Here is a 201619-nt window from a genome sequence, read left to right as displayed (position 1 = left end):
GGCCCGATCGGATGATCGGGCCGCCGTCTGTCAGTCTCGGTGGTCAGCTGACGCTGGACTGCTTGCGTTCGGCTTCCAGGACCGCGACGTCGTCGATGATGCGCTGCGTCGTGCTGGTGTTGATCGTGCCACCCGTCGAGCGGGTGATGTCACCGGGCCGTGAAGCCGGCGTGGTGGACGCGGGCTTCACACCGGCGTACTGCTCGTGGTGCTGCTTGGCGACCCAGGACTCCTGCTCCGCGACGAGCGCCTGTTCCGATCCGGTGGACTCGGCGCGCCAGCGGCGAAGGTCGCCGTCGAAGTCCTTGCGAGCCCGTGCCGGCTTCTTCGACCACTCGACCAGGCGGTCGCGGAATTCCTCGACCACCGGGTCCAACTCGTACCCGAATGTCGCGGAGTTGCGCTTCATCTCGTGGAGCTGGTGGTTCGCCCAGTCCGCGGCGACCGCTGCTCCCTTGATCGGGCTGAGCCGCACGAGGGTGTCGGCCTGGGCGACGGCCCGATCGCTGAGCACCTGCTCCTGCGGGGTGAGCGAGTTCCAGACGCTGGCCTCGGTGGCGGCGTCGACGAGCGCCAGGATCGCGACGTTCTTCTGCTCCCGGTCGCGCTGGTCCACGATGGCTCGGAGCGCACGACGGCTTGCGCCGGCGGCGACGAGCGAGGACACCACGACGGCCACGATGAAGAGGGCCGCAGCGAACAGCATGGGGCGGACCTCAGCTGAGGTCACCCACTCTACGAAGTCATTCCACCACTGCATGGGCCGCAGACTACCCCTCGTTCGGGCGTGAACACGGGCGACGCACCGGGTTCGATGTGAACGGCGGGAGCGCCATCGCTCAGTTCCGGAACGCGTCGATGGCGACCGCGAGATCGCTGAAGCTGCCCAGCGGGGCGTACCCCAGGACCGCCGGCCGGAACCGGTTGGCACGGTACTCCGGAACGCCGTCCGCTCCGACGGCCTCGATGTTGCCGAGCACACGGCCGTCGGGGGTCGTCACGCGCCAGTAGCCGGGACGGATGCTCAGGGCGTTGGGCATGGGACTCCTCGTGCGCTGGTGGGGCGATGCCGGACTGGAGTGCCGGCTGGTACTCGTCAGCGTATGCGGGGCCACCGACATCGGCCCTGGTCGGAGCGGAGCGAGCGTCCTCCACAGCGCGGTGCGCGGTTGTGGAGATCGATGAGGGCCGTCCGCCTCGACTCGGGGCCCGCGGGATCGGTGAGGCTGGCAGCGCGTCCGGGGTGGCGATCGGCACGGACCCGCCCCGGACGCTTCCGCGATCCACCGCCAGGATCGTCGGACCGACAGGAGAGGAACCCATGAACGACCAGATCACCGTCTGCGGACACGTCGCGACAGACCCCAAGCACCATCGCACGACGTCCGGGTTGGACATCACCAGTTTCCGCCTGGCGTCGCAGCAACGTCGCTACGACCAGAAGCAGGGTTCCTGGGTCGCGCAGGAGACGAACTGGTACACGGTGAGCGCTTTTCGCGGATTGGCGACCGCCTCCGCCACATCGCTCGTCAAAGGACAACGCGTCATCGTGCTCGGCCGGTTGCGGATCCGCGACTGGGAGCAGGGCGAGCGACGAGGCACGTCGGTCGACATCGAAGCCGATCACATCGGGCCGGACATCGGCTGGCAACCGAAGGGGGCCGGTGAGTCGCCGGTTGGCGCGGGGGCGAGTCCGGCGTCCGCCGCATCCGAGTCGACCGGATCCGGATCCGGATCCGGATCCGGAACCGGAACCGGGGAGTGGGCGTCGGCACCGCCGCAGGACACGCCGTTCTGACGCGCCGCGTAGACTGCTCGACGTGCAGAAGAGCCTCCGCGATCGCCCCGTCTCAGCCGTCACCTCGATCCGTCGTCGCTCGTCGATCGCCGGCGTCCGGGTCGGCGTGGTGCTCGGCCTGCTCGGCATCGTCGTGACCGGTTGCACCCAGCCTGCTCCCGAGCCGACGGCCACGCCGAACCAGACGCCGACCGCCACTGAGACGGCTCCGGTGGCGCCGGTGCTGCTCCCCGAGGGCACCGCCACCGACAACCTGCCGTTCTTCGACGCCGTGAACGCCGCCACGCTCGCCGCGAACCCCGCCGCCGGCGGCCAGGCGATCATCGACGGTCTCGTCGCCGCCGGCTTCCCGAAGGCGGAGATGGAGGTCTCCTCGGACACGACGAGCATCGGCGAGCCGGCTGACTCGATCCAGTTCGCCATCCGGTGGCAAGGACAATGCATCCTCGGGCAGAACGGTCCGGCGACGGGGTACCACTCGTCGGTGGTGTCACAGCTCGACACCGGGCGATGCCTCATCGGGGTCACCCGCGCGATCGACTGGTAGCGCCGCCGACCACTCCCGGGCTGGTGCAAGCCGCGGGCATGCCATAACCTGACATTTCAGATATCGCCACCTCCTGGGTGGCTCGATCCGGAATCGAGGGCCTGCATGACCGCCAACCCATCACCTGGCGGGGAACCTGCCACCGAGGCCGTCTTCCTGGCCGACGAACGTCTGGCCGTGGCGCCGACGGCGCTGGCGCACACACTCAAGCCTCGTCATCTGGCGCTGATCGCCCTCGGTGGCATGATCGGCGCAGGGCTCCTCGTGGCGTCGAGCACGGCGATCCTCGCGGCCGGGCCCGGCGTGATCCTCGCGTACGCCCTGGCCGGCGTGGTCGTGGTGCTCGTCATGCGCATGCTGGGGGAGATGGCCTCCGCGTCGCCCGAGACCGGTTCGTTCTCCGCCTACGCCTCGCGATTCATCGGTCCCTGGGCCGGTCTCGCGATCGGATGGCTCTACTGGTGGTTCTGGGTCGTGGTCGTCGGCATCGAGGCGACCGCCGCAGCGCAGATCGTCAGCCAGTGGGTGCCCGGTCTCCCGCAGTGGATCCCGGCGCTCGTGATCACCGTCGCATTCCTCGCCGCCAACCTCGTCTCGGTGAAGTCGTTCGGTGAGTTCGAGTTCTGGTTCTCGTCGATCAAGATCGCGGCCGTGATCCTGTTCATCGCGCTCGGATCGCTCATCATCGTCGGCGTCGTCCCGACAGAGACGGCGACCGTCGCCAACCTCGCCCCGACCGACGGGGGCTTCCTGCCGTTCGGCATCGGCGGCGTCCTGGCTGCGCTCCTGCCGATCATCTTCTCGATGTTCGGTGCCGAGGTCGCCACGATCGCGGCAGGAGAATCGGTGGACCCGAAGGGCGCCGTCCGGCGGGCGGTGAACTCGGTCGTCTGGCGGATCCTGCTGTTCTACATCGGGTCGATCCTGGTCGTCCTCATCGTGGTGCCATGGACGGAGATCACGCCGGGGATCAGTCCCTTCGTCACCATGCTGCACGCCGCCGGGATCCCCGGTGCCGGGGTGGCGATGGACATCATCGTCTTCACGGCCCTGCTGTCGACACTCAACGCGTCCCTGTACACGGCGTCGCGCATGCTGTTCTCGCTCGGGGGCCGCGGGGAGGCGCCGCGAGCGGTCCGCGCGACGACGCGACGCGGCACGCCGGCGGTCGCGATCCTGTGTTCGGCGGTCGTCGGGCTCGTGTGCGTCCTGTTGAACTACCTCGCACCGGACGAGGTCTTCACGTTCCTCGTCAACTCCACCGGCGCGATCGCGATCTTCGTGTGGATCGTGATCGCCGTGGCCCAACTACGCAGTCGACGGTTCGATCGGGTCGCCACATTGGAGAGCGGCGATCGCATCGGCGGGATCCGCATGTGGGGACACCCGTGGCTCACGATCGTGGTCGTCGTCGCGCTCGTCGTGCTGCTGGTGTCGATGTTCTTCGGCGGACCCGCCCGGCTCCTCGAGGTCACGACGAGTTGCGCGATCGCTGCGGCGGCCGTCGTCGCGGGTGTCGTCGTGCAGCGCAAACGGAGGGTCCGCCCGTAGACTGTACGGCGACATGGCTGAATACATTTACTCGATGGTCCGCGCCCGCAAGGCGGTCGGCGACAAGCTCATCCTCGACGACGTGACGATGGCGTTCCTGCCCGGAGCGAAGATCGGCGTCGTCGGCCCGAACGGTGCCGGTAAGTCCACGATCCTGAAGATCATGGCGGGGATCGACACCCCCTCGAACGGCGAGGCGAAGCTCACGCCGGGCTTCAGCGTCGGCATCCTCATGCAGGAGCCGGAACTCGACGAGGACAAGACGGTGCTCGAGAACGTCCAGGAGGGCGTCGGCGAGATCAAGGGCAAGATCGACCGCTTCAACGAGATCTCGCTCGCGATGGCCGAGCCCGACGCCGACTTCGACGCCCTGCTCGCGGAGATGGGCGTGCTGCAGGAGGCGATCGACGCCGCTGACGCCTGGGACCTCGACTCGCAGCTGGAGCAGGCGATGGACGCCCTGCGCTGCCCGCCGTCCGACGCCACGGTCGCCCACCTCTCCGGTGGTGAGAAGCGTCGCGTCGCACTCTGCAAGCTCCTCCTGCAGAAGCCCGACCTCCTGCTCCTCGACGAGCCCACCAACCACCTCGACGCCGAGAGCGTGCTCTGGCTCGAGCAGCACCTCGCTCAGTACGCGGGCGCCGTGCTCGCCGTCACCCACGACCGGTACTTCCTCGACCACGTCGCAGAGTGGATCTGCGAGATCGACCGCGGTCGTCTCTACCCCTACGAGGGCAACTACTCGACCTACCTCGAGAAGAAGGGCGAGCGCCTCAACGTCCAGGGCAAGAAGGACGCCAAGCTCGCCAAGCGTCTCGCGAGTGAACTCGAGTGGGTTCGCAGCAACGCCAAGGGTCGCCAGGTGAAGTCCAAGGCTCGTCTGGCCCGATATGAAGAGATGGCGTCTGAGGCGGAGCGCACCAGGAAGCTCGACTTCGAAGAGATCCAGATCCCCGCCGGCCCGCGCCTCGGCTCGACGGTCCTCGAAGCCAAGAAGCTGCAGAAGGGCTTCGACGGACGCGTCCTCATCGACGACCTGTCCTTCAGCCTGCCCCGCAACGGCATCGTCGGCATCATCGGCCCGAACGGTGTCGGTAAGACCACGCTGTTCAAGACCATCGTCGGCATCGAGCCGCTCGACGCCGGCGAGCTCAAGGTCGGCGAGACCGTCAAGCTCTCCTACGTCGACCAGTCCCGTGGGGGCATCGACCCCAACAAGACGCTCTGGGAGGTCGTGTCCGAAGGGCTCGACTACATCCAGGTCGGCAACCAGGAGATCCCCTCCCGCGCCTACGTGTCGACGTTCGGGTTCAAGGGCCCGGACCAGCAGAAGAAGGCCGGTGTCCTCTCCGGTGGTGAGCGGAACCGCCTGAACCTCGCGCTGACGCTCAAGCAGGGCGGTAACCTCCTGCTGCTCGACGAACCGACCAACGACCTCGACGTCGAGACGCTCTCGAGCCTCGAGAACGCGCTGCTCGAGTTCCCGGGTTGTGCTGTGGTCATCACCCACGACCGGTGGTTCCTCGACCGCATCGCGACGCACATCCTGTCGTACGAGGGCACCGAGGAGAACCCGTCGAACTGGCACTGGTTCGAGGGTAACTTCGAGTCCTACGAAGAGGACAAGATCAAGCGCCTCGGACCGGACGCGGCGAAGCCGCACCGCTCCGCGTACCGCAAGCTCACGCGCGACTAGGACCCGTGCGAACGGCCCATCGGCTTCTGCCGGTGGGCCGTCGTCCGTTCACGACCCGTACGTCCCCGACCCACGGAGGGCCCAGCAATGACCAGACTCCACGTGCCGATCCCACTGCGGTGGGGCGACCTCGACGCCTTCAACCACGTCAACAACGCCTCGATGCTCAAGCTGCTGGAGGAGGCGCGCGTCCGCGTCTTCTGGATCCCGACGCTGGCGTCGGAGGACGTCCCGCCGACCGCGGTCATCGATGCGAGCCTCGAGGCCGAGACGCTGACGCTCGTGGCGCACCAGGAGATCGAGTACCTGGCCCCGATCCCGTACCAGCGCGATCCGCTCGACGTCCAGCTCTGGATGGGCAAGATCGGCGGAGCCAGCCTGCAGGTCGCGTACGAGGTCTACTCGCCGCTGGGCGGAGCAGCGCAGACGCTGTACGCCCGAGCCTCCACGACGGTCGTCATGGTGGACGCCAAGACACTCAAGCCGCGCCGGATCTCGGACGTCGAACGTGCTGCCTGGGAGCCGTTCCTCGAGGATCCGATCGAGTTCTCGCGTCGCTGAGCGACGCCGGTCACCGAGGCGTCGGGAACCGCACCATGCCCTCCTGGGCGACGCTCGCGACGAGGCGACCCGCCCGATCGTAGATGCGCCCGAGGGACAGGCCTCGTCCGCCGGTGGCGCTCGGGGAATCCTGCAGGTAGAGCAGCCACTCGTCGACGCGCGTGGGACGGTGCCACCACATGGCGTGGTCGAGACTGGCGATCTTGATGCCTGGCGTGGCCCACGGGACGCCGTGACGACGGAGCACCGGCTCGAGGATCGTGTAATCGCTCGCGTAGGCGAGCGCGGCACGGTGCAGCGCCGGGTCGTCGGGCAGGTCCTCGATCGTCTTGAACCACACCGCTTGCCGGGTGGTCCGCTCGCCCTCCACCCGGAGGTAGACGGGGGAGCCGACGTGTCGGAGGTCGAAGGGGCGTCCCGTCGCCCAGGCCTCGGCCGCCGGGTGGTCGATCCCGCTGAGGAGCTCGGCGGCCGACGGGAGGGTCTCCGGGTCGGGGATCCCGTCGGGCAGCTCGATCTGATGCTCCGGGCCCTCGTCCTGGGTCTGGAAGGACGCGATCATCGAGAGGATCGGCACCCCGTTCTGATAGGCCTGGGTGCGTCGGGTGGCGAACGAGCGTCCGTCGTGGATGCGGTCGACCGCGAAGGTGATCGGCAGGTCGACGTCGCCTGGTCGGAGGAAGTACCCGTGCATCGAGTGGATGATGCGCTCGGCGTCGACGGTCCGGGTCGCGGCGACGACGGACTGGGCGAGCACCTGACCACCGAAGACCCGCCCCTGCGGCATCCATTGCGACGGACCGGTGAAGATGTCCTCGTCGGTTCGGACACCGGGAGCACTGAGATCCAGCGCGGTGAGCAGGGAGTGGATCGGTTCCTTCACGCGAACACGCCTTTCATCCGAGGGTCGAGGCTCGGTCGTCGATGCCCGACCCGACCCGCCGAGTCTATCCAGGCCCTGGCGACGCGGTGCCGGAGCGCACGCGGCGGTGGCGTAGATTGAGAGGAGATGTCCACCACGTTGCAGCTCCTCGATGCCACCTCGCTCGCCGACCTCCGCACCTTCCTCGCACGCGCCGCCCGGATCGACGATTCCGGTGTACGACTCCTGGCGGCCGGGGACGTCCTGGCGGTCTCCGCCCCGGTGCTGCACCCGCAGGGTCTGCTCGACCGGAGTCCGACGATCATCGGGATGCGCACGTTCGCACTCGCCGAACCCGCCACGGCCGACGTCCTCGCGACCCCGCGTGAACTCATCGACCGCATCGTCCGAACGCTCGGCGGCGTCGCTGCCGAGGACCTGATGGCGGATGCCCGCGAGACCGTGCCGCTCGAGCTGCCGCCGTCCACGAGGACGGCCCCGTGGGTCGGACAGGCACCGCCCCGTGGCGGCTGGGAACGGGCGGGCGACGTGGACACCATCGAGCTCGAACTCGTCGCCAGGACGGGGGCCGCGGAGATCGCCGAGACGCTCCCCACGGCGGTGGGCGATCAGATCGTCCAGAAGGTGCGGTCGCAGGTCTGGTCCCGGCCCCTCGGCGACGGCCACGGACTCCCGACCGGAGCGGCGTTCGCCGCGGTGGCCCTCGGCTTCATCGCCGAGCCGGAGCGCGCGGCCGTCTTCCGCTCAGGCGGATGGGTGCGCTTGAGCACCCGACGCGGGCATGTGCTCGCGGGCGCCGTTTCCTGATCCTCAGGCGCCTGCCATCGCGCGGCCGGCGGTCCGACCGCTGAACAGACACCCGCCGAGGAAGGTCCCCTCGAGCGCACGGTAGCCGTGGATCCCTCCACCGCCGAAGCCAGCCGCCTCACCGGCGGCGTAGAGGCCGGGCACCGGGTTCCCGTCCGGGCCGAGGACCCGACTCGCGAGGTCGGTCTCGAGCCCACCGAGGCTCTTGCGGGTCAGGACGTGCAGCTTCACCGCGATGAGTGGTCCGGCCTTCGGATCGAGGAGCCGGTGCGGTGCGGCGACGCGGATGAGTTTGTCGCCCCGGTAGGAGCGGGCACCGCGGAGCGCCGTGATCTGCAGGTCCTTCGTGAACGGGTTGTCGATCTCGCGATCGCGCGCTTCCACCTCGGCGATGACGTTCGCCGCGTCGATCGGCGTCTCCGGGCTCAGCTCCTGCATGCCGGCGATCAGCTCGGTGAGCGTGTCGGCGACGACGAAGTCCGCGCCGTGTTCCTTGAACGCCTCGACCGGCCCGGGCGCTCCCGGGCCGATGCGCTTCGCGAGGAGCCCGAGGTCCTTCCCGGTGAGGTCGGGGTTCTGCTCGCTCCCCGACAGCGCGAACTCCTTCTCGATGATCCGCTGGGTCAGCACGAACCAGCTGTGGTCGTGGCCGGTGGCACGCAGGTGCGCGAGGGTACCGAGCGTGTCGAAGCCCGGGAAGAGCGGCACCGGGAGCCGCTTCCCGGTCGCGTCGAACCAGAGCGACGACGGCCCCGGTAGGATCCTGATGCCGTGCTGCGGCCAGATCGGATCCCAGTTGGTGATGCCTTCGACGTAGTGCCACATCCGGTCGCCGTTGATGAGACGCCCGCCCGCACGCTCACTGATCGCCAGCATGCGTCCGTCGACGTGCGCAGGGACTCCGGAGAGCATGGTCGTCGGCGGCGTCCCGAGCCGAGCCGGCCACTGCTCGCGGACGAGGTCGTGGTTCCCTCCGATGCCGCCGCTCGCGACGAGCACCGCGGGCGCCCTGCACGAGAATTCGCCGACGACCTCGCGCGAGCTCGGGGCCCCGCGCTCGGCATGCGACGGGGCGAGCACCGAGCCTCGTACGCCGACGACCGCGCCGTCCTCGGTGAGCAGCTCGTCCACGCGGTGCCGGAAGTGAGCCGACACCGTGCCGTCCTCGACGCCGGCGTTCACCCGTCGGACGAAGGGTGCGACGACACCGGGTCCGGTGCCCCAGGTGATGTGGAAACGGGGAACGGAGTTGCCGTGGCCGATGGCGCCGTAACCGCCCCGTTCCGCCCAGCCGACGACCGGGAAGAACCGCACGCCCTGCTCGTGGAGCCAGGCGCGCTTCTCGCCCGCGGCGAAATCGAGGTAGGCCTCTGCCCAGCGTCTCGGCCAGTGGTCCTCGGGACGGTCGAACGCCGCGGCGCCGAACCAGTCCTGGGTCGCGAGCTCGAGCGAATCACGGACGCCGAGGTGGCGCTGCTCGGGGGAGTCGACCAGGAACAGGCCGCCGAACGACCAATGCGCCTGGCCACCGAGGTTCGACTCCGGCTCCTGTTCGAGCAGGATGACCCGCTTGCCGGCGTCGATCAGCTCTGCGGCGGCGACGAGCCCGGCCAGTCCGCTGCCGATCACGATCGCGTCGGCCTCGGTTCGATCGGCGGACGGGTTGGGAGGGATGGCTGCTGGCATCTGCTGACTCCTTCGGCACGGACGTGCGTCCGATCCTACGACCGCGCGGCCGGAATCAGAGGAGACTGCGGCGCGGTCCCCCCGGATCCTCGTCGAAGGTGTTGACCATGGCGTGGGCTGCCCGTTCGAGGTAGTCCCAGAGCGTCGCCTCGTGCACCGGCGCGAGGTCGAGGCTGTCGACGGCGGCGCGCATGTGCAGCAGCCAGCGGTCGCGAGCATCGGGGTTCACGTGGAAGGGCTGGTGCCGCAGCCGGAGACGCGGGTGGCCGCGTTCGGCGCTGTAGGTGCCGGGCCCGCCCCAGTACTGCTCGAGGAAGAGCATGAGCCGGTCGGCCGCAGGACCGAGGTCCTCCTCGGGGTACATGGGTTTCAGGACGGGGTCGCCGGCCACGCCGCGGTAGAACTCGTCGACGAGGGCCTTGAAGGTGGTGTGTCCGCCGACCTGCTCGTAGAAGGACATGCCTGGTGCCTGGGAGTCGCTCACTGCTGCCCTCTCGGGGGTCGCTTGGTCTTCGGCGCCCGCGGCGGGACCACCGTGGTCGGGTGGGTGCGCGGGGGACGCGAGCCGGTCACGCTTGCGGCGCCCTCGAAACCGGAGAGGACGATGCTGTTGAGCGACGGCAGCTTGACGTCCATTTCGTCGACGGCCCGCTTCAACCGCATCCGCAGTTCGCGAGCCACGTCGTCCTTGGCACTCGTGCGCGTCTTGATCACCAAGCGGATGACGAGTGCGTCGCCCGAGATCGACTCGAGACCCCACAGCTCGGGCTTCTCGAGGATGCGGGAGCGCCACTTGGGGTCGTGGGCGAGTTCGTTCGCCGTGTCGAGCATGCGCTCCTGGACGGCCTCGACGTCGGTGTCGTACGGGATCGCCAGGTCGATGATGACCCGCGACCACCCCTGTGACATGTTGCCGACCCGCAGGATCTCGCCGTTGCGGACGAACCAGAGCGTGCCGTTGACGTCGCGTACCTGGGTGATCCGGATGCCGACGGTCTCGACGACGCCGGTGGCGGGTCCGAGGTCGACCACGTCGCCCACGCCCAGTTGGTCCTCGACCACCATGAACAGGCCGTTGAGGATGTCCTTGACGATGTTCTGCGCGCCGAAACCGAGACCGGCACCGACCGCGGCCGTCAGCAGGGCGAACGAGCCGATGATGCTCGAGTCGATGACGTTGACGACGAGGATGGCCGCGACGATGACGATGGTGACGTTGACGATGTTGCTGAGCACGGTACCGAGGGTCCGCGTGCGTTGGACGAGTCGGACCGCGGCGAGCGGCGAGGCGAGCAGCGATTGCGTGTCGGTGACGTCGGCGCTCTTCTTGACGCCACTCACGATGCGGCCGACGACGCGTCGGATGACGAATCGGAGCACCCATGCGGCGGCGAACGCCAGGCCGATCACGACCACCACGCCGATGATCTTCCACCCCGCCGTCCAGAGGAAGGCGGTCACGTCAGGCCAGATCTCATCCCAGTTCATATGGGCCTCAGTGTATCGAGCGACCCGGAGTGAACCGTGTGAGCCGCCCGAGTGCGAGCCGGACGGTGCCTGCGTGAACGGTCACGGACGCACGAGTCCGTGCTTGTAGGCGAAGATGACCGCCTGCACGCGGTCGCGCAGCTGCAGCTTCATGAGTACGCGACCGACGTGCGTCTTCACCGTCGACTCGGAGAGGACGAAGTGGGCGGCGATCTCCGCGTTGCTCAGCCCCTCCGCCATGGCGACGAGGATGTCGTGCTCCCGCGGTGTCAGCTCGGCGAGTTCTGCTGCCGAGCCGTCTTCGGCGGCCGCGGGCGTGCCGGGGAGGGCCGTCGCGAAGAGTTCGAGCATCCGCTTCGTGATACGGGTCGAGACGGCGGCGTCGCCGGCGTGGACCGCGCGGATCGCGGACGTCAGCTCGTTCGGCAGGGCGTCCTTCAGGAGGAAGCCGCTCGCGCCGGCCCGCAGCGCTCCGAAGGCGTACTCGTCGAGGTCGAAGGTCGTCAGGATGATGATGCGGCTGTCGGGGTTCGCGGCGACGATCCTCCGGGTCGCCTCGATCCCGTCGAGTCCCGGCATCCGGACGTCCATGAGGATCACATCGGGGCGCAGGGTGGCGGCGAGGTCGATCGCCTCGGCGCCGTTCGAAGCCTCACCGACCACGTCCAGATCGTCCTCCGCGCCGAGCACGAGGCCGAATCCGAGCCGGATGAGCTGTTGATCGTCGACGAGCAGGATGCGGACGGGATCGGTCATGGTGTGGTTCCTCGTGGTTCGCTGGTCGGCGGGGATGTTCTCGTCGGGCGTGGTTCCAGCGGGAGGACGGCATGGACGCGCCACAGACGGTCGCCGACGGCTCCCGCGGTGACCCGACCCCCTTGGAACGCGACGCGTTCACGGAGGCCCAGCAACCCCTGGCCGGCGCCGAGCGACGGCGCGTCCGGAATGGACCCGTCGTTCTCGACGATGAGCTCGAGCTGCTCGTCGTCGGTGGTGAGGACGACGTCGACGCGCTTCGGCCGCTCCGAGTACCGCAGCGCGTTCGTGAGTGCCTCCTGGGTGATGCGGTGCACGGCGAGCAGGATCGACGGGTCGTCCGTCGACGGCCCCGAGACGGTGAGTGCGACCGGCAGGCCGAGCCCGCGGAAGGTCTCGACGAGCGCGGGGATGGATGCTGCGTCGGGTTGTGGAGCGAGGGGTGCGCTGCCGGTCTCGCGGAGGACGCCCAGCATGCGTCGCATGTCGACGAGGGAGCCCCGGGCGGCGTCGGTGACGGCGGTCATCGCGGACCGGGACGCCGTCGGGTCCTTCGTCGCCAGAGCCCCCTCGCTCAGCGCGACGATGACGGTGAGACTGTGGGAGACGATGTCGTGCATCTCACGGGCGATGCGGGTCCGCTCGGCGACGGCGGCGAGCTGGGCCTGCTGGTCGCGCTCACGGGCCAGCTGCGCCGCCCGATCGACGAGGGCTTCGACGTACCGCTTGCGATTGCCGACGTTGATCCCGATCAGCAGCCCGAAGAGCGCGAAGAGGACGACCGAGATGATGGTCTGCTGCGGCTCTCCCGGCTCATGTGGTGCGGCCCAGGGCAGGAACGGGGCGAGGACGGCGACCACCGCGGCGGTGGCGAACGCCTGCCAACCGAGAGCGACGGTTCGGTACACGGCCACCGAATAGAGCAGGATCGGCACCGCGAACGCGTCGACGCCCACCGTCTGTGCGACCGAGACGAGCCCGACGGCGATGACGAGCACGGTCATCGCGAGCGGGCGCCGTCGCCTGAACAGGACGGCGAGTGTCGTGATGCCCACGATCGCTACGGCGAGCGCGATGCGACCAGGCTGGGCCTCCAGGTCGACGTCGAACCACTCGACGGTGCTGACCGAGAGCGCGACGAGGAGGTACCCGGCGGCGATGAGCGAGTCGGCGGTCCACGGATGCCTCGACCACCAGCGTCGGACGACCCCGGGTGGGCGCGGGAGCATCAGTGCGGCCTCCGTCGCGGCCCGGTCCCGGTCGGAGGACGGCTTCCGAGCGGTCACGACGAGGACGACCCTGAGGGTCGGTCGTCGTTCACTGGTCGGCGCATCCCTCCAGGATACGGAGAACCCCTCCACAGCGGGTCGTGCCGTGGAGGGGTTCTCGCCAGAGGATCCTGGTACCGGAGTGCTATCCGGCCGAGTGGATCACGCGGCGTCCCGTGCCTGTGCCGCGAGTGCCCGCTCGACCCCGGCGAGGGCTTCGACGAGCATGCGTCGGAGTGCCGGGACATCGGCGTTGGCTTCCAACCACGCGCGCGTGCGGTCGCGGAGCTCGGTGGAGGCGAGCGCCGCCGGGTAGAGCCCCTCGACGATGTACTCGGCGATCTTGTAGCTGCGCGACTCCCAGACCGAGGTGAGCGCGGCGAAGTACGGCTCGACGAGCGGCTGCAGGACGGCCGGGTCGATGACGTGCCCGAACCCGAGACCGACGTTCCGGACGATCGCGTTCGGCTGGTCGTCGTGCTCGACGACCGAGTCGAACGCTGCGCGCTTGCCCTCGACGGTGGGGATCGTCGCCCGTGCACGAGCGGCCGCCTGGGCACCGTTCGCCGTGTTGTCCTCGGCGAGCGCCGCATCGATGTCCGAACCGTCCGCGAGACCGAGGAGGACCAGGCCCTCGAGGAGCTCCCAGCGGAGGTCGGTGTCGATCTCCAGGCCCGGGAGTGCCGCGGAGCCGTCGCGCAGTGCACGCAGGTGCTCGCCGTGCTCGGGGGTCGAGGCGAGAGCGGCGAAGAACTTCACGAACTGGAACTGCGCGTCGGAGCCGGCCTCCGCCTCCTGGGCGAGCGTCCAGAGCGCGTCGCCGACCCGGGAGATGGTCGCCAGGCGGCGTTCCGGAGCGACGTAGTTGCGCGCGGCCAGACCGAGCTGGCCGAGCGTGGTGCGCAGGGTCGTCGACTCGGTCTCCGTGGCGATGTTCCCGAGGACGAGCTCCACGTAGTCGGAGGCGCTCGACTCGGCGTCGCGGGTCGCGTCCCAGGCAGCGCCCCAGACCAGCGAGCGTGCGAGCGGGTCCTCGATCGAGGCGAGGTGGCTGATCGCCGTCGCGAGCGACCGCTCGTCGAGGCGGATCTTCGCGTAGGCGAGGTCGTCGTCGTTCAGCAGCACCAGGTCGGGCTGCGTCTCACCGACGAGCTCCGGCACCTCGGTGAGCGCCCCGTCGACGTCGAGTTCGACGCGTTGGGTGCGGACGAGCTTGCCGTCCTGCAGTCGGTACAGGCCGATGGCGAGGCGGTGCGGACGCAGCGTGTCGTAGTCCGCGGGGACCGTCTGCCGGACGGCGAACGCGGTGAACGCGCCGTCGGCGTCGACCGTGAACTCCGGGCTCAACGTCCCGACCCCGGCGGTCTCGAGCCACAGCTTCGACCACTCGCGGAGGTCGCGGCCGCTCGTCGCCTCGAGCTCGACGAGCAGGTCGTCGAGCACGGTGTTGCCGAACTCGTGCTTGCGGAAGTAGTTGCCGACGCCGGCGAAGAATGCCTCGATGCCCACCCAGGCGGCGAGCTGCTTCAGGACGGAGCCGCCCTTGGCGTAGGTGATGCCGTCGAAGTTGACCTGGACGTCCTCGAGGTCGTTGATGGTCGCGACGATGGGGTGCGTCGACGGCAGCTGGTCCTGGCGGTAGGCCCAGGTCTTCTCCATCGCGTTGAACGTCGTCCACGCCTCGGTCCACTCGGTGGCCTCAGCAGTGGCGATCGTCGAAGCCCATTCGGCGAACGACTCGTTCAACCACAGGTCGTTCCACCACTTCATGGTGACGAGGTCGCCGAACCACATGTGGGCGAGCTCGTGCAGGATCGTGACGACCCGGCGCTCCTTGATCGCGTCGGTCACCTTCGAGCGGAACACGTAGGTCTCGGTGAAGGTCACCGCGCCGGCGTTCTCCATCGCGCCCGCGTTGAACTCGGGGACGAAGAGCTGGTCGTACTTCTCGAACGGGTACGGGTAGGCGAACTTCTCCTCGTAGTACGCGAAGCCCTGACGCGTCTTCTCGAAGATGTAGTCGGCGTCGAGGTACTCCGCCAGGCTCTTGCGAGCGAAGACGCCCAGCGGGATGGTCCGGCCGTCGCTCGAGGTGAGCTCGCTGCGCACCACGTCGTACGGGCCTGCCACGATCGCGGTGATGTAGGAGGAGATGCGCTGCGTGGGTGCGAAGCTCCAGGTCGCCGCGCCGTCGTGCGCCGGTACCGGCTCAGGCGTGGGGGAGTTGCTGACGACCTGCCAGGCCGCGGGCGCCGTGATCGTGAAGGTGAACGTCGCTTTCAGGTCTGGCTGCTCGAAGACCGCGAACACCCGACGGGAGTCCGGCACCTCGAACTGGCTGTACAGGTACACCTCGCCGTCGACGGGGTCGACGAAGCGGTGGAGGCCCTCACCGGTGTTGGTGTACTCGGCGTCCGCGTCGACGACGAGCACGTTCTCCGCAGCGAGGCCGTCGAGCTGGATGCGCACGCCGTCGGAGACGGTCGACGGGTCGAGCTCGACGCCGTTCAGCGTGACGGAGTGGACGGTGCGCGTCATGGCGTCGATGAAGGTCGAGGCACCCGGTTCACCGGTGAAGCGCACCGTCGTGGTGCTGCGGAACACCTCGGGACCGGTCGTGAGGTCGAGCACGACCTCGTAGCTCGACGTGTCGACGAGCGCCCTGCGCTCCTGGGCTTCGACTCGGGTGAGGTTCTCTCCTGGCACAACTGCTCCCTGGTGTTGATGGACACGTGACGTGTGAACTGCACGTGGTCGCTCGTGACGACCGCGGCACGGTCAACCAGCCTAGACCCGCCGTCCATCGGTTTCGGGGGAGTCGACGGGGATCGGCGCGTAGGGTGACGGCATGACGACTTCCGCTGCAGACACCACCCGCGTCGACTTCTGGTTCGACCCCTCCTGCCCGTGGGCCTGGATGACCTCGCGTTGGGTCGACGAGGTCACCGAAGCCCGGAACCTCGACGTCCACTGGCACATCATGAGCCTCGCCGTCCTCAACGAGGACCAGGACGTCAGCGACGACTACCGGGCCTTCTTCCCCCGGGCGCTCCGATACACGCGGCTCGTCGCCGCTGCGGCAGCCGAACACGGACACGCGGTCGTCAAGCCCCTCTACGACGCGCTCGGAACGCGGATCCACCCCGGCGGACGCGCGGAGGACGTCGACGCCGTGATCGCCGAAGCCCTCGCCGAGACCGGGCTCCCGGCGGCGCTCGCCGAAGCGTCGACGACGGACGCCTACGACGGGCCCATGCGTGAGAGCCACTTCGACGGCATCGGACGGGTCGGCCAGGACGTCGGCACCCCCGTCATCGCGATCGACGACGTGGCGTTCTTCGGACCCGTCATCTCGCCGGCGCCGAAAGGCGAGCAGGCGCTCGCACTGTGGGACGGTGTCGTCGCCGCTGCCGCCTACCCGGGCTTCTTCGAGCTGAAGCGCAGCCGCACGGCGGACCCGATCTTCGACTGACGCGACGCCGGCGCCCGGAACCCTAGACTTTCCACATGCGCATCCACATCGCCACCGATCACGCCGGTCTCGAGCTCAGTCAGTTCCTGCAGGACCACCTGCGCGCAGCCGGTCACGACGTCGTCGACCACGGCCCGGCCGAGTACGACGCGTTGGACGACTACCCGGCGTTCTGCATCAACGCGGCGAAGGCCGTCGTGCGCGACCAGCAGGCCGGTGTGGACGCCCTCGGCGTGGTGTTCGGCGGCTCGGGCAACGGCGAGCAGATCGCCGCGAACAAGGTCGTCGGTGTCCGCGCGGCGCTCGTCTGGAACCTCAGCACGGCGCAGCTGGCTCGGCAGCACAACGACGCCAACGTCATCTCGATCGGTGCGCGTCAGCACAGCACCGACGAGGCGGTGTCCTTCATCGACGCGTTCATCGCCGAGCCGTTCAGCCTCGAGGAACGTCACGCCCGTCGGATCGCCCAGCTCGCCGAATTCGAGGCGACCGGCACCATCGCCGGCAAGCACGTCGACGCCTGACGCGTCCTCCACCGCCACCGCGCGGCGCGCCGGATCGCGCCCCCACCGAGTGAGGAGTCACCATGCCCGAGGGGCACTCCGTCCATCGCATCGCCCGACAGTTCGCTCAGAACTTCGTCGGACACCGGGTCGCCGTGTCGTCTCCCCAGGGGCGCTTCGCCGAGGGTGCCGCCGTGCTCGACGGCCGGACGGTCACCGACGCCAAGGCCGTTGGCAAGCAGATGTTCCTCGAGTTCGACGACGGACTGTGGTTGCGGGTGCACCTCGGTCTGTACGGCGCGTGGGACTTCGCCGGTGAGATCCGGTCGGACCCGACCATCGCCGCCTCGAACGGCCGCATGGGGCAGACGAACCAGCGCGGCACGGTGCTCGACGACGACGACGATGCGCCGATCCACGATGCGGACGGGGAGAACTCCCTGCACAGCATCGGTGCACCGCGCCGGGCCAGGGTCCGGATGTCCGAGCAGTCGAGTCCACTCGCCGAGATCGACGAGCGGTTCCCACCCGAACCGGTGGGTCAGGTGCGCGTGCGGCTGTTGACCGAGACGACCGTGGCGGACCTCCGCGGGCCGACCGCCTGCGAGGTGATCGACGCCGCCGGGGTGCAGGCCGTCATCGATCGGCTCGGACCGGATCCACTGCTCGACCCGAGCGCGGAGGCGGGGGAGCGGTTCGTGTCGCGTGCGCACCGCAAGGGTTCCCCGATCGGTCTGCTCCTCATGGATCAGCAGATCATCAGCGGGATCGGCAACGTCTACCGCGCCGAACTGCTGTTCCGCGCCCGTCTCGATCCGCACCGCACCGGGAAGACGGTCCCCGTCGAGACGCTTCGCGAGATCTGGCTCGACTGGACGCGGTTGCTCGCGATCGGGGTCGAGACCGGCCAGATGATGACGATGGACGACCTGTCGGCGGCCGACTACCGCCTCGCGATGGCCAACCGCGCCGATCGCCACTGGGTCTACAAGCGGGAGGGACTGCCGTGCCGGGTCTGCGGGACGAACATCCTCCTCGAGGAGATGGGCGCCCGCAAGCTGTACTGGTGCCCGAACTGTCAGCGCTGAACCGAACCCGCCTGCCCAACCGACGAGGACCGATGTGATGACCGAGCACCGCCCTGGACCCGACGGCGACCTCGTCACGACGATCGCCGACGTCCACTTGTCCGGACCGCGCCGCGGAGGCTCGTCCGACGCCGAACGGGTCGACGTCCTGCTCGAGGACGGCTCGATCGTGGCGATCCGACCCGCCGACCCCGAGGTCCTGCTTCGCTCCGACTCCGGGGTGTTGGACGGCGGTGGTGGGTTCCTCCTGCCCGGGCTCTGGGACCACCACGTGCACTTCACCCAGTGGGCGCGTACGGCCAGGCGCGTCGACCTGTCCTCTGCTGCATCCGCCGCCGAGGCGGTCGAGTTGGTCGCTGAGCGGATCGCTCAGGGGGCCGATGGTGACGGCTGGGTCGAGGGCGCGAGGTTCCGTGACGCCCTCTGGCCGGACGCGCCGACGTTCGCGCTGCTCGACGCGATCGCACCGGACCGCGAGGTCGTGCTGGTCAGCGCCGACCTCCACTGCTGCTGGCTGAACAGCGCGGCGCTCCGGGCCACGGGCTTCGCCGACCATCCCACCGGCCTGTTGCGGGAGGAGGAGTCGTTCGCCGTCCTCAAGCAGCTCGACCAGGTCGCCGACGAGCTCTCCGACCGCTGGGTCGACGCCGCAGCCGATCAGGCGGCGTCACGCGGCGTCGTCGGTGTCGTCGACCTGGAGATGCGCTGGAACGCCGCCGACTGGATCCGTCGGGTCGGGAACGGGACTCGCGCGCTCCGCATCTCGTTCGGTGTGTACGCCGAGCACCTCGAGCGCGCGATCGACGCCGGGCTCGTGACCGGGGGAGTGCTCGCCGGAACGGACGGCCTGGTGCAGGTCGGCCCGTTCAAGGTCATCACCGACGGATCCCTCAACACCCGGACGGCCTGCTGCGACGCGCCCTATCCGGGTTCGTCTCCCGGAACCGACGCGCACGGGATGCTCAACGTCCCGCCGGAGCGACTCACCGCATTGCTCACCCTGGCGACCGCCAACGGCCTCCACTGCGCGGTGCACGCCATCGGTGACCGCGCCAACACCCTCGCGCTCGACGCGATCGAGACGACCGGCGCGAGGGGCACGATCGAACACGCGCAGCTGCTCCGGGCATCGGACCTGGAGCGGTTCGCGCGGACCGGAACGGCTGCGAGTGTCCAGCCGGAACACGCGATGGACGATCGGGACATCGCCGAGGTCCACTGGGCCGGGCGCACCGACCGTGCCTTCGTGCTCCGCAGCCTCCTCGACGCCGGCGCCACGCTCCGACTCGGTTCCGACGCCCCGGTCGCTCCCCTCGACCCGTGGGTCTCCATCGCCGCCGCCGTGACGCGCAGCCGCGATGGACGCGAGGCCTGGCACGGCGAGCAGGCCATCACGGTCGAGGAAGCACTGGCGGCGTCGACGAGAGGAGACGACGACGTGGTTGCCGTCGGCCGCCCCGCCGACCTCGTCGTCGTGGGGTTCGACCCGTTCTCCTGCGCGCCGGAAGCCCTGCGCACCATGCCGGTCCGTGCGACGATGCTGGGTGGGCGCCTGACGGCGGCTCCATCCGTCCACCCGGCCGGGGGATAACCCCCGATCGGAACGGGGCGTCCACCGGATGCCGTTCGTCGGCGGAGCCGAACAGACTGAGGTGAGCCCGGTGCGAGAGCCGGGACCGCTCCGTCGAAAGGACCTCCTTCATGACCACCGCCATCGGCCGGCAGCTCGACGCGTCGGCGAAGCCTGATCCCTCCACCCGAGGCGCATGGCGATACGGTCGGCTCTGGCTGGACGTCCCCGGATCGCTCCTGTTCCTGTTGCCCAACCTGCCGATCGTCATCGCCGGCGGCGTCGTCGCCGTGGTGATCCTCTCCCTCGGCTTCGGGCTCGCGATCCTGGGGGTCGGTCTCCTGATCGTCGTCGGAGCCCTCTGGGTCTCGCGGGCGTTCGTGGAGCTCGAGGTCGCGCGTCTCAGCACGACGGGGCTCCCGCCGATCCGACGAGGAGCCTGGCGGTCGTCCATCGGGACCGAGACGACACTGGGTGCCGTGCTCGCTCCACTCGCCGGACCGCGTTGGTGGCTGGCGGCCCTGCACACGGTCCTCGTGAACCCGATCGTCGGGGGCATCACCTGGGGGCTGACCATCACTTGGACCGTGGGTGCCGTCGCCGGCACGACCTACTGGATCTGGGCGGACCGGCTCTCGGCTGGTTCCTCCTCGGGCTTCGCGGAGCTGCTGGCTCCCACGCTGGACCCGTCGGACGCGTTGCTCGCCGACAAGCTCTGGAATCTCGCGCTCGGTGTCGTGTTCCTCGTGACGCTCCCGCTGGTCCTCCGGGTGCTGGTGCTGCTGCACCACGCCATCGCCTCCGGGCTGTTCGGTGCGCGGCCACAGGAGGAGCTCCGAGCCGAGCTGTTGGCGGAGCGGCGTGCACGCGGTGCCGCCGTCTCGGCTGAGGCGGGTGCGGTGCGGCGGCTCGAACGGGACATCCACGATGGTCCGCAGCAGCGGCTCGTCCGGCTGCAGATGGATCTCGCGGCCGCCGAACGACGCCTCGACACGGACCCCGCCTCCGCACGCTCGCTCCTGGGCGAGGCGCGCGCCCAGGCCGCCGAGACGCTCGACGAACTCCGTGCGCTCTCGAAGGGCCTGATGCCACCACTGCTGCAGGACCGCGGCCTCGTCGCGGCACTCGAGGACCTCGCCGCGCGGTGTCCGGTGCCGACGAGGACGGAGCTGGCGGTCGTCTCATCGGTGACGCTGCCTCGTGAGACGGAACGTGGGATCTACTTCATCGTCGCCGAACTCCTGACCAACGTGTCGAAGCATGCGGACGCGCGGCGCGCCGGCGTCGAGGCCCACGCGACGGTTGACCAGCAGCTGGGTTCGCGGCTCACCCTCCGCGTGACCGATGACGGTCGGGGCGGCGCGCACCTGGAACCGGGCCACGGTCTCGAAGGCCTGACGGAACGCGCGCAGGGTCTCGGCGGGAGACTGGTGATCGAGCCGGCCCCGGTGTGGGAAGGCGTCGTACGTGGCAGCGCCGTGTCGATCTCGCTCCCCGTAGGCTGAACGCGTGATCAGCCCTGACCGTGCCGGTGGTGGACCGCTCCGCATCGTGATCGCCGAGGATTCGACACTGCTCCGCGAGGGCTTGATGCGGCTGTTCGACGAGGCCGGCTTCGTCACGGTCGCCGCGTACGCCGATGCGGAGGCGCTCCAGCGCGGACTCGCGGCGGACCGACCGGACCTCATCGTCATGGACGTCCGCATGCCGCCCACGTTCCGGGACGAAGGGGTCCGCGCAGCGATAGCGCTGCGTGCCGAGCATCCCGACCTCCCCGTCCTGCTGCTCAGCCAGTACGTCGAGACCGTCTACGCCCGGGAGCTGCTCGCGGACGGCGGGCGTGGGATCGGCTACCTGCTCAAGGACCGGGTCGCCTCGTTGGAGGAGGTGCAGGACGCCATCCACCGGTTGGTCGAGGGAGGGACCGTCCTCGACCCCGACGTGGTCCGCACCCTGTTCGCAGCACAGCGCGACCCGTTGGCCGGCCTGACCCCGCGTGAGACGGAGGTGCTCTCCGCCATGGCGGAGGGGCGCACGAACACGGCGATCGCCGAACGCCTGCGGGTCGGTGTCGGTGCGGTCGAGAAGCACATCTCGGCCATCTTCCAGAAGCTCGGTCTCGAGGACTCCGGGAGCGACCACCGACGCGTCCTCGCGGTCCTCGCCCTGCTCCAGCGCAACGGCTGAAGGGTGACACGCGCGACGAAGGGGCAGTCACGGATGACTGCCCCTTCGTGGGTGATGCGAGCGGGTCGCCCCGCCGGAGTACTACCGGCTGAGGTGGGCGAAGAGGAACCAGCGGTCCTTGTCGAGGCCGCGGGCGATCTCGATCGCGATGTCCTGGCTGGTCTGGTCGAGCTCGTCGAGCTCGTCGACCGCGGTGTTGACCGAGGCGGAGGCGGCGTCGATGAGGGCGATGACCTCGGCGATGGTGCGGTCGGACTGCTGGAAGCCCTCGCTCAGCTCGGGCGTGCTGGTCTTCGCGGCGACGGTGCTGAGGCGTGCGTCGACCGGGAGGCCGAGGGCGACGATGCGCTCTGCGGCGAGGTCTGCCCACTCCTGCGCGTGGTCGACGATGTCGTCGAGCAGCTCGTGGACGCCGATGAAGTTCGCGCCACGCACGTGCCAGTGGGCCTGCTTGCCGTTGACGACGATGGCGGTGAGGTCGACGACGACGGGGCTGAGGAACTGCGCGGTGCCTGCTGCGACGTCCGGGTTGGCGACGGCCTGCGGAATGGAGGTGGTGATGTCGGTCATGGTGTTTCCCCTTCGTTGACGAGTGAGGCCCTGGTCGGGCGGATTCGTCGGTCTACTTGAATGCAACGGTACTCAGCCGCAGACATTCCGCAAGGAAGTCGAGGCTCGGCTTACGAAGGGTGCACTCAGCAAGGAAAGCCTGACCGTACCGGCGATTCACCCCGGAACGACGCGGGTTCCCGTCGGCCGGGGCCGCCTGCGATAGCGTGGCCGGTATGACGCTCCACGGTACGGTCAGGAAACTCTCAGACGGACGCTCGCCCCAGATCGACCCGAGCGCCTATACGGCGCCGGGGTCCATGCTGGTGGGCGCCGTCACGCTCGCCGCGGATTCGAGCGTCTGGTACAACGCCGTCCTCCGCGCGGACTCCGACTCGATCACGCTCGGCGCAGGGTCCAACATCCAGGACGGCGTCGCCGTGCACACGGACAGCGGCCACCCGACGGTCATCGGGCGCAACGTCTCCGTCGGACACAACGCGGTCGTGCACGGCTGCACCGTCGAGGACGACTGCCTCATCGGCATGGGCTCCGTGGTCCTGAGCGGAGCCGTGATCGGTGCCGGGTCGCTCGTCGCCGGGGGAGCGGTGGTCCTCGAGGGCATGATCGTGCCGCCCGGGTCGCTCGTCGCGGGGGTCCCGGCCAAGGTGCGGCGGGAGCTGACGGCCGACGAGCAGGAGGCGATCAAGCAGAACGCCGCACACTACGTCGCCCTCAGAGCGGTCCACGCCGCAGCCGTCGACGAGGATTAGCGGCGGCGTGCGTCGCGCTTCCTGAGGCGACGCTGCGCGGCGAGCGAGCCGGAGAGGCAGACGACGCAGCCGATCATGCAGATGAGTCCGACGCCGAGTCGCCCGGTCGCGAGTGCGTACACCCCGACGAAGAAGACGAGCGCGCCGGCCACCGTCCAGACGTGGGGCCAGATCGCGTCGAGTCGCATGCGCTCAGCCTAGGGCGTCGGGCATCCTGTCCTCCGTCCTCCCCAGGCGACGACCTGTCGAAGGGCACGGGTGGGACCTCCCGCTCCGGTGGCCTTCTCCCGGTCCCTGAGCAACCTCTTCCGGTCCCTGAGTAACCTCTTCCGGTCCCTGAGCAACCTCCTCCGGTCCCTGTGTAACCTCCTCCGGTCCCTGTGTAACCTCCTCCGGTCCCTGTGTAACCTCTTCCGGTCCCTGAGCTTGTCGAAGGGCACACGAGCGACTTCCGGCTCCGGCGATCTTCTCCCGGTCCCTGAGTAACCCCCTCCGGTCCCTGAGCTTGTCGAAGGGCACACAAGCAACCTCCACAACCGGCGCAGCTCAGCATCTGGAATGTCAGTGGTCCATGGTGGACTGGTTCCATGACCGAGACCACCGCCACCGCGATCCGCGCGAGCGACGAGCACGCCGCGCGCCTCGCAGGGCTCTCGGATCAGTGGGCGGAGATCCACCGGCAGCAAGCAGTCTTGGACGCACGGAAGGCGCGCCTCCTGGCCCGCTCTGCCGCCTATGCGGACGCCTTCGCGGACGTCACGGTCCCGGCGATCTTTCCGCCGGCTGAGCGTCGGGAGCTCTCCCGCCGGTCGACGTGTGCGGCCCTCGCGATGGCGACCCGAATACCGGAACGGACGATCCAGCGCGCGACCAACGACGCCGAACGTCTCGTCAACGACGCACCAGCCGTGCTCGCGTCGCTGGAGGCAGGCCGTATCTCGGCGCGGCATGCGCAAGTGATCACCGACCAACTCTGCGACGTCCCTGCTGCTGGGCGGGCGGTGTTCCTCGAACAGATTCTCGTCGTCGCCGAGCGCACCACGGCCGCTGGCCTCCGCACGAGCGCCCGCGTCATGCGCGAGCGCCTCCACCCCGAGTCCATCAGCGCCCGAGCGGTGCGCTCCGAGGCGGACCGTCGGGTGGAGTTCGAGCCCGCGGCGGACGGTATGGCGTGGGTGCACCTGTTCACCACGGCGCCGATCGCGCAGGGCATCGCGGAGCGGGTCGAAGCGGCTGCCGCGGAGTCGCGCAAGGCCGGTGACACCCGCACCTGCGCCCAACTGCAAGCGGACGCCCTCGCGGCGCTCGCGCTCACCGGTGTGACCCCGGAAGACGTGATGTCCAGCCCAGTCCTGCCGCACCCGATCGAGGTGCAGGAGCACATCAAGCCGACGGTGCAGATCACCGTCCCGGCACTCACGATGGCCGGAGTATCCGACGCACCCGGCATGCTCGACGGGTACGGCCCGATCGACCCGGAGACCGCCGCGCGTATCGCCGTGAACGCACCCAGCTTCACGCGGATCCTTGTCCAGCCGGAAACCGGCGCGATCCTCTCCGTCGGGCGGAATCAGTACCGCGTTCCCGCCGATCTTCAACGCGCGGTCCGCCTGCGAGACGGCACCTGTCGCGCACCCGGTTGCGGGCGACGAGCCAGAGCCTGCGACCTCGACCATTCGGTCGCGTGGGAGGACGGCGGCGCAACAGATGTCGGCAATCTCGCCTGCCTGTGTCGACATCACCATCGGATGAAGCACCTCCCCGGATGGAGCCTCGAACACGGGCCCGGCGGGGTGCTCGACTGGACGACACCCGACGGGAAACGTCATCGAACCGAACCGGATCCCGCGCCGTTCTGACCCCCACCGGTCCCTGAGCCTGTCGAAGGGTTTCTCGTGGGCACTTCGACAAGCTCAGTGACCGGGCGAGGTTCACTGGGGACGATTCGGTCCCTGAGCCTGTCGAAGGGCAGCTCGGTCGCGCATGCTCGGTGTCCCGGGGTGAGGTGTGCCCGGATGGCTCCGGTTCCTGGGCCTGCCGACGGGTTCCTCGTGGGCACTTCGACAAGCTCAGTGACCGGAGGAGGGTCAACGGGAACGATCCGGTCCCTGAGTCTGTCGAAGGGCGCGGCGTCAGAAGGCCGCTGGACCGGAGCCGAACCGTCGCGCCTGCTCGCACGGCGCTGCATGGTTCTGACGAATGGAGAGGGGATGACGGGAATCGAACCCGCGTAATCAGTTTGGAAGATCGATGCTCACCATTTCGACCCGTGTCGATCTGTCTCAACTTCCCTGTATCTGTGCGGGGGTTCGTGCTATCTCGTCTTCATCTGCGATGTCACGAATCGATGCGTTTGTGACATATCGGTGACATCTGGTGACACGAGACATGCGAGACCCCCCACCCTCCCCGAGACGTATTCGAGATGCTGAACGGGCACGCTCGACGGCTATGCGAACGCCTCCGAAGTGGCAGGAATCGGGATCGGATCAGAGCCCCCGGAATTCTCGAAGGTGTCACCGGAATCCCCAAGGTGTCACTCTCGGGACCCCTGACGCCTTGGTGATGCCTTCGTGACACCTTCGGCAGTCAGCCGCGGCGCTCGCGGACGTCGTAGCTTCGTCGGGACCGTCTCCGCCGACCGGTCGCCAAGAGCACCTGCCCTCGGTATCGGGTCTTGCCAGAGGCGCGGAGCACGGCCTCGGCGTCGGCGAGCGGGAGGCTGACTTCGAAGCTGGCACCGGCCTCGAGGCGGTGCGCGACGTTGAGCTCATCGCCGTACCGGACGCCGCGACCCTCCCTGCCGGATCGGACGGAGAAGCGCTCGATGGTCACTGGGGCTCGGCCGATGTTGCGAGCAGTGATGATGAGGTTGACCGACCCGTGAGGCAGTTCGAGCCCCGGCACGTCGACGCGATGCCAGCTCCGGTACCAGGGCGGCGCATCGTGGACGCTGCGCGAACGATTCGGAATGACGCTCTCAATCGCTAGCGTCACGCGGACGCGCTGGCCGGTAAGGAGGTATTGGGTGACGTTCCAGCTCAAACTCACGAGCGACAGGGCGAAGCCGAGCGTGCCGAGCACGGCGGCGAGAGTGGGGTTCATTTGGGTACCAGGATCGATCGATTTGGGGTTCAGCTTCGGCCTTTGGTCATGCTGCGGGGCGGCGGGTGTTCGGAGGCCCAGCGCTTCTCGATGGTGAAATCGGGATGCATTGGAGCGTACGAAAGTGCGTAGCCTCCTCCGTTGTCCGGCTGTCCCGGCGCCGGCAGGCGGCCGTTGTAGTGCATGAGGCGCGCATCCGGGATGTGGGATGGATGCGCGAAGGTGTATCGGTCTGCGGCGTCGAAGACTGCCTGTGTGAACGCCTGTCCGATGCCGTCGAACTTGATCCGGTGGTCCCGCCCCTTTCGTGGATCCTCATCGACGAGAAAGACCCCAGGCATGAAGATGAGGCGATGCGGGTCGAGGGGGAAGACGACCTCGTCGACGGTCGCGGCAAAGCTCTGGTCGTTGTCATCATGGCCGTTGAGGATGACGACTGGACAATCGCTCGCGATCAAACACGCTCCACTGTGGGCGAGGCCCCACGGCCGTATCGAGAGGATGTAAGCGAGAATGCCGACCCTCTCGCGGATGTACTTCGCGTGTTGGGAAGCTAGGTCGCTCTCGCGCATGTGGCCCGGAAGATCGAGGCTGGGTCCATTCTGCGCATCGATGCGCTTGCGTTGCCTGGTGGTGCGCACGATCTGAGCCGCCATGAACCATGCGAGACGTTCTCGGGTGTTCGGCGGCAGTGGCCACTCATCGGTGAGGGCCCAGCGCGGATTGTCGAGGATCGTCGCCAGCGCGGGCGTGGCTAGGTCTTCGATCTTCGTGAAGAACTGTTCGACCTCTCGGCTCTCGCCGCCGTCCTCCGTCAGGAATGTGTAGAACCCCGTGGGCGCCGCCACGTTGGTGATGTTCGTCTCCCACGACTTCGTGGGCTCTGTGACGTCGGATGCGACCGTGAAGAAGTTCTTGCGGCGCTTCTCGGCGAATCGACGAAGGTACATGCGAGGGACAGTGTGATCGCGAGGCGCCATGGGACTGATGCTAGGTTCCCGGGCTGCCGTCCGTGCGAACGACACTCGACGCCACCCTGATACGGCGGCTGTCTGGTCGTGCACGCGTCCGTCCCCCAGAAATCGCGTTTCACCTGCGATATTCTCTGTGCATGGGTGAAAGCAAGCAACTCGCAAGCGTTCGGGGTGACGCAGCAGCGCGAGCGATGAAGGCGTGGTCCGCGCGGGTGGCCGGCAACACCTGGGCTGAGAGCGCAGCGGTAGCAGGCTTCAGTGACGGTCCAGCGGCGTGCCATGCGGTCAAGAACTACTTCGGGACGCTGCCACAGGTCGACCGCGAGGACCGGCGGGACCTGTGGCGGGAGCGGTACGAGGCGCTCTGGCGGATCGCGCTGCAAGACGCCGAGCAGAGTCGCCCGGGTGCTCTCCGTGCCGCCGTCGCGGTCGGCCAGCGAGCCGCAGCACTCGACGGGCTCGATGCTCCGAAGGTGGTGCGCGCCGAGGGGCCGAAGGCGGCTCAGCTCGAAGCCTTCGTGCAGTCGGTCATTGAGGCGACCCAAGACCCGGGAGCGCCTCGCGAGGCGGACATGGATGAGCTTGAGGCGGAAGTCGTGGAGGATTCGGCGGACGCGATGCCGTAGTCGGTGATGCCACGACGCCCCTGCTGATCTCTCAGCGGGGGCGTCGTCGTTGCTGGGGCGGTTACCAGGCCGGTTCGGTGGCTCGACGCGCCTCCTCGGCCTCGCGGTTGAAGGCAGCCCAGCGTTCGTCACGGATGCGTCTCCAGATCTCCCGGGTGATCGGGTCCGGGATCAGATGCGGCCAGCCGAGGAACACGCGTTCTCGGACCTCGGCCAGCGCCTTCGGGCTGTAGCTCCACGGTCGCGGGTGGCCGCCGTGGTCGTCGCCGCTGACCTCGGCGAACAGCTTCATGCCCATCGCCGACATTGCCATGCCGGCGATGCCGGTGAGCCCTTCTCTCGCGACCTCTCGCAGCTGCTCAGGGTCTCGTGGACGACCGCGCATGGTCCACAGCGCGCAGCAGTCACGGCAGAAGGGCGCCGCGGCACCGTCATTCCACCGGGCGGGGCTCTCGACCCACCGAGTGCTGTGCGACTGGCCGCACATGCCGCACGCTCCGTCTCGGCAGAGGTGTGCTGTGGTAGCCAGATTCCATCGCTCGTGCGCCAGCTTGAGACGCGCTCGCTGATCGTCGCTGACGAAGTCGAACGCTTTCGCCTCAGCTCGCTTCCCGGTCACGATCGCCGCCGGGTTGACGCCTGAGCTCGCGCAGACCTCTGCAGCGGCGTCCTCGCTGATCGCGACGCCGAGCACCTGGCCTACCGAGAAGGCCATACCCTCGCGGCAGTCGGAGTGTCGCCGGCCGAACCGACGCCGGGCTACCCATCGGTCGTATGCGGCGCCGCCGTCGGGCCGGTCCGATTCCGGTCGCGGTGGAATCGGCATCGGCACCCCCTCCGTCTCGGCAACGGGCATCCCGCAGACCGCGCAAGCGTTGATGGGGTCGGCCTCGGTGATTCTCTTGCGGCCGCTCATTCGTCGGCTCCTCTCTTTGATGATGAAACTGCATCACAGCGCCCGCAGACGGCGACCAGGGCGATGACCAGACCGTCGTGGCAGCTGCCGCCGTACAGGGTCAGATTGTTGCCTGAGCCACAGACGGCACAGCGCTGGGCTGCCCTGGTGGTCGCCTCGAGCGCGTGCCGGTCGGGAGCACTCAAGCATCCGACGCAGCTTGCGATCTGCTGGCCGGCAGCGACGACCCACGGCCCGTTGTGGCCGCAGTGGTGCCCGGTCGCAAGGAATTCGCGGAGCAACCCGTGAGCGAGCGGCGACCAGGCATCCGCGGATGGGATGCGAAGCGGCCCGCCCAGTTCGGCGACGAGGTCGACGGCTCCCCAGGCGAGTTCCTCGGCGAGGTTCACGACGTCACCCCTGCATTCCGCCGTGCCCGACTCCGTGCGGCTGGCTGGCGGCCGTTCCTGGGCTTCGTGGGCGTGGAGACAGGCCGGGAGGCCCGACGGTTCAGCGAGGCGCTCGCTGATTGATACCGCGCTGCCTCGTCGAGGATCGCGCGGGCACGGATGATCGACCTCCACCGCATGACGGCCGCGAAACTCGCGGCGGCCAGGCGATCAATCTCCGCGTCGCTCGGCTCTCCCGGCGCCGGCCGACGTGCGGAGGCGACGACTGTCCCGCCTCCGAGCTCCCGGGCGATCCGCTCGGCGACGCGACGGGCTGTGGTCGTGCTCATCGGATCTCCTCCGGCCAGCTCGCGGCCACCCGGTCCCAGCCGGGAGTCCGCTCGTCCGCGATGGTGGCGTACCCGGCTTCGAAGATCGTCTTCGTGATGCGCCTCACGGCGCCAGGGGGCATCTGGTCAGGCTCTACCTCGCGGTAGTGCTCCCGGCGACCGCCGGGTTTCGGTGCTGCTGTCTTGCGCATGATGCGCCTTTCGGTTCGTGGTTCGGTGATGGTCTGAGAGGCCGCCGACGGCGGGCTTCGTCCACGCACGGAGCCGCTCATCCGGGCATCTCCTCGAAGAGAGCCGGGTCTGCTTCCGGAGCGAAGGTGTCAGAAGGTGTCACGAAGGCGTCAGGGGCGGGAAGCGTGACACCTTCGATGATTCCGGGGGAGGACGTGACACCTTCGGTGCTGTCTTCGAACGCCAGGCCCCACACCCATCCGGCCCGAAGGCCAGACTTCCGGGACTCGACGCGTGGACTCTTGGAGCGGCGACGAGCGTTCTTCAGCTCGGTCTCGCTGAACCCGGCAGCGCGGCCGGCGCGGAGGACGTCAGCGGCGTTGGCCTCGCAGCCTGGCAGGTCGGTCAGGTAGTCGATGACGAATCCGGCCGCGGCGCTTCGGTCGTCCGAGTCGTCGTCACCCCACGGGCGATTCATCAGCTCTCCGACGCTCCGGTCTGTTGCTCCAAGTTCGACGGCGGCCGGCACCTCCATCGTCCGCCCATCGTCAGCGGTCACCGTGACGGGATCGAGGCGGAAGGCGAAGCTGGACCCCACAGACGCGCCGTAGTTCGACTTGTCGACGCTGACGACGCGGTCGCCTTCTCCGTCGTCGCTGGCGACTAGAAGCACGCTCCGCGCGGCATCCCGGAGCGCGTGGCTGCCGCTGAGGCGGTCGCCAGGCTGTCCGCCGCCCTTGCTCATGTGCAAGATCAGGACGACCGCGATCTCCTCATCCTGAGCGAGACTGGCCAGTGCATCCAGGCTCTGGCGGGCATCCTCGCGTTTGTTGAGGTCGCCAGAGAAGACGGAAGACGCCGGGTCCAGGACGAGGACCCGCGCCCCCGTTTCGCGGCTAGCAGAGCGGAACACTTCGACGTCGAGCGGGAGAGTCGGGGTGCTCTCTCGAGTACGTCCGTCCTCTTCGGTTGCGACGTCCACGCGGAAAACGAGATCCAGGTCCGCGCCAGCTGCCTTCAGTCTCGGTACGACGACACTCGGCCAGTCGTCCTCGATCGCGACGATGATCGCTGGGATGCGGTCACCGAAGAGATCACCGTCCAGCTCTCCGCGCGTGCCATCCGCGATCCATCGCAGCACCAGGCTCGACTTGCCCTCGCCGCCCCGGCCAGCAACGACCGTCAACGTCGACAGTGGAACGGCGCCGCGCTTCAGCTGTCGTTGACGCTTCGACTTGATCGACGATGCCCGCGTCAGCACTGCGCGACGCGCAGGTGAACCCGACGGGCTAGCCGCCGAACGGTCGGGTGACTCAGTAGCGGCTGGTCGGGCGAGGTCGGGCCGCTTCGCGAGGACCTCGGAGACGATCGCGTGGTCCGCGGCGTTCACGGAGCTTCCTCGATGAGTACGGCGGTGATGACCTCGGCGTCTAGCCGGAGCGACCGTCCGAGCTCGACGAGCCGACCTACGCACTCGGGTGATGCGCATTCCGCGAGGCCAGCGCGAGCGCGCTCGCGGAGGTAATACTCGGTCCCGCGGCCGGCGGGGATCATCTCCGCTGGCTGAGGCAGTGGTTCGGGCTGAGCCAGGGAATCGAGCAGACTGCGTTGTACCTGATCGGCGGCTATTTCTGATGATGGATGGTGAGTGGTGCAGGTGTGCACGATGACCCTTCCGAAGGGGTTCGACGCGCCGGTAGACTCGGGTTCAACGGCTCGGCTGGGCTGGATGTTGTCACTTTGACGAGGGGTTCCCGCTTAACGCGACGGGGACCCCTCGCCGTGTCTGTGGAACTGGCTGCGCTACTCCGAGGGCGTGTCACTGAGTGCCAGTTGCTTGCGGAGCGGCTCACTCAGTACGCGGAAGTTGCGCCCAAGGCGGATGGTGGCGATGTCCCCGGAGTCGACTGCCTTGCGGACCGTCGCCTCCCCTTGTCCCAGCAGGACAGCCGTATCCCGAATGTCGACGGTCGGGTGAGTGGAGAGCCGATGGAGCGCTTCCTGAGTAGTGGGCCGATTCGTTGGCATGTTTGCCACCTTTCTCTGTTTGTAGTTCCCATCCTCTGCTAGCCTGTTTTCATTAGCGATATGACGATTTGGAAACGCAAACATGATGACTTCGCAGGACAGGCCAACTATCCGGCCAGCCGGCCGCGGGGCAGATGGGCTAGAGCTCGTCTCGATCTCCGGGCTTGGTGGAGCCAACCGGGGGTGGACCTTCGTGTTCGCCTATGACTCGGCGGATGGGAGTGAACCGGTCAGCGTCGAGCTGAAGGCTCCGGCAGGGATGACCATCGACGCCTCGCGCTGGCGCGAAGTCGGAATCGGCGCGGCGCTGTCGGCGGCCCGCGTGGCTCGGAGGGCTCCGGTAGTCGCACTGCTGCTGGACGAACTCGGCCAACCTCCGAGCAAGCCGCACAAGGATGCGAAGGACTATGCGGCGCGGGTGGTCGAGTTCAGGCGTCATGTGGTGAGCGCGTACCGGATTGCGATCAGTCAGGACTACTCCCCGCCGCAGGCTGTCGCTGACCACTTCGGAGTCAGTCCGACGACGGCAACGAGGTGGATCGCAGAGGTTCGCAGAGCCGGCCTTCTGGCGGGTAGCCATCAGGACGAGCGCCGACGAACTCTGGGCGGAGACGGCTATCGCCCACGCGATGCCTCATCGGACTCGCCGGGCACGGATCCACGCACAGGACGTTCCCGCGGAAAGACCACGGCAGCACGGAAGGCGCTCCATGAGTAGCAAGCGGCAGGTCGGAAGCTCGATCAAGAGGGTGGAGCTCGGCAGCGGACAGATCCGCTACCGCTACCGCCTCGATCTCGAGCCGGGGGCTGATGGCAAGCGCCGGCAGAGGACGCTCACGTTCAAGACTGAGGCGGAGGCGATCGCTGACCAGGCGAAGCGTCGTGTAGAGGTGGGGGAACGCGACTACATCGAACCCTCGCGGCACACGGTGGACAACGTTCTGGATGCGTGGCTCGACGAGGCGCGGGATGACTGGAAGGCCAGCACCCGCTACCAGAACGAGAGTGCGCTCCGCGCGGTTCGGGCGGTCATCGGGACCATGCCGGTGCAGCGTCTCGCCCGAGAGGACGTCAGTCGCTTGCGGCGCGTGTTGAGTGAGACCGGAGGGCGTGGCGGCAGAGGACGTTCTGCTAGGACCGTGACGACGGCGCTGAAGCTCCTCGGCGCGGCTCTCGATCTCGCGGTGCACGACGGCGCGGTCAGGAAGAACGTGGCGGCCTCCGTGAAGCCGCCCAAGATCGTCACGGAGGAGTTCGAGTTCTGGTCTGCTGCTCAGCTGGGGCAGTTTCTCGCGAGCGTCGACGATGATCGGCTCGTCGGTGCCTGGTATCTGTCGGGCCTCGGTATGCGTCGCGGCGAGGTGCTGGGCGCTCGGTGGAGTGACGTCGACTGGAAAGCCGGCATCCTCCGCGTGCGGCAGGCGCGGGTCCTCGTCGGTGGCGAGGTAGTTGCAGGTCGCCCAAAGTCGGCGCGGTCGAGTCGAGACGTGCACCTCGACGAGGAGACGCTCCGCGCCCTGCGCCTGACGCGGGAGCGGACTCTCCTCGGCGGCGTCGTGCCACTCCGACAGCGGGGCGGTGAGGACGGTCGCCTCATCGTCGTAGACGAGGCGGGGGAGCCCTTCAACCCGCACCGCTTCAGCCGCACATTTCATGCCCTCGTGGAGGTCGCTGGGCTGCCCCGTATTCGCCTGCACGACGTGCGCCATTCGGTCGCCACGGCGATGCTCGATGCAGGGGTGCCGGTGCACCAGGTGGCGCACCACCTCGGGCACGACGCCAGCGTCCTACTGAAGGTGTACAGCCACCGAACGGAGGCGGCTGGACAGGTCGCCGTGGGCGCTCTCAGGCGGGCTATCGGGGGTGGCTTGTGACAGATTCGGGCCGTCTCGTGACATAGCGAGAGCCCCTGAACGGCGAAACGCCCGGCGGATTCAAGATCTGACCGGGCGTTTCTGAGTGGAGGGGATGACGGGAATCGAACCCGCGTAATCAGTTTGGAAGACTGAGGCTCTACCATTGAGCTACATCCCCGAGGCGTCGCAATGCGACGAACTCACCCGGTAATGCTACTGCATCCCGAGCGCCCATCCGTGCAGCTCCGTGTCCCGAGGCCGGTTCCGCCCCGGAAACCGCACAGGGGCCGCACAGATTCTGGGCTAGACTGACCGAGGCCATTTCGCCCACCGCTCGTCGGTCGGGCCGGCTGGCCGGATTGTCGCCGATCCGGGGCGTAGCTCAGCTTGGTAGAGCGCCCGGTTTGGGACCGGGAGGTCGCAGGTTCGAATCCTGTCGCCCCGACTCCGTTTTGCGTCCTCAACTGAGGCAGAATCCCCGACACAGGAGAAGTAATCACGTGAAGACCACGGTCGAGAAGCTGAGCCCCACTCGCGTCAAGCTCGCCATCGCGGTGACGCCCGAGGAGCTCAAGCCGAGCATCACCCACGCCTACGGACACATCGCCGAGGACATCAACGTCCCCGGCTTCCGTAAGGGCAAGGTGCCACCGGCGATCATCGACCAGCGCGTCGGCAAGGGCGCCGTGATCGAGCACGCCGTCAACGAGGGCCTCGACGGCTTCTTCCGCAAGGCACTCGAGGAGAACGAACTCCGTCCGCTCGGCCGCCCGCAGGCCGACATCGTCGAGTGGCCGAACGAGAAGGACTTCTCCGGCGACCTGCTCGTGAACATCGAGGTCGACGTCCGTCCCGAGATCACGCTTCCCGCCTACGAGGGCCTCAAGCTCACCGTCGATGCTCAGGAAGCCGGCGATGCCGACGTCCAGGACGAGCTCGACCGCATCCGTGCACGCTTCGGCACGCTCGTGACCGTCGACCGCCCGGCCAAGACGGGCGACTTCGCCCAGCTCGACCTGGTCGCCAAGATCAACGACGCCGAGGTCGACCGCGCGAGCGGAGTCTCCTACGAGATCGGTTCGGGCGAGCTGCTCACCGGCATCGACGAGGCACTCGACTCCCTCACCGCCGGTGAGACCACCACCTTCACCTCGCCGCTGCTCGGTGGCGAGCACGAGGGCGAGGACGCCGAGGTCACCGTCACCCTGACCGCCGTCAAGGAGCGCGAGCTTCCCGAGGCCGACGACGACTTCGCTCAGATCGCGAGCGAGTTCGACACCATCGACGAGTTCAAGGCGCAGCTGCGCGAGGTCGTCGAGCGCCAGCAGGTCATCACCCAGGGCCGCGACGCACGCACCGCGCTCGTCGACGCCATGCTCGAGGCCGCGCAGATCCCCGTGCCCGAGAGCGTCATCGAGGACGAGGTGCACCGTCACCTCGAGGGCGAGAACCGCCTCGAGGACGACGAGCACCGCGCCGAGGTCACCGAGTCCAGCGAGAAGGCACTGCGCACGCAGCTCCTCCTCGACGCACTGGCGGAGTCGCTCAACGTCCAGGTGAACCAGAACGAGCTCACCGAGTACCTCATCCAGAGCGCGTCGCAGTACGGCATGGAGCCTGGTGAGTTCATCGAGGCACTCGGCCAGCAGGGCCAGATCCCCGCCATGGTCGGCGAGGTCGCCCGCAACAAGGCCATCGCCATCGCGCTCGGCAAGGCCGAGGTCGTCGACTCCAACGGCAAGCCCGTCGACCTGAGCGACTTCGTCGCCGTGGTCGAGGACGAGGACGCCGCCACCGAGACTGCAGCCGACGAGACGACCGAGGCTCCGGCCGAGGCCGAGCCGAAGAAGGCCGCCGCCAAGAAGGCACCTGCGAAGAAGGCGCCCGCCAAGAAGGCACCGGCCAAGAAGGCCGCTGCCGACGAGGCCGCTGCCGAGTAGAACAGCACCAGCAGTGACGACAGGGGCGGAAGCGATTCCGCCCTTGTCGTCGTCTCCGGACACGTCAGCCGAATGGGAGCCATCATGACGACGACCGACGCAACCGGCTGGGACGACCGCGTCGCAGCCGTCTGGGCCGACGAGACCATCGACGACGAGCAGCGCATCGCGGCCATCGACGCCCTGGTCGCCGAGCGTCCGGCGCGTGACGCCCGCGCCGCGTTCGAGGCGGCCGGCGCGCGCGACTCCGCCGGCCACGAGGTCGAGGCCGAGGTGCTCTACCGGGCCGCCCTCGAGGCCGGGCTCGACGAGGAGCACCGTCCGCAGGCGATCATCCAACTGGCGAGCACCCTCCGCAACCTCGGCCGGACCGCTGAGAGTGTCGTCCTGCTCGAACAGCAGCTCGCGGACGATCCGACCGGTCCGTACGCGGACGCGACCGCGGCCTTCCTGGCCCTGGCGCTCGCCAGCTCGGGGGACCCGCGTCGAGCGACCGCCGTCGCGCTCCGCGCTCTCGTGCCGCACCTGCCGCGATACCACCGGTCCGTCCGCGCCTACGCCGACGAACTCGAGACGGATCCGCTCCGCTGAGCCCCAACGGTCGCGCGGTCCGTCCGCTCGCCGTCCGCCTCCGGCGAACCCCGCCGCCCGGGAGTCTGCCGAGGGCGAACAGGGCGTTGGTCGCGCGTCGCCTCCGATAGATTCGAACCACTGCACAACCGAAACGGAGCGATAATGGCCGAACCACAGTTCTCGCCCAGTGTCTTTGACCGCCTGCTGAAGGACCGGATCATCTGGCTGGGCGCCGAGGTCCGCGACGAGAACGCGAACGAGATCGCGGCCAAGCTGCTGCTCCTCGCCGCGGACGACCCGAAGCGCGACATCTACCTCTACATCAACTCGCCCGGTGGCTCCATCACGGCCGGCATGGCCATCTACGACACAATGCAGTTCGTGCCGAACGACATCGTCACGGTCGGTATCGGCATGGCTGCGTCGATGGGTCAGCTCCTCCTCACGGCCGGCACCAAGGGCAAGCGCTACATCACCCCGAACGCCCGCGTGCTCCTCCACCAGCCGCACGGCGGATTCGGCGGGACGTCGAGCGACATCCAGACCCAGGCGCAGCTCATCCTCGACATGAAGCGCCGTCTCGCCGAGATCACCGCGGCGCAGACCGGCAAGAGCGTCGAGCAGATCAACGCCGATGGCGACCGCGACCGCTGGTTCAACGCCGAAGAGGCGCTCGAATACGGTTTCGTCGACCACCTCCGTGAGTCCGCGCTCGACGTGGCCGGCGGCGGCGGAACCGTCGACAGCGACAAGTAACCCGGCTTCGACCAGACAGGAATGCAACACATGGAGACTCCAACGTTCAGTGCGGCGGGCCGCTCGCTGCAGATGCCGGGTGCTCGCTACATCCTCCCGAGCTTCGAAGAGCGCACGGCCTACGGCTACAAGCGCCAGGACCCGTACGCGAAGCTCTTCGAGGACCGCATCATCTTCCTCGGCGTGCAGGTCGACGACGCATCGGCCGACGACATCATGGCCCAGCTGCTCGTGCTCGAGAGCATGGACCCCGACCGCGACATCGTCATGTACATCAACTCACCCGGTGGCTCGTTCACCGCGATGACGGCGATCTACGACACGATGCAGTACATCCGTCCGCACGTCATGACGGTGGTCCTCGGACAGGCGGCCTCCGCCGCTGCCGTGCTGACCGCCGCCGGCACGCCGGGCAAGCGCCTGGCGCTCCCGAACGCCCGCATCCTGATCCACCAGCCCGCCGTCGGCGAGGCCGGCCACGGACAGGCTTCGGACATCGAGATCCAGGCGGCCGAGATCCTCCGCATGCGCGGCTGGCTCGAGTCGACCCTCGCACACCACTCCAACCGTTCGGTGGAGCAGGTCAACAAGGACATCGACCGCGACAAGATCCTCTCGGCCGCCGAGGCGCTCGAGTACGGTCTCATCGACCAGGTGCTCACCTCACGGAAGAACCCGATCGCGGCCATCACGGCCTGACCCGGTTCCCGTGCTCACGACTCGGCGCGTCATCCCAGCGGGGTGGCGCGCCGAGTTGTCGCAGGGACAGGTTAGGCTCGGAGCACCGAATCTCCAGGGAGAGGGAAAGACATGGCACGGATAGGCGAAAGCGCCGATCTGCTCAAGTGCTCGTTCTGCGGCAAGAGCCAGAAGCAGGTCCAGCAGCTGATCGCTGGTCCCGGCGTGTACATCTGCGACGAGTGCGTCGAGTTGTGCAACGAGATCATCGCCGAGCGACTCGCTGAAGCGAGCGAGGAGACGGTGAGCGAGTTCGACCTCCCGAAGCCGAAGGAGATCTTCGCCTTCCTCGAGGAGTACGTCATCGGCCAGGAGGCCGCGAAGAAGGCGCTCTCGGTCGCGGTGTACAACCACTACAAGCGCGTCCGCTCCCGCGCCACGCTCGCTCCCGCCGAGACGGTGCACGACGACATCGAGATCGCGAAGAGCAACATCCTCCTCATCGGCCCGACGGGCTGCGGCAAGACGTATCTCGCGCAGACCCTCGCGAAACGACTCAACGTGCCCTTCGCCGTCGCCGATGCGACCGCACTGACCGAGGCCGGCTACGTCGGCGAGGACGTCGAGAACATCCTCCTCAAGCTCATCCAGGCCGCCGACTACGACGTCAAGCGCGCGGAGACCGGCATCATCTACATCGACGAGGTCGACAAGATCGCCCGCAAGGCGGAGAACCCCTCCATCACGCGCGACGTCTCCGGCGAGGGCGTCCAGCAGGCGCTCCTCAAGATCCTCGAGGGCACCGTCGCCTCGGTACCCCCGCAGGGCGGCCGGAAGCACCCGCACCAGGAGTTCATCCAGATCGACACGACGAACGTCCTGTTCATCGTGGCCGGCGCCTTCGCCGGGCTGGAGGAGATCATCTCCTCCCGCGCGGGCAAGAAGGGCATCGGCTTCGGAGCCCCCCTGCACAGCAAGGGCGACGACGTGAACCTCTTCGGCGAGGTCCTGCCGGAAGACCTCCACAAGTTCGGTCTCATCCCCGAGTTCATCGGTCGCCTGCCGGTCGTCACGACGGTCACCCCGCTCGACCAGCACGCGCTCATGGAGATCCTCACGGTCCCGAAGAACGCACTCGTTCGTCAGTACCAGCGCATGTTCGAGATCGACGGCGTCGAGCTGGAGTTCGACCAGGCGGCACTCGAAGCGATCGCCGACCTCGCCGTCCTCCGGAAGACCGGTGCCCGAGGGCTCCGAGCCATCATGGAAGAGGTGCTCGGGCCGATCATGTTCGAGGTGCCCTCCACCGACGAGGTCGCTCGCGTGGTCATCACCCGGGAGTCCGTCGTCGAGAACGCGGCCCCGACGATCGTCCCTCGTGCGGCTCGCCGCCAGGAGAAGTCGGCCTAGACGACATCCAGCGGTGAACAGCCCGCCGCAGCGCCCCGGAACCTCCGGAGCAGCTGCGGCGGGCTTCGTCGTTCAGTCCTCGAGCCCGCGGCGTCGGAGGAGCGGCTCGATGACCGCGTCGCGTCCACGGAAGTCGCGGTAGGCATCCAGAGGATCCTTCGAACCGCCGACCCCGAGGAGCTTGGTGCGGAAGCGGTCGCCGTTCTCCCTCGTCAGTCCGCCGTTCTCCGTGAACCAGTCGACGGTGTCCGCGTCGAGCACCTCGCTCCAGATATAGGAGTAGTAGCCGGCGTCGTATCCACCCGAGAAGGTGTGGGCGAAGTACGTGCTCGCGTAGCGGGGCGGGACGGCCGGATTGTCGAGTCCGGCGGACCGGAGTGCCGCCGCCTCGAACGCCTCCACATCGTCGACCCGGTCTTCTGCACCGATGCTGTGCCACGCCTGGTCGAGCATCGCCGCTGCAAGGTACTCGCTCGTCGAGAAGCCCTCGTTGAACCCCTCGGACGCCTGGAGCTTCGCCACCAGTTCCTGCGGCATCGGCTCACCGGTCTCGACGTGCCTGGCGTAGCCGGCGAGCACCTCGGGCCACAGCATCCACATCTCGTTCACCTGGCTCGGGAACTCGACGAAGTCCCGGAAGACGTTCGTACCGGAGAACCGCGGGTACTCGACCTCCGCGAAGAGACCGTGCAGCGCGTGGCCGAACTCGTGGAAGAAGGTCGTGACCTCGTCGAGGCTCAGCAGGGTCGGCTCACCCTCGGCAGGCTTCGGGACGTTCAGATTGTTGACCACGACGGTGGGCTGGTCGAGCAGGCGGTTCTGGGAGATGAGCGCGTTCATCCAGGCGCCGCCGCGCTTGCTGTCGCGGGTGTACAGGTCGAGGAGGTACAGGCCGAGGCCGGAGCCGTCCTCGTTCCAGACCTCGAAGACACGGACGTCGGGGTGGTAGCCCTGGAGATCGGTCCGTTCGGCGAAGGTGATGCCGTAGAGCTTGGTCGCTGCGGCGAGCACCCCGTCGAACAGGACTCGCTCCGCTTCGAAGTACGGGCGCATCACGCTGGTGTCGACATCGAACCGGTCGATCCTGACCTGTTCGGTCGCGAACGGCCAGTCCCAGGCCTCGACGGTCTCGAGACCAGTGACCCGCTCGAGCTCGCGCTGTTCCCGATCCGCGTTGCGGGCGGCGGGGATCGCCAGGCGGGAGAGGAGCGCTGCGACGGCCTCCGGGGTCCCCGCGGTCTGGTCCGCGGTGACCACTGCCGCGTGCGACGGGAATCCCAGAAGTGCGGCACGCTCAGCGCGGAGGCGGGTGATCTCGAGGACGAGGTCGCGGTTGTCGTTCGGTCCGCCGTGTGTGCCCCGAGCACGGGAGGCCGTCATGATCCGCTCGCGGACGCCACGGTGCGTCAACGACGACAGCGCCGGATGGCCGGTCGGGAGGACGAGGGTGACGAGCCAACCGTCGAGGCCTCGCTCGGCGGCCGCTTGGGCCGCGGCGGAGATCTCGCCCGCACTCAGGCCGTCGAGCTCTGCGGCATCGGTGAGGTGGACAGCGAGCTCGTTGGTGTCGGCCAGGAGCTGCTTCTCGAACCGGGTGGTCAGTGTCGAGAGGCGGAGATTGAGGTCGGAGAGCCGCTGCTTCTCCTCGGCGTCGAGACCGGCGCCCGCGAGCGTGTGTTCGCTGTACACGCGTCGGACCAGGTAAGCCGCCTCGGCCGTCAGCTGGAGGTCGTCGAGATTCGCGTGGACCGCCGCGATCCGCGCGTACAGCACGGGGTCGAGCCTGATCGCGTCCTCGTGGGCGGCCAGCTGCGGAGCGAGCTCCTCCTCGAGTTCATTGGTGAACGCGGAGCTGTCCGCCGAACTCTGATTGAAGAAGACCGCTGCGACCCGCCTGAGGATCGCGCCGCTCCGTTCGAGCGCGACGAGCGTGTTCTCGAAGGTCGGCGCGTCGTCCTGCGCGGTGATCGCCGCGATCTCGTCGAGTTGCTGGGCGAACCCGGCTGTGAAGGCGGGGCGGAAGTGCTCCTCGCGGATCTCGCCGAACGGCGGCAGCTGATAGGGGAGCGTGCTCGGCTGGAGGAACGGATTCGTGTGTGATTCCATACCTCACCCTATCCACCGTGCCGGGGAGGAGGCTCAGTCCTCGTCGTCGTCGTGGTCGTCGTCCGGCCGGGTGAGGCTGACGGATCCGTCCGCGTGTTGACGGATGGTCGTACCGTCGTCGAGCTCGACGACGGGTCGGCGTTCGAGCCAGGTGAGGGTCCAGCGCCACGAGGACGTGTCGACACCCTGCGCGAGCAACTCCTGCTCCTCAGCGGCGATGGCCGTCTGCACCGGCGTCGGCACGTTCTCCGGTGGCTTGGCGCCGACGGCCCAGCGGGTTCCGAGTTGCATCACGGCTCCAGGTCGTAGGTGACCCAGCTCGTGCGGGTCGCCAGCTTGTCGTACACGGCCTGGGCGCGCTCGTTGTCGGCGGCGGTGATCCACCGGACGACGCTGTGGCCGTCCGCCTTCGCGAGGTCGCGGACATGCTCGATCAGCGCGGTCCCGACCCCGCCGGTGCGGGCGTCCTCGGCGACGAAGAGGTCGTCGAGGTAGAGCCCGGTCCCACCGGCGAGGGCGCGGGGGAACACCCGATAGTGAGCGAGGCCGACGAGGGCGCCCTGTGCGTCCTCAGCGACGAGCGCGGTCAACGGGTGGGTCGGGTCGCTGAGCCAGCCCCACACGAGGACGGCCTTCTCGTCGGTCAGGGGGTTGCCGTAGAACTCCCCGTAGCCGGAGTACAGCGCGTGCCAGGCGAACAGGTCGCTCTCGACGGCGGGACGGATGGTGACGCTCATGCGCGTGCCTCCTCGGCGTCGGCCGCCGGCGTGAAGACGATGTCGCCGACCGACAGGACGTCGGCGGTGCGGAACTCGAGGGATTCGATGCGTCCGACGGCGCGGAGGTCGTCGGCGACGAGCGCGAGCAGCTCGACCGATGCGGCGGGTCCGGCGATGACCGCGGAGTCCACCGGGGTCTTCTGGGACGCCTTGGCGTCGGTCTTCGCGCGCCGGATGCCCGTGAGCGCCTCGCTCGCGAGCTGCAGCACCTGCGGTTCGCCCGCTGCGAGTCCGGCGAACTCCTCGTCGGTCGGCCAGCTGGCACGGTGCACGGAGCCGTCGTGCGTCCAGGACCAGGCTTCCTCCGCCGCGAACGGGATGAACGGGGCGAACAGGCGGAGCAGGGTCGAGAGCGCGATCCGCAGCGCGGCCACCGCCGAGGCCTGCTCAGGGCTCTCCTCGCCATACGCCCGCTCCTTGACGAGCTCGAGGTAGTCGTCGCAGAACGTCCAGAAGAACGCCTCGGTGAGCTCGAGCGCGCGCGCGTGGTCGTAACCCGCCAGCGCACCACTGGCGTCGGCGACGGTCTTGCGGAGGACGCTCAGCATGGCGAGGTCGACGGCCTCGGTCACCGGGGCGTCTTCACGACCGGTGAACCCGAGGATGAACTTCGAGGCGTTGAGCACCTTGATCGCCAGGCGCCGGCCGATCTTGATCTGCGTCGGGTTCTGCGGGTCGAAGGCGGCGTCGGTGCCGAGACGGCTCGAGGCCGCCCAGTACCGGACGGCGTCCGAACCGTGCTGTTCGAGCATGGCTGCCGGCGTGACGACGTTGCCCTTCGACTTCGACATCTTCTTGCGGTCGGGGTCGACGATGAAGCCGGACACGGAGGCGTGCTCCCACGGCTTCTGGTCGTACTCGAGGACGCTGCGGAGCATGGTGGAGAACAGCCAGGTGCGGATGATGTCCTGACCCTGCGGGCGCAGCGAGTACGGGAACACGAGGTCCCAGAGCTCGGGGTCGCGCTCCCAGCCGCCGGCGAGCTGCGGGGTGAGGCTCGACGTGGCCCAGGTGTCCATGACGTCGACCTCGCCCATGAACCCGCCGGGCACGCCGCGCTGCGACTCGTCGTAGCCGGGTGCGGCATCGCTGGACGGGTCGACGGGCAGGGTGGCGTGGTCTGGCGCGATCGGCTGGTCGTAGACCGGGTTGCCGTCGGCGTCGAGCGGGTACCAGAGGGGGATCGGCACACCGAAGAAGCGCTGGCGGGAGATCAGCCAGTCGCCGGACAGGCCACCGACCCAGTTCTCGTAGCGCACGCGCATGAAGTCGGGGTGCCACTCGAGCTCCGAGCCGAGTTCGAGGAGGCGGCTGCGGAGCTGTTCGTCGCGGGCGCCGTTGCGGATGTACCACTGGCGGGTCGAGACGATCTCGAGCGGCTTGTCGCCCTTCTCGAAGAACTTCACCGGGTGGGTGATCTGCTTCGGCTCGCCGATCAGGTCGCCCGAGGCGGCGAGGAGGTCGACGACGGTCTGCTTGGCGCTGAAGACGGTCTTCCCGGCGAGCTGCGCGTACGCCTCGAGGCCGGCGTCGGAGGTGATCGCCTCAGGGGCCTCCGAGATGACGCGGCCGTCGAAGCCGAGGATCGCGCGGTTGGGGAGGTCGAGTTCGCGCCACCACACGATGTCGGTGATGTCGCCGAAGGTGCACACCATCGCGATGCCGGCACCCTTGTCGGGCTGGGCGAGGTGGTGGGCGAGCACGGGCACCTCGACGCCGAACACGGGCGTGGTCACGGTCGTGCCGAACAGCGGCTTGAAGCGCTCGTCGTCGGGGTGGGCGACGAGGGCGACGCAGGCGGGGAGGAGCTCCGGCCGCGTGGTCTCGATCTCGATGGTGCCGCCGTCGGGGCGGTGGAAGGAGAGCCGACGGTAGGTGCCCGGCTGCTCCTTGTCCTCGAGCTCAGCCTGGGCGACCGCCGTGCGGAAGGTGATGTCCCAGAGCGTCGGCGCCATGGCCTGGTAGGCCTCGCCGCGGTCCAGATTGCGCAGGAACGCGAGCTGGCTCGCCGTGATCGACTCGTCGCCGATGGTGCGGTAGCTCTGCGTCCAGTCCACGGAGAGGCCGAGCGCGCGCCAGACGGCCTCGAACTGCTGCTCGTCCTCGACGGTGAGGCGCTCGCACAGCTCGATGAAGTTGCGACGCGAGATCGGGATCTGGTCGGCGGCCTTGGTGCTCTTGTTGTCGCCACCCTCGAACGGCGGGGTGAAGTCGGCGTCGTAGGGGAGCGTCGGGTCGCACCGGACGCCGTAGTAGTTCTGGACGCGGCGCTCGGTCGGGAGGCCGTTGTCGTCCCAGCCCATGGGGTAGAAGACGCGCTTGCCGGTCATCCGCTGGTAGCGGGCGATGACGTCGGTGTGCGTGTAGCTGAAGACGTGACCGATGTGCAGGGAGCCGGATGCGGTCGGCGGCGGGGTGTCGATCGAGTAGATGCACTCACGCGTCGCGCCGTCGCGCTCGAACCGGTATGTCCCCGCGGACTCCCAGGAGGAGCCCCACTTCTGCTCGAGACCTTCGAGGGCCGGCTTGTCCGGGATGCTGGCAGCGGTCATGAGGCGATCTCCTGCTGATATGTGCGGCACCGTGTCTGCGTGCCTGAGTGTGTGGGAACATCCCATGCTATCGCAGGGGAGCGGGAGGACGCCGGACCGCAGGCCGTCATCCTCCGCCGATAGCATCGGACCGTGTCGACCAGAGCCGCCTCCGGCCCCGTGAGAGCCGACCTCCAAGGCCTTCGTGCCGTGGCGGTCTCGCTCGTCGTGGTGTTCCATCTCTGGCCGGGGCTCGTGCCGGGTGGGTTCGTCGGCGTCGACGTGTTCTTCGCGATCTCCGGGTTCCTCATCACGGCGCACCTCCTCGCCGAGGTCGAGCGGTCCGGTTCGGTCCGACTCGGGCGGTTCTGGGCGCGGCGCGCACGACGGCTGCTCCCCGCTGCGCTCACCGTCCTCGCCGCGACCCTCGTCGCGAGCTGGTACCTCGCACCGCTCGGGGACCTGCCCCGGTTCCTGCGCGAGATCGCGTGGTCGGGCCTGTACATCGAGAACTGGGCGCTCGCCGGATCCGCGATCGACTACCTCGCGGCGGAGGACGCTCCGTCGCCCGTGCAGCACTTCTGGTCGCTGTCGGTCGAGGAGCAGTTCTACCTCGTCTGGCCGATCCTGGTCCTCGTCGCCGGCTGGCTCGCCGTGCGGTTCGCCCGACGCTCGGCTCCGCCGACGGTACGGCGTCGGGGCGTCGCGATCGCGATCGGACTCGTCTGCATCGCGTCGGCCGCGTGGTCGGTCGTCTTCACCGCGCAGGACCCGTCTCCGGCCTACTTCGCGACGACGACGAGGGCCTGGGAGTTCGCCGCCGGGGGACTGACGGCGATCCTGGTGGCCGAGGGAGCCCGGCGCGGGTGGGCGCTGCGGGCGGGTGCGCGCACGGTCGTCGCCTGGCTCGGGTTCGCCGCGATCGGGGCGGCTGCCGTCTGGTATTCGGGGGAGACGCCCTTCCCGGCGTTGACCGCGGCGCTGCCGGTGGGCGGCACGATCGCCGTGATGGTGGCCTGGGCCCCGGACGTCCGGTGGTCGCCGACCGCGCTGCTCGCCCGGGCGCCGATCCAGTGGCTCGGCGACCGCTCCTACGCGGTCTACCTCTGGCACTGGCCCCTCATCGTGTTCGGCGGGATCGTGCTCGCTCGGTCGGCCACCGTCCCCGAGCAGCTCGTCCTCCTCGTCATCACCGGCGTCCTGGCGGAGGTGACGACGCGGTTCGTGGAGCGCCCGATCCGGTTCGGGCGCATCGCCGGTTGGCGGCCCCGACGGGTCATCGGCGCGACCGCCCTCGCGATGAGCGTCCTGTTGGCCGCCTCGATCGGGGTGCTCCCCGGTGCCGAGGCGCGCATCGCGGCCGAACAGCAGCGCATCGAGACCCTGGTCGCGACCCCGTCGAACTGCCTCGGTGCCGCGGAGCTCGTCGATGCTGCGGCGTGCCCGCGAAGCGGCGGAGCGCCATCGGACGGTACGGACGGTTCTGGTGGCGAGACCTCGCGCGACGGTTCCTCGGCGTCGCCCGGGGACGAGACCCGCGGGGTCGTCATTCCCGACGCGTCGCTCGCCGACCTCCCGCCGGACCGCTGCATCACCGACATCCGGGCTGCAGCGTTCGAGGTCTGCGCCTACGGTGCCAGCGCGGAGCAGGCGACGAGGACGGTGGCGCTCATGGGCGACTCGCACGCCGAGCAGTGGTTGCCGGCGTTCGCGACGGCCGCCGAGGCGAACGGGTGGCGGCTCTTGGTCGCGGCGAAGAGTTCCTGCCCGTTCAGCGACGCCGAGCGCACCGAGCCCGGGACCAGCGCGGCGGTGCTCGCCGAGATGCGCGCCGGGTGCTTGAGCTGGAACCGCGACGCCCTCGAGCTGCTGCAGGACGAACCGGAGATCGACACGCTCGTCGTCTCGGCGCGCGCTCGGAACCCGGTCGTCGCCGAGGGGGACCGCGACTGGCGGGAGGTGGCCGCGGAAGCCTATGCGGAGCGCTGGGCGCTCGTGCCCGCGACGATCGAGCAGATCGTCGTGCTGCGCGACACCCCGACGATGTCGGACGACGTGCTGGAGTGCGTCCGCGACGACGCTGACCCGGAGGACGGGTGCGCCCGGAACCGGAGCGACGCGCTCACGGAGGATCCGCAGTACGAGGCCGCCCTCGCGAGCACCGACCCACGGGTCCGACCCGTCGACCTCTCGGACGCCCTGTGCGCGTCCGATCGGTGCTCGCCGGTGATCGGCGGTGTCCTCGCGTACCGCGACCACCACCACCTGAGCTGGGTGTACGCCGAGACCCTCGCGCCCGTCGTCCAGGCGGTGCTGGATCGGATCCCGACGCCGGAGTCAGACGGCGTCGCGCCCTGACGCCGCACCGGGCGCGATGAGGCGCGGAGCGTCGGCTGCGAGTCGGGCGGTGTAGGGGTGGGCCGGGGCGGTGAACACCTGCTCGGCGTCGCCATGCTCGACCACCCGTCCGTGCTGCATCACGGCGACCCGGTCGCTCATGTGCCGGATGACGCCGAGGTCGTGGGAGATCAGCAGGTAGCTCAGGCCGTGGCGTCGCTGCAGCTCGTCGAGGAGGTCCAGGATCCTGGCCTGGACGGTGACGTCGAGCGCGGAGACGGGTTCGTCGAGGATAAGCGTCGACGGTCGACTCGCGAGTGCCCGGGCGATCGCCACGCGTTGCCGCTGCCCGCCAGAGAGCGTCCGCGGGCGCGCGCGAGCCAGCGAGGGATCGAGGCCGACGTCCGCGAGGAGACGGGTGATGTCGCGAGGTGCGGCTTCGCGTCCACGAACGGCGTCGGCGAGGATGGCGTCGACGCGCCAGCATGGGTCGAACGAGCTCAGCGGATCCTGCGAGACCCAGCCCAGACGGTTCCGTCGTGGACGACGCGCTCGCTCGGGGAGCTCCGACCACGGTTCGCCCTCGAAGAGCACGGCTCCCGACTGCGGCGCCGTGAGGCCGAGTGCGATGCGGGCGAGGGTGGTCTTGCCCGAACCGGACTCGCCGACCACGCCCAGGGTCGTCCCCGGGTCCAGGCGGAGCGAGACGTCGTCGGCCGCGAGGATCGCCGAGGCGCCGCGGCCGCGTTCGAAGCTCCGGGTGACGGATCGGAACTCCAGCGCGGGTGCGTCCGATCCGGTCTGCGTCGTCGGGCGGGTGCCCGTCGCCGGCTGTTCGGCCATCGGGGCCGAGTCGACCGCCGGGTCCGCGCTGAGGCGCGTCCCTCGAGCGCGGTCGGTGGGGACCGCGGCGATGAGGGCTCGGGTGTACGGGTGTGTCGGCCTGGTCAGCACCTGCTCGGCCGGCCCCTGCTCGACGACGACACCGTGCTGCATCACGACGAGGTGGTCGGCGATCGACGAGACGACGGCGAGGTCGTGGCTGATCAGGAGGAGGCCCGCGCCGCGCCGCTTGACGTCGTCGAGGAGGCCGATGATGCGAGCTTGGACGGTGACGTCGAGCGCGGTCGTCGGTTCGTCGGCGATGAGGAGGTCGGGGTCCAGTGCGATCGCCGACGCGATGAGCGCGCGCTGGCGGAGCCCGCCGGAGAGTTCACCGGAACGTTGGCCGATGCGGGAAGCCGGGTCGGGCATGCCGACGGATTCGAGGAGTTCGAGCACCCGCCGGGTGCGGGCGGTCCGGTCGAGGTCGGTGCCGAGTCGGAGTGCGTCGTCGATCTCGCGCCCGATCGGTCGCAGGGGGTCGAGTGACACGAGGGCGTCCTGGAGGACGAGTCCGATGCGACGCCCGCGCAGGCGTCGCCAGGCCGATGCTCCGAGTCCGCGGAGGTCGATGCCGTCGAAGTCGAGTCGAGCGGCCGTCACCCGCGCCGATGCGCCGGCGAGGCCGAGGAGCGATCTGGCGGTCACGCTCTTGCCGGAGCCCGACTCGCCGACGATCGCGACGCAGGTGCCGCGCTCGACGTGGAAGGAGACGCCGGAGACGACGGCGTCCCCACTGCCGAATCCGACCGTCAGTGCTTCCACCTGGAGCAGTGGAGTGGAGTCGCTCATCGGCCGTCCTCCCGAGATCGGCGCTGGAGACCCCGGCCGAGGACCGTGGTGGACAGGGCGGTCGCGACGATCATCAGACCGGGGAACGCCGTGAGCCACCACGCCGTCGCGAGATACGTGCGTGCTGCGGCGAGCATGGCACCCCACTCCGGCGCGGGTGGTTGCGCCCCGAGCCCGAGGTAGCTCAGGGCGGACGCCCAGACGACCGCCTGTCCGATGCCCAGGGTCGCGAGGACGAACAGCGGGGCGACGGCGTTCGGGAGGATGTGTCGGAACAGGATCCGGGCCGGCCCGTGCCCGAGCACTCGCGCGGCCTCGACGAAGTCGGAGGAGCGGACCTGGAGCAGCTGACCGCGGATGAGGCGCGCGTAGCCCGGCGCCGTCGACAGGCCGACCGCGATCGTCGCCGTGACGGGACCGGGCCCCGCGATGACGATCACGAGGAGCGCGAGCAGCAGGCCGGGGAACGCGAAGAGCACCTCGAGGACGCGTCCCACGGCGAAGTCCGCGATCCGGCCGCCGACTGCGGCGATCGTCGCGAGGACCGCTCCGAGGATCAGTCCGATGGCCGTCGCGGCGACGCCGATGAGGAGCGAGGTCCCCGCACCGTGCACGACCCGGCTCCAGACGTCGCGGCCGGACTCGTCCGTGCCGAACCAATGGGTGAGGGAGGGCGGCGAGAACGCGGCCCGCGGGTCGACCGCCGTCGGTGATGCTGTCGCGAACAGCTGGGGGACGAGCGCACAGCCGAGCAGGAACAGCACCACCGCGGCCGCGACGATCTCGGGTGCGCCGAATCCCGACGACCGGCGCCATCCGCGGCGGATCCGGGCGTCGGGGCTTCCGGATGCCGGGGTGATCGCGAGCCCGCTCATGAACCGGACCGCCGGATCCGGTCGCGTGGATCGAGCAGTTCCGCCGCGAGGTCCGCGAGGAACATGACGACGACGTAGGCCACCGCCGAGCTCAACACCACGCCGGTGACCACCGGGACGTCGCGCACGGTCACCGCTTGGAGCAGTGTCCGTCCGAGACCGGGCCGGGCGAAGATGGTCTCCACCACCACGGCGCCGCTGATGAGGTAGCCGAAGGCCCATCCCGACAGGTTCACCGCAGGGACGGCGGCATGACGTAGGCCGTGTCTGAGCAGCAGACCGGTCGTCGATTCACCGCGGGCGGCCGCGGAGACGGCGAACGGCGCGCTCCCGGCGTCGAGCAACGGTTCCCGCATCACCTGGGCCAGGAATCCGGCGACCGGGATGGCCAGGGTCAGCACCGGGAGGATGAGACCGACCGCATCACCCGTGCTCACCGGAGGGAGCCATCCGAGCCAGGTGCTGAAGAGCGTGATGAGGACGGTCGCGAGCCAGAACTGGGGGAGCGACGCCGCCACGAGCTCGACGGCCGATCCGAGGGCCGCGGACACCCGCCCACCACGGGTCGACCAGACCGCGAGGCCGAGCGCGAGGAGCCAGGCGACGGCGAGCGACGCCGTCGCCAGCACCAGCGTCCCGCCGAGCTGTTCGCCGAGCACCTGGGCCACCGGCGTGCGGAGGGACGCCGACTCGCCGAGATCCCCCTGGAACAGTCGGACCAGTTGCGCCAGGTACTGGACGAGGAGCGGCTGGTCCAGGCCGTACTGCTCGCGCACCCGCTCGAGCGCTTCAGCCGACGCCTGGGAACCGGGGCCACCGAGATAGGCCTGCGCCGGGTCGCCGGGGATCAGCCGGACGGCGAAGAAGGTGACCGTCGCGACCGCCCAGAGCACGAACACCGCACCGGCCAGACGCGCCCCGATCCGCCCGGCTAGGCGGCGGAGGTCGCGTCCCGAGCGGCCGATGGAGCTCACTCCACGAGCCAGGCGTCCCCGAAGACCGGCGTCGACACCGTCGGCAGCGCGCGGACGCCCTGCAGCGAGGTGCTCAGCAGGAAGTGGTTCTGCTGGTCGTAGAGCGGCAGGATGTAGTAGCCGTCGAGGATGATCTGCTGCGCCTGCTCGTAGAGGAACGCCCGCTCCTCGGGATCGAGGGTGTCGCTCGCCTGCTTCAGGATCTCGTCGAGCGCGGGGTCGTCCAATTGGGCGTGGTTCGCGAAGTAGCCGCTCGGCGCCGGGACGATGCCCGAGGAGTCGTAGAGCACGCGGAGCACGTCCGGTCCCACCTTCGTGTACGGAGCGCTGACGGCCTCGTAGGCGTTGGAGCCGAGCGCCTCGTACCAGCTCGAGAGGTCGAGCAACTCGAGCTGCACGTCGAAGCCGGCGTCACCGGCTCCGGCCTGGATCTGCTCGAAGAGCGACTGCTCGGCCGGGATCGACTGGTTCGTGCTGACGGGGAACCGCACGGTCAGCCGGACGCCGTCCTTCGTCCGCACGCCGTCCTCGTCCTTCTCGGTCCAGCCGGCCTCGTCCAGCAGCTTGTTCGCCGCATCGAGGTCGTAGCCGAACAGGCTCTCGTCGGAGTAAGCGGTCGCCTCAGCACTCGACAGCGGGGAGTAGGAACGCTTCGCCGTGCCGAAGAACAGGGACTCGATGCCGGCGTTCACGTCCGTCGACCGCACGAAGGCCTCACGCACGCGCTGGTCGTCGAACGGCGCCTGTCCCGCGTTCAGCTCGATGCGGTTCGAGGCACCGGGACGTGGTGCGTCCAGGTCGACGATCGTCTTCGAGTCCTTCGCCTGCGCGATCGTGTCTGGCTGCGCGTTGTCGATGATGTCGACGTCGCCGCTCTGGAGTGCCGCGAAGCGCGACGCGGAGTCGGGGATGAAACGCCACGTGATGCCGTCGAGGTACGCCGGCCCGTCGTTCGCGGCGTCGCCCGGTGCCGAGTCGTACGCGTCGTTCCGGACGAGCGAGACGTGGTCCTGCTTCACCCACTCGTCGACGACGAACGGTCCGGTACCGACCGGCGCATCGCAGTTCGCCGCTTCACCGCGGGCGATCCCCGTCGGGGACTCCATCGCCGTCCACGGCTGCGACAACGACTCCAGGAGCGCGCTGTCGGGAGCGGAGAGGATGAACCGGGCCGTCGTGGCGTCGACCGCCTCGACCGACGCGACCTTGCCCACCGCGAGGTAGCCCGTGGACGACTTCGTCGCCGGGTCCTGCAGGTGCTCGATGTTCGCCTTGACCGCCGCCGCGTCGAACGGGGTGCCGTCGGTGAACGTCACGTCCGACCGCAGCGTGAACTCCCAGGTCAGACCGTCCTCCGACGTCGTCCAGGATTCGGCGAGCCACGGGATGATCTCACCCTTCGCGTCTCGGGAGACGAGCGGCTCGAGGAACTGCGCACTCAACAGGGCCTGCGGGTAGTTGCCACCGACGTGCGGATCGAGGCACGTGGGCTCGGCGTCCCCGCTGGCGTAGACGAGCGTCCCGCCGGCCTTCGGCGTGCTCGACGCGGCCGGCGTCCCCGGTGCACACGCTGCGAGCAGGACCGTGAGCGGAACGAGCGCCGCGGCGATGCGCAACGGACGACGCGAGGACGCAGAGCGTCGACGGGTAGGGGAGGGGGATGCGGGCACAGGGACTCCAGAAGGCGATCGACCGGGTGCTGAGGGCCCGGTGGCGGCGTCGGACGAATTATTGGACGCCGTCTCGGAACCAGCATAGAGCCTCAGCACCACGCCCCGACCCCTCGCACGACGGCTAGGCTCACAGGCGGCGGAAGGAGCCCACATGGCACGACCACCGGCACGGAACGCCGTCGGCAGACCCCGACGATCCTCCCGACGCGTCCTCGAGGAGGCGGCCGCCGAACTCTTCCTCGAACAGGGATACCCCGGCACCACCGTCGACCAGATCGCAAGCCGCGCCGGCGTCAGCCGCAACACCTTCTTCAACTACTTCGGCTCCAAGAGCGACGTCCTCTGGGTCGACGTCGACGCCGCGCTCGCCGGACTCGAACGGGCGCTCGCCGCAGGCGGGGACACCCCTGCAACGGACGTCGCCGACGCGATGCCGTCCCTACAAGCCGCCCTCCTGGGTATCGCCGAGGAGCGCTCGAACGGCGCCGTGCCCTGGGCACTGACACAGATCGAGCTGATGGACACCGCGTGGGAGCTGCAGGCGTCCGGTCTCGAACGTCTGCTGCGTCTCCAAGCCGTGCTCCGGGTCTCGCTCGCCCGCCTCGCCGTCCGCGCCGACGAGCTGACGATCCGTTCCGCTGCAGCGGCACTCGCCGGCGCGATCGTCGCCGGCGCCGGGGCCTGGGCGGCCGCAGGTGTCGGCCGGGGCGAGCTCGGCGACTACCTCCGCCGCGCGATCGCTCCGGTGGTGGACGGGTACGGCCGCGCCCTCGCCCGGATCGACGGGCCGAGCTCCTCGTAGCCGACCCTCCTCGCAGCCGCTCCGCAGGCTGTACGATGGGACCATCGACATCGATCCGGCCATCACCGGGGAGTCCTCGGCAGAACAGCGACCGCTCAGCGGGAGCCCAGTAGAACCGAGCGGGTCAGGCCCGTCACAGCCGATGCAGAGCGGCCGTTCCAGTGGAGCGGCAAGCGGGGTGGTACCGCGTCGGCAACGCCGGCGTCCTCGCAGGACCCACGAGACCTGCCAGGAGAACGATGAGCTACCCGAAGTCCCAGGAACCGACCCCAACCGAGTCGGCGTCGAACGGCGCTGCGTTCGGCGTGACGCCGTCGCCCAGCTTCCCCTCGATCGAGGAGGGGGTGCTCGCCCGTTGGGCCGCCGACGGCACCTTCCAGGCCTCCATCGACCAGCGCGAGGGCGCTCCGGAATGGGTGTTCTACGACGGCCCGCCCTTCGCGAACGGCCTCCCGCACTACGGACACCTCCTCACGGGCTACGCCAAGGACCTCTTCCCCCGGTTCCAGACGATGCGCGGCAAGCAGGTGCACCGCCGGTTCGGCTGGGACACCCACGGCCTCCCCGCCGAGCTCGAGGCGGAGCGCCAGCTCGGCATCACCGACAAGCGCCAGATCGACGAGATGGGGCTCGCCGCGTTCAACCAGGTCGCACGCGACTCCGTCCTCCGCTACACGGAGGAGTGGCAGGACTACGTGACGCGCCAGGCGCGCTGGGTCGACTTCGAGCACGACTACAAGACCCTCGACGTGACCTACATGGAGTCGGTCATCTGGGCCTTCAAGCAGCTCCACGACAAGGGCCTCGCCTACGAGGGCTACCGGGTGCTGCCCTACTGCTGGCGCGACCAGACGCCGCTCTCCAACCACGAACTGCGGATGGACGACGACGTCTACCGCTCCCGCCAGGACCAGACCGTCACGGTCACCTTCCCGCTGGTCGGCCCGAAGGCCGAGAGCCTCGGGCTCACCGCCGTCCGCGCGCTCGCCTGGACGACCACGCCCTGGACCCTGCCGACGAACGCCGCGCTCGCCGTCGGGCCCGACATCGAATACGCGGTCGTCCCGGCCGGCCCGAACGGCACCCCCGACGCCACGGTGCTCCGCGAGGAGGGCTCCGCCCACGCCGACACCGAGGTCCTCGGCGGCGAGTACCTCATCGCCTCGGCGCTGCTCGGCAACTACGCGAAGGACCTCGGCTACGACTCCGCGGCCGAGGCGCAGGCCGCCGTCTCCCGGACGATCGTCGGGCGCGAGCTCGAAGGCGTCTCCTACGACCGCCTCTGGGACTACTACGCCGACGCCGAGTGGGGCATGGAGCAGGCCTGGCGCATCCTCGTCGCCGACTACGTGTCGACCGAGGACGGCACCGGCATCGTGCACCAGGCCCCCGCATACGGTGAAGAGGACCAGAAGGTGTGTGAGGCCGCCGGCATCCCGGTGATCGTCTCCGTCGACGACGGCGGGAAGTTCCTCCCGGAGGTGTCCGACGTCGCCGGTCTCCAGGTCTTCGACGCCAACAAGCCGCTCACCCAGCTGTTGAAGGCACAGGGCCGCCTCCTGCGTCAGGCGAGCTACGAGCACTCCTACCCGCACTGCTGGCGCTGCAAGCAGCCGCTCATCTACAAGGCGGTGTCGAGCTGGTTCGTCCGCGTGCCCGAGTTCCGCGACCGCATGGAAGAGCTCAACCAGGAGATCACCTGGGTCCCGGAGAACGTCAAGGACGGACAGTTCGGCAAGTGGCTCGCGGGTGCGCGCGACTGGTCGATCAGCCGCAACCGGTACTGGGGCTCACCGATCCCGGTGTGGAAGAGCGACGACCCTGCCTACCCGCGCATCGACGTGTACGGATCGCTGGACGAGCTCGAGGCCGACTTCGGCGTGCGCCCGACCGATCTGCACCGCCCGTACATCGACGAGCTCACGCGGCCGAACCCCGACGACCCCACCGGCCGGTCGACGATGCGCCGCATCACCGACGTCCTCGACGTCTGGTTCGACTCCGGATCGATGCCGTTCGCCCAGGTGCACTACCCGTTCGAGAACCGCGAGTGGTTCGACTCGCACAGCCCCGCGGACTTCATCGTCGAGTACATCGGCCAGACGCGCGGGTGGTTCTACCTCCTGCACGTGCTGTCGACCGCGCTGTTCGACCGGCCGGCGTTCACGAGCGTCGTGAGCCACGGCATCGTCCTCGGCAGCGACGGCCAGAAGATGTCGAAGTCGCTGCGCAACTACCCGGACGTCAACGAGGTCTTCGACCGCGACGGCTCCGACGCCATGCGCTGGTTCCTCATGTCGAGCTCGGTGCTGCGCGGCGGCAACCTCGTCGTGACGGAGGAGGGCATCCGTGAGGGCGTCCGCCAGGTGATGCTGCCGTTGTGGAACACCTGGTACTTCTTCTCGCTGTACGCCAACACGGCGGTGCCTGGTGGCTACGACGCCGAGTGGCGCACGGACTCCACCGACGTCCTCGACCGCTACATCCTCGCCAAGACACGTGAGCTCGTCGTCACGGTGACCGACCACCTCGAGGCGTTCGACGCGACCCTCGCAGCGGCCTCGCTGCGGGACTTCGCGGACGTCCTGACCAACTGGTACGTGCGTCGTTCCCGCGACCGCTTCTGGTCGACCGACGGCGGCGTCTTCGACCGCGACGCCTTCGACACGCTCTACACCGTCCTCGAGACGTACTGCCGGGTCGCCGCTCCGCTCCTGCCGCTCATCACGGAGCAGATCTGGACCGGCCTGACGGGCGAGCGCAGTGTGCACCTCACCGACTGGCCGGAGCCTGAGGCGTTCCCGGAGGACGCGGCACTCGTCGAGGCGATGGACCGGGTCCGCGAGGTCTCGGGTGTCACTCTCGCCCTCCGCAAGCAAGCCGGTCTCCGTGTCCGGTTGCCGCTCGCATCGCTCACCGTGGTCACGCCCGACCCCGCGTCGCTCGCCCCGTTCGAGGCGATCCTCCGCGAGGAGCTCAACCTCAAGGCCGTCTCCTTCGCCGAGTTGACCGACACCAGCGGCACCGAGTTCGGCGTCACCTCGCGCCTCTCGATCAACGCCCGCGCGGCGGGCCCGCGCCTCGGCAAGACGGTGCAGCAGGCGATCAAGGGCGCTCGGAGCGGCGACTGGTCCGAGGTCGACGGCACGGTCACGGCCGGCGGCATCGAGCTCGTCGACGGCGAGTACGAGCTCGTCATGGAGGCGTCCTCGGGCGCCGCCGGTGGCGTTGCGCTCGCGCTCCTGCCTTCGGGTGGCTTCGCCCTGCTCGAGACCACGCTGACGCCCGAGCTCGAAGCGGAGGGACTCGCCCGAGACGTCATCCGTGCCGTGCAGGACACCCGGAAGGCGGCGGACCTGCAGGTGAGCGACCGGATCCGGCTGCAGCTCCGATTCGAGGACGACGCCGACGAGCGCGCGGTGCGCAGTGCCCTCGACGTGGTCGACCTCGCCGGCGACACCCTGGCGACGTCCCTGACCTGGTCCGACGACGAGGCCCAGGCTGGAGTGTCGGGCTTCGCCCAGTCGTTCGCGGCCGGGAAGTTCGGCAACGCCGGAGCCTTCACCGTGACCGTCGCGCGTGCAGAGGAGACCGCCGATGTCCGATGACCTGATCCCCGGAGACGAGTCGTCCGCGGCCGATGCCGCCGACGCCGTGTACCGCGAGCTCCTGGAACGGCTGGGGGAGGCACAGCCGCAGCCGCGTCTCGGTGCCACCAAGCGGGCGCTCGAGCTCCTCGGCAACCCGGAGTCGTCCTTCGCGATCATCCAGATCGCCGGAACGAATGGCAAGACGAGCACGGCCCGCATGATCGAGAGCATCCTCCGCGCCCACGGGCTCCGCACCGGTCTCTTCACGAGTCCGCACCTCGTCCGGTTCACCGAGCGCATCGGGATCGACGGCGAGCGGATCTCGGACGAGGCCGTCGCCAGGAACTGGGACGACATCAAGCCGTATCTGGCGATGGTCGACGCCGAGCTGACGGAGGCGGGTGAGCCCGCGCTGACCTTCTTCGAGGCGCTCACCGTCCTGGGATTCGCCTGCTTCGGCGACGCCCCCGTCGACGTCGCCGTCGTCGAGGTGGGGATGGGCGGTGCCTGGGACTCGACGAACGCCGCCGATGCCGAGGTCGCCGTCTTCACGCCCATCGACCTGGACCACGTGCAGCGTCTCGGCAAGACGATCGCCGAGATCGCGCGCACCAAGGCCGGCATCATCAAGCCCGGTGCGCAGGTGGTCTCGGCCGCGCAGCATCCCGACGCGCGTCAGGCGATCGTCGACGCCGCCGCGGCGGTCGACGACCCGGCCGTGTTCGAAGGTGAGGAGTTCGCCCTCGTGCAGGACGCCGTGGCGGTGGGCGGACAGCTCATCACCGTCCGAGGGCGCGCCGGCACCTACCCGGAGCTGTACCTCCCGCTCTACGGGGACCACCAGGGACGGAACGCGACGCTCGCGATCGCCGCGGTCGAGGCGTTCCTCGGCGGAGCGACCCAGCCGATCGCGGAGGACGTCCTCGCGGAGGGCCTCACCGAGGTCGCCTCCCCGGGGCGTCTGCAGCTCATCGGCACCGAGCCGACCGTGCTCGTCGACGCTGCGCACAACCCGCACGGTGCTGCATCCCTGGTCGCCGCACTCGGCAGCTACTTCGACGTCGACGAGATCGCCTTCGTGGTCGGCATCCTCCAGGACAAGGACGCCGCCGGCATCCTGACGACCCTGGCGCCCGCCGCATCCGGCTTCTTCTTCACCCAGTCGGAGTCGGAGCGGGCGATCCCCGGCGAGGAGCTCTCGCGCCTCGCCGCGTCGCTCGACCTGCCGGCGTCGACCTTCGCCGACACGCTCGACGAGGCCGCTGAGGACGCACGGCGCTGGGCCGAGGAGGCGCCGCGCCGGCTGGTGGTGATCACCGGCTCGATCACCCTCGTGGGCGAGGCGATCGAGATCGCCGACGACCGGGAATGGAAGGCGACCGCATGAGCGGCATGGCACGGAGTCGGGCTCCACGGAGCATCAAGCAGACCCTCGGATCGATCATCCTCGGCTTCGAGATGATCGTCATGTTCCTCGGCGCGCTCGTCATCTTCGGGCTGAAGGCCCTCCCGGCCCCGGTCGCGTTGATCGGCGGAGCGGTGCTGTGTCTGATCATCGTCGCGACGATCCCGCTCCTGCGATTCCGCTGGGGGTATTGGCTGGGCTGGGCGGTGCAAGCCGCTATCGTGGCTACCGGCCTGCTCGTGCCGATGATGTTCCTCGTCGGCGGGATGGCCGCAGCCGTCTGGACCTATGCGATGGTCCAAGGCGACAAGATCGAGCGTCAGCAGGCGCTCTACCGAGAAGCGAAGGATTGACCGTGGCTGTTGAAGAAACCCTGGTACTCGTGAAGCCTGACGGCGTCGCACGCAACCTGACCGGCGAGATCCTCCGTCGGATCGAGGCGAAGGGCTATTCGCTCGTGGACCTGCGCATGGTCGAGCCGGACCGCGAGCTGCTGGCCGCCCACTACGCCGAGCACGAGGGCAAGCCGTTCTACGAGCCCCTCGTCGAGTTCATGCTGAGCGGTCCCGTCGTCGCGATCCGCGTCGCCGGCAACCGTGTCATCGAGGGCTTCCGCTCGCTCGCCGGCACGACCGACCCGACCACCGCCGCGCCCGGGACCATCCGCGGCGACTTCGGCCGCGACTGGGGCCTCAAGGTCCAGCAGAACCTCGTCCACGGTTCGGACAGCCCCGAGTCCGCCTCCCGCGAGCTCGCGCTCTGGTTCGCCTGACGCACCGACTCCGCACGACGAAGCCCGCCTCCGATTCCGGGGGCGGGCTTCGTCGTGCGCGTCCGGCGGCCGTTCGGGCCGCCACCGGTTACAGGTAGGACAGGACGTCGAGGCGGAGCTGGGCGATGACCGCCACCACGAGGTAGCACCCGAGCGTCACCACCACGATCCACGAGGACACGACCCCGGCGACGCGGCGGACGGCGGGGGACGCCGGGATGATGCCGTTCCGCAGGGTGAACGAGGTCACCGCGATGAACGAGGGGATCGTCACCGACCAGGTGACCATGCACCACGGGCACAGCGTGCCGAGGACGAAGATGCTCTGCGAGATCAGCCAGATGACGAATCCGAGCGCACCGAGGAACCCGATGTTGAAGGCGATCCAGAACCACCGCGCGAACTGCGCACCGGCGAGGACCGCGACGCCGACGGCGATCGGGGCGATCCAGGCGGCGAGGCCGATGATCGGATTCGGGAATCCGAGGATGGCACCCTGCCAGGAGTTCAGGTTGACCCCGCACTGCACGAGGATGCTCAGATTGCAGCCGAGCTGGGCGTTCGGATCCTGCAGGAGCTGGAACTTGTCGAGGGTGAGCGCGAACGCCGCGATCCACCCGATGACACCTGCGACGATGAGGAAGATCGCGAGGCCCCTGGGGCGCGCGTCGATGACCGGAGTTGACACGCCCTGATTCTCGCACGCCCGCCTGAACGGCGGCGGGACATGCCCGGGTGGTCCGTACTCAGGACCGTCGGCCCTGTTCGTGCGATAATCGTGGGGTGGTGCCCGAGCCGCGCTCGACCGCACGACACAACAGGCTTGTTGGGCAATGAGAGCCCAGGACCCGCCGGCACGTGCCGGCACGATCGTGAGAGCTCCGAGAGCCAGCGATCACACAGGATTTGCGAACGGCTGCACCCGCGGCCGCACGCACGAGACGAAGAACCGGAGGGTGGCGCGGCCACCGACCCGGCATAGGGGAGTACACCAGGAATGGTGAAAGAGCACACCGAGGATCCGGCCACGCCGGGGACCGAGCACGAACCGACCGACCAGCACCTCACGACGCCCGAGACGGCGGACGAGTCGACCAGCACCGAGACGGACGCCCAGGCGACCGGGCCCGACGAGCAGAAGACTGCGGCCGCACCGGTGCGTCCACCGACCACCATGCTGCTGTTCCAGGCGCCCGACCTGCCGCCGATCGTCCACCGCGACGACGAACCGCTCGAGGCGGAGCTCAGCTCGTCGAGGCGTCGCACGCGTCGTCGTGCCGGCGAGGACGGACCGGAGCAGGGCGAGCGGGGTGGCGACTCGCGCCCCGACACTCGCAACGTGGTCAAGGTCCGCACGCCGCGTGAGCCGGAACTCATCACCGAACCGCAGAAGGTGCGCGGCTCGACGAGGCTCGAGGCCAAGAAGCAGCGTCGCCGTGACGGACGCGACGCCGGTCGTCGTCGTCCGGTCGTCACCGAGGCCGAGTTCCTCGCCCGCCGCGAATCGGTCGACCGTGTCATGGTCGTCCGCTCCAAGAACGGCAAGACGCAGATCGGCGTGCTGGAGGACGGCGTGCTCGTGGAGCACTACGTCGCCAGGAGCCAGGAGGCGTCGCTCATCGGCAACGTCTACCTCGGCCGTGTGCAGAACGTCCTGCCCAGCATGGAGGCGGCGTTCGTCGACATCGGTCGCGGACGCAACGCGGTGCTCTACTCCGGCGAGGTCGACTGGGACTCCGTGGAGACGGGCAACCAGCCCCGCCGGATCGAGCTCGCGCTCAAGGGCGGCGACAAGGTCCTCGTCCAGGTCACGAAGGACCCGGTCGGACACAAGGGCGCGCGCCTGACGAGTCAGGTCTCGCTCCCCGGTCGGTACCTCGTCTACGTGCCGAACGGCTCGATGAACGGCATCTCGCGCAAGCTGCCCGACACGGAGCGCGCCCGCCTGAAGAAGATCCTCAAGGAGGTCCTCCCGGAGAACGTCGGCGTCATCGTCCGCACGGCCGCCGAGGGCGCGACCGAGGAGCAGCTCACGCTGGACGTCACGCGGCTGAAGTCGCAGTGGTCGGAGATCTCCCGTCAGATCGAGACCGTGCAGTCGCCGGCACTGCTGCACAGCGAGCCCGACCTGCTCATCAAGATCATCCGCGACGTCTTCAACGAGGATTTCCACAAGCTCGTCATCCAGGGCTCGGACGCGTTGCAGGACATCCAGAGCTACCTGCGCGGTGTCGCCCCCGACCTGCTCGAGCGTGTCGAGCCGTATGACGGCACGGGTGACTCCTTCGTCGACTACCGCATCGCCGAGCAGATCGAGAAGGCGCTCGACCGCAAGGTCTGGCTGCCGTCCGGCGGATCCCTCGTGATCGACCGCACCGAGGCCATGACGGTCGTCGACGTCAACACGGGGAAGTTCGTCGGTTCCGGCGGCAACCTCGAGGAGACGGTCACCAAGAACAACCTCGAGGCCGCCGAGGAGGTCGTGCGTCAGCTGCGACTGCGCGACATCGGCGGGATCATCGTCGTCGACTTCATCGACATGGTGCTCGAGTCGAACCGCGACCTCGTGCTGCGCCGCCTCGTGGAGTGCCTCAGCCGCGACCGCACGAAGCACCAGGTCGCCGAGGTCACCTCGCTCGGTCTCGTGCAGATGACGCGCAAGAAGCTCGGCCTCGGCCTGCTCGAGACGTTCAGCGAGCCCTGCGAGGTCTGCGCCGGACGCGGCGTGGTCGTGCACCACGACCCCGTCGTGAAGCACCGCCAGACGCCGCAGCCGGAGCAGCAGCGTCGGCGCGGCAAGGGCGGGTCCCAGGGCGGCCAGCCGTCCTCGAACGGCCAGGGCGCTCAGCAGAAGCCGGCCGGACAGACGCACGGGATCACCGACGACGCGAAGAACGCGCTCGCCTTGATCGCGGCGCGCACGCTGCACCACGAGGAGCTCGCCGCCGCCGAGGCCGTGGCCGACGCCGTCGTGGCCGAGGCGCAGCACACACAGTCGCAGCACGTAGAGGCGCAGGGTTCCGAGGAGTCGGTCGCGGACGAGTCCACGACGTCACCGGAGGATCAGTCCGGATCGCACGACGGTCGTCGGAGCCGGCGCGAGAAGCGCGAACCGCGTCGTCGTGGCGGTGACGGGTCCCGCCGGGGTGCTTCGGAGGAGCGCTCCACCGAGGCGCCGACCGAATCCGCGGCCCCGACGCTGGCCTTGCTCGACCTGCCGATCGCACCGGTCGCCGACAAGCCGCGTCGCGCAGCCGTCGCGGACCCCGAGCACCTGCTCGAGTCCGTCCTCGACGCGCTCCCCGAGCCGAAGCAGCCGGGCCAGGGTCGCGGCCGGAGCCGCCGGGTGTCGACCGCTTCACTCGCGGGCGGACAGGCCGTCGGCTCGGACGGCGCCCAGCGTCAGGCCGAATAGTCAGGTCGCATCAGGACGGCGCGTCTCCTCGGGAGGCGCGCCGTTCGCGTGCGGTGACGCGCAAGCCGCTGGCGATGAGTCGACGGACGAGGTCGCCGCCGGTCACCGGGACGGCGCCGGCCGCCACGAGCGACGCATGGCGCTCGGCGGGGACGTCATAGTGGTCGAGGTCGAACGATCGCGGCGGGAGCCCGGTGCGTCCGGCGAAGGCGTGCAACTCCTCCAGGGAGCTGTCGCTCACCACGTGGGACCAGAGCGTGCCGTGCGCCGGCCACAGCGGGGGATCGATGAGCACCGTCATGCCTCCATCCAACCATCGAGCCTCTCGCGCGATTCCCGTCCGTGGTCGGACGCGCCGGGCACCCGGCCGGCGTTCAGGAGCCCCCGGGGTACACTGGTCGAGTGCGTCCGGTGTGGGAGCCGTGAGGAACAGTCTCGGTCACGAGGTTTCTGTGCCCACTGGTTTGACCTGGACTGCACGATGAAGTAAACTCGACCGTTGGTGTGCATTGAGTTTTCAATGCCACGCCCAACGGTTTTCTGCCATCAAGGTGTCCCACGTGTTCGAGCCTTTCCGCGCAGTAACTTCCAGCAACAGTCAGTCGGAGCGTTTCGCTCCCCAAAGAACGGGTACGTAGTGGTTTACGCAGTTGTGCGCGCCGGAGGACGGCAGGAGAAGGTCGAGATCGGAACCATCGTCACGATGGACCGGGTCAAGGCCGACAAGGATGGCAACATCGAGCTTCCCGCGGTGCTCCACGTCGACGGTGAGAAGATCATCTCCGACGCGAAGTCGCTCGCGAAGATCACGGTGACGGCCGAGGTGCTCGAGAACCTCCGCGGTCCGAAGATCATCATCCAGAAGTTCAAGAACAAGACCGGTTACAAGAAGCGTCAGGGGCACCGTCAGGAGCTCACGCGCGTCAAGATCACCGGCATCAAGTAAGGCATCGAGGAGAAGAAGAGATGGCACACAAGAAGGGTGCGAGTTCCACTCGCAACGGTCGTGACTCCAACGCACAGCGTCTCGGTGTGAAGCGCTTCGGCGGCCAGGTCGTCCTCGCGGGCGAGATCCTCGTCCGTCAGCGCGGCACGCACTTCCACCCCGGCGCCAACGTCGGTCGTGGCGGCGACGACACGCTGTTCGCGCTCGAGGCCGGCTCCGTGCAGTTCGGCAACAAGGGCGGCCGCAAGGTCGTCAACATCGTCGCTGCTGCAGAGTAGCAACAACGTCTTTCCAGCAGGGGGCGGGCTTCGGCCCGCCCCCTGCTGTCGTACAACCGAGTTCCATGATCCAGAGAGGGGCTGAGCGTCCATGGTCACATTCGTCGACCGGGTCACACTGCACCTGCGAGCGGGCGGCGGCGGCAACGGCTGCGTCTCCGTGAAGCGCGAGAAGTTCAAGCCGCTGGCCGGCCCCGATGGCGGCAACGGCGGACACGGTGGTGACATCGTGCTCGTGTCCGATCCTCAGATCACGACGCTGCTCGGATACCACCGGTCACCGCACCGGAGCTCCGACACCGGCGGCTTCGGCATGGGCGACCACCGCAACGGGTTCCAGGGCGAGACGCTCATCCTGCCGGTCCCCGTCGGGACGGTCGTCAAGGACGTCGACGGCGTCGAACTCGTCGACTTCGTCGAGCCCGGCATGGAGTTCGTCGTGGCTCCCGGCGGCCAGGGCGGCCTCGGGAACGCGGCACTCTCGTCGACCAAGCGCAAGGCCCCAGGCTTCGCGCTGCTCGGCACGCCCGGCTGGGAAGGCGACGTCCTCCTCGAGCTGAAGACCGTCGCCGACGTCGCGCTCGTCGGGTACCCCTCCGCCGGCAAGTCCAGCCTCATCGCGGCGATGTCCGCGGCGAAACCCAAGATCGCGGACTACCCGTTCACCACCCTGCACCCGAACCTCGGCGTCGTCGAGGCCGGCGAGGTCCGCTACACCATGGCGGACGTCCCCGGACTCATCGAGGGCGCAAGTGAGGGCAAGGGCCTCGGTCTCGAGTTCCTGCGTCACGTCGAGCGCTGCTCCGCGCTCCTGCACGTGCTGGACTGCGCGACGCTCGAACCGGGACGCGACCCCATCAGCGACCTCGACATCATCCTGGCCGAGCTCGCCGCCTACCCGGTGCCGGAGGGGCAGACGCCGCTGGTCGAGCGTCCGCAGCTCATCGCGCTCAACAAGATCGACGTCCCGGAGGCGAGGGAGCTCGCGGAGTTCCTGCGTCCCGACCTCGAGGCGCGCGGCTACAAGGTCTTCGAGATCTCGACGGTCTCGCGCGAAGGCCTCCGACAGCTCTCGTTCGCGTTGAGCGAGCTCGTCGAGGAGAGCCGCGCCCGCGCAGCCCTCGAGGCCGCGAAGCCCCGGATCGTGCTGCGCCCGAAGCCCGTCGACGACTCCAAGTTCACCGTCACGGTCGAGGGTGGCACCTACGGCAACCTCTACCGCATCCTCGGCGCGAAGCCGGAACGCTGGGTGCAGCAGACGGACTTCAACAACGAGGAGGCCGTCGGGTTCCTCGCGGACCGACTGGCGAAGCTCGGCGTCGAAGAGGCGCTCTTCAAGGCCGGTGCCGTCGCCGGCGCGACCGTGATGATCGGTGCGGGTGGCGGTGTGGTCTTCGACTGGGAGCCCACACTGACGAGCACCGCGGAACTGCTGACGCAGCCGCGTGGAACGGACCCGCGTCTCGATGCGAGCCACCGCCCGACGCGCAACCAGCGTCGCGACGAGTACTTCGAGCGCATGGACGCCAAGGCCGAGGCCCGTGCCGAGCTGCTCCGCGAACGTGCGGCCGGTCTCTGGAACGACGACGAGGGCTTCGAGGTCGGCTCCGTGCCGGCCGACGCGCAGCAGGACGAGGGTGTCACGACGGAGGACGACGACCGGTGACCATCCACCAGCGCAGTGGCATCCCCTCGGCGCGACGCATCGTCGTGAAGGTCGGGTCCTCCTCGATCAGTGGCGACAACGCCGGGCAGATCACTGCGCTGGTCGAGGCTCTGGCCGAGGCGCACGCCCGAGGCACCGAGGTCATCCTCGTGTCCTCGGGCGCCATCGCGACCGGGATGCCCTACCTCCGCCTCGACGCCCGTCCGAGCGACCTGGCGACGCAGCAGGCGGCTGCCGCCGTCGGGCAGAACGTGCTGATCTACCGGTACCAGGACAGCCTCGACCGGTTCGGCATCGTCGCGGGCCAGGTGCTGCTCACCGCCGGCGACCTCGAGAACCCCAGTCACCGGAGCAATGCCCAGCGGGCGATGGAACGCCTCCTCGGGTTGCGCATCCTGCCGATCGTCAACGAGAACGACACCGTCGCGACACACGAGATCCGGTTCGGCGACAACGACCGCCTTGCCGCCCTCGTGTCGGTCCTCGTCGCGGCCGACGTCCTCGTCCTGCTGAGTGACGTCGACGCGCTGTACACCCGCCCTCCGCACGAAGCGGGTGCCGAGCGCATCGAGGAGGTCCCGTTCGGAGACACCCTCTCGGGCGTCACCTTCGGCGACATCGGCTCCGCGGGCGTCGGCACCGGGGGAGCGGGCACGAAGGTGTCGGCCGCCCGGTTGGCCGCCGAGGCGGGGACGTCCGTCCTCGTGACGTCGACCACGAACGTCGCGTCCGCCCTCCGCGGTGACCACCTCGGCACCTGGTTCCAACCGGCGTGACGCGGAGAGCGTCCACCAGACGCCGCTGAGTAGAATCGACGCATGTCGTCGCCAACCACCACCGTGCTGCCACTCGCGGATCGTCTCACCGCTGCGAAGCGTGCCTCCCGGGTCCTCGCCCAGGCGACCACCGCGCAGAAGAACCGGGCCCTCGAGGCCATCGCCGTCGCGATCGTCGAGGGCGCGGATGCGGTCATCGCCGCCAACGAGCGCGACCTCGTCGCGGGACGCGAGCAGGGCATCAGTGTCGGCCTGCAAGACCGTCTCCGCCTCGACCGGGGCCGCATCGACGGGCTCGCGGTGGCGGTCCGCGACGTCATCGCGATCGTCGACCCGGTCGGCCAGGTGGTCCGCGGAAGCAACACTCCGGACGGGGTGAAGCTCGAGCAGGTACGCGTCCCGTTCGGCGTGGTCGGCGCGATCTACGAGGCGCGCCCGAACGTCACGGTCGACATCGCCGCCCTCGCGATCAAGAGCGGCAACGCCGTGGTGCTCCGCGGCGGGTCAGCGGCGGAACACTCGAACGCGGTCCTCGTGGGACTGCTGCGATCGGCGCTCGAGTCCGTCGGTCTTCCCGGGGACGCGGTACAGACCATCGACGAGTTCGGTCGCGACGGTGCGAAGCAGCTCATGAACGCCAGAGGCCTGATCGACGTCCTCATCCCGCGGGGGAGCGCGTCACTCATCGAGACGGTCGTCAGAGAGTCGACGGTCCCCGTGATCGAGACCGGCGCCGGCGTCGTCCACGTGTTCCTCGACGAGAGTGCCGAACTCGACTGGGCCGTCGACATCGTGCGCAACGCCAAGGTGCAGCGGCCATCGGTCTGCAACGCGCTCGAGACGATCCTCGTCCACCGCGCTGCGGCCGCGCGCCTGCTGCCCGCCGTGCTCGGCGACCTGCGCGAGCACGGGGTGCTCATCCACGCGGACGAACGTGCCGGCGAGGTCTTCGCCGACGTCGTGCCCGCCGTGGAGGAGGACTGGTCCACCGAGCACATGTCGCTCGAGCTCTCGGTGCGCGTGGTCGACGATCTCGACGCCGCGCTCGAGCACATCGATCGATACTCCACCGGACACACCGACGCGATCATCACGAACGACGTGGTGAACGCCGACCGGTTCCTCGCCGAGGTCGATTCGGCCGTCGTCATGGTCAACGCCTCGACCCGCTTCACCGACGGCGCCGAGTTCGGATTCGGCGCCGAGGTCGGGATCTCGACGCAGAAGCTCCATGCCCGCGGACCGATGGGGCTGCCGGAACTCACGAGTACGAAGTGGCTCGTGCGTGGTTCGGGCCACACCCGTCGGTAGTCGCTAGACTGGTACGGGCGTCACCAGGCGTCGCACAGAAGGAGAGATCATGTCGATTGCCGCGTCCGTCTTGGCCACCGCCGTACTGGCTGAATCGGAGCACGCCGTCGAACTCGCCGCACCGACCTGGGTGTTCGGCGCGGTCGCCCTCGTGCTGTTCGCCATCCTCGGCGCCGTGACCTTCAGCTACCGCGACGTCGCGAACCGTCATGCCGACAAGGGCGAGTCGGCCTCCGCTCACGGCGAGCACGGCCACTAAGCTGTCCGGCGTGAGCGCGCCCGTCACCGAGACGAAGACCCGTCGTCCTCGGATCGGGGTCATGGGCGGGACGTTCGACCCGATCCACCACGGGCACCTCGTCGCCGCCTCGGAGGTCGCGCAGCACTTCGATCTCGATGAGGTCGTCTTCGTCCCGACCGGCATGCCGTACCGGAAGTCGGGCGTGAGCGACAGCGAGCACCGCTACCTCATGACCGTGATCGCCACCGCAGCGAACCCCCGCTTCACCGTCAGCCGGGTCGACATCGATCGAGCCGGACCGACGTACACGATCGACACGCTCCGCGATCTGCGGCGGAAGCGTCCCGATGCCGAGCTGTTCTTCATCACGGGTGCCGACGCGATCGCCCAGATCCTCAGTTGGAAAGACGTCAGAGAGGTGTGGGACCTCGCTCACTTCGTCGCTGTGAGTAGACCGGGACACGATTTGAACGTTTCCGGATTACCACAGCACGACGTAAGCTTGTTGGAAGTTCCGGCCCTAGCGATATCGTCGACGGATTGCCGGAGCCGGGTGAGCAAAGGCTTTCCGGTCTGGTATCTGGTTCCCGACGGTGTCGTGCAGTACATCACCAAGCACCACCTGTATCGGAGTGAAGCCACATGACCGCGTTGCCAGAGGATGCGCCCCTGACCAGGCGACAGGCTCGAGCGAGCCAGCAGCCGTCGACGTCCGCTGACGAAGCGACGCCGGACGCCGCTGCACCACGGACACGACGCGCGTCGACATCCGAACCCGTCGCCGGGGGAGCGATCCCCGAGCAGACCACGTCGCGCGACGAGAGCGCTCCAGCGCCTGCGTCCACGTCACCCGCGCCGTCGACGAGCGCTCCGTCCTCCGGTGCACCTGCTCCGGCCCCGACCGGTGGACTCACGCGCCGTCAGTTGCGAGAACTCGAGCGCACCGGCTCGATCGAGCAGGTGGGCTCCCCGGCAGCGCCGGTCGCTCCTCCGGTCGAGCAGCCGGTCCCCTCGGTCGCCCTGCCGCCGCGGACGCCCGATCAGGTGGTCGCTCCGCCCCAGAAGCAGAACAAGGCGGCCCGTCAGCAGGCCGCGAAGCTCGCTCAGCAGGAAGCGGACGCCAAGGCTGCCGCTGCAGCTGAGCAGGAACGTCGCGAAGCCGAGGCCACCAAGCAGGCCGAGCAGCGCCAGGCCGCCGAGCGCAAGGCCGAGGAAGAGCAGGCCGCAGAACGCGAGGCAGCCGAACGCAAGGCGGCTGAACGCAAGGCCGCTGAGCGGGCCGCCGCCGACCAGCGCACAGCCAAGGCCCGGTCCGCCGAGGCGCCGACGCCTCCCGCGACCCCCGCCGCCACGACACCGGTGGCCACTGGTTCACTCTTCGACGTCTCGGACCGCGACGACATCTCCGAGGACCCCGCGTCGACCCTGTCGAAGGGGTTCGGGCGCGACTCCATGCTCGTCGCGGCACTCGAAGCGGAGAAGGCTTCGCAGGCGGACAACGAGGTCGCGTTCGAAGACCTCCTCGGAAGCGGCATGACGAGCACGGGGCAGATCACCACGAGCTCGCTCATCATCCCCGTCGCTCCGGCGCAGGCCGAGGCGGGTGCCACATCCAACTCCACGGGCGAGATCCTCATCACCGGAACCATCGATCTGCCCCGCGGACTGGGTTCCGCCGGTCAAGACCCGAACCACTTCGACGGTGCAGGGATCGACCGGCTCATCGAGGGCGACGAGCTGCCGGCCTCGGTCACCGCAGCGTCCCCGGTCGCGGCCAGCCGCGCAGTCAGCAGCCACGGTTCCACGCGCGACGTCGTCCCGGCCACCACCAACCAGAGCAACAAGCTGCTGATGACGCTCGCGATCGCCGCCGCGGTACTCGCCGCCGGCGTGATCGCGGTGCTCATCATCGGTTTCTTCGGCGGAGCGTTCTAGCCCTGCCGGCATTCATCCGATCGCGCACCATGCGATCGCCAGAGGAGTACACCACATGACCCTGTCCGACACCACACTGGACGCCGTCCAGCTCGCAGCGACCGCAGCCGAGTCCAAGGGCGGCGAGGACCTCGTCGCGCTCGACGTCTCCGGTCCGTTGCCGTTCGTCGACGCTTTCCTCCTCGTCACCGGTCGGAGTGAGCGCAACGTCGTCGCCATCGCCGGCGAGGTCGAGGACCGCCTGAACGCGAGCGGCGTGAAGACGCTGCGACGCGAAGGCAAGTCCGAGGGGCGGTGGATCCTGCTCGACTTCGGCGAGGTCGTCGTCCACGTCTTCCACGAGGAGGAGCGGATGTACTACTCGCTGGAGCGTCTGTGGAAGGACTGCCCGGTGATTCCGCTGGTCTCGTCCGCACCGCAGCCCGCGAACTGACCATCCCGTCGGTGCCGAGCACCGAAAGTGGTCACAACCGCTCTCAAGATGTAGTAACCTATTCAAGTTGCTTCCGCTGAAACAGCAGGGGCAAGCAAGTTGAATACGGGTCTGTGGCGCAGCTGGTAGCGCACCTGCATGGCATGCAGGGGGTCAGGGGTTCGAGTCCCCTCAGATCCCCCCGAACACCGAGAAGTCCCCGTCAGCCGAACAGCTGACGGGGACTTCTGCGTTGGTCAGACCCTGGGTTTGGCGGGACCCTGAGGTCAGTTCACCTCGTCGGGGTGGCTGCCGACGCGCTTGCCCGAGTCGAGGGCGTCGATGGACGCGATCTCGTCGGCGGACAGCTCGAAGCCGAAGACGTCGAAGTTCTGGGCGATGCGCTCGCGCGAGTTCGACTTGGGGAAGACGATGAGCCCGTTCTGCAGGTGCCACCGGATCACGACCTGCGCCGGCGTGACGCCGTGCGCCTCGGCTGCAGCGGAGACGGCCTGCTCGCCGAAGAGGTCGTACTTGCCCTGACCGAGCGGGCCCCAGGACTCGATGTGGATGCCGTGCTCGGCACCGAAGGCGCGCAGCTCACGCTGGGCGAACGCCGGGTGGAGTTCGATTTGGTTGACCGCAGGGACCGTCTCGGAACCGGCGATCAGCTTCTCGAGGTGCTCGACCTGGTGGTTCGACACGCCGATCGAACGCGCCTTGCCGGCCGCCTTGATCTCCTCGAGGGCGAGCCATGCTTCGAGGTAGTCGTCCTTGGCCGGGGTCGGCCAGTGGGTCAGGTACAGGTCGACGTGGTCGAGCCCGAGCTTGTCGAGGCTCTCGTCGATGGCGGTGTGCGCGGACGCCTTCTGGTGGCGGTCGTTCCAGAGCTTCGTGGTGATGAAGAGTTCGTCGCGGGGGATGCCCGACTTCGCGATGGCGGCGCCGACGCCCTCCTCGTTCTTGTAGATGGCCGCAGTGTCGATGTGGCGGTAGCCGACCTCGAGCGCGTCCGAGACGATGCGCTCAGCCTCCTGCGGGTCGACGAGGAAGACGCCGAAGCCGAGCTGAGGGATGGTGTGGCCGTCGTTCAGGGTGATGGTGGGAACTGTCATGTCCTCATGCTGGCACCGGAACCGTCCGTCCGGAACGGGTCTTCGCCCTGCGCGTAACCGGTCGACACGCATGGGAATACCAGCGGCGACATGACGCTTGTGTTTCGAGAGGGCAGGCGTCTGCCCGCACGACGGCCGAGGCCTGAGAAGGATGACACCGCTATGACGACTGAAACCGTGCCGAATCCGACCGGTTCCGTCCCGACGACCGGGAAGCCCTCGGACGACCGCCTTCCACCCGGGTCCAAGCTCCTGATCGGGCTGCTCCTCGTGTCGGCGTTCGTCGTCATCCTCAACGAGACGATCATGAGTGTCGCCCTGCCGCGGCTCATGGAGGACCTCGACATCACGGCGAGTTCCGCGCAGTGGCTGACCACCGGCTTCATGCTCACCATGGCCGTCGTGATCCCCGCGACCGGGTTCCTCCTGGAGCGGTTCTCCCTCCGGACGATGTTCATCACCGCGATGGTGCTGTTCAGCCTCGGTACGCTCATCGCCGCGCTGTCCCCGGGATTCGGCACCCTCCTGCTCGGTCGGGTCGTCCAGGCCAGCGGTACCGCCATCATGATGCCGCTGCTCATGACGACCGTGCTCAACGTCGTGCCGGTGTCGGCGCGCGGCCGGACGATGGGTGCGATCTCGATCGTCATCTCGGTCGCGCCGGCCGTCGGGCCGACCGTCTCCGGGCTCATCTTGAGCGTGCTCGACTGGCGCTGGATGTTCTGGATCGTCCTCCCCATCGCCGTCGCCTCGCTGGTCCTCGGCGCCATCCTCGTGCGGAACGTGACAGAGCCGCGTCGGGTCCGCTTCGACGTGCTGTCGCTCGTCCTCTCCGCCTTCGCGTTCGGTGGCCTCATCTTCGGGCTCAGCAGCATCGGCGAGTCCGCCGAGGGACACGCGCTCATGCCCGTCTGGATCCCGCTCGCGGTCGGTGTCCTCGCCCTGCTCGGCTTCGTCCTCCGCCAGCGCGCTCTCGCACGCGACGACCGGGCGTTCATGGACCTCCGCACCTTCGCGAACCGCTCGTTCTCCGTCTCGATCATCCTGGTCGCGATCGTCATGATGGCATTGTTCGGCTCCCTGATCATCCTGCCGATCTACCTGCAGACCGTGCTTCAGGTCGACACCCTGACCACCGGCCTCATGCTGCTGCCGGGCGGCCTGACGATGGCCGCTCTCGCGCCGCTGGTCGGGTCGCTGTTCGACCGGTTCGGTCCGCGTCCACTCGTGATCCCCGGGGCCTTCGCCGTGAGTGCTGCGCTCTGGCTGCTGACGATGCTCGGCGTCGACAGCGCCATCGTCATGATCATCGCCGTGCACGTGCTGCTGAGCGCCGGCCTCGCGTTCATGTTCACACCGCTCCTGACCTCGGCGCTCGGTTCGCTGCGGCCCGAGCTCTACCCGCACGGCAGCGCCATCGTCGGCACGGTCCAGCAACTGGCCGGAGCAGCGGGGACGGCGTTGTTCATCACGATGATGTCGACCACGGCAGCGGCTCGTGCGGCGGCCGGGAGTTCCGCGGTCGACGCGACGGCAGCCGGCGTGCAGGCTGCGTTCATGTGCGGCGCCGTGCTCTCGCTGCTCGCGATCGGTGCGTCGTTCCTCATCCGGCGAACGGACCAGGCTTCGGCGGGCGTGCACGTCGGTCACTGAAGCGCAGGACCTCGGACGGCGTCAGCGCAGCCAGCGCATCGTGTAGGCGTCGGCGAGGATCGGCATCGCGGGACCGTTGAGCGCGGTTCGCAGCGCGAGGTCCCGGATCCCGACGAGCGGGCCCGGCAACGGACGTCCCAAGCGCATGTTGAGCTCCGCCTGCCATGAGGCCCGACGGATCGCGCGCTGTTGGCGGGAGACGGCCGCGGCCACGTCGTGCTGTGTCGAGAGATGTCCGGTGGTCATGCGGGCGATCAGTGGCGCGAAGACCCGCGCGTCGGACCAGCCCAGGTTCATGCCCTGCCCGCCGATCGGGCTGATCTCGTGGGCGGCGTCGCCCAGATAGACGACCCGACCGTCGACGACGCGCTTCCGTCGTCGACGAAGCACGCCGAACGCGCTGAGCATGGTGTTCGTCGCCGGATCCACGTCGTCGCCGGTGCGGTCGGCGACGAGGGACGCGAGGTCGGACGCGGTGGGTTCCGGGCGGGCGGCGTCCTGATCGACCGAGTACCCGGTGTGCACGACGTATCGTCGCATGCCATGGGGGAGCGGGAAGGACTCGACGACCCCTCGGTGGTGCAGGTGCACCCTGGCGATGGAACCTGCCCCACTCCGATCCGCGACGTCGCCCATGAGGTACCGGTCCCGATACCGGTGCACGGTGCCTGGAGCCTGCATCCCGTCGACGGTGGCGCGTCCGCCTGCTGCGACGACCACGACGGCTGCGCGGGTTCTCACCGTTCCATCGGCGTCGTTCCCGGACACGAGGACACCGTCCTCGGCCGGAGTCAACCGCGTACAGCTCGTCCCCGTCCGGAGCGATCCCGGCGCGACGGCCTCGAGTCGAGCACGGAGGATCCGTTCGGTCCGCCATTGCTCGAGCGCGGCGACGTAGGGGTGCGGTACGGGCCGATCACGGAACACGACCGCCCCGAGGCGTCGTCCGGCGTTCCAGGCTTCGCCCTGGTCGATCCGGACCGCGTCGCGGCGGATCTCGTCGAGGACACCGAGCTGCTCGAACAGGTCGAGCGAGGGCGGGTGGATCCCGATCGCCCGGGTGCCGGAGGGGGAGTCCGACCGTCGTTCCCAGACGGTCACGTCGACGCCGGCCTGAGCGAGGAGGATCGCGGACACGAGGCCGACCGGTCCGCCACCGATGACGAGCACCTCGGTCATCGGCGGGCGTCCGCTGCTGACGAGACGGTCTGCGAGAGCAGGAGTCGCATGGGGAAGCTTTGCTCGACGATCCAGTCGTTGGGCACGACGCGCTGCAGCTCCTCCTGGCGATAGCTGCGACGGATCGAGCGGAGCCCGTCGACGTGGAGGAAGGAACGCCTTCGCCCTGCACGGGTGGCGAGACCGTAGGCCGCGTACGCGAGTCGGTTGCGCTCGAGGTCGCTGTGCAGGACGAGTCGTCGGGCGATCTGCGAGCTGTCGGCGAGCAGGCTCGACAGGCCCGCGGGATCGAGGTGGTGGAGCACGTGGTTGGACAGGACGATGTCGGCCTCCTCGCCAGCGGCGACGAGGTCGCTGCTGTGCGCCGGACGGAAGGCGACGGGGCCATCGGGGTACCGGCGACGGGCGAAGGCCACGGACCGCTCGTCGGGATCGATCCCCACCACCTGCACGGGGAAGTGGTCGGCCCTCGCCCAGTCGGCGATGGCCACGGCGACATCGCCACCACCGAAGCCGATGTCGAGGATCGTCGTGGTCCGGGACGGGTGGAGGAGTGGACGGATGCGCGACCGGTACAGACCACGCCAGCCTGAGACGAGCCGGTTCACCGTCGCGAACCTGGCGTAGGTGGCGTCCAGCAGCGCGGGATCGCAGTCGGGATCGTCCATCAGTTCGAGGAGATCCGTCGCACGGCGGCCGAGGTCGGGCAGCATCAGGCTCGGCCGGCCCGGAGCCGGAGCAGCGCGCTCTCGATCGTCAGTCCCGGACCGAAGGCGAGGGCGCACACCCGTTCATCGGCGTCGGCCGGCGCGCCGTCGAGCAGGCGCTGGAGGATGAACAGCACGGTCGCGCTCGACATGTTGCCGTACTCGCGGAGCACCGTGCGTGACGGAGCCAGCAGTTCGTCGTCGAGCCCGAATCCGCGCTGGACCCGATCGAGGATGCTCCGGCCACCGGGATGGATCGCCCAGCGATCGATCGATGAGACCGGGGCGTCGTCGGCTGCGGCGAGGAGTGGGCGGAGGGCGATCTCGAGGTGCTCGCCGATCAGCTTGGGCACCGCGCCGCTCAGGACCATCTCGAACCCGTGATCGCCGATCGTCCAGGCCATCTCCGTCTCGCCGTCCGGCACGAGCGCGGTGGACCAGCCGTCGAACTCGAGCACGGGCGCGGAGGATCCGGTGTCCCGACCGGTCACGACGGCGGCCGCAGCACCGTCGGCGAAGACCGAGGAACCGAGGATCACGTCGGGGTCGTCGGAGGAACGGAGGTGGATGGAGCAGAGCTCGATGCAGACAACGAGGACGACGGCGTCGGGGTCGGCTGTGCAGAACGCCTCTGCGGCGCGAAGGGCGGGGAACGCGGCGAAACACCCCTGGAACCCCAGGTGGTAGCGCTCCGTGCCCGGGTCGAGCCCGAGGTCGCGCACGAGGAGGTATTCCGGGCCGGGCGCGAAGAACCCGGTGCAGGACGCGGTCACGACGTGGGTGACGTCCGCCGCCGACAGACCGGGGGCGGCGTCCAATGCCCGCCGTGCGGCCTCCAGGAGCAGCGGGGGAGCGTGCTCGATGTAGGCGTCGTTCCGCACGCCGGTGGGCGGGGAGAGCACCTGCCGCTGAGCAGCGTCGTAGAAGGCGGCCGTGGTCGTCTCGACCTCGTGGTCGAAGGCGTCGATGACGGTGTGCCTGGTGTCGATCGCGGACGCGTCGAAGGCGGCACCGATGAGACGCTGGGCGAGCCGGGTCCGCCCGGGTTGGTCGCGGAACACATCCCTGATCTCGTCTTGATGAAGGATGGTCTGAGGAACGGCCACGCCGATCGCCCTCACGGAGACGGTCATGCTGCAGTGTACCGCCGTGGCCCGGGTGTCACCCTAAGCTGAGGCGGTGTTCTCCATGGTCCGTCGTCTGTTCGCGTCCTCGCATCCCGGGCCGACCGTCGCGGTGACCGTTCTCGCCGTCTTGCTCGGATCGGCCGTCGGCCTGCCACCCCTCCGGACGGCCCTGCTCGGCGTGGTGGTGTTCGTCGGGCAACTCTCGATCGGCTGGTCCAACGACTGGCTCGACGCCAGGCGGGATCGTCGCTCGGGACGACAGGACAAGCCGGTCGCGCGCGGCGACCTCAGCGTCTCGGCAGTCCGGGCGGCGGCGCTGCTGGCCGGTGCGGCGAGCATTCCGCTCTCGGCATCACTCGGCTGGGCGTCGGCGGCCTCGCACCTGCTCTTCCTCGTCTGCGGATGGGCCTACAACCTGGGTCTCAAGGCGACGGCCTGGTCGGTCGTCCCGTTCATCGTGGGGTTCGGCGCACTGCCCGCCGTGGTCACCTTCGCTGCCGTCCCGCCGATCGTCCCGGCCGCGTGGACGCTCGCCGTCGGTGGTCTGTTCGGTGTGGCGATCCACTTCACGAACGCCCTGCCCGATCTCGAGGACGACCTGCGGACCGGCGTCCGCGGTCTGCCGCACCGGCTCGGCGCGCGGACCGCCGGTCGGACGGCCTTCGTCGCCCTCGGCGTCTCAGGTGTGGTCGCCGTCCTCGGACAAAGCGGGATCTTCGTCGGCAGGCCGACCGCACCGCCGATCGTCGGGGTGCTGGGCGCAGTCGGTGTCCTCGCGCTCGTCGTGTGGGGGCTCGTGCTCGTCGGGACCCGAGCGCCGGACCGTCTGCTGTTCCGACTGATCATCGGGGCCGCCCTGCTCGTCACCGTGGTGCTGGCAGTGGCCGGGACGAATCTCGGCGCGGCCCAGGTCGGTTGAGACGGGGCGTCAGTACCAGTTGGTCGCTTCCGAGTGCGCCCAGGCGCCGCAGGGGGAGCCGTAGCGGCTGTCGATGTAGTTCAAGCCCCAGTTGATCTGCGTCGCCGCATTGGTGCGCCAGTCGTCGCCGGAGCTGGCCATCTTGCTCCCGGGCAGGGACTGCGGGATGCCGTAGGCGCCGCTGGACTCGTTGTAGGCGTTGACGCGCCAGCTCGACTCCCGGGTCCAGAGCTGCAGCAGGCACTGGAACTCTCCGCTACCCCAGCCGTAGGCGCCGATCGCGGACTGTGCGTACGCCTTCGCTCCGGCCGGGTCGGCCGCGAGGTCCGGCGGCGGAGCGCTCGTGGAGCCCTCGCCACCGGTCGCCTCGTTGCGTCGCTGCTCTTCTGCGGCGATCGCCTCCTGGCTCTGCGCGTAGGCCTGTTCGACCGCCGCGGTGGTGTTCTTGAGGACGGCGAGCTGCTGGTACAACCGGTCGCGGTTGGCCTGCTGCTCGGCGACCGCCGCATCGGCGGCGTCGCTCGCGGACTGCGCCGTCTCGTAGCTGGCATCAGCCGCCTCCGAGAGTCGCTGACGTTCGGTTTCGGCCGCCGTCGCCTGCTCAGCGAGCGCGGTCGCCGTGTTGCTCGCGGCGGTCGCGGACGCGAGGTCCTGAGCCGAGGTCTCGCTCAGCTTGCTGATCGCGCTGAGCTTGGACAGGAGGTCGTCGTCGGCTGCACCGGAGAGGACGAGGGAGAGCGTCGGATCGACGCCGCCGGTGCGCGTCATCTGGGCGATGACCGCTCCGGCCTGACGCTTGCTCGATGCCGCTGCCGATGCCGCGGCGGTCGCCTGCGCACTGATCGTGTCCGCGACGGCGGCCTGCGCGTCGAACGCCGCCTTGGCCTCACCGGCCGCCGCACCCTGGCGGACGGCTTCGTCGCCGAGCCGGGCGGATTCGTCGCGCAGTCCGTCGAGGAGGGACACGATCCGGTCGGCTTCGGCCTGAGCGGTCGATTCGTTCGCCTTGGCCGCCTGGACGTCGTCCCAGCTCGGGTAGTCGGCGGTCCGGAACGAGGTGGGGGTCACGGCGGCCGCCGGGCTTGCGACCGACACCGCGATGACGAGCGCGGCTCCGAGGGCGGCGGCTCGCGAGACGCCCCTCGAGCGGGGCGAGAGGGTTGTCAGCGGCTTGCGCATGCGTCCATCCTGGCGGTCACCCACGCAAGTGTAGCCGCCGATGTCACATTCGTCACTCCTGCCACACCGGGAGCGACGCCCAGCCTGCGTGGAAGATCCGAGCCTAGAGTGGGCCGGTGCAGCTGAGACGACGAGGGTTTCTCGCAGTCGGCGCCTCGATGGCGGCGGGTGCCGTCCTCGGCCTGTCCGGGTGCACCGGGCCAGGATCCTCGAAGCCCTCGGAACGCCCCACGAGCACGACTCCGGCTGCCGCCGACCAGCGGGCGGCCGCCGAACTCGCCGCGATGAACCTGGAACAGCGGATCGCATCCATGCTGATGCTGCACGCTCCGGGCACCGACCCGGGCACCCTCCGGGCGTTCGTCGAGCGGTATCAGCCGGGCGGGTTCATCATCATGGGCGACAACGTGCCGGGCCTCGCGGGGCTGCCCGCGGTGACGAGCGCCCTCAGCCCCGACCCGACCATGCCGCTGCTCATCGGCATCGACCAGGAGGGCGGCGATGTCCGGCGCATCGACGAGGACGTCTTCGCCGCAGCCGACACCCTGAAGTCGCAACCGCCCGCTGCGAGCGAGGAGGCGTTCCGCCAACGAGCGGCCATGCTCGCCGATGCGGGCTGCACCGTGAACTTCGGCATCGTCGCGGACGAGACCGCCGATCCGAGCTCCTTCATCTACGACCGTGCCCTCGGGACGACGCCGGACGCGTCGGCGGAGCGGGTGGCCGCGGCCGTCCATGGCGAGCGGGGCGCGGTGCTCAGCACCCTGAAGCACTTCCCTGGCCATGGACAGGCGCCGGGGGACTCCCACTCGACGGTCCCGACGACGGCCATCGGTGCCGCGGACTGGGCTGCGACCGATGCCCTGCCGTTCGTCGCCGGTATCGACGCCGGGGCCGAGGTCGTGATGTTCGGCCATCTGGTCTACTCGGCGGTCGACGCTGCACCGGCGACGCTGTCGGCGGTCTGGCACGAGCGCCTCCGGAACGACCTCGGCTTCACCGGCATCACCATCACCGACGACATGCTCATGCTGCAGCACACGGGCCTGCCGGAGTTTCAGGACCCCTCGGAGAACGCGATCCGCGCCGTCGCCGCCGGCAACACGATGCTGCTCTACGTCCTCGGGGCGGACCCGTCGTCGACCGGTGTCGACCCGGCCGTGCTCGTGGCCGACATCGCCGCCGCGGTCCGGTCCGGCAGGATTCCGGAGTCGACGGTCGCCGGGGCGGCGCACCAGCTCCTCCGCGCCCGACTCGGCGTCGCGTCCATGCGTCCGATGTCGCGCTGATGTCGGTGAGGAGAATTTCTCGAGGATGTGGGAATAGCTCCCAGGTCCGTGCGTTTGAATAGAACGTGGCGCGAGCGCGCCGACATCGACGCAAGGAGTACCGCATGACCGACACCCTGACGATTCCCGGCTACAAGGTTGGCACCTGGGAGGTCGACACCACGCACAGCGAGGTCGGCTTCAGCATCCGCCACATCATGGTCTCGAAGGTCAAGGGCAAGTTCGAGCGCTTCAACGCGACGTTCGTCACGCCGGAGAACCCCCTCGAGACGAAGGTCACCGCTTCCGCCGAGGTCGCATCGATCAACACGAACCAGCCCGACCGCGACGGTCACCTCCGCACCGGCGACTTCTTCGACGCCGAGACCTACCCGACGATCGACTTCGTCTCGACCGGCGCCCGCGCCAAGGGCGACGACTTCCTCGTGGACGGCGACCTCACGATCAAGGGCGTGACCAAGCCCGTCACCTTCACCGTCGAGTTCGGCGGCTTCGCGACCGACCCCTACGGCAACTACAAGTTCGGCGCCACGGCGACCACCAAGATCAACCGCGAGGACTTCGGCCTCACCTACAACGCGGCGCTCGAGACCGGCGGCGTGCTGCTCGGCAACGACGTCACGATCACCATCGAACTGCAGGCCGCGCACCAGGCGTAGTCCCAGGACGTCGAAGGGCCGGTGGAGCATCGCTCCACCGGCCCTTCGTGTATCCGGCCGACTCAGGTCGGCTCGCCGACGATCTCGTCGCGCACGCGACGGAGGTCCTCCATGAGCGATCCGATGAGGATCCAGTGCTGGGGGTGCGGGCGGGCGATCACGAGGGGAGCGGTCAGCGCCGGGATCTCCGCGGTCTCGGTCGGCGGCTCGTCGGACGCGGCACGATCGTTCACGAGCAGCCTGAGGTCGTGGGCCGCCCGTGCGAGCTCGACAGCGATGTCCGCCACCGTCGGCTCCTCGTGCAGGGTCGGGTCGTCGTGGTCGTGCACCGAACGCGCCATGCCCAGCGTCCGCGTGACGACCGGCTCCAGTCGACGCAGCAGCAGGCGCTGCCGGTCGAGCTCGTCACGGTGCCGCGATCGACGAGGGTTGAGCAGCAGGCTGTCATCGCCTTCCTTCACCGCGGCGATCGCCTGGTCCCGCAGGGGCTTCAACGCCCGCGCCTCCTGGAGCAGCGCCACCAGCTCCGCGTCCGAGTTCGCACGCGTGAGTGACGTGGCGAGATGGTCCAGGGTGTCGGCGCACGCGAGCGCGAGGGTGGTCACCGCCGCCTTCGCAGGAGCGAGGAGCACCGGTGCGACGAGGACGACGTTGACGAGGAGTCCGATGCTCGCACCGAGCACGGTCTCGACGATCCGCGCGACCGCGTAGTCCGGGGTCGCCGCGCCGATCGACAGCACCAGCATCGCGCTGATCGGAATCTGGTTCGCGGATCCGGGCCCGAGGCGGAGGACCCATCCGAGCAGGATGGAGATGACGATGGCCAGGAGCACGATCCAGGCGGAGTGTCCGAAGACGATCCCGATGGCCGTCGCGAGGATGACGCCGGTGATGACCCCGAGGCTGCGCTCGAGCGCCTTCCCGAACGACTGGTTGACGCTCGGCTGCACCACGAGGATCGCCGCGATGGCGGCGAAGACCGGGAGCTGGCCCGGGATGATCGTGATCGCGACGATCCAGGACGCGACGGCGGCCAGCGCCGTCTTCAGCACCTGGAGCAGGGGCAGCCGCGATCTGGTGCGCAGGACGGGGACGACGGACATCGGTGCCGTCAGAGCTTGTCGTGGAGCTGGTCGAGCAGTTCCGCGCCGTTCCCCGCGTAGACCCAGGGGGCGCCCGCGTGCTGGGCGCCGACCTTCGAGCGTCCACCGGCGAGGACCGCCTCACCGGGGGAGAGCTGGCGGATCGCCACGGCGGCGACGCGGTCGGGGTGGCGTTCCTCGAAGCTCCGGTAGAGGGCTTCGTCGTGCTGTCCGTCGTCGCCGACGAGGAGCCACCGCAGACGCGGGAAGTCCTCGGCGAACCGCTCGAGGTTGTTCCGCTTGTGCTCGCGGCCGCTGCGGAAGAAGCGGTCGTGCGTCGGACCCCAGTCGGTGAGGAGGAGGGCGCCGGCGGGGTAGAGGTTGCGCGAGAGGAACCGGGTCAGCGTCGGCGCGACGTTCCAGGCGCCGGTGGAGAGGTAGATGATCGGGGAGCCCGGGTGCTCGCGGGCCGTGCGCTCGAGGAACACCGCCATGCCGGGCACCGGTGTCCTGGCGTGCTCGTCGAGGACGAAGGTGTTCCAGGCCGCGACGAGCGGGCGGGGGAGCGCCGTCACCATCACCGTGTCGTCGATGTCGGACACGATGCCGAACTCGATGTCGTCGGCGACGATGAAGACCGGCGCTTCGACCGGGTCGCTGCCCTCCGAGCTCAGTCTGAGGGTGTGCCAGCCGGGGGTGAGCGATACCTGGACCACCGCGTCGACCACGCCACCTCGGTCGCCCGTGACCGTGTGACGCTGCCCGTCGACCTCCACCTCGACCGTCGGGTCGGCGATGCTCAGCGCGAAGAAGCTCTTCCAGCCGCGCACCTTCTGCTGCGGTTGGACGGTGGTCTTGCCCGGTTCCGCCAGTACGACCCTGGCCAGGACACGGATCCAGGACGTCGATCCGTAGCCGGTGAAGGGGATGACCGCCGCCTCGCGTCCGTGCCGCCTCGCACGACGCTGGCGGCGCAACTGGACGGCGTCCTCCATCCGTGCGGCGAAGTGCCGGATCTGCTCGGCGGCGTCGGAGGAGGCCGTTGGACGATCGTCGGATGCCTTCACCCGTTCAGTCTGTCATGCCGGTGCGTCCGGCCCGCCGTCTCGCGGCGATGAGGGTCGTCTGCTACTGGGGCGTCGAGCCGTCGTCGGGTGGTGTCGCGTCCTCCTGGGCCAGCATGTGTCGCTCCTCGCTCCGCTGGAGGAGTCGCTTCACGACGAGGACCACGACGGCGAAGACGACGATGATGCCGACGAACACGTAGCCCGCCCAATGGAGGCGGTCCGACAGCTCGCGATAGCTGCCCGCAGCCAGTGCGCCGACGGAGACGTAGGCCGAGGACCAGATGACGCAGGCGGGCAGCGTCCAGGAGATGAAGCGTCGGTAGCTCATCGTGCTCATCCCGACCGTGAGAGGGATCAGCGAGTGCAGGACCGGGAGGAACCGCGAGATGAAGACGGCGATGCCACCCCGCCGGTCGAGGTAGCGCTCGGCACGGGCCCAGTGCCGCTCGCCGATCCGTCGGCCGAGTCTGCTGGCACGGATACGTGGGCCGAACCAGCGGCCGAGCGCGAAGCCGACCGACTCGCCGATGAGCGCGCCGGTGATGACGACGAGGATCATCGAGATCCACTGGACGGGTCCGACGACGGCGGTGCTCGCGACGATGACGACCGTGTCGCCCGGGACGACGAGGCCGACGAGGACCGAGGTCTCGAGCATGATGCCGACGCCGGCGAGGATCGTGCGCGTCACGGGGTCGACGCTCTGCACCAGGTCGAGCAGCCAGCCGAGCACGTCGTTCACGGCTCAGAGCCTACTGCCGTGGATGTGTGAGCGGCTCGGAAACCCCTGTTAGGACACCCTTGGATGTGTGGTCTGACCACAGGCGTGAAGTCCTGTACGATTGATCTCGACGACATGGATCGAAGCCACGGGGATGACCACCCCGATCGGGCCGCACCTGCGCCGCCTTCCCTGGATGCCGCGAAAAATGGAGTGTTCATCGTGAACGACCTTCTCGACCCGCTACTGCTGTCCCGATGGCAGTTCGGCCTCACCACCGTCTACCACTTCATCTTCGTGCCGCTCACCATCGGCATGGCGGTGACGGTCGCCGGGTTCCAGACCGCGTGGGTCCGGACCGGCAAGCTGCACTACCTGCAGCTCACCCGATTCTTCGGGAAGATCTTCCTCATCAACTTCGCCATGGGCGTCGTGACGGGCATCGTCCAGGAGTTCCAGTTCGGCATGAACTGGTCCACCTACTCCAGGTTCGTCGGCGACGTCTTCGGCGCCCCGCTCGCACTCGAGGGCTTGCTCGCGTTCTTCCTCGAGGCGACGTTCATCGGACTCTGGATCTTCGGCTGGGACAAGCTGTCGCCGAAGCTCCACCTCGCCACCATCTGGATCGTGGCGCTCGGCACCGTGCTGTCGGCCTACTTCATCATCGCGGCGAACGCCTTCATGCAGAACCCGGTCGCCTTCCGGATCAACGAGGAGCGCGGCCGCGCCGAGCTCACGAACATCTGGGAGCTGCTGACCAACAAGGTCGCCCTGGCCGCCTTCCCGCACACGATCTTCGCGTGCTTCATGGTCTCCGCAGCCGTCATCATCACCGCCGCCGCCTGGCACCTCGCCCGGGGCCAGCACGTCGAGGCGATGCGCCCGGCGCTCAAGGTCGGTGCGTGGAGCATGCTTCTCGCGGGTGGTGCCACCATGCTCGCCGGCGATCAGCTCAGCCTGGCCATGGTCGAGACCCAGCCGATGAAGATGGCGGCTGCGGAGGCGATGTACAACACGGCGAGCGGTGCCGACGCCTCCTTCTCGATCTTCACCCTCGGCACGCCCGACGGCGTCCACGAGCTCTTCTCGATCCGTATCCCGTACCTCCTGTCGTTCCTCTCGACCCACACCTTCGACGGCACGGTGGAGGGCATCAACGACCTGCAGGCGCAATACACCCAGCTCTACGGTCCGGGCGACTACTCGCCCGTCATCTGGGTCACCTACTGGGCGTTCCGCTGGATGATCGGTCTCGGCCTCGCCTCGATGCTCGTCGCGGCCGCCGGTCTCTGGTTCACCCGCAAGGGCCGCGAGCCGAAGCGCTGGATGTGGCGCGTCGCGGTCTGGGCCGTCCCGATGCCGTTCCTCGCCATGACCATGGGCTGGGTCTTCACCGAGATGGGCCGCCAGCCGTGGATCGTCTTCAGCCTGTTGAAGACGGAGGACGCGGTCTCGCCGAACACCACCGGCCTCGACGTCCTGATCTCGTTGATCGCCTTCACCGTCGTCTACGGGTCGCTGCTCGTCGTCGAGTTCGGACTCCTGAAGAAGACGATCAAGGCCGGGCCCGACCCGATCGAGCTGTCCGAACCCGACGAGGACGGCGTGCAGAAGCCCGCCGCCCCCGCGACCACGGTCTACTAGGAGCGCATCATGGACCTCACGATTCTCTGGTTCTGGATCATCGCCGCACTGTTCGTCGGCTACTTCGTCCTCGACGGCTTCGACTTCGGCGTCGGCATGACGATCCCCTTCCTCGGGAAGGACGAGACCGACCGCCGGATGCTCATCAACACCATCGGGCCGGTCTGGGACCTCAACGAGACCTGGCTGATCGTCGCCGGGGCGAGCCTCTTCGCCGCGTTCCCCGAGTGGTACGCGACCTTGTTCAGCGGCTTCTACCTCCCGCTGCTGTTCATCCTGCTCGCGCTCATCATCAGAGGGGTGTCGTTCGAGTACCGGCACCAGCGGCCGGAAGCCTCCTGGAAGCGGCGCTTCGACCTCATGATCATCGTCGGCTCAGCCCTGCCGGCCTTCCTCTGGGGCGTCGCCTTCGCGAACATCGTCCAGGGCGTCCCGCTCGATGCCGACCACAACTTCACCGGCACGCTCTTCACCCTGCTCAACCCGTACGGCATCCTCGGGGGTCTCACGACGCTCGTGCTCTTCTTCGCCCACGGAGCCGTGTTCGCCTCGCTGAAGACCGAGGGCGACATCCGCGAGCGCGCCCGCCGCCTCGCGAGCCGAGCCGGGCTCGTCGCCATCCTCCTCGCCGCGTCGTTCCTCGGGTGGACCGTCCTCGCGCACTTCTCGCTCCCGGTGCTGATCCTCGCGGCCATCGCCGCGGTCTCGCTCATCAGCGCCTGGTTCGCGAACAGCCGAGGGCTGGAAGGCCGTGCGTTCGCGCTCATGGCCGTGACCGTCGCCGCGGCCGTGCTCACCCTGTTCACCGCGCTCTTCCCAGCGGTGATGCCGGCGAGCAACGACCCGGCGAACAGCCTGACGATCGCGAACGCCTCCTCGACGGAGTACACCCTCACGGTGATGTCGTGGACCGCCCTGATCTTCCTGCCGCTGATCCTCGCCTACCAGGGATGGACGTACTGGGTGTTCCGCAAGCGCATCACGCGGAAGCACATCGAAGCCGCCGCGCACTAACCTGTCATCGTGCGCCCCCTCGATCCGCGACTGCTCCGCTATGCCCGCGGAGCCCGGTCGGTCCTCGGACTCGGCGCGGTCATCGCGCTCGTCCAGACCGCCTGCACGCTCGGGTTCGCCTGGTTCGTGGCCCAGCTCGTGTCCCGGTCGATCGCGGGGGATCCGGTCGAGGAGCTCCTGCCGTCGCTCTGGCTGCTGATCGGCATCGTGGTGCTGCGTGCCGGGACCGTCCTGGCATCCGACTCGGTGAACGCCCGTGGCTCCGCGATCGTCCGCAGTCAGTTGCGGCGGGCCCTCGCGGGCGCGTTCGAGACGCTCGGGCCGGGGTGGGTCTCGCGTCGGAGCTCCGCCGCACTGACAACCGTGGCGGGCCGCGGGCTCGACGCCCTGGACGCGTATTTCGGTCGCTATGTCCCGCAGCTCATCCTCACGGCGATCGCCATGCCGATCATCGCGGCGGTGATCTTCATCCAGGACCCGCTCAGCGGCATCACGGTGATCGTGACGCTCCCGCTCATCCCGGTCTTCATGATCCTCATCGGATTCGCGACCCAGGCGGTGCAGCGGCGCCAGTGGGAGACCCTGGCCCACCTGTCGCGCGGGTTCCTGGAGCTCGTCGCGGGCATGGCGACCCTCAAGCTGTTCGGACGGCAGCACCGGCAGGTGCAGCGGATCCGAACCGTCACCGAGGAGTACCGCGTCGAGACCATGAAGGTCCTGCGGTTCTCGTTCGTGAGCGGCTTCGCCCTCGAGCTGCTGTCGAGTCTCGCGGTCGCCGTGGTCGCGGTCGGCACCGGCCTGCGGCTTCTCGACGGCTCGCTCCTCCTCGGAACGGGGCTCTTCGTCCTGATCCTGGCCCCGGAGGCCTTCCTGCCACTGCGGAACGTCGGTGCGAACTACCACGCGGCTGCCGAGGGCGTCACCGCCGCCGACGAGGTCTTCGAGATCCTCGACGAAGCGAAGGCCGTGCGCGAATCGCCGTCGGCTCCTGATCAGGTCGGCGATTCGGCAACGGTCGGCGACTCCGCTCGCCGGACGTCTGGCCTGGTACTGGACGGTCTCGGCGTGCAGTACGACGAGCTGCGGGTACTGGACGACCTCGACGCGACGTTCCCGGCCGGCGTGGTGACGGCTGTCGTCGGCGCCAGCGGAGCCGGGAAGACGAGCATGGCGTCGGCGATCCTCGGATTCGTGAACGCCACCGGATCGATCCTGCACGACGGCGGACGCGTGCCGCCCGCGCCCGGCGGACGACGCTGGCTGTCGTGGGCCCCGCAGCGTCCGGTCCTCATCGCGGGGACGGTCGGCAGCAACGTCGCGCTGGGCGACGACGCCCCTGACGAGGCGCTCATCGTCGAGGCGTTGTCGGCACTCGGGCTGTCCGCGCTGCCGCTCGGACACCCCATCGGCGCGGTCGGCGACGGCGTGAGCGGTGGACAGGCGCAACGGATCGCGATCGCTAGGGCCCTGTACCGACTGCGGCGCACCCCAGTCGATGCTGGAACGCCGGTGCTGCTGCTCGACGAGCCGAGCTCGGCGCTCGACGCCGCGTCCGAGGAGCTCGTCATCGACGCCGCGCGCGACGCCGCTCGGGCCGGGGCGGCCGTCATCGTCATCACCCACCGACCGTCGATCGTCGAACACGCGGATGCCGTGCTCGAGATCCGCGTGCGGTCGGAACACGTCCAGGACGACGAGGTGATGCTCCATGGATGAGCGCGTCCGACAGATCATCCGACTGGCGCAGCCGCCGGCTCGCCGCTTCGTCCCTGGTCTCCTCGCCGGGATCCTCTCCGCTGGGGCCGCCGTCGCCCTCCTCGCTTCGAGCGCGTTCCTCATCACGAAGGCCGCCGAGCAGCCCTCGATCGTCGAGCTGGGTGTCGCCGTCGTCGGGGTGCGCGCATTCGCGCTGGCCCGGGCGTCCTTCCGGTACCTCGAACGCCTGCTCAGCCACGACGCCGCATTCCGTCAACTGGCGCAGCTGCGCGCCGGCATGATCGAACGCGTCATCCCGGTGGCTCCCGATGGACTGCAGCTCACCGGTCGGGGCGACCTCCTCACCCGCCTGGTGACCGATGTGGACGAGCTGCAGAACGTGCCGTTGCGGGTCGTCCAACCACTGGTGGTCTCGGGTGTCGTCGCCGGAGCCTCCGTCATCCTCACGACCGCGCTGCTCCCCGCCGCCGGGATCGCGCTCGCGGTCTGCCTCGTCGCGGCCTTCCTCGTCTCGTGGTTGCTCGTGAGCCGGGTGGCGGCGCGCGCCGAACGCGAACTCGCGCCGCTGCGCGGTGCGCTGTCGGAAGCCCTGCTCGAACTCGTGACCGGTCTCGACGTGCTGACCGCCTACGGCGCGGTCGACGCCGCGCGGGCACGGATCGAACATGCCGACGCGGCACTCACGCGCGCGATGGTGCGGCGGGCCGCGGGCGCCGGGGTTGCCGGCGCCGTCCTCTCCCTGGCTTCCGGGGCGTCCGTCGTCGCGGCGCTCTGGGCAGGCATGCCGGCGTTGGGAACGATCGGCGGCCCCGCGCTCACCGTGATCGTCCTCGTCCCGCTCGCCGTGTTCGAGGTCTGCGCGATGGTGCCCCTGGCTTTCGGGGCCTGGCGGGAAGCGGTCGCGAGCGCCGAGCGCGTGGCGGACGCGGTCCCGAGCGAGCGCCCACGCGAGATCCCGGACGAGGACACCGGCAGCATCCTCACGCCGACCTTCGACGGCGTCATGCTCGAGGCGGAGAACCTCAGCGCACGGTGGCCCGGGAGCACGGCGGCGGCGCTCGCACCGATCAGCTTCCGGCTGTCGGCCGGCGACCGGCTGCTTGTCGAAGGTGACAGCGGAGCCGGGAAGACCACCCTGGCGCACGCCCTCGTCCGCTTCCTCGAGTACGAGGGTGGGTACCGCGTCGGCGGCGTCGAGGCACGCGACCTCCGCCCGGATACATTGCGCGAGTCGGTCGGGCTCGTCGAGCAGCGTCCGTTCCTCTTCGACGCCGACATCCGCCAGAACCTCCTCTTCGCCAGGGACACGGCCGACGACGCTGAGCTCGAGGCCGTGCTGGAGCGGGTCGGGCTCTCGTCCTGGCTCGCCGAGCGCGGCGGGCTCGACCGCCCGGTGGGGGAGCACGGCGCGCTCGTCTCCGGGGGGCAGGCGCAACGCATCGCCCTCGCCCGTGCGCTCCTCCGCGAGTTCCCCGTGCTCGTGCTCGACGAGCCGACCGCCAACGTCGATCCCGAGCGCGCGACCGCCCTGCTCGAGGACCTGCTCGGTGTCGCGGGATCCGAGGGTCGTGCGGTCATCGTGATCTCGCACACGCCGGTTCCCGACGACCTCGTGACCGGTCGCCTTCGGATCGTCGCGCCGCCGATCGCGGCCGTCGGCTGATGCGATCCACCGGAGCGCGCCGGCAGGTCCTCCTCCCGGCCTGGTCCGAGCCGGAGGACGTCTACCGACGCGTGTTCGCTGACGAGCCCTGGGCTGCCTGGTTGGATTCGGGCCAGGGCGCCCGGACCGGCGTCAGTCTCATCGGGCGCGGGACCGAACGCCTCGTGGCGGACGTCCGGCTCGGCACGGTGAAGCGCGTCAGCCCGGTGGCCGCCTCGGTCGACCGGACGACGATGCTCGACGCCCTCCGTACCGTGCGTGCCGACGACGACCCGGGCGATTGGGTCGGGTGGTTCGGCTACGAGTCGGGGGCCGGTCTCGTCGGGGTTCCGGCACACGCGGCCGCCTCCCCGGACGCGCTCTTCCTGCGCCTCGACGACCAGGTGCGGTTCGACCATGCGGCGCGGACGGTGACGATCTCGTCGGACGATCTCGACTGGATCGCGACGACCGTCGAGCGGTTGAGTACGGCGACCGAGCCTCCTCCCGTGGCCGAGGCGGCCGGCGGGGTCTGCGCGCCCCGTCACAGCGATGTCGCATACGTGCGGCTCGTCGAGCGGTGCCAGGAGCACATCACCCGTGGGGACGCCTACCAGCTGTGTTTGACGAACCACCTGCGCGTCGACGGGGTCCACGACCCGCTGGCGACCTATCTGCGGCTGCGCAGGACGAGCCCCACGCACCACGGCGGCTTCCTCCGGTTCGGTTCGATCAGTCTCGCGAGCGCGTCACCGGAGCAGTTCCTCGAGGTCTCGGCCGACGGCCGCGTCCGGACGAAGCCGATCAAGGGGACCCGGCCGAGAGGTGCCGATCCCGAGGAGGACGCCCGTCAGCGCGCCGATCTGCTCGCGAGTCCCAAGGAGCGCGCGGAGAACCTCATGATCGTCGATCTGATGCGGAACGACCTCTCCAGAGTCTGCGAGCTGGGTTCCGTCGCGGTCACGGCGCTCCATCACGTCGAGAGCTACCCGCAGGTGCACCAACTCGTCAGCACCGTCGAAGGACGGTTGCGCGGAGGGCTGGACGCGCTCGACGTCGTCGAGGTCGCATTCCCGGCCGGATCGATGACCGGGGCCCCGAAACGCCGGGCGATGGAACTGCTGTACGACCTCGAAGCGGGACCCCGCGGGGTGTACGCCGGTGCCTTCGGCCTGCTGTCCGCGGACGGATCGATGGACCTCGCCATGGTCATCCGCTCGATCGTGATCGATGCGCAGGGTGCGTCGATCGGCACGGGTGGCGGCATCACGGCGCTGTCCGACGCCCGGGAGGAGCTCGAGGAGACGTGGACCAAGGCGGCGGCCCCGCTGGCGGCACTCGGCGTCGGACGTCCGCCTGCCGAATCCCGGTAGGCTTGACCGTTGGACGGAGCGCCGCCGTGCGCTCCAGCCCGTCCATCCTGCGGCCGAGCGCCGTGCGAGCAACCCACGGGATTCCACCCCCAGCACCTGCAGTGATTGAGAGTGACGTGTCAGACGAGCGCAATACCGACGACCGCCGAGACGGCGAGCGGTACGACTTCCAGGCGATCCAGGAGAAGTGGCTTCCCGTCTGGGACGAGCTGAAGCCCTTCGCGGCAGGCGACCCTGCCGACAAACGTCCGCGCAAGTACGTGCTCGACATGTTCCCGTACCCCTCGGGCGACCTGCACATGGGTCACGCCGAGGCGTTCGGTTTCGGCGACATCGTCGCGCGGTACTGGCGTCACCAGGGCTTCAACGTCCTGCACCCGATCGGCTGGGACTCGTTCGGGCTCCCCGCCGAGAACGCGGCCATCCAGCGCGGTGTCGACCCGCGCGAGTGGACCTACGCGAACATCGCGCAGCAGAAGGCCAGCTTCCGTCAGTACGGCCCCTCGTTCGACTGGGACCGCGAGCTCCACACGAGCGACCCCGAGTACTACCGGTGGAACCAGTGGCTGTTCCTCCAGCTGTTCGAGAAGGGCCTCGCGTACCGCAAGGCGAGCCCCGTCAACTGGTGCCCGAACGACCAGACCGTGCTCGCGAACGAGCAGGTCGTCGACGGACACTGCGAGCGCTGCGGCGCCGAGGTGACGAAGAAGAAGCTCACCCAGTGGTACTTCCGCATCACCGACTACGCGGACCGCCTGATCGACGACCTCAACCAGCTCGAGGGCACCTGGCCGGCCAAGGTCCTCAGCATGCAGCGGAACTGGATCGGCCGATCCAACGGCGCGGACGTCTCGTTCTCCATCGAGGGTCGTGCCGAGCCGGTCTCCGTGTACACGACCCGACCCGACACGCTGTACGGCGTGACGTTCATGGTCGTGGCGCCCGACTCGGAGCTCGCAGCCGAGCTCGTCGCCGACACCTCCGACGAGGTCAAGGGACGCTTCCAGGCCTACCTCGACAGCGTCAAGGGTGAGAGCGAGATCGCGCGGCTCGCGACCGACCGCCAGAAGACCGGCGTGTTCCTCGAGCGCTACGCGGTCAACCCGCTGAGTGGCGAGCGCCTGCCGATCTGGGCGGCCGACTACGTCCTGGCCGACTACGGTCACGGGGCGATCATGGCGGTTCCCGCGCACGACCAGCGCGACCTCGACTTCGCGCGGGCGTTCGACCTGCCCGTGCGCGTCGTGGTGGACACCACCCAGCCCGTCACCGGTGCCATCCCGATCATCGTCGACGGTGAGCTGCCGGAGGACCTCCCGTCGATCGATCCCGCTAAGACTGGTGTCGCGCTGACGGGCGACGGTCGCCTGACGAACTCCGGCCCCTTCGACGGCCTGAGCAAGGCGAACGCGATCCCGAAGGTCACGGCTGCGCTCGCATCGAGCGGCCTCGGCGCGAAGACGAAGAACTACCGCCTCCGCGACTGGCTCATCTCGCGACAGCGCTACTGGGGCACGCCGATCCCGATCATCCACTGCGACGCCTGTGGGGAGGTGCCGGTCCCCGAGGACCAGCTCCCCGTGCGGCTGCCGGATGCCGCGGGTCTCGACCTGCGTCCGAGGGGCATGAGCCCGCTCGCTGCGGCTGAGGACTGGATCAACGTGGACTGCCCGTCGTGCGGGAAGCCTGCGAAGCGCGACTCCGACACGATGGACACCTTCGTCGACAGCTCGTGGTACTTCCTCCGGTTCCTGAACCCGACCTCCGACGAGATCGCGTTCGACCCGAAGGAGGCCGACAAGTGGGCCCCGGTCGACCAGTACGTCGGCGGTGTCGAGCACGCGATCCTGCACCTGCTCTACTCACGGTTCATCACGAAGGTCCTGTTCGACCTCGGCAAGGTCGGCTTCACCGAGCCCTTCAGCGCGCTCCTCAACCAGGGCATGGTCATCCTCGACGGTTCGAAGATGAGCAAGAGCAAGGGCAACCTGGTGGAGTTCGCCCAGGAGCTGCGGTCGTACGGCGCCGACGCCCTGCGCGTCACGATGGCGTTCGCCGGTCCGCCGGAGGACGACATCGACTGGGCGGACGTCTCGCCGGCCGGTTCGGCCAAGTTCCTGGCACGCGCCTGGCGGGTCGCGCACGACGTCACCAGCTCGCCCGACGTCGCCTGGAAGGACGGCGACGAGAAGCTGCGGAAGGTCACGCATCACTTCCTCGCGGAAGCTCCCGGGCTCATCGAGGCGGGCAAGTTCAACGTCGTCGTGGCACGGCTCATGGAGCTCGTCAACGCGACGCGGAAGGCGATCGACGCCGGGCCCGGCGCGGGCGACCCCGCCGTGCGCGAGTCCGCCGAGGTGACGGCCATGGCGCTCGACCTCTTCGCACCGTTCACCGCCGAGGACATGTGGGCGAAGCTCGGCTACCAGCCGTCGATCTCGCTGGTGCCGTGGCGGAAGGCCGACCGGTCGCTGTTGGTCGAGGACCAGGTGACCGCGGTGGTGCAGGTCGACGGCAAGGTCCGCGACCGGCTCGAGGTGTCGCCGAAGATCTCCGGCGAGGAACTCGAGCAGCTCGCACGCGCGAGTGCGGCTGTGCAGCGTTCCGTGGGCGACCGCGAGATCGTCAACGTCGTGGTGCGTGCCCCGCGCGTGGTGAGCATCGCCACGAAGGGCTGATGCGGTTCGGGGCGGGCCCTGCGGCCCGTCCCGAACACGCGCGTAGCGCTCGGGCACGATCATCGAGTCGGACTCCGTGTGCCATCCGACGGCAGGGTGTTCTCGGATCGCGTCCCGCCCGGTTGCCTGTGCTTCCTCGGTAGCATGACCGGGTGCCCGCTCTCGCCCCATCAGTACGAACGCTCCGCGTCTTCCAGATCCTGTGGGTGATCGGCTTCCTGATCGGAACGACCACGCACACCGCGGATCTGATTCTCGGCGGGTTGGACGTCTACGGCGGCTTCCCGCCCGGCGTCCGGCTGTTCTGGGTGACGCTCACGGTCTTCGACCCCATCACCGCTGTGCTGATCATCCTTCGACGGCGCGCCGGCATCGTGCTCGGAATCACGGTGATCGTCGCCGACATCGCCGTGAACTGGACCGTCTTCGTTCTGCTCGGTGGACTCTCGTGGTTCGGCGTCATCAATCAGAGCCTGTTCGCGGTGCTCATCCTCGCCACGGCTCGCCCCCTGTGGATCTGGTTCGGGCGATCTTCGACACGAGAGCGGGCCGAGCCAGCCAGAGCGGCTTGATCGCCCTCAACGGATGGATCCGCTGCAGTCGGAGGTCGAGGGAATCGACAGGCAGACGTCCTCGATCAATGGTCGACAGGCGCGGCTGATTTCTCGAGCGGGACGCGAACGCGCACGTCCTGCTCTCCCGGATCCCGCAACAGCTGGCGGAGACGCAGACGCGCGCGCTGGTATCGGCCACGGGCAGTCGACTCACGCACACCGACGATGCTTGCTGCCTCGATGACCGTGAACCCGTCCCACAGCACGAGTTTGATCAGTTCTGCTTGGTTCCGAGGGAGCTCGGAGATCGCCGCCAGCACGGATTCGGTGGTGTCATCCGTCTGCGTCGGCTGGAGCGTTTCGAGGTGTTCGCCCAGACGAGCGGTGAGCGCGTCCCTGCGATCAGAGCTGCGGCGGGCATTCGACGCCACACGCCGTGCGACGCCGAAGAGCCACATCCGCGCCTGTACGGGGTCCGCTGGCATGCGGTCGATGTGTCTCCATGCCGCGATGAAGGTCTCGCTCAGCGCATCGGCGGCGTCTGCCGGGGTCGCGACCCGTCGGCCGAGGAACGACAGCACATCGGCCGCGTTGTCCTGGTGAAGTGTCTCCAGTCGTTCCTGGCGGGCGCGACGTTTCGCGTCGGTCACTGCGCATCCTCCGCGGTCTCGCCACAGTCGCCGGCGACGTCGATCGAGGTCCCGGTTCGCAGGAAGCCAGCCTTCTCGAATGCATCGAAGATCTTCGTCGCCATCAGGTTTCCGGCTACGGATTCCGGGGTTGCAGCTGGTGGCGGTGTGGTTCCATTTGCCTCGGCGCTCGTTGTCAGTTCCGCGCGTCGAGCCTGTTCGATGGCGAGCGCTGCGTCGATGTCGGCTGTGGTGATCGAAGCGACGACCCTGTCCCAGTCGTAGTCGGTCAGGAAGACGCGGGCTTCTTGCGTGCGGCGATCGGCCTCAGCCGTGCTGATGCTCCGGTATTCGGGGACCACTCGCGCAACGAGCTGACACACCGCGCCGTCCTCGCCGATGTCGAACGATCGTTGCACCGTGGCTTCAGGCGCCCATCCAACCCAGTCGAAGACCGCGGGGGCCGCCGCCGCAGCACTCACGCCGACCGTGATGAGTCCGGCAGTCAAACCCAGGATGCTGAGGTAGCGCTTGTATCGGGATCTCACACCGGAAGGTCGTGCTCGGAACGCAGCCTCCTGGGCCACGAGACGAGCGCACTCGGCGGCTTCCGCATCCTCTCCGAAAGCGCGCGGCGCGGATCGTTGTATCTGTGCGTCAAGATCATCCATGGAAACCCCCTCGAGTGAACACCGTCACTGATGACATGTCCGGCACCCATCGAGTCTTAACGCGTGCGGCACGAACTGCGCGCGTTGACGTTCAGATGCTCGGCCGCCACGATGAATCGCTCCAGTAGTCTCCGCGCACGACCCAGACATCGTTGCCGAACTCCTCCGCCGACACGGTGATCGGCCTCGGATCCCACAGGGTGCCGTCCATCCGGCCACGATCGACGAGATAGATCTCCTCGAAGGCCACTCGGTCGGCGCCCGCTGGGGGTCGCACGGTGAAGAGTGACTAGCACCCGCCGTTCGCGCATTCGCTGCGCGCGCTCAGCAGCGCGGTGCCTTCCGGGAACCGCATTGCCTCTGCAGACGGGACTCCGGCGCCATCGATTCGTTCGAAGTCCAGGATCATGAGCCGAAGCGGATACAGGTGCATGGAGACGTCCAGCACCAGCGCCGCGGCGATGAGGATCGCCGTCAGCCAAACCTGTCGACGTGACTTCGCCTGCATGCTGCCCCCGTTTCACCGGCCCCCGCCGGAGACTCGACGGTAGCAGGGCTCTGCGCCGCGAGGTGGGGGCCGGGGCTGGACGTCAGGCCTCGACGCGCGTGTCAACCGCGCTCCACAGGTGCGGTCGCGGCGTGTCCGGTGTCCATGGCGTCGCTATGAGGGGTTCGATTACCTGTAGAGGCCTCGCTCGCGCACTGAGCAAGCGCTCGATTACGGACTGTGTGGCGATCCCGCACTGTACTATGGCGAGCCGCCCTCTTCGCCACCGATTCTCAAATTGCGGCGCCAGTTGGGCAGCCAAGCTGTCAGTCTCGAGACCGTTGATTATTCTGGCTGTAGATCATCGTCGAAATGTGACCGAATAGGGAGCGTGGGTGCAGTCGTCTCGTTCAGCTCAGTGCATACTGGAGAGCATGTATAACGGCCTGCCTCTCGTCAACGATGATGTTTTCACTGAGCGCGAAGGTGTTCTACGTGTGGCTAAAGAAGTCAATAGCGCACGATGTATCTGGCGTGAGACCGTCAGCATGGATGTCGGTATCGACGGTCAGATGGAGCATGTCAACGAAGGTGGTCAGGCGACAGGGCGTATGGTTTTCGTGCAGGTCAAGTCGGGATCCTCCTATTTCAGGGGCGCTTCGGCTGACAAGGTTCCCTATTATCCGGCAGCGAAACACAAGGGCTACTGGGAACGTTCCCCGCTGCCCGTGATTCTTGTTTTGCATAATGACGCCACGGACGAGACATATTGGGTAGATGCGCGCGACTCTCTTCGGAGAGGTGAGTCTGTCATTAGCGTGCCGAAAGCGAACCAGTTCAACGCCAACTGCGTCCGGATCATTCTGGGATTGGTCGGGCCACTTCCGGCAACCCCGATGACCATGGCGTCGCTTGCTGCTGAAGCGATTGCGCGAAAGAGCCCTTCCTCCGGGATGCCGATAGATTTTTTGGATTTGTTTCTTCACGGATTGATGAACCTTGGTAATAGCGTATATTTTGGTGTGGACCTAGTCATGGAGCTTGCTGGAGCCAAGCTTGCCCATGAACAGTCTGAGTTCGGGCTAGGTCTCGGGGGAATCGAATACGATTTCTTGCGTGATTATGTCATTTTCCTGACTGCGCAGGATCTTGTACGCGTTGACTTCGATGAATTCAATCGTGACTGGGATCGGGGTCTTGTGGGTCAGTTTATGGCCCCGCTGACTCTCCGAGGCCGAGAGTTTTGCCGGTTCTTGTCCGAGATTGATCGGTCAGTGGGCATTCGGGCGGTACAGGACAAATCATTTCGCGGTATCGAGGCGTTTGAAATCATTAGGAGAGTGCCGGTAATTGAGCAACTGAAGACGAAGCTCGTCTAGCCTTTCTGCAGGCGGGCCCGTTCGCAGGCCTCGGCCTGACGATTCGACGGCATGAGGGGGTTGCCGCGAGGTTGGACCGGGGGTGAGCATCAGTTGGCGGTCCGCTCAAATGCGCTCCACAGGGGAGGTTGCAAGCGGATCGGCAGCAGTATCGGGCCCGCTCGGGTGCTGCGGGGTGTCCGGGCTCGTAGCGTTCGAGGATGACCATCGAACCGGAACCCACGTCCCGCCCGGTGCCATCCACGCGTTCGTCGACGCGCCGTCTGCTCGGTGAGCTACCGCGCCCGGAGTTCCGTGCCGGGGCCGTCGTGGTGCTGGTGATCGCGGCGCTCGTGGTCGCCATCCTCGTCTCGCTGTTCAGCTCAGGCGGGGCGGTGCGGACCATCGGTGGGGCGGAGTTGTCGGCTGAGGGGAGCCCCATGCCTGTCGCGACACCGGGAGCGACCGCACCTGCCGGCTCGGCGACGGGGGAGCTCTTCATCCACGTGCTCGGAGCGGTCGCGGCCCCTGGTGTCTACCGGCTGCCGGACGGATCACGTGCGTTCGATGCGGTGGCGTCCGCCGGCGGCCTCCTACCGGAAGCGGACACCAGTGCCGTGAACCTCGCACGGTTCGTGAACGACGGCGAGCAACTGTACGTCCCGGTGGTCGGCGAGGTGCCACCTGGCGGAGGCGCGAACGGGTCGGCTGCCGGGAGTCCCTCCGGCTCGCAGCTCGTCAACGTGAACACGGCATCCGCGGCAGAACTCACCGCACTCCCGCGGATCGGAGAGGCCCTGGCCGCACGCATCGTCGCCTGGCGGGAGGCGAACGGACCGTTCGCCACCCTCGACGACCTGAGCGCGGTCGAAGGCATCGGCGCGAAGACCCTCGAGGGGCTTCGCGCGGCGGCGACGGTGTGACCGCAGACGCGGCCACCGGACCGACATCCGGGCGAGGTGAGAGCGCGATGCGGTTCCCGCGCCTGCTCATCCCGGCGGCGGTCTCCTGGGTCGGTGCGGCCGTCTGCAGCGCGGCTCCAACGCTGGCCTGGGGTGGGGTACTGGTCGCGTTCCTCGTCGCCTCCGCCTGCCTCGGGTGCAGCACGGTCGTCCGGCGTCGCCGTGCGGAGTATCGCCCGGGGGAGCGTCGGACAGGGTCTGTCGTCATCACGACACTCCTGCTGTGCGCGTGCGCCGCGGCGCTGTTCGGCATGGTCGCGGCCTCGATCGCCGCACGCGCGCCTGACCGGCAGCCGGAGGCGCTGCAAGCGCTCGGAAACGCTCCAGTGGATGCCGAGGTCGTGGTGACCGGCGACGCCGTGCCCACCGGTTCGGTCACGACGGGATCCGGCATCCGCTTCGCTGCCGACCTCGTGACGGCCAGTGGAGACCAGAGCATCCTGGAGCACCTCTCGGTCCCGGTCCTCGTGTTCGCGCCGGTGCCGGCGGATCGGGCGCCGAGGATCGGCGAGCGCTGGCGCGTCGACGGCTCGCTCCGATGGAACGCGCCGGGTGATGCGCGGGCAGCGCTGCTCTTCGCACGGGAGGAACCCGAGCTGCTGGGGGAGCCGCCGGCGATCCTCGACTGGTCGGCGTCGCTCCGTTCCGGCCTCGTCGGGCTCGCGTCCACCTTGCCCGGCCCGGGTGGGGAACTGCTGCCCGGCCTCGCGATCGGCGATGTGAGTCAGGTGAGTGACGCGGTCACGGAGTCGATGCAGCGCAGTTCACTCTCGCATCTGACGGCCGTGTCCGGAGCGAACTGTGCGGTCATCGTGTGGCTCGTCAGCACCGCGGTCGCGGCACTCGGCGGCGGGCGGAAGCTCAGGATCTCTTGTGCCCTGCTGTGCCTCGTCGCCTTCGTGGTCCTCGTGACGCCCCAACCGAGCGTGCAGCGGGCGGCTCTCATGGCCGCCTTCGTCCTGGTGGTGGGCGGCTTCGGGCGGCCGATCAGGGGCCTCGCCGCGCTGTCGTTGGCGGTGGTCGTCCTCCTCGTCGCCGACCCTTGGCTGGCCGGGCAGTACGGGTTCGGGCTCTCGGTGCTCGCCACCAGTGGTCTGCTGCTCCTGAGCGGACCCCTCACGGACCTGCTGGGCAGGTGGCTGCCGCGAGGGATCGCGGCCCTCATCGCGATCCCGGCAGCCGCCCAGCTCGCCTGCCAGCCGATGCTCGTCCTCCTCGACCCCGCGATCCAGCTCGGCGGTGTCCCCGCGAACCTGCTCGCGGGCCCGGCCGCAGCGCCCGCGACCATGCTCGGGCTGCTCGCCTGCCTGCTGGTCCCGTTCGCACCACCACTCGCATGGCTCGTCGCGTGGCTCGGGTGGGTGCCGGCGACCTGGATCGCAGCGGTGGCCCGGTGGTTCGAGGGCGTCCCTGCTGCGCGGGTGCCGTGGCCGGAGGGGCCGCTGGGCGTCGTGCTCGTCACCGTGCCGACCGTCTTGATCGCCACGCTCCTGCTGTTCCGTCGGGACCTGCCCCCGAGGTGGTCGAGGACGATCGGGGTGGCGGTGGTCGTGGCGCTCGTGGCACTGTGCGGTCGGGCGGTCGGGGACGGACTCGGGCCGGCCCTGCACCGGCCGGGCGACTGGATCGTGGCCGCCTGCGACGTCGGTCAGGGAGACGCGGTCCTCCTGCGACAGGGCGGCGCCACCGCCCTGGTCGACGTCGGGCCTGACCCCGAACCGCTCCGCGCGTGCTTGGACGAACTCGGGGTGTCTCGCATCGAACTGCTCGTCCTCACCCATTACGACCTCGACCACGTCGGAGGCCTCGACGCGGTCGTCGGCAGGGTCGACGAGGTGCTGCTCGGGCCGGTCGACGACCCGGAGGACGAGCGCATCGCCCGAGTGCTCCGAGCGGCCGGTGCGGAGGTGCGACAGGCCGGCGCCGGGGACCAGGGGGTGCTGGGGGTCCCGGAGAGCGCGGCACCGTGGCGCGTCCTGTGGCCGGACCCCGCGGCAGGTGGCGTCGAACCGGGGAACGACGCGAGCGTGGTGGTCCGATTCGACCTCCTCGCCGCATCGGTGCTGCTGCTCGGCGACCTCGGCGAGGAAGCGCAGGACCGGCTGCTCGGTCGGCACGCGCTCGGGGACGCGGTCGACATCGTCAAGGTGTCGCATCACGGTTCCGCCGATCAGAGTGACCGCTTGGCGCGCCGGGTGGGCGCGACGGTTGCGCTCGTCTCCGTCGGGGCCGACAACGGCTACGGGCATCCGACGCGTTCAGCGCTCGAGCTGTACGAGGCCACCGGGGCCGAGGTCCTCCGCACGGACGAGTCGGGCATCATCGTCCTCGGCCCGGGCGACGACGGCGGGTTCCGCGTGTGGTCGGAGCGCGGCGGGTGAGCTGCCGTCCCCGACCCGTCTGGCGTCGGCGGTCGCCGGTAGACTCGGACGGTCGAGAGGAGCCGCTGTGGCTGCACCACGTTCCGCCGGTCGCGGCAAGGCCAAGACGGCGGCCAAGGCCTCGGCGGCGATCCCGCAGCTCGGCTGGTCCGAGATCCGCCCGGCGCCGATCGTGTTGGTGTCCGGCACGGAGTCCTTCCTCGCCGACCGGGCGATCCGTCGGCTGCGCGACTTCCTCGTCTCCGAAGACCCCTCGCTCGAGGTCAACGACGTCGCCGCCGACAGCTACGCCCCGGGGGAGCTGCTCACGGTCGCGAGCCCGTCGCTCTTCGGTGAGCCCCGGCTCGTCCGCGTCAGCCAGGTCGAAAAGTGTTCCGACCAGTTCCTCACCGAAGCCATCCGGTATCTCGAAGCACCGCCGGAGGGCGCCTACCTCGTGCTGAGGCACAACGGAGGCGTGCGCGGCAAGAAGCTGCTCGACGCCATCCGCTCAGGCACCGGTGGCGGTGTCGAGATCGTCTGCACCGAACTCAAGCGGGACAGCGACAAGGCCGACTTCGCCGCGGCTGAGTTCAAGACGGCGGGTCGTCGCATCACGCCCCAGGCGCTCCGTGCACTCGTCGGCGCCTTCTCCGACGACCTCGCCGAGCTCGCTGCCGCGTGCAGTCAGCTCATAGCCGACGCGTCGGAGGAGATCACCGAGCAGACGGTCAACAAGTACTACGGCGGTCGTCTCGAGACGAGCGCGTTCGACGTCGCCGACGCCGCGATCGCCGGACGACACGGGGAAGCGCTGCTCGCCCTGCGGCAGGCGCTCGACTCGGGTGCCGACCCCGTGCCGATCGTCGCCGCGTTCGCGATGAAGATCCGCACGATGGCCAAGGTGTCGTCGGCACGCGGCGGGTCCGGGCAGATCGCGCAGCAGTTCGGCCTCGCGCCGTGGCAGGTCGACCGCGCCCGTCGGGACCTGTCCGGCTGGACGGACGCCGGCATCGGCCGCGTAGTGCAGATGCTCGCCGAGACCGACGCCGGCGTGAAGGGCGCGAGCCGCGACCCGGTGTTCGCGCTCGAGCGGCTCGTCGGCGTCATCGCTGCACGCGGGGTCGATCTGTCGGAGCGGTAGCCCGCCGAGCTGGCCGTGGCGGCGGGCGGCCCTTCGACAAGCTCAGGAACCGAGCGGGGACGCGAAAGGCCCCGCACGTTCCGAGGAACGCCGGGGCCTTGCAGCTGGTGTCGCTTAGAGCGCGTTGACCTGCTTGGCGATGGCCGACTTGCGGTTCGCTGCCTGGTTCTCGTGGATGACGCCCTTGCTCACGGCCTTGTCGAGCTTCTTCGAGGCGAGCTTGAGTGCGGACTCAGCCTGAGCCTTGTCGCCGGCGACGACGGCCTCACGGGTTGCGCGGATGGCGGTCTTCAGCTGGCTCTTGACGGCCTTGTTGCGCTCGTTGGCCTTCTTGTTGGTGCCGATGCGCTTGATCTGCGACTTGATGTTTGCCACGTTGGGTCAACTTTCGGTTCGAGGAAATGATGTTCGGTGCCGTCGGACGGAAGAGGGCGTCTTCAAGCGAGTTCTCGTGTGGTCTCAACTCACACGCAAGCCAACAGGCAACATTACCAGTCGGGCTGAGTTCTGGCAATCCAGGGTACCGCAGCACGGGTGCTCCCCGCCGTGGGACAATGAGGGTTGCCCGATTCCACCCCTGACCCCGAGGAACGCGTGAGCCCCCAAGCAGTGAAGGCCCTCGAGCCGGCATCGACCGACCCGGCGTTCATCCGGAACTTCTGCATCATCGCCCACATCGACCACGGCAAGTCGACCCTGGCGGACCGCATGCTGCAGATCACCGGCGTCGTCTCGGACCGCGACATGCGGGCGCAGTACCTCGACCGCATGGACATCGAGCGCGAGCGCGGCATCACCATCAAGAGCCAGGCCGTGCGCATGCCATGGTCGCTCAACGGTGAGACCTTCGCGCTCAACATGATCGACACCCCCGGGCACGTCGACTTCACCTACGAGGTCTCGCGGTCGCTCGCCGCCTGCGAGGGTGCGATCCTCCTCGTCGACGCCGCACAGGGCATCGAGGCGCAGACACTCGCGAACCTCTACCTCGCCCTCGAGAACGACCTCGAGATCATCCCGGTGCTCAACAAGATCGACCTCCCGGCGGCCGACCCCGACAAGTACGCGAAGGAGCTCGCGAGCCTCATCGGCGGCAAGCCCGAAGACGTCCTGCGGGTGTCCGGCAAGACCGGTATGGGTGTCGAGGAACTCCTCGACCGCGTCGTCGGCCGCATCCCGAACCCGGTGGGCGACCCGGACGCACCCACGCGTGCCATGATCTTCGACTCCGTCTACGACACCTACCGTGGCGTCGTCACCTACGTCCGCATGATCGACGGCCAGCTGAGTCCGCGTGAGCGCATCCAGATGATGTCGACGCGCGCGGTGCACGACCTCCTCGAGATCGGCGTCAGCTCGCCGGAGCCGACGCCCACGAAGGGCCTCGGCGTCGGTGAGGTGGGCTACCTCATCACGGGCGTGAAGGACGTCCGGCAGTCGAAGGTCGGCGACACCGTCACGACCGCGGTGAAGCCGGCGACCGACGCCCTCCCGGGCTACACCGACCCGAAGCCGATGGTCTTCTCCGGTCTGTACCCGATCGACGGCAGCGACTACCCGATCCTCCGCGACGCGCTCGACAAGCTGAAGCTCTCCGACGCCTCGCTCAACTACGAGCCGGAGACCTCCGTCGCCCTCGGATTCGGCTTCCGCGTCGGCTTCCTCGGCCTGCTCCACCTCGAGATCGTGACCGAGCGGTTGCAGCGCGAGTTCGACCTCGACCTCATCGCCACCGCGCCGTCGGTCACCTACGAGGTGAAGACGGAGGACAAGCAGGTCGTCACCGTCACGAACCCCAGCGAGTTCCCCTCCGGCAAGATCCTCGAGGTGTCGGAGCCGATGGTCAAGGTGGGCATCCTCGCCCCCAAGGACTACGTCGGCACCATCATGGAGCTCTGCCAGAGCCGTCGAGGTGCACTGCTCGGTATGGAGTACCTCGGCGAGGACCGCGTCGAGCTGCGGTACACGATGCCGCTCGGTGAGATCGTCTTCGACTTCTTCGACCACCTGAAGAGCCGCACGCAGGGGTATGCGTCGCTGGACTACGAGCCCTCCGGTCAGCAGGCCGCCGATCTCGTGAAGGTCGACATCCTGCTGCAGGGCGACCAGGTCGACGCGTTCAGCGCCATCGTCCACCGCGAGAAGGCGTACGCCTATGGCGTGCTCATGACCGAGCGCCTGAAGAAGCTCATCCCGCGCCAGCAGTTCGAGGTGCCGATCCAGGCCGCCATCGGTGCGCGGATCATCGCCCGCGAGTCGGTCCGTGCCATGCGCAAGGACGTCCTGGCCAAGTGCTACGGCGGTGACATCACCCGCAAGCGCAAGCTCCTCGAGAAGCAGAAGGAGGGCAAGAAGCGGATGAAGATGGTCGGCAAGGTCGAGGTGCCTCAGGAAGCGTTCATCGCAGCGCTCTCCGGGGACGTGGAGACGAAGGACAAGAAGTGAACGCACGACGCAGTTCGTTCGAGGACGAGGCGGTCGACTACGCGGCCGTCGGTGCCACCCAGCGCACCGACCTCATGCAGTACCCGCCGGAGGGCTACGTGCCGTCGGAGGACGAGTTCCGCCTCGGGAGCGGTGAGGAGCGGTTCGCCCTCGCGAGCAGCGCCCTCCTCACCTGGGGACTGCACCGCTCGAGCGGCGTGGAGATCTCCGAGGTGCACCCCGGCACGGGCGTGCAGTACGGCGGCATCGCCTTCGCCGAGGACGGTACGCCGCTGGAACCCATCGAGACGCACGAGGAGCAGCGCTTCGCCGAGGACGGCACGCCGTTCATCACGCCGGGCACGACGGTCGTCTTCGCCGGCACCGTCGGCGGGGAACCGCTCGTCGGGCCGCATCGCGTCATCTCCGTCACCGAGGAGCCGGGTCACGTGAGCCTGGCGATCGGCACGATGGAAGGCGATCCGGAGAGCGGCGAGCAGTCCTTCACGATCGAACAGCGCGAGGACGACTCCGTCTGGATCGTCGTGCGCTCGTTCTTCCGCCCGACGAAGGGTGCAGCGAAGCTCGTCGGCTCCAAGCGTCGCCGCAAGACCATGAACGACGCCTATCTCCGCGCACTCCTGCCGTCGCGCGGCGTCTGAGCGACGGACCGTGCCGAGCGCCCTCCCACTCGCCGATCCGGCGCCGTCCGACGGACTCCTCCCGGAGACGGCGGCCGTCGGTGCCCACGAGCGCAACTTCGGGATCTACCTTCACGTGCCGTTCTGCCGGGTCAGATGCGGTTACTGCGACTTCAACACCTACACGGCGACCGAGCTCCGCGGCGCGAAGCAGTCTGACTACGCCGACGAGGCGGTCGCGGAACTCCGCTTCGGCAAGTCCGTCCTGGCGTCATCGACCGTCCCCGACCGTCCGGTCTCGACCGTGTTCTTCGGTGGCGGGACGCCGACCCTCCTCCCCGCTGACGACCTGGTCCGCATGCTCCGAGGCGTGACGGACAACTTCGACCTCGCTCCCGGCGCTGAAGTGACGACCGAGGCCAACCCCGACTCCGTCGACGCCGCCTACCTCCGCACGCTCGCCGAAGCCGGATTCACCCGGGTGTCCTTCGGGATGCAGTCCGCGGTGCCGAGTGTGCTCGCCACCCTCGAGCGCACGCACGATCCGGCCCGGGTGCCGCTCGTCGTGCAGTGGGCTCGCGAGGCCGGCCTCGGCGTCAGCCTGGACCTCATCTACGGGACGCCGGGGGAGACCCTGGCCGACTGGCGCGTCTCACTCGAGACGGCGATCGCCTGCGCTCCGGACCACGTGTCGGCTTATTCGCTCATCGTCGAACCAGGGACGAAACTCGCGCGCCAGATCCGCTCGGGCGTGGTGGGGACCCCCGACGAAGACCTGCAGGCCGATATGTACGAGCTCGCCGACGATCTCCTCACCGAGGCCGGCTACGGCTGGTACGAGGTCAGCAACTGGGCGACGGACGACACGCACCGCTCCCGGCACAACCTCTCCTACTGGACCGGCGAGGACTGGTGGGGTGTCGGCCCGGGCTCGCACAGTCACGTCGGCGGGGTGCGCTGGTGGAACGTCAAGCACCCGGCGGCCTACGCCCAGCGGATCGCGGCGGGGGAGTCCCCGGCCGCCGGCCGGGAGACCCTGGACGACGAGACCCGGGAGCTCGAACGCATCCTGCTGCTCACCCGCACGCGGGACGGCATCCCGATCCGGACGCTCGCCCCCGAGGCTCGCACGGCCGTCGCCGGGCTCATCGCCGAGGAACTGGTCGACGCACGGCAGGCCCTGCTCGGACGGCTGGAGCTCACGCGCCGCGGACGGCTCCTCGCCGACGCGGTCGTCCGCCGTCTGGTCGGCGACTGACCCTGCCCGAGGCGCAGAACAGCCCCGCCCGGCGGACCGGACGGGGCTGTTCTCGTGCGACTCGACGGATCAGGCCTTGATGAACTGGATCGTGAGCGGGTAGCTGTACAGCTCGCCCTTGTTCGCCTTGATCGCGGCGATGATGCTGAACACGATCACCACGACGTAGACGGCGATGATGATGAACAGACCCACGACGACGATCGTCAGGATCGAGCCGACCACGAGCGCGATCAGCATCGTCAGCTGGAAGTTCAGCGCGGTGAGCGTGTGCGCCTTGATGAACGGGCCGCGGTCCTTGAGGACCAGGTAGCCGATCAGCGGCGGGATGAATCCGAAGAAGATCCCACCGATGTGGATGAGCGTCGACCAGAGCTTCTCGTCCGACGGGCTCATGGGCTGAGCGGCGGCGTACGGCTGCTGGTACTGCGGGGCGCCTGCGGGCGGCGGCGGGTAGGAGCCGGCAGCGGGCGGCGGCGGCGCGTAGCCACCGGCGGGCGGGGGCGGGTAGGCGCCTGCGGGCGGCTGCTGCGGAGCTGCGGGAGGGGGCGTTGCGCCGTCTCCTGCAGGCGGAACCGACCCGCCCTTCGCTGGGTCGACGGGCGGCTGAGCGTTCGGATCGGACATCTTCGCACCTTTCACGGAGAGTGATATTCAATTGGTCCAGCTGAGCGTATCGCACCAGGTGTTGCTCATCAGGGACCCACGCCTGCGGCCAACGGTATTCCCGCGGCACGGGGCCGCGCAAGGGACGGCCGCGCGGAGGCCACGATATGATTGGCAGTCAGGGTCTTCGAGTGCTGATGGTCGGCGCTCCGGGGTGGATGACGGGAGGAGATCGAGATGGTGTCGGATCGCGGTCTCGAAGTGCTCCGCGTCATCGTGCAGGACTACGTCGCCTCGCGCGAGCCCGTCGGTTCCAAGACGATCGTCGACCGCCACTCCTTCGGGGTCTCCGCAGCCACCATCCGCAACGACATGGCGCAGCTCGAGGACGAAGAGCTCATCGCAGCTCCCCACACCTCTTCCGGCCGGGTGCCCACCGACAAGGGTTACCGGATGTTCGTCGACCACCTGGCCGATCGCCGTCCGCTGAACAACGCCCAACGGACGGCGATCGAGACCTTCCTCGGCGCGTCCGGCGACCTCGACGAGGTCCTGCACCGCACGGTGCGGCTGCTCTCGCAGCTGACGAACCAGGTCGCGCTCGTCCAGTACCCGATGTTCTCCCGGGCACGCGTCCGGCATCTCGAGTTGGTGAGCGTCACCCCGAACCGTGTGCTCGCGGTCATCATCCTCGACAACGGCCGCGTCGAGCAGCGGCTCATCGAGACGGAGAGCCCGGTCGACGACGACCTCATCTCGCGGCTCCGCTCGCTGTGCAACGAGGCGGTCGCGGGCCGTCCACTCCTCGACGCCCACGACGCGATCGGCGACGTCCCAGCCGACATCGCCGACCTCGATCGCGCGGCGGCCGTCCGCATCGTCGACGCGGTGCGCGAGCAGCTGTCGGCGCAGCGCCAGGACCGCCTCGTCATGGCCGGTGCCGCCAACCTCGCCCGCACCGAGGACGACTTCCCCGGCAGTATCTATCCGGTCCTGGACGCCATCGAGCAGCAGGTCGTGCTGCTTCGGCTCTTCGGTGAGATGGAGTCCGAACGCGACAGCGTGGTCGCCAGCATCGGGCGGGAGAACGCGTCGTTCGGCCTCGAGACCACGAGTGTCCTCGCCGGGAACTACCGTTCCTCTGGTGGCGAAATCGCCCGGCTCGGCGTCCTCGGCCCCACGAGAATGGACTACGCGAGCAACATGGCTGCGGTCCGCGCCGTCGCCAGGTACCTCTCGCGCATCCTCGACGCCGAGTGACGCATCCTCGTCGCGTCCCCCAACACCTTCCGCACCTCGAACGAAAGGCCCTCAGTGGCTGACTACCCCGACCACTACGCAGCACTCGGTGTCGCCAAGGAGGCGACGCCCGAAGAGATCAAGAAGGCGTACCGCCGCCTCGCACGCGAACTGCACCCCGACGTGAACCCGGGTTCCGACGCCTCGGAACGGTTCAAGGAGGTCACGCACGCCTACGACGTGCTGAGCGACCCCAAGCAGCGCCAGCAGTACGACCTCGGTCCGCAGGCTGGTGGGTTCGGTGGCGGCGACGCCGGGTTCGGCGGCTTCGGCGACATCTTCGACACCTTCTTCGGCGGTGGCGGCCAGCAGCGCGGACCCAAGTCCCGTCGCGCACGCGGGGAGGACGCCCTGTTGCGCGTCGAGCTCGACCTCGACGAGGTCATCTTCGGCACCCACCGCGACCTCGAGGTCGACACCGCCGTGCTCTGCAGCACCTGCAACGGCTCCTGCTGCCAGCCCGGCACCTCACCGGTGACCTGCGACATCTGTCACGGCACCGGCTCCATCCAGCGGGCCGTCCGCTCGCTGCTCGGCAACGTCATGACGTCGGCGCCCTGCGGCACCTGCCGCGGCTACGGCACGATCATCGCGACCCCGTGCGTCACCTGCCAGGGTCAGGGTCGGCTCCGTGCCCGCCGCACCGTCTCGGTCGACATCCCGGCCGGCGTCGACACCGGTCTGCGTCTGCAGATGCCGGGGAGCGGCGAGGTCGGCCCGGCCGGCGGCCCGAACGGCGACCTCTACCTCGAGATGAAGGTCAAGCACCACGACGTCTTCAGCCGCGACGGCGACGACCTGTTGTGCACGCTCGAAGTCCCGATGACCGACGCCATCCTCGGCCGCCAGGTCACCGTCCACGCGCTCGACGGCGACGTCGAGGTCGAGCTGCGGCCGGGCGTGCAGAGCTCCGAGGTCATCACGGTCAAGGACCGCGGTGTCACCCGTCTCCGCGGGAACAGCCGGGGCGACCTCAAGATCGGCGTCCAGGTCGTCACGCCGACGAAGCTCGACCACCGCGAACGCGAGCTGATCAAGAGCTTCGCCTCAGGACGACGCCAGGGTGCTCCGGCGCTCGCGCAGTTCCAGCAGGGCCTGTTCGCGAAGATCCGCGACCGCTTCCACGGCGTCGGTTGAGATGAGTTCGCTGTACCTCCGTGAGGATCTCGAATCGACCGGTGTCGGCGACTCGGTGACCCTCCGCGGGCCCGAGGCGAAACACGCCGTCGCCGTGAGTCGGCTGCGGGTCGGCGAGACGACGTCGATCGGCAACGGCCGGGGCCTGATCGCGACCGGACCGGTCGTGCGCAGCGAGCCGGGGGAGTTGGAGATCCGCGTCGAATCGGTCGTGGTGCATCCGGAGAACCGTCCCGGGCTCGTCCTCGTGCAGGCGCTGGCCAAGGGTGATCGCGACGAACTCGCCATCCAGGCGGCGACCGAGCTGGGTGTCGACCGGATCGTCCCGTGGGGCGCCGAGCGCAGCATCTCGAGATGGCAGGGCGACAAGGCGGTCAAGGGCCGTGCGCGCTGGCAGATCATCGTGCGGGAGGCGTCGAAGCAGTCGATCCGCGCACGGGTCCCCGAGGTGGCCGAGGTCGTCGACACCCGCGGACTCGCGTCGATCGTCGCCGGCCGGACCGTCCTCGTGCTCGAACCCAGCGCGGCACTCGCGCTCTCGGAGCTCGACCCGTCGGCACTGCTCGCCGAGGAACTCGTCCTCGTCGTCGGTCCGGAGGGCGGCATCTCGCCGGCGGAGCGCGAGCGGCTCGAAGCGGCCGGCGCGATCGAGGTCCGGATCGGCTCCGGCGTCCTGCGCACCTCGACGGCAGGGCCTGCGGCGATCGCCGCGCTCAACGTGCTGCTCGGTCGGTGGTGACGATCCACCAGCCCGCGCATGAGGCCGCCACGAACCTTAGACTGGTGGACATGAGTGAAGCACCGTCGGTATTCAGCCGCATCGTGTCGGGGGAGATCCCGACGACCCTCCTCGCCGAGACCGATCGGGTGATCGCGTTCGCCGACATCGCACCGCAGGCGCCCGTGCACCTCCTCGTCGTCCCGAAGACCGCCGAGTACCGCGACGTCGTGGAGTTGGCCGCTGGCGACCCCTCCTTGCTCGCTGAGATGGTCGAGGTGGCGTCGTCGCTTGCGAAGGAGCACACGGGTGGCGAGTTCCGACTCGTCTTCAACACCGGCGAGTCCGCCGGGCAGACGGTCTTCCACGTGCACGCGCATGTCCTCGGCGGTTCCCTGCAGGAGGGCACCCTTGGCGGAGCCTGAGTCCTCGAACCCAGACCGACCCGCCGCTGCGCGGACGGAGGAGGTCGAGCACGTCCTCCTGGTGGACGGGCTCGCCATGGTCCGTCTCCTCGGCCCACAGGACCGACTCCTGACGACCGTCGAGCGCGAACACCCCGGTGTCTCGGTGCACGTGCGCGGCAATGAGATCACCATCACCGGCCCGGCGCCGCAGGCCGACGCCGCCAGACGACTCGTAGAGGAACTCATCACCATGGTCCGAGAAGGACACGACCCGGGGCCGGCGGAGGTCAGCACCTCCGCCCGCATGCTCGGGCAGGACGGCTCGGCCTCCCCGTCGGAGGTGCTCGGGCAGGTCATCCTCACCTCGCGTGGCAAGACGATCAAGGCGAAGACCGTCGGGCAGCGGGCGTACGTCGACGCGATCGACGAGAACACGATCGTGTTCGGTATCGGCCCCGCCGGTACCGGCAAGACGTACCTCGCGATGGCGAAGGCGGTGCAGGCCCTGCAGCGCAAGGAGGTCAACCGGATCATCCTGACGCGCCCGGCCGTCGAGGCCGGCGAGCGACTCGGGTACCTCCCGGGCACGTTGACGGACAAGATCGACCCGTATCTGCGTCCGCTCTACGACGCGCTCAACGAGATGATGGACCCGGAGATCGTCCCGAAGCTCCTCGCGGCCGGGACGATCGAGGTCGCACCGCTCGCCTACATGCGTGGCCGGACCCTCAACGACTCGTTCATCGTCCTCGACGAGGCGCAGAACACCACGCCCGAGCAGATGAAGATGTTCCTCACCCGGCTCGGGTTCGGGTCCAAGATCGTCGTGACCGGCGACGTCACGCAGATCGACCTGCCCACCGGTGCGTCCGGCTTGCGGCTCGTCACCCGCGTGCTCAAGGACGTCGACGACATCCACTTCGCCCACCTCACGAGCGAGGACGTCGTCCGCCACACCCTCGTCGGTCGGATCGTCGACGCCTACGGCGAGTACGACGCCGTCCGACAGGCGCAGCGGTTCGAGCGCGAGCAGGCCGCCGAGTTCGCCAACCGTGCCGAGCGTCGCGGCGCAGCCAGAGACCACCAGCCGAAGCGAGGACGCTCATGACCATCGAGATCAACAACGAGTCCGGTGTCGCCGTCGACGAATCGCGCATCCTCGCCCTGGCGTCGTTCGCGCTCGACGCGATGCACGTGAGCCCCGATGCCGAGCTCGCCATCGTGCTGGTCGACGAGGGCGCAATGGAGCAGTTGCACGTCCAGTGGATGGACGAGCCGGGACCGACCGACGTCCTGAGCTTCCCGATGGACGAGCTCCGTCCCGGCACCGAGGAGAACCCGACGCCGCCCGGGTTGCTCGGCGACATCGTGCTCTGCCCGCAGGTCGCCGAGACGCAGGCCGCCGCCGCGAAGCACTCGACGATGGACGAACTCCAGCTCCTGACCTGCCACGGTGTGCTCCACCTGCTCGGGTACGACCACGCGGAGCCCGACGAGGAGAAGGAGATGTTCGGTATCCAGCGGGACATCCTCCTCGCCTTCGCGCTCCAGGAGAGACGACGCACCAGCTGATGTCTCTCGTCGCCGTCTTCGTCATCGTCGCGTTCCTGCTCGTCGCGTTCGCGGGTCTCATGGCCGCAGCCGACGCCGCGATCGGCGTCCAGTCGGGCGCGGACATCCTCGACCTGGCAGAGGGCGCCCGCTCGGGATCCGCGCTCCGCGCCATCGCGGCCGACCCGGGTGCGCACGTCAACGCGATCAACTTCATCCGGATCCTGGCCGAGACCACGGCCGCCGTCCTCGTCACCCTCGCACTGGCCTCGTCGATCGACGAGTTGTGGCTCGTCCTCGTCCTCGCGGTCGTCATCATGACCGGCACCTCCTTCGTGCTCGTCGGTGCGAGCCCCCGCGGCGTCGGCCGCACCCACGCGAGCGCGGTGTTGCGCTTCAGCGCTCCCGCCATCCGTGCCGCACGCGTCGTCCTCGGCCCGGTCGCGAACGTCCTCGTCACGCTGGGCAACCGGGTGACCCCGGGTCTGCCGCGATCGGTCTCCTTCACCTCGGAGGAGCAGTTGCTGAGCATGGTCGACGAGGCCGCCGCGCACTCGGTCCTCGAGGAGGACGACCGCGAGCTCATCCACTCGATCTTCGAGTTCAACGAGACGCTCGTCCGCGAGGTGATGATCCCGCGCACCGACCTCGTGAGTCTGCAGCGCGATCTCAGCGTCCGCGAGGCACTCGAGGTGTTCCTGGAGACGGGGATCTCGAGGGCGCCCGTCAGCGACGGCGACATCGACGACCTGGTCGGCATCCTGTACCTGAAGGACCTGGTGCGAGCGATGTTCGGTGGCGACGGCGTCACCGAGGTGGGCTCGATCGAGCCGCTCCTGCGGCCGGCGAGCTTCGTACCCGAGTCCAAGAAGGCCGATTCGCTCCTGCAGCAGATGCAGAAGGAGTCCAACCACATCGCGATGGTCGTCGACGAGTACGGCGGCATCTCCGGTCTCGTCACGCTCGAGGACCTCATCGAGGAACTCGTCGGCGACATCTCCGACGAGTACGACACCGACACCCCCGAGATCACCGATCTGCACGACGGACGGTTCCGGGTCGACGCCCGCCTGCCGGTCGACGAGCTGGGGGAGCTGTTCGGCCTCGAACTCGACGACGACGACGTCGACTCCGTCGGCGGCCTCCTCGCGAAGGCCCTCGGTCGGCTGCCCGTCGTCGGATCGACGGTGTCGACCAACGGCCTCGAACTCACCGCCGAACGGGTCGAGGGGCGGCGGGGACGCATCCTCACCGTCATCGCCCAGCGCGACGACCAGCTGCAGGACGCCCAGCAGGCGTCCAACGACCACCGGGAGCACCCATGAACGACACCACCCCTCCGTCCGACTTCCGAGCGGGGTTCGTGTCCTTCGTCGGGCGTCCGAACGTCGGCAAGTCCACGCTGACCAACGCCCTCGTCGGCGAGAAGGTCGCGATCACGAGTTCGAAGCCGCAGACCACGCGTCGCGCGATCCGCGGGGTCGTGCACCGCGACCACGGCCAGCTCATCGTCGTCGACACCCCCGGCATCCACCGCCCGCGCACCCTGCTCGGCCAGCGGCTGAACGACCTCGTACAGTCCACGCTCTCCGACGTCGACGTCATCGGGTTCTGCATCCCCGCCAACGAGAAGCTCGGCCCCGGAGACCGCTTCATCAACGAGTCGCTCGACGGCTTCCCGCGCGCCAAGAAGGTGGCGATCGTCACGAAGACCGACACCGCCAGCCGGACGACGATCGCCGAGCAGTTGCTCGCGATCTCGGAGCTCCGGGACTGGGACGCGGTCATCCCGCTGTCCGCGGTGACCGACGACCAGCTCGACATCCTCGTCACCGAGGTGACGAAGCTCATGCCGCTCTCGGAACGCCTCTACCCGACCGAGGCCACCACCGACGAGACCGTCGTCGACCGCGTGTCCGAGCTCATCCGTGAAGCCGCGCTCGAGGGTGTCCAGGACGAGCTGCCCCACTCGCTCGCCGTGACCATCGACGACATGATCCCGCGAGAGGGGACCGACCTGCTCGACATCTACGCGAACGTGTTCGTGGAGCGCGACAGCCAGAAGGCGATCATCATCGGGAAGGGCGGCTCCAGGCTCCGCGACGTCGGGGCCCGGGCGCGCGCCGGGATCGAGCCACTCGTCGGATCAAGGGTCTTCCTGTCCATCCGCGTCAAGGTCGCGAAGGACTGGCAGCGCGACCCGAAACTGCTCGGTCGCCTGGGATTCTGACCCGGATCCGCTCGACCGTCGGCGTTGTGCACCCGCGCGGATCCGAGTGGGAGTCCTCCGTTACCTGAACGTGACTTGCGTGTCCGCTTTGGGCCCGCTGTGGAACCCGTCATCTGGCCGACAGGCTCGCGAGCGCGCGGACATACTGTTCCTCGGGGTCGCGAGAAGGAGTCCGAGTGTTCGACTGGTTGCTGGCCATCAGGCTGGATCGTCCGGAGCTCCTCGTCTGGGTCGGCGGTGCCGCCGTCCTCCTGGCGATCATCCTGTTGACCGGGCGCCGAACGGTTCGCGGCTGGCTGACGATGCTGCTCGTGGCGAGCGGTGGAGCGCTCCTCGCCTATGCCACGGCCTGGTTGCTCGGTGACGTGCTTGATGTCTTCGGGATCGAACTGACGCCGGTCACCCGTGCGTGGGCGGCGGTCGGGTTCGCCGGTGCTGCCCTCGCGATCGCCGCGATCGTCCGGACCAGGGCGTGGCGGGTCGTCGTGGCAAGCCTCGCGGTCCCGGTCTTCCTGCTCATCGGGGCAGTCGGCGTGAACCAGGACTTCGGTGAGTTCGCGACGGTGCGGGCGGCTCTGGGGATCAGCCCGTACCAGTCGTTCTCGGCCCTGCCTGCCGCCCGGGGGACGACGACGACGTGGCAGCGACCCGCCGATCTGCCGAGCGGCGGGCGGGTCGAACACGTGGACATCCCGGCGACGACCTCCGGGTTCGCCCACCGGGACGCGCTCGTCTACCTGCCACCGGCCGCCCTGGCCGCACACCCGCCGGCACTGCCGGTCATCGAGGCGTTCAGCGGTCAGCCGGGAGAGCCTGCCGACCTGTTCGCGTCGGCTGGGATCGCCGGGATCCTCGACCGCTTCGCCGCCTCGCATGCGGGTCTCGCACCGATCGTGGTCGTGCCCGACCAGCTCGGTGCTCCGGACCGCAACCCGATGTGCGTCGACGGGCAGCTCGGCAACTCGGCGAGCTACCTCACGGTCGACGTCCCCGCGTGGATCTCGGCGCACCTCCCGGTGTCCGCATCGCGGACGGACTGGTTCATCGCCGGCTTCTCGCAGGGAGGGACCTGTTCCATCCAGCTCGGCGCCGCGCACCCCGAACGCTACGGCGGCATCCTCGACATCTCGGGGGAGGTCGTCCCGTCCATCGGACCGACGACGATCGCACAGGGCTTCGGCGGGTCGGCGACGGCGTACGAGGCTGCAGCCCCCTCCGCGATCCTCGCCGCACACACCCCGTACGCGGACACCGTCGGTGTCTTCGGCTACGGCAGCGACGACAGCCGCTACGGTCCCGGCGTCCGGCGGGTCGCCGCGATGGCCTCGGCCGCCGGCATGCGGACGACGACCTTCGTCTCCGACGGGACGGCGCACGACTGGCACACCGTGCACACGGTGTTCGAGCGAGCGCTCCCCGTGATCGCCGCACGATTCGGGCTCGCCTGATGCGCGCGGGGAGGGCGACGCCGTTCGGTCGACTCGTGACCGGCGTGATCCGATCGGTGCCGATGAGCATCGGGATCACGGGGCTGGTGCTCGTGGTCAGTGCGTTCGTGTGGCGGACGCCGCCGGTGGCGACGCCGGCCTGGCGGTCGGCGATCCGTGAGGCGGCGGGCGTGGGGTACGAGCAGGTCGTAATCGACGGGCACTGGTGGGCACTCCTGACCGGCGCCCTGGGAACCGACGGGGTGCTCGGGCTCCTCGCCTTCCTGCTGATCGGCGTCCCCGCACTGGTGCTCGCCGAGCGACGGTTCGGCGCAGCCAAAACGCTCCTGGCGGTGCTCGTGACCGCGGTCGCCGGGAACGCGCTCGCCATCGGGCTCCAACTCCTGGGCACGCTCGGCGGCGAGTTCTGGAGCGGCGAGGTCGCCCGCATCGTGGCCTTCGACCCAGTGGCCGGCGCGCTCGGCGCCCTCGCCGCGTCGAGTGCGTTCCACGGGCCGCTCTGGCGTCGGCGGATCCGCGCGTTCGTCGTCGTCGGTGCCCTGATCGTCCTGCTGTACTCGGGGCTCCCGCAGGATCTCGCACGACTGTTCGCAGCGCTGGTCGGCGTCCTGCTCGGGATCGTGCTCGCCGGGGCCACCCCGTCGGTGCGACGCGTGCGGAGCTCGCACCACGAGACCCGGGTGCTCCTGGCGTCCGTGGTCGCGATGATGGGCGTCGGACCGCTCATCACCTTCCTGTCCGGTCGGCACCTCGGTCCGCTCGCGCCGCTCGTGCTCCTGCTCGAACAGAACATCCCGGACGCCGGACGGGTCATCGGGCAATGCCGCACGGTCGGCGTGTCAGCACAGTGCCTGCGCGACCTCACGCTGGTGCGCGTCGACGGCTTCGGAGCGGTGCTCCTGTCGGTGGTCCCCATGATCGCCCTGCTCTTCGCGGCGTGGGGCCTGCTCCGCGGCAGACGGTTCGCGGTCTGGTTCGCCACGGCGATCATGGTGTCCTTCGCCGTCCTGAGTGCGCTGTCGCTCGGGGCGGGGGTGCGACTCCACCCGACGGGACACCCCTCGTCGTTGCTCGGGACGGGGCACGGTGCGCAGCAGCGGTCCGTCGAGATCGCGATAGCACTGTGGGCGGCGATCCTGCTGCCGCTCGTCGTGGCGGCGCTCCTGGTCGTGCTCCGTCGTGGGTTCCCCGTGCGGGCCACCCGACGCAGCGCCTGGGGGTATCTCGCCCTGGTCGGCGCGTCGTGGGTCGTGCTCGCCGCGCTCTTCGTCGTCGTCGCCCTGCTGCAACCCGGAGGATTCTCGCCGAGGCCCGACGTGTGGGAGGTCCTCCGTGCGGCGCCGGAGCGTTTCGTCCCCGCCGCGTACCTGCGGAACGTCCTCCCGGGCTTCGTGCCGGTCGCGCCGCTCACCGGCGTGGTGTTCCACGCCGTCGGACCCGTCTGGTGGAGCATCATCCTGCTCGGCGCGGTCTGGCCGCTGAGCCGGGTCGCGAACGCCATCGCGCCGGCCGACGAGCGCCGCCTGCGCGAGCTCCTGGCCGAGGGCAGCGACTCCATCGGGCACATGGCCACCTGGCCGGGCAACCTCACCTGGTTCGACCCGGAGCGCAACGCTGGCATCGCCTATCGGATCGTCGCCGGGGTCGCGGTCACCACGGGCGGATTCTTCGGGATGCACCGCCACGAGCAGGGGGTGCTCGAGCGGTTCATCGAGCACTGTGAGGACTCGGGCCTGACGGTGGCGTTGTACAGCGTGGACGAGCAGACCGCAGGAGCGCTCCACCGGATCGGTTGGCGCACCGTGCAGGTCGCCGAGGAGACGGTCCTGCACCCGCAGGGCTGGAGCATGGTCGGCAAGCGCTGGCAGGACATCAGATCCTCCGTGAACCGAGCCGATCGTGCGGGGATCACCGCTGTCTGGTCGACCTACGGGGCGCTCGGCGTCGGGCTCGCGGCGCAGATCGCCGAGATCTCCGAGGAGTGGGTCGCCGAGCGGAAGCTGCCCGAGATGGGGTTCACCCTCGGTGGGATCGACGAGCTCGTCGACGAGGAGGTCCGGCTCCTGCTCGCGGTCGACGAGCACGGACGGCTGCACGGTGTCACGAGCTGGCTCCCGGTCCGACGCGACGGTGAGCTGGTCGGTTGGACCCTCGACTTCATGCGGCGTCGGACGGACGGCATGAACGGCGTCATGGAGTTCCTCATCGCCGAGGCCGCCGCGCGGTTCAAGGAGGACGGCATCGAGGAGATGAGCCTCTCCGGAGCTCCGCTCGCGCGCTCGAGGAGCGCCGAGCAGCCGGAGACGGACGGGATCGACCGGGTCCTGACCTACCTCGGGAACGTGCTCGAGCCCGTGTACGGGTTCCGCTCGCTCCTCGCCTTCAAGGGGAAGTTCCAGCCGGAGGAGCGTCCGCTCGTCCTCGGCTACGCGGACCCGCTGACCCTGCCGGCGATCGGCATCGCGGTCGGGCGCGCGTACCTCCCGGACGTGTCCGTGCGAGACCTCGCCTCGTTGGTCACCTGATCGGCCGCGCGGGGGAGTGCTATGCTGACGACGTGTTCTCCGGTCTGCTCCTCCTTAGCTGCCGCGACGAGTCCTAGTTCCAGGCCTCCCTCGTCGCGGAGTTCGTCATTGGCTCACCCCCAATCCCACGAGGAGATCCCAGGATCATGAAGAACACCCAGACCCCATCAGGCATGCCGGTCCATCGCTACCGCGCCTACCAGGACCAGTTCGACGTCTCGCTGCCCGATCGCACGTGGCCTGACCGTCGGATCACCGAGGCCCCGCGCTGGTGCGCCGTCGACCTCCGCGACGGCAACCAGGCCCTCATCGACCCGATGAGTCCCGAGCGCAAGCGCATCATGTTCGACCTGCTCGTGAAGATGGGCTACAAGGAGATCGAGGTCGGGTTCCCGAGCGCGAGCCAGACCGACTTCGACTTCGTCCGCAGCCTCATCGACGAGGGTGCGATCCCCGAGGACGTCACCATCCAGGTGCTGACCCAGGCACGCGACCACCTCATCGAACGCACCTACGAGTCGCTGCGCGGCGCGAAGCAGGCGATCGTGCACCTGTACAACTCGACGAGCATCCTGCAGCGCGACGTCGTGTTCCGCAGCGACAAGCAGGGCATCATCGACCTCGCCCTCCACGGCGCCCGGAAGTGTCGCGAGATGGAGTCGACCGTCCCCGGGACGCAGATCTACTACGAGTACTCGCCGGAGAGCTACACCGGTACCGAGCTCGAGTTCGCCGTCGACATCTGCAACCAGGTGGTCGAGGTCCTCGAGGCGACCCCCGACCGCAAGGTCATCATCAACCTGCCGTCGACGGTCGAGATGGCCTCGCCGAACGTCTACGCGGACTCGATCGAGTGGATGAGCCGCAACCTGGCCAACCGCGAGAACATCATCATCTCGCTGCACCCGCACAACGACCGCGGGACCGCGATCGCGGCAGCCGAGCTCGGCTACCTGGCCGGTGCCGACCGGATCGAGGGGTGCCTCTTCGGGAACGGCGAGCGCACCGGCAACGTCGACCTCGTCGCGCTCGGCATCAACATGTTCACGCAGGGTGTCGACCCGCAGATCGACTTCAGCGACATCGACGAGGTCAAGCGGACGGCCGAGCACTGCAACCAGCTGCCGGTGCACGAGCGGAGCCCGTGGGCGGGCGACCTCGTCTTCACGGCCTTCAGCGGTTCGCACCAGGACGCGATCAAGAAGGGCTTCGAGGCGATGTCCGTCGACGCCGTCTCCCAGGGAAAGGACGTCGCCGACCTCGAATGGGCCGTGCCGTACCTGCCCGTCGATCCGCAGGACCTCGGGCGCAGCTACGAAGCGGTCATCCGCGTGAACTCGCAGTCGGGCAAGGGCGGCGTCGCCTACCTGCTCAAGACCGATCACGCGATCGACCTGCCGCGTCGCCTGCAGATCGAGTTCTCCGGCGTCGTCCAGGCGAAGACCGACGCCGAGGGCGGCGAGGTGACGAGCGGCCAGATCTGGTCGATCTTCCAGGACGAGTACCTTCCGGCAACGGTCGCGGACGCGAAGTGGGGTCGGTTCGAACTGCAGTCCACGAAGACGTCGAGCGACCTCACCGGCACCGTGGTCCTCGAGGTCGCCCTTCGCGACGGCGAGCAGGTCGAGGAGCGCACCTCGACCGGCAACGGACCGATCGCGGCCTTCCTCAACCTGCTCTCCGGGCGCGGCATCGAGGTCACGCTGTACGACTACGTCGAGCACACGCTGAGCGCCGGAGGCGACGCCGAGGCGGCCGCCTACGTCGAGCTCCAGGTGAACGACCAGCGCCTCTGGGGCGTCGGCATCGACGGAGACATCGCGACGGCCTCGCTCAAGGCAGTTGTCTCGGCGGTCAACCGGGCCGTGCGCACGCAGGTCGAGGCGCGGGAACTGGCCTCCATCTGACGATCCCGCTGCGCCGGGTCGGCCTTCGGGTCGGCCCGGCGCAGCGCTGTCCTCCGGTGTACACCCGGAGGATGATCTTCCCGCGGGAGGACGGGGTGACCGGCCGCCAGGTCGTACGGTTGGGGGATGCTCCGCTCGCTCCGACCCGGCCAACTGGCCCTCGACATCGCGCTGCCCTCGGTGCTGTTCCTCGTCACGTTCGCGGCATACGCCGCTCGGCCGACCCAGTACGTCATCGTCCTGCTCGGCATGTGCGTGGCGCTCGCCCTCCGCCGCCTGGCTCCCGGGATCTCCCTCGCCGTCGCCTGGGTCGCGGCGCTGGCGCAGATGCTGCTCCTCCTGGCACCAGATCCCGCGAACTTCGCGATCCCGGTCGTGCTCTACGCGGCGGCGAGTTACGGCGGACGGGCCCTGCGCTGGATCTCCTTCGCCTCCGCGTTCGTCGGAGCCGCGCTCATCGCGTTCTATGTGATCGTCGTCCCGAGCTGGACCTCCAACATCTCCGCTGAGATCAGCACCTTCGGTCTGGCGAACGACCTGACACCGGTCGCGCAGGTGACGGTCGGGCTGTTCATGTTCCTCGCGTTCGCCGCCTTCTTCGGCCTCGCTTGGACCGCAGGTGTCCTCATGCGCACCTGGCGGCTCGCCCGCGAGAGCCGACAGGCGCAGCTCCTGGCCGAGCGCGACGTCGCGGTCGAGCAGGAGCGCAACCGGATCGCGCGCGACATGCACGACGTGGTGGCACACTCCCTCGCCGTGGTCATCGCGCAGGCCGACGGTGCCCGATATGCGCTGGCCGCAGACCCGGACTCGGCCGACCAGGCGTTGCGGACGATCTCGAGCATCTCCCGCGAGGCCCTCGCCGACGTCCGGGTGTTGCTCGCGCAATTGCGATTCCAACAGACCGAGGGCCCGCAGCCGGTCATGGCCGACCTCGACCGGCTCTACGAGCAGTTGCGAGGAGCCGGACTGGACGTGGTGGTCCAGAGCCACGGTCAGGAACGACCGGTGGCGACCGGTTCGCAGCTCGCCGTCTACCGGATCATCCAGGAAGCGCTCACGAACGCGCTCCGACACGGCGACCATCGGGGGCCGATCGACGTCCACCTCGACTGGACCGGACCCGAGCTGCAGCTCTGGGTCGTCAACCGGGCCAAGGTCGAACCGCCGAAGGCCGGCACGGGGCACGGACTCGCCGGGATGAACGAGCGCGCTACGCTGGCAGGCGGCAGGTTCGGGACGACCCTGGTGGACGGTCTCTTCACCGTCTACGCATCGATCCCGTACGCGACGGTGGGAGTGACGAGATGACCGATCCGAGTGATGCGACGGCAGCGGGGGCGATCACGATCGCGCTGGTCGACGACCAGGCGCTGTTCCGAGGCGGGATCCGCATGCTCATCGGTTCGCAGCCGGACCTCCGCGTCGTCGGCGAGGCCTCCGACGGGCGTCAAGCGGTCGAGCTGGCCGCACGGACACGTCCGCAGGTCATCCTCATGGACGTCCGCATGCCGGTCATGGACGGGATCGAGGCGACGAAGACGATCCTGGCTGAGGCGGACGCGCGCGGGGGCGAGCGGCCTCGGATCGTCGTGCTGACCACCTTCGACCTCGACGAGGCGGCCGCGACGGCCATCCGAGCCGGCGCGAGCGGGTTCCTGCTCAAGGACGCGGAGCCGGAGTTCCTGCTCGCAGCGATCCGCACCGTCCATGCCGGGAACGCGGTCATCGCCGCGTCGGCCACCCGCGAGCTGTTCGAACACTTCCAGCAGGCGCCGGCCGCTCCGGCCGCACCGCAGCGGTATGCCGAGCTCACGGCGCGCGAGCGCGAGATCTTCCTCCTCGCGGCGCGCGGGCTGAGCAACTCCGAGATCGCCGCTGCCGAGTTCCTCAGCGAGGCGACCGTGAAGACCCACATCAGCCGGATCTTCGCGAAGCTCGAGGTGCGCGACCGGGTCCAGCTCGTCGTGTTCGCCTTCGAACACGGCTTGGTCTGACCGCGGTCCAGCACGCACCCGCGGAGTGATCGAGGATCATCCCCAGGATGTACCAGGGTCGCTCGTGCGCCCGACGCGCACCCGGCACCTCACTCCGTAGCTTCGGAGTATGACCACTTCAGCACAGCCGTCCGTCGTCGCCAGCGTCCACGGACTCAGGAAGAGCTACGGACCCGCCGACAACCAGGTCGTCGCCCTCGACGGCGTCGACCTCGAGATCGAGCGGGGCCGGTTCACCGCCATCATGGGCCCGAGCGGCTCGGGCAAGTCGACGCTCATGCACATCATGGCCGGCCTCGACCAGGCCACAGCTGGCCGGGTGCGCCTCGGTGACCAGGACATCACGGACCTCGACGACGGGCAGCTCACGATCCTCCGTCGGCGTCGTGTCGGCTTCGTGTTCCAGGCGTTCAACCTGGTGCCGACGCTCGACGTCGCGGCCAACATCCGGCTGCCCTTCGAGCTCGACGCCCGCCGTCCGACCGGTGAGGAGCAGAGCTGGATCGACGTGCTCGTGAGCACGCTCGGACTCGCCTCCCGACTCGGGCACCGCCCGCACGAACTCTCGGGCGGACAGCAGCAGCGCGTCGCGATCGCGCGTGCCCTCGCGACGCGACCCGAGCTCCTCTTCGCGGACGAACCGACCGGCAACCTCGACTCGCGCACCGGGCGGAGCGTCCTGGCCCTGCTGGCGGCGGCCAGCACCGAATACGGGCAGAGCATCGCGATGGTGACGCACGACCCGATCGCCGCGAGCTACGCGGACCGGATCGTGTTCCTCGCGGACGGCCGGGTCGTCGAGGACCGTCCCCGATCGACCGCTGAGCAGATCTCAGCGCTCATGCTCGGCATGGAGCGTGCGGCATGAGCCGGGCCGATCTCGGGCCCCGGGCCCGCGAGCATCGCGCGAGTCTCCTCGTCGCGACGCTCAGCGCCTCGTTCGGCGTCCTGTTGCTCATGGTCACGAGTGTGCTCTCCACCTTCATCCTGGCCGACGACGTCACGGGGTCCAGCGGCACCGTGGTGATCATGCTCATCCTCGCGGCCGCCGTGTTCGTCTCGTTGGCGGTCTACGTCGGTGCGATCGTCACGGCGAACACGTTCGCGACGATCGTCGCCGGGCGGACGAGGACGATCGCGCTGCTCCGCCTGATCGGTTCGACGGCGCGGTCGCAGCGTCGCGCCGTCGCGAAGGAGGGCGTCGTCGTCGGCCTGCTCGGCGGGGGAGCCGGGCTGCTCGTCGGGCTCCTGGCGACCTTCGCGCTCGTGCGGATCGGGGTCGCGACCGGTGTGCTGCCCGAGCTGCCGTACGCGATCATCGAACCGGCCGTCCTCTTGCCCGTCGTCGCAGTCGTCCTGACCACCTGGCTCGCGTCCTGGATCGGCGCACGTCGCGTCCTCACGGTCACCCCGATGCAGGCGATCGGAGGATCGCAGGAATTGAGCCGGGAGGAAGCCACCGCGAGGCCCGCCCGGAACGCTGTCGCGATCGGTCTCTTCGTGGTCGGCGTCCTGCTCCTGCTCGCCGGTGTCGGCGTCGGGCTCGTGTCGCCGCTGGGCGTGCTCATCGGCATCGTCGGCGGGATCGTCTCCTTCTCCGGCCTCGTGCTCGGTGCGCACCTCGTGATGCCGCCGGCACTGCGGCTGGTCGGCCGGCTGTTCGGCACCTCCGCGACGGCTCGACTCGCCGCCGAAAACGCCGTCCGCTACCCGGAGCGCAGTTCACGAACAACGATCGGTCTGGTGATCGGCGTGACCCTCGTGACGATGTTCGCGGTCGCAGCGGCCAACTTCCAGGAGTTCGTGATGAACGCGCAAGCGATGGAGCCGGAACTCTACGAGGGGACGCAGGCCGTCGTCGCGACGACCGTCGGCGTCTTCTCCGCGCTCATCGGACTGAGCGCGCTCATCGCCGCGGTCGGGATGGTCAACAACCTCTCGCTCAGCGTCCTGCAGCGCACGCGCGAACTCGGACTGCTCCGCGCCCTGGGGTTCTCCGCAGCGCAGATCCGTCGCATGATCGTGATCGAGGCGGCGCAGCTCACCATCGCGGCCGTCGTCGTCGGCCTCGTCCTCGGGACGTTCTACGGCTGGGCCGGCGCCCAGTCGATGCTCGGCGCGATCAACGGTTCGCCCGGGCTGATCTTCCCGGTCATCCCGTGGGCCATCGTCGCCGTGATCGTCGTGCTCGCCGCACTCCTCACGGCTGTGGCCTCGGTCGCCCCGTCCCGTCGGGCGACCCGGATCGCACCTGTCGCGGCACTCGCGGTCGACTGAGACGACTCAGCCGCGCGTCGAGCGGCGCCAGATCCGCCATCCGCCGATCTGGCGCTGCTCGGGCAACGTCCACCCGAACCGGACCGCCAGGAGGCGGATCACCGCGGTCGAGGAGACGCCGACGATGGCCGCGATCCCGAGCGGCGCACCGAAGGTCACGGCGAGGACGAGGAGGGCGGTGCCGACCGCGGCCGCCACGGCGTAGAGCGACCCGACGTGCATGAGGGCGACGGGGACGCCGAGCATGACGTCGCGGAGCACCGATCCGCCGACGGCTGAGACGGTTCCGACGAAGATCGCCGGGATGACCGGCAGGCCGGCTGCCAGGGCTTTGGTGGAGCCGATCGCACCGAACATGCCGATCGTCAGGGCGTCGAGACCGATGATGACCGGCCCGAGCCTCGTGATGGTGCGCAGGAGGAACATCCCGAGCAGGGCGGCTCCCGAGGCGACGGGGAGGTACCAGTTGTTCTGGAGGGACGCCGGCACCTGTCCGAGGAGGATGTCGCGGATGAGACCGCCACCGAGTCCGACGACGACGCCGATGATGGCGACGCCGAGCCAGTCGAGCTGACGATCCTGGAATCTGGCCGCGAACATCGCGCCCTGGACGGCGCCGATGGCGACCGCCGAGAGGTCGACCCACAGCGGAACGACGAAGAGGACCTCGTTCACGGCTTCATCTCTCCAGGCGCTCCTTCGATCCCCGACGGCGGTTCCCGGGTCACGTTGTCGGTGCGAGGCGGGATAATCGATGCGTGCCGGTATATCGAGACGAAGTGGTGGTGTTGCGGACCCACAAGCTCGGCGAGGCCGATCGCATCGTCACCATGCTCTCACGCAGCAGGGGCAAGATCCGGGCGGTCGCCAAGGGTGTCCGTCGCACCGGCTCCAAGTTCGGGTCCCGGCTCGAGCCGTTCATGGTCGCCGACGTCCAGTTCTACGAGGGCCGCAGCCTCGACACCATCACCCAGGCCGAGTCGCTCGGTTCGTACGGCGCCGAGATCAGCGCCGACTACGGGAGCTACACCGCCGCCAGCGCGATGGTCGAGACGGCCGATCGCCTGACGGAGTCCGAGGGCTCCCTGCAGCAGTACCTGCTGCTCGTCGGCGCCCTGCGGTCGCTCTCGAAGCATGAGCACGGTCCGCGGCTCACCCTCGACTCCTACCTGCTCCGGGCGTTCTCGCTCGCCGGTTGGGCACCGAGCTTCGGCGCCTGCTCGAGGTGCGGCACGGAGGGCGAGTACTCCCACGTGGTCGTGCAGCTCGGCGGGGTCGTCTGCGACGACTGCGCGCCCTCGGGCAGCCCTCGCTTGGACGCCGACACCCTCTCGCTCCTCGGAGCACTGCTCTCCGGCGACTGGGAGTACGCGGAGGCCGCCGCCGAGCAGACGGCGTCACGGGCGAGCGGGTTCACCGCCGCCTACGCGCAATGGCATCTGGAGCGCGGCCTGCGGTCGCTCGCGCACCTCGAACAGGATCGGAGCCGCGGGTGACCCCGAAGCCATACACCCACCGCGACGCGGTGCCGTTCAAACCGATCGACTGGACGGGGGAGGTCCCGCCCGAGTTCGCGAAGGGCGAGGTGCCGTCGCACGTCGCGATCGTCATGGACGGCAACGGCCGGTGGGCGAACCGACGCGGACTCACGCGTGTCGAAGGGCACAAGGCGGGCGAGGCCGCACTCCTCGACGTCGTGGCCGGTGCCCTGCAACTCGGGATCAAGCACCTGTCGGTGTACGCGTTCTCGACGGAGAACTGGAAGCGCTCACCCGACGAGGTCCGCTTCCTCATGGGGTTCAACCGCGAAGTGCTCCATCGACGGCGCGACCAACTGAACGAGTGGGGCGTGCGCGTGCGCTGGTCGGGGCGTCGGCCGCGGCTGTGGACCTCGGTCATCAAGGAGCTTCAGACGGCGGAGGAGCTGACGCGCGACAACGACCGCCTGACGCTCACCATGTGCGTCAACTACGGCGGTCGCAACGAGATCGTCGACGCGGTCCGCAGCATCGCCGACGACGTCGCCGCCGGCCGCATCAAGCCGTCGGCCGTCTCGGAGCGTCTCGTCCAGAGTCGGCTCTACCTGCCCGACCTCCCGGACGTCGACCTCTTCGTCCGGAGCTCCGGGGAGCAGCGCACCAGCAACTTCCAGCTCTGGCAGTCGGCCTACGCGGAGATGGTCTTCCTCGACACCCTCTGGCCCGACTTCGGGCGGCGTCAGCTCTGGGAGGCCGTCGAGCGGTACGCCGGACGTGACCGCCGCTTCGGCGGCGCGCGCGACGTGCCAGACGCCCCGGCGCCCTCGGGGGAATGACCGACGGGTGTCGGTGGTTGGCCCTGACATGAGTGAACCCATCAAGATCGACATCTGGTCCGACATCGCCTGCCCGTGGTGCTACATCGGCAAGCGCAAGTTCGAGCGGGGTGCGGCGGAGTTCGCGCAGCTCGGCGACGGACGCGAGGTCGAGGTCGAGTACCACTCCTTCGAGCTGGCACCCGACACCCCGGTCGACTTCGACGGCACCGAGATCGACTTCCTCGTGAAGCACAAGGGCATGCCGGCCGACCAGGTGCAGCAGATGCTCGATCGGGTGACGGGGATCGCCTCGGACGCCGGTCTCGAATACGACTTCGGCATCCTCCAGCACACGAACACGGTGAAGGCGCACGAACTGCTGCACCTCGCCAAGGCGGAGGGGAAGCAGCTCGAGATGACCGAGCGCCTCCTGCGGGCCTACTTCACCGAGGGCCGCCATGTCGGTCGCATCGAGGACCTCGCCGACCTCGCCGTCGAGGTGGGGCTCGACCGGTCCGCCGTGGTCTCGGCACTGGAATCCGGCCAGTACACGCAGGCGGTCCGCGAGGACCAGGCGACGGCACAGGGGTACGGCATCCAGGGCGTCCCGTTCTTCGTCATCGACGGCGCCTACGGGGTGTCCGGGGCGCAGGAGGCGGCCGCGTTCACGCAGGTCCTCGAGCAGGTCTGGACGGAACGCGCGAGCACCGAGCCGGTGCAGGCGTGAGCACGGAGACGACGTCCCCTGAGCGCAGCGTCGATGATCAGCAGCCCGCGACGGTCCGGCCGGCGCTCCGACTCCTCGGGGGCGACGCCGTCGTCTGCGAGGGCGACAGTTGCCTCGTGCTCCCGCCGGAGCTGGCTCAGGACTGAGGCTCCTCCGGCTCGGTGAGGTCCGCGGTGACGGCGCCGATGGCGGTGAGGTACTCCGCCGCGTCGACGAAGGCGCTCCACCCGTGCTCGCCGGCGCCGATCGAGATGCGCCCACCGCGCTCGAGGATGCGCTCGTCCGCGTAGACGGGGAGTGGAGCGCTCGCACCGAGGACGGTGATGGTGCCCCGCTCGTAGCCGGTCGCCTGGAACGCGGTCGCCGCGTCCGGCATCGCGAGCTTGTTCACACCGAGCAGCGTGCGGAACGGCGGCCAGGAGATCTTGCGGCCGCCGGGCACGAGGGCGAAGAGGTAGTCGCCGCTGCGACGCTTCACGACGATCGTCTTGACGATGTCCGCGGGCTCGATGCCGAGCAGCTCCGCAGCCTCGTGGAGACTGCGCGCGGGCGGTCGCTCGACCAGCTCCACGTCGAGACCGAGTGCGGCGGCCGCTGCTCGGACGCGCTCGCGGCCGGACGGCTGGAGGTCGGCGGGCGGGACGGCGTCTGACATGTGGTCCTCACTGGGCGCGGGAGCGCCGATCATCTGGGAGAATCGAGGGTGATGTCTCTTCCTACCACGCTCTCGCAGCGCCCGAGCCTCGCGATCGGGCCCATCGTGCTCGACTCGCCGGTCGTGCTCGCCCCCATGGCCGGGATCACCAACACGGCGTTCCGTCGCCTGTGCCGCGAATACGGCGCCGGACTGTACGTCAGCGAGATGATCACCTCCCGTGCGCTCGTCGAACGCACGCCGGAGACCATGCGGCTCATCCAGCACCACGAGAGCGAGACGCTCCGGTCCATCCAGCTCTACGGCGTCGACCCGAAGACGGTCGCCGAGGCCGTCACCATGCTCGTCGCCGAGGATCGCGCCGACCACATCGACCTCAACTTCGGCTGCCCGGTGCCCAAGGTCACCCGCAAGGGCGGGGGAGCGGCGCTGCCCTGGAAGACCGGGCTCTTCCGCGACATCGTCGAGGGCGCGGTCCGTGCCGCAGGCGACGTCCCGCTCACGATCAAGATGCGCAAGGGCATCGACTCCGACCACCTCACCTACCTCGAGGCCGGCCGGATCGCCGAGGGCGCCGGCGTGGCGTCGATCGCGCTGCACGCCAGGACCGCCGCCGAGTTCTACTCCGGCCACGCGGACTGGTCGGCGATCACCAAGCTCAAGGAGACGGTCACCTCGGTGCCGGTCCTCGGGAACGGCGACATCTGGTCGGGCGAGGACGCCCTCAGGATGGTCGACGAGACGGGTTGCGACGGCGTCGTCGTGGGCCGCGGTTGCCTCGGTCGCCCCTGGCTCTTCGGCGACCTCAGCTCGGCGTTCGCCGGCGAGGGCGGCAAGGCAGAGCCGTCCCTGGGCGACGTCGCGGCCGCGTTCCGGCGTCACGCCGAGCTCCTGGCCGAGTTCTTCGAGAGCGAGGAGCGCGGCTGCCGCGACATCCGGAAGCACGTCGCCTGGTACTTCAAGGGCTACCCCGTCGGTGGTGACCTCCGCGCGAGCCTTGCGACCGTGGAGTCGCTCGACCAGCTCGACGACCTGCTCGCGACCCTCGACTGGACGGCCCCCTACCCGGGTGCCGCAGCCGAAGGCCAGCGTGGGCGCGCCGGCACGCCGAAACGACCGGCACTGCCGTACGGCTGGCTCGACTCGCAGTCGCTGGGTGCCGACGAGCAGACCGAGATCGCGGGAGCGGAACTGGACCACAGTGGCGGATAGCATCATCGAGCGGGGGAGCGTCTCCATGGACCGGGACGGCTACACCCTGCACGACGAAGAACGCTGGATGCCCGAGCACCACTCGACGCGACGCTCCGACTTCGCCCGCGATCGTGCACGGTTATTGCACTCCAGTGCCCTGCGGCGACTCGCCGCCAAGACACAGGTGCTCAGCCCGACGAGCGGTGTCGACTTCGCGCGGAACCGTCTGACCCATTCCCTCGAGGTTGCGCAGGTCGGTCGCGAGCTGGCAGCCAGCCTCGACCTCGCTCCGGACGTCGTCGACACGGCGTGCCTCGCGCACGACCTCGGTCACCCGCCGTTCGGTCACAACGGCGAACGAGCACTCAACGACTGGTCCGCCGCGATCGGCGGGTTCGAGGGCAACGCCCAGACCCTGCGGATCCTCACGCGCCTCGAATCCAAGGTCTTCGGTCCCGACGGCGAGCCGTACGGTCTGAACCTCACGCGCGCGAGCCTCGACGCCAGCTGCAAGTACCCGTGGCCGGCCGCCCAGTCGGTGCCGGATCCCGGTGGTCGCGCCAAGTTCGGGTTCTTCGACGAGGACTCTGCGGCCTTCCGCTGGTTGCGAGCCGGCGCTCCCGAGCGCGTCCGCTGCGTCGAGGCGCAGGTCATGGACCTCGCGGACGACATCGCGTACTCCGTGCACGACTTCGAGGACGCCGTCGTCGGGGAGTACATCGACCCGGCGTTCCTGAACGCGCGCGCAGGACACGACCGCCTCATCGACACGGCGCTGTCCTGGGCCGGCGACGACTTCACCCACGAGGACCTCGCCGCCGCCTTCGACCGGCTGCAGTCCTCGCACACCTGGATCACCGCCTGGGACGGCTCCCGGCGCGACCTCGGTCGCCTCAAGAACTTCACGAGCCAGATGATCGGTCGGTTCGCCGGTGCGGCGACCGCGGCGACCCGCGAGGCCTTCCCGCAGGCCAGCCTCGTGCGGTTCGGGGCTGACGTCGTGGTGCCCCACGGCATCCAGGCCGAGATCGCCCTCCTCAAGGGGATCGTGGCCGCGTTCGTGATGTACAGCGACTCCCGCCAGCCGCTGTACGTCCGGCAGCGGGAGATCCTCATCGAACTGTCGGACGCGGTGTTCGCGCTCGGCGAGTCGGCCCTCGACGTCGGCTTCGCGGCGGACTGGCGGGCAGCCGGGTCCGACGCGGAACGCCGTCGCGTCGTCGTCGACCAGATCGCGAGCCTGACCGATCAGAGCGCCCTCTCCTGGCATGAACGGCACGTCGGCGCCTGACGCTCCTCCACACGGGAGCGGGCCTCCGACTCCGCTGCGCGGAGGCCCTCAGGGATGGACGATGGACGCACGAGACTAGGATCGAAGCATGGCCGGACGGATTCGACAGAGCGATGTTGAAGAGGTCAAGGCACGCACCAATATCGGCGACGTCGTCGGCGACTACGTCTCGCTGAAGTCCGCCGGCGTCGGCTCGCTGAAGGGCTTGTGCCCCTTCCACGACGAACGCAGCCCGAGCTTCCACGTGCGCCCCACGGTCGGGCTGTACCACTGCTTCGGCTGTGGCGAGAGCGGCGACGTCTACAGTTTCCTGCAGAAGATGGACCACGTGACGTTCGCGGAGTCGGTGGAACGTCTCGCTCAGCGCATCGGGTACCCGCTCAGCTACGAGGAGGGCGGCGGCAAGGTCGATCACGGCAACCGGGCTCGGCTCTTCGCCGCCAACCAGGCTGCCGCCGAGTACTTCCAGCAGCAGCTCCACGACGGCGACGCCGACCTCGGGCGGCGGTTCCTCGGCGAACGCGGCTTCGACGCCGCCGCTGCCGACCACTTCGGGATCGGGTTCGCGCCTGCCGGCTGGGACCACCTCATGAAGGCGCTGCGGTCTCGCGGATTCTCCGACGAGGAGATGCTCGCGGCCGGGCTCGTGTCGAGCGGCGACCGCGGGGTCTACGACCGGTTCCGCGGACGCCTCATCTGGCCCATCCGCGACACGACCGGGCAGGTGCTCGGCTTCGGCGCCCGGCGCCTCCGCGACGACGACAAGGGGCCGAAGTACCTCAACACCCCGGAGACGGCGATCTACCACAAGGCGCAGGTCCTCTACGGCCTCGACCTTGCCAAACGCGACATCTCGCGCGGCAAGCGCGTCGTCGTCGTCGAGGGGTACACCGACGTCATGGCCTGCCACTTGGCGGGGGAGACCACCGCGGTGGCGACCTGCGGGACCTCGTTCGGGGTCGACCACATCAAGATGATCCGCCGCGTCATGGGCGACGACTCCGCCACCGGCGAGGTCATCTTCACGTTCGACCCTGATGAGGCCGGGCAGAAGGCTGCGACGCGTGCGTTCGGTGAGGAGAAGCGGTTCTCCGCCCAGACGTACGTCGCCGTGTCCTCCGACGGCCTCGACCCCTGCGACCTCCGCCTCAACCGCGGCGACGGCGCCATCCGGAAGCTGGTCGACGGCCGCGAGCCGATGTTCGAGTTCATCATCCGGCGCACGCTGGCGGGATTCGACCTCGAGACGGTCGAGGGCCGGGTCGGCGCACTCCGGGCGGCCGCTCCGGTCGTCGCCGAGATCCGCGATCCCTCGCTCCGTCCCGGGTATACCCGGGTGCTCGCGAAGCAGCTCGGCATGGAACTCGACGAGGTGGCCCGCGCCGTGCGGGCTGCCGGCGGTGCCGCCGCAGGAGGCTCACAGAACTCCGCACGAGACGCCCGCCAGCAGGGCACCGGCGCACCCGCTGCCGAGCCGCCGCGCGAGCGACAGGCCTCGCTCAACGACCTGCCCAAGGACCCGTCGACGCGCCTCGAGCAAGACGCCCTCCGTGCGATCCTGCAGCTGCCCCAGCACCTCGAACGCCCCATGCTGGAGCGCGCGGTCCAGAGCTCGGTCGCCAACAGTTCCCTCGCCGTGGTGCGCGACGCCATGAGTGTGAGCCTGGACCACCTCGGGACGAACGCCTGGCTCGAGACCGTCATAGCACAGGTCCCACCCGGCTTCGACGGACTGGTCCGCGAGCTCGGGGTGTCCCCACTACCCGAGACGAACGAGGAGAAGCTGCCGAGCTATGTCCGGGACATCGCGCGGGCGCTGATCGACCGCGACCTCCTCGGTCGGAAGGCGGCCTTGCTCGGGTCGTTGCGCCGTACCGACCCCCGCGACGAGTCGCACCGGGAGATCACGCGGCAGCTCGCGGACGTCGAGGCGGAACGGCGTGCGCTCCGCGCCGAGGCCTGACGCGGTCCGCCTTCACCGAGCGTGGCACGTGGCCCCGCCGGGATCGCCGGATACACTCGATGGCGATCCGGTGGCTCCCCGTGCACCGGAAGGAGAGGTCTCATGAAGCACCCAGAGCAGGACGGACCGGCGGTCCGGGCGAGCGATCTGAGCGTCGACTACGCCGCGCACGGCGTGAGCCCGAGCAATCGAGCCCTGGACGGCATCAGCTTCGAGCTGCCCGTCGGCGGCTCGCTCGGGGTCATCGGCAGCTCGGGCTCGGGGAAGAGCACGCTCCTGCGCGTGTTGTCCGGACGCCACCTGACCGGAGCGGACTCCCGTCCGTTCGTGTCCGGCGGCGACGCGAGCACGCTCGGTCGCTCCATGCGCAAGGTGGGCCGCAAAGAACTCACGAAACTCACGTTCGAAGTGTCGCTGCTCGAGCAGGAGGCCGGTGCGCACCTGAAGCCCGAACTCACCGTCACGGAGCTCATTTCCGAACCCGTCCTCGCGCGCGACAAGAAGTTCAGCGAGCAGGCGCTCGGCGTCCGGGTCGCCACACTGCTGGACGCCGTGCAGATGCCCCTCTCCAGCCTCGACAAGTACCCCTACGAGCTGAGCGGTGGTCAGCGGCAGCGCATCGCGATCGCGCGCGCCCTCGTCCTCGGTCCGAAGGTGTTCATCGCCGACGAACCGACGGCCGGCATCGACATCACGGTCCGGCACACGGTGACCGAGTTGCTCGACGGGTTCCGACGCGACGGCGGCACGGTCATCGTCGTGACGCACGACCTCGCGATGCTCCGCGAGGTGACCGACGACGTCCTGGCGCTCCACCAGTCGCGGGTCGTGGGCTACGGCCCGATCGACGCGATGCTCGCCGATCCGCCGCACGAGTTCCTCGCAGCGCTCGCCCAGTCGGGCGGCACCGAGACCCAGTACGAGACGCCCGAGGCCGTCGGCATCGATTGATCGCGTGTCGATTTGGAGTCTGCGAATCCTTTGCTACAGTAGATACGCGCTGCAACGCAGAGGCCGGATTCGTCCGGCCGGTCGAAGCACGTATTCCTCGATAGCTCAATTGGCAGAGCAATCGACTGTTAATCGATAGGTTGTTGGTTCGAGTCCAACTCGAGGAGCTGCACAGAATCCCTCGGTCCATATGGACCGGGGGATTCGTCGTCCGAGGCCGGTTTCACGAAACCGGCAGGGACGCCGTAGACTAGGCAACGAGGCCCGAAGACTCCACTCTTCGGGCCTCGTTGCATGTCCGGACACCCTGCGCCTGTCGAGGGGACACCGTGCCGATCGTGCCGGCGTCGTCTCCGTCGAGCTGGTTCAGCCCTCGAGGTCGTCGCGACCCGGCAGCCAGGAGATCCCGGGGACGCCCCAGCCAGCCTTGCGGATCGCCTTCGCCGCTCGGCGCGAGTGCGGCAGTTCCAAGCGGTCCACGTAGAGCACACCGTTGAGGTGGTCGAACTCGTGCTGCAGGATGCGTGCGCGCCAGCCGACGACCCGCAGCTCGACCGGGTCGCCCTCGAGGTCGGTCCCGGTGAGCATGGCTGCTTCCGCGCGACGGAGCGGGTGCCGCTCGCCGGGGACGGAGAGGCAGCCCTCCGACTCGGCCTCCTCGTCGAGCTCGCCCACCGGCGGGGGACTGATCCACAGCACCGGGTTGATCGCGACGCCACGCCACGGCTGGCCGTCGTCGTCCTCGTAGCTGTAGACGAAGAGGCGGAGCGGGACGCCGACCTGCGGGGCCGCGAGTCCGACGCCGGGAGCGAGGTCCATGGTCTCGTACATGTCGGCGACGAGCCGTCGGAGGTCGTCGTCCACCGTGGTGACCGGCCGGGCGACGGAGTGGAGCACCGGGTCACCGGTCACGTGGATCTCGAGAATTGCCATTGCTCGAGCCTATCCGCTGGGCTCGGCCTGCCGCGCCGGGATCAGCGGGACCGCGGGGTACCCTCGACGGGTGATCCACTCCGCCATCGACATCGCCGACCTCGCGGACGACTTCACCCGCAACCCCTCGCAGCTCCTCGGTATCCCGTTCGCGCTCCTCGGCGCTGTCTTCCTCTCGCTCGGCGCGCAGCTGCAGCACCGGGGCGTGGCCAAGGTCGAGTCGTCGAGCGGCACCGACGCGACGTCGGGGCTCAACGTCGCTCAGCTCCTGGCGCTGCTCAGTCGGCCGTCCTGGGTGACCGGAACGGTGATGCTCGGGCTCGCGATCGTGCTCCAGCTCGGCAGTCTGTCCCTCGCACCGATCACCCTCGTCCAGCCGTTGGGTGCGGTCGCGCTCGTCATCACCGCGGTGGTGAACAGCAGGATCAGCGGCGTCCGGTTGAACCGTCGATCGGTCGTCGCGATCGTCGCCTGCGTCGGCGGCGTCGGTCTGTTCGTGACGATCGCGGCGGTCTTCACGGGCGAGCACCGGATCACCGAGGCCGAGCTCGTCACGATCCTGGTGATGCTCGGCGTCGTGCTCGTCGTGTTCGGACTCGGTTTCATGGTGTTCCGTTCCCGCTTCACGGCCATCTTCTACATCGTCGGGACCGGCGTGCTCTACGGCTTCGTCGCGACGCTCGCCAAGGTCATCATCGGACGGCTGCAGCAGGGCGAGTTCGACTGGCTCACGGTCCTCTGCGGGCTCGGCCTCGTCGCCGCGAGTGCGCTCGGCGGCTACTTCGTGCAGACCGCCTACTCCTCGGGGCCGCCCGACCTGGTCATCGCGGGCCTCACCGTCATCGATCCGATGATCGCGGTCGGCATCGGCATCATCGTGCTGGGGGAGGCGAGCAACGCACCGTTCTGGGCTGGCTTCGGCTTCGTCGTGGCCGGCGCGATCGCCGTGTGGGGAGTCTTCCAGCTCGCTCGCCATCACCCACAGGTGAGCCAGACGCCGGCGGCCGCAGCAGCCGCGAAGGCCCTCGCGACCGGCGACGCGCCCGCCTGAGCCCTGGAGCCCGAACGGGCTGCAGGTATGCTTGAGCATGGCGTTCCGCGCCGCATCAGGGTCGTGAGCGACCGCCCGCACCCCCTCACATCACTGGCCAAGCACAGAGGAATCACCGATACCTTGACTTCTCCCGACGACCAGCACCTCGCGAAGGCGTCCAGCACGACGCCGAGCGCCGACACCCACAAGCCGCTGCGGGTGGTCATCGGTGCCGACACCTTCTCGCCCGACGTGAACGGCGCCGCACGCTTCGCCGAACGCCTCGCGGCCGGACTCGTCCGCCGAGGCCACGACGTCCACATCGTGGCGCCCGCCGGCTCGCGCAAGTTCGGCACGTGGAAGGAGACCCACGAGGGTCAGACGATGACGGCGCACCGCCTCTTCAGCCTCCGGTGGTACCCGCACGACTGGCTGCGCTTCGCGATGCCGTGGTCGATGCGTCGGAACGCCCGGAAGATCCTCGACCGCGTGAAGCCCGACGTCGTGCACCTGCAGTCGCACATCGTGGTCGGCCGTGGTCTCTCGATCGAGGCCGAGCAACGCGGCATCCGCATGGTGGCGACGAACCACATCATGCCCGACAACATCCTCGACTTCACCGTCATCCCCAAGCGCACCCAGGAGTGGCTCGTCCGGACGCAGTGGGCTGCCGCCCGTCGCGTCTTCGATCGTGCCTTCGCCGTGACGACCCCGACGCGCAAGGCCGCCGACTTCCTGGAGCAGTTCACGGGCCTGACCGGTGTGCACGCGATCTCCTGCGGGATCGAGGCCGGACAGTACACGCCGTCGTTCGAACCGCGGAAGCGCAACACCATCCTCTTCGTGGGTCGCATCACGAGCGAGAAGCAGATCGACGTGCTCCTGCGCGCGCTCACGAAACTCCCGAAGGAACTCGACGCCCACGTCGACGTCATCGGTGGCGGCGACCAGGCGAAGAACCTCGAGCAGCTGACCCAGCAGCTCGGCATCGGCGACCGCGTCCGATTCCTCGGCAAGGTGTCCGACGATGAGGTGAAGCAGGCCTACACGAACGCCACCGTCTTCGCGATGCCGTCCATCGCGGAGCTGCAGAGCATCGCGACGATGGAGGCCATGGCCTCCGGTCTCCCGGTGGTCGCGGCCGATGCCATGGCGCTGCCCCACCTCGTGCACGATCAGGTCAACGGCTACCTGTTCGAGCCGGGCAACGTCGACGCCCTGGCCGAACGGCTCGCGACGGTACTCAGCGCCTCGCCCGAGGAGTACCGCCGGATGCAGGACGCCTCGTTGGAGCTCGTCTCCGCACACGACATCGAGCGCACGCTCGACACCTTCGAAGCGCTCTACCGTGGCGAGCAGGTCGTCGACCCGACGACCGAGCGTCACACGGCGACCGCAGACCGCCAGGAATCCCGCGACTGACTCCCGCCCCGCGGGCCACTCGGTACACTGGGTTCCGCACGGGGCGGTAGCCAAGCTGGTGAAGGCATTCGGCTCATAACCGAACGATGCGTGGGTTCAAGTCCCACCCGCCCTACCGAGAACCGGCCCACGAGCCTTGGTTCCGGTCCCTGAGCTTGTCGAAGGGCGCCCTTCGACAAGCTCAGGGACCGGGATGGAGCGGCTCCGGGACCGGTGCGACCTTGCTCGGCGATCGAGACTGGCCGGTTCAGTCCGCGAGGACGAGGGCGGCGGCACCGATGAGCGGCCCGTCGGCGTCGAGCCCGGCCGGGACCACGCGCAGCTCACGGGCGTAGGCGTGCAATGCCGAGGCGGTCGCAGCCTCTTGGACGAGGTCGAGGTAGTCGGGGGAGACCCGCGAGAAGCCGCCTCCGATCGCGACGCGTTCCAGGTCGAGCAGGGTCGTGATGCTACAGAGGGCTTCGCCGACGGCCTCGGCGGAACGTCGGACGGCGCGGATCGCGATTTCCGTTCCAGCTGCGTAGTCGGCCCCGAGCTGTTCGCCCGTCGTGCCGGTCCATCCCTGGGCGCGCGCCCAGGCGACCGTCGCGGTCCCCGACGCGATGCCCTCCAACGTCCAGGGTGTGCCGACAGCATCCGGTTCGCGTCGGCGGAGCTGCATCTGGCCGAGGTGGCCGGCGTTGCCCGAGGTGCCGGGGACGAGTCGGGATCCGAGGATGATTCCGCCACCGATCCCGGTGGAGACGACGATGCCCATGCTGTTCTCGGTTCCGCGGAGTGCGCCCTGCCAGTGCTCGGCCAGGGCGATGCAGGTGCCGTCGAGTCGGAGTTCCACCGGACCGGACGTGAAGCACCGGAGCTCCGCCACGACGGGGAAGTCGGCGAGTCGGGGGAGGTTGATCGGCGAGACGGTACCGTCGGTCCTGCCGATGGGGCCCGCCGAACCGATCCCGACGCCGGACACCGGCCTGCCATGGGCCGCGATGCTCCGTTCGGCGGTCTGGAGGATCGACGCCACGAGTTCCTCGCGGGTGGCCGCGGCGCCCGTCGGACCGCGGAACCGGGTGCCGGGCAGGATCCGTCCCTCGGCATCGACGACGGCCGCTTCGACCTTCGTGCCGCCGATGTCGATCGCGAGGGCCTCGTGCATCACCGCTCCATCCTGGAGGGCCGTCAGTCCGGGCCGGCTCCCGATCCAGCGTACTGGGAACGACACGGTTGTCATTCCTCCAGGTCATGGGGCATAATGCTCGTATCGGCGCGAGTCGAACAACTGCATACACGGAGGTCCGGTCAGCCGGACACCGACATGGATCACACTGCATGGGTCGTTGGGGAAGACGCACCCGGACGCAGTGGAGGAATCATGTCGACACCGATGACGAAGGGTGTGCTGTTCGTGCACTCGTCGCCTCGCGCGCTCTGCCCGCACCTCGAATGGGCGGCAGGTCGCGCTCTTGGTCGTGCCATCAGTTTCGACTGGGAAGACCAGCCGATCCTCCGCGGTGCGCAGCGTGCCGAGGTCTTCTGGGAAGGCCCGCACGGCACCGGAGCCGCACTCGCCTCAGCCCTGCGCGGCTGGGAGCACCTCCGCTACGAGGTGAGCGAAGACCCGGCCCAGGGCGCCGACGGTGCCCGGTGGATGCACACGCCCGACCTCGGGATCTTCTACGCGCAGACCGACAGCATCGGCAACGTGGTCGTCCCGGAGGATCGCATCCGGTACGCCATGGAGGTCGGCGCCGGGAACGCCGCCGAACTCCAGCGCGAACTCCGCGTCGCGCTCGGACAGCCGTGGGACGACGAACTCGAGCCGTTCCGTCACGCCGGCGACGGGTCCTCCGTCATCTGGCTGCACAACGTGGGCTGATCCGGCCCCGCCGGCGCGGCGGCACCGCGCACGCGAGACAACTTCACAGACGACAGGGTGCCCACGTGGCGTGGACCGTGCGAGGTCGGTNCGGGTCGTGGTGCATGCACCACGACCCGTCGTCGTCTCCGTCGCGAACGGCTCAGTAGCTCCGGAACGCCACGACCGCGTTGTGGCCGCCGAACCCGAACGAGTTGCTGATGGCGAGCAGGTCGCCGGACCCGAGCTCACGCGGCGTCGTGACGACGTCGAGCGGGATCTCCGGGTCCTGGTTGTCGAGGTTGATGGTCGGCGGGATGACCCGGTGGTGCAGGGCGAGCGCCGTGTAGGCCGCTTCGATGGCACCCGCGCCGCCGAGGAGGTGGCCGGTCGAGGCCTTCGTCGCCGTCACGGCGATGTCGTCGAGGTGGGCACCGAAGACCCGACGCAGCGCGTTGTACTCCGCGATGTCGCCCACGGGCGTGCTCGTGGCGTGTGCGTTGACGTGCACGACGTCGTCGAGCGACGCGCCACCGTTCTCGACGGCTGCACGCATGGCGCGGGCAGCTGCCGAACCCTCGGGATCGGGAGCCGTGATGTGGTACGCGTCGCTCGTCACCGCACCACCGAGGAGCTCGGCGTAGATGCGGGCGCCACGGGCCTTGGCGTGCTCCTCGGTCTCGACGATGAGCGCTGCCGCGCCCTCACCGAGGACGAATCCGTCGCGGTCGACGTCGTAGGGACGCGAGGCGATGGCGGGGTCGTCGTTGCGCTTGGACAACGCCTGCATCGCTGCGAAGGATGCGAGCGGGAGCGGGTGGATGGCGGCTTCGGAGCCACCGGCCACGACGATGTCGGCGAGGCCGGCCTGGAGGTGGTCGTAGGCGTTGGCGAGCGACTCGGTGCTTGACGCACAAGCGGAGACGACGGTGCGCTCTCCGCCTCGGGCGCCGAGGTCCATGCCGATCGCCGCTGCCGGGCCGTTCGGCATGAGCATCGGGACGGTCATCGGGAGGACGCGGCGGGGGCCCTTCTCGCGCAGGGTGTCCCAGGCGTCGAGGAGCGTCCACACGCCGCCGATGCCGGTGGCCCAGTCGACGAGGAGCCGCTCCGGGTCGACCTCGGGAGCGCCGGCGTCCTGCCAGGCCTCGCGCGCGGCGATCAGGGCGAACTGGCTCGACGGGTCGAGGCGCTTGACCTCACGACGGTCGAGGATGTCCGCGGTGGGGACGGCGGCCTGCGCGGCGAAGCGTACGGGCAGCTCGAGTTCTTCAGCCCATGGCTGCTCGAGACGGCTCGCACCGCTCTTGCCGGCGAGGAGGTTGTCCCAGGAGTCGGTGGCGTTGCCGCCGAGGGGAGTGGTGGCACCGATGCCGGTGATGACGATGCGTTTGGTGGTCATTCAGTCAAACCTTCTGTGGAGACGACGAGGGGGTCCGAGCCCTGCGGCGGTCGAGCCCGTGTCCGGACGGACGAGCCGCCTCGAACGCTGAAGGGCCGGTCGGCCAACTGCCGGCCGACCCTTCAGCACTGCGCTGGGACTAGCCCTGAGCCTTGACGATGAAGTCGACGGCGTCGCCGACGGTCTTCAGGTTCTTGACTTCTTCGTCCGGGATCTTCACGTCGAACTTCTCCTCCGCGTTGACGACGATGGTCATCATGGAGATCGAGTCGATGTCGAGGTCGTCGGTGAACGACTTGTCCAGCTCGACGGTGTCGGTCGCGATGCCGGTCTCGTCGTTGATCAGCTCGGCCAGGCCGGCGAGGACTTCTTCGGTGGACAGTGCCATTGTTCTACTCCTTGGGTGAGGTTTGACCGTAGTCGAGTGTAGTCGCGTCGGGCGTCCTGCTACGGCAGGACGACGACCTGAGCGCCGAAGACCAGTCCGGCACCGAATCCGATCTGCAGGGCGAGGCCGCCGCTGAGCTCGGGGTGCCCCTGGAGGAGCCGGTGGGTGGCGAGCGGGATGGACGCCGCCGAGGTGTTGCCGGTGGTCTCGATGTCGCGCGCGATGACGACGGTCTCCGGCAGCTTGAGCTGCTTGGCGAACTCGTCGACGATGCGCATGTTGGCCTGGTGGGGGATGAAGGCCGCGAGGTCGGAGGCTTCGACGCCCGCTTCCTCGAGTGCCTGCTTGGCGACCTTGGCCATCTCCCAGACCGCCCACCGGAAGACCGTCTGGCCCTCCTGGCGCAGGGTCGGCCAGGCGGCCGTGCCGTCGCGGAACTCGGTGAGCGTACCGCTCATGCCGACGGCGTCGGCCTTCGAGCCGTCGGACCCCCACACGGTGGGGGAGATGCCGGGGAAGTCGCTCGGACCGACGACGGCCGCGCCTGCTCCGTCGCCGAGGAGGAACGAGATCGACCGATCGGTCGGGTCGACGATGTCGGACAGCTTCTCCGCGCCGATGACGAGCGCGTAGTGGGCCGCGCCCGATCGGATGAGGGCATCGGCCTGGGCGATCGCGTAGGCGTATCCGGCACATGCGGCGTTGAGGTCGTAGGCGGCAGCGGGGTTCGCTCCGACGCGGTCGGCCACGACGGCCGCCATCGACGGGGACTGCTGGACGTTGCTGATCGTCGCGATGAGGACGAGGTCGACCTGTTCGGGCGAGATGCCCGCGGCCGCGATGGCCTCGGCGCCGGCTTCGGCTGCGAGGTCGACGGCGCTGACGTCGGCCGACGCCCGCGTGCGGGTGACGATGCCGGTGCGCTGCTGGATCCACTCGTCGGACGAGTTGATCGGACCGACGAGGTCGTCGTTCGGGACGCTGAGGTCTCCGCGAGCTGCGCCGAGGCCGAGGATGCGGGTGAACTCGGGACCGCGCGACTGCTTGAGGGTGGGGGTGGTCATTGACTGGTTCTCCGTCTGCGCTACTGCTGGGCGATGAGGTCGAGGGCTGCCGGCAGGTCGTCGGGGGTCTTGATGGCGACCGTCGGCACGCCCTTCAGGCCGCGACGTGCGAGTCCGGTGAGCGCCCCGGCGGGGGCGAGCTCGATGAGTCCGGTGATCCCTGCGGCGCTGAACGCGTCCATGCACAGGTCCCAGCGTACCGGGGAGGCGACCTGGCCGATGAGGAGGTCGAAGAACGCCGTACCCGAGGTGACCTCGGTGCCGTCGTGGTTCGTCCAGATGCGGAGCGTCGGGTCCTGGGGCTCGACCGTGCGGCTCGCGCCGGCCAGCCAGTCGCGGGCCGACTGCATGTAGCTCGTGTGGAAGGCGCCTGCGACCTGCAGCGGGATCACCCGCGTGCCCTTGAGCGGCTCGTCGGCGAGGCGGGCGAGGGCGTCATGCGCGCCGGCGACGACGATCTGGCCGCCACCGTTGTAGTTGGCGGGCTCCAGCCCGAAGGAACGGACGTGCGCGACGACGGCGTCCTGGTCGCCACCGAGGACGGCACTCATGCCCGTCGGGGTGGTGGCTGCGGCTTCGGCCATGGCCACGGCGCGTTCGCTCACGAAGCTCATGGCGTCGCTGTCCGAGAGGATGCCTGCGCCGTAGGCCGCGGTGATCTCGCCGACGGAGTGTCCGGCGATGCCGCCGAACGGCGCGGCGTCGGCGGGGAGGGCCTTCCGCAGGGCGTCCAAGGCGACGATGCCGGCCGCGACGATGAGCGGCTGGGCCACCGCGGTGTCGCGGATGGTGTCGGCGTCGGAGACGGTGCCGTGCTTGGCGAGGTCGAGTCCGGCTTCGTCGGAGTAGCGCGCGAGCGCGTCCTTCGCGGAGGCGTCCTGCAACCAGGGGTCGAGGAAGCCGGGGGTTTGGGAGCCCTGTCCAGGGCAGGCGATGACGATCACCGCTCTAGTCTGCCAACCGGAGGACGCCCAGCAGTGGAGCAACACCACGAACCTTTGGAAAATGTGTTGTGTGGAGTCCACAAAACCGACCGGTCGAACGGCCCTGCCAGCGTCAGGAGGTCAGCCGACGTCGGGACGGCTCAGGCTCAGCGATGGCGCCGAGGATGAGGGCCGCCTGCAGGATGAGCGACTCGCGGGCACCGGTCGCGTCCCATCCGATGACCTCGGAGACCCGCTTGAGGCGGTACCGGACCGTGTTGGGGTGCACGAACAGCTCGCGCGCGGTCGCTTCGAGCGAGCGGCCGTTGTCGAGGTAGCACCAGAGCGTCGTCACGAGCTCGCCGGAGTAGTCCTTGAGCGGGCGGTAGACCCGCTCGATGAGCGTGGTCTTCGCGAGGTTGTCGCCGGCGAGGGCGCGCTCCGGAAGGAGGTCGTCCGCGGCGACCGGACGGGGCGCGTGGCGCCAGGACTTCGCCACGGCGAAGCCGGCCAGTGCTGCCTTCGCGCTGCGCGACGCCTCGATGAGGGATGGCACGGCGTGACCGAGCACCAGGTGCCCCGGCCCGAAGCCGTGCTCGAGCTTGGCGGCGATGTCGAGGAAGGTGAGTTGTGAGCTGGTGCGGGCGTCTGCAGCGGCCTGTTCCGCCTCGTCGACGGGTTCGCCGTCTGCGGGCTCGGTGCTGGGCAGCTCAGCGCGACCCAGGACGAGCACGAGCCGGTTGCCCTGGACGCCGATGAGGACGTCGGCGTCGAGGTGTCGGGCGGTCCGGCGGAGCATGTCGACATCGAGCACCCGTGGGGTCGTCCCGACCAGGACACAGGCCTCGCCGTGACCGTGCCACCCGAGGGCGGCGATCCGGCTGGGCAGCTCGTCGTCGGCCTCGCCACTGAGGATCGAGTCGACGACGAGGGCCTCGAGGCGGGCGTCCCAGAGTCCGCGGGCTTCGGCCGCACGGGCGTACACGTCGGCCGAGGCGAATGCGATGTCGCGTGAGTAGAGGAGGATCGCCTCGCGGAGGTCGACGCTTCCGGACGCGACGCGTTCTTCGACGACCTCGACGGTGACCTTGATGAGTTGCAGCGTCTGCTGCAGGCTGACCGAACGGAGCAGCTCGCGAGGAGCTGCCCCGAACACGTCGGCGGCGATCCACGGCGTCGACCGGGGATCGTCGAACCACGAGATGAACGAACTGATGCCCGCCTGCGCCACCAGGCCGACCGCTGAGCGGCGGCCTGGTGGCATCTCGGCGTACCAGGGAAGGGTGTCCTCGAGGCGTTTGAGCGTCGCGGTCGCGAGCTCACCCGAGATCCGGCGGAGCCAGTCGAGTGTTTCGGCCTTCGTCTTCGTCTTCGTCACCGTGGTAGCGATGGAATCAGCTCTCGCCACCCGCGTTACCGGTGTTGCCGGCGTTCACGTCGTGGAGGCGGTAGCGGTCGATCGCCTGCTGCGGGAGGCTCGCATCGACCTCACCCCGAGCAGCGAGCTGCTGGAGGGTGCGGACGACGAGCGACGGGCCGTCGATCTTGAAGAAGCGACGGGCAGCGGCGCGCGTGTCGGAGAAGCCGAAGTCGTCGGCCCCCAACGTCGCGAAGTCGCCCGGCACGAACTGACGGATCTGGTCCGGCACGGCGTGCATGTGGTCGGTCACGGCGACGAACGGGCCTGCGGCACCGCTCAGCTTCTCCGTGACGTAGGGCACACGACGCTCCTCCTGTGGGTGCAGGAAGTTGTGCTGGTCGGCGGCGAGACCGTCGCGACGGAGCTCGGTCCAGCTCGTGACGCTCCAGACGTCTGCGGAGACGCCCCAGTCGTCGGCGAGCAGCTGCTGCGCCTCGATCGCCCACGGGACCGCGACACCGGAGGCCATGAGCTGAGCCTTCGGGCCCTGCTTGTCGCTCGTGCTGATGCGGTGGATACCGCGCACGATGCCGTCGACGTCCACGCCCTCGGGCTCGACGGGCATGACCATCGGCTCGTTGTACACCGTGAGGTAGTACATGACGTTCGGGTCCTCGTGCTCGCCGCCGTACATGCGCTGGATACCACTGCGCACGATGTGCGCGATCTCGTAGCCGTAGGCCGGGTCGTAGCTGACGACCGCGGGGTTCGACGACGAGAGCAGCAGCGAGTGGCCGTCGGCGTGCTGGAGGCCCTCACCCGTGAGCGTCGTGCGACCGGCGGTCGCGCCGATCATGAAGCCACGGGTCATCTGGTCGCCGGCCGCCCAGATGGCGTCGGCGGTGCGCTGGAAGCCGAACATCGAGTAGAAGACGTAGACCGGGATGAGCGGCTCGCCCTGCACCGAGTACGAGGTTCCGATCGCGGAGAAGGCCGCGACGGCGCCCGCCTCGTTGATGCCCACGTGCACGATCTGACCCTGCGGGCTCTCCTTGTAGGCGAGCAGCAGTTCGCGGTCGACCGAGGTGTAGTGCTGACCGTTCGGGTTGTAGATCTTCGCGCTCGGGAAGAACGCGTCCATACCGAAGGTGCGTGCCTCGTCGGGGATGATCGGGACGATGCGGTTGCCGAAGTCCTTGGCGCGGAGGAGGTCCTTCAGCAGTCGGACGAACGCCATCGTGGTGGCGATCTCCTGCGTGCCGGAGCCCTTCTTCGCTGCCGCGTACGCGGAGTCGTCGGGCAGGTTCAGCTGCGTGTACTTGCTGCGACGCTCGGGGACGTAGCCGCCGAGCGCGCGGCGACGCTCGTGCAGGTACTGGATCGCCTCGTCGTCCTCGCCCGGGTGGTAGTAGGGCGGGAGGTAGGGGTTCTCTTCGAGCTGCGAGTCGGTGATCGGGATGCGCATCGTGTCCCTGAAGGTCTTCAGGTTGTCGAGCGTCATCTTCTTCATCTGGTGGGTCGCGTTGCGGCCCTCGAAGCTCGGGCCGAGGCCGTAGCCCTTGATGGTGTGCGCGAGGATGACCGTCGGCTGACCCTTGTGCTCGCTGGCCGCCTTGAACGCCGCGTAGACCTTGCGGTAGTCGTGGCCGCCGCGCTTGAGGTTCCAGACCTCGTCGTCGGTGTAGCCCTCGACGAGCTTCAGGGCGCGCTCGTCGCGGCCGAAGAAGTTCTCGCGGACGTAGGCGCCGTCTTCCGTCTTGTACGTCTGGAAGTCGCCGTCGGGCGTGACGTTCATGAGGTTGAGGAGCGCGCCGTCGGTGTCGCGGTTGAGGAGGTCGTCCCACTCGCGGCCCCAGATGACCTTGATGACGTTCCAGCCGGCACCGCGGAAGAAGCTCTCGAGCTCCTGGATGATCTTGCCGTTCCCGCGGACGGGGCCGTCGAGGCGCTGCAGGTTGCAGTTGATCACGAAGTTGAGGTTGTCGAGGCCCTCGTTCGCGGCGACCTGGAGCTGGCCGCGGCTCTCGACCTCGTCCATCTCGCCGTCGCCGAGGAACGCCCAGACCTGCTGGTCGCTGGCGTCCTTGATGCCACGGTTGGTGACGTACTTGGCAAGGTGCGCCTGGTAGATCGCGTTGATCGGGCCGAGACCCATGGAGACCGTCGGGAACTGCCAGAAGTCCGGCATGAGGCGCGGGTGGGGGTACGAGGAGAGCCCGTGCGGCGCGTGCGACTTCTCCTGGCGGAAGCCGTCGAGCTGGTCGGTGCTGAGGCGGCCCTCGAGGAAGGCGCGGGCGTAGGTGCCGGGGGAGGCGTGGCCCTGGATGTAGATCTGGTCGCCACCGCCCGGGGCATCCTGGCCGCGGAAGAAGTGGTTGAAGCCGACCTCGTAGAGCGCGGCCGACGACGCGTAGGTGGAGATGTGTCCGCCGACACCGATGCCGGGGCGCTGCGCGCGGTGCACGGTCATGGCCGCGTTCCAGCGGATCCAGGCGCGGTAGCGGCGTTCGATGTCCTCGTCGCCCGGGAAGTCGGGCTCGTTCTCCGAGGCGATGGTGTTGATGTAGTCGGTGGTGGGCACCATCGGCACGCCGAGGTGCAGCTCCTTCGAGCGCTTGAGGAGGCTCAGCATGATGTCGCGGCCGCGACCGCGGCCACGTTCGTCGACGAGGGCGTCGAGGGACTCATTCCACTCGGACGTCTCCTCAGGATCGGCGTCTACGTGGTTGGACGAGTATGGATCCTGGTCGTGAACAGTCACCGTCGACCTTTCTCTCGTGGCAGATCGTGCCTGGGTTGTGATGGTGAACTCCATGCGTCCTGATGGGTATGGACGCGGGCGCCACCTTTCACCCTATCCGGTCACCCCAGGGAACGGTGACCGAGCGGCGCACCCCTCCGGGTTTGTGCAGCTGCGGTGCGGGGTTAGGATGTGTGACCGGATCGGACCCGTCCACCGCTCGGGCGATCCGGAGCAGGCGAACCCGCCTGAAAGGACCCTCATGGCACTCGAGAACGACACCCTGGCACCCGACTTCGAACTGGCGAACCAGTTCGGTGAACTCGTCAGGTTGAGTCAGTTCCGCGGCAGTTCGGCTGTCGCCCTCGTCTTCTTCCCGCTGGCGTTCTCCGGTACCTGCACGGGGGAGCTGTGCGAGTTGCGCGACAACCTCAGCCTGTTCACGGACGACCAGGTCACGCTCGTCGGCATCTCCGTCGACTCCAAGCACACGCTGCGCGCGTGGGCGGAGCAGGAGCAGTACGGCTTCCAGCTGCTCGCCGACTTCTGGCCGCACGGCCAGGTCGCCAAGGAGTACGGGGTGTTCCTGCAGGAGAAGGGGTTCGCGAACCGTGCGACCTTCCTCATCGACCAGCAGGGCATCATCCGTGAGAGCTTCATCACGGCACCGGGCGAAGCCCGCTCGCTCGCGGCCTACCGCGCCGCGCTCGAAGAGCTGCGTCAGCCGGCCTGAGCCGCGGCTCGCGCTGGTCGATCCGGTCGCCGGGCGTCTCAGCCGGTGATCGTGACCTCGGGTGCGCGCTCGTAGCGGATGAACCGGTACGGGACGCCCGTTCGTGACTCCGACCAACCGTGTGCCGGGTCGATCGTGATCGGCACCCACTCCTCGCCGATGGTCGGTGCGAAGGTGTCGCCCGCGACGTCGAGGTCGAGTTCGGTCACCTCGAGCCGGTCGGCGAGCGCGAGCGCTTCGGTGAAGAGACCCGCGCCGCCGGTGACCCAGGCCTGGCCGTTGCCGGCGAGCTGTGCCGCTTCGAACGCGTCCTCCAGGGAGTGCGCGACGATCGCGCCGTCGGCGGACCACGCGTGATCGCGGGTGACGACGATGTTCGGGCGTCCTGGGAGCGGACGGAACCGCGGGGGGAGTGAATCCCAGGTGCGGCGTCCCATGATCACCGCGTCCGACCCGGTGAGCGCCTTGAAGTGCGCGAGGTCTTCGGGGACGTGCCAGGGCATGTCACCGTCGGCGCCGATGACCCCGTCGTGGGCCTGGGCCCAGATGAGCGCCAGGCTCATACTGCGACGGCCGCTCGGATGGCGGGGTGGTGCTGGTAGTCGACGATCTCGAGGTCGTCGTACTCCACGTCGAAGATGCTGTCGCGCTTCGTGTTGATGCGCAGCTTCGGGTAGGGGAACGGGGCACGCGTGAGCTGCTCCGTCACCTGCTCGAGGTGGTTGTCGTAGATGTGGCAGTCGCCGCCGGTCCACACGAAGTCGCCGACCTCGAGGCCCACCTGCTCGGCGACGAGGTGGGTGAGGAGCGCGTAGCTGGCGATGTTGAAGGGGACGCCGAGGAAGAGGTCTGCGCTGCGCTGGTAGAGCTGGCAGGAGAGCTTGCCGTCGGCGACGTAGAACTGGAAGAAGGCGTGGCAGGGGGCGAGCGCCATGTTGGGGATGTCGGCGACGTTCCAGGCGGAGACGATGATGCGGCGCGAGTTCGGATCGGTGCGCAGCTGGTCGATGACCTGCGAGATCTGGTCGATGTGGGAGCCGTCGGGGGTTGGCCAGGACCGCCACTGCACGCCGTACACGGGGCCGAGTTCGCCCTGGTCGTCGGCCCATTCGTCCCAGATGGAGACGCCGTGCTCCTGCAGCCAGCGGATGTTGCCGTCGCCGCGGAGGAACCACAGGAGTTCGTAGGCGATGGACTTCCAGTGCACCCGCTTGGTGGTGATGAGCGGGAAGCCCTCGGAGAGGTCGAAGCGGAGCTGGCGGCCGAACACACTGCGCGTGCCGGTTCCGGTGCGGTCGCCTTTGGTGGCGCCGTGCTCGAGCGTGTCGCGCAGGAGGTCTTCGTACGGGGTGGGGATCGTCGTATCCATCCCCTCGATCGTACGGCCAGCGACTGTCACCGCGCCCGATCGATCGTCCGGTGTCGCGACGGATGCGCGTGGGCCCGGGTTGTGGAGCGTTCCGGCTCCGACGGGGACTCCGGCTAGACTCGACGAGTCGCATCGGATGGTTCCATCTGATCGCGGGCCTTTAGCTCAGCTGGTAGAGCGCCACGCTTACACCGTGGATGTCGTCGGTTCGATCCCGGCAGGGCCCACTTCAGGAGACGTCCCACGACGGATGAAGCGCCTCTGTCCCCTCCGATGTATGACCTGAAGCACACCGCTGGTCCGGGCAGGCCCGGACCAGTCTCAGCGCACGCTGATGAAGATCGGATTCGTGTACAGCCAGGTGTCGGCCCAGGGGTCGGCTGGGGAGACCGGGTACGGCTGGGGTGCCCGCGGGTCGACCTCGGCGCCGAGTGGACCGACCCCGTGCACCTGGCCGTCGCTGCCGCGAAGGCGGACGTAGCCGTCCTCAGTGGCAGGCTCGAGCGGCACCACCACACGGAACGGGGAGTCGCTGCGGTCGGCGACGTCGAGCATCTCGACGACTCGGGTGCCGGGTGCGCGCTGTTCGTCACGGTCGGCGACGGGCCCGGTGACGCGCCCGCGGATCAGGTCGAGGTGCGCGAGTCTCGGCGTCGTGCCCCGCGAGGTGGGCGTTGTCGTGGGCGTGACGTCGACCACGAGCTCGAGGGCTGTGCCGCTTTCGACGGTGAGGGTCCCACCCAAGGTGACGCCGGTCTCCGGCTGGTCGGTGGCACGGAGCACGACGGAGAGCCCGGCGACGAGGTGCCCGTGGTCGACCCAGACACGGCCGGCGCGGATTGCGTCGAGCAGGGAGACGGACGACCGGTCGACGGCCCCGACGTGCGTCCGACTGAACTCGCCCGGCCAGAAGTCGGCGCCGTTCTGGGGCGTGGCCGTGGCGATCGGGTCCGGCCGACGGCCGGCGCGGTTGAAGTTCGCGAGCGTCGCCCCGGACTCCCAGCCCGGCCCCGTCGGGAAGTCGCCCACGCGTGTCGCGTCGGACTCCTTGAGGTGCAGATCGCTGTTCGTGGTGACCCACCAGCGCCTTCCCTCGCTCAGCAGCGAGTCCCACATGCCGCCGACGACGGCCGTCGTCCAGTCGAAGCCGCCGTGGGTCAGATAGGCCTCCGCGGGGTAACCGGGGAACGAGAACTCGCTGGGGGTGTTCTCGTACTCGCCACGCCGTGAGCGTTCGGTCGCGTTCGCGGCGATCGCTCCGGCTTGGGCGCCGGGAGCGCCCTCCATGCCGACGAACACCTCGGGGTCGGCGTCCTGCCAGGCACGGAGCTCGCCGGGCGAGTCGATGCCGAGGCGGCTCGGGTGGTTCGCCAGGACGATCACGTCGTCGATGACGCCGGCACGCTTCTGGGCGCCGAGCCAGGCTATGCCGTCGGTCGCGTGCACGAGCCACTCGGCGGCGTCTTCGGTGCCGGGGCGCGGTTTCTCCCAACCGTTGAGCTTGCCGTCGTGGTCGAGCTCGAAGCGGCGCAGCACGAGGGTCGTCTGGGGCCCGGGCGCGATCAGCACGGTCGCGTGCTCGGCTCCCGGGATGTACCACTCGAGCCCCTGGAGCACGAGCATGTCGGGCCGCGCCGCCCGCGCGGTGTCGATCTCGCGTGCCGCGTTGAACACCCCGCCGACGTTGGCATGTCCCTTGTTGCTGTGTTCCGTGAAGGCGATCGCGTCGACCGCGAAGCGCTGCGCCTGGTCGAGGATCGTCGTCATCGGGTACTTGGCGTCGTGCGAGTAGACCGAGTGCACGTGGTGGTCGAACACGAGCCAGGAGAGCGCGTCCGGGTCGACGACTGCCGACGCGGACGGCAGCGGCGCGGCCTGGGCAGAGGCCGCGCTCCCGAGCCCCTGGGCGGTCGCTCCCACGGCGACCGTCGCAGCGACGGAGGCCCCCAGGAAGGACCGGCGGGAGAGGCCGTACCGGGCCGATGCGCCCCGCTTCTCCTCGGGCACGGACGATGCGCCACCGGTTGGCGCGGGCTGCTCGGGGCGGGGATCGAAGGGCATGGCATCACTTTCATCGGACGGACGCGCCGATCGTAGGTAGCGGAGGTGAACCTCGGCCCAACGGCCGGTGCCGTGGGGGACGCCCGGCGTTCACGACCCATTCACCTGCGTGGGCGATAGTCCTGGCGTCGCCGGGTATCCCCGTCCCGGAGGCCCACCGCACCCACCAAAGGTCCCGATGTCTTCCACTGTCCCCGTCATCCGCCGTTCTCCGTTCCGTGCCGCAGGGCGCGCCCTGCTCGTCACGGCAGCGCTCAGCGCCAGCGCGGTGCTCTGCCTCGTCGGCGCCGGTGCTGCTGTCGCCGCCTCGGCGCCGGCACCGCTCACGCTGCGCGACACCACCGGCGCCGCGGTCACGTCAGGTGACGCGCGCGCCGTCCCGTCGTTCGGCTCCGCGGTGCTCGCCGCGGGCTGCCCCGCCGATGCGGATGACGCCGCCCGCCTCTCCGTGACGGCGGGAGGGGTCACCGTCGTCACGTCTTCGACCGTCACGGTGGCCGCCGGGCAGCCGGTCGAGGTGCCGATGGCCATCTCGTTCCAGGAGGTCGTGGACGGCGGCGTCGAACAGGGCGACGCGACCCTCGCGCTCGAGTGCCTCGTCCTCGAGTCGGGCATCCCGTCGTCAGTGGTCACGGCGGCGACCCTGCCCGTCACGTTCGCCGCGGGAACCTGGTCGGTGCCCGGCGCTCAGGTCGAGCCGGTTCCTCCGACGGTCACGCCGACCGCGGCCCCACCCTCGGGAGGTTCTGGAGCAGGGGCGATCGCGTCGCCGGGCCCCTCGGCCACAGCGCGACCCTCCGCTGACGGAGACCTGGCGCTGACGGGCTGGCAGCTCGGCGGGGCCGGCGTCGTCGCCGCCGGCCTGCTCGCGGGCGGAGCCGCCCTGCTCTTGCGCAGGCGTCTCCGGTAACCCATCGGCCCGGAGGCTGCGAGGGGGCGACCGCGGTCAGGTCCCGCTCGGTGTCTCCTCCGCCGCTGCCAGGTTCTTCTGGACGGCGAACTGCGTCCGGTGCAACTCTTCGTACCGCCCGCCGGAAGCCAGCAGCTCCTCGTGCGTGCCCCGCTCCACGATCGAGCCGTCCTCGACCACGAGGATCAGGTCCGCACTGCGGATGGTCGAAAGCCGGTGCGCGATGACCATCGCCGTCCGGCCCTCGAGCGCCTCGCTGAGCGCCGCCTGCACCGCGGCCTCCGAGGTCGAGTCCAGCGCCGCTGTCGCCTCATCGAGGATGACGACGCGCGGCTGGGCGAGGAGCAGCCGCGCGATGGTCATCCGTTGGCGCTCACCACCGGAGAGTCGGTAGCCACGCTCGCCCACCATGGTGTCCAGCTGGTCCGGCAGGGACCGGATGAGCGGTTCGAGCCGCGCGCGGCGGACGGCGTCCCACACCTCGTCCTCGGACGCCTCCGGACGCGCGAGGCGCAGATTGGAGCGGATGGTCTCATGGAACAGGTGACCGTCCTGCGTCACCATGCCCAGGGTGTGCCGCATGGAGGCGAAGGCGACATCGCGGACGTCCGTCCCCGCGAGACGCACGGCGCCCTCATCGACGTCATACAGCCGCGACAGCAGCTGCGCGATCGTGGACTTCCCCGCTCCTGACGAGCCGACGAGGGCGACGGTCTGCCCCGGCTCGATCCGGAAGGAGACGCCGTGCAGCACCTCCTCGCCGCCGCGGGTGTCCAGCGTCGAAACCTCTTCCAGGGAGGCGAGGGACACCTTGTCCGCGGACGGGTAGGCGAAGTGGACGTCGTCGAACTCGACGGACACCGGACCATTGGCGACGGTGACGGCGTCGGGCTTCTCCTGGATGAGCGGTTCGAGGTCGAGCACCTCGAAGACGCGCTCGAAGCTGACCACCGCGCTCATGATCTCCACCCGGGCGTTCGCGAGGCCGGTCAGCGGCGCGTAGAGGCGGGTGAGGAGGAGCGCCAGGGTGACCACCTCACCGGTGTCCAGCTGCCCGGCGAGTGCGAGGAAACCGCCGAGGCCGTACACGAGGGCGAGCGCGAGGGCGGAGACGAGCATCAGCGCGGTGAAGAAGACGAACTGCAGCATCGCCGTCCGGACGCCGATGTCGCGGACGCGAGCGGCGCGGACGCGGAACTCCTCAGCCTCCTGATCCGGTCGGCCGAACAGTTTGACGAGCGTGGCGCCGGGCGCTGAGAAGCGCTCGGTCATCTGGGTGCTCATGGCCGAGTTGTGGTCGGCGGCTTCACGACGCAGCGCGGCGAGGCGGCTACCCATGCGGCGCGCGGGTACCAGGAAAATGGGGAGCATCACCACGGCGAGGACCGTCACCAGCCAGGATGTGCTGAGCATGACGATCAGCGTGAGGATGAGGGCCACGAGGTTCGTGATCACGCCGGACAGCGTGCCGCTGAAGGCCTGCTGCGCGCCGATCACGTCGTTGTTGAGGCGGCTCACGAGCGCGCCCGTCCGGGTTCGGGTGAAGAACGCGATCGGCATCTGCTGCACGTGGTTGAAGACGGCGGTGCGGAGGTCCAGGATCACGCCTTCGCCGATCCGCGCCGAGTACCATCGCGTCAGCAGCGACACGGCGGCGTCCGCCACGGCCACGAGGGCGATGACGACCGCGAGGCGGACGATCGTGGCCACCTCGCCCCGGGCGACGATGACGTCGACCACCTGGCCGGCGAGCACCGGGGTCGCGACCGCGAGGAACGCTCCCGCGACGGAGAGGGCGATGAAGACCAGCAACTTGGACCGGTAGGGCACCGCGAACGTCATGATGCGCCGCACGGACTCACGGGAGATGCCGTGCTTGCCGTCCTTGGCGGTCGAGATCTTGTACAGCGAGCTCCAGGCCGCGCTCTCCATGCTCATTGCGATTCCTCACGCCCCGCTGCGCATGAGCGCGTCCCTGACCCCGGTCACGACCCGGGTGGCGACGCGAACGCAGACCTGCGCGAGCGTATCAGCCTCGCCGTTCCCGACCTGAACGCTCTGGCGGCCGCGGATCTCGTCAGCGTTCGGACCGCAGGGCCGTCCACATCACGACGAAGGCGGCGGCGATGCCGAGCACGCTTCCGGCGAGCCCGACGATCATGGCGGGATGGCCGGTGTCTCCGAGGCCGATCGAGCACGCGACGACACCGATGCCGGACGCCATCAGCGCGACGAAGCTGAAGGCGGCGAGGATGAAGCGCTTCGTGGTTCGGGTGGGATCGGGGGCGGGAGGGAGCGACATCGTGCCTCGTTTCCGCCGTCGCGTGGGCTGCGTCGGCTCTTCGGCATCAGGCTAGAGGGCCGCCGATCGATGCGGTGAGGGGGTATCCCCGGTCCTCACGACAGAACGGTCACGAGCGCCTGCGGATCTCGTGGACGAGGAGCCAGACGAGGTAGCCGCCACCCACGATCACGGTGACGACCCCCACCGGCAGCGACGTCGGCAACAGGTGCTGCGCGACGATGTCGGATGCCAGCAGCATGAGCGCACCGAGGAGGGCGGACGGCACCAGTGCGATGCCGGCGGTGCGGGTGATCCGCTGCGCGATCTGCGGGGCGGCGAGGGCGACGAACGCGATGGGTCCGGCCGCGCCCGTGACGACAGCCGTGAGCGCGACGGCGCACGCCACGAGACCGAGCCGCGAACGTTCGACCCGCGATCCGAGCGCCTTCGCTGCGTCATCGCCGAGCTCGAGCTGGCGGAGCGAACCACCGAGCGGACCGAGGGCGATGGCGACGGCCATGATCACGGCTGCGGCGGGGAGGAGTTGCGCCCAACCCACGCTGTTCAGCGAGCCGGCACCCCACACGGTGGCGAGCATCGCGACTTCGAGCTTCGCCCTGAGTACAAGGTAGGAGCTGAGCGCTTCGAGCATGGCGGAGATGCCGATGCCCACGACGATGAGCCGGAAGCCCTGGACGCCTCGACGGTAGCTGAGGAGGTAGACCAGCGCCGTGGCGATCAGCCCGCCACCGATGGCACCGCCCGCGACAACGGCCGAGCCGGCGCCCGCGCCGATCACGATGATCACGATGAGACCGCCCGCGTACGATCCCGCGGTGAGCCCGATGATGTCGGGGCTCGCGAGTGGGTTGCGGGTGAGGGACTGGAAGATCGCGCCGGAGAGTCCGAGGGCCCCTCCGAAGAGCAGCGCGGCGAGGACCCGCGGGAGGCGCCACTCGAGCACCACCGTCTGCACCAGACCGCCTGGCCCGCCGAGGAACGCCGACGCCACCTCGTCGACCGACAGTGGCAGGTCGCCGAGACACAACGCGAGCAGCGCCAGGGTGAAGAGGACCGCGCAGAACACGCCGCACACGACGATCGTGCGCAGCCGGACGCGGACGGAGAGGGATCGCCGACGCCACACGACCGTGCGCGGTCCCGTCTCGACGCCGGTCACAGTGCGCTCGCCTTCGCGCGCCGCACGAGGTGGATCAGCACGGGCGCGCCGATGAACGCGGTGACGATCCCGACCGGGACGTCACTCGGCCAGAGGATCACGCGACCGATCACGTCGGACGTGAGCAGCACGGCCGGCGCTATCAGGATCGAATACGCCACGATCCACCGCTGGTCGGGACCGACGATCCACCGCGCGATGTGGGGCACCATCAGGCCGACGAAGCCGACCGGCCCGGCGATCGCGGTCGCCGCACCAGCCAGCAGGGTGATCGCGACGACGGCGAGCACGCGGGTGCTCACGAGGCGAGTACCGAGTGAGGAGGCGAGATCGTCGCCCAGCGCCAGGGCGTTCAGCGATCGCGCGCTGAACAGCGCGATGACGACGCCCGCGACGACGAAGGGGAGTGCGGGCAGGATGACGTCGAAGCCGCGCTCCACGAAGGACCCGGCGTTCCAGCCGCGGAGCTGCCTGAAGGCGACCGGATCGAGGAGCATCATGGCGGTCGTGATGCCGCTGAGCACCGCTGCCAGGGCGACGCCGGCGAGGGTCAGCCGGACCGGATCCGCGCCACCACGTCCTGCCGAGCCGATCACGTAGACGAGTGCCGTCACGACCAGGGCTCCCAGGAACGCGAACGGCAGGTACTGCACGGGCGTGCGAGCGCCGAACAGGACACCGATCGCGACGAAGAGTGCCGCGCCCGCGTCGACGCCGAGGATACCTGGATCACCGAGGGGATTGCGGGTGAGGCCCTGGATCAGGGCGCCGGAGACGCCCAGCCCGACGCCGACGACGAGTCCTGCCACGGTGCGGGGGATCCGCAGATCGAGGACGACCAGATCGGTGACGGAGCCATCGGGCCTCGTGAGTGTCCGCCAGACGTCCGTCGGGCCCACGGGGTGGGACCCGACGAGGACGCTGAGCAGGACCGCGGTCGCGAGTGCCGCGACCGCGATCCCGAGCCCCAGCGAACGGCGCCCGCGAGGGGTGCGCGAGGTCACCGACGGGTCAGCCGTCGACGCTCTGCGGAGCTGTGCCGGCGACGGCGTCCACCAGGCGCGGCACCAGCTGCTCGAGGACGTACTTCTGGCTGAGTGGGGTGAGGAAGTAGATCGCGCCGGCGAGCTCGCCGTCGGTGAAGACCGCTCGCCCGCCGGTCACGGCGTCGAGGCTCGAGGTGGTGCCGAAGCCCAGCACCTCCTGGACGGCATCCGCGGACTCCGTGGCGAAGACGATCACGTCCGCGTCGATGACACCGACGTTCTCCGCGGCGATCTGCGCCTGTCCGCCCTCGCTCGGGACGTACTGCTGCAGCCCGGGCGTGATCGTGAACCCGAGATCCGTCAGGAAGTCGGTGTTGAGGCCGTCGGGGTAGACCCACAGGTTGCCGTCCCACGGCCCACCCTGCGAGAAGGTCGCCGTGAGGCCCGCGAACTCCGGGTGCGCTGCCGCCGCCGCAGCGTAGGCCTCGTCGACGCCGGTGATGAGCGCCTCGCCTTCCGCCGACCGACCCACGGCTTTGGAGACCATCATGGTCTGGTCCCGCCAGTCCGCGAAGTAGAGCCCAGCGCCCTCCTCATTGGTCACGGTCGGCGCGATCTCCGCGAGCTTCCCGTAGTTCTCCTCGGTCATGCCGGCGTTCGTCCCGATGATCAGGTCCGGCCGCAGTGACGCGATCTTCTCGTACTCGAACCCGTCGGTCGTGGTGAGGACGGTCGGCTCGGCATCGCCCAGGAGATCCGTCGCCCACGGCCACACCGCATACGGCTGCTCGCCGTACCACTCCGTCGTCGCGATCGGTGTGACACCGAGTTCGAGGAGGATGTCCTGCTCGGTCAGACCGACCACGACGATCCGCTGCGGCTCCGACGGGATCACCGTCTCGCCGTACTCGTGCTCGATCGTCACCGGGAACGAGTCGCTCGGCTCGGTCGTGTAGTTCGGGTTCTCGGCGGTGGTCGACGCGGCGCTCGAGCAGGCGGAGAGCGCGACACCGACGAGGGCGAGCGCGCTCACCGCGGCAAGCAGACGAGCGGTCCTCGCGCTCGGGGCGCGGTAGTGCTTCGGGACGATCATGGGGTCCTTCATCGGTTCGGCTGGCGGGATGACGACAGTCAGGTTAGCCTTGCCTAATCGCTTCGCGCTATCGCGCTGAGTGGACAGGACTTGTCGAATGGAGACAGCTGGATGTCTGGTCGCGATCACTCGGACGGCGGAATCAAGCTCCTCGGCCCGCTGGATGACGCCGAAGGGACATCGGGGGAGTTCCGGGTTTCCCGCTCGCGGGTCGACGCGACGACACGGTTCGATGAGCACTCCCACCGCGAGGACCAACTCGCGTGGATGAGTTCCGGCGCGATGGAGGTGTCGGTCCCCGGCGATCGACGGCGACTGCGGCGAGAGCACCTCGCATGGATCCCCGCGGGGATGGTGCACGAAATGAGCTTCAGCGAGCCCGGCGAGCTCATCAGCGTCTACGCCGACCCGGAACTGCGCCCCCAGGGCGGCCGGTGGAACGGTGCACGGACCGTCCGGGTCGACGAGCTGTCGGCAGCGCTGCTGGCCCACCTGCTCGACGCCGACCCGACCGGGCGCCGGCGATGGCGATGCTGGTCGCTCCTGATCGACTTGCTGTCGGCGGCGGCTCGCGACGATGAGGCGTTGGCCATGCCCCGTGAACCGCGCGCGCGTGCCATCGCGTCGGCCCTGATGGCCGACCCCGCCGACCCGCGTGGGCTCGACGATTGGGCCTCGGCGGCGGGCGTCAGCTCGAAGACGATCGGCCGGGCGTTCGTGGACGGCACGGGATGCACCTTCCGCGAATGGCGGGTCCGCGTGCGCCTGCATGCTGCCGCGGGCATGCTCGGACGGGGTGTCGCCGTACAGGATGTCGCACCCGCGGTCGGCTACGAGTCGGTGAGCAGCTTCATCGGGGCGTTCCGGGCCCGGTTCTCCATGACCCCCGCCGTCTACGCCGCGAGGAGCCGGTCGGCGGAGGTCGTCTGATCCGAAGACGGGTGCGGCTTCAGGCGACCTGGGGAGAGCGACCGTCTCCGTTGGTCTGGCCGACGCCTCGGCTTCCGCTCTAGGGTGGCCGTATGGCCCACCCGCACGCACGGCGGGCGACCACTCGGACACGTCTCGTCCTCCGGGTGATCGCCGGTGTCGTCGCCGCCGCGGCCGCGATCGTGTTCCTGCTGGCGATCTGGATGGTGGTGTCGAGCCGGTTCGGCTGGGACGACCGCGACCTCCACGGGTACAGCCTGCTCTTTGGAACCCCGATCGCACTCTTCGCCGGGCTGGTCGTGGCGGTCTCGCTGCCGCTGGCTGTGCCGCCGGAGCACCGGAGCCGTACGCGGGCCGTGACCCTGGGAGTGCTTGCGGCGACCGTCGTGCTGCTCGTCATCGCGGTCGTCACCGCCTGAATCCGCCCAGCGCGACCCCTCTCGACGGCGTCTCAGCGATCAACCGGCTCCGGGGGTGGGCCGTCGGCGTCGCGTCGGGTCAGTGCGCGTGTGGTCACGGGTGGTCCTTTCGAGAGGCATGGTCGTGGTCGTTGATGCGTGCGAGGCGGGCGTTGTAGTCGGTGAGTTCCGCGTCCCCGTCGCGTTCTGCTCGGCGGTCGTAGCGTTTCGCGGCACGTTCGTCACTCCGCACCCACTGCGAGACGACGATGAGAGCGACCAGGACGGCGGGGATCTCGCCGACGCTCCACGCGATGCCGCCGCCGACCGCTTGATCGGCGAGGAGCGCTGCGGTGTTCGTGTATCCGAGGGCGGTCCACCACCCTTCGGCGAGTACGGTGGCGCTCGACATGATCGCGAGTCCGAAGAAGGCGTGGAAAGCGAGGGTCGCGAGCAGCAGGATGATCCGGAACGGGTAGGCCGTGCGGTTCGGGCCCGGGTCGATGCCGATGAGGACCCAGAAGAACAGGTACCCGGTGGCGAGGAAGTGCACCGTCATCAGGATGTGACCCTGGTGGGCGAGCATCGCCCATTCGAACCAACCGGTGTAGTAGAACACCACCAGACTCCCGGCGAAGAGCACTCCTGCGACGGCCGGTTTCGACAGCAGCCGCAGGTACCGCGAATGCACGACGGCGAGGATCCACTCCCGGAGGCCTCGGCCTCCGTCGGTGCGACTGGGCAGGGTTCGCAGTGCGAGGAGGATCGGGCCGCCCAGGACGAGCAGCGGCGGCACGATCATCATGAGCGCCATGTGCTGCAGCATGTGCGTGCTGAAGTGGATCTGCCCATACACGGCGAGGCCACCGCTGGTCGCGTACAACAGCGCCGCGCAGCCGGCCAGCCAAGCGATCAGGCGGACCACGGGCCAGGCGTCGCCGCGGCGCCGGAGCGTACGGAACGCCCACAGGTACCAGGCCGCACCGACCACGGCGAGGCCGGCCCACATCCAGTCGACGTGCCACTCGGTGAACATCCGCAGTGGCGTCACCTCCGGCGGGTAGGCGAACCCGAGGAGCCGGCGGCGGACGTCGTCGGCGACCGGCTCCTGCGACACCGGCGGTTGGCTGCGCGACAACGCGACCGAGACGCCCATCGTGACCGCCATGACGACGACCTCGACGACAGCGAGCCGGATGAACGTCGACCGCTTCCCGGGTTCGGCCTGCAGCCGGGGGATGAGCCGGAGCCGGTGCCACACGCCGGCGAGTCCGAGCAGCACGAGCGCGACGGTCTTCGCGACCAGGAGCAGCCCATACGGGGTGAGGAGGTCCGTCGGGCCTGCGAGTCGCAGCGAGGCGTTCACGACGCCCGAGAAGGCCACCGCACCGAACGCCCAACCGGCGAGCACCGAGTAGCGTGCGACGACCGCGCCGATCTGATCACCGATCTTCCGACGGAGCAGGATCACGGCCACGAGACCGCCGACCCAGGCGGTGACGCCGATCAGGTGGATCGCGAGCGAGTTGACCGCGTTGCCGTGCTCGTCGGAGCCTGCAGCATGACCAGACAGGGACAGCGGAAGCAGTGCGAAGACGGCGATCGCGTTCGCGGCGGCGATCCACGCCAGACGGCGGGCGAGGAGCACGATGCAGAACACCACCAGCACGCACGCGAGCGAGCACACCAGGGTCTGCCCGAGTTCCAACTGCGTCGCGTAGAACACGAAGGTCTTCGCGAACGTCGGCGAGGACACCGGCACACCGATGGAGTTCGCCGCGGTGAACACCAGCACTGCGATTCCCGCCGCGAGCCAGACGGAGGCCGCCCAGGCCGCCCAGCGGATCGCCTTCGACTGCGAGAACGACACGACACCCGGGAGGATCCGCTGCCCTGGCAGCAGGAAGGTCGCAGCGATGAGCAGGCCGATCGTGACCGACGCTGCCGCATCGTGGACGACCCTCGCGACCGGCAGACCGCGAGTGACGATCACCCCCGGATCCGACAGCAGCGTGCCGGTCGTGAACGCACCCGTGAACTGCAGCGCGGAGAGCGCCACGACGACCGCCACCGGCACCGCGGCCAGCATGACGGCTTCAGGTGCACGGATCGGCACCAGGACGGGAGACGGGCCTCGCTGACTACTCGGATCGGCTTCGGGAGCGTTCGACGGAATGGGTGTTTCTGCCACAGGAGGTGGCTCCTTCCCCGCGGGCTCGAGTGGACGAACCCTGCGGCACAGCTCACCCGGCGAGCCCGCGATCGGGCCCGAACGGGCGCCGGGGCAGGACCGAGCGGCGGAAATGGTGGCACTCCGCCGGTGCACGGCGCATCGAGACGACGCTGGTTCGAGCGTCGTCGTCGAGGAAGCGTCCTATGCGCACGCAGCGGTGACCGTCGACCGAGCGTGCAGCTCGGCGAGGTCGTGCCGTGATCTCAGAGGAAGGACAGCGCCGGAGGCCCGCGCAAGGCGGTCGTCTCCGGATACACACCGAGTGGGCGCAGGATCGGTACATCGCGCTGCGGCAGCACCCGTGCCGGCAGCACCGGCGACGCCAGGGCCGCGAGGATCGCGGGCACCAGCCGTGCGAGGACGAACTCCGTGATGGCTCCGGCCGTCGACAGCAGCGTCTCTGCTCGGTGGAGCACGGCGATGGTCACGAGGCCGGCGACGAGGTGGGCGAACCACATGCCGACACCGGCGTGCCCGTCGTGCATCATCGGCATCGACGACGTGTCGAGGATCACCGGTGATCCGTGGGAGAGGTGTCCGCTCGGCGTCGCCGTCGAGGTGGTGCCCTGGGCGGTGCCGAGGACGAAGAGCGTGTGGAACAGGACCTGACTCACCGCGACGGAGACGGACAGACGGACGATCGACAGCCGTCTGCCTGCGAGCAGGACGCAGACGACGGTCGAGAACACGAGTGGCACGACGACACCGAGGACGCCGGGCATCGAGCCGCCGCCGGCGACGTGCGACAGGAGTGCGACGAAGGTCGAGAACGCCGCGGCGACCACACCACGAAGGGTGCGGGTCGAGCGGGCGGACGACATGTGCCCATTCTTGCAGACCGTCACCACCGTCATGAGGCCGCGCCGTGCCGCCAGGCGAGCAGCGCCACCCCGATCGAGCGCGGTGCAGGCCCGCATGCTCGGCGCTGATGGCAGACCCCGGCGTCCCGGCGCAACCCCGATGTGGCAGGACCACGCCACGCACGGCGACGGTATACCGTCGACGCATGAGCCACACCCTGGAACCGGGCACGACCGCTGCGCCCGCCGGGTCGCCGGTGGAGGCACGCCGCAGGCACTACGCGGAGTTCTACGGCCTCGCTCCGTTACCGACGGAGTTCGGGGTGGTGCTCGGCAACTGCCAGGCTGAATCCCTGCGCACCGTCATGGATGCACCGGACCGCCGGTTCGTGCGCGTGCCGGCCGTGCACGAGATGACCGCCGAGGACGCGCGACGGTTGCACGACGTCGTCGGCGCCGCGCACACGGTCGTATCGCAGCCGGTGCGTGACGATTACCACGATCTGCCGCTCGGCACGCGTCAGGTGGCAGCCTCCACGAGCGGCCGCGTGCTCACGGTGACGCCGGTGCGCTTCGGGGGCTTGCATCCGTTCCAGGCCGCCGTCCGGGTCCCCGGCGTCGAGGAGAACCCGCCGATCGTGGCGTACCACGACGTCCGGACGCTCGCGGCCGCCGCAGGCCTCCCCGTCGCGTCTGCGCTCCAGCCGGACGCCGTGCGCGCGATCGGCCGCGCCTCCGTCGAGGAACTGCGGAGACGCGAGGCCGCGACCGACGTGCCGGTCTCCGACCTCTTCGACTCGGTCACCGCCGACCACGCGCGCACCGTCAACCACCCGGGGAACGCGATCTGGCTGCCGCTCGGCGCCCGCATCCTCGAAACCCTGGGGGCCCCTGGTGGCGTCACCGACCCCGGACGCCCTTTGCTCAACGCGGTGCGCGCCCCCATCGCACCAGAGGTCGTCGACGCCTGGTCGTTGACGGACGAGCCCCGCGACCACTGGATCCTCGAGGGCGTCGAGGTCGACGACGCCGAGGTGCGCGCCGCCCACACCGATTGGTATGCGTCCCACCCCGAGTTCGTCGTCGCTGCCGTCGACCGGCTCGCGGCCCTGCTCTCCGTGTGGCGCAACGCGTGAGCGGGAGTGCGCAGCCGTGGGTCGTCGGCAACCGGTGGGACACGCTCGACGACGTCCATCCTGATCCGCTGCCACGCGTCTCGGTGATCGTCGCGCACTACGACCAGCCCGGTGAGCTGCTCCGGACCCTGCACGCCCTCGCCGCGCAGGACTACCCGCGTCACCTCCTGGAGGTGATCGTCGCCGACGACGGATCCCCGGGTGACGTGTCGGTTCCGGACGACGTGATCCTCGTCCGGCAGGAGGACCAGGGGTTCCGGCTTGCCGCCGTCCGCAACCTGGGCGTGCGGGCGAGCAGCGGCGAGGTGTTGTGCTTCCTCGATGCCGACACTGTCCCCGAGCCGGGGTACGTGCGCGCGCTCACGCGGCTGCCCGCCCTGCTGCCCGAGGCGGTCACGGTGGGGCGGCGTCGCCACGCCGATTTCGCCGGGGTCGCCCCGGATACACCGGTCGTCGAGGCGGCCGCCGGCCGTGAGCTCGCCGAACCGGCGTGGCTCGCCGAGGAGTACGCGCGCAGTCGGCATCTGCGCGACGCGGACGACCGCTCCTATCGATTCATGATCGGCGCGGTCCTCGCATGCTCGCGGAGCATGTTCGACGAGGTCGGCGGATTCGACGAGTCCTTCACCTCCTACGGTGGGGAGGACTGGGAGTGGGCGCACCGCATGTGGCAGGCGGGAGCGGTCCTCGCCCATGTCCCGACCGCGGTGGCCTGGCACGACGGCCCCGAGTGGGCCGAGCGCGACGGCTCAGGCATGCAACGCGCGAACGCCCAGACCTTGCGGCTCCTGTCGTCGATCCCGGTGTCGGGGTCCGCGCCGCGGGCGTTGTGGTCGGACGCGGTCGATCTCATGGTGCGGTTGCGGGGAGTCCACACGGCGGCCGCTCGGTTCGTTGCGGCGGACTCGCTGTTCACCGCCTTCCCGCGGGCTCGGTTCGTCCTCGAGGACGGCGGAGCTGAGGAGCTCAGGGCAGACCCGCGCGTCCTGGGTGAAGTAGCCGGAGTCGACGCCCGAGTGACGTGGGAGCTCGACCGTCCGGTCGTGATCCTCGACCCGACGTGGATCGTCGATCTCGTCGCGCGCCTCGGCACCGGAGACGTGGGCACCGTCGAGCTCGTCGACCCGGACGGCGCGTTGCTCGGCCGCGTGCGATCCCGGCGGGCCGCGCGGCGTGAGGAACGCTGGGGCAGTCCCGATGCCTTCGAGACGCAGCAGCTCGTCGCCGACGGCGTCCACCAGCTCCGGCCTGATCCCCGGGTGGCGGCCTGGGTCGGCGGCTGGGGCGGACCCTCATCGTTCTGTTGACCCGATCGGCGACGACGCGCTCCACGCATGGATCACGCGGCCCGAACGCCGGCCCTCCATCGGACGTCTGCACCACCGGACGCGCTGAGTGCAACCCCACCGGTTCCGGCCTGCGTCTCGTTTAGCGTGGTCGTCATGTCTCCGCGCGACCAGTACGACCTGACCAACCCCGTGACCCAGTACGACCGGGTCGAGCCCCCGCTGCAGCACCAGCCGGAACCCGGCGTGCAGGCCAGGATGACCCCCGTTCCCGACCTCGGTGAAGCGAGCTACCGGGGCAGCGGACGGCTGACCGGTCGGAAGGCGCTCATCACGGGCGGCGACTCCGGGATCGGTGCGGCCACGGCGATCGCGTTCGCCCGCGAAGGCGCGGACGTGGTCATCGCCCACCTCCCGGGTGAGGAGGAGGACGCCGAGCACGTGCTGTCGCTCATCGCCGACGCAGGACGCCGGGGCAAGGCGATCGTCGCCGACATCTCGCACGCCGACCAGTGCCGTCGGCTCGTCGCGGAGGCCGCGGACTTCCTCGGAGGCCTGGACGTCCTCGTCAACAACGCGGGCAAGCAGATCGCGGTCGACCGGGTGGAAGACCTCAGCGACGAGCAGTTCGAGGAGACCTTCCGGACGAACGTGTTCGCGAACTTCTGGATCACCAAGGCTGCGCTCGAGCACCTGGGCGAGGGCGCGAGCATCGTGAACACGGCGTCGCTCGAGGCGTACAAGCCGTCACCCGACCGGCTCGACTACGCGGCGACGAAGGCCGCGATCAACAACCTCTCGAAGGGGCTCGCACTGCAGCTCGCCTCGCGCGGTATCCGCGTGAACGTGGTCGCTCCCGGCCCCGTGTGGACCGCGTTGCAGGTCTCGGACGGCGTCTCCGACGAGCAGATGGAGCACTTCGACGACGAGAACACCTATCAGCGTGCCGGGCAGCCGGCTGAGCTCGCGCCGGCGTACGTCTACCTCGCCTCGGCGGAGTCCGGCTACGTCTCCGGGGCGACGCTGAACGTCAACGGCGGCATGGTCACCCCGTGACCGCGGCTGCGTGCACGGTCTTCTTCCTCCCCGGGCTGGGCCTCGACGCCGCCGCGGTCGCACCCGTGGCTCGTGAGCTCGATGCTCGGTTCCGGGTGATCGCCGTCGAGCTGCCCGGCCAGGGAGACACGGCCGACGCGCCGGACGGCTCGGTCGACTCGCAGGTCGACGCTGCCCTCGCCGTGATCGCGGAGCAGGCCGACGGCGGACCCTGGCTGCTGTGCGCCCACAGCATGGGCGGCAAGGTCGCCGCCGGGATCGCCGCCCGGGTCCGCGGGGGCGACGTCCCCGTCTTCGGCCTCCTCGGTGTCGTGCTTCTCGCGCCGTCACCGCCCACGCCCGAGCCGATGCCGGCCGCCAAGCGCCACCAGATGCTCGCCTGGGTCAAGGACGGGCCCATCGCCGAGGCGGACGCGCAGACTTTCGTGGATGACAACGTTGGTGCGCCCCTGCCGGCCGAGTTGCAGTCAGCCGCCGTGGCGTCCGTCCAGGCCATGTCGCCCGTCGCGTGGCGCCGCTGGCTGGAGCAGGGGAGCGTGGAGGACATCGCGTCCTCCGTCGGCACCCTCGACCTCCCGTGCACCGTGCTCGCCGGAGATCAGGACGAGGCACTCGGAGCCGCGGTGCAGCCCGAGCTGCTCTCGGACGTCTACCCCCGCGCACGATTCGTGCCGTTCGCCGGAGCCGGACATCTGCTCTCCTTCGAGCGTCCGGTCGAGGTGGCGCGCGCGATCACCGAGCTGTGGGACCAGATCGTCGCACACAGTGCGATCGTCCCCGCGGAGTGGGGGCTCGTCATCGCGTCCCCGCGGACCACGCCGCGGGTACGGAGTGCGCTGGCACGCCGCGCCTTACCGGACGACCCCCGGTACCGGCCCCGCGTGCTGAGCGTGGAACAGCTGGACCTGCTCCGCGTCGTCGCCGATCGCGTGGTTCCGCAGCCGGCGGGTGGGCGGATCGACCTCGCCGCGCGAGTCGACGCCGACCTCGCAGCCGGTGGTGGCGACGGATGGCGGCCGGTCGGAGGACTCACGGACGACGAGGCCTACCGCGCCGGGCTGGATGACCTCCGAACCGCTTGGCCGGACTCGGCCGATGACCAGGATGCCGTGATCCGTGCCGTGATCGACGGCCAGGGCGTCCCCGGGGGCGCCATCGACGGAGACGATCTGCGGCGCTGGTTCGAGGACCTGCGCGTGGACGTCACGCGGGAGTGGCTCATCCACCCCGCGTCGTTGGCCCGGGTCGGGTACGACGGGTTCGCGACCGGAGCTGAGGACGTCGACTTCGCCGGTTACCGCGAGCTCGGTGCCGACACCCGGGATGACTGGGAGCCCTCCGACCTCGGCGCCGCGCCCGCCCCCACACCCGCACAGCAGCAGGAGGACACAGCGTGAACCTGGACGCGATGAAGACCTACGACCTCGACGACAGCGTCGACGTCGTGGTGGTCGGTACCGGTGCGGGTGGCGCACCACTGCTCGCGCGACTCGCTGAGGCGGGGCTGCGCGTCGTCGCTCTCGAGGCAGGGCCAAATCACGACCCCGCGGAGTCCACGCCGGACGAGGTCGACGCGACGACGATCAACTGGATGTCCAGCCGGTTCAGCGGCGGGGACGCTCCGACGGCGTTCGGCCCGAACAACAGCGGGTTCGGCGTCGGCGGTGGCACCGTCCACTGGGGCGCGTTCACGCCCCGGCCGGACGCCCGGGACCTGCGTCTGCGCAGCGAGACCGGTCTCGGGCGCGACTGGCCCGTCGACCATGCGGAGTTCACCCGCTACGTCGAGGAGGTCGAGGCGACCATCGGTGTCTCCGGGCCGACGCCGTATCCGTGGGACCCGTCGCGCACCTACCTGTACGCGCCGCCGAAGCGGAACGCCCCGGCTGACCTCATGGCGAAGGGCGCAGAGTCGCTCGGCATCCGGGCGACCGACGCACCCGCCGCGATCATCACGCGCGACCGCGATCAGCCGCACCACGGCCTCCGACGCGCCACGACGAACGTCGGCTCCATCCACCAGGGCGAGCGCCACGGTGCGAAGGCGACGACCGCCATCACCTACCTGCCGGCTGCGGTCGCGGCGGGAGCGGAGATCAGGCCGGACGCCGTCGTGCACACCATCGAGCGGGATGCCCGCGGTCGGGTGACGGGCGTCGTCTATCGCCAGGACGGCGTCGACAAGCGGCAGCGCTGCGAGGTGCTCGTGTTGGCGGGCGGCGGGGTGGAGACCCCTCGGCTCCTGCTGCACAACGACCTCGCGAACGCCAGCGGTCAGGTCGGACGGAACTTCCTCGCCCATGGTGCGGTGCAGGTGTGGGGACGGTTCGACGAGCAGATCCGCGGCTACCGCGGCTACCCGTCGGCGCTCATCACCGAGGACTTCGTCCGCCCTGACGGTGCTGACTTCGCCGGAGGGTATCTGTTGCAGAGCCTCGGCGTCATGCCGTTCAACTACGCGACGACACTCGTGCGCGGCGGCGGGCTCTGGGGCACCGAGCTGGTCGACGAGCTCGACGCGTCCCGGTACAACGCCGGCATCGGGATGAACGCCGAATGCCTGCCCGCCGACGGCAACCGGCTCGAGCTCTCGTCAGAGGAGGACGAATGGGGTCTGCCGCGTGCGACCATCTCGTTCTCGCCCGGCGACAACGAGCAGGCCATCGACCGCCACGCCATCCGCACGATGACGGACATCCTCACGGCAGCCGGGGCACGGAGCACCAGGGTGCTTGCGCGCACGGCGCACACGCTCGGCACGTGCCGGATGAGCGACGATCCGAGTGACGGCGTGGTCGACGGGGATGGTCGATCGCATGACATCGACAACTTGTGGATATGTGACAACTCAACGTTCCCGAGCGCGCTCTCCGCGAACCCGGGCCTGGCACAGATGGCGCTGTCGCTGCGCACGGCCGACCGGATGCTCGCGGCACGCTGAAGAGGGGCGCTCGTCGCCGGATCATCGCACGCGCGTCCTCCGGATCTACTCCAGTTCGGCCGATCGCTCGGACCGCTCGGTTCGGGACAAGTGTCGACGCTTCGCGTCCCAGGTCCAGTCGGCGACCGCGGGGATGTCCTCGCCGTGCTCGCGCGTGTACGCCCTGGCTTGCGCACGTGCGTCCTGCATCCGTTGGCGGAGTGCCACCTCGCGCACGGCCAGCCCGGGAACACGATCGAGGACGTCGATGACGAGCTGGTACCGGTCGAGCTGGTTCATCATCACCATGTCGAACGGTGTCGTCGTGGTCCCTTCCTCGATGAAGCCGCGGACGTGCAGGTTGTCGTGGCCGCGACGCCGATAGGTCAGCCGATGGATGAGCCACGGGTACCCGTGGTACGCGAAGATCACGGGTCGATCCGCCGTGAACAGCGCGTCGTACGCCGTGTCACTGAGGCCATGCGGATGCTCGCCCTCGCTCTGCAGACGCATGAGGTCGACGACGTTCACCACCCTGACCCGGAGCCATGGCAGGTTCTCGTGCAATAGTTGCGCCGCGGCGAGGACCTCGAGTGTCGGTACATCACCCGCGCAGGCGAGCACGACGTCGGGTTCCTCGCCAGGCCGCTCAGTGCCGGCCCACTCGAGGACTCCGGCGCCGCGGGTACAGTGCGCGATCGCCTCGTCCATCGTGAGCCAGTCCGGCTGCGGTTGTTTACCCGCGACGACCACGTTCACGTAGTCGACCGACCGCAGGCAATGGTCGTAGGTGGACAACAGCGTGTTCGCATCGAACGGCAGGTAGACCCGGACGACGTCGGCCTTCTTGTTGACGACGTGATCGATGAAGCCGGGGTCCTGATGCGAGGCGCCGTTGTGGTCCTGGCGCCAGACGTGGGAGCTGAGGAGGTAGTTCAGCGATGGGACCGGACGGCGCCACGGAATGGTGCGCGCGGTCTTCAACCACTTCGCGTGCTGGTTGAACATCGAGTCGACGATGTGGATGAACGCCTCGTACGAGTTGATCAACCCGTGGCGTCCGGTGAGGAGGTACCCCTCGAGCCACCCCTCGCACTGGTGCTCGCTGAGCATCTCGACGACGCGCCCCGAACGGGCCAGATGGTTGTCGAGGTCGGCCGACTCGGAGAGGGCGTCCCACTGCTTGTCGGTCACCTCGAAGACGGCCTGAAGACGGTTCGACGCCGTCTCGTCCGGTCCGAAGATCCGGAAGGTGTCGGGGTTCCGCACGATGACGTCGCGGAGCCAGGTGCCGAGCACGGTGGTGGCAGAGGAGCTCGTCCTGCCGGGTTCGGTGACATCGACGCCATATGTGCGGAAGTCGGGGAGCCGGAGCTCGCGCCGGAGTATCCCGCCGTTGGCGACCGGGTTCGCACTCATCCTGCGATCGCCGAGCGGGGCGAGCGCGGTGACCGACGGCACCGGGGCGCCGGACTCGTCGAAGAGCTCCTCGGGCCGGTAGGAGCGCAACCACCCTTCGAGGACCGCGAGGTGCTCCGGCGTGTCGCGAGCGTTCGCCAACGGCACCTGGTGGGAGCGCCAGTTGTCCTCGGCCGCCTTCCCATCGATGACCGGCGGGCAGGTCCAACCCTTTGGCTTCCGGAGGATGATCATCGGCCAGGCCGGTCGTCGTACGGGCGCGCCCGCTGCCGCGTCCGAAGCCGCATCGGCCTTGATCTGCGCGATCTCGTCGAGCACCTCGTCGAGGACGGTGGCGAACCGTCGGTGGACCAACAGCGGGTCCTCGCCGTCGAACCCACCCGACACCAGGTGGGGTGTGTGGCCGTAACCGCGCATCAGCTGTTCGAGTTCCGCCTCCGGGATCCGGGCGAGCACCGTCGGGTTGGCGATCTTGTACCCGTTGAGGTGCAGGATCGGGAGGACGACGCCATCGTGCAGCGGGTCGATGAACTTGTTCGAGTGCCAACCGGTGGCCAACGGGCCGGTCTCGGCTTCGCCGTCGCCCACGACTGCGGCGACGAGCAGATCCGGGTTGTCGAAGACCGCACCGTAGGCGTGGGAGAGGGAGTAGCCGAGTTCGCCACCCTCGTGGATGGACCCGGGGGTCTCGGGAGCGACGTGGCTCGGGATCCCGCCTGGGAAGGAGAACTGTCGGAAGAGCCTCCGAATGCCGTCCTCGCTCCGATCGATGTGCCGGTAGACCTCGCTGTAGGTGCCGTCGAGATAGGTGCTCGCGACGACGCCAGGCCCGCCGTGGCCGGGTCCCGCGATGAAGATCGCGTTCAGCTCACGGAGCCGGATGACGCGGTTGAGGTGGGCGTAGACGAAGTTGAGCCCCGGTGTGGTGCCCCAATGACCGAGCAGTCTCGATTTGATGTGCTCCGGACGGAGGGGTTCCCGGAGGAGCGGATTGTCGAGGAGGTAGATCTGCCCGACGGAGAGGTAGTTCGCGGCACGCCACCAGGCGTCGAGTGAGGCGAGCGAGTCGGCCTCGAGAGCGCCCGAACCGTCCGCCTGCCAGGCCCCGACCGCTGTCGTCACTGCTGGGGTATTGGTCATGACAGCCACTCGTCGGTCGCCGGTCTGATGCGCCGGGGGAATCGGCGACCGGTCAGGCGAGCGGGGGTGATGCGGATGAAGTTGCTCTTCACCGTCGGACTCCAGGAGTCGAGACCCAGCACCCCGGACTCGTCGATCTCCGCATCGATGGCGAGACGCCGTGCGCTGCCGTGCGCGATCACGCTCCACCAGCTGTCGGCGTCGTGTCCGTCGACCTCGAACGCGACGCGCGGCCGACTCGTGATGTCCATGAGTTTGGAACCGGGTGCCGACCGGATGTAGATGCGCCGATCGTGCACGAGGAAGTTCACCGGGAGGAGGTCCGGGCCTCCATCGTCGTTGACGACGGCGATGCGGCCGATCTTGGAGGCGACGGCGAGCGCCCAGCAGGCGTCCTCGTCGAGGTGTTCCACCTCGGTCGCTTTCGCGTCGACGGGGTGGACCACGGAGGTGTCGCGCCAGTACGGATTGTCGGACGATGATGCGCGTGTGGCTCCGGGGGTCGACCCGGCCCGAGGGGTCTCGGTCATGACTCGTCCACGCCGACGGGGTCGGCGTCCTGCGCGGTGTCCGTGCTTTCGGCGAGGCGACCGATCCTGGTCTGTCGGTCCGGGACGACCAGGATCGGCGCGGCAGCATGGCGCACGCAGGCCTCCGTGGCCGATCCGAGCATGAGTCCGGCGAACCCGTCCCGTCCGCGTGCACCCATCACCAGGAGGCGTGCATCGCGAGCGGCGTTGATGAGCACCGGGGCCGCTCGACCTTCGATGACCTCCGTGGAGACGTGTGCCGGGAGTTCGGGACCGAACACCTCGGCGGTGCACGTCGTGAGCGCTGTCCGTGCGTCCTCCCGCGGCGACCAGGCCAGTGCCAGCGGGTACCCGCTGAACGAGATCGGTTCGTGCCACGCGAGGACCACCCGCAGCGGGGCCCCCAACCGCTCCGCGAAGTCGGCGGCGAGCCGAAGCGCGTCGAGGGACGCCACCGAGCCGTCGACGCCGACGACGACCGGCCGTCGGTCGTCGCCGTCCGTCGTCATGAGGTCGTGGTCGTCACCGCGGAGGACGAGGACCGGGCAGGGGGCGTGTCGCGCGATCGCCTCGCTGACCGAACCCAGCATGATCCCGGCGAGACCGCCGTGTTCATGCCCGCCGGTGACGAGCAGCTGCGCGGTGGTGCCGACCTCGGCGAGTACCTGGGCAGGCGTGCCCATCACGAGTTCGGTGGAGAACCAGTCGGGCGTGGCGTCGCCGAAGACCTCGGTGGTGATGGCCCTCAGGAGCTCCTGGGCGTCGGCGTCAGGTGCCCAGCCGGCGACGGTCGGATAGCCGGCGTACCCGACATTGGGGAACTGCCACACGAGGACGGCCCGCAGCGGGGCATCGAGGACCGGGGCGAGTCGCGCTGCCGTCCGGAACGCGGCCATGGAGGCCTCGGAACCGTCGACTCCGACGACGACCGGCATCGTCGGAGGTTCGGAGGTTGCCGTCATCGGGGTCGTCGCCGTTCGGACGGGGGAGTCTGTGCCGCTGTTCATGTCAGGAGTGTCCCGTGTGTCCGCGGGGACGCCCAGAGTCGAAGGTCCTGCCGCCCTGGATGCCGACCGACGGGTAGGGACGACGCTCGGGTGTCCGTCATCCCTACCCCAGCCTGCCCCGGCACCATGCGGTGTCGTCCGAGTGCGGCCCTCAGGAGGATCTCCCACGGGATCGTCTCCTGGGCCTTGTCGGCTGAACGGGTCGAACCCGCGCTGCTGAAGCTACGGACGAACGCCCACGGGCGATGGGACCAAGGTCCCGCGGACGATCACGGGTTTCACGCCTCACACCGGCTCAGGTCGTTCGGCGGTCAGGTCGAAGGTGCGACCGTAGACCTGCTCGGGCGTGATGCGCACGAACACCTCGGTAGAGATCGGGATGAGCGTGGTGAGGGCGAGTCGTTCGGCGAGGTCGATGTCGACTCCGTGCTGGAGTTGCTCGGCGGTGCCCTTCACGACGACGCTCCAAGCCTCCGCGTCGTCGTAGTAGTCGACCTCGAGGGCGACCTGGTCGTTGATCGTCAGTTCGACGAGCTTGTCGCCAGGGTTCGTGCGGATGATGATCGTGTGCCCGTCGACGACGTAGCTGATCGGGAAGATGTCGGGCCGACCGCCGACGCTCATGGCGAGTCTGCCGATCGAAACACGCGACAGTTGCTCCCAGCAAGCATCCTCGCCGAGCATCGGAACAGGGGTCTGGTCGTTCATGGGAACAGTGTCCCGGTCGTGGGTGGCGAAGGGCAGGGCCGAACGTCCCGCAGGACCTTCGCCCCTGCCCAGGATCGCTGGAACGACGCAGGCTACTCGCATGGATCCGACCGTCGAACCGCAGCATGCCCGCCGCTCCCTGCGCCACGCGACCCTCCGCATCGTCGACCGTCTGAACGACGCACTCCGATGAGCGACTCGCGCAACCGGCCGACCGAAGCCGGAATCGCCGTGCAGGGTGCCGTCCGGACGGCCCTCATCTGGGAATCGGACATCGACGCCGCCAGCGTCGGAGTCGCCGTCACCGACGGCATCGTGACACTCACGGGGCAGGTTCGGACGTTCAAGGAGGTGCTGGCGGTCCGACGTCGTGTCCTGGCGGTTCCCGGGGTGCACGGCATCGCTGACGAGCTCGTGGTCGGTCCGTGTGAACCGATGACGCTGACCGACACCATGCTCGCCCACCGAGTCGTCGACGTGCTGGGATGGGCGGACGGCGTCGATGTCGAGACGATCCAGGTCCGTGTGACCGGTGGTGCGGTCGAACTGATCGGGTCGGTCAGCACCCGAGACCATGCCGAGACGGCCGAAACGCTGGTGTCGGCGCTGCGCGGCGTCGAGCGTGTGGAGAACCACCTCGTCGTCACGGATGAGGCGTCCGCCCGCGCGGTTCACGCGAGCAGCGGGTCGGTGGCACCCGACGGGCCCTGAGGGGCGCTGGGAACCACGATCGTCGGGGCGTCGATGTAGAGCAGGAGCGTGTGGCTGGTCGATCCGAGCATGAACCGTCGGATCGGTCCGTACCCACGGGTTCCGACCACGATCGCGGACGCCGATGCGGCGAACGCATGTAAGGCGCCGGCCGGGTGCGACTCCGTGAGGTGTTGCTGGACCGACACCTCCGGGAACGCCTCGACGAGACTGGCTGTCGTGCGTGCGAGCGTCTCGGAGTGGGTCTCGCGGATCCAGTCGACGAGCGTCGGGTTGAGCGCGTGCACGCCTGTCGTCGTCGGCCGGTGCCAGGCATGGACGAGGTGCAGCGGCTCCTGCCGGGCGATCGCCTCACGCGCGGCGAACGACAGGGCGGCGTAGTCGGTCGTGCCATCGACACCGACGACCACGCCGTGGCGTCCGGTTTCGGCGAGCTCCGGTATGACCGCGACGGGGCCCGACGATGCTGCCGCGAGCCGTGAGCCGAGTGACCAGCCTGAGCTCCGGGTCGGTGATCCGTGCTCGTCCGTGCCGAGCGCCACCAGGCGGGTGTCGTCGGAGAAACCGCGGAGTTCGGTGTACCGGTCACCGATGACGACGTCGGCCCGGACGAGCAGCTCGGGATGGAGAACGCGGAGGCGGGACGCCTCGTCCTCGGTCGATGCCACCGCTCGCTCGAGCGATTCACCATCATCCGCAGACGACCGGTCGACGACCTGCACCACGCGGAGGGCGTCCGACGTGGCCGCGGCGCGTGAGGCGGCCCAGGTCGATGCGCGTCGAGCAGCATCGGAACCATCCCAGGCGATGACGGTCTGTTCGATCATGTCGAGACTCCCTGCGTCGTGCGCGGGGCTGCACCCCGGCTGGGATCCGATCGTCGCGTGTGGTCGCGAACGAGCACAGAGGCGAACGTCCCACGGATGGCAGGACCCCGGATCACCCGGGATGGGAGCGCGCGCGGGATTCGGCCTCGTAGGCGGCGGCTTGTGTGCGCCGCTGCATGCCCAGTTTGCTCAAGAGCGAGGAGACGTAGTTCTTCACGGTCTTCTCGGCGATGCCGAGGTGATCGCCGATCTGGCGGTTGGTCAGTCCATCGGCGATCAGTGCGAGGATCTGGCTTTCGCGGAGACCCAGCGTCTCACGTCGTGGATCGTCGCGGTGCTCCTGAGCAAGCGATGCGGACAGGTTCTTCGCCAGGGTGCTGCTCAGCAGTCGGCGGCCGGCGGCGACACTCCGGATGGCCGAGATGAGGCCGCTACCGCGGATGTCCTTCAGGACGTAGCCCGAAGCACCCGCGAGGACCGCCGCGGTGATCGCGGTGTCGTCGTCGTAGGCGGTCAGCATGATGCAGCGGAGGTCAGCGTGTTCCGACAGGAGGTCGCGACAGAGATCGACACCGTTCCCGTCGGGGAGCCGGACGTCCAGAAGCGCGATCCGCGGGCGGGTCGCCGCGATGCGCTGCAGCGCATCCCGCGCCGTCGACGCTTCCCCGACGACCTCGAGGTCGGGTTCTGCCGACACGAGTTCCGCGACGCCGCGGCGCACGATCTCGTGGTCGTCGACGAGGAACACACGAATGGGTTCAGCGGCCACGGGTGCCTCCAGAGTTGGCTGTGGCGGACAACGGGATCCACCAACGGACCGTCGTCCCTGCTGCCGACGAGTCGATGACGCAGCCTCCGCGCAACCGCTGCGCGCGCTGTTCGAGGTTCGCGATACCGCTTCGCCGGGCGACGTCGTCCGGCACGAATCCTCGCCCGTCGTCCGAGATCGTCAATCGCAGGGTCTCGTCCTGGTGCGAGAGGTTGACACTGGTCGTCGTCGCGTGAGCGTGCCGTGCCACATTGCTCAGGGCCTCTCGACACACCGCGAGGATCTCATCAGCCTGCGCCGGGGTCGCTGCATGATCGATCGCCCCGGTGAACGTGACCGCGGGGGAGAACCCGAGGGCCCCGCTGTGCTCGTCGGCCAGCGTGATCAGTCGCAACCGCAAGCCGGTGGCTCCGGTCGATCTCCCGGTCAAGGCGAAGACGACGGTCCGGATCTGAGTGATGCTGGCGTCGAGCGACTCGATGGCGTTGTCGAGGATGTCGTTCGTCCGACCCGACGTCGCGGAGGCCAGCGATTGCAGATCCAGACCGGTTGCGAACAGTCGCTGGATGACGTGGTCGTGGAGATCCCGGGCAATCCGCCCTCGGTCCTCCATCACCACCAGACGTTCCTGATTCTCACGGGCGGAGGCGAGCTCGATCGCCACGGCGACCTGCGAACAGAAGTCCGTCGTCATCCGCGCGTCGAACGGTGTGAACGGAGGCCGCTCGGGTGATCGGCCGAGGAGCAGGACCCTCGGCGGTGCCAGCGGCAGTCGCACCGCGAGCATCGGCCCGGTGTAGGGCTCGGCCGAGCGGGAGCGGGTGGCCGCGGCGCCTGGCGAATCGGCGACCCGATCGACGCCGCTCGTGAACGCGGCGGCGGCCAGTCGTCGAGCGCGTCCCGGCAGGACGTCGATGATGACGTCATCCTCCGTGTCGCGAGCGGCGAGCACGTGGCGTTCTTCGTCGATGATGGACGCCACGTCTGCTCCGGCGAGATCGACGCTCATCCGACAGAGGAACGTCTCTGCGGATTCGGCCGAGTCGGTCAGGACCGCGTTGGTGAACTCCATCGATGCCGCCGTCCACGCCTGCCGGCTTCGACTCTCCTCGTAGAGACGGGCGTTCTCGATCGCGACGCCCGCCGTCGAGGCGAGCGAGGTCACCAGTTGCTCGTCCTCGGCTGAGAACGAACCCCCACGCTTGTTCGTCAGGTAGAGGTTGCCGAACACTTCGTCCCTGACACGCACCGGAACACCGAGGAACGAGCTCATCGGCGGGTGCTCAGCAGGGAAGCCCGACGAGCGTGGATCGTCGGTCAGCGAATCCAGCCGGATCGGTTGCGGGTCTTCGATCACCGCGCCGAGGAGACCGTGGCCCTCCGGGAGATGACCGATCCGTGCTGCGGTCTCGACGGGCATCCCGACATGGATGAACTGCTCGAGGCCGCCATGAGTCGCGATGACCCCCATCGCTCCGTACTCCGCGTCGACGAGCTCGACGGCGGCGTCCACGATCGTGCGCAGCACGCTGCTCAGGTTGAGTTCCTCGGTGATCGCCCGGTTGGCGGTGATGAGCGCGTGGAGGCGCCCCTGCGTCTTCAGGACGAGCGCGGCCTGCGTGACCAGTGCGGCTAGCGCGCTGTCGAACTCTGCGTGCGCGGGATCGGGGAATTGCGGCGGAGCGTCGGCGTCCATCCACACCCCCTGGTGCATCGGTCTGCATGCCTGTGCGAGCAGCATAGCCCCGTGCCACCGGGCCATCCAACCGCCGAAGGACCTACGCCCCTACCAGCCGACCCGTCGTTCCCCCAGGATACGAAGCGACGCACGACCGAGGGAGCGCAGCCATGAGTGCACACGTGGTGGTCGGGACGAACGGTTCAGCATCCGCAGGACGCGCGGTGCGATGGGCCGCGTCTGCCGCCGAGCGTCTCGGCGCAGTGCTGCTGGTCGTACTGGTGCTCGAGCAGCAGGATTCGCGAGGAGTCCGATCCGCGGGCGGGACCCAGACGCTCATCCGTGCGGAGGCGACGGCGAGGACTGGTCATCCGGGTCTCAGCGTCGAACGGCGCCTGGCGTACGGCGACGTCGTGACCCAGCTCGCGCGTGCATCCGAAGCGACCGTCCTCATCGTCCTGGGAACGGATCGAGGCCCGCAGCAGACGAGGACATCACCGTACGGGGCGCTCGCCGCCCGGCTGGTGACGTCGGCGCCGTGTCCCGTGGCCGTCATCCCAGCTCGTGAACCGGGTCCGGGGGCCGCCTTGGTGGTCGGCATCGACGACGACGTGCAGGCCACGTCCGTGCTCGCCGTGGCCATCGACGTGGCGGCCTGGTCCGGTTCGTCGCTGGACCTGGTCCATGCATGGAAGCCTGCACCGCCGTTCCTGGCGGAGGTCAGGCCCGAGGAGCAGCACCCGCCCCTCGGGGTGTCCGACGCGATGACCGACATCATCACGCGGACGTTCGCGCGAGAGTCGGATCTGCACGCCAGCATCGAGCTGCGGGTGGAGCTCGTCGTCGGGGGCGCCGTCGATGCCTTGCGCACGGCGGCGCAGCACGCATCGTTGCTCGTCATCGGGAGCCATGGCCGACACGTCCTGGCGTCGCTGGCACTCGGTTCGGTGAGCCGTTCGCTGCTGTCCCTGATGCCGTGCCCACTGCTCATCGTGCCGCGTTCGGCGGGCGACGCACGACTCGTGCCGCGTCCGGGCCCGTCCGAGGGTCCATCGGTGGCGTCGACCGTCTGAACTTCATCGCTCCGGAACGCCGAGGGGGAGGACGAGGGTGGGCGCGGGGATGTCGAGCAGGACCGTGTGGCTGACGGAACCCAGGAACAGTCGGCGGAGCTGGCTCACTCCGTGCCTGCCGAGCACCAGGAGTTGAGCCGATCGGGCCACCGCGGTGATGGCCGGCCCCGGTTCGTCCTCGATCAGCTGCTTGGCGATCGTGACCGTCGGGTGGCTCGCCGCGACGTCGGCCACGGTGGCGTCCAGCAAGCGTGCGTGTTCCTGTGCCAGCCACTGCAGCATGTCTCGGTCCAAGACGTCCTCGGACTCCCAGATCGGTGGTGTCCAAGCGTGCACGACGGTCAGCCCGCATCGGGTCCGCTCGGCTTCCTCCGCTGCGATCCGCACCAGCTCCAGTTCGCCGATGGATCCATCGACGGCGACGACGATCTGCTGCACCGACGTGCGTGGGTCGTCGACGAAGGTGGGCACGATGACGACCGGGCCGACCGCCGTCGCGGCTACCTTCGTCGCGACGGACCAGGCGAACCGGAACGGCGCTTCACCGCTCCGGTTCGTACCGAGCACGACACACGTATCAGCGCTGCTGAGACCGGCGAGCACCTCGACGGGGTCCCCGAGCTCGAATCTGGACGAGATGCTCGTATCGGGATGCGACTCCCGTACCTGTTCGGCTGCGTCCATGAGCCGGATCCTCGCTTCGGCTGCGAGCGAACCGGCGACGAAGTACTCGGCGCTCGACTCGTCCCGGGTCCCGACGGTCACGAGTTCGACGTCCTCGGCACCCCACCAGCGGAGCGCCCAGTCGAGGGCGTTTCGGGCAGCATCCGTGTCGTCCCAGCCGATGATCGCTCGCCTGCTCATGATGGTCCTCCCTCATCGCCGATGGTCTCGAGATGGGGCCCATCGCGCAGGTGTCATCGTCGTCCTTCCACCACCTTGGCTCGTCGCGCGAGACGACCGTAGAGGCGTTGGTCCTCCTGCGTCTCACCTCGGGGCTTCGTCGTCCGGGGTGGAGACCGGCCGACGAGGAACCACGATGGTCGGGGCGTCGATGGTCAGCAGCAGTTGATGACTGGTCGACCCGAGGAAGAACCTCAGGACCGCGCCGCGGCCTCGGGTTCCGACCACGAGTGCCGTCGCCGAACCGGCGAACGCATGCAGGGCGTCGGCCGGCCAGCCCTCGGACAGGTGTTGCTGCAGCGAGACCTCGGGGAAGTCCCGCTCGATACGCTCCACAGCCTCGGAGAGAGCGGTCGTGTGCGCGTCGCCGAGCCAAGCGATGAACTCCGGATTGAGCCCGCGTGCTCCCGCGGCGGTCGGTTGATGCCAGGCATGCACCACATGGAGTGGTTCCTCACGGGCGATCGCCTCTCGTGCGGCCAGCTCGATCGCAGGCCTGTCCTCCTCTCGGTTCTCGATCCCGAGCACGACACCGTGACGCTCACCCGCTGCCACCTGGGGGATGACCGCGACCGGGCCGGAACACGACGCAGCCAACCGACTGCCCAACGACCAGCCTGAGGTCCGGGACGTCGTGCCGAGTTCGTCCGTGCCGACGGCGAGGAGGCGATGCTCGTCGGAGCAGGCTCGAAGGTCGGCGAGTGGTTCACCGACGAGTACCTCGGAGCGGACGTCGAGGACCGGATACCGCTGTCGGATACTGATGGCCTCGTCCTCAGCGGACTCCACCGCGCGGATGAGCGTCACGTCGTCGGCACCGGCCGGACCTGGAGCGACGACCTGGATGACTGTGATGGGTTCGCCGGTCGCGAGGGCGCGATGTGTCGCCCATTCCGCTGCGCGACGCGCTGCGGCGGAACCGTCCCATCCGACGAGGGTGTGTTCGGTCATGATCTGCTCCTTCGAGGGTCGGCCCGGTACAGGCCTCTCATCAGCCTGCGGCCCGAGCGACGCGGACTCAGAGCCGAAGGTCCTGCGCGTCCGCTCGGGTGGACGGCGCGGCGGAGGCTGAGGCGATCACGGTCATGCCTCGTCGGAGTGGCCGCGAGGCGGCCGATGGGCCCGAAGGCTGTTGAGGATCGTGATAACGTCGATGACCTCTTGGAGGGTGGCACCGATGATGGCCGGAAGGACGCCCCAGGTCGCGACCAGCATGAGCGCGACGCTCAGCCCGATGCCGATGCCGATGCTCTGACGCGCCACCCGGACGGCGCGTCGGGCGATCCGCATCACGCTCACGACTCGACGCAGGTCGTCGACGAGGATGACGACGTCGGCGGCCTGTGAGGCGGCGGTGGCGCCGCGTGCACCGAGCGCGACGCCGACATCGGCTGCGGCGAGGACCGGTGCGTCGTTGACGCCGTCGCCCACCATGACGACCGGCCGATCGGCGATGCCCGCGATGACGACCACCTTCTCCGCCGGGAGCAGCCCGGCGTGCACCTCGGGGACGCCGACGGCGGCGGCCACGTGCGCGGCGGTGCCCTGCGCGTCGCCGGTCACCATCACGAGGCGCTGCACACCGAGGCCGCGCACCTGCGACACGACGTCTGCCGCTTCGTCGCGGACGCCGTCACGGAGCACGATCCGGCCGATGAGTGCGCCGTCCGCGGTCACGAAGATCGCCATCTCGCCCGGCACCAGGGCTGCGAAGTGATCGGGTAGCGCGGTCCCGACCGCAGCCTTGCCGACCTCGATCCGTTCGGTCCCCACGATCGCACTGACGCCGCGCCCGGGCAGCTCCGAGACGTCGTGCGCTCGCGGCAGCCGCGCCGACGGCCCCAGCCGTGCCGCCGCGGCGTCGACGACAGCCTCGGCGAGGACATGCGTGGACCCCAGCTCGACGGCTCCCGCGATGGCGAGGACCTCGTCTTCACCGCGGTTCGCCGCGCACTCAACCCGATCCACGACGGGCGCCCCACGGGTGAGCGTTCCCGTCTTGTCGAACGCGATCGTCCTCACCCTGGAGAGTTGTTCGAGCGTTCCGCCGCTCTTGACGATGACGCCGTTCCGCGCCGCTCGGCTCATGCCCGCGATGAACGCCACCGGCGCCGCGATCAGCAGCGGACACGGTGTGGCGACCACGAGCACCTCCGCGAATCGCACCGGATCGCCGCTGAGCGCCCAAGCCAGGCCGCCGAGGACGAGGGCGAAGACGGTGAACGGGACGGCATATCGGTCGGCGAGTCGGACGAAGGGCGCCTTGCTGTCGGCGGCCGATTCGACCAGCTGGACGATCTGGTGGTACTGACTGCCGGCGACCGTCGCGGTTGCGCGGATGGTCGCACCGAGCTGCCCGTTGACCGTCCCACTCAGCAGGGATGCTCCTCGGGTTCGGGTGACCGGAAGGCTCTCGCCGGTGAGCGAGGACTCGTCCACCTCGACGGTCGCGCTGAGCAGTTCGCCGTCCACCGGCACCACCTCACCGGGGTGCACGAGGAGGATGTCACCGATCCCGATGTCGGCGACCTCCACCTCGTCGACCGTGCCGTCATCGCGGAGGCGGTGCGCGAAGGACGGAGCCGTCGCCAACAGGGCGGTCAGTTCCCGCCTGGCTCGCGTCGACGCGAAGTCCTCGAGCGCCTGGCCGCCGGTCAACATGAGCGCGACGATCGCCGCGGCCCAGACGTCACCGAGGATGACCGTGCTGGTGATCGCGACGATGGCGAGGACATCGAGTCCCCAGGAGCCCGAGCGGATGCGACGGATCATGCGCGCGAGCTGCACGACCGCGATGAGTGACGCGGTGGCCGCGAGCACGACGGACGAGACCGTCGTCGCGCCGAGGAGGGCGGACGCCCCTCCGACGACGAGTGCGAACAGTGTCGTCAGGACCAGGGGGTATCGGCGGGCCGCCTGCAGACCGGTCTGCAGTGTGGCGCGTCCGTGCTGGCGAGCTGGACGTCCTCCGAGCGGTGGTGAGTCCGGGTCATGGTCGTCACGGATCGGAGCGTCTCCGCTCCGTGCGTCAGCCGAAGGTTGGCTCTGGCCGGACACCCGAGGCTCCCGGTGGTCGGTAGACGTGATGGGGGGCGGGAAGCCGCCGTGGCCTGACGGCCTCTGGGAGCAGCGCAGCGAGGTCGAGCATCTCGATCCAGGTCTCGAACCCGTCGCGGTTGAGCTGTCCACTCGACGACACGAGGTCCGGGTTCATCGAGCCGTCGAGCTGGGCGAAGTGCGGGTGAAGGGGGAAGAACCCCACATCCAGGGCGACGCACAGTCCTGCGAGCGCGTCGTTGAGCGCTTCGATGGCCGGGGCGTGGCGTGCATCGGCGGGCGGCAGCGCTTGGAGCACGAGACGGGTGCCGGGAAGCGCTGCGTGAAGCGTTCGCAGAACGTGCTCGATGGAGGTGAGCATCCGGCCAGGGTGTGTCAGGTCGACGATCCCGCATGCACCGTCGGCGCTGCCGGTCGAGAGGATCAACGCCTCCGGCTCGACGCGGACAAGGACCACGGTGAGTGGTGCAAGGCCGTCGGCCGAGAGTGCTGCGCCCCGGAGGTCCAGCACCAGGCCTGGCGTGAACCACGTGTCCCACTCGCACCTGCCGAGGAAACCGTCACCGATGACGCCGAGCCTCGGTTGCGCCCGTGGTCCTTGAGCCGTGTTCATCGGGATCGCCGCCGGTTCAGTACTCGACGACGAGTCTTGCGAGGACCTTGCCGGAGAGCACCTCGGCCATCGCGTCGTTGATCTGGTCGAGTCTCCGAGTCTCCGCGATGATCCTCGTGTGCCCGGCGGCGTGCAGGGCGAAGACCTCCGCGAGGTCCTGCCTCGTGCCGACAATCGACCCGATGATCGAGATGCCCTTCAGCACCGTCTCGAAGATCGAGACGTGCATGTCCTGGTCGGCGGGGAGTGCGACGCAGATGAGCCGACCGCCGCGATTCAAGGAGGCGAAGGCCTGTTCGAAGACGCGTGGGGAGGCTGCGAGGACCACGGCGACGTCCGCGCCTCCCACTGCCTGGATCGCCGCGACCGGGTCGACCTTGGCCGCGTTCACGACGTGCTCCGCGCCGAGTTCCTTCGCGAGGTCGAGCTTCTCGTCCTCGATGTCGACGGCGATCACCGATCCACCGACGATCCGTGCATACTGCACCGCGAGGTGCCCGAGTCCGCCGATCCCGAAGATCGCGACGTGTTCGGTCGGCTGCACCTTCGCGACCTTGATCGCCTTGTAGGTCGTCACACCGGCACAACTCAGCGGGGCGGCGTCAAGCGCGCTCAGCCCGCTCGGAACCGGCACGACGAACCGTGCGCTCGCCACGGCGTATTCAGCGAAGGCGCCGTCGATCGAGTAGCCACTGTTCTGCTGCTGTTCACAGAGGGTCTCGCGGCCGTCGATGCAGAAGCGGCACTCTCCGCAGGCGTATCCCAGCCAGGGGATCGCGACCCGTTCGCCGACGGACCGGTCGGCCACCCCGGATCCGAGCTCCTCCACGATGCCGACACCTTCATGTCCGGGCACGAACGGGGGCTGGGGTTTGACCGGCCAGTCGCCGTGAGCCGCGTGGATGTCGGTGTGGCAGAGCCCGCACGTCTCGAGGCGGATCAGCACCTGGCCCGGCCCCGGACTGGGGACGTCCCGCTCCTGGATCTCCAGCGGCTCGGTGAACGACGTGACGACTGCTGCGTGCATGGGAACTCCTCCGTGGTGAGGACGGATCGCCCGTCCTCTCCCTGCACTCTCCACCGTCCGACCTGGAGCGGCCGGGCCGAACGTCCTGCCGCCGTCAGCGTCCGATGCTCGACGTGGTCCCATTGCGCATGCCGCGCACCTGGAACGGTTGCTCGGCCCGGATGATCCTCGTCAGAGCGACGACGAAATGCGAGTCACCCGTTCACCTTCACGGTGACGAGCGGTAGCCGCTCCCGGCCTGGCTGCGAACGCCTCCTAGGCTGGACTGATGGTCTCGACACGGAAGCAGCTGATCGTCGACGACGGGGTCATGATCTCGTACACCGTGTTCGAAGGTGCCGAGCCGGCGGCGGTCATCCTCCACGGACTCGCCGGAAGCAGTCGGGAGTTCCTTCCAACGGCTCGAGCGCTCGCCGGACGATCGGTCATCCTCATCGACCAGCGAGGCCACGGGGAGAGTACGAGGCGGCCGATGGACACGTCTCGAGCGGCGTACGTCACGGATGCTGCACGGGTGATCGAAGCCGAGACATCAGAACCGGTGATCGTCATCGGGCAGTCGATGGGTGCGCACACCGCGATGCTCCTGGCTGCCGGTAGGCCAGATCTCGTTCGCGCGCTGGTCATGCTCGAAGGGAACCAGGGCAGTGGCACGGCGGATGATCACCGAGCTCTCGGCGACTTCTTCCGGTCGTGGAACGTCCCCTTCGCAAGTCGATCGGAAGCGGCGGTCGAGCTTGGTGACGGGCCGCTCGAACGTGCCTGGGTCGAGGATCTGGAGGAGACAGCCGATGGACTGATCCCACGTTTCGATGCGGACGTGATGCAGACGACGATCGAGGCGGTCGGCGAGCCTCGCTGGCGCGAGTGGGACAGCATCGCCGTGCCGACCCTCGTGGTCTACGCAGACGCAGGAATGTTCACCGAGGATCAGAAGGCGGTTTTCGTCTGCAGGGGCAGGCGCGCCCGTCGCGTCGATCTCAGTGGCGCATCGCATGATGCGCACCTTGACGCGCATGAGCAGTGGGTCGAGGTGCTCCGTGCGTTTGTCGATGCCCAATGAGATGACACGCACCGCATCAGGCCGGGCCCATCCCACCGGACGTGCCGGCTCGACGAGGCGGGCACCGGGCTTGCCTCGCGTCAGGCGCCGACGTCGATGGGCACGCCAGCGAGGTCCTCGACCTGCCGCCAGAGGGACGGCGCCGCGTCGCTCGCCGGCGTGGCAGTCCTGGCCGGTGGAACGATGGCGACGGGAGCGCCCCGAAGTCGGCCGACCGGCGAGAAGTACTCGCCGCCCCGGACTTCGGGATCCGTGAGAGCCCTGACCGCGGACCAGGCGGCGGTGTCCTTGCCCTGTGCCCAAGGCGTGTAGGGATTCCGCTGATATGGAGTCGTGTCGTCGCGGACTCCAGGTCGCTCCGGGGTCTTCGCGTCGACGCCGACACCGGGCCGGGTCACGACCGATGCGGCGGGCAGTCCGGCCGCTCGGAGCCTGCGGTCGAGCTCGAAGGCGAACACCTCCGTCGCGGTCTTGGCTTTGGTGTAGGCCACGACCCCGATCGCGGGCACCTGGCGGAGGTCGTCGACGCCGACACGCAGCAGTTGGACGAATCCGGTCGAGGTGTGGACGACTCGAGCCACCGTGCCATGATCCACGGCCGTGGCGACCAATGTCGGGAGCAACCTGGCCAGCAGTCGGGCATTGGCGGCCACATGGGTGCCGAGCAGGAGGGGCAATCCATCCGCAGTCAGCTCGCGTCGGTTCATGCTCATCGCACCGCCGTTGAGCAGGACGGCGTCGAGACGGGGAAGCAGGGCGAGTTCGGCAGCTGCCTCGTCGACGGCGGTGAGCGAGCCGAGCTCGAGTGGCACGTGGCGGACCCGGGCCTGCGGGACTCGGCTTCGAATGGAGGTGGCGGCCCGCCGCAGCTTGTCATGCGATCGGGAGGCGAGCACGACGTCCGCGCCAGCGGCAGCGAGCTGCTCTGCGGCGAAGTACCCGATTCCGGCGGTGGAACCGGTCACGACGATGGTTCGTCCGGTCTGGTCTGGCAAGCGGGTGGGGTCCCAGGTCATATTTTCCTCACTTCTTAAGCGGATGATCTATCCGTTTGGACCATAGCACAAGCGGATAGGCCATCCGTTTGGCGTAAAGTGGTCCTATGGCCACTCTCCGTTCCGACGCAGCTCGTAGCCGGGCGAACATCCTCGATGTCGCCCGGACCCACGACCGCGCGACGCTTCGACTCAACGACGTCGCCCGCGAGGCCGGGGTCGGGGTCGGAACCGTCTACCGGCACTTCCCGACGGTCCACGCACTCATCGAAGCGCTGTCAGCCGACGCGCTCGACGCGATGCTCGATACCTCTCGGCGTGCCGCAGCCGAGCCGGATCCGGGCGATGGGCTGGCGCTCTACCTCGGTTCGGCACTCAGGCTGCAGCTCGAGGACGGCGGTCTGCAGACGGTGCTCCTCTCGCCGGAGGACGAGGCCGACTCCGTGCGGAACGTCAAACGCGAGATCTTCGAATCCTTCACGACCGTCCTCGAGGCGGCCCGCGCCGCGGGTGCCGTCCGCGCCGATCTCACGGTCGATCGCCTGTCGCACCTCGTGTGCGGAATCGAGCACGCGGTGCGGCTCGGTACTCCCGAAGACCTGCCCCTCCTCCTGCAGGTGATGCTCGACGGGCTGAAGCCTCGACCGTGATCACCGGCTCAGCTTCGATGGACCCGACTTCGGCGAACTCGGCCGCGCCGTGCGGACGGTTCTGGGTGGCCCTGTCGCCTTCCCCCGGCACGCGGTCCGCGTAAGGTCGGCACATGCACCCCGAGCGAACCCGCCAGCCGGCCCTGCGGCGAGCACCATCGAGGCCGCCGGCCGCGTCTTCCACTGCGGCAGCCTGGAACGCCTTCCTGCTCCGACCTGAGGCGAGAGCGTGGATCAGTGCCACCGAGCGTGGACAGCGACAGCCTGAGGTCGGCGACGTTGCGCTGGAGGTCCTGCTCCTGGAGTACCGTCGCCCGGCCCGCCTGGCGATCGGGCTCGTCTCGTCCGTAGCACTCGTCGCGGCCGCCACCCTCTCCGTCGCGACCGTGACCGTCCTCGGTCCGTTCTGGGTGGGGGAGAGCGGGGCGCTCTTCGCCTTCGTGGTCCTCATCGGGTTCGCGGTCGCGTTGACGAGCGTCGTCATCCTGCTCCGGCTGCAGGTCTCCGAGAACCGCATCATCCGCGCCATCTCCGTGTGGACCGACGTGACACCGCAGACCACCGACCCGCTGGAGGGTCGGACCGGAGCGACGGACACCGTCGACCGTCGGGAAGCGGTGGCGTCGCGCGCGCTCTTCCTGACGGTCTCGGCGGTCGGGATCGCCGGCACGGTCGGTGAAGCTTTCTGGCTGTCCTCCGCCGAAAGCGGGTCGTTCGTGCTGCCGCTCCTCGTCGCTGCGGTCTTGCAGCTGATCATCTGGCTCGCGGTCTACTCCGGGGTCGTCCGCGTGCTGCGGTCGTCGCGGGTCTGACGAGCGCGGCGGTCGACCGTGTCGCGGTGCTCAACTGAGACGGTCGGAACCGAGCCCGGGGCGAACCTACTGCTCGTGCACGATCCGAACGCGCGTGACCGAGAAACCGGCTCGTTCGAACGCGCCGCGCATCGGGGTGTTCGCGGCGTCCGTGGTGCCGACGATCCGGTCCTGCCCCGACCCGTGGTGCATGTGGACCATCTCCGCCAGGAGGTCGTGCACGTACCCGTGTCCGCGATGCTCGGGGAGCACACCCAGGTAGCTGATACTCGCGTCGTACGCCGTCCTCGTCGGGATGATGAATCCCACGATCGTCCCGTCGAGCAGCTCTGCGACCCGCCAGGCGTCCCGTTCGCCGGGGAGCGAACGGTAGAACGCCAGGTCGTCGTCCGCGAGCGCCTCGAGTCCTTCGCGCGCGACCATGTCCTGCGTGTGCGCATCGAGGGTGCCGGTCGCGACCAGTGCGAACAGCTCATGGAACGCGTCGTCCGGGGCGGCGACGAAACGGAGGCGCTGCGATCGTGCCGGCATCGGATCGGAGCTGGACCTCGCGAAACTGACCCGCTCGGTCGTGCGCGAGAACCCACCCGCGCGAGCAGCCTCGTGGCGCCAGCGCACCGCTTCCACGCTGGCGGCGTCATCCGCCCAGGCAGGGGAGACGTCGACATTGAACTCCAGTGCGGGACCTGCGCCGAAGGCGTCCAGTCCAGCGTGGATGAGCGCAGCGCCGACACGTTCGGGCTCCGCGACTTCGACCGTGGTGGTGAGGCAGTCGAGTGTGGCGGGCCGGTTCGCGTCCGCCTGGCCCCACCAGAGTGCTCGTGCCACCGGGCGACCGTCCTGCTCGGCGATCCACGACCATTCCGGCCGATAGTTCACACTCGCGAGTTCGGCGGTCAACCGCTCCGGATCGACCCAGGCGACCGGTTCGTCGCAGCTCCACTCCTGGAGGAGGAGGACGTCGTCCGGGGTGGCTCGGCGGATGGTGAAGTCGTCGCGGGTGTCGGTCATCGGTTCCAGCTTGGACAGGCGCGACTCGTTTGTCCAGGCCGGGCAGAAACACCTGGGCTACGCCGCCGAGACGGGAGGCGGACGCGCGGTGTTCGAGTGGGCAGTTCACCCGAGCTGCGCGGCCGCATCACGGAGACACGCGATGAACGCGTCGTGGACCGGGCTTTCGTCCGTCCGTTCCTGACGAGCGGCCAGCAGGCGTGTCGTCGGCGACCCGGCGAGCGGCACGACGACGATCGACGGCGGCACCAGCTGCCGCACCGACTCGGGCAGGATCGTCATGCCCACGCCGGCCGCGACGAACCCGAGTGCGGTCTCCTGATGGACGACCTCCTCGACCACCTGCGTCCGACTCGACGTGCCGAGGACCTCCGCGACGCGGTCCACGAATCCTGGCATGAGCGCCCGCGGGTAGGAGATCATCGGGACGTCCATGAGCTCCTCCGCGGTGACCTCGGGTCGGCCCGCCAGCGCATGACCCACCGGGAGGCACGCCACGAGACGCTCCTCGAAGACGACCTCGGTGGTGAGCGCTGGAGAGCTGTCGGATGGCGTCTGCGGGACCTCGTCACGGACGATCCCGACGTCGAGCGTGCCGTCGCGGAGCCGGTCGAACTGTTCTCCTGAGGTCAACGGCACCAGGCGTAGCGTCACCCCGGGGCGGCTCGCCCGGAACAGCTGCACGACACCGGGGAGGACCGTGTAGTTGGCCGAACTCACGAACCCCGCGGTGAGCTCCCCGGCGAGACCGTCGACGAAGTCGCGCATCTCACCCCGGACCGTGTCGAGCTCCTCGACGATGTGTCTCGCCCGCGCCTGGAGATGTCGTCCAGCGGGGGTCAGCGCCACCCGCCTCGTCGAACGGTCGAACAGCGCGGTGCCGACCTCCTGCTCGAGCCGTGCGACCTGGACGCTCAGCGGTGGCTGCGACATGTGCAGCCGTCGAGCGGCGCGCCCGAAGTGGAGCTCCTCGGCGACGGCGAGGAAGTAGCGCAGCTGGCGGAGCTCCATCCCATCGACGATACGACCGTCGTATTACCACGCTGTTTCGTCCAGATTGCGAGCGAAACGCTCTCAATCGAGGTTCGAATCGGTATTTGACCAGGACGATCGCGACCGTGTTCGCTGAGGACCACACACCCCGACCTGGAGGACCACCCGTGACCGCAGACGCTTCCCCGAACACCCGGATCGACATGCTCTACCTGAGCGAACCGGAGGTCATCGCCGCCGGCATGAAGGACATGGCCCACTGCATGGAGGTCATGGAGGAGGTGTTGGTGCTCGTCGCGAAGGGTGACTACCGGATGGCCGGCCCGACCGCCAACTCGCACGGAGCACCGATCGGGTTCCCCGCCACTTCACCGTTCCCCGGCATGCCGCTGGACGCCGCCGACCGTCGGTTCATGGCGATGCCCGCCTACCTCGGCGGACGCTTCGACACCGCCGGCGTCAAGTGGTACGGCTCGAACGTCGACAACCGCGAGCGAGGCCTCCCGCGCTCCATCCACCTCATCGTGCTCAACGACAAGGACACCGGTGCGCCCTACGCGATCATGTCCGGCAACCTCGAGAGCGCCTACCGCACCGCTGCCGTGCCGGGAGCCGCCGCGAAGCTCCTGGCGCCGGTGGACGCCAAGTCGCTCGGCATCATCGGGCCCGGCGCCATGAACAAGAGCGCCCTGCACGCCATGACCACCGCCCGTCCCTCGCTCGACACCATCCGCATCCACGGGCGCCGACGGTCGACGTCCGAGGCGTTCGCCGACTACGTCCGCGAGCACTACCCGCAGTTCACGACGATCGAGATCGCCGAGACGGTCGAGGCCGCCGTGCGTGACTCGGACATCGTGTCCGAAGCCGTCACCGGCCTGGTCGGCTCGGAGAACTACCCGTTCATCGACGGCGACTGGATCAAGCCGGGCGCCTTCCTGAGCCTGCCCGCCAACCTGCGGATGGACAAGGAGTACACCCTCTCCGGCAAGGCCCGCCTCATCGCCGACGCGAAGAAGATCTACGAGGCGTGGGCCGAGGAGTACCCGGCGCCGTCACACGAGACCGCGTTCGGGATGATCGGCCTCTACTGGCAGGACCTCATCGGGACCGGCGAACTCGACGAGTCCCGCGTGGTCAACATCGGAGACGTCTTCGACGGGAGCGCCGTCGGGCGCGAGTTCCCCGAGCAGCCGGTGCTCTTCAGCGTCGGTGGGATGGGCGTCGAGGACGTCGCCTGGGCGAAGACGATCTACGAGAACGCCGTCGAGCAGGGGATTGGCACGAAGCTCAACCTCTGGGAAGCCCCAGACCTGGCCTGACCGCCGACCGGCACCGAGCACCGACACCTGTTCCACCCGAACCCGACGCCGCGGCCGTCCGGCCGCTGTGCACCTCGAACGATGGAGTGATTTGTGGACGCTGGAAACGTCGCCTGGATCCTGACGAGCTCGGCGCTCGTCGCCCTCATGATCCCGGCCCTGGCTCTGTTCTACGGCGGGATGGTCTCGTCCCGCCGCATCCTCAACATGATGATCATGTGCTTCGGCGGGGCCAGCCTCGTCGCGCTGCTCTGGGTGGCCTTCGGGTACTCGCTCGTCTTCGGTGACTCCGTCGGCGGGCTCGGACTCATCGGGAACCCGTTCGAGTTCGCAGGGCTCGACCAGGCACTCGTCGACGACCCCGATGCCGGCATTCCCCTCGCACTCTTCGCGGCGTTCCAACTGCTGTTCGCCGGAGTGACGACGGCGCTCGTCGCCGGTGCCGCCGCCGGTCGCATGAAGTACGGCGCGTGGTTGTTGTTCGCCGGGCTCTGGGCGACGCTCGTGTACTTCCCGGTCGCGCACTGGGTGTTCGCCTTCTCGAACGACACGGCGACCGGTGGATGGATCGCGAACACCCTCGGTGCCGTCGACTTCGCGGGCGGGACGGCCGTGCACATGAACGCCGGCGTCGCGGCGCTCGCACTGGCCCTCGTGCTCGGGAAGAGCAAGGACTGGGGCGGCAAGCTCCGTCCCCACAACCGCCCGCTCGTCCTCGTCGGCGCCGGGTTGCTCTGGATCGGTTGGTACGGCTTCAACGCCGGTTCAGCGCTCGCAGCCGGTAATGCGGCGAGCGTCGTGTTCCTCAACACCACCGTCGCCGCCTGTGCCGGGCTCATCGGCTGGTCCATCGTCGATCGACTCCGCCACGGAGCGGTCACGAGCCTCGGCAGCGCATCGGGGATCATCGCCGCCCTCGTGGCGATCACCCCCGCCTGCGGCGCCGTCTCGCCCATCGGTGCGATCATCATCGGGGCCATCGCGGGCGTCGTCTGCTGCCTCGCCATCGAGTGGAAGTTCCGGCTCGGGTTCGATGACTCCCTCGACGTCGTCGGGGTCCACCTCGTCGGGGGCATCATCGGGACGCTCCTCATCGGAGTGTTCGCGACGGATGCGGCTCCGAACGGACGCTCCGGTCTGCTGTACGGCGGCGGATTCGAACTGCTCGGCGTGCAGACGATCGCGACCGTCGCGGTCCTCGCCTATTCGTTCATCGTCACCTGGGTGATCGCGAAGCTGATTCAGATCACCATCGGTCTGCGGATCCCCGAGGAGCACGAGGTCGCCGGGATCGACGAGCACGCCCACGCCGAGCGCGCCTACGAGGACGAAGACCTGGAAGCACGCGCATGACGAGCGTCATCGTCATCGGAGCCGGGCTCGCCGGTGCCGCGGCGGCCTGGCGTCTGGCCCAGGCCGGGCACGACGTCATCGTCCTCGAGCGGAGTCGCCCGGCCAACGAGTGGGGATCGTCCCACGGATCGGCCCGGATCTTCCGCTACGCCTACCCGGAGGCGTCCTACACCCGTCTTGTCCTCGCGGCGGCATCAGGGTGGGACGAGCTCGGCCTGGAGCACGGGCGTCCACTGATCACGCAGACGGGGGCGCTCGACTTCGGGACGACCCGTCGCCCGGAGCACCTCGCGTCGGTGCTCGCCGAGCACGGCATCGATCACGAGCTGCTGTCCCGAGACGAGGCCAGAGCCCGTTGGGACATCGGCTTCGACACGCCCGCCCTGTGGCATCCGGGAGCCGGCGTGATCGACGCGGAGCAGGCGGTGATGGCGATGCTCGAATCCGCCGTCCGCGCCGGGGCCACGGTCCTGAACGATTGGCCGGTCGAGCGGGTTGAGCGGACTGCCACCGGGTACCGGGTGCTCGGGTATGGGGGGAGGGCGTTCGATGCGGAGCAGGTGGTGGTCGCAGCCGGGGGCTGGCTTCCGGACCTGCTCGGCGACCTCGCGCTGCCGGGAGAGTTCCTCGACGCGTTCCCGGCCCTCGAGGTCAGTCAGGAGCAGGCGTACCACTTCCCGTATCGGGACCGAATCGGCGTCGACGCGGAAGACCCGGCGCGATCCGGTTCAGTGTGGCCCACCTTCATCCACAAGTCCGAGCGGATGCAGGTCTACGGGCTCCCCGGAGGGCGCGACGCCGAGTGGCGTGGTCAGAAGGTCGCCGAGTACAACGGCGGCAGGCGCATCCCCTCGGCCGCCGATCATGACGGCGTCGTCGACGACGCGAACCGCCGACGGGTCGTCGCCTACGTCCGCGAGTTCCTCCCGAGCCTCGTCCCGGAACCGTACGCCGAGACGACCTGCCTGTTCACGAACACCCCGACGGAGGACTTCGTCATCGACCGGGTCGACGGGATCACGGTCCTGGCGCCCTGCTCCGGCCACGGTGCCAAGTTCGCCCCGCTCATCGGCGAATACGCCCTCGCGCTGATCGAGGGCCGAGACGTTGTGCCCGCGATGTTCCGTCCGAGCCTGGCAGCCGTCCGGTGACACGCGACACCGTGGTCTCGCTCCTGGACGAGATCGCAGGGATCGGTCGGGATCCGCGTCGGGGAGGCTACTCGAGGCCTGTCTACTCCACCGCCGAACTCGAGCTGCGGGAGTGGTTCGTCGGTCAGGCCGAGCGCCGTGGCCTCGACGTGGACATCGACGGGAACGGGGTCATTCGCGCCTGGTGGCACGTGCCGTCACGTTCGACGGCGGGTGCGGTCGTCACCGGGAGCCATCTCGACTCGGTCCCCGGCGGTGGCGCCTACGACGGACCACTCGGGGTCGCATCGGCGCTGATCGCGATCGACCACCTGCGCTCGCGAGGCTTCGAGCCGACCAAGCCGATCGTCGTCGCGGTCTTCCCCGAGGAGGAGGGCTCGCGGTTCGGGGTCGCTTGCCTCGGCTCGCGGCTCCTCACCGGGGCGATCAGTCCGGAGCGTGCGCTGGCCCTACGCGACGTGGAGGGCGACACGTTCGCCGAAGTCCTCGCACGCAATGGTGTCGACCCGCGGGGTGTAGGCCCAGATCCGGGCGGGCTCGGAGCGATCGACGCGTTCGTGGAGCTCCACGTCGAGCAGGGGCGGGCGCTGGTCGACCTCGATCGCCCGGTCGCGATCGGCTCGAACATCCTCGGGCATGGACGGTGGCGGGTGTCGATCCGTGGTGAAGGGAACCATGCGGGGACGACGCTCATGCATGATCGACGGGACCCCCTCGTCGCGGCCGCGCGGACGATCACCGACATCCGCACGATCGGACGGGCGACGCCGGACGCTCGGGCGACCGTCGGCCGGGTGCTCCCGTTGCCGGGAGGCACGAACGTGATCGCGTCGAGCGTGGACTTCTGGATCGATGTCCGTCATCCTGACGACGTCGTGACCGCCGCGATCGTGGCGGGGATCACCGAACGCTTGTCGCTCGTCGCAGCGGAGGAGGGATGCGAGGCCGCGATCACCGAGGAGTCGTTCAGCGCCACGACCGACTTCGACCCGTTCCTCCGCGGGCGCCTCGAACGGATGCTGCCGGAGGCGCCTGTGCTCGGTACCGGAGCGGGGCACGACGCCGGAGTGCTCGCGTCGCACGTGCCGACCGCGATGCTCTTCGTCCGCAACCCGACCGGCGTCTCCCATTCGCCGGAGGAGTACGCCGAGGACGCCGACGCGGAGGCCGGTGCTGTGGCGCTCGCAGACGTCCTGGAGGGACTGGCGGTCGGCGTCGGGACCACTTGAGCGGGAGCCACCGGCCTCGTCGGATCCGGCCGATGTCACCCGACCGTGTGAGACTCGATCTCGTGCCCGAGAACGTATCCATGACCATCGACGCGGTGTGCTGGGACTGGAACGGCACGCTCCTCGACGATGTCGAGGTGGCGCTTGCCGCGATGAACACCGTCCTCCGGCAGCGGGGTCTTGCCGAGATATCCGACCAGGAGGCGTATCGGGCCGTGTTCGGCTTCCCCATCCGGGCTTTCTACGCCCGGCTCGGTGTCGATGCAGCCGACTTCCTGGAGGCGGCCGACGAGTACCTCGCGCTGTTCGCGGCCGGCGTGGGAGCGGCGTCGCTCCAACCGCAGGCCCGCACCACCCTTGCGGCGATCGACGCGCTCGGCGTCGAGCAGGTCCTCATCTCGGCGACCCCAGAGGTCACCCTGGAGCGTCAGCTGGCTCCCCACTCGCTGCACGGCCATTTCGCACACGTGCATGGCATCACCGATGTCTATGCGGCGTCGAAGGAGCATGTCGTGACCGCGTGGTTGGATGACTCGGGCCATGATCCCCGGCGGGTGTTGATGGTCGGCGACACCAATCACGACGAGGAGATCGCCGAAGCACTCCACGTGCGGTTCCTGCGATTCGACGGTGGTCACCAGGACGCGCCTTCGCATCGACGTCACCCGGTCATCAGCAGCCTCGGCGAGATCGTCGGCAGTCTCACCCCGTCGCCGGAGGCACTGCGAGACCTCCGCCGACGATGATGCAGGTGGGCCGCCGCTGCGGACAGCGTTGCTGACGATCACCTGCTGATCGGGCACGCGCTCACTCGTTCTCGACGGAGGCGGTGTGATGCGGTGTCCCGACGGGTTTCGACTCGGACGATCCTCGCTGACGCAGGTAGACCGAGAAGGCGACCATGCAGCCCACTGCGAGGAACTCCGACTGCCAGTTCTGCAGCGTCCGGTTCCAGAAGTCGGCCGACGAGACGTATCCGATGACGGTCACCGACGGTTCACCGTGCTCCGCCTGTTCAGCGTTGTAGACGACCGTGCCGGCAACGGCCTGCGCTGACCAGGACAACACGAAGATGACACCCATCACGAGGAGGAGTGAGTTGGAGTACAGCCAGAGACGCCAGCCGCGCGCGTGAGCCCAACGGGGCGAGTCGGGGCGCGCGTGTCGTCCGACAAGCTGATCCTCGTCGCTCCCGAGGCCCTCGTCGCCGAGCTTCTTCGACTCCGGAGACCCCTGTTGCACGAACCAGACCGTCGCGAGGATGAAGAGGAAGAACTGGAGGAACTCCGACTGCCAGTTCTCGGCCACGTCGACGACGAACGCCGACGAGGTGATGAAGTGCAGATAGTCCACGGTCGCCTGACCGTGCGCGAGCTGGTCTTCGTTGTACGCGACGAGACCGGCGATCGACTGCCCGAACAGGGCGAGGCTGAAGATCAGCCCGAAGAACAGGCTCAGACTGTGACGGCGGACGGCTGACATCACGTCACCTCCCCATGAGCGGGATCAGGAACATGTACAGCAGGCCAGCCACGATCACGACCAGCCACGAGATGAAGACGACTCGCATGGCAACGATCGTACTGCGCCCTCCGATCACGACGACTCGGCCCGGCTGTCCGGCTTCCCGGACTGGTTCAGCGGTGGAGTTCGTGGACGACGGCGTGCCCCTTGCCGCGGCTGATCAACCAACGGTTGACCGGTGTGGTGACGATGAAGGCCAGGGCGAGAGCGGCGACCAGGGACCCCCAGAAGAGGCCGCTGGTGAGGCCGGCGTCCATCGCTCCGGGGATGGCGAGCATCGCGGTGTTGTCGATGATCTCCATGACCGCGATCGACACGGTGTCCGCGGCCAGCGCGACACCGATGGCGGCGCGCCAGGACAGGCCCGCGCGGAGCACGCCGCGCATCGTGAGTGCGTAGCCGAAGACGAAGGCCAGTGCGATCGAGAGCACCACGGTGCCGAGATTGTGCAGTCCGAGGCCGGTGCCGATCACCATGCCCAGCACCTCGCCGATGGCACAACCGGTGAGGCAGTGGAGGGTGGCGGTGGCCGCCATCCGCCAGGAGGTCGCATTGTCGGCTGCTGGGCCGTGACTGTGGTGGGTGTGGTCGCTCATGAGCGCTCCTTCGGTTCGTTCAGCAAGCCAAACAATACCCCTCCGGGGTATATTCCGAAGCGCTGGTCCGCTTGCACGGACATCGACGCTGGCTCAGAACGCGAGCGCCTCGTCGACCACGGCGAAGACCTCGGGATCCCAGGTGAGAGCGCGCTCCCACGGGAGGTCGAAGGCGTCGGCGAAGAAGATGCTGTGGACGTCGTCTTCGAAGGAACGGCGGACCACGCGGGGGAGCACGTCGACCGGGACGTCGTCGGCTCGGGCGCTTCGCAGGGCCACCAGACCGTCGTGTGGCCACAGCTGCCGGGGTTCGGCTGCCGTGTGGAAGTGACCCGCCCCGACTGCGGTGACGGCGACGCCATCGAGGAAGCCGGCCTGCGTCGTGTTCCACTCGCGCAGGAACCGGCGTGAGACCTCGTCGGCAGCGCCCTGGGAGTTCTCGGCGGCATAGCCGCTCGAGCGCTCGAGGATCGTCGTGGTTCCCTCGTCTCCGTGGGCGTCGTGGACCGAGACCTCGCCGGTGAGTACATCGCCGAGGAGCGATCCCTCCCACGGCGTGCCGAGGGTGACGAGCCGGCCGATCGACGGCCCGGAGCCGCGCAGTTCTCGGATTGCGGCACGAGAGAAGAGACCGCCCATGGAGTGGGCGACGATGTCGACGCTCGCGAAACCGTGTTCGTCGGACAGCCACCGCAGGAACGCGGCCAGGCTGGCTCCGCCGGCGTCGATCCCACCGACGGCGTTGACGGTCACCTCGGCGGGCAGCACGATCGGGACGTCGGCGAACCCCTGCCAACCCGTGTCCTCGTGCACCTCCCCGGCACCGATGCGTGCCGGTGCGGTGAAGACCGGGATCGCCCGCCCGAGCAGGTGCGCTCTCAGCGCGGTGAGGGTGTTCCCGGCGGCGAGGCCGGAGCCGGCGGCATGGTCCGGACCCGTGAACGGGGTCACGGCCGCACCCCCTGACACGAGGATGATCGCATCGGCCATGGTGCTCCTTCCGGCTGGCTACGACGTCAGCGTACTGGTCGGGCGAGGTCGATCCGCAGTGCGTTGCGACGCACGTCGTCGATCGCGGTCGCGACCGCACCCTGCGCCACCATGTCCGCACCGAGTTCCGACGCGACGAGCAAGGGAGGTTCCGCGCTCATGTAGCCGGGGATGCGCTCCGACGCGACCTCGAGCAGCTGCGACATCGACGGAGCGATCCCGCCGGCGAACACGATGCGCTCGACGTCGAGCAACCCGCCCAGGACAGCGCTCATCCGCGCGATGCGATCACCCATCCGGCGCACCAGGTCGAGCGCGACCGTGTCGCCCTGGTCCGCCGCAGCGAGGACCGACTGCGCATCCACCTGCGCGACCGGTATGCGGCTGAGCGGGCTGCTCTCCGGGAGCCCGCCGCTCTCGCGGTACTCGCGACCCCAGTCGCGCAGGAGTGCGGCGATGCCTCGCGACGAACCGACGCCGTCGACGAGGTCGAGGAGGTGCAGCTCGCCCGCCCGGCCGCGACCGCGGACGAGACGACCGTCGACGACGTATCCGGCGCCGAGCCGTTCACCGGTGACCACCGTGATGTAGGAGTCGACGCCGACACCGGCGCCGATCGCACCTTCGGCGACGGCGGCGAGGTTCGCGTCGTTGTCGGTGACGATCGCGCAGCCGTGGTCGCGGATGCGCTCACCGAGCCGAGGGTTCATGCGGTCCCAGAAGACGTTGCCCTCGGGTGACCGCCCGAGTGCGTCGATCGGGGCCGGGACCCCGAGCACGATGCAGAACGGCGGCTTCGGCCCGCACTGCCGCACGGCCTCGTCGATCGCCGCATCGACGGCGTCGACCCGCGCCTCGGCGGTGGCCGCCGGATCGACGGTGTGGTGCGACCTCGCGAGTTCGCGACCGCGGAGGTCTGCAGCGATGGCGGTGATGGAGTGGGCTCCGGCGTCGACACCGACGACGATCCCGGCGTCGATGCGCAGCTCGTAGCGACGGGCGGGGCGACCTTTCCGATAGGCGGCACCGGCCTGACGTGCGTCGTCGAGCTCCGTCAACCAACCCAGTCCGATGAGTTCGTCGGAGAGCGTGATCGCCGTCGATCGTGACAACCCGGTGGCGGTGATGACGTCGGCCGCGGTGAACGCGGACGTCGCCCAGGCGTGATCGAGGACGGCGGTGATGCTGGAGGAGCGCGGCTCCGCTGCCCGCTCCGTCGTCGTCGCTTCCATGACCGACAACGATATCCACGATCCGCAGGCCGCGCGCGGATGCCGAGCCGGGGAGGCACTGCACCGCGCGCTGAACCGTGAACGATCACGGTGTCCGACCCGTGGATGTCGTGATGGAACCGGTGCTTGACCAGACGTCGAACGGATGGCAGAGTTTCCGTCATCAGTTGATTTACTCTCTGTATTTAGTCAGCGGATCCATCGAGGGTTCCGCGGAAGGACAATGATGTCGAACCCACTGAAACGCGCGATACGCGCCACGGCCGGAGTGGCGGGTGTGGCGCTCCTGGCCAGCGTCCTCGTCGGTTGCTCGAGTGATGGCCGGGAGACCATCCACTTCACGTTCAGCAAGCGTGAGGCGTTCACCTTCATGAACCAGGCCGTCGCGGACTACAACGCCTCGCAGCAGCAGTACGAGGTCGTCATGGACACCTCGGGGCCCGATCCGCTCGCGGCGAGCTTCGTCCGTGGCAACCCGCCGGACCTCATGCTCTCGAACTACAACCACGAGGTGTCGCGTTTCGTCGAACGGTGCGCGCTCTCCGACCTGTCCGACACGACAGCGGCGGCGTCCATCCGCGACGACCTCCAGCCGTTGCTCGACCAGTACGGCGTCTGCGAGGGACGCACGAGTGCGCTGCCCTACTCGGTGATGGCCGCTTCCGTCATCTACAACAAGACGATCTTCGCCGAGTACGGCCTCGAGGTGCCGACGACGTGGAGTGAACTGATCGCCGTCTCCGACACGCTGAAGGCGGCCGGCGTGGCGCCGTTCTACGCGACGTTCGCCGATGCCTGGACCGCCAACCAGGGCTGGTTCGACTACTCGGTCGGTGGCGCCGTCGACATCCCGGACTTCTACGACCGGCTCGCGGAGGAAGGCACCGAGGTGGGACCGGATGCTCCGGTCTCCTTCGAGAAGGACTTCCTGGAGCCCGTCGAGAAGATGCAGCTGCTCGCCAAGGAGTACACGCAGGCCGATGCGCCGAGTCGCACCTACGACGCCGGCAACGTCGCCTTCGCCGAGGGTGAGGGCGCCATGTACCTGCAGGGCCCGTGGGCGTTCAGCCAGATCGCACTCACCGCACCCGATCTCGACCTCGGGACGTTCCCGCTGCCGATGACCGAAGACCCGAAGGACCTCAAGGTCCGGGTGAACCTCGACCTCGTCACCATCATCCCCGAGGAGGCGAAGAACCCCGAGGGTGCCCGCGACTTCCTCGAGTACCTCTTCCAGCCGGAGGTCATCCAGGCCTACAACGAATCGCAGCTCGGGTTCGTCCCGACCGACGACGGCAAGGCTCCCGACGACCCGCGCGTCGCGGGCATGATCCCGTACTACGACGCCGGCGCGTTCTACCAGGGCCCGGGCGTGCTCAACCCCCGCGCCATCCCGACCGAGAACTACGCGCAGTCGCTGGTCCTCGGCACCGACGCGGCGTCGATGCTCCGCACCATGGACGCGGACTGGGCACGACTCGCGTTCCGACAGCCGCCCGTCACGAGCAAGGAGGGTTCCGAATGAGCGCCACCACATCGATCGTGACCGGGGGAAACCCGAAGGTCCGACGCAGCACCAAACGGGTCGAACCGATCTACTACTTCTTCCTGTTCCCAGCCGTCATCCTGTTCACGCTCGCGATCACGCTCCCCGGCGTCGTCGGCATCTTCTTCAGCTTCACCGACTCCATCGGGATCGGCGACTGGGAGTTCATCGGCTTCACGAACTACATCGCCGCGTTCAGCGATCCGGCCATCCTCACGAGCTTCCTCTTCACCTTCGGGTTCTCGCTCGTGACGGTCATCGCGGTGAACGTCATCGCGTTCCTACTCGCGGTCGGCCTGACCGCGAAGATCCGCTTCAAGATGGGACTTCGCGGGATCTTCGTCATCCCGATGGTCATCTCGGGCATCATCATCGCCTACGTGTTCCAGTTCCTCTTCATGAACTCGGTACCGGCCGCCGGCTCGGCGCTCGGGATCCCGTTCCTCGAGACGAGCATCCTCTCCAACCCGGACCTCGCCTGGCTCGGCATCGTGATCGTGACGGCCTGGCAGTCGATCCCCGGCACGCTGCTCATCTACATCGCGGGTCTCCTCGCAGTCCCCGGCGACGTCTACGAGGCGGCGTCGCTCGACGGCGCGAACAAGCGCCAGCAGCTGCTGCGGATCACCCTGCCGCTGGTGATGGGATACGTCGTGATCAATGTGATCCTCGGCTTCAAGAACTACCTGAACGCCTACGACATCATCGTCGGCCTGACCAACGGTGGCCCGGGCACCTCCACGCGGAGCATCTCGATGACGATCATCCGCGGGTTCCAGACGGGTGACTATGCCTACCAGATGGCCACGGCCACCCTGTTCTTCATCATCACGATCATCATCGCCCTCGTGCAACTCTCGGCGACGCGCGGAAGGAACGCACTCTGATGGCCACGCCAACCGTGCTCAGCACCCAGTCCATCACCACGGCGAACGCGACCCCGAAGCAGCGGACCAGGGGAGAGCGGGTGAGCTGGTCGACGACGATCATCCTGCTGCTCTGCGCCGTGACCGTCCTGCTGCCGCTCTACGTGACGATCTCGATGGCGTTCAAGACCGACACCCAGTCGGTCGACGGCAACGCCTTCTCGCTCCCGGCACCGTTCAGCATCGACGGCTTCGTCCAGGCGTGGACGCTCACGAAGTTCCCGGTCGGCTTCGCGATGTCGCTCCTCGTCACCGCAGGGACCGTCGTCGCGACGATCATCCTGGCCTCCTTCGCCGCGTACGCCATCGTGCGCAACTGGGATCGCCGCCTGTTCCGCTTCTCGTTCTTCTACCTGCTCGCCGCGATGTTCATCCCGTTCCCGGTCGTCGCACTGCCGCAGATCCAGCTGACCGGTCGCGTCGGACTCGACAACCCGTTCGGGGTGATCATCCTCGCCACGATGTTCCAGCTGAGTTTCAGCGTGCTGCTGTTCACGGCGTTCCTGCGATCGATCCCGATCGAACTCGAGGAGAGTGCGCGCATCGACGGTGCGAGCACCTGGCAGACGTTCTGGAAGCTGATCTTCCCGCTCCTGGCTCCCATGAGTGCCACCGTCGGCATCTTCGCGTTCCTCTACGCCTGGAACGACTTCATGATGCCGTCGCTCATCATCTCGGACGCGGGACTCCAGACCCTCCCGGTGCGGCAGAACCTCTTCCAGACGCAGTTCAGCAGCAACTACAACGTCGCCTTCGCCTCGTACCTGATGGCGATGGCCCCCGCGATCATCGCCTACCTGTTCGCACAGCGTTGGGTGATGTCGGGCGTCACCCAGGGTGCCGTCAAGGGGTGACCCGTCCGACCGACGGACCGACACCGGATCCACCCACCATCAGAGAAATCGAGGACCACGCCGTCATGACCGACGCACTACTCGTCGACACCGACACCGACACTGAGTCCGCCGACGCCACCTGGTGGCGTCAGGCCGCCGTGTACCAGATCTACCCCCGGAGCTTCGCCGACGCGGACGGGGACGGTCTCGGCGACCTGCCGGGCATCCGTTCCCGGGTCGGCTACCTCGCGGACCTCGGGATCGACGCGATCTGGCTCAGTCCGTTCTATCCCTCGGCGCTGGCCGACGGCGGGTACGACGTCGCCAACTACCGCGACGTCGACCCGCGGCTCGGCACGCTGGAGGACTTCGATGAACTGATCGCCGCACTGCACGAGCGCGGAATCCGGGTCATCGTCGACATCGTGCCGAACCACACCTCGGATCTGCACGAGTGGTTCCAGGAGGCGCTCGCCGCAGGCCGCGGGTCGGCGGCTCGCGACCGGTACGTCTTCCGCGAGGGGAAGGGCGCATCGGGGGAGGAACCGCCCACCGACTGGGAGTCGGTCTTCGGCGGCCCAGCCTGGGAGCGGGTCGAGGACGGCCAGTGGTACTTCCACAACTTCGCCACCGAACAGCCGGACCTCAACTGGGACCACCCCGAGGTCCGCGCCGACTTCCTGAAGACGTTGCGGTTCTGGTCGGATCGGGGCGTGGACGGCTTCCGGATCGACGTCGCGCACATGCTCACGAAGGACCTCACCGAGCCGCTGCCGAGTCGCGCTGAGCTGGAGCAGATGCCGCAGGACGGCACCCACCCGCTGCTCGACCGCGACGACGTGCACGAGGTCTACGCGGAGTGGCGGCGGGTGTTCGAGGAGTACGACCCGCCGCGCACCGCGGTCGCCGAAGCGTGGGTGAGTTCGCCGGAGCGTCGGGCCAAGTACGCATCGGCGGAGGGGCTCGGCCAGGCCTTCAACTTCGACCTGCTCGAGGCGGACTTCGATGCCGCCGAGTTCCGCACGGTCATCACCGACAACCTGGCGCAGGCGGCGGAGACGGGGTCGTCGACGACGTGGGTGCTGTCCAACCACGATGTGACCCGTCACGCCACGCGGTACGGACTCCCACCCCTGGCCGGGCGACCGGTGAAGCAGGGCACCGAGTGGGTCGCGGCGGGTGGTCCCGAGGCCGACATCGATCGCGACCAGGGGCTCAGACGCGCCAGAGCGGCGACGCTCCTGCTCCTCGGGCTTCCCGGGAGCACCTACCTCTACCAGGGCGAGGAGCTCGGTCTGCAGGAGGTCGCCGCGATCACGGCGGAGCAGCGCCAGGACCCCGCGTTCTTCCGCGGCGGCGAGTACGACGGGCTGGGGCGCGACGGCTGCCGCGTGCCGCTGCCGTGGTCTGCGGACCAACCGGCCTTCGGCTTCGGAGGTGCGGTCGCGCACCTGCCGCAACCGGCCTGGTTCGCCGAGTACGCGGTCGACGTGGAGGCTTCGGATCCGACCTCGACGCTCTCGCTCTACCGCGAGGCGCTCCGACTGCGGAGGCTGCTCCAGACGGCGGAGCACCT

At 69.0% G+C, this 201619-nt stretch carries 186 protein-coding genes and 6 tRNA genes (1 of these 192 running past the window's edge); 110 read left to right on the top strand and 82 right to left on the bottom strand.

Translation table 11 applies throughout. From position 1 onward, the window contains the following. Positions 1–43: 43 nt before the first annotated feature. Both IFU11_RS02805 and IFU11_RS02800 read right to left on the bottom strand, forming a co-directional pair. A complete protein-coding gene (locus tag IFU11_RS02805; protein WP_192018109.1) occupies positions 44–760 on the bottom strand; it encodes a hypothetical protein in 717 nt (238 codons plus the stop codon). A 79-nt stretch (positions 761–839) separates the two neighbouring features. Then, entirely contained in the window at positions 840–1040 is a 201-nt protein-coding gene (locus tag IFU11_RS02800) for a hypothetical protein (protein WP_064295136.1), read from the bottom strand. A gap of 281 nt (positions 1041–1321) precedes the next feature. Between IFU11_RS02800 and IFU11_RS02795 the strand changes: the two genes are divergently transcribed. The 5 genes from IFU11_RS02795 to IFU11_RS02775 all read left to right on the top strand — a co-directional run bounded on the left by IFU11_RS02795 (position 1322) and on the right by IFU11_RS02775 (position 6153). Next, positions 1322–1798, top strand: a complete 477-nt coding sequence (locus tag IFU11_RS02795) for a single-stranded DNA-binding protein (protein WP_192018108.1) — start codon at positions 1322–1324, stop codon at positions 1796–1798. Positions 1799–1820: 22 nt separating this feature from the next. Continuing rightward, a complete protein-coding gene (locus tag IFU11_RS02790; protein ID WP_371742706.1) occupies positions 1821–2345 on the top strand; it encodes a DUF6993 domain-containing protein in 525 nt (174 codons plus the stop codon). Between the two features lie 105 nt (positions 2346–2450). Further along, entirely contained in the window at positions 2451–3896 is a 1446-nt protein-coding gene (locus IFU11_RS02785) for an amino acid permease (protein WP_192018107.1), read from the top strand. Between the two features lie 13 nt (positions 3897–3909). After that, a complete protein-coding gene (gene ettA, locus IFU11_RS02780; protein ID WP_192018106.1) occupies positions 3910–5592 on the top strand; it encodes an energy-dependent translational throttle protein EttA in 1683 nt (560 codons plus the stop codon). Between the two features lie 87 nt (positions 5593–5679). Then, positions 5680–6153: an acyl-CoA thioesterase gene (locus tag IFU11_RS02775; RefSeq protein ID WP_192018105.1), complete on the top strand. Its 474-nt coding sequence runs from the start codon at positions 5680–5682 to the stop codon at positions 6151–6153. Positions 6154–6163: 10 nt separating this feature from the next. On the opposite strand, the gene IFU11_RS02770 is transcribed toward IFU11_RS02775, so the two are convergent. After that, entirely contained in the window at positions 6164–7036 is an 873-nt protein-coding gene (locus IFU11_RS02770; protein ID WP_371742705.1) for an acyl-CoA thioesterase, read from the bottom strand. A 126-nt stretch (positions 7037–7162) separates the two neighbouring features. Between IFU11_RS02770 and IFU11_RS02765 the strand changes: the two genes are divergently transcribed. Then, positions 7163–7843 carry a hypothetical protein gene (locus tag IFU11_RS02765; RefSeq protein WP_086473529.1) on the top strand — a complete coding sequence of 227 codons (681 nt, stop codon included), beginning with the start codon at positions 7163–7165 and terminating at the stop codon, positions 7841–7843. A 3-nt stretch (positions 7844–7846) separates the two neighbouring features. On the opposite strand, the gene IFU11_RS02760 is transcribed toward IFU11_RS02765, so the two are convergent. The 6 genes from IFU11_RS02760 to pepN all read right to left on the bottom strand — a co-directional run bounded on the left by IFU11_RS02760 (position 7847) and on the right by pepN (position 15747). Then, on the bottom strand, positions 7847–9529 hold the full coding sequence (locus IFU11_RS02760) for an FAD-binding dehydrogenase (protein WP_192018104.1): 1683 nt from the start codon (positions 9527–9529) through the stop codon (positions 7847–7849). Positions 9530–9584: 55 nt separating this feature from the next. Beyond that, on the bottom strand, positions 9585–9989 hold the full coding sequence (locus tag IFU11_RS02755) for a globin (protein WP_192018356.1): 405 nt from the start codon (positions 9987–9989) through the stop codon (positions 9585–9587). A 20-nt stretch (positions 9990–10009) separates the two neighbouring features. After that, positions 10010–11017: a mechanosensitive ion channel family protein gene (locus IFU11_RS02750; protein ID WP_079705699.1), complete on the bottom strand. Its 1008-nt coding sequence runs from the start codon at positions 11015–11017 to the stop codon at positions 10010–10012. Positions 11018–11098: 81 nt separating this feature from the next. Further along, positions 11099–11773: a response regulator gene (locus IFU11_RS02745; RefSeq protein ID WP_192018103.1), complete on the bottom strand. Its 675-nt coding sequence runs from the start codon at positions 11771–11773 to the stop codon at positions 11099–11101. Then, positions 11770–13059, bottom strand: coding sequence for a sensor histidine kinase (locus IFU11_RS20505; RefSeq protein ID WP_192018102.1), 1290 nt, complete (start codon positions 13057–13059; stop codon positions 11770–11772). The genes IFU11_RS02745 and IFU11_RS20505 overlap by 4 nt, the downstream gene beginning before the upstream one ends. 144 nt (positions 13060–13203) lie before the next feature. Then, complete coding sequence (pepN, locus tag IFU11_RS02735) at positions 13204–15747, bottom strand: aminopeptidase N (protein WP_192018101.1); 2544 nt, start codon at positions 15745–15747, stop codon at positions 13204–13206. 142 nt (positions 15748–15889) lie between these two features. On the opposite strand from pepN, the gene IFU11_RS02730 reads away from it, so the two are divergent. From IFU11_RS02730 to IFU11_RS02705, 6 genes are all read left to right on the top strand, one after another. Next, positions 15890–16513 carry a mycothiol-dependent nitroreductase Rv2466c family protein gene (locus tag IFU11_RS02730; RefSeq protein WP_192018100.1) on the top strand — a complete coding sequence of 208 codons (624 nt, stop codon included), beginning with the start codon at positions 15890–15892 and terminating at the stop codon, positions 16511–16513. A 35-nt stretch (positions 16514–16548) separates the two neighbouring features. Then, positions 16549–17037: a ribose-5-phosphate isomerase gene (locus IFU11_RS02725; RefSeq protein WP_085510673.1), complete on the top strand. Its 489-nt coding sequence runs from the start codon at positions 16549–16551 to the stop codon at positions 17035–17037. Between the two features lie 62 nt (positions 17038–17099). After that, entirely contained in the window at positions 17100–18104 is a 1005-nt protein-coding gene (locus IFU11_RS02720; protein WP_192018099.1) for an Fpg/Nei family DNA glycosylase, read from the top strand. Positions 18105–18141: 37 nt separating this feature from the next. Beyond that, a complete protein-coding gene (locus IFU11_RS02715) occupies positions 18142–19695 on the top strand; it encodes an amidohydrolase (protein WP_199862095.1) in 1554 nt (517 codons plus the stop codon). 110 nt (positions 19696–19805) lie between these two features. Beyond that, on the top strand, positions 19806–21179 hold the full coding sequence (locus IFU11_RS02710) for a sensor histidine kinase (RefSeq protein WP_191940910.1): 1374 nt from the start codon (positions 19806–19808) through the stop codon (positions 21177–21179). A 4-nt stretch (positions 21180–21183) separates the two neighbouring features. Further along, on the top strand, positions 21184–21861 hold the full coding sequence (locus IFU11_RS02705; RefSeq protein WP_290368178.1) for a response regulator transcription factor: 678 nt from the start codon (positions 21184–21186) through the stop codon (positions 21859–21861). Positions 21862–21942: 81 nt separating this feature from the next. Here IFU11_RS02705 and IFU11_RS02700 read toward each other — a convergent pair whose 3' ends face one another. Continuing rightward, the gene (locus IFU11_RS02700) at positions 21943–22431 is read right to left on the bottom strand and encodes a Dps family protein (protein WP_064295149.1); all 489 of its coding nucleotides are present in this window, start codon (positions 22429–22431) and stop codon (positions 21943–21945) included. Positions 22432–22646: 215 nt separating this feature from the next. Here IFU11_RS02700 and IFU11_RS02695 point away from each other — a divergent pair, with 215 nt between their 5' ends. Beyond that, entirely contained in the window at positions 22647–23183 is a 537-nt protein-coding gene (locus IFU11_RS02695) for a gamma carbonic anhydrase family protein (protein ID WP_192018098.1), read from the top strand. Here IFU11_RS02695 and IFU11_RS02690 read toward each other — a convergent pair. Then, a complete protein-coding gene (locus IFU11_RS02690) occupies positions 23180–23371 on the bottom strand; it encodes a hypothetical protein (protein ID WP_086473518.1) in 192 nt (63 codons plus the stop codon). The two genes, IFU11_RS02695 and IFU11_RS02690, sit on opposite strands and share 4 nt — an antisense overlap. Positions 23372–23770: 399 nt before the next feature. On the opposite strand from IFU11_RS02690, the gene IFU11_RS02685 reads away from it, so the two are divergent. Beyond that, positions 23771–25042, top strand: a complete 1272-nt coding sequence (locus IFU11_RS02685) for an HNH endonuclease signature motif containing protein (RefSeq protein WP_137241834.1) — start codon at positions 23771–23773, stop codon at positions 25040–25042. Positions 25043–25772: 730 nt separating this feature from the next. Here IFU11_RS02685 and IFU11_RS02680 read toward each other — a convergent pair. After that, positions 25773–26288 carry a hypothetical protein gene (locus IFU11_RS02680; RefSeq protein ID WP_192018097.1) on the bottom strand — a complete coding sequence of 172 codons (516 nt, stop codon included), beginning with the start codon at positions 26286–26288 and terminating at the stop codon, positions 25773–25775. 29 nt (positions 26289–26317) lie between these two features. After that, positions 26318–27268, bottom strand: a complete 951-nt coding sequence (locus tag IFU11_RS02675; RefSeq protein WP_256430718.1) for a DUF4238 domain-containing protein — start codon at positions 27266–27268, stop codon at positions 26318–26320. A gap of 185 nt (positions 27269–27453) precedes the next feature. On the opposite strand from IFU11_RS02675, the gene IFU11_RS02670 reads away from it, so the two are divergent. After that, positions 27454–27888 (top strand): hypothetical protein, encoded by a 435-nt coding sequence (locus IFU11_RS02670; protein WP_207185349.1) that lies wholly within the window; start codon positions 27454–27456, stop codon positions 27886–27888. 61 nt (positions 27889–27949) lie between these two features. On the opposite strand, the gene IFU11_RS02665 is transcribed toward IFU11_RS02670, so the two are convergent. The 5 genes from IFU11_RS02665 to IFU11_RS02650 form a co-directional block, all read right to left on the bottom strand. Then, the gene (locus tag IFU11_RS02665) at positions 27950–28603 is read right to left on the bottom strand and encodes a hypothetical protein (RefSeq protein ID WP_192018094.1); all 654 of its coding nucleotides are present in this window, start codon (positions 28601–28603) and stop codon (positions 27950–27952) included. A 197-nt stretch (positions 28604–28800) separates the two neighbouring features. Further along, complete coding sequence (locus tag IFU11_RS02660) at positions 28801–29193, bottom strand: hypothetical protein (protein WP_192018093.1); 393 nt, start codon at positions 29191–29193, stop codon at positions 28801–28803. After that, positions 29190–29522 carry a hypothetical protein gene (locus IFU11_RS02655; protein ID WP_192018092.1) on the bottom strand — a complete coding sequence of 111 codons (333 nt, stop codon included), beginning with the start codon at positions 29520–29522 and terminating at the stop codon, positions 29190–29192. Before IFU11_RS02655 ends, IFU11_RS02660 begins: the two co-directional genes overlap by 4 nt. Further along, positions 29519–29713: a hypothetical protein gene (locus IFU11_RS20065; protein ID WP_207185348.1), complete on the bottom strand. Its 195-nt coding sequence runs from the start codon at positions 29711–29713 to the stop codon at positions 29519–29521. Before IFU11_RS20065 ends, IFU11_RS02655 begins: the two co-directional genes overlap by 4 nt. A 77-nt stretch (positions 29714–29790) precedes the next feature. Continuing rightward, on the bottom strand, positions 29791–31182 hold the full coding sequence (locus tag IFU11_RS02650; protein ID WP_244631620.1) for an AAA family ATPase: 1392 nt from the start codon (positions 31180–31182) through the stop codon (positions 29791–29793). 798 nt (positions 31183–31980) lie between these two features. Between IFU11_RS02650 and IFU11_RS20060 the strand changes: the two genes are divergently transcribed. Together IFU11_RS20060 and IFU11_RS02645 are read left to right on the top strand one after the other, a co-directional pair. Beyond that, positions 31981–32439, top strand: coding sequence for a hypothetical protein (locus IFU11_RS20060; protein WP_207185347.1), 459 nt, complete (start codon positions 31981–31983; stop codon positions 32437–32439). After that, entirely contained in the window at positions 32432–33595 is a 1164-nt protein-coding gene (locus IFU11_RS02645; RefSeq protein ID WP_207185346.1) for a tyrosine-type recombinase/integrase, read from the top strand. The genes IFU11_RS20060 and IFU11_RS02645 overlap by 8 nt, the downstream gene beginning before the upstream one ends. Before the next feature lie 86 nt (positions 33596–33681). Here the strand turns inward: IFU11_RS02645 and IFU11_RS02640 are convergent. Then, positions 33682–33755, bottom strand: a tRNA-Gly gene (locus tag IFU11_RS02640). Between the two features lie 193 nt (positions 33756–33948). On the opposite strand from IFU11_RS02640, the gene IFU11_RS02635 reads away from it, so the two are divergent. From IFU11_RS02635 to clpX, 6 genes are all read left to right on the top strand, one after another. Continuing rightward, positions 33949–34022: transfer RNA gene (locus IFU11_RS02635), tRNA-Pro, on the top strand. A gap of 55 nt (positions 34023–34077) precedes the next feature. Continuing rightward, positions 34078–35517 (top strand): trigger factor, encoded by a 1440-nt coding sequence (gene tig, locus IFU11_RS02630; RefSeq protein WP_192018089.1) that lies wholly within the window; start codon positions 34078–34080, stop codon positions 35515–35517. An 84-nt stretch (positions 35518–35601) separates the two neighbouring features. Next, complete coding sequence (locus IFU11_RS02625) at positions 35602–36108, top strand: tetratricopeptide repeat protein (RefSeq protein WP_192018088.1); 507 nt, start codon at positions 35602–35604, stop codon at positions 36106–36108. Between the two features lie 144 nt (positions 36109–36252). Then, complete coding sequence (locus tag IFU11_RS02620) at positions 36253–36846, top strand: ATP-dependent Clp protease proteolytic subunit (RefSeq protein ID WP_056006680.1); 594 nt, start codon at positions 36253–36255, stop codon at positions 36844–36846. 30 nt (positions 36847–36876) lie between these two features. Next, positions 36877–37545 (top strand): ATP-dependent Clp protease proteolytic subunit, encoded by a 669-nt coding sequence (locus IFU11_RS02615; protein ID WP_071260849.1) that lies wholly within the window; start codon positions 36877–36879, stop codon positions 37543–37545. A gap of 111 nt (positions 37546–37656) precedes the next feature. Beyond that, positions 37657–38934, top strand: a complete 1278-nt coding sequence (clpX, locus tag IFU11_RS02610) for an ATP-dependent Clp protease ATP-binding subunit ClpX (protein ID WP_064295154.1) — start codon at positions 37657–37659, stop codon at positions 38932–38934. A gap of 72 nt (positions 38935–39006) precedes the next feature. Here the strand turns inward: clpX and IFU11_RS02605 are convergent, their stop codons facing one another. The 4 genes from IFU11_RS02605 to valS are packed head-to-tail and all read right to left on the bottom strand — an operon-like array spanning position 39007 to position 44371. Next, positions 39007–41040, bottom strand: coding sequence for a M3 family metallopeptidase (locus IFU11_RS02605; RefSeq protein WP_192018087.1), 2034 nt, complete (start codon positions 41038–41040; stop codon positions 39007–39009). Between the two features lie 33 nt (positions 41041–41073). After that, positions 41074–41331 carry a hypothetical protein gene (locus IFU11_RS02600; protein WP_079705712.1) on the bottom strand — a complete coding sequence of 86 codons (258 nt, stop codon included), beginning with the start codon at positions 41329–41331 and terminating at the stop codon, positions 41074–41076. After that, entirely contained in the window at positions 41331–41777 is a 447-nt protein-coding gene (locus tag IFU11_RS02595) for a GNAT family N-acetyltransferase (protein WP_064295157.1), read from the bottom strand. Before IFU11_RS02595 ends, IFU11_RS02600 begins: the two co-directional genes overlap by 1 nt. Then, complete coding sequence (gene valS, locus IFU11_RS02590) at positions 41774–44371, bottom strand: valine--tRNA ligase (protein WP_192018086.1); 2598 nt, start codon at positions 44369–44371, stop codon at positions 41774–41776. The genes IFU11_RS02595 and valS overlap by 4 nt, the downstream gene beginning before the upstream one ends. Before the next feature lie 132 nt (positions 44372–44503). Here valS and IFU11_RS20685 point away from each other — a divergent pair, with 132 nt between their 5' ends. Beyond that, positions 44504–46708, top strand: coding sequence for an acyltransferase family protein (locus IFU11_RS20685; RefSeq protein ID WP_192018085.1), 2205 nt, complete (start codon positions 44504–44506; stop codon positions 46706–46708). Here the strand turns inward: IFU11_RS20685 and IFU11_RS02580 are convergent. The 4 genes from IFU11_RS02580 to IFU11_RS02565 are packed head-to-tail and all read right to left on the bottom strand — an operon-like array spanning position 46688 to position 51826. Next, complete coding sequence (locus IFU11_RS02580) at positions 46688–48361, bottom strand: dipeptide ABC transporter ATP-binding protein (protein ID WP_192018084.1); 1674 nt, start codon at positions 48359–48361, stop codon at positions 46688–46690. The genes IFU11_RS20685 and IFU11_RS02580 overlap by 21 nt on opposite strands. Beyond that, complete coding sequence (locus IFU11_RS02575; RefSeq protein WP_192005079.1) at positions 48358–49236, bottom strand: ABC transporter permease; 879 nt, start codon at positions 49234–49236, stop codon at positions 48358–48360. The genes IFU11_RS02580 and IFU11_RS02575 overlap by 4 nt, the downstream gene beginning before the upstream one ends. Then, complete coding sequence (locus tag IFU11_RS02570; RefSeq protein ID WP_192018083.1) at positions 49233–50210, bottom strand: ABC transporter permease; 978 nt, start codon at positions 50208–50210, stop codon at positions 49233–49235. The genes IFU11_RS02575 and IFU11_RS02570 overlap by 4 nt, the downstream gene beginning before the upstream one ends. After that, entirely contained in the window at positions 50207–51826 is a 1620-nt protein-coding gene (locus tag IFU11_RS02565) for an ABC transporter substrate-binding protein (RefSeq protein WP_244631618.1), read from the bottom strand. Before IFU11_RS02565 ends, IFU11_RS02570 begins: the two co-directional genes overlap by 4 nt. A gap of 208 nt (positions 51827–52034) precedes the next feature. On the opposite strand from IFU11_RS02565, the gene IFU11_RS02560 reads away from it, so the two are divergent. The 5 genes from IFU11_RS02560 (at position 52035) to ndk (ending at position 58452) form a co-directional block, all read left to right on the top strand. Continuing rightward, complete coding sequence (locus tag IFU11_RS02560) at positions 52035–52685, top strand: TetR/AcrR family transcriptional regulator (protein WP_192018081.1); 651 nt, start codon at positions 52035–52037, stop codon at positions 52683–52685. Positions 52686–52924: 239 nt separating this feature from the next. Then, entirely contained in the window at positions 52925–56293 is a 3369-nt protein-coding gene (gene ileS, locus IFU11_RS02555; protein ID WP_192018080.1) for an isoleucine--tRNA ligase, read from the top strand. Next, on the top strand, positions 56283–57662 hold the full coding sequence (locus IFU11_RS02550; protein WP_192018079.1) for a bifunctional folylpolyglutamate synthase/dihydrofolate synthase: 1380 nt from the start codon (positions 56283–56285) through the stop codon (positions 57660–57662). The genes ileS and IFU11_RS02550 overlap by 11 nt, the downstream gene beginning before the upstream one ends. After that, positions 57659–58033, top strand: coding sequence for a DUF4233 domain-containing protein (locus IFU11_RS02545; RefSeq protein ID WP_064295611.1), 375 nt, complete (start codon positions 57659–57661; stop codon positions 58031–58033). The genes IFU11_RS02550 and IFU11_RS02545 overlap by 4 nt, the downstream gene beginning before the upstream one ends. A 2-nt stretch (positions 58034–58035) precedes the next feature. Next, complete coding sequence (gene ndk / locus IFU11_RS02540; RefSeq protein ID WP_064295600.1) at positions 58036–58452, top strand: nucleoside-diphosphate kinase; 417 nt, start codon at positions 58036–58038, stop codon at positions 58450–58452. Positions 58453–58540: 88 nt separating this feature from the next. On the opposite strand, the gene IFU11_RS02535 is transcribed toward ndk, so the two are convergent. Further along, entirely contained in the window at positions 58541–59140 is a 600-nt protein-coding gene (locus IFU11_RS02535; RefSeq protein ID WP_079705724.1) for a vitamin K epoxide reductase family protein, read from the bottom strand. A 312-nt stretch (positions 59141–59452) separates the two neighbouring features. Between IFU11_RS02535 and IFU11_RS02530 the strand changes: the two genes are divergently transcribed. Beyond that, positions 59453–61867 carry an Rne/Rng family ribonuclease gene (locus IFU11_RS02530; RefSeq protein ID WP_371742704.1) on the top strand — a complete coding sequence of 805 codons (2415 nt, stop codon included), beginning with the start codon at positions 59453–59455 and terminating at the stop codon, positions 61865–61867. 10 nt (positions 61868–61877) lie between these two features. On the opposite strand, the gene IFU11_RS02525 is transcribed toward IFU11_RS02530, so the two are convergent. Continuing rightward, a complete protein-coding gene (locus IFU11_RS02525; RefSeq protein ID WP_192018077.1) occupies positions 61878–62168 on the bottom strand; it encodes a DUF4031 domain-containing protein in 291 nt (96 codons plus the stop codon). Positions 62169–62504: 336 nt separating this feature from the next. Between IFU11_RS02525 and rplU the strand changes: the two genes are divergently transcribed. The 10 genes from rplU to IFU11_RS02475 all read left to right on the top strand — a co-directional run bounded on the left by rplU (position 62505) and on the right by IFU11_RS02475 (position 69633). Beyond that, a complete protein-coding gene (gene rplU / locus IFU11_RS02520; RefSeq protein ID WP_079002324.1) occupies positions 62505–62813 on the top strand; it encodes a 50S ribosomal protein L21 in 309 nt (102 codons plus the stop codon). Positions 62814–62833: 20 nt separating this feature from the next. After that, positions 62834–63091, top strand: a complete 258-nt coding sequence (gene rpmA / locus IFU11_RS02515) for a 50S ribosomal protein L27 (protein WP_056006626.1) — start codon at positions 62834–62836, stop codon at positions 63089–63091. 91 nt (positions 63092–63182) lie between these two features. Beyond that, on the top strand, positions 63183–64757 hold the full coding sequence (gene obgE, locus IFU11_RS02510; RefSeq protein WP_079705726.1) for a GTPase ObgE: 1575 nt from the start codon (positions 63183–63185) through the stop codon (positions 64755–64757). Continuing rightward, positions 64754–65533 (top strand): glutamate 5-kinase, encoded by a 780-nt coding sequence (gene proB, locus IFU11_RS02505; protein WP_192018076.1) that lies wholly within the window; start codon positions 64754–64756, stop codon positions 65531–65533. Before obgE ends, proB begins: the two co-directional genes overlap by 4 nt. Before the next feature lie 42 nt (positions 65534–65575). Then, positions 65576–66844 carry a glutamate-5-semialdehyde dehydrogenase gene (locus IFU11_RS02500; RefSeq protein WP_137241821.1) on the top strand — a complete coding sequence of 423 codons (1269 nt, stop codon included), beginning with the start codon at positions 65576–65578 and terminating at the stop codon, positions 66842–66844. A gap of 49 nt (positions 66845–66893) precedes the next feature. Further along, positions 66894–67103, top strand: coding sequence for a hypothetical protein (locus IFU11_RS02495; protein ID WP_064295593.1), 210 nt, complete (start codon positions 66894–66896; stop codon positions 67101–67103). Next, a complete protein-coding gene (nadD, locus tag IFU11_RS02490; protein ID WP_137241820.1) occupies positions 67054–67731 on the top strand; it encodes a nicotinate-nucleotide adenylyltransferase in 678 nt (225 codons plus the stop codon). Before IFU11_RS02495 ends, nadD begins: the two co-directional genes overlap by 50 nt. Then, positions 67728–69020: a hypothetical protein gene (locus IFU11_RS02485; RefSeq protein WP_192018075.1), complete on the top strand. Its 1293-nt coding sequence runs from the start codon at positions 67728–67730 to the stop codon at positions 69018–69020. Before nadD ends, IFU11_RS02485 begins: the two co-directional genes overlap by 4 nt. 55 nt (positions 69021–69075) lie before the next feature. After that, on the top strand, positions 69076–69453 hold the full coding sequence (rsfS, locus tag IFU11_RS02480; RefSeq protein ID WP_079002329.1) for a ribosome silencing factor: 378 nt from the start codon (positions 69076–69078) through the stop codon (positions 69451–69453). A 107-nt stretch (positions 69454–69560) separates the two neighbouring features. Then, positions 69561–69633: transfer RNA gene (locus IFU11_RS02475), tRNA-Ala, on the top strand. Between the two features lie 86 nt (positions 69634–69719). Here IFU11_RS02475 and IFU11_RS02470 read toward each other — a convergent pair. Then, on the bottom strand, positions 69720–70547 hold the full coding sequence (locus IFU11_RS02470) for an aldo/keto reductase (RefSeq protein WP_137241817.1): 828 nt from the start codon (positions 70545–70547) through the stop codon (positions 69720–69722). Positions 70548–70709: 162 nt separating this feature from the next. Here IFU11_RS02470 and IFU11_RS02465 point away from each other — a divergent pair, with 162 nt between their 5' ends. Next, positions 70710–72200 carry a DHA2 family efflux MFS transporter permease subunit gene (locus IFU11_RS02465; protein ID WP_191940927.1) on the top strand — a complete coding sequence of 497 codons (1491 nt, stop codon included), beginning with the start codon at positions 70710–70712 and terminating at the stop codon, positions 72198–72200. A 21-nt stretch (positions 72201–72221) separates the two neighbouring features. Here the strand turns inward: IFU11_RS02465 and IFU11_RS02460 are convergent, their stop codons facing one another. Genes IFU11_RS02460 through IFU11_RS02450 form a run of 3 tightly spaced genes read right to left on the bottom strand, consistent with a single transcriptional unit; the run spans position 72222 to position 75219 of the window. Then, positions 72222–73379, bottom strand: a complete 1158-nt coding sequence (locus IFU11_RS02460) for an FAD-dependent oxidoreductase (RefSeq protein WP_192018074.1) — start codon at positions 73377–73379, stop codon at positions 72222–72224. Then, entirely contained in the window at positions 73376–74047 is a 672-nt protein-coding gene (locus tag IFU11_RS02455; RefSeq protein WP_244631617.1) for a methyltransferase domain-containing protein, read from the bottom strand. Before IFU11_RS02455 ends, IFU11_RS02460 begins: the two co-directional genes overlap by 4 nt. A gap of 44 nt (positions 74048–74091) precedes the next feature. Then, a complete protein-coding gene (locus tag IFU11_RS02450) occupies positions 74092–75219 on the bottom strand; it encodes a type III polyketide synthase (protein WP_192018072.1) in 1128 nt (375 codons plus the stop codon). 55 nt (positions 75220–75274) lie between these two features. On the opposite strand from IFU11_RS02450, the gene IFU11_RS02445 reads away from it, so the two are divergent. Then, positions 75275–76132 (top strand): UbiA family prenyltransferase, encoded by an 858-nt coding sequence (locus tag IFU11_RS02445; RefSeq protein ID WP_192018354.1) that lies wholly within the window; start codon positions 75275–75277, stop codon positions 76130–76132. A 9-nt stretch (positions 76133–76141) separates the two neighbouring features. On the opposite strand, the gene IFU11_RS02440 is transcribed toward IFU11_RS02445, so the two are convergent. Continuing rightward, the gene (locus IFU11_RS02440; protein ID WP_191940932.1) at positions 76142–77311 is read right to left on the bottom strand and encodes a hypothetical protein; all 1170 of its coding nucleotides are present in this window, start codon (positions 77309–77311) and stop codon (positions 76142–76144) included. A gap of 116 nt (positions 77312–77427) precedes the next feature. Here IFU11_RS02440 and IFU11_RS02435 point away from each other — a divergent pair, with 116 nt between their 5' ends. Together IFU11_RS02435 and IFU11_RS02430 are read left to right on the top strand one after the other, a co-directional pair. Then, on the top strand, positions 77428–78600 hold the full coding sequence (locus IFU11_RS02435) for a glycoside hydrolase family 3 N-terminal domain-containing protein (RefSeq protein WP_371742703.1): 1173 nt from the start codon (positions 77428–77430) through the stop codon (positions 78598–78600). Positions 78601–78704: 104 nt separating this feature from the next. Next, on the top strand, positions 78705–79259 hold the full coding sequence (locus IFU11_RS02430) for a YceI family protein (protein ID WP_064295582.1): 555 nt from the start codon (positions 78705–78707) through the stop codon (positions 79257–79259). 62 nt (positions 79260–79321) lie between these two features. Here the strand turns inward: IFU11_RS02430 and IFU11_RS02425 are convergent, their stop codons facing one another. From IFU11_RS02425 to IFU11_RS02415, 3 genes are all read right to left on the bottom strand, one after another. Next, positions 79322–80362 carry an FUSC family protein gene (locus IFU11_RS02425; protein WP_192018071.1) on the bottom strand — a complete coding sequence of 347 codons (1041 nt, stop codon included), beginning with the start codon at positions 80360–80362 and terminating at the stop codon, positions 79322–79324. 8 nt (positions 80363–80370) lie between these two features. Then, on the bottom strand, positions 80371–81336 hold the full coding sequence (locus IFU11_RS02420) for an App1 family protein (RefSeq protein ID WP_191941295.1): 966 nt from the start codon (positions 81334–81336) through the stop codon (positions 80371–80373). A 133-nt stretch (positions 81337–81469) separates the two neighbouring features. Continuing rightward, positions 81470–82150, bottom strand: coding sequence for a DedA family protein (locus IFU11_RS02415; RefSeq protein ID WP_137241811.1), 681 nt, complete (start codon positions 82148–82150; stop codon positions 81470–81472). A 201-nt stretch (positions 82151–82351) separates the two neighbouring features. Between IFU11_RS02415 and IFU11_RS02410 the strand changes: the two genes are divergently transcribed. From IFU11_RS02410 to IFU11_RS02380, 7 genes are all read left to right on the top strand, one after another. Next, entirely contained in the window at positions 82352–83773 is a 1422-nt protein-coding gene (locus tag IFU11_RS02410) for a cytochrome ubiquinol oxidase subunit I (RefSeq protein WP_079003899.1), read from the top strand. Between the two features lie 9 nt (positions 83774–83782). Next, positions 83783–84787, top strand: a complete 1005-nt coding sequence (gene cydB, locus IFU11_RS02405) for a cytochrome d ubiquinol oxidase subunit II (protein ID WP_064295578.1) — start codon at positions 83783–83785, stop codon at positions 84785–84787. 9 nt (positions 84788–84796) lie between these two features. Beyond that, positions 84797–86503 carry a thiol reductant ABC exporter subunit CydD gene (gene cydD / locus IFU11_RS02400; RefSeq protein WP_192018070.1) on the top strand — a complete coding sequence of 569 codons (1707 nt, stop codon included), beginning with the start codon at positions 84797–84799 and terminating at the stop codon, positions 86501–86503. After that, positions 86496–88166: a thiol reductant ABC exporter subunit CydC gene (cydC, locus tag IFU11_RS02395; protein ID WP_192018069.1), complete on the top strand. Its 1671-nt coding sequence runs from the start codon at positions 86496–86498 to the stop codon at positions 88164–88166. The genes cydD and cydC overlap by 8 nt, the downstream gene beginning before the upstream one ends. Next, positions 88166–89518, top strand: coding sequence for an anthranilate synthase component I family protein (locus IFU11_RS02390; RefSeq protein ID WP_192018068.1), 1353 nt, complete (start codon positions 88166–88168; stop codon positions 89516–89518). The genes cydC and IFU11_RS02390 overlap by 1 nt, the downstream gene beginning before the upstream one ends. A gap of 116 nt (positions 89519–89634) precedes the next feature. Continuing rightward, positions 89635–92196 carry a leucine--tRNA ligase gene (gene leuS / locus IFU11_RS02385; protein ID WP_192018067.1) on the top strand — a complete coding sequence of 854 codons (2562 nt, stop codon included), beginning with the start codon at positions 89635–89637 and terminating at the stop codon, positions 92194–92196. Between the two features lie 152 nt (positions 92197–92348). Further along, entirely contained in the window at positions 92349–92768 is a 420-nt protein-coding gene (locus tag IFU11_RS02380; protein ID WP_192018066.1) for a hypothetical protein, read from the top strand. Between the two features lie 65 nt (positions 92769–92833). On the opposite strand, the gene IFU11_RS02375 is transcribed toward IFU11_RS02380, so the two are convergent. The 4 genes from IFU11_RS02375 to IFU11_RS02360 form a co-directional block, all read right to left on the bottom strand. Beyond that, positions 92834–93400, bottom strand: a complete 567-nt coding sequence (locus IFU11_RS02375) for an RNA polymerase sigma factor (protein WP_192018065.1) — start codon at positions 93398–93400, stop codon at positions 92834–92836. Then, a complete protein-coding gene (locus IFU11_RS02370) occupies positions 93397–94050 on the bottom strand; it encodes a hypothetical protein (RefSeq protein ID WP_192018064.1) in 654 nt (217 codons plus the stop codon). The genes IFU11_RS02375 and IFU11_RS02370 overlap by 4 nt, the downstream gene beginning before the upstream one ends. Positions 94051–94141: 91 nt before the next feature. Beyond that, a complete protein-coding gene (locus IFU11_RS02365; protein ID WP_192018063.1) occupies positions 94142–94327 on the bottom strand; it encodes a hypothetical protein in 186 nt (61 codons plus the stop codon). 12 nt (positions 94328–94339) lie between these two features. Then, positions 94340–94558, bottom strand: coding sequence for a hypothetical protein (locus tag IFU11_RS02360; protein ID WP_192018062.1), 219 nt, complete (start codon positions 94556–94558; stop codon positions 94340–94342). A gap of 413 nt (positions 94559–94971) precedes the next feature. Between IFU11_RS02360 and IFU11_RS02355 the strand changes: the two genes are divergently transcribed. From IFU11_RS02355 to holA, 4 genes are all read left to right on the top strand, one after another. Beyond that, a complete protein-coding gene (locus IFU11_RS02355; RefSeq protein WP_192018061.1) occupies positions 94972–95916 on the top strand; it encodes a DUF4365 domain-containing protein in 945 nt (314 codons plus the stop codon). A gap of 200 nt (positions 95917–96116) precedes the next feature. Next, positions 96117–96818 (top strand): helix-hairpin-helix domain-containing protein, encoded by a 702-nt coding sequence (locus IFU11_RS02350; RefSeq protein ID WP_192018060.1) that lies wholly within the window; start codon positions 96117–96119, stop codon positions 96816–96818. 47 nt (positions 96819–96865) lie between these two features. Further along, complete coding sequence (locus tag IFU11_RS02345) at positions 96866–99238, top strand: ComEC/Rec2 family competence protein (protein WP_192018059.1); 2373 nt, start codon at positions 96866–96868, stop codon at positions 99236–99238. A gap of 67 nt (positions 99239–99305) precedes the next feature. Then, entirely contained in the window at positions 99306–100361 is a 1056-nt protein-coding gene (gene holA, locus IFU11_RS02340; protein WP_192018058.1) for a DNA polymerase III subunit delta, read from the top strand. A gap of 114 nt (positions 100362–100475) precedes the next feature. Here the strand turns inward: holA and rpsT are convergent, their stop codons facing one another. Then, entirely contained in the window at positions 100476–100736 is a 261-nt protein-coding gene (gene rpsT / locus IFU11_RS02335; protein ID WP_064295571.1) for a 30S ribosomal protein S20, read from the bottom strand. Positions 100737–100955: 219 nt separating this feature from the next. Here rpsT and lepA point away from each other — a divergent pair, with 219 nt between their 5' ends. From lepA to hemW, 3 genes are read left to right on the top strand one after another with little or no spacing between them, the layout of a single operon-like run. Beyond that, positions 100956–102806, top strand: a complete 1851-nt coding sequence (gene lepA / locus IFU11_RS02330; RefSeq protein ID WP_079705746.1) for a translation elongation factor 4 — start codon at positions 100956–100958, stop codon at positions 102804–102806. Further along, positions 102803–103447 carry a DUF1990 family protein gene (locus IFU11_RS02325; protein ID WP_242664435.1) on the top strand — a complete coding sequence of 215 codons (645 nt, stop codon included), beginning with the start codon at positions 102803–102805 and terminating at the stop codon, positions 103445–103447. Before lepA ends, IFU11_RS02325 begins: the two co-directional genes overlap by 4 nt. A 10-nt stretch (positions 103448–103457) precedes the next feature. Then, a complete protein-coding gene (gene hemW / locus IFU11_RS02320; RefSeq protein WP_192018057.1) occupies positions 103458–104684 on the top strand; it encodes a radical SAM family heme chaperone HemW in 1227 nt (408 codons plus the stop codon). 69 nt (positions 104685–104753) lie between these two features. On the opposite strand, the gene IFU11_RS20115 is transcribed toward hemW, so the two are convergent. Next, positions 104754–105311, bottom strand: coding sequence for a DUF4870 domain-containing protein (locus IFU11_RS20115; RefSeq protein ID WP_234993956.1), 558 nt, complete (start codon positions 105309–105311; stop codon positions 104754–104756). A gap of 216 nt (positions 105312–105527) precedes the next feature. Here IFU11_RS20115 and hrcA point away from each other — a divergent pair, with 216 nt between their 5' ends. The 15 genes from hrcA (at position 105528) to IFU11_RS02240 (ending at position 122786) form a co-directional block, all read left to right on the top strand. Then, positions 105528–106550, top strand: a complete 1023-nt coding sequence (hrcA, locus tag IFU11_RS02310) for a heat-inducible transcriptional repressor HrcA (protein WP_085510717.1) — start codon at positions 105528–105530, stop codon at positions 106548–106550. 54 nt (positions 106551–106604) lie between these two features. Then, positions 106605–107726, top strand: a complete 1122-nt coding sequence (dnaJ, locus tag IFU11_RS02305; RefSeq protein ID WP_064293629.1) for a molecular chaperone DnaJ — start codon at positions 106605–106607, stop codon at positions 107724–107726. A 1-nt stretch (position 107727) separates the two neighbouring features. Beyond that, positions 107728–108465, top strand: a complete 738-nt coding sequence (locus IFU11_RS02300; RefSeq protein WP_192018056.1) for a 16S rRNA (uracil(1498)-N(3))-methyltransferase — start codon at positions 107728–107730, stop codon at positions 108463–108465. Between the two features lie 50 nt (positions 108466–108515). Continuing rightward, positions 108516–108869: an HIT domain-containing protein gene (locus IFU11_RS02295; RefSeq protein ID WP_064293856.1), complete on the top strand. Its 354-nt coding sequence runs from the start codon at positions 108516–108518 to the stop codon at positions 108867–108869. A gap of 76 nt (positions 108870–108945) precedes the next feature. After that, on the top strand, positions 108946–109959 hold the full coding sequence (locus IFU11_RS02290; RefSeq protein WP_228498304.1) for a PhoH family protein: 1014 nt from the start codon (positions 108946–108948) through the stop codon (positions 109957–109959). Next, positions 109956–110423 (top strand): rRNA maturation RNase YbeY, encoded by a 468-nt coding sequence (ybeY, locus tag IFU11_RS02285; RefSeq protein WP_079705750.1) that lies wholly within the window; start codon positions 109956–109958, stop codon positions 110421–110423. Before IFU11_RS02290 ends, ybeY begins: the two co-directional genes overlap by 4 nt. Then, positions 110423–111727 carry a hemolysin family protein gene (locus IFU11_RS02280; protein ID WP_192018054.1) on the top strand — a complete coding sequence of 435 codons (1305 nt, stop codon included), beginning with the start codon at positions 110423–110425 and terminating at the stop codon, positions 111725–111727. The genes ybeY and IFU11_RS02280 overlap by 1 nt, the downstream gene beginning before the upstream one ends. Continuing rightward, positions 111724–112632, top strand: a complete 909-nt coding sequence (gene era, locus IFU11_RS02275) for a GTPase Era (protein WP_086473479.1) — start codon at positions 111724–111726, stop codon at positions 112630–112632. Before IFU11_RS02280 ends, era begins: the two co-directional genes overlap by 4 nt. Positions 112633–112808: 176 nt before the next feature. After that, on the top strand, positions 112809–114080 hold the full coding sequence (locus IFU11_RS02270) for an alpha/beta hydrolase (protein WP_192018053.1): 1272 nt from the start codon (positions 112809–112811) through the stop codon (positions 114078–114080). A 35-nt stretch (positions 114081–114115) separates the two neighbouring features. After that, positions 114116–116605: a bifunctional lysylphosphatidylglycerol flippase/synthetase MprF gene (locus IFU11_RS20680; RefSeq protein ID WP_192018052.1), complete on the top strand. Its 2490-nt coding sequence runs from the start codon at positions 114116–114118 to the stop codon at positions 116603–116605. Positions 116606–116751: 146 nt separating this feature from the next. After that, on the top strand, positions 116752–118512 hold the full coding sequence (gene leuA, locus IFU11_RS02260) for a 2-isopropylmalate synthase (RefSeq protein WP_086473476.1): 1761 nt from the start codon (positions 116752–116754) through the stop codon (positions 118510–118512). 126 nt (positions 118513–118638) lie between these two features. Next, positions 118639–119823: a sensor histidine kinase gene (locus IFU11_RS02255; RefSeq protein ID WP_191940953.1), complete on the top strand. Its 1185-nt coding sequence runs from the start codon at positions 118639–118641 to the stop codon at positions 119821–119823. After that, positions 119820–120509 (top strand): response regulator, encoded by a 690-nt coding sequence (locus IFU11_RS02250; protein WP_079705757.1) that lies wholly within the window; start codon positions 119820–119822, stop codon positions 120507–120509. Before IFU11_RS02255 ends, IFU11_RS02250 begins: the two co-directional genes overlap by 4 nt. 109 nt (positions 120510–120618) lie before the next feature. After that, on the top strand, positions 120619–121377 hold the full coding sequence (locus IFU11_RS02245) for an ABC transporter ATP-binding protein (RefSeq protein WP_079705758.1): 759 nt from the start codon (positions 120619–120621) through the stop codon (positions 121375–121377). Beyond that, entirely contained in the window at positions 121374–122786 is a 1413-nt protein-coding gene (locus IFU11_RS02240; RefSeq protein ID WP_192018051.1) for an ABC transporter permease, read from the top strand. The genes IFU11_RS02245 and IFU11_RS02240 overlap by 4 nt, the downstream gene beginning before the upstream one ends. Before the next feature lie 6 nt (positions 122787–122792). On the opposite strand, the gene IFU11_RS02235 is transcribed toward IFU11_RS02240, so the two are convergent. Next, on the bottom strand, positions 122793–123461 hold the full coding sequence (locus IFU11_RS02235; RefSeq protein ID WP_079705760.1) for a trimeric intracellular cation channel family protein: 669 nt from the start codon (positions 123459–123461) through the stop codon (positions 122793–122795). 83 nt (positions 123462–123544) lie between these two features. Between IFU11_RS02235 and recO the strand changes: the two genes are divergently transcribed. The 4 genes from recO to IFU11_RS02215 are packed head-to-tail and all read left to right on the top strand — an operon-like array spanning position 123545 to position 125955. Continuing rightward, positions 123545–124282: a DNA repair protein RecO gene (recO, locus tag IFU11_RS02230; protein WP_064293640.1), complete on the top strand. Its 738-nt coding sequence runs from the start codon at positions 123545–123547 to the stop codon at positions 124280–124282. Beyond that, on the top strand, positions 124279–125100 hold the full coding sequence (locus IFU11_RS02225) for an isoprenyl transferase (protein ID WP_124769218.1): 822 nt from the start codon (positions 124279–124281) through the stop codon (positions 125098–125100). Before recO ends, IFU11_RS02225 begins: the two co-directional genes overlap by 4 nt. Positions 125101–125128: 28 nt before the next feature. Beyond that, a complete protein-coding gene (locus IFU11_RS02220; protein ID WP_085510728.1) occupies positions 125129–125809 on the top strand; it encodes a DsbA family oxidoreductase in 681 nt (226 codons plus the stop codon). Continuing rightward, positions 125806–125955 (top strand): hypothetical protein, encoded by a 150-nt coding sequence (locus tag IFU11_RS02215; RefSeq protein WP_192018050.1) that lies wholly within the window; start codon positions 125806–125808, stop codon positions 125953–125955. The genes IFU11_RS02220 and IFU11_RS02215 overlap by 4 nt, the downstream gene beginning before the upstream one ends. On the opposite strand, the gene IFU11_RS02210 is transcribed toward IFU11_RS02215, so the two are convergent. Then, positions 125946–126464 (bottom strand): aminoacyl-tRNA deacylase, encoded by a 519-nt coding sequence (locus IFU11_RS02210; protein WP_192018049.1) that lies wholly within the window; start codon positions 126462–126464, stop codon positions 125946–125948. The two genes, IFU11_RS02215 and IFU11_RS02210, sit on opposite strands and share 10 nt — an antisense overlap. 51 nt (positions 126465–126515) lie before the next feature. Between IFU11_RS02210 and dusB the strand changes: the two genes are divergently transcribed. The 5 genes from dusB (at position 126516) to IFU11_RS02185 (ending at position 132030) form a co-directional block, all read left to right on the top strand. Further along, a complete protein-coding gene (gene dusB / locus IFU11_RS02205) occupies positions 126516–127676 on the top strand; it encodes a tRNA dihydrouridine synthase DusB (RefSeq protein WP_085510729.1) in 1161 nt (386 codons plus the stop codon). 25 nt (positions 127677–127701) lie between these two features. Next, positions 127702–128949 (top strand): deoxyguanosinetriphosphate triphosphohydrolase, encoded by a 1248-nt coding sequence (locus IFU11_RS02200; RefSeq protein ID WP_137241789.1) that lies wholly within the window; start codon positions 127702–127704, stop codon positions 128947–128949. Positions 128950–129037: 88 nt separating this feature from the next. Continuing rightward, the gene (gene dnaG, locus IFU11_RS02195; protein ID WP_137241788.1) at positions 129038–130912 is read left to right on the top strand and encodes a DNA primase; all 1875 of its coding nucleotides are present in this window, start codon (positions 129038–129040) and stop codon (positions 130910–130912) included. 102 nt (positions 130913–131014) lie between these two features. Continuing rightward, the gene (locus tag IFU11_RS02190) at positions 131015–131863 is read left to right on the top strand and encodes an ATP-binding cassette domain-containing protein (RefSeq protein WP_079705766.1); all 849 of its coding nucleotides are present in this window, start codon (positions 131015–131017) and stop codon (positions 131861–131863) included. Between the two features lie 94 nt (positions 131864–131957). Continuing rightward, a tRNA-Asn gene (locus IFU11_RS02185) sits at positions 131958–132030 on the top strand. 199 nt (positions 132031–132229) lie between these two features. On the opposite strand, the gene def is transcribed toward IFU11_RS02185, so the two are convergent. After that, positions 132230–132796 (bottom strand): peptide deformylase, encoded by a 567-nt coding sequence (def, locus tag IFU11_RS02180; RefSeq protein ID WP_192018048.1) that lies wholly within the window; start codon positions 132794–132796, stop codon positions 132230–132232. A gap of 70 nt (positions 132797–132866) precedes the next feature. Between def and IFU11_RS02175 the strand changes: the two genes are divergently transcribed. From IFU11_RS02175 to IFU11_RS02165, 3 genes are all read left to right on the top strand, one after another. Next, complete coding sequence (locus tag IFU11_RS02175; RefSeq protein WP_229939903.1) at positions 132867–133847, top strand: DMT family transporter; 981 nt, start codon at positions 132867–132869, stop codon at positions 133845–133847. A gap of 123 nt (positions 133848–133970) precedes the next feature. Next, positions 133971–135251, top strand: coding sequence for a glycosyltransferase (locus IFU11_RS02170; protein WP_369821876.1), 1281 nt, complete (start codon positions 133971–133973; stop codon positions 135249–135251). Positions 135252–135291: 40 nt separating this feature from the next. Then, positions 135292–135366: transfer RNA gene (locus IFU11_RS02165), tRNA-Ile, on the top strand. A 132-nt stretch (positions 135367–135498) separates the two neighbouring features. Here IFU11_RS02165 and IFU11_RS02160 read toward each other — a convergent pair. Beyond that, positions 135499–136467, bottom strand: a complete 969-nt coding sequence (locus IFU11_RS02160; protein WP_371742702.1) for an ROK family protein — start codon at positions 136465–136467, stop codon at positions 135499–135501. A 150-nt stretch (positions 136468–136617) separates the two neighbouring features. Here IFU11_RS02160 and IFU11_RS02155 point away from each other — a divergent pair, with 150 nt between their 5' ends. Then, positions 136618–137121: a DUF3145 domain-containing protein gene (locus IFU11_RS02155; RefSeq protein WP_191940963.1), complete on the top strand. Its 504-nt coding sequence runs from the start codon at positions 136618–136620 to the stop codon at positions 137119–137121. A gap of 142 nt (positions 137122–137263) precedes the next feature. On the opposite strand, the gene IFU11_RS02150 is transcribed toward IFU11_RS02155, so the two are convergent. The 6 genes from IFU11_RS02150 to aceE form a co-directional block, all read right to left on the bottom strand. Next, a complete protein-coding gene (locus IFU11_RS02150) occupies positions 137264–138502 on the bottom strand; it encodes a beta-ketoacyl-[acyl-carrier-protein] synthase family protein (RefSeq protein WP_071260783.1) in 1239 nt (412 codons plus the stop codon). Between the two features lie 139 nt (positions 138503–138641). Continuing rightward, positions 138642–138890, bottom strand: coding sequence for an acyl carrier protein (locus IFU11_RS02145; RefSeq protein WP_056006457.1), 249 nt, complete (start codon positions 138888–138890; stop codon positions 138642–138644). A 59-nt stretch (positions 138891–138949) separates the two neighbouring features. Beyond that, entirely contained in the window at positions 138950–139954 is a 1005-nt protein-coding gene (locus IFU11_RS02140; protein WP_079705772.1) for a beta-ketoacyl-ACP synthase III, read from the bottom strand. 20 nt (positions 139955–139974) lie between these two features. Next, positions 139975–140898: an ACP S-malonyltransferase gene (locus IFU11_RS02135; RefSeq protein ID WP_192018046.1), complete on the bottom strand. Its 924-nt coding sequence runs from the start codon at positions 140896–140898 to the stop codon at positions 139975–139977. A 112-nt stretch (positions 140899–141010) separates the two neighbouring features. Next, positions 141011–142255, bottom strand: coding sequence for a PucR family transcriptional regulator (locus IFU11_RS02130; RefSeq protein WP_192018045.1), 1245 nt, complete (start codon positions 142253–142255; stop codon positions 141011–141013). A gap of 16 nt (positions 142256–142271) precedes the next feature. After that, the gene (aceE, locus tag IFU11_RS02125) at positions 142272–144998 is read right to left on the bottom strand and encodes a pyruvate dehydrogenase (acetyl-transferring), homodimeric type (protein WP_085510736.1); all 2727 of its coding nucleotides are present in this window, start codon (positions 144996–144998) and stop codon (positions 142272–142274) included. A gap of 241 nt (positions 144999–145239) precedes the next feature. Between aceE and IFU11_RS02120 the strand changes: the two genes are divergently transcribed. Further along, positions 145240–145710 carry a peroxiredoxin gene (locus tag IFU11_RS02120; RefSeq protein WP_064293656.1) on the top strand — a complete coding sequence of 157 codons (471 nt, stop codon included), beginning with the start codon at positions 145240–145242 and terminating at the stop codon, positions 145708–145710. A 38-nt stretch (positions 145711–145748) separates the two neighbouring features. Here the strand turns inward: IFU11_RS02120 and IFU11_RS02115 are convergent, their stop codons facing one another. Both IFU11_RS02115 and IFU11_RS02110 read right to left on the bottom strand, forming a co-directional pair. Next, positions 145749–146273: a dihydrofolate reductase gene (locus IFU11_RS02115; RefSeq protein ID WP_192018044.1), complete on the bottom strand. Its 525-nt coding sequence runs from the start codon at positions 146271–146273 to the stop codon at positions 145749–145751. Further along, positions 146270–147079: a thymidylate synthase gene (locus IFU11_RS02110; RefSeq protein ID WP_192018043.1), complete on the bottom strand. Its 810-nt coding sequence runs from the start codon at positions 147077–147079 to the stop codon at positions 146270–146272. Before IFU11_RS02110 ends, IFU11_RS02115 begins: the two co-directional genes overlap by 4 nt. A gap of 154 nt (positions 147080–147233) precedes the next feature. Here IFU11_RS02110 and IFU11_RS02105 point away from each other — a divergent pair. Continuing rightward, positions 147234–147306: transfer RNA gene (locus IFU11_RS02105), tRNA-Val, on the top strand. Between the two features lie 94 nt (positions 147307–147400). Here the strand turns inward: IFU11_RS02105 and IFU11_RS02100 are convergent. After that, positions 147401–149140, bottom strand: a complete 1740-nt coding sequence (locus tag IFU11_RS02100) for a PHP domain-containing protein (RefSeq protein WP_192018042.1) — start codon at positions 149138–149140, stop codon at positions 147401–147403. A gap of 178 nt (positions 149141–149318) precedes the next feature. On the opposite strand from IFU11_RS02100, the gene IFU11_RS02095 reads away from it, so the two are divergent. Then, a complete protein-coding gene (locus tag IFU11_RS02095; protein ID WP_192018041.1) occupies positions 149319–150050 on the top strand; it encodes a hypothetical protein in 732 nt (243 codons plus the stop codon). A 36-nt stretch (positions 150051–150086) separates the two neighbouring features. Here the strand turns inward: IFU11_RS02095 and IFU11_RS02090 are convergent, their stop codons facing one another. The 5 genes from IFU11_RS02090 to IFU11_RS02070 form a co-directional block, all read right to left on the bottom strand. Further along, the gene (locus IFU11_RS02090) at positions 150087–151988 is read right to left on the bottom strand and encodes an ABC transporter ATP-binding protein (RefSeq protein WP_192018040.1); all 1902 of its coding nucleotides are present in this window, start codon (positions 151986–151988) and stop codon (positions 150087–150089) included. 139 nt (positions 151989–152127) lie between these two features. Continuing rightward, complete coding sequence (locus IFU11_RS02085; RefSeq protein WP_192018039.1) at positions 152128–152352, bottom strand: hypothetical protein; 225 nt, start codon at positions 152350–152352, stop codon at positions 152128–152130. 109 nt (positions 152353–152461) lie between these two features. Then, entirely contained in the window at positions 152462–153514 is a 1053-nt protein-coding gene (locus IFU11_RS02080) for a FecCD family ABC transporter permease (RefSeq protein ID WP_192018038.1), read from the bottom strand. After that, positions 153511–154518, bottom strand: coding sequence for a FecCD family ABC transporter permease (locus IFU11_RS02075; RefSeq protein WP_192018037.1), 1008 nt, complete (start codon positions 154516–154518; stop codon positions 153511–153513). The genes IFU11_RS02080 and IFU11_RS02075 overlap by 4 nt, the downstream gene beginning before the upstream one ends. Positions 154519–154525: 7 nt before the next feature. Beyond that, a complete protein-coding gene (locus IFU11_RS02070; protein WP_192018036.1) occupies positions 154526–155593 on the bottom strand; it encodes an ABC transporter substrate-binding protein in 1068 nt (355 codons plus the stop codon). A gap of 111 nt (positions 155594–155704) precedes the next feature. Between IFU11_RS02070 and IFU11_RS02065 the strand changes: the two genes are divergently transcribed. Next, positions 155705–156523, top strand: coding sequence for a helix-turn-helix domain-containing protein (locus tag IFU11_RS02065; protein ID WP_192018035.1), 819 nt, complete (start codon positions 155705–155707; stop codon positions 156521–156523). A 92-nt stretch (positions 156524–156615) separates the two neighbouring features. Further along, positions 156616–156942, top strand: a complete 327-nt coding sequence (locus IFU11_RS02060) for a hypothetical protein (protein WP_124769234.1) — start codon at positions 156616–156618, stop codon at positions 156940–156942. 94 nt (positions 156943–157036) lie between these two features. On the opposite strand, the gene IFU11_RS02055 is transcribed toward IFU11_RS02060, so the two are convergent. Continuing rightward, positions 157037–159112: a cytochrome c oxidase assembly protein gene (locus IFU11_RS02055; protein WP_371742701.1), complete on the bottom strand. Its 2076-nt coding sequence runs from the start codon at positions 159110–159112 to the stop codon at positions 157037–157039. 245 nt (positions 159113–159357) lie between these two features. After that, complete coding sequence (locus tag IFU11_RS02050; protein ID WP_192018034.1) at positions 159358–159975, bottom strand: hypothetical protein; 618 nt, start codon at positions 159973–159975, stop codon at positions 159358–159360. Between the two features lie 185 nt (positions 159976–160160). On the opposite strand from IFU11_RS02050, the gene IFU11_RS02045 reads away from it, so the two are divergent. From IFU11_RS02045 to IFU11_RS02025, 5 genes are all read left to right on the top strand, one after another. After that, positions 160161–161090, top strand: coding sequence for a WcbI family polysaccharide biosynthesis putative acetyltransferase (locus tag IFU11_RS02045; RefSeq protein WP_192018033.1), 930 nt, complete (start codon positions 160161–160163; stop codon positions 161088–161090). Further along, on the top strand, positions 161087–162397 hold the full coding sequence (locus IFU11_RS02040; RefSeq protein ID WP_371742700.1) for a glycosyltransferase family 2 protein: 1311 nt from the start codon (positions 161087–161089) through the stop codon (positions 162395–162397). Before IFU11_RS02045 ends, IFU11_RS02040 begins: the two co-directional genes overlap by 4 nt. A 135-nt stretch (positions 162398–162532) precedes the next feature. Then, on the top strand, positions 162533–163432 hold the full coding sequence (locus IFU11_RS02035; RefSeq protein WP_192018031.1) for an SDR family oxidoreductase: 900 nt from the start codon (positions 162533–162535) through the stop codon (positions 163430–163432). Beyond that, on the top strand, positions 163429–164829 hold the full coding sequence (locus IFU11_RS02030) for an alpha/beta fold hydrolase (protein WP_192018030.1): 1401 nt from the start codon (positions 163429–163431) through the stop codon (positions 164827–164829). Before IFU11_RS02035 ends, IFU11_RS02030 begins: the two co-directional genes overlap by 4 nt. Continuing rightward, positions 164826–166373, top strand: coding sequence for a GMC family oxidoreductase (locus IFU11_RS02025; RefSeq protein ID WP_371742699.1), 1548 nt, complete (start codon positions 164826–164828; stop codon positions 166371–166373). The genes IFU11_RS02030 and IFU11_RS02025 overlap by 4 nt, the downstream gene beginning before the upstream one ends. A 45-nt stretch (positions 166374–166418) precedes the next feature. Here the strand turns inward: IFU11_RS02025 and IFU11_RS02020 are convergent, their stop codons facing one another. The 4 genes from IFU11_RS02020 to IFU11_RS02005 form a co-directional block, all read right to left on the bottom strand. Next, a complete protein-coding gene (locus IFU11_RS02020; protein WP_192018029.1) occupies positions 166419–168911 on the bottom strand; it encodes a phosphoketolase family protein in 2493 nt (830 codons plus the stop codon). Then, positions 168908–169441, bottom strand: a complete 534-nt coding sequence (locus IFU11_RS02015) for a pyridoxamine 5'-phosphate oxidase family protein (RefSeq protein ID WP_191941017.1) — start codon at positions 169439–169441, stop codon at positions 168908–168910. Before IFU11_RS02015 ends, IFU11_RS02020 begins: the two co-directional genes overlap by 4 nt. Further along, entirely contained in the window at positions 169438–170448 is a 1011-nt protein-coding gene (locus IFU11_RS02010; protein ID WP_192018028.1) for a universal stress protein, read from the bottom strand. The genes IFU11_RS02015 and IFU11_RS02010 overlap by 4 nt, the downstream gene beginning before the upstream one ends. Positions 170449–170733: 285 nt before the next feature. Next, positions 170734–171156: a pyridoxamine 5'-phosphate oxidase family protein gene (locus tag IFU11_RS02005; protein ID WP_192018027.1), complete on the bottom strand. Its 423-nt coding sequence runs from the start codon at positions 171154–171156 to the stop codon at positions 170734–170736. Positions 171157–171345: 189 nt separating this feature from the next. Here IFU11_RS02005 and IFU11_RS02000 point away from each other — a divergent pair, with 189 nt between their 5' ends. Further along, positions 171346–171867 carry a BON domain-containing protein gene (locus tag IFU11_RS02000; protein WP_191941020.1) on the top strand — a complete coding sequence of 174 codons (522 nt, stop codon included), beginning with the start codon at positions 171346–171348 and terminating at the stop codon, positions 171865–171867. Here IFU11_RS02000 and IFU11_RS01995 read toward each other — a convergent pair. From IFU11_RS01995 to IFU11_RS01985, 3 genes are all read right to left on the bottom strand, one after another. Further along, complete coding sequence (locus IFU11_RS01995) at positions 171828–172694, bottom strand: universal stress protein (RefSeq protein ID WP_191941021.1); 867 nt, start codon at positions 172692–172694, stop codon at positions 171828–171830. The two genes, IFU11_RS02000 and IFU11_RS01995, sit on opposite strands and share 40 nt — an antisense overlap. A 112-nt stretch (positions 172695–172806) precedes the next feature. Continuing rightward, positions 172807–173463: a response regulator gene (locus IFU11_RS01990; RefSeq protein WP_192018026.1), complete on the bottom strand. Its 657-nt coding sequence runs from the start codon at positions 173461–173463 to the stop codon at positions 172807–172809. Next, the gene (locus IFU11_RS01985) at positions 173453–175159 is read right to left on the bottom strand and encodes a GAF domain-containing sensor histidine kinase (RefSeq protein ID WP_191941022.1); all 1707 of its coding nucleotides are present in this window, start codon (positions 175157–175159) and stop codon (positions 173453–173455) included. The genes IFU11_RS01990 and IFU11_RS01985 overlap by 11 nt, the downstream gene beginning before the upstream one ends. 152 nt (positions 175160–175311) lie before the next feature. On the opposite strand from IFU11_RS01985, the gene IFU11_RS01980 reads away from it, so the two are divergent. Then, the gene (locus tag IFU11_RS01980) at positions 175312–176214 is read left to right on the top strand and encodes a universal stress protein (RefSeq protein WP_191941023.1); all 903 of its coding nucleotides are present in this window, start codon (positions 175312–175314) and stop codon (positions 176212–176214) included. A gap of 3 nt (positions 176215–176217) precedes the next feature. Here IFU11_RS01980 and IFU11_RS01975 read toward each other — a convergent pair whose 3' ends face one another. The 5 genes from IFU11_RS01975 to adhP all read right to left on the bottom strand — a co-directional run bounded on the left by IFU11_RS01975 (position 176218) and on the right by adhP (position 181814). Then, positions 176218–177078: a universal stress protein gene (locus tag IFU11_RS01975; RefSeq protein ID WP_192018025.1), complete on the bottom strand. Its 861-nt coding sequence runs from the start codon at positions 177076–177078 to the stop codon at positions 176218–176220. 123 nt (positions 177079–177201) lie between these two features. Continuing rightward, entirely contained in the window at positions 177202–178068 is an 867-nt protein-coding gene (locus tag IFU11_RS01970) for a universal stress protein (protein ID WP_192018024.1), read from the bottom strand. A 132-nt stretch (positions 178069–178200) separates the two neighbouring features. Further along, entirely contained in the window at positions 178201–180174 is a 1974-nt protein-coding gene (locus IFU11_RS01965) for a heavy metal translocating P-type ATPase (protein ID WP_342365682.1), read from the bottom strand. Further along, entirely contained in the window at positions 180146–180787 is a 642-nt protein-coding gene (locus IFU11_RS01960) for a hypothetical protein (RefSeq protein WP_192018023.1), read from the bottom strand. Before IFU11_RS01960 ends, IFU11_RS01965 begins: the two co-directional genes overlap by 29 nt. 16 nt (positions 180788–180803) lie before the next feature. Next, positions 180804–181814: an alcohol dehydrogenase AdhP gene (gene adhP / locus IFU11_RS01955; RefSeq protein WP_191941027.1), complete on the bottom strand. Its 1011-nt coding sequence runs from the start codon at positions 181812–181814 to the stop codon at positions 180804–180806. Between the two features lie 268 nt (positions 181815–182082). Here adhP and IFU11_RS01950 point away from each other — a divergent pair, with 268 nt between their 5' ends. Then, the gene (locus IFU11_RS01950; protein ID WP_192018022.1) at positions 182083–182877 is read left to right on the top strand and encodes an alpha/beta fold hydrolase; all 795 of its coding nucleotides are present in this window, start codon (positions 182083–182085) and stop codon (positions 182875–182877) included. 80 nt (positions 182878–182957) lie between these two features. Here IFU11_RS01950 and IFU11_RS01945 read toward each other — a convergent pair whose 3' ends face one another. Beyond that, positions 182958–183842, bottom strand: a complete 885-nt coding sequence (locus IFU11_RS01945) for an SDR family NAD(P)-dependent oxidoreductase (RefSeq protein WP_371742695.1) — start codon at positions 183840–183842, stop codon at positions 182958–182960. A gap of 137 nt (positions 183843–183979) precedes the next feature. On the opposite strand from IFU11_RS01945, the gene IFU11_RS01940 reads away from it, so the two are divergent. Both IFU11_RS01940 and IFU11_RS01935 read left to right on the top strand, forming a co-directional pair. Then, positions 183980–184522, top strand: a complete 543-nt coding sequence (locus IFU11_RS01940; protein WP_159878607.1) for a TetR/AcrR family transcriptional regulator — start codon at positions 183980–183982, stop codon at positions 184520–184522. A gap of 113 nt (positions 184523–184635) precedes the next feature. Then, on the top strand, positions 184636–185334 hold the full coding sequence (locus tag IFU11_RS01935) for a hypothetical protein (RefSeq protein WP_192018020.1): 699 nt from the start codon (positions 184636–184638) through the stop codon (positions 185332–185334). Between the two features lie 66 nt (positions 185335–185400). On the opposite strand, the gene IFU11_RS01930 is transcribed toward IFU11_RS01935, so the two are convergent. Both IFU11_RS01930 and IFU11_RS01925 read right to left on the bottom strand, forming a co-directional pair. Then, positions 185401–186345: a GNAT family N-acetyltransferase gene (locus IFU11_RS01930; RefSeq protein WP_192018019.1), complete on the bottom strand. Its 945-nt coding sequence runs from the start codon at positions 186343–186345 to the stop codon at positions 185401–185403. A gap of 105 nt (positions 186346–186450) precedes the next feature. Next, positions 186451–187356 carry a LysR family transcriptional regulator gene (locus IFU11_RS01925; protein ID WP_192018018.1) on the bottom strand — a complete coding sequence of 302 codons (906 nt, stop codon included), beginning with the start codon at positions 187354–187356 and terminating at the stop codon, positions 186451–186453. 149 nt (positions 187357–187505) lie between these two features. On the opposite strand from IFU11_RS01925, the gene IFU11_RS01920 reads away from it, so the two are divergent. From IFU11_RS01920 to IFU11_RS01900, 5 genes are all read left to right on the top strand, one after another. After that, on the top strand, positions 187506–188660 hold the full coding sequence (locus IFU11_RS01920) for a tyramine oxidase subunit B (protein ID WP_307783395.1): 1155 nt from the start codon (positions 187506–187508) through the stop codon (positions 188658–188660). A 93-nt stretch (positions 188661–188753) separates the two neighbouring features. After that, on the top strand, positions 188754–190013 hold the full coding sequence (locus tag IFU11_RS01915) for an ammonium transporter (protein ID WP_086473388.1): 1260 nt from the start codon (positions 188754–188756) through the stop codon (positions 190011–190013). Then, positions 190010–191164 (top strand): FAD-dependent oxidoreductase, encoded by a 1155-nt coding sequence (locus tag IFU11_RS01910; RefSeq protein ID WP_192018017.1) that lies wholly within the window; start codon positions 190010–190012, stop codon positions 191162–191164. Before IFU11_RS01915 ends, IFU11_RS01910 begins: the two co-directional genes overlap by 4 nt. Then, the gene (locus tag IFU11_RS01905; protein WP_192018016.1) at positions 191161–192393 is read left to right on the top strand and encodes an allantoate amidohydrolase; all 1233 of its coding nucleotides are present in this window, start codon (positions 191161–191163) and stop codon (positions 192391–192393) included. Before IFU11_RS01910 ends, IFU11_RS01905 begins: the two co-directional genes overlap by 4 nt. 80 nt (positions 192394–192473) lie before the next feature. Beyond that, complete coding sequence (locus tag IFU11_RS01900) at positions 192474–193139, top strand: HAD family hydrolase (RefSeq protein ID WP_192018015.1); 666 nt, start codon at positions 192474–192476, stop codon at positions 193137–193139. A 61-nt stretch (positions 193140–193200) separates the two neighbouring features. On the opposite strand, the gene IFU11_RS01895 is transcribed toward IFU11_RS01900, so the two are convergent. From IFU11_RS01895 to IFU11_RS01880, 4 genes are all read right to left on the bottom strand, one after another. Then, on the bottom strand, positions 193201–193875 hold the full coding sequence (locus tag IFU11_RS01895; RefSeq protein ID WP_137241756.1) for a DUF6766 family protein: 675 nt from the start codon (positions 193873–193875) through the stop codon (positions 193201–193203). A 155-nt stretch (positions 193876–194030) separates the two neighbouring features. Further along, on the bottom strand, positions 194031–194513 hold the full coding sequence (locus IFU11_RS01890) for a DUF4396 domain-containing protein (RefSeq protein WP_071259960.1): 483 nt from the start codon (positions 194511–194513) through the stop codon (positions 194031–194033). A gap of 93 nt (positions 194514–194606) precedes the next feature. Then, positions 194607–195503, bottom strand: a complete 897-nt coding sequence (locus tag IFU11_RS01885; RefSeq protein WP_192018014.1) for an esterase/lipase family protein — start codon at positions 195501–195503, stop codon at positions 194607–194609. Between the two features lie 26 nt (positions 195504–195529). Then, a complete protein-coding gene (locus IFU11_RS01880) occupies positions 195530–196735 on the bottom strand; it encodes an ROK family protein (RefSeq protein WP_192018013.1) in 1206 nt (401 codons plus the stop codon). Positions 196736–196961: 226 nt separating this feature from the next. On the opposite strand from IFU11_RS01880, the gene IFU11_RS01875 reads away from it, so the two are divergent. The 4 genes from IFU11_RS01875 to IFU11_RS01860 form a co-directional block, all read left to right on the top strand. Then, positions 196962–198260: an extracellular solute-binding protein gene (locus IFU11_RS01875; RefSeq protein WP_192018012.1), complete on the top strand. Its 1299-nt coding sequence runs from the start codon at positions 196962–196964 to the stop codon at positions 198258–198260. Beyond that, positions 198257–199168 carry a carbohydrate ABC transporter permease gene (locus IFU11_RS01870; RefSeq protein ID WP_079002413.1) on the top strand — a complete coding sequence of 304 codons (912 nt, stop codon included), beginning with the start codon at positions 198257–198259 and terminating at the stop codon, positions 199166–199168. The genes IFU11_RS01875 and IFU11_RS01870 overlap by 4 nt, the downstream gene beginning before the upstream one ends. Next, on the top strand, positions 199168–200061 hold the full coding sequence (locus tag IFU11_RS01865; protein ID WP_064293707.1) for a carbohydrate ABC transporter permease: 894 nt from the start codon (positions 199168–199170) through the stop codon (positions 200059–200061). The genes IFU11_RS01870 and IFU11_RS01865 overlap by 1 nt, the downstream gene beginning before the upstream one ends. A 65-nt stretch (positions 200062–200126) precedes the next feature. Further along, a protein-coding gene (locus IFU11_RS01860) for a glycoside hydrolase family 13 protein (RefSeq protein WP_192018011.1) crosses the window boundary here: on the top strand, positions 200127–201619 show its 5' portion. Its footprint extends 196 nt past the window's final position; the window shows 1493 of its 1689 coding nt (coding positions 1–1493); its start codon is at positions 200127–200129; the stop codon falls past the right edge of the window.

The sequence above is a fragment of the Plantibacter sp. CFBP 8804 genome (genome assembly GCF_014841225.1).
Lineage (GTDB): Bacteria > Actinomycetota > Actinomycetes > Actinomycetales > Microbacteriaceae > Plantibacter > Plantibacter auratus.
This window is presented reverse-complemented; position numbering and strand designations above follow the sequence as displayed.

Bases quoted from the DNA above. Each gene is read 5' to 3' on its own strand.
- IFU11_RS02805 (WP_192018109.1), bottom strand. From the start codon at position 760: ATGCAGTGGTGGAATGACTTCGTAGAGTGGGTGACCTCAGCTGAGGTC.
- IFU11_RS02800 (WP_064295136.1), bottom strand. From the start codon at position 1,040: ATGCCCAACGCCCTGAGCATCCGTCCCGGCTACTGGCGCGTGACGACC.
- IFU11_RS02795 (WP_192018108.1), top strand. From the start codon at position 1,322: ATGAACGACCAGATCACCGTCTGCGGACACGTCGCGACAGACCCCAAG.
- IFU11_RS02785 (WP_192018107.1), top strand. From the start codon at position 2,451: ATGACCGCCAACCCATCACCTGGCGGGGAACCTGCCACCGAGGCCGTC.
- ettA (WP_192018106.1), top strand. From the start codon at position 3,910: ATGGCTGAATACATTTACTCGATGGTCCGCGCCCGCAAGGCGGTCGGC.
- IFU11_RS02775 (WP_192018105.1), top strand. From the start codon at position 5,680: ATGACCAGACTCCACGTGCCGATCCCACTGCGGTGGGGCGACCTCGAC.
- IFU11_RS02765 (WP_086473529.1), top strand. From the start codon at position 7,163: ATGTCCACCACGTTGCAGCTCCTCGATGCCACCTCGCTCGCCGACCTC.
- IFU11_RS02760 (WP_192018104.1), bottom strand. From the start codon at position 9,529: ATGCCAGCAGCCATCCCTCCCAACCCGTCCGCCGATCGAACCGAGGCC.
- IFU11_RS02755 (WP_192018356.1), bottom strand. From the start codon at position 9,989: ATGTCCTTCTACGAGCAGGTCGGCGGACACACCACCTTCAAGGCCCTC.
- IFU11_RS02750 (WP_079705699.1), bottom strand. From the start codon at position 11,017: ATGAACTGGGATGAGATCTGGCCTGACGTGACCGCCTTCCTCTGGACG.
- IFU11_RS02745 (WP_192018103.1), bottom strand. From the start codon at position 11,773: ATGACCGATCCCGTCCGCATCCTGCTCGTCGACGATCAACAGCTCATC.
- IFU11_RS02730 (WP_192018100.1), top strand. From the start codon at position 15,890: ATGACGACTTCCGCTGCAGACACCACCCGCGTCGACTTCTGGTTCGAC.
- IFU11_RS02725 (WP_085510673.1), top strand. From the start codon at position 16,549: ATGCGCATCCACATCGCCACCGATCACGCCGGTCTCGAGCTCAGTCAG.
- IFU11_RS02720 (WP_192018099.1), top strand. From the start codon at position 17,100: ATGCCCGAGGGGCACTCCGTCCATCGCATCGCCCGACAGTTCGCTCAG.
- IFU11_RS02715 (WP_199862095.1), top strand. From the start codon at position 18,142: ATGACCGAGCACCGCCCTGGACCCGACGGCGACCTCGTCACGACGATC.
- IFU11_RS02710 (WP_191940910.1), top strand. From the start codon at position 19,806: ATGACCACCGCCATCGGCCGGCAGCTCGACGCGTCGGCGAAGCCTGAT.
- IFU11_RS02700 (WP_064295149.1), bottom strand. From the start codon at position 22,431: ATGACCGACATCACCACCTCCATTCCGCAGGCCGTCGCCAACCCGGAC.
- IFU11_RS02695 (WP_192018098.1), top strand. From the start codon at position 22,647: ATGACGCTCCACGGTACGGTCAGGAAACTCTCAGACGGACGCTCGCCC.
- IFU11_RS02690 (WP_086473518.1), bottom strand. From the start codon at position 23,371: ATGCGACTCGACGCGATCTGGCCCCACGTCTGGACGGTGGCCGGCGCG.
- IFU11_RS02685 (WP_137241834.1), top strand. From the start codon at position 23,771: ATGACCGAGACCACCGCCACCGCGATCCGCGCGAGCGACGAGCACGCC.
- IFU11_RS02680 (WP_192018097.1), bottom strand. From the start codon at position 26,288: ATGAACCCCACTCTCGCCGCCGTGCTCGGCACGCTCGGCTTCGCCCTG.
- IFU11_RS02675 (WP_256430718.1), bottom strand. From the start codon at position 27,268: ATGGCGCCTCGCGATCACACTGTCCCTCGCATGTACCTTCGTCGATTC.
- IFU11_RS02670 (WP_207185349.1), top strand. From the start codon at position 27,454: ATGAAGGCGTGGTCCGCGCGGGTGGCCGGCAACACCTGGGCTGAGAGC.
- IFU11_RS02665 (WP_192018094.1), bottom strand. From the start codon at position 28,603: ATGGCCTTCTCGGTAGGCCAGGTGCTCGGCGTCGCGATCAGCGAGGAC.
- IFU11_RS02655 (WP_192018092.1), bottom strand. From the start codon at position 29,522: ATGAGCACGACCACAGCCCGTCGCGTCGCCGAGCGGATCGCCCGGGAG.
- IFU11_RS20065 (WP_207185348.1), bottom strand. From the start codon at position 29,713: ATGCGCAAGACAGCAGCACCGAAACCCGGCGGTCGCCGGGAGCACTAC.
- IFU11_RS02650 (WP_244631620.1), bottom strand. From the start codon at position 31,182: ATGCGCATCACCCGAGTGCGTAGGTCGGCTCGTCGAGCTCGGACGGTC.
- IFU11_RS20060 (WP_207185347.1), top strand. From the start codon at position 31,981: ATGACCATCGACGCCTCGCGCTGGCGCGAAGTCGGAATCGGCGCGGCG.
- IFU11_RS02645 (WP_207185346.1), top strand. From the start codon at position 32,432: ATGAGTAGCAAGCGGCAGGTCGGAAGCTCGATCAAGAGGGTGGAGCTC.
- IFU11_RS02625 (WP_192018088.1), top strand. From the start codon at position 35,602: ATGACGACGACCGACGCAACCGGCTGGGACGACCGCGTCGCAGCCGTC.
- IFU11_RS02620 (WP_056006680.1), top strand. From the start codon at position 36,253: ATGGCCGAACCACAGTTCTCGCCCAGTGTCTTTGACCGCCTGCTGAAG.
- IFU11_RS02615 (WP_071260849.1), top strand. From the start codon at position 36,877: ATGGAGACTCCAACGTTCAGTGCGGCGGGCCGCTCGCTGCAGATGCCG.
- clpX (WP_064295154.1), top strand. From the start codon at position 37,657: ATGGCACGGATAGGCGAAAGCGCCGATCTGCTCAAGTGCTCGTTCTGC.
- IFU11_RS02605 (WP_192018087.1), bottom strand. From the start codon at position 41,040: ATGGAATCACACACGAATCCGTTCCTCCAGCCGAGCACGCTCCCCTAT.
- IFU11_RS02600 (WP_079705712.1), bottom strand. From the start codon at position 41,331: ATGCAACTCGGAACCCGCTGGGCCGTCGGCGCCAAGCCACCGGAGAAC.
- IFU11_RS02595 (WP_064295157.1), bottom strand. From the start codon at position 41,777: ATGAGCGTCACCATCCGTCCCGCCGTCGAGAGCGACCTGTTCGCCTGG.
- valS (WP_192018086.1), bottom strand. From the start codon at position 44,371: ATGACCGCTGCCAGCATCCCGGACAAGCCGGCCCTCGAAGGTCTCGAG.
- IFU11_RS02580 (WP_192018084.1), bottom strand. From the start codon at position 48,361: ATGAGCGACTCCACTCCACTGCTCCAGGTGGAAGCACTGACGGTCGGA.
- IFU11_RS02575 (WP_192005079.1), bottom strand. From the start codon at position 49,236: ATGAGCGGGCTCGCGATCACCCCGGCATCCGGAAGCCCCGACGCCCGG.
- IFU11_RS02560 (WP_192018081.1), top strand. From the start codon at position 52,035: ATGGCACGACCACCGGCACGGAACGCCGTCGGCAGACCCCGACGATCC.
- ileS (WP_192018080.1), top strand. From the start codon at position 52,925: ATGAGCTACCCGAAGTCCCAGGAACCGACCCCAACCGAGTCGGCGTCG.
- IFU11_RS02550 (WP_192018079.1), top strand. From the start codon at position 56,283: ATGTCCGATGACCTGATCCCCGGAGACGAGTCGTCCGCGGCCGATGCC.
- IFU11_RS02545 (WP_064295611.1), top strand. From the start codon at position 57,659: ATGAGCGGCATGGCACGGAGTCGGGCTCCACGGAGCATCAAGCAGACC.
- IFU11_RS02525 (WP_192018077.1), bottom strand. From the start codon at position 62,168: ATGACGGTGCTCATCGATCCCCCGCTGTGGCCGGCGCACGGCACGCTC.
- rpmA (WP_056006626.1), top strand. From the start codon at position 62,834: ATGGCACACAAGAAGGGTGCGAGTTCCACTCGCAACGGTCGTGACTCC.
- obgE (WP_079705726.1), top strand. From the start codon at position 63,183: ATGGTCACATTCGTCGACCGGGTCACACTGCACCTGCGAGCGGGCGGC.
- IFU11_RS02500 (WP_137241821.1), top strand. From the start codon at position 65,576: ATGTCGTCGCCAACCACCACCGTGCTGCCACTCGCGGATCGTCTCACC.
- IFU11_RS02495 (WP_064295593.1), top strand. From the start codon at position 66,894: ATGTCGATTGCCGCGTCCGTCTTGGCCACCGCCGTACTGGCTGAATCG.
- nadD (WP_137241820.1), top strand. From the start codon at position 67,054: ATGCCGACAAGGGCGAGTCGGCCTCCGCTCACGGCGAGCACGGCCACT.
- IFU11_RS02485 (WP_192018075.1), top strand. From the start codon at position 67,728: ATGACCGCGTTGCCAGAGGATGCGCCCCTGACCAGGCGACAGGCTCGA.
- rsfS (WP_079002329.1), top strand. From the start codon at position 69,076: ATGACCCTGTCCGACACCACACTGGACGCCGTCCAGCTCGCAGCGACC.
- IFU11_RS02470 (WP_137241817.1), bottom strand. From the start codon at position 70,547: ATGACAGTTCCCACCATCACCCTGAACGACGGCCACACCATCCCTCAG.
- IFU11_RS02465 (WP_191940927.1), top strand. From the start codon at position 70,710: ATGACGACTGAAACCGTGCCGAATCCGACCGGTTCCGTCCCGACGACC.
- IFU11_RS02460 (WP_192018074.1), bottom strand. From the start codon at position 73,379: ATGACCGAGGTGCTCGTCATCGGTGGCGGACCGGTCGGCCTCGTGTCC.
- IFU11_RS02455 (WP_244631617.1), bottom strand. From the start codon at position 74,047: ATGGACGATCCCGACTGCGATCCCGCGCTGCTGGACGCCACCTACGCC.
- IFU11_RS02450 (WP_192018072.1), bottom strand. From the start codon at position 75,219: ATGACCGTCTCCGTGAGGGCGATCGGCGTGGCCGTTCCTCAGACCATC.
- IFU11_RS02445 (WP_192018354.1), top strand. From the start codon at position 75,275: ATGGTCCGTCGTCTGTTCGCGTCCTCGCATCCCGGGCCGACCGTCGCG.
- IFU11_RS02440 (WP_191940932.1), bottom strand. From the start codon at position 77,311: ATGCGCAAGCCGCTGACAACCCTCTCGCCCCGCTCGAGGGGCGTCTCG.
- IFU11_RS02430 (WP_064295582.1), top strand. From the start codon at position 78,705: ATGACCGACACCCTGACGATTCCCGGCTACAAGGTTGGCACCTGGGAG.
- IFU11_RS02425 (WP_192018071.1), bottom strand. From the start codon at position 80,362: ATGTCCGTCGTCCCCGTCCTGCGCACCAGATCGCGGCTGCCCCTGCTC.
- IFU11_RS02420 (WP_191941295.1), bottom strand. From the start codon at position 81,336: ATGGAGGACGCCGTCCAGTTGCGCCGCCAGCGTCGTGCGAGGCGGCAC.
- cydB (WP_064295578.1), top strand. From the start codon at position 83,783: ATGGACCTCACGATTCTCTGGTTCTGGATCATCGCCGCACTGTTCGTC.
- cydC (WP_192018069.1), top strand. From the start codon at position 86,496: ATGGATGAGCGCGTCCGACAGATCATCCGACTGGCGCAGCCGCCGGCT.
- IFU11_RS02390 (WP_192018068.1), top strand. From the start codon at position 88,166: ATGCGATCCACCGGAGCGCGCCGGCAGGTCCTCCTCCCGGCCTGGTCC.
- IFU11_RS02370 (WP_192018064.1), bottom strand. From the start codon at position 94,050: ATGGATGATCTTGACGCACAGATACAACGATCCGCGCCGCGCGCTTTC.
- IFU11_RS02360 (WP_192018062.1), bottom strand. From the start codon at position 94,558: ATGCAGGCGAAGTCACGTCGACAGGTTTGGCTGACGGCGATCCTCATC.
- IFU11_RS02355 (WP_192018061.1), top strand. From the start codon at position 94,972: ATGTATAACGGCCTGCCTCTCGTCAACGATGATGTTTTCACTGAGCGC.
- IFU11_RS02350 (WP_192018060.1), top strand. From the start codon at position 96,117: ATGACCATCGAACCGGAACCCACGTCCCGCCCGGTGCCATCCACGCGT.
- IFU11_RS02345 (WP_192018059.1), top strand. From the start codon at position 96,866: ATGCGGTTCCCGCGCCTGCTCATCCCGGCGGCGGTCTCCTGGGTCGGT.
- IFU11_RS20115 (WP_234993956.1), bottom strand. From the start codon at position 105,311: ATGTCCGATCCGAACGCTCAGCCGCCCGTCGACCCAGCGAAGGGCGGG.
- hrcA (WP_085510717.1), top strand. From the start codon at position 105,528: ATGGTGTCGGATCGCGGTCTCGAAGTGCTCCGCGTCATCGTGCAGGAC.
- IFU11_RS02300 (WP_192018056.1), top strand. From the start codon at position 107,728: ATGAGTTCGCTGTACCTCCGTGAGGATCTCGAATCGACCGGTGTCGGC.
- IFU11_RS02295 (WP_064293856.1), top strand. From the start codon at position 108,516: ATGAGTGAAGCACCGTCGGTATTCAGCCGCATCGTGTCGGGGGAGATC.
- IFU11_RS02290 (WP_228498304.1), top strand. From the start codon at position 108,946: ATGGTCCGTCTCCTCGGCCCACAGGACCGACTCCTGACGACCGTCGAG.
- ybeY (WP_079705750.1), top strand. From the start codon at position 109,956: ATGACCATCGAGATCAACAACGAGTCCGGTGTCGCCGTCGACGAATCG.
- IFU11_RS02280 (WP_192018054.1), top strand. From the start codon at position 110,423: ATGTCTCTCGTCGCCGTCTTCGTCATCGTCGCGTTCCTGCTCGTCGCG.
- era (WP_086473479.1), top strand. From the start codon at position 111,724: ATGAACGACACCACCCCTCCGTCCGACTTCCGAGCGGGGTTCGTGTCC.
- leuA (WP_086473476.1), top strand. From the start codon at position 116,752: ATGAAGAACACCCAGACCCCATCAGGCATGCCGGTCCATCGCTACCGC.
- IFU11_RS02255 (WP_191940953.1), top strand. From the start codon at position 118,639: ATGCTCCGCTCGCTCCGACCCGGCCAACTGGCCCTCGACATCGCGCTG.
- IFU11_RS02250 (WP_079705757.1), top strand. From the start codon at position 119,820: ATGACCGATCCGAGTGATGCGACGGCAGCGGGGGCGATCACGATCGCG.
- IFU11_RS02245 (WP_079705758.1), top strand. From the start codon at position 120,619: ATGACCACTTCAGCACAGCCGTCCGTCGTCGCCAGCGTCCACGGACTC.
- IFU11_RS02240 (WP_192018051.1), top strand. From the start codon at position 121,374: ATGAGCCGGGCCGATCTCGGGCCCCGGGCCCGCGAGCATCGCGCGAGT.
- IFU11_RS02220 (WP_085510728.1), top strand. From the start codon at position 125,129: ATGAGTGAACCCATCAAGATCGACATCTGGTCCGACATCGCCTGCCCG.
- IFU11_RS02210 (WP_192018049.1), bottom strand. From the start codon at position 126,464: ATGTCAGACGCCGTCCCGCCCGCCGACCTCCAGCCGTCCGGCCGCGAG.
- dusB (WP_085510729.1), top strand. From the start codon at position 126,516: ATGTCTCTTCCTACCACGCTCTCGCAGCGCCCGAGCCTCGCGATCGGG.
- IFU11_RS02200 (WP_137241789.1), top strand. From the start codon at position 127,702: ATGGACCGGGACGGCTACACCCTGCACGACGAAGAACGCTGGATGCCC.
- dnaG (WP_137241788.1), top strand. From the start codon at position 129,038: ATGGCCGGACGGATTCGACAGAGCGATGTTGAAGAGGTCAAGGCACGC.
- IFU11_RS02190 (WP_079705766.1), top strand. From the start codon at position 131,015: ATGAAGCACCCAGAGCAGGACGGACCGGCGGTCCGGGCGAGCGATCTG.
- def (WP_192018048.1), bottom strand. From the start codon at position 132,796: ATGGCAATTCTCGAGATCCACGTGACCGGTGACCCGGTGCTCCACTCC.
- IFU11_RS02155 (WP_191940963.1), top strand. From the start codon at position 136,618: ATGTCGACACCGATGACGAAGGGTGTGCTGTTCGTGCACTCGTCGCCT.
- IFU11_RS02150 (WP_071260783.1), bottom strand. From the start codon at position 138,502: ATGACCACCAAACGCATCGTCATCACCGGCATCGGTGCCACCACTCCC.
- IFU11_RS02145 (WP_056006457.1), bottom strand. From the start codon at position 138,890: ATGGCACTGTCCACCGAAGAAGTCCTCGCCGGCCTGGCCGAGCTGATC.
- IFU11_RS02140 (WP_079705772.1), bottom strand. From the start codon at position 139,954: ATGACCACCCCCACCCTCAAGCAGTCGCGCGGTCCCGAGTTCACCCGC.
- IFU11_RS02120 (WP_064293656.1), top strand. From the start codon at position 145,240: ATGGCACTCGAGAACGACACCCTGGCACCCGACTTCGAACTGGCGAAC.
- IFU11_RS02115 (WP_192018044.1), bottom strand. From the start codon at position 146,273: ATGAGCCTGGCGCTCATCTGGGCCCAGGCCCACGACGGGGTCATCGGC.
- IFU11_RS02110 (WP_192018043.1), bottom strand. From the start codon at position 147,079: ATGGATACGACGATCCCCACCCCGTACGAAGACCTCCTGCGCGACACG.
- IFU11_RS02100 (WP_192018042.1), bottom strand. From the start codon at position 149,140: ATGCCCTTCGATCCCCGCCCCGAGCAGCCCGCGCCAACCGGTGGCGCA.
- IFU11_RS02095 (WP_192018041.1), top strand. From the start codon at position 149,319: ATGTCTTCCACTGTCCCCGTCATCCGCCGTTCTCCGTTCCGTGCCGCA.
- IFU11_RS02090 (WP_192018040.1), bottom strand. From the start codon at position 151,988: ATGAGCATGGAGAGCGCGGCCTGGAGCTCGCTGTACAAGATCTCGACC.
- IFU11_RS02085 (WP_192018039.1), bottom strand. From the start codon at position 152,352: ATGTCGCTCCCTCCCGCCCCCGATCCCACCCGAACCACGAAGCGCTTC.
- IFU11_RS02070 (WP_192018036.1), bottom strand. From the start codon at position 155,593: ATGATCGTCCCGAAGCACTACCGCGCCCCGAGCGCGAGGACCGCTCGT.
- IFU11_RS02065 (WP_192018035.1), top strand. From the start codon at position 155,705: ATGTCTGGTCGCGATCACTCGGACGGCGGAATCAAGCTCCTCGGCCCG.
- IFU11_RS02060 (WP_124769234.1), top strand. From the start codon at position 156,616: ATGGCCCACCCGCACGCACGGCGGGCGACCACTCGGACACGTCTCGTC.
- IFU11_RS02050 (WP_192018034.1), bottom strand. From the start codon at position 159,975: ATGTCGTCCGCCCGCTCGACCCGCACCCTTCGTGGTGTGGTCGCCGCG.
- IFU11_RS02045 (WP_192018033.1), top strand. From the start codon at position 160,161: ATGAGCCACACCCTGGAACCGGGCACGACCGCTGCGCCCGCCGGGTCG.
- IFU11_RS02035 (WP_192018031.1), top strand. From the start codon at position 162,533: ATGTCTCCGCGCGACCAGTACGACCTGACCAACCCCGTGACCCAGTAC.
- IFU11_RS02020 (WP_192018029.1), bottom strand. From the start codon at position 168,911: ATGACCAATACCCCAGCAGTGACGACAGCGGTCGGGGCCTGGCAGGCG.
- IFU11_RS02015 (WP_191941017.1), bottom strand. From the start codon at position 169,441: ATGACCGAGACCCCTCGGGCCGGGTCGACCCCCGGAGCCACACGCGCA.
- IFU11_RS02010 (WP_192018028.1), bottom strand. From the start codon at position 170,448: ATGAACAGCGGCACAGACTCCCCCGTCCGAACGGCGACGACCCCGATG.
- IFU11_RS02005 (WP_192018027.1), bottom strand. From the start codon at position 171,156: ATGAACGACCAGACCCCTGTTCCGATGCTCGGCGAGGATGCTTGCTGG.
- IFU11_RS02000 (WP_191941020.1), top strand. From the start codon at position 171,346: ATGAGCGACTCGCGCAACCGGCCGACCGAAGCCGGAATCGCCGTGCAG.
- IFU11_RS01995 (WP_191941021.1), bottom strand. From the start codon at position 172,694: ATGATCGAACAGACCGTCATCGCCTGGGATGGTTCCGATGCTGCTCGA.
- IFU11_RS01985 (WP_191941022.1), bottom strand. From the start codon at position 175,159: ATGGACGCCGACGCTCCGCCGCAATTCCCCGATCCCGCGCACGCAGAG.
- IFU11_RS01980 (WP_191941023.1), top strand. From the start codon at position 175,312: ATGAGTGCACACGTGGTGGTCGGGACGAACGGTTCAGCATCCGCAGGA.
- IFU11_RS01975 (WP_192018025.1), bottom strand. From the start codon at position 177,078: ATGAGCAGGCGAGCGATCATCGGCTGGGACGACACGGATGCTGCCCGA.
- IFU11_RS01970 (WP_192018024.1), bottom strand. From the start codon at position 178,068: ATGACCGAACACACCCTCGTCGGATGGGACGGTTCCGCCGCAGCGCGT.
- IFU11_RS01960 (WP_192018023.1), bottom strand. From the start codon at position 180,787: ATGAACACGGCTCAAGGACCACGGGCGCAACCGAGGCTCGGCGTCATC.
- adhP (WP_191941027.1), bottom strand. From the start codon at position 181,814: ATGCACGCAGCAGTCGTCACGTCGTTCACCGAGCCGCTGGAGATCCAG.
- IFU11_RS01950 (WP_192018022.1), top strand. From the start codon at position 182,083: ATGGTCTCGACACGGAAGCAGCTGATCGTCGACGACGGGGTCATGATC.
- IFU11_RS01940 (WP_159878607.1), top strand. From the start codon at position 183,980: ATGGCCACTCTCCGTTCCGACGCAGCTCGTAGCCGGGCGAACATCCTC.
- IFU11_RS01935 (WP_192018020.1), top strand. From the start codon at position 184,636: ATGCACCCCGAGCGAACCCGCCAGCCGGCCCTGCGGCGAGCACCATCG.
- IFU11_RS01930 (WP_192018019.1), bottom strand. From the start codon at position 186,345: ATGACCGACACCCGCGACGACTTCACCATCCGCCGAGCCACCCCGGAC.
- IFU11_RS01925 (WP_192018018.1), bottom strand. From the start codon at position 187,356: ATGGAGCTCCGCCAGCTGCGCTACTTCCTCGCCGTCGCCGAGGAGCTC.
- IFU11_RS01910 (WP_192018017.1), top strand. From the start codon at position 190,010: ATGACGAGCGTCATCGTCATCGGAGCCGGGCTCGCCGGTGCCGCGGCG.
- IFU11_RS01900 (WP_192018015.1), top strand. From the start codon at position 192,474: ATGACCATCGACGCGGTGTGCTGGGACTGGAACGGCACGCTCCTCGAC.
- IFU11_RS01895 (WP_137241756.1), bottom strand. From the start codon at position 193,875: ATGTCAGCCGTCCGCCGTCACAGTCTGAGCCTGTTCTTCGGGCTGATC.
- IFU11_RS01890 (WP_071259960.1), bottom strand. From the start codon at position 194,513: ATGAGCGACCACACCCACCACAGTCACGGCCCAGCAGCCGACAATGCG.
- IFU11_RS01885 (WP_192018014.1), bottom strand. From the start codon at position 195,503: ATGGCCGATGCGATCATCCTCGTGTCAGGGGGTGCGGCCGTGACCCCG.
- IFU11_RS01880 (WP_192018013.1), bottom strand. From the start codon at position 196,735: ATGGAAGCGACGACGACGGAGCGGGCAGCGGAGCCGCGCTCCTCCAGC.
- IFU11_RS01875 (WP_192018012.1), top strand. From the start codon at position 196,962: ATGTCGAACCCACTGAAACGCGCGATACGCGCCACGGCCGGAGTGGCG.
- IFU11_RS01870 (WP_079002413.1), top strand. From the start codon at position 198,257: ATGAGCGCCACCACATCGATCGTGACCGGGGGAAACCCGAAGGTCCGA.
- IFU11_RS01865 (WP_064293707.1), top strand. From the start codon at position 199,168: ATGGCCACGCCAACCGTGCTCAGCACCCAGTCCATCACCACGGCGAAC.